At 69.0% G+C, this 222,048-nt stretch carries 211 protein-coding genes, 3 tRNA genes, 2 pseudogenes and 2 riboswitches (2 of these 218 running past the window's edge); of the genes and pseudogenes, 140 read left to right on the top strand and 76 right to left on the bottom strand.

Going from position 1 to position 222,048, the window contains the following annotated elements:
- The 20 genes from aceK to BKK79_RS09615 form a co-directional block, all read left to right on the top strand.
- Positions 1 to 1,235 carry the 3' portion of a bifunctional isocitrate dehydrogenase kinase/phosphatase gene (gene aceK / locus BKK79_RS09710; RefSeq protein ID WP_071010730.1) on the top strand. Its footprint begins 592 nt before the window's first position, so the window shows 1,235 of its 1,827 coding nt (coding positions 593–1,827); its start codon lies beyond the left edge, outside the window; the stop codon is at positions 1,233 to 1,235.
- Entirely contained in the window at positions 1,232 to 1,903 is a 672-nt protein-coding gene (can, locus tag BKK79_RS09705) for a carbonate dehydratase (RefSeq protein ID WP_071010731.1), read from the top strand. Before aceK ends, can begins: the two co-directional genes overlap by 4 nt.
- Positions 1,904 to 1,977: 74 nt before the next feature.
- Entirely contained in the window at positions 1,978 to 3,159 is a 1,182-nt protein-coding gene (locus BKK79_RS09700; RefSeq protein ID WP_071010732.1) for an acetyl-CoA C-acetyltransferase, read from the top strand.
- 107 nt (positions 3,160 to 3,266) lie between these two features.
- Complete coding sequence (locus BKK79_RS09695; protein ID WP_071010733.1) at positions 3,267 to 3,947, top strand: SDR family oxidoreductase; 681 nt, start codon at positions 3,267 to 3,269, stop codon at positions 3,945 to 3,947.
- A 112-nt stretch (positions 3,948 to 4,059) separates the two neighbouring features.
- On the top strand, positions 4,060 to 5,190 hold the full coding sequence (locus tag BKK79_RS09690) for an acyl-CoA dehydrogenase family protein (RefSeq protein WP_071010734.1): 1,131 nt from the start codon (positions 4,060 to 4,062) through the stop codon (positions 5,188 to 5,190).
- A 53-nt stretch (positions 5,191 to 5,243) separates the two neighbouring features.
- Positions 5,244 to 5,903 carry a 2-hydroxychromene-2-carboxylate isomerase gene (locus BKK79_RS09685; protein ID WP_071010735.1) on the top strand — a complete coding sequence of 220 codons (660 nt, stop codon included), beginning with the start codon at positions 5,244 to 5,246 and terminating at the stop codon, positions 5,901 to 5,903.
- A complete protein-coding gene (locus BKK79_RS09680; protein WP_071037602.1) occupies positions 5,900 to 6,586 on the top strand; it encodes an HAD family hydrolase in 687 nt (228 codons plus the stop codon). Before BKK79_RS09685 ends, BKK79_RS09680 begins: the two co-directional genes overlap by 4 nt.
- An 8-nt stretch (positions 6,587 to 6,594) precedes the next feature.
- On the top strand, positions 6,595 to 7,023 hold the full coding sequence (locus tag BKK79_RS09675) for a YchJ family metal-binding protein (RefSeq protein ID WP_071037601.1): 429 nt from the start codon (positions 6,595 to 6,597) through the stop codon (positions 7,021 to 7,023).
- A gap of 57 nt (positions 7,024 to 7,080) precedes the next feature.
- Positions 7,081 to 7,950, top strand: coding sequence for a dienelactone hydrolase family protein (locus BKK79_RS09670; RefSeq protein ID WP_083383915.1), 870 nt, complete (start codon positions 7,081 to 7,083; stop codon positions 7,948 to 7,950).
- A gap of 216 nt (positions 7,951 to 8,166) precedes the next feature.
- Positions 8,167 to 9,642 (top strand): adenosylmethionine--8-amino-7-oxononanoate transaminase, encoded by a 1,476-nt coding sequence (gene bioA / locus BKK79_RS09665; protein WP_084084625.1) that lies wholly within the window; start codon positions 8,167 to 8,169, stop codon positions 9,640 to 9,642.
- Entirely contained in the window at positions 9,632 to 10,897 is a 1,266-nt protein-coding gene (bioF, locus tag BKK79_RS09660; protein WP_071037600.1) for an 8-amino-7-oxononanoate synthase, read from the top strand. The genes bioA and bioF overlap by 11 nt, the downstream gene beginning before the upstream one ends.
- A complete protein-coding gene (bioD, locus tag BKK79_RS09655; RefSeq protein ID WP_071037599.1) occupies positions 10,894 to 11,667 on the top strand; it encodes a dethiobiotin synthase in 774 nt (257 codons plus the stop codon). Before bioF ends, bioD begins: the two co-directional genes overlap by 4 nt.
- 70 nt (positions 11,668 to 11,737) lie before the next feature.
- Positions 11,738 to 12,772: a biotin synthase BioB gene (gene bioB, locus BKK79_RS09650; RefSeq protein ID WP_071010740.1), complete on the top strand. Its 1,035-nt coding sequence runs from the start codon at positions 11,738 to 11,740 to the stop codon at positions 12,770 to 12,772.
- 84 nt (positions 12,773 to 12,856) lie between these two features.
- Positions 12,857 to 14,893: an acetyl/propionyl/methylcrotonyl-CoA carboxylase subunit alpha gene (locus BKK79_RS09645; protein ID WP_071037598.1), complete on the top strand. Its 2,037-nt coding sequence runs from the start codon at positions 12,857 to 12,859 to the stop codon at positions 14,891 to 14,893.
- 173 nt (positions 14,894 to 15,066) lie between these two features.
- A complete protein-coding gene (locus BKK79_RS09640; protein WP_071037597.1) occupies positions 15,067 to 16,008 on the top strand; it encodes a 2-hydroxyacid dehydrogenase in 942 nt (313 codons plus the stop codon).
- A gap of 77 nt (positions 16,009 to 16,085) precedes the next feature.
- Entirely contained in the window at positions 16,086 to 17,018 is a 933-nt protein-coding gene (locus tag BKK79_RS09635) for a hydroxymethylglutaryl-CoA lyase (protein WP_071037596.1), read from the top strand.
- Between the two features lie 28 nt (positions 17,019 to 17,046).
- On the top strand, positions 17,047 to 17,562 hold the full coding sequence (locus BKK79_RS09630; RefSeq protein ID WP_071010744.1) for a YbaK/EbsC family protein: 516 nt from the start codon (positions 17,047 to 17,049) through the stop codon (positions 17,560 to 17,562).
- A 295-nt stretch (positions 17,563 to 17,857) separates the two neighbouring features.
- On the top strand, positions 17,858 to 18,115 hold the full coding sequence (locus BKK79_RS40270; protein ID WP_071037595.1) for a DUF1289 domain-containing protein: 258 nt from the start codon (positions 17,858 to 17,860) through the stop codon (positions 18,113 to 18,115).
- A 4-nt stretch (positions 18,116 to 18,119) separates the two neighbouring features.
- Positions 18,120 to 19,064 (top strand): MBL fold metallo-hydrolase, encoded by a 945-nt coding sequence (locus BKK79_RS09620; protein WP_071010746.1) that lies wholly within the window; start codon positions 18,120 to 18,122, stop codon positions 19,062 to 19,064.
- A gap of 105 nt (positions 19,065 to 19,169) precedes the next feature.
- A complete protein-coding gene (locus BKK79_RS09615) occupies positions 19,170 to 19,739 on the top strand; it encodes a GNAT family N-acetyltransferase (protein WP_231907968.1) in 570 nt (189 codons plus the stop codon).
- Positions 19,740 to 19,924: 185 nt separating this feature from the next.
- Here the strand turns inward: BKK79_RS09615 and BKK79_RS09610 are convergent, their stop codons facing one another.
- The 6 genes from BKK79_RS09610 to BKK79_RS09585 all read right to left on the bottom strand — a co-directional run bounded on the left by BKK79_RS09610 (position 19,925) and on the right by BKK79_RS09585 (position 27,059).
- Complete coding sequence (locus BKK79_RS09610) at positions 19,925 to 22,084, bottom strand: TonB-dependent receptor (protein ID WP_071037594.1); 2,160 nt, start codon at positions 22,082 to 22,084, stop codon at positions 19,925 to 19,927.
- Positions 22,085 to 22,416: 332 nt separating this feature from the next.
- On the bottom strand, positions 22,417 to 22,857 hold the full coding sequence (locus tag BKK79_RS09605) for a hypothetical protein (protein ID WP_071010748.1): 441 nt from the start codon (positions 22,855 to 22,857) through the stop codon (positions 22,417 to 22,419).
- On the bottom strand, positions 22,847 to 24,145 hold the full coding sequence (gene zigA, locus BKK79_RS09600) for a zinc metallochaperone GTPase ZigA (protein WP_071010749.1): 1,299 nt from the start codon (positions 24,143 to 24,145) through the stop codon (positions 22,847 to 22,849). The genes BKK79_RS09605 and zigA overlap by 11 nt, the downstream gene beginning before the upstream one ends.
- 255 nt (positions 24,146 to 24,400) lie before the next feature.
- On the bottom strand, positions 24,401 to 25,087 hold the full coding sequence (gene dksA, locus BKK79_RS41515; RefSeq protein WP_231907969.1) for an RNA polymerase-binding protein DksA: 687 nt from the start codon (positions 25,085 to 25,087) through the stop codon (positions 24,401 to 24,403).
- Positions 25,088 to 25,397: 310 nt separating this feature from the next.
- Entirely contained in the window at positions 25,398 to 26,468 is a 1,071-nt protein-coding gene (locus BKK79_RS09590) for a CobW family GTP-binding protein (RefSeq protein ID WP_071037593.1), read from the bottom strand.
- A 60-nt stretch (positions 26,469 to 26,528) separates the two neighbouring features.
- Positions 26,529 to 27,059, bottom strand: a complete 531-nt coding sequence (locus BKK79_RS09585; protein ID WP_071010752.1) for a Fur family transcriptional regulator — start codon at positions 27,057 to 27,059, stop codon at positions 26,529 to 26,531.
- 158 nt (positions 27,060 to 27,217) lie between these two features.
- Between BKK79_RS09585 and BKK79_RS09580 the strand changes: the two genes are divergently transcribed.
- From BKK79_RS09580 to BKK79_RS09555, 6 genes are all read left to right on the top strand, one after another.
- Positions 27,218 to 28,123: an alpha/beta fold hydrolase gene (locus tag BKK79_RS09580; protein WP_071037592.1), complete on the top strand. Its 906-nt coding sequence runs from the start codon at positions 27,218 to 27,220 to the stop codon at positions 28,121 to 28,123.
- A 385-nt stretch (positions 28,124 to 28,508) separates the two neighbouring features.
- Positions 28,509 to 29,495 carry a tripartite tricarboxylate transporter substrate-binding protein gene (locus tag BKK79_RS09575; RefSeq protein WP_071037591.1) on the top strand — a complete coding sequence of 329 codons (987 nt, stop codon included), beginning with the start codon at positions 28,509 to 28,511 and terminating at the stop codon, positions 29,493 to 29,495.
- A 221-nt stretch (positions 29,496 to 29,716) separates the two neighbouring features.
- Positions 29,717 to 30,253, top strand: a complete 537-nt coding sequence (gene hslV / locus BKK79_RS09570; protein ID WP_071010755.1) for an ATP-dependent protease subunit HslV — start codon at positions 29,717 to 29,719, stop codon at positions 30,251 to 30,253.
- Between the two features lie 41 nt (positions 30,254 to 30,294).
- Complete coding sequence (hslU, locus tag BKK79_RS09565; RefSeq protein ID WP_071010756.1) at positions 30,295 to 31,626, top strand: ATP-dependent protease ATPase subunit HslU; 1,332 nt, start codon at positions 30,295 to 30,297, stop codon at positions 31,624 to 31,626.
- 305 nt (positions 31,627 to 31,931) lie between these two features.
- On the top strand, positions 31,932 to 32,135 hold the full coding sequence (locus tag BKK79_RS09560) for a CsbD family protein (protein ID WP_071010757.1): 204 nt from the start codon (positions 31,932 to 31,934) through the stop codon (positions 32,133 to 32,135).
- A gap of 175 nt (positions 32,136 to 32,310) precedes the next feature.
- Positions 32,311 to 32,658 (top strand): hypothetical protein, encoded by a 348-nt coding sequence (locus BKK79_RS09555; RefSeq protein ID WP_071010758.1) that lies wholly within the window; start codon positions 32,311 to 32,313, stop codon positions 32,656 to 32,658.
- Between the two features lie 29 nt (positions 32,659 to 32,687).
- Here the strand turns inward: BKK79_RS09555 and BKK79_RS09550 are convergent, their stop codons facing one another.
- Positions 32,688 to 33,305: a response regulator transcription factor gene (locus BKK79_RS09550; protein WP_071010759.1), complete on the bottom strand. Its 618-nt coding sequence runs from the start codon at positions 33,303 to 33,305 to the stop codon at positions 32,688 to 32,690.
- Between the two features lie 42 nt (positions 33,306 to 33,347).
- Positions 33,348 to 34,685, bottom strand: coding sequence for an ATP-binding protein (locus BKK79_RS09545; protein ID WP_083384193.1), 1,338 nt, complete (start codon positions 34,683 to 34,685; stop codon positions 33,348 to 33,350).
- Between the two features lie 197 nt (positions 34,686 to 34,882).
- Between BKK79_RS09545 and BKK79_RS09540 the strand changes: the two genes are divergently transcribed.
- Positions 34,883 to 35,401, top strand: coding sequence for a copper chaperone PCu(A)C (locus tag BKK79_RS09540; protein ID WP_071037590.1), 519 nt, complete (start codon positions 34,883 to 34,885; stop codon positions 35,399 to 35,401).
- A 327-nt stretch (positions 35,402 to 35,728) separates the two neighbouring features.
- On the opposite strand, the gene BKK79_RS09535 is transcribed toward BKK79_RS09540, so the two are convergent.
- On the bottom strand, positions 35,729 to 36,664 hold the full coding sequence (locus BKK79_RS09535; protein WP_071010761.1) for a LysR family transcriptional regulator: 936 nt from the start codon (positions 36,662 to 36,664) through the stop codon (positions 35,729 to 35,731).
- Between the two features lie 91 nt (positions 36,665 to 36,755).
- Between BKK79_RS09535 and BKK79_RS09530 the strand changes: the two genes are divergently transcribed.
- The gene (locus tag BKK79_RS09530; protein ID WP_071037589.1) at positions 36,756 to 37,259 is read left to right on the top strand and encodes a DMT family transporter; all 504 of its coding nucleotides are present in this window, start codon (positions 36,756 to 36,758) and stop codon (positions 37,257 to 37,259) included.
- Between the two features lie 15 nt (positions 37,260 to 37,274).
- Here the strand turns inward: BKK79_RS09530 and BKK79_RS09525 are convergent, their stop codons facing one another.
- From BKK79_RS09525 to BKK79_RS09515, 3 genes are read right to left on the bottom strand one after another with little or no spacing between them, the layout of a single operon-like run.
- Entirely contained in the window at positions 37,275 to 37,514 is a 240-nt protein-coding gene (locus tag BKK79_RS09525) for a cysteine-rich CWC family protein (protein ID WP_071037588.1), read from the bottom strand.
- A gap of 12 nt (positions 37,515 to 37,526) precedes the next feature.
- Positions 37,527 to 37,760, bottom strand: coding sequence for a zf-HC2 domain-containing protein (locus BKK79_RS09520; RefSeq protein ID WP_071010764.1), 234 nt, complete (start codon positions 37,758 to 37,760; stop codon positions 37,527 to 37,529).
- Between the two features lie 42 nt (positions 37,761 to 37,802).
- Positions 37,803 to 38,381 carry a sigma-70 family RNA polymerase sigma factor gene (locus BKK79_RS09515; protein ID WP_071015998.1) on the bottom strand — a complete coding sequence of 193 codons (579 nt, stop codon included), beginning with the start codon at positions 38,379 to 38,381 and terminating at the stop codon, positions 37,803 to 37,805.
- A 271-nt stretch (positions 38,382 to 38,652) separates the two neighbouring features.
- On the opposite strand from BKK79_RS09515, the gene argB reads away from it, so the two are divergent.
- The 5 genes from argB (at position 38,653) to metW (ending at position 43,408) form a co-directional block, all read left to right on the top strand.
- Positions 38,653 to 39,570: an acetylglutamate kinase gene (gene argB / locus BKK79_RS09510; RefSeq protein WP_071010765.1), complete on the top strand. Its 918-nt coding sequence runs from the start codon at positions 38,653 to 38,655 to the stop codon at positions 39,568 to 39,570.
- Positions 39,571 to 39,630: 60 nt separating this feature from the next.
- Positions 39,631 to 40,632 carry a pyrimidine 5'-nucleotidase gene (locus BKK79_RS09505; protein ID WP_071010766.1) on the top strand — a complete coding sequence of 334 codons (1,002 nt, stop codon included), beginning with the start codon at positions 39,631 to 39,633 and terminating at the stop codon, positions 40,630 to 40,632.
- Positions 40,619 to 41,287, top strand: coding sequence for a nucleoid occlusion factor SlmA (gene slmA, locus BKK79_RS09500; RefSeq protein ID WP_071010767.1), 669 nt, complete (start codon positions 40,619 to 40,621; stop codon positions 41,285 to 41,287). Before BKK79_RS09505 ends, slmA begins: the two co-directional genes overlap by 14 nt.
- A 340-nt stretch (positions 41,288 to 41,627) precedes the next feature.
- Positions 41,628 to 42,800 carry a homoserine O-succinyltransferase MetX gene (gene metX / locus BKK79_RS09495; protein ID WP_071010768.1) on the top strand — a complete coding sequence of 391 codons (1,173 nt, stop codon included), beginning with the start codon at positions 41,628 to 41,630 and terminating at the stop codon, positions 42,798 to 42,800.
- Positions 42,797 to 43,408 (top strand): methionine biosynthesis protein MetW, encoded by a 612-nt coding sequence (gene metW, locus BKK79_RS09490; RefSeq protein ID WP_071010769.1) that lies wholly within the window; start codon positions 42,797 to 42,799, stop codon positions 43,406 to 43,408. Before metX ends, metW begins: the two co-directional genes overlap by 4 nt.
- On the opposite strand, the gene BKK79_RS09485 is transcribed toward metW, so the two are convergent.
- Complete coding sequence (locus tag BKK79_RS09485; protein WP_071010770.1) at positions 43,387 to 44,379, bottom strand: LysR family transcriptional regulator; 993 nt, start codon at positions 44,377 to 44,379, stop codon at positions 43,387 to 43,389. The two genes, metW and BKK79_RS09485, sit on opposite strands and share 22 nt — an antisense overlap.
- Before the next feature lie 137 nt (positions 44,380 to 44,516).
- On the opposite strand from BKK79_RS09485, the gene BKK79_RS09480 reads away from it, so the two are divergent.
- On the top strand, positions 44,517 to 45,431 hold the full coding sequence (locus BKK79_RS09480) for a DMT family transporter (protein WP_071010771.1): 915 nt from the start codon (positions 44,517 to 44,519) through the stop codon (positions 45,429 to 45,431).
- A gap of 123 nt (positions 45,432 to 45,554) precedes the next feature.
- Entirely contained in the window at positions 45,555 to 46,397 is an 843-nt protein-coding gene (locus tag BKK79_RS09475; RefSeq protein ID WP_071037587.1) for an acyl-CoA thioesterase, read from the top strand.
- 63 nt (positions 46,398 to 46,460) lie between these two features.
- On the opposite strand, the gene BKK79_RS09470 is transcribed toward BKK79_RS09475, so the two are convergent.
- Positions 46,461 to 47,717, bottom strand: coding sequence for a muropeptide transporter (locus tag BKK79_RS09470; RefSeq protein WP_071010773.1), 1,257 nt, complete (start codon positions 47,715 to 47,717; stop codon positions 46,461 to 46,463).
- 163 nt (positions 47,718 to 47,880) lie between these two features.
- Between BKK79_RS09470 and BKK79_RS09465 the strand changes: the two genes are divergently transcribed.
- Positions 47,881 to 48,837, top strand: a complete 957-nt coding sequence (locus BKK79_RS09465) for a M48 family metallopeptidase (RefSeq protein WP_071010774.1) — start codon at positions 47,881 to 47,883, stop codon at positions 48,835 to 48,837.
- A gap of 209 nt (positions 48,838 to 49,046) precedes the next feature.
- Positions 49,047 to 50,192 (top strand): IS481 family transposase, encoded by a 1,146-nt coding sequence (locus BKK79_RS09460; protein WP_071037586.1) that lies wholly within the window; start codon positions 49,047 to 49,049, stop codon positions 50,190 to 50,192.
- Between the two features lie 727 nt (positions 50,193 to 50,919).
- Here BKK79_RS09460 and argC read toward each other — a convergent pair.
- Together argC and BKK79_RS09450 are read right to left on the bottom strand one after the other, a co-directional pair.
- Positions 50,920 to 51,867 carry an N-acetyl-gamma-glutamyl-phosphate reductase gene (gene argC, locus BKK79_RS09455; RefSeq protein ID WP_071010775.1) on the bottom strand — a complete coding sequence of 316 codons (948 nt, stop codon included), beginning with the start codon at positions 51,865 to 51,867 and terminating at the stop codon, positions 50,920 to 50,922.
- Positions 51,868 to 51,994: 127 nt separating this feature from the next.
- Positions 51,995 to 52,771, bottom strand: a complete 777-nt coding sequence (locus tag BKK79_RS09450) for an exodeoxyribonuclease III (RefSeq protein WP_071010776.1) — start codon at positions 52,769 to 52,771, stop codon at positions 51,995 to 51,997.
- Between the two features lie 29 nt (positions 52,772 to 52,800).
- Here BKK79_RS09450 and pyrE point away from each other — a divergent pair, with 29 nt between their 5' ends.
- The 3 genes and pseudogenes from pyrE (at position 52,801) to BKK79_RS09440 (ending at position 55,157) form a co-directional block, all read left to right on the top strand.
- Positions 52,801 to 53,502: an orotate phosphoribosyltransferase gene (gene pyrE / locus BKK79_RS09445; RefSeq protein WP_071010777.1), complete on the top strand. Its 702-nt coding sequence runs from the start codon at positions 52,801 to 52,803 to the stop codon at positions 53,500 to 53,502.
- A 77-nt stretch (positions 53,503 to 53,579) separates the two neighbouring features.
- A pseudogene (locus BKK79_RS38925) lies at positions 53,580 to 53,741 on the top strand (3-hydroxybutyrate dehydrogenase); the annotation flags it as partial.
- 135 nt (positions 53,742 to 53,876) lie between these two features.
- A complete protein-coding gene (locus BKK79_RS09440) occupies positions 53,877 to 55,157 on the top strand; it encodes a DUF3734 domain-containing protein (protein WP_071038484.1) in 1,281 nt (426 codons plus the stop codon).
- A 48-nt stretch (positions 55,158 to 55,205) separates the two neighbouring features.
- On the opposite strand, the gene BKK79_RS09435 is transcribed toward BKK79_RS09440, so the two are convergent.
- The 4 genes from BKK79_RS09435 to BKK79_RS09420 form a co-directional block, all read right to left on the bottom strand.
- Positions 55,206 to 56,015: a polyphosphate kinase 2 family protein gene (locus BKK79_RS09435; protein ID WP_071010778.1), complete on the bottom strand. Its 810-nt coding sequence runs from the start codon at positions 56,013 to 56,015 to the stop codon at positions 55,206 to 55,208.
- 64 nt (positions 56,016 to 56,079) lie between these two features.
- A complete protein-coding gene (gene dapF / locus BKK79_RS09430; protein ID WP_071010779.1) occupies positions 56,080 to 56,946 on the bottom strand; it encodes a diaminopimelate epimerase in 867 nt (288 codons plus the stop codon).
- A gap of 55 nt (positions 56,947 to 57,001) precedes the next feature.
- On the bottom strand, positions 57,002 to 57,895 hold the full coding sequence (locus BKK79_RS09425; protein WP_071010780.1) for a lipid A biosynthesis lauroyl acyltransferase: 894 nt from the start codon (positions 57,893 to 57,895) through the stop codon (positions 57,002 to 57,004).
- Entirely contained in the window at positions 57,892 to 58,767 is an 876-nt protein-coding gene (locus tag BKK79_RS09420) for a lysophospholipid acyltransferase family protein (protein WP_071010781.1), read from the bottom strand. The genes BKK79_RS09425 and BKK79_RS09420 overlap by 4 nt, the downstream gene beginning before the upstream one ends.
- Before the next feature lie 255 nt (positions 58,768 to 59,022).
- Between BKK79_RS09420 and metK the strand changes: the two genes are divergently transcribed.
- The 3 genes from metK to BKK79_RS09405 all read left to right on the top strand — a co-directional run bounded on the left by metK (position 59,023) and on the right by BKK79_RS09405 (position 63,324).
- The gene (gene metK, locus BKK79_RS09415) at positions 59,023 to 60,186 is read left to right on the top strand and encodes a methionine adenosyltransferase (RefSeq protein WP_071010782.1); all 1,164 of its coding nucleotides are present in this window, start codon (positions 59,023 to 59,025) and stop codon (positions 60,184 to 60,186) included.
- A gap of 273 nt (positions 60,187 to 60,459) precedes the next feature.
- On the top strand, positions 60,460 to 61,404 hold the full coding sequence (locus BKK79_RS09410) for a Kdo hydroxylase family protein (protein WP_071010783.1): 945 nt from the start codon (positions 60,460 to 60,462) through the stop codon (positions 61,402 to 61,404).
- Positions 61,405 to 61,644: 240 nt separating this feature from the next.
- Entirely contained in the window at positions 61,645 to 63,324 is a 1,680-nt protein-coding gene (locus tag BKK79_RS09405) for a GMC family oxidoreductase (RefSeq protein WP_071010784.1), read from the top strand.
- An 85-nt stretch (positions 63,325 to 63,409) separates the two neighbouring features.
- Here BKK79_RS09405 and BKK79_RS42055 read toward each other — a convergent pair whose 3' ends face one another.
- Positions 63,410 to 64,954 carry a methyl-accepting chemotaxis protein gene (locus BKK79_RS42055; protein ID WP_071037585.1) on the bottom strand — a complete coding sequence of 515 codons (1,545 nt, stop codon included), beginning with the start codon at positions 64,952 to 64,954 and terminating at the stop codon, positions 63,410 to 63,412.
- A 241-nt stretch (positions 64,955 to 65,195) separates the two neighbouring features.
- Positions 65,196 to 66,857, bottom strand: coding sequence for an acyl-CoA dehydrogenase family protein (locus BKK79_RS09395; RefSeq protein ID WP_071010786.1), 1,662 nt, complete (start codon positions 66,855 to 66,857; stop codon positions 65,196 to 65,198).
- A 292-nt stretch (positions 66,858 to 67,149) separates the two neighbouring features.
- Positions 67,150 to 67,251: riboswitch (TPP riboswitch) on the top strand.
- Positions 67,252 to 67,354: 103 nt separating this feature from the next.
- Between BKK79_RS09395 and thiC the strand changes: the two genes are divergently transcribed.
- From thiC to BKK79_RS09365, 6 genes are all read left to right on the top strand, one after another.
- Positions 67,355 to 69,238: a phosphomethylpyrimidine synthase ThiC gene (thiC, locus tag BKK79_RS09390; RefSeq protein ID WP_071010787.1), complete on the top strand. Its 1,884-nt coding sequence runs from the start codon at positions 67,355 to 67,357 to the stop codon at positions 69,236 to 69,238.
- A gap of 138 nt (positions 69,239 to 69,376) precedes the next feature.
- Positions 69,377 to 70,543 (top strand): FAD-dependent oxidoreductase, encoded by a 1,167-nt coding sequence (locus BKK79_RS09385; protein WP_071010788.1) that lies wholly within the window; start codon positions 69,377 to 69,379, stop codon positions 70,541 to 70,543.
- Positions 70,544 to 70,558: 15 nt separating this feature from the next.
- Complete coding sequence (gene thiS / locus BKK79_RS09380) at positions 70,559 to 70,756, top strand: sulfur carrier protein ThiS (RefSeq protein WP_071010789.1); 198 nt, start codon at positions 70,559 to 70,561, stop codon at positions 70,754 to 70,756.
- Between the two features lie 4 nt (positions 70,757 to 70,760).
- Positions 70,761 to 71,597 carry a thiazole synthase gene (locus tag BKK79_RS09375; RefSeq protein WP_071010790.1) on the top strand — a complete coding sequence of 279 codons (837 nt, stop codon included), beginning with the start codon at positions 70,761 to 70,763 and terminating at the stop codon, positions 71,595 to 71,597.
- The gene (locus BKK79_RS09370) at positions 71,594 to 72,736 is read left to right on the top strand and encodes a thiamine phosphate synthase (RefSeq protein WP_071037584.1); all 1,143 of its coding nucleotides are present in this window, start codon (positions 71,594 to 71,596) and stop codon (positions 72,734 to 72,736) included. Before BKK79_RS09375 ends, BKK79_RS09370 begins: the two co-directional genes overlap by 4 nt.
- Positions 72,737 to 73,140: 404 nt before the next feature.
- Positions 73,141 to 73,662, top strand: coding sequence for a GNAT family N-acetyltransferase (locus tag BKK79_RS09365; protein WP_071010792.1), 522 nt, complete (start codon positions 73,141 to 73,143; stop codon positions 73,660 to 73,662).
- Between the two features lie 33 nt (positions 73,663 to 73,695).
- On the opposite strand, the pseudogene BKK79_RS09360 reads toward BKK79_RS09365, so the two are convergent.
- A pseudogene (locus BKK79_RS09360) lies at positions 73,696 to 74,214 on the bottom strand (helix-turn-helix domain-containing protein); the annotation flags it as partial.
- Between the two features lie 27 nt (positions 74,215 to 74,241).
- On the opposite strand from BKK79_RS09360, the gene BKK79_RS09355 reads away from it, so the two are divergent.
- Both BKK79_RS09355 and BKK79_RS09350 read left to right on the top strand, forming a co-directional pair.
- Positions 74,242 to 74,463, top strand: a complete 222-nt coding sequence (locus tag BKK79_RS09355) for an acetyl-CoA carboxylase biotin carboxyl carrier protein subunit (RefSeq protein ID WP_335582914.1) — start codon at positions 74,242 to 74,244, stop codon at positions 74,461 to 74,463.
- A gap of 77 nt (positions 74,464 to 74,540) precedes the next feature.
- Positions 74,541 to 74,993 (top strand): PaaI family thioesterase, encoded by a 453-nt coding sequence (locus BKK79_RS09350; RefSeq protein WP_071016002.1) that lies wholly within the window; start codon positions 74,541 to 74,543, stop codon positions 74,991 to 74,993.
- A 374-nt stretch (positions 74,994 to 75,367) separates the two neighbouring features.
- Here the strand turns inward: BKK79_RS09350 and BKK79_RS09345 are convergent, their stop codons facing one another.
- Together BKK79_RS09345 and thiD are read right to left on the bottom strand one after the other, a co-directional pair.
- On the bottom strand, positions 75,368 to 75,808 hold the full coding sequence (locus BKK79_RS09345; RefSeq protein WP_071010795.1) for a PGDYG domain-containing protein: 441 nt from the start codon (positions 75,806 to 75,808) through the stop codon (positions 75,368 to 75,370).
- A gap of 28 nt (positions 75,809 to 75,836) precedes the next feature.
- Positions 75,837 to 76,682, bottom strand: a complete 846-nt coding sequence (gene thiD / locus BKK79_RS09340) for a bifunctional hydroxymethylpyrimidine kinase/phosphomethylpyrimidine kinase (protein ID WP_071037582.1) — start codon at positions 76,680 to 76,682, stop codon at positions 75,837 to 75,839.
- 99 nt (positions 76,683 to 76,781) lie between these two features.
- Positions 76,782 to 76,911: riboswitch (S-adenosyl-L-homocysteine riboswitch) on the top strand.
- Between the two features lie 105 nt (positions 76,912 to 77,016).
- Between thiD and ahcY the strand changes: the two genes are divergently transcribed.
- The 4 genes from ahcY to BKK79_RS09320 all read left to right on the top strand — a co-directional run bounded on the left by ahcY (position 77,017) and on the right by BKK79_RS09320 (position 80,284).
- Complete coding sequence (gene ahcY / locus BKK79_RS09335) at positions 77,017 to 78,450, top strand: adenosylhomocysteinase (RefSeq protein WP_071037581.1); 1,434 nt, start codon at positions 77,017 to 77,019, stop codon at positions 78,448 to 78,450.
- Between the two features lie 194 nt (positions 78,451 to 78,644).
- Complete coding sequence (locus tag BKK79_RS09330; RefSeq protein ID WP_071010798.1) at positions 78,645 to 78,998, top strand: phage holin family protein; 354 nt, start codon at positions 78,645 to 78,647, stop codon at positions 78,996 to 78,998.
- 61 nt (positions 78,999 to 79,059) lie between these two features.
- Complete coding sequence (gene metF / locus BKK79_RS09325) at positions 79,060 to 79,890, top strand: methylenetetrahydrofolate reductase [NAD(P)H] (RefSeq protein WP_071010799.1); 831 nt, start codon at positions 79,060 to 79,062, stop codon at positions 79,888 to 79,890.
- Between the two features lie 34 nt (positions 79,891 to 79,924).
- Positions 79,925 to 80,284 (top strand): TfoX/Sxy family protein, encoded by a 360-nt coding sequence (locus BKK79_RS09320; protein ID WP_071016004.1) that lies wholly within the window; start codon positions 79,925 to 79,927, stop codon positions 80,282 to 80,284.
- Positions 80,285 to 80,330: 46 nt separating this feature from the next.
- On the opposite strand, the gene BKK79_RS09315 is transcribed toward BKK79_RS09320, so the two are convergent.
- The 3 genes from BKK79_RS09315 to BKK79_RS09305 all read right to left on the bottom strand — a co-directional run bounded on the left by BKK79_RS09315 (position 80,331) and on the right by BKK79_RS09305 (position 84,031).
- Positions 80,331 to 81,038 (bottom strand): hypothetical protein, encoded by a 708-nt coding sequence (locus tag BKK79_RS09315; RefSeq protein WP_084084621.1) that lies wholly within the window; start codon positions 81,036 to 81,038, stop codon positions 80,331 to 80,333.
- A 106-nt stretch (positions 81,039 to 81,144) separates the two neighbouring features.
- On the bottom strand, positions 81,145 to 82,542 hold the full coding sequence (locus BKK79_RS09310) for an alkaline phosphatase (RefSeq protein ID WP_071037580.1): 1,398 nt from the start codon (positions 82,540 to 82,542) through the stop codon (positions 81,145 to 81,147).
- Between the two features lie 34 nt (positions 82,543 to 82,576).
- Complete coding sequence (locus tag BKK79_RS09305) at positions 82,577 to 84,031, bottom strand: alkaline phosphatase (RefSeq protein WP_071010801.1); 1,455 nt, start codon at positions 84,029 to 84,031, stop codon at positions 82,577 to 82,579.
- 142 nt (positions 84,032 to 84,173) lie between these two features.
- Here BKK79_RS09305 and BKK79_RS09300 point away from each other — a divergent pair, with 142 nt between their 5' ends.
- Positions 84,174 to 84,953: a Mut7-C RNAse domain-containing protein gene (locus tag BKK79_RS09300; RefSeq protein WP_071037579.1), complete on the top strand. Its 780-nt coding sequence runs from the start codon at positions 84,174 to 84,176 to the stop codon at positions 84,951 to 84,953.
- Here the strand turns inward: BKK79_RS09300 and BKK79_RS09295 are convergent.
- Positions 84,950 to 85,552, bottom strand: coding sequence for a 5-formyltetrahydrofolate cyclo-ligase (locus BKK79_RS09295; RefSeq protein WP_071010803.1), 603 nt, complete (start codon positions 85,550 to 85,552; stop codon positions 84,950 to 84,952). The genes BKK79_RS09300 and BKK79_RS09295 overlap by 4 nt on opposite strands.
- A 98-nt stretch (positions 85,553 to 85,650) precedes the next feature.
- Here BKK79_RS09295 and BKK79_RS09290 point away from each other — a divergent pair, with 98 nt between their 5' ends.
- The 4 genes from BKK79_RS09290 (at position 85,651) to BKK79_RS09275 (ending at position 90,804) form a co-directional block, all read left to right on the top strand.
- Positions 85,651 to 87,591, top strand: coding sequence for a lytic transglycosylase domain-containing protein (locus BKK79_RS09290; protein ID WP_071037578.1), 1,941 nt, complete (start codon positions 85,651 to 85,653; stop codon positions 87,589 to 87,591).
- A gap of 78 nt (positions 87,592 to 87,669) precedes the next feature.
- Positions 87,670 to 88,692, top strand: coding sequence for a complex I NDUFA9 subunit family protein (locus BKK79_RS09285; RefSeq protein WP_071010805.1), 1,023 nt, complete (start codon positions 87,670 to 87,672; stop codon positions 88,690 to 88,692).
- 168 nt (positions 88,693 to 88,860) lie between these two features.
- The gene (locus BKK79_RS09280; RefSeq protein ID WP_071037577.1) at positions 88,861 to 89,547 is read left to right on the top strand and encodes a glutathione S-transferase family protein; all 687 of its coding nucleotides are present in this window, start codon (positions 88,861 to 88,863) and stop codon (positions 89,545 to 89,547) included.
- 21 nt (positions 89,548 to 89,568) lie between these two features.
- The gene (locus tag BKK79_RS09275) at positions 89,569 to 90,804 is read left to right on the top strand and encodes a multifunctional CCA addition/repair protein (protein WP_071037576.1); all 1,236 of its coding nucleotides are present in this window, start codon (positions 89,569 to 89,571) and stop codon (positions 90,802 to 90,804) included.
- A 46-nt stretch (positions 90,805 to 90,850) separates the two neighbouring features.
- Here the strand turns inward: BKK79_RS09275 and BKK79_RS09270 are convergent, their stop codons facing one another.
- Both BKK79_RS09270 and BKK79_RS09265 read right to left on the bottom strand, forming a co-directional pair.
- Complete coding sequence (locus BKK79_RS09270) at positions 90,851 to 91,045, bottom strand: DUF2905 domain-containing protein (protein ID WP_071010808.1); 195 nt, start codon at positions 91,043 to 91,045, stop codon at positions 90,851 to 90,853.
- Between the two features lie 28 nt (positions 91,046 to 91,073).
- Positions 91,074 to 92,273: a class I SAM-dependent methyltransferase gene (locus BKK79_RS09265; protein WP_071037575.1), complete on the bottom strand. Its 1,200-nt coding sequence runs from the start codon at positions 92,271 to 92,273 to the stop codon at positions 91,074 to 91,076.
- Between the two features lie 15 nt (positions 92,274 to 92,288).
- Between BKK79_RS09265 and BKK79_RS09260 the strand changes: the two genes are divergently transcribed.
- The 3 genes from BKK79_RS09260 to ttcA all read left to right on the top strand — a co-directional run bounded on the left by BKK79_RS09260 (position 92,289) and on the right by ttcA (position 94,749).
- Entirely contained in the window at positions 92,289 to 93,101 is an 813-nt protein-coding gene (locus BKK79_RS09260) for an SDR family oxidoreductase (protein WP_083383920.1), read from the top strand.
- 109 nt (positions 93,102 to 93,210) lie between these two features.
- Complete coding sequence (locus BKK79_RS09255; RefSeq protein ID WP_071010810.1) at positions 93,211 to 93,618, top strand: dihydroneopterin aldolase; 408 nt, start codon at positions 93,211 to 93,213, stop codon at positions 93,616 to 93,618.
- Between the two features lie 156 nt (positions 93,619 to 93,774).
- Positions 93,775 to 94,749 carry a tRNA 2-thiocytidine(32) synthetase TtcA gene (gene ttcA / locus BKK79_RS09250; RefSeq protein ID WP_071037574.1) on the top strand — a complete coding sequence of 325 codons (975 nt, stop codon included), beginning with the start codon at positions 93,775 to 93,777 and terminating at the stop codon, positions 94,747 to 94,749.
- A 137-nt stretch (positions 94,750 to 94,886) separates the two neighbouring features.
- Here ttcA and BKK79_RS09245 read toward each other — a convergent pair whose 3' ends face one another.
- Complete coding sequence (locus BKK79_RS09245; protein WP_071037573.1) at positions 94,887 to 95,741, bottom strand: DUF6279 family lipoprotein; 855 nt, start codon at positions 95,739 to 95,741, stop codon at positions 94,887 to 94,889.
- Between the two features lie 272 nt (positions 95,742 to 96,013).
- On the opposite strand from BKK79_RS09245, the gene glmU reads away from it, so the two are divergent.
- Together glmU and glmS are read left to right on the top strand one after the other, a co-directional pair.
- Positions 96,014 to 97,378 carry a bifunctional UDP-N-acetylglucosamine diphosphorylase/glucosamine-1-phosphate N-acetyltransferase GlmU gene (gene glmU / locus BKK79_RS09240; protein WP_071010813.1) on the top strand — a complete coding sequence of 455 codons (1,365 nt, stop codon included), beginning with the start codon at positions 96,014 to 96,016 and terminating at the stop codon, positions 97,376 to 97,378.
- Positions 97,379 to 97,482: 104 nt separating this feature from the next.
- Positions 97,483 to 99,321: a glutamine--fructose-6-phosphate transaminase (isomerizing) gene (gene glmS / locus BKK79_RS09235; RefSeq protein ID WP_071010814.1), complete on the top strand. Its 1,839-nt coding sequence runs from the start codon at positions 97,483 to 97,485 to the stop codon at positions 99,319 to 99,321.
- A 223-nt stretch (positions 99,322 to 99,544) separates the two neighbouring features.
- Here the strand turns inward: glmS and BKK79_RS09230 are convergent, their stop codons facing one another.
- The 6 genes from BKK79_RS09230 to BKK79_RS09205 form a co-directional block, all read right to left on the bottom strand.
- The gene (locus BKK79_RS09230; RefSeq protein WP_071037572.1) at positions 99,545 to 100,255 is read right to left on the bottom strand and encodes an HAD family hydrolase; all 711 of its coding nucleotides are present in this window, start codon (positions 100,253 to 100,255) and stop codon (positions 99,545 to 99,547) included.
- Positions 100,237 to 100,713, bottom strand: coding sequence for a YbaK/prolyl-tRNA synthetase associated domain-containing protein (locus BKK79_RS09225; protein ID WP_071016009.1), 477 nt, complete (start codon positions 100,711 to 100,713; stop codon positions 100,237 to 100,239). The genes BKK79_RS09230 and BKK79_RS09225 overlap by 19 nt, the downstream gene beginning before the upstream one ends.
- Positions 100,714 to 100,810: 97 nt before the next feature.
- Complete coding sequence (locus BKK79_RS09220) at positions 100,811 to 101,779, bottom strand: threo-3-hydroxy-L-aspartate ammonia-lyase (protein ID WP_071037571.1); 969 nt, start codon at positions 101,777 to 101,779, stop codon at positions 100,811 to 100,813.
- Between the two features lie 25 nt (positions 101,780 to 101,804).
- Positions 101,805 to 102,776 (bottom strand): ornithine cyclodeaminase family protein, encoded by a 972-nt coding sequence (locus tag BKK79_RS09215; RefSeq protein WP_071037570.1) that lies wholly within the window; start codon positions 102,774 to 102,776, stop codon positions 101,805 to 101,807.
- Positions 102,777 to 102,971: 195 nt separating this feature from the next.
- Complete coding sequence (locus BKK79_RS09210) at positions 102,972 to 104,279, bottom strand: dicarboxylate/amino acid:cation symporter (protein ID WP_071037569.1); 1,308 nt, start codon at positions 104,277 to 104,279, stop codon at positions 102,972 to 102,974.
- Between the two features lie 24 nt (positions 104,280 to 104,303).
- Positions 104,304 to 104,540, bottom strand: coding sequence for a hypothetical protein (locus BKK79_RS09205; protein WP_071010819.1), 237 nt, complete (start codon positions 104,538 to 104,540; stop codon positions 104,304 to 104,306).
- Between the two features lie 185 nt (positions 104,541 to 104,725).
- On the opposite strand from BKK79_RS09205, the gene BKK79_RS09200 reads away from it, so the two are divergent.
- The 7 genes from BKK79_RS09200 to BKK79_RS09170 all read left to right on the top strand — a co-directional run bounded on the left by BKK79_RS09200 (position 104,726) and on the right by BKK79_RS09170 (position 113,084).
- A complete protein-coding gene (locus BKK79_RS09200; RefSeq protein WP_071010820.1) occupies positions 104,726 to 105,358 on the top strand; it encodes a helix-turn-helix transcriptional regulator in 633 nt (210 codons plus the stop codon).
- 484 nt (positions 105,359 to 105,842) lie between these two features.
- Positions 105,843 to 107,843 (top strand): TonB-dependent receptor plug domain-containing protein, encoded by a 2,001-nt coding sequence (locus BKK79_RS09195; RefSeq protein ID WP_232346288.1) that lies wholly within the window; start codon positions 105,843 to 105,845, stop codon positions 107,841 to 107,843.
- 53 nt (positions 107,844 to 107,896) lie between these two features.
- The gene (locus tag BKK79_RS09190) at positions 107,897 to 109,204 is read left to right on the top strand and encodes an HmuY family protein (RefSeq protein WP_232346287.1); all 1,308 of its coding nucleotides are present in this window, start codon (positions 107,897 to 107,899) and stop codon (positions 109,202 to 109,204) included.
- A 64-nt stretch (positions 109,205 to 109,268) separates the two neighbouring features.
- Complete coding sequence (locus BKK79_RS09185; protein ID WP_071037567.1) at positions 109,269 to 110,333, top strand: hemin-degrading factor; 1,065 nt, start codon at positions 109,269 to 109,271, stop codon at positions 110,331 to 110,333.
- A gap of 23 nt (positions 110,334 to 110,356) precedes the next feature.
- Positions 110,357 to 111,214 carry a heme/hemin ABC transporter substrate-binding protein gene (locus tag BKK79_RS09180; RefSeq protein ID WP_071010823.1) on the top strand — a complete coding sequence of 286 codons (858 nt, stop codon included), beginning with the start codon at positions 110,357 to 110,359 and terminating at the stop codon, positions 111,212 to 111,214.
- A gap of 120 nt (positions 111,215 to 111,334) precedes the next feature.
- Complete coding sequence (locus BKK79_RS09175; RefSeq protein WP_156811340.1) at positions 111,335 to 112,279, top strand: FecCD family ABC transporter permease; 945 nt, start codon at positions 111,335 to 111,337, stop codon at positions 112,277 to 112,279.
- Between the two features lies 1 nt (position 112,280).
- Positions 112,281 to 113,084 carry a heme ABC transporter ATP-binding protein gene (locus BKK79_RS09170; protein WP_071037566.1) on the top strand — a complete coding sequence of 268 codons (804 nt, stop codon included), beginning with the start codon at positions 112,281 to 112,283 and terminating at the stop codon, positions 113,082 to 113,084.
- Between the two features lie 53 nt (positions 113,085 to 113,137).
- Here BKK79_RS09170 and BKK79_RS09165 read toward each other — a convergent pair whose 3' ends face one another.
- The 3 genes from BKK79_RS09165 to BKK79_RS09155 all read right to left on the bottom strand — a co-directional run bounded on the left by BKK79_RS09165 (position 113,138) and on the right by BKK79_RS09155 (position 116,721).
- Positions 113,138 to 114,544, bottom strand: a complete 1,407-nt coding sequence (locus BKK79_RS09165) for an MDR family MFS transporter (RefSeq protein WP_071037565.1) — start codon at positions 114,542 to 114,544, stop codon at positions 113,138 to 113,140.
- Positions 114,545 to 114,643: 99 nt separating this feature from the next.
- Entirely contained in the window at positions 114,644 to 115,960 is a 1,317-nt protein-coding gene (locus BKK79_RS09160) for an MFS transporter (RefSeq protein ID WP_071037564.1), read from the bottom strand.
- A 146-nt stretch (positions 115,961 to 116,106) separates the two neighbouring features.
- Positions 116,107 to 116,721 (bottom strand): TetR/AcrR family transcriptional regulator, encoded by a 615-nt coding sequence (locus tag BKK79_RS09155; protein WP_071010827.1) that lies wholly within the window; start codon positions 116,719 to 116,721, stop codon positions 116,107 to 116,109.
- A 263-nt stretch (positions 116,722 to 116,984) separates the two neighbouring features.
- Here BKK79_RS09155 and BKK79_RS09150 point away from each other — a divergent pair.
- Both BKK79_RS09150 and BKK79_RS09145 read left to right on the top strand, forming a co-directional pair.
- Positions 116,985 to 117,059: transfer RNA gene (locus BKK79_RS09150), tRNA-Cys, on the top strand.
- Between the two features lie 244 nt (positions 117,060 to 117,303).
- Positions 117,304 to 117,744 carry a GNAT family N-acetyltransferase gene (locus BKK79_RS09145; RefSeq protein WP_071037563.1) on the top strand — a complete coding sequence of 147 codons (441 nt, stop codon included), beginning with the start codon at positions 117,304 to 117,306 and terminating at the stop codon, positions 117,742 to 117,744.
- A 43-nt stretch (positions 117,745 to 117,787) separates the two neighbouring features.
- Here BKK79_RS09145 and dmeF read toward each other — a convergent pair whose 3' ends face one another.
- Both dmeF and BKK79_RS09135 read right to left on the bottom strand, forming a co-directional pair.
- A complete protein-coding gene (gene dmeF, locus BKK79_RS09140) occupies positions 117,788 to 118,804 on the bottom strand; it encodes a CDF family Co(II)/Ni(II) efflux transporter DmeF (RefSeq protein ID WP_071037562.1) in 1,017 nt (338 codons plus the stop codon).
- A gap of 89 nt (positions 118,805 to 118,893) precedes the next feature.
- Complete coding sequence (locus BKK79_RS09135; RefSeq protein ID WP_071010830.1) at positions 118,894 to 119,811, bottom strand: LysR family transcriptional regulator; 918 nt, start codon at positions 119,809 to 119,811, stop codon at positions 118,894 to 118,896.
- Positions 119,812 to 120,018: 207 nt separating this feature from the next.
- Here BKK79_RS09135 and leuC point away from each other — a divergent pair, with 207 nt between their 5' ends.
- From leuC to BKK79_RS09100, 7 genes are all read left to right on the top strand, one after another.
- Complete coding sequence (gene leuC / locus BKK79_RS09130) at positions 120,019 to 121,437, top strand: 3-isopropylmalate dehydratase large subunit (protein ID WP_071038480.1); 1,419 nt, start codon at positions 120,019 to 120,021, stop codon at positions 121,435 to 121,437.
- Positions 121,430 to 122,158: a 3-isopropylmalate dehydratase small subunit gene (gene leuD / locus BKK79_RS09125; protein WP_071037561.1), complete on the top strand. Its 729-nt coding sequence runs from the start codon at positions 121,430 to 121,432 to the stop codon at positions 122,156 to 122,158. Before leuC ends, leuD begins: the two co-directional genes overlap by 8 nt.
- Positions 122,151 to 123,056 (top strand): alpha/beta fold hydrolase, encoded by a 906-nt coding sequence (locus tag BKK79_RS09120; RefSeq protein WP_071037560.1) that lies wholly within the window; start codon positions 122,151 to 122,153, stop codon positions 123,054 to 123,056. Before leuD ends, BKK79_RS09120 begins: the two co-directional genes overlap by 8 nt.
- A 69-nt stretch (positions 123,057 to 123,125) precedes the next feature.
- Entirely contained in the window at positions 123,126 to 123,776 is a 651-nt protein-coding gene (locus BKK79_RS09115) for a TetR/AcrR family transcriptional regulator (RefSeq protein ID WP_071010833.1), read from the top strand.
- Positions 123,777 to 124,038: 262 nt separating this feature from the next.
- On the top strand, positions 124,039 to 125,004 hold the full coding sequence (locus BKK79_RS09110) for a Bug family tripartite tricarboxylate transporter substrate binding protein (protein ID WP_071037559.1): 966 nt from the start codon (positions 124,039 to 124,041) through the stop codon (positions 125,002 to 125,004).
- A gap of 37 nt (positions 125,005 to 125,041) precedes the next feature.
- Positions 125,042 to 126,232, top strand: coding sequence for a M24 family metallopeptidase (locus BKK79_RS09105; RefSeq protein ID WP_071037558.1), 1,191 nt, complete (start codon positions 125,042 to 125,044; stop codon positions 126,230 to 126,232).
- A 465-nt stretch (positions 126,233 to 126,697) separates the two neighbouring features.
- Positions 126,698 to 127,294, top strand: coding sequence for an acyloxyacyl hydrolase (locus BKK79_RS09100; protein WP_083383921.1), 597 nt, complete (start codon positions 126,698 to 126,700; stop codon positions 127,292 to 127,294).
- A gap of 30 nt (positions 127,295 to 127,324) precedes the next feature.
- Here the strand turns inward: BKK79_RS09100 and BKK79_RS09095 are convergent, their stop codons facing one another.
- Complete coding sequence (locus tag BKK79_RS09095; RefSeq protein ID WP_071037557.1) at positions 127,325 to 128,779, bottom strand: aminotransferase-like domain-containing protein; 1,455 nt, start codon at positions 128,777 to 128,779, stop codon at positions 127,325 to 127,327.
- A 434-nt stretch (positions 128,780 to 129,213) separates the two neighbouring features.
- Here BKK79_RS09095 and BKK79_RS09090 point away from each other — a divergent pair, with 434 nt between their 5' ends.
- Positions 129,214 to 130,545, top strand: a complete 1,332-nt coding sequence (locus tag BKK79_RS09090) for an aspartate aminotransferase family protein (protein WP_071037556.1) — start codon at positions 129,214 to 129,216, stop codon at positions 130,543 to 130,545.
- 586 nt (positions 130,546 to 131,131) lie between these two features.
- Positions 131,132 to 132,544 carry an amino acid permease gene (locus BKK79_RS09085; RefSeq protein ID WP_071010839.1) on the top strand — a complete coding sequence of 471 codons (1,413 nt, stop codon included), beginning with the start codon at positions 131,132 to 131,134 and terminating at the stop codon, positions 132,542 to 132,544.
- A gap of 18 nt (positions 132,545 to 132,562) precedes the next feature.
- On the opposite strand, the gene BKK79_RS09080 is transcribed toward BKK79_RS09085, so the two are convergent.
- Positions 132,563 to 133,966: an aminotransferase-like domain-containing protein gene (locus tag BKK79_RS09080; RefSeq protein ID WP_071038479.1), complete on the bottom strand. Its 1,404-nt coding sequence runs from the start codon at positions 133,964 to 133,966 to the stop codon at positions 132,563 to 132,565.
- A 173-nt stretch (positions 133,967 to 134,139) separates the two neighbouring features.
- Here BKK79_RS09080 and BKK79_RS09075 point away from each other — a divergent pair, with 173 nt between their 5' ends.
- The 4 genes from BKK79_RS09075 (at position 134,140) to BKK79_RS09060 (ending at position 139,532) form a co-directional block, all read left to right on the top strand.
- Positions 134,140 to 134,478, top strand: coding sequence for a DUF2917 domain-containing protein (locus BKK79_RS09075; RefSeq protein ID WP_071010840.1), 339 nt, complete (start codon positions 134,140 to 134,142; stop codon positions 134,476 to 134,478).
- A gap of 206 nt (positions 134,479 to 134,684) precedes the next feature.
- The gene (gene icmF, locus BKK79_RS09070; protein WP_071037555.1) at positions 134,685 to 138,011 is read left to right on the top strand and encodes a fused isobutyryl-CoA mutase/GTPase IcmF; all 3,327 of its coding nucleotides are present in this window, start codon (positions 134,685 to 134,687) and stop codon (positions 138,009 to 138,011) included.
- Positions 138,012 to 138,155: 144 nt separating this feature from the next.
- Positions 138,156 to 138,581: an HIT family protein gene (locus tag BKK79_RS09065; protein ID WP_071010842.1), complete on the top strand. Its 426-nt coding sequence runs from the start codon at positions 138,156 to 138,158 to the stop codon at positions 138,579 to 138,581.
- 24 nt (positions 138,582 to 138,605) lie between these two features.
- On the top strand, positions 138,606 to 139,532 hold the full coding sequence (locus BKK79_RS09060) for a 3-hydroxybutyryl-CoA dehydrogenase (RefSeq protein ID WP_335582873.1): 927 nt from the start codon (positions 138,606 to 138,608) through the stop codon (positions 139,530 to 139,532).
- Positions 139,533 to 139,652: 120 nt separating this feature from the next.
- Here the strand turns inward: BKK79_RS09060 and eco are convergent, their stop codons facing one another.
- Together eco and BKK79_RS09050 are read right to left on the bottom strand one after the other, a co-directional pair.
- Positions 139,653 to 140,189: a serine protease inhibitor ecotin gene (eco, locus tag BKK79_RS09055; RefSeq protein ID WP_071037554.1), complete on the bottom strand. Its 537-nt coding sequence runs from the start codon at positions 140,187 to 140,189 to the stop codon at positions 139,653 to 139,655.
- Positions 140,190 to 140,320: 131 nt separating this feature from the next.
- Entirely contained in the window at positions 140,321 to 140,989 is a 669-nt protein-coding gene (locus tag BKK79_RS09050; protein WP_071010845.1) for a Crp/Fnr family transcriptional regulator, read from the bottom strand.
- A 250-nt stretch (positions 140,990 to 141,239) separates the two neighbouring features.
- Between BKK79_RS09050 and BKK79_RS09045 the strand changes: the two genes are divergently transcribed.
- From BKK79_RS09045 to BKK79_RS09015, 7 genes are all read left to right on the top strand, one after another.
- Positions 141,240 to 143,213, top strand: a complete 1,974-nt coding sequence (locus BKK79_RS09045) for an AMP-dependent synthetase/ligase (RefSeq protein ID WP_071037553.1) — start codon at positions 141,240 to 141,242, stop codon at positions 143,211 to 143,213.
- A 59-nt stretch (positions 143,214 to 143,272) separates the two neighbouring features.
- Positions 143,273 to 144,247: an ABC transporter ATP-binding protein gene (locus BKK79_RS09040; protein ID WP_071038478.1), complete on the top strand. Its 975-nt coding sequence runs from the start codon at positions 143,273 to 143,275 to the stop codon at positions 144,245 to 144,247.
- 98 nt (positions 144,248 to 144,345) lie between these two features.
- Positions 144,346 to 145,260: a branched-chain amino acid ABC transporter permease gene (locus BKK79_RS09035; RefSeq protein WP_071010847.1), complete on the top strand. Its 915-nt coding sequence runs from the start codon at positions 144,346 to 144,348 to the stop codon at positions 145,258 to 145,260.
- 57 nt (positions 145,261 to 145,317) lie between these two features.
- A complete protein-coding gene (locus BKK79_RS09030) occupies positions 145,318 to 146,394 on the top strand; it encodes a branched-chain amino acid ABC transporter permease (RefSeq protein ID WP_071037552.1) in 1,077 nt (358 codons plus the stop codon).
- Positions 146,395 to 146,477: 83 nt separating this feature from the next.
- Positions 146,478 to 147,827: an ABC transporter substrate-binding protein gene (locus BKK79_RS09025; RefSeq protein ID WP_071010849.1), complete on the top strand. Its 1,350-nt coding sequence runs from the start codon at positions 146,478 to 146,480 to the stop codon at positions 147,825 to 147,827.
- A gap of 101 nt (positions 147,828 to 147,928) precedes the next feature.
- Complete coding sequence (locus BKK79_RS09020) at positions 147,929 to 148,744, top strand: ABC transporter ATP-binding protein (RefSeq protein WP_071010850.1); 816 nt, start codon at positions 147,929 to 147,931, stop codon at positions 148,742 to 148,744.
- Between the two features lie 199 nt (positions 148,745 to 148,943).
- On the top strand, positions 148,944 to 150,191 hold the full coding sequence (locus tag BKK79_RS09015; protein ID WP_071010851.1) for a phenylacetate--CoA ligase family protein: 1,248 nt from the start codon (positions 148,944 to 148,946) through the stop codon (positions 150,189 to 150,191).
- Here the strand turns inward: BKK79_RS09015 and BKK79_RS09010 are convergent.
- From BKK79_RS09010 to BKK79_RS08980, 7 genes are all read right to left on the bottom strand, one after another.
- Positions 150,182 to 150,649, bottom strand: coding sequence for a YbaN family protein (locus BKK79_RS09010; protein WP_084084619.1), 468 nt, complete (start codon positions 150,647 to 150,649; stop codon positions 150,182 to 150,184). The genes BKK79_RS09015 and BKK79_RS09010 overlap by 10 nt on opposite strands.
- A gap of 54 nt (positions 150,650 to 150,703) precedes the next feature.
- Positions 150,704 to 151,681 (bottom strand): NAD(P)H-dependent flavin oxidoreductase, encoded by a 978-nt coding sequence (locus BKK79_RS09005; RefSeq protein ID WP_071037551.1) that lies wholly within the window; start codon positions 151,679 to 151,681, stop codon positions 150,704 to 150,706.
- A gap of 426 nt (positions 151,682 to 152,107) precedes the next feature.
- Positions 152,108 to 153,301 carry a class I SAM-dependent rRNA methyltransferase gene (locus tag BKK79_RS09000; protein WP_071010853.1) on the bottom strand — a complete coding sequence of 398 codons (1,194 nt, stop codon included), beginning with the start codon at positions 153,299 to 153,301 and terminating at the stop codon, positions 152,108 to 152,110.
- Between the two features lie 111 nt (positions 153,302 to 153,412).
- Complete coding sequence (locus BKK79_RS08995) at positions 153,413 to 153,718, bottom strand: HP0495 family protein (RefSeq protein WP_071010854.1); 306 nt, start codon at positions 153,716 to 153,718, stop codon at positions 153,413 to 153,415.
- Positions 153,719 to 153,755: 37 nt separating this feature from the next.
- Positions 153,756 to 154,955: a D-alanyl-D-alanine carboxypeptidase family protein gene (locus BKK79_RS08990; RefSeq protein WP_071010855.1), complete on the bottom strand. Its 1,200-nt coding sequence runs from the start codon at positions 154,953 to 154,955 to the stop codon at positions 153,756 to 153,758.
- 67 nt (positions 154,956 to 155,022) lie between these two features.
- Positions 155,023 to 155,667 carry an alpha/beta hydrolase gene (locus BKK79_RS08985; protein ID WP_071010856.1) on the bottom strand — a complete coding sequence of 215 codons (645 nt, stop codon included), beginning with the start codon at positions 155,665 to 155,667 and terminating at the stop codon, positions 155,023 to 155,025.
- 104 nt (positions 155,668 to 155,771) lie between these two features.
- Positions 155,772 to 156,092: a (2Fe-2S) ferredoxin domain-containing protein gene (locus BKK79_RS08980; RefSeq protein WP_071010857.1), complete on the bottom strand. Its 321-nt coding sequence runs from the start codon at positions 156,090 to 156,092 to the stop codon at positions 155,772 to 155,774.
- A gap of 452 nt (positions 156,093 to 156,544) precedes the next feature.
- On the opposite strand from BKK79_RS08980, the gene BKK79_RS08975 reads away from it, so the two are divergent.
- The 3 genes from BKK79_RS08975 (at position 156,545) to BKK79_RS08965 (ending at position 161,263) form a co-directional block, all read left to right on the top strand.
- Entirely contained in the window at positions 156,545 to 157,843 is a 1,299-nt protein-coding gene (locus tag BKK79_RS08975) for a dicarboxylate/amino acid:cation symporter (protein WP_071010858.1), read from the top strand.
- Between the two features lie 73 nt (positions 157,844 to 157,916).
- Entirely contained in the window at positions 157,917 to 159,938 is a 2,022-nt protein-coding gene (locus BKK79_RS08970) for a sensor histidine kinase (protein WP_071010859.1), read from the top strand.
- 8 nt (positions 159,939 to 159,946) lie between these two features.
- Entirely contained in the window at positions 159,947 to 161,263 is a 1,317-nt protein-coding gene (locus BKK79_RS08965; RefSeq protein WP_071010860.1) for a sigma-54-dependent transcriptional regulator, read from the top strand.
- A 167-nt stretch (positions 161,264 to 161,430) separates the two neighbouring features.
- Here BKK79_RS08965 and BKK79_RS08960 read toward each other — a convergent pair whose 3' ends face one another.
- The 3 genes from BKK79_RS08960 to BKK79_RS08950 form a co-directional block, all read right to left on the bottom strand.
- Positions 161,431 to 163,557 (bottom strand): ATP-dependent helicase, encoded by a 2,127-nt coding sequence (locus tag BKK79_RS08960; RefSeq protein ID WP_071037550.1) that lies wholly within the window; start codon positions 163,555 to 163,557, stop codon positions 161,431 to 161,433.
- A 198-nt stretch (positions 163,558 to 163,755) separates the two neighbouring features.
- Complete coding sequence (locus BKK79_RS08955; protein ID WP_071010862.1) at positions 163,756 to 164,286, bottom strand: TlpA disulfide reductase family protein; 531 nt, start codon at positions 164,284 to 164,286, stop codon at positions 163,756 to 163,758.
- A 192-nt stretch (positions 164,287 to 164,478) separates the two neighbouring features.
- Positions 164,479 to 165,021: a thioredoxin gene (locus BKK79_RS08950; protein WP_335582913.1), complete on the bottom strand. Its 543-nt coding sequence runs from the start codon at positions 165,019 to 165,021 to the stop codon at positions 164,479 to 164,481.
- A 102-nt stretch (positions 165,022 to 165,123) separates the two neighbouring features.
- On the opposite strand from BKK79_RS08950, the gene BKK79_RS08945 reads away from it, so the two are divergent.
- Positions 165,124 to 165,696 carry a hypothetical protein gene (locus BKK79_RS08945; protein ID WP_071010863.1) on the top strand — a complete coding sequence of 191 codons (573 nt, stop codon included), beginning with the start codon at positions 165,124 to 165,126 and terminating at the stop codon, positions 165,694 to 165,696.
- Between the two features lie 91 nt (positions 165,697 to 165,787).
- Entirely contained in the window at positions 165,788 to 166,432 is a 645-nt protein-coding gene (locus tag BKK79_RS08940) for a LysE family transporter (protein ID WP_071010864.1), read from the top strand.
- A 307-nt stretch (positions 166,433 to 166,739) separates the two neighbouring features.
- On the opposite strand, the gene BKK79_RS08935 is transcribed toward BKK79_RS08940, so the two are convergent.
- Positions 166,740 to 168,278 carry a YifB family Mg chelatase-like AAA ATPase gene (locus tag BKK79_RS08935; RefSeq protein WP_071010865.1) on the bottom strand — a complete coding sequence of 513 codons (1,539 nt, stop codon included), beginning with the start codon at positions 168,276 to 168,278 and terminating at the stop codon, positions 166,740 to 166,742.
- Positions 168,279 to 168,377: 99 nt separating this feature from the next.
- Complete coding sequence (locus BKK79_RS08930; protein ID WP_071010866.1) at positions 168,378 to 168,629, bottom strand: accessory factor UbiK family protein; 252 nt, start codon at positions 168,627 to 168,629, stop codon at positions 168,378 to 168,380.
- Between the two features lie 402 nt (positions 168,630 to 169,031).
- Between BKK79_RS08930 and BKK79_RS08925 the strand changes: the two genes are divergently transcribed.
- From BKK79_RS08925 to mnmH, 12 genes are all read left to right on the top strand, one after another.
- On the top strand, positions 169,032 to 169,850 hold the full coding sequence (locus BKK79_RS08925) for a TorF family putative porin (RefSeq protein WP_071010867.1): 819 nt from the start codon (positions 169,032 to 169,034) through the stop codon (positions 169,848 to 169,850).
- 53 nt (positions 169,851 to 169,903) lie between these two features.
- On the top strand, positions 169,904 to 170,242 hold the full coding sequence (locus BKK79_RS08920; RefSeq protein ID WP_071010868.1) for a P-II family nitrogen regulator: 339 nt from the start codon (positions 169,904 to 169,906) through the stop codon (positions 170,240 to 170,242).
- Positions 170,243 to 170,276: 34 nt separating this feature from the next.
- Positions 170,277 to 171,821 (top strand): ammonium transporter, encoded by a 1,545-nt coding sequence (locus BKK79_RS08915; protein WP_071010869.1) that lies wholly within the window; start codon positions 170,277 to 170,279, stop codon positions 171,819 to 171,821.
- A 515-nt stretch (positions 171,822 to 172,336) separates the two neighbouring features.
- Complete coding sequence (gene gshA / locus BKK79_RS08910; protein WP_071016019.1) at positions 172,337 to 173,632, top strand: glutamate--cysteine ligase; 1,296 nt, start codon at positions 172,337 to 172,339, stop codon at positions 173,630 to 173,632.
- Positions 173,633 to 173,701: 69 nt separating this feature from the next.
- The gene (gene gshB / locus BKK79_RS08905; RefSeq protein ID WP_071010870.1) at positions 173,702 to 174,655 is read left to right on the top strand and encodes a glutathione synthase; all 954 of its coding nucleotides are present in this window, start codon (positions 173,702 to 173,704) and stop codon (positions 174,653 to 174,655) included.
- 58 nt (positions 174,656 to 174,713) lie between these two features.
- Positions 174,714 to 175,169: a PTS sugar transporter subunit IIA gene (locus tag BKK79_RS08900; protein ID WP_071010871.1), complete on the top strand. Its 456-nt coding sequence runs from the start codon at positions 174,714 to 174,716 to the stop codon at positions 175,167 to 175,169.
- The gene (locus BKK79_RS08895; protein WP_071010872.1) at positions 175,138 to 175,407 is read left to right on the top strand and encodes an HPr family phosphocarrier protein; all 270 of its coding nucleotides are present in this window, start codon (positions 175,138 to 175,140) and stop codon (positions 175,405 to 175,407) included. The genes BKK79_RS08900 and BKK79_RS08895 overlap by 32 nt, the downstream gene beginning before the upstream one ends.
- Positions 175,408 to 175,474: 67 nt before the next feature.
- Positions 175,475 to 177,238, top strand: coding sequence for a phosphoenolpyruvate--protein phosphotransferase (ptsP, locus tag BKK79_RS08890; RefSeq protein WP_071010873.1), 1,764 nt, complete (start codon positions 175,475 to 175,477; stop codon positions 177,236 to 177,238).
- Between the two features lie 237 nt (positions 177,239 to 177,475).
- Positions 177,476 to 177,781, top strand: coding sequence for a (2Fe-2S)-binding protein (locus tag BKK79_RS08885; RefSeq protein WP_071010874.1), 306 nt, complete (start codon positions 177,476 to 177,478; stop codon positions 177,779 to 177,781).
- A gap of 149 nt (positions 177,782 to 177,930) precedes the next feature.
- Positions 177,931 to 178,410 carry a bacterioferritin gene (gene bfr, locus BKK79_RS08880; protein WP_071010875.1) on the top strand — a complete coding sequence of 160 codons (480 nt, stop codon included), beginning with the start codon at positions 177,931 to 177,933 and terminating at the stop codon, positions 178,408 to 178,410.
- Positions 178,411 to 178,596: 186 nt separating this feature from the next.
- Complete coding sequence (gene selD, locus BKK79_RS08875) at positions 178,597 to 179,640, top strand: selenide, water dikinase SelD (protein WP_071037549.1); 1,044 nt, start codon at positions 178,597 to 178,599, stop codon at positions 179,638 to 179,640.
- The gene (gene mnmH, locus BKK79_RS08870) at positions 179,640 to 180,743 is read left to right on the top strand and encodes a tRNA 2-selenouridine(34) synthase MnmH (protein WP_071037548.1); all 1,104 of its coding nucleotides are present in this window, start codon (positions 179,640 to 179,642) and stop codon (positions 180,741 to 180,743) included. Before selD ends, mnmH begins: the two co-directional genes overlap by 1 nt.
- Before the next feature lie 44 nt (positions 180,744 to 180,787).
- Here mnmH and BKK79_RS08865 read toward each other — a convergent pair whose 3' ends face one another.
- The 3 genes from BKK79_RS08865 to gpmA all read right to left on the bottom strand — a co-directional run bounded on the left by BKK79_RS08865 (position 180,788) and on the right by gpmA (position 184,134).
- Positions 180,788 to 181,537, bottom strand: coding sequence for a HesA/MoeB/ThiF family protein (locus tag BKK79_RS08865; protein ID WP_071016021.1), 750 nt, complete (start codon positions 181,535 to 181,537; stop codon positions 180,788 to 180,790).
- A 97-nt stretch (positions 181,538 to 181,634) separates the two neighbouring features.
- Positions 181,635 to 183,230, bottom strand: a complete 1,596-nt coding sequence (locus BKK79_RS08860; RefSeq protein ID WP_071010878.1) for a S41 family peptidase — start codon at positions 183,228 to 183,230, stop codon at positions 181,635 to 181,637.
- A 157-nt stretch (positions 183,231 to 183,387) separates the two neighbouring features.
- Positions 183,388 to 184,134, bottom strand: coding sequence for a 2,3-diphosphoglycerate-dependent phosphoglycerate mutase (gpmA, locus tag BKK79_RS08855; protein ID WP_071010879.1), 747 nt, complete (start codon positions 184,132 to 184,134; stop codon positions 183,388 to 183,390).
- Between the two features lie 153 nt (positions 184,135 to 184,287).
- On the opposite strand from gpmA, the gene BKK79_RS08850 reads away from it, so the two are divergent.
- From BKK79_RS08850 to BKK79_RS08830, 5 genes are all read left to right on the top strand, one after another.
- Positions 184,288 to 184,701 carry a rhodanese-like domain-containing protein gene (locus tag BKK79_RS08850; protein WP_071010880.1) on the top strand — a complete coding sequence of 138 codons (414 nt, stop codon included), beginning with the start codon at positions 184,288 to 184,290 and terminating at the stop codon, positions 184,699 to 184,701.
- 129 nt (positions 184,702 to 184,830) lie between these two features.
- On the top strand, positions 184,831 to 185,088 hold the full coding sequence (gene grxC / locus BKK79_RS08845; RefSeq protein ID WP_071010881.1) for a glutaredoxin 3: 258 nt from the start codon (positions 184,831 to 184,833) through the stop codon (positions 185,086 to 185,088).
- 141 nt (positions 185,089 to 185,229) lie between these two features.
- On the top strand, positions 185,230 to 185,748 hold the full coding sequence (gene secB / locus BKK79_RS08840) for a protein-export chaperone SecB (RefSeq protein ID WP_071010882.1): 519 nt from the start codon (positions 185,230 to 185,232) through the stop codon (positions 185,746 to 185,748).
- Between the two features lie 130 nt (positions 185,749 to 185,878).
- Positions 185,879 to 186,898 carry an NAD(P)H-dependent glycerol-3-phosphate dehydrogenase gene (locus BKK79_RS08835; RefSeq protein WP_071010883.1) on the top strand — a complete coding sequence of 340 codons (1,020 nt, stop codon included), beginning with the start codon at positions 185,879 to 185,881 and terminating at the stop codon, positions 186,896 to 186,898.
- A gap of 76 nt (positions 186,899 to 186,974) precedes the next feature.
- Positions 186,975 to 187,970 (top strand): Bug family tripartite tricarboxylate transporter substrate binding protein, encoded by a 996-nt coding sequence (locus BKK79_RS08830; RefSeq protein ID WP_071037547.1) that lies wholly within the window; start codon positions 186,975 to 186,977, stop codon positions 187,968 to 187,970.
- Positions 187,971 to 188,008: 38 nt separating this feature from the next.
- Here the strand turns inward: BKK79_RS08830 and trmL are convergent, their stop codons facing one another.
- Complete coding sequence (trmL, locus tag BKK79_RS08825) at positions 188,009 to 188,479, bottom strand: tRNA (uridine(34)/cytosine(34)/5-carboxymethylaminomethyluridine(34)-2'-O)-methyltransferase TrmL (protein WP_071010885.1); 471 nt, start codon at positions 188,477 to 188,479, stop codon at positions 188,009 to 188,011.
- Between the two features lie 199 nt (positions 188,480 to 188,678).
- Entirely contained in the window at positions 188,679 to 189,521 is an 843-nt protein-coding gene (locus BKK79_RS08820; protein WP_232346286.1) for a ComF family protein, read from the bottom strand.
- A gap of 18 nt (positions 189,522 to 189,539) precedes the next feature.
- Here BKK79_RS08820 and BKK79_RS08815 point away from each other — a divergent pair, with 18 nt between their 5' ends.
- The 8 genes from BKK79_RS08815 (at position 189,540) to BKK79_RS08785 (ending at position 196,330) form a co-directional block, all read left to right on the top strand.
- Positions 189,540 to 190,475: a methyltransferase domain-containing protein gene (locus BKK79_RS08815; protein WP_156811107.1), complete on the top strand. Its 936-nt coding sequence runs from the start codon at positions 189,540 to 189,542 to the stop codon at positions 190,473 to 190,475.
- A gap of 221 nt (positions 190,476 to 190,696) precedes the next feature.
- Complete coding sequence (locus BKK79_RS08810; RefSeq protein ID WP_071010887.1) at positions 190,697 to 191,245, top strand: DUF2244 domain-containing protein; 549 nt, start codon at positions 190,697 to 190,699, stop codon at positions 191,243 to 191,245.
- A gap of 25 nt (positions 191,246 to 191,270) precedes the next feature.
- Positions 191,271 to 192,524 carry a cytochrome c oxidase subunit II gene (coxB, locus tag BKK79_RS08805; protein WP_071010888.1) on the top strand — a complete coding sequence of 418 codons (1,254 nt, stop codon included), beginning with the start codon at positions 191,271 to 191,273 and terminating at the stop codon, positions 192,522 to 192,524.
- A 41-nt stretch (positions 192,525 to 192,565) separates the two neighbouring features.
- A complete protein-coding gene (ctaD, locus tag BKK79_RS08800; RefSeq protein WP_071037545.1) occupies positions 192,566 to 194,188 on the top strand; it encodes a cytochrome c oxidase subunit I in 1,623 nt (540 codons plus the stop codon).
- Between the two features lie 89 nt (positions 194,189 to 194,277).
- Positions 194,278 to 194,409, top strand: a complete 132-nt coding sequence (locus BKK79_RS40265; protein ID WP_231908020.1) for a cytochrome oxidase small assembly protein — start codon at positions 194,278 to 194,280, stop codon at positions 194,407 to 194,409.
- A gap of 18 nt (positions 194,410 to 194,427) precedes the next feature.
- Positions 194,428 to 195,051 carry a cytochrome c oxidase assembly protein gene (locus tag BKK79_RS08795; RefSeq protein WP_071016025.1) on the top strand — a complete coding sequence of 208 codons (624 nt, stop codon included), beginning with the start codon at positions 194,428 to 194,430 and terminating at the stop codon, positions 195,049 to 195,051.
- A gap of 89 nt (positions 195,052 to 195,140) precedes the next feature.
- Positions 195,141 to 195,353: a DUF2970 domain-containing protein gene (locus BKK79_RS08790; protein WP_071010890.1), complete on the top strand. Its 213-nt coding sequence runs from the start codon at positions 195,141 to 195,143 to the stop codon at positions 195,351 to 195,353.
- Between the two features lie 116 nt (positions 195,354 to 195,469).
- A complete protein-coding gene (locus tag BKK79_RS08785; protein WP_071010891.1) occupies positions 195,470 to 196,330 on the top strand; it encodes a cytochrome c oxidase subunit 3 in 861 nt (286 codons plus the stop codon).
- A gap of 171 nt (positions 196,331 to 196,501) precedes the next feature.
- Here the strand turns inward: BKK79_RS08785 and BKK79_RS08780 are convergent, their stop codons facing one another.
- On the bottom strand, positions 196,502 to 196,711 hold the full coding sequence (locus tag BKK79_RS08780; RefSeq protein WP_071010892.1) for a twin transmembrane helix small protein: 210 nt from the start codon (positions 196,709 to 196,711) through the stop codon (positions 196,502 to 196,504).
- An 81-nt stretch (positions 196,712 to 196,792) separates the two neighbouring features.
- On the opposite strand from BKK79_RS08780, the gene BKK79_RS08775 reads away from it, so the two are divergent.
- The 5 genes from BKK79_RS08775 to BKK79_RS08755 all read left to right on the top strand — a co-directional run bounded on the left by BKK79_RS08775 (position 196,793) and on the right by BKK79_RS08755 (position 201,105).
- Complete coding sequence (locus tag BKK79_RS08775) at positions 196,793 to 197,575, top strand: SURF1 family protein (RefSeq protein ID WP_071010893.1); 783 nt, start codon at positions 196,793 to 196,795, stop codon at positions 197,573 to 197,575.
- A 7-nt stretch (positions 197,576 to 197,582) separates the two neighbouring features.
- A complete protein-coding gene (locus tag BKK79_RS08770) occupies positions 197,583 to 198,257 on the top strand; it encodes an SCO family protein (RefSeq protein WP_071010894.1) in 675 nt (224 codons plus the stop codon).
- 37 nt (positions 198,258 to 198,294) lie between these two features.
- The gene (locus BKK79_RS08765; protein ID WP_071010895.1) at positions 198,295 to 199,398 is read left to right on the top strand and encodes a COX15/CtaA family protein; all 1,104 of its coding nucleotides are present in this window, start codon (positions 198,295 to 198,297) and stop codon (positions 199,396 to 199,398) included.
- Positions 199,395 to 200,330, top strand: a complete 936-nt coding sequence (locus BKK79_RS08760) for a heme o synthase (protein ID WP_071010896.1) — start codon at positions 199,395 to 199,397, stop codon at positions 200,328 to 200,330. Before BKK79_RS08765 ends, BKK79_RS08760 begins: the two co-directional genes overlap by 4 nt.
- A gap of 211 nt (positions 200,331 to 200,541) precedes the next feature.
- Positions 200,542 to 201,105: an SCO family protein gene (locus BKK79_RS08755; protein ID WP_231908021.1), complete on the top strand. Its 564-nt coding sequence runs from the start codon at positions 200,542 to 200,544 to the stop codon at positions 201,103 to 201,105.
- A 127-nt stretch (positions 201,106 to 201,232) separates the two neighbouring features.
- Here BKK79_RS08755 and rpoH read toward each other — a convergent pair whose 3' ends face one another.
- Complete coding sequence (gene rpoH, locus BKK79_RS08750; RefSeq protein WP_231908022.1) at positions 201,233 to 202,111, bottom strand: RNA polymerase sigma factor RpoH; 879 nt, start codon at positions 202,109 to 202,111, stop codon at positions 201,233 to 201,235.
- A gap of 411 nt (positions 202,112 to 202,522) precedes the next feature.
- Between rpoH and BKK79_RS08745 the strand changes: the two genes are divergently transcribed.
- A complete protein-coding gene (locus BKK79_RS08745; protein ID WP_071010899.1) occupies positions 202,523 to 203,401 on the top strand; it encodes a pirin family protein in 879 nt (292 codons plus the stop codon).
- Between the two features lie 52 nt (positions 203,402 to 203,453).
- Here BKK79_RS08745 and ybiB read toward each other — a convergent pair whose 3' ends face one another.
- The gene (gene ybiB / locus BKK79_RS08740; RefSeq protein ID WP_071038475.1) at positions 203,454 to 204,464 is read right to left on the bottom strand and encodes a DNA-binding protein YbiB; all 1,011 of its coding nucleotides are present in this window, start codon (positions 204,462 to 204,464) and stop codon (positions 203,454 to 203,456) included.
- Positions 204,465 to 204,807: 343 nt separating this feature from the next.
- Between ybiB and BKK79_RS08735 the strand changes: the two genes are divergently transcribed.
- Positions 204,808 to 205,509 carry a fumarylacetoacetate hydrolase family protein gene (locus BKK79_RS08735; protein WP_071010900.1) on the top strand — a complete coding sequence of 234 codons (702 nt, stop codon included), beginning with the start codon at positions 204,808 to 204,810 and terminating at the stop codon, positions 205,507 to 205,509.
- 6 nt (positions 205,510 to 205,515) lie between these two features.
- Complete coding sequence (maiA, locus tag BKK79_RS08730; protein ID WP_071016029.1) at positions 205,516 to 206,160, top strand: maleylacetoacetate isomerase; 645 nt, start codon at positions 205,516 to 205,518, stop codon at positions 206,158 to 206,160.
- A 113-nt stretch (positions 206,161 to 206,273) separates the two neighbouring features.
- On the opposite strand, the gene ftsY is transcribed toward maiA, so the two are convergent.
- Positions 206,274 to 207,368: a signal recognition particle-docking protein FtsY gene (gene ftsY / locus BKK79_RS08725; RefSeq protein ID WP_071010901.1), complete on the bottom strand. Its 1,095-nt coding sequence runs from the start codon at positions 207,366 to 207,368 to the stop codon at positions 206,274 to 206,276.
- A gap of 60 nt (positions 207,369 to 207,428) precedes the next feature.
- On the opposite strand from ftsY, the gene BKK79_RS08720 reads away from it, so the two are divergent.
- The 5 genes from BKK79_RS08720 to BKK79_RS08700 all read left to right on the top strand — a co-directional run bounded on the left by BKK79_RS08720 (position 207,429) and on the right by BKK79_RS08700 (position 212,067).
- Positions 207,429 to 208,946, top strand: coding sequence for a M16 family metallopeptidase (locus tag BKK79_RS08720; RefSeq protein ID WP_071037544.1), 1,518 nt, complete (start codon positions 207,429 to 207,431; stop codon positions 208,944 to 208,946).
- 45 nt (positions 208,947 to 208,991) lie between these two features.
- On the top strand, positions 208,992 to 210,326 hold the full coding sequence (locus tag BKK79_RS08715) for a M16 family metallopeptidase (RefSeq protein ID WP_442873248.1): 1,335 nt from the start codon (positions 208,992 to 208,994) through the stop codon (positions 210,324 to 210,326).
- 49 nt (positions 210,327 to 210,375) lie between these two features.
- Complete coding sequence (gene rsmD, locus BKK79_RS08710) at positions 210,376 to 211,035, top strand: 16S rRNA (guanine(966)-N(2))-methyltransferase RsmD (RefSeq protein ID WP_083383926.1); 660 nt, start codon at positions 210,376 to 210,378, stop codon at positions 211,033 to 211,035.
- Between the two features lie 224 nt (positions 211,036 to 211,259).
- Positions 211,260 to 211,745: a pantetheine-phosphate adenylyltransferase gene (coaD, locus tag BKK79_RS08705; RefSeq protein ID WP_071010904.1), complete on the top strand. Its 486-nt coding sequence runs from the start codon at positions 211,260 to 211,262 to the stop codon at positions 211,743 to 211,745.
- 61 nt (positions 211,746 to 211,806) lie between these two features.
- Positions 211,807 to 212,067 carry a YfhL family 4Fe-4S dicluster ferredoxin gene (locus BKK79_RS08700; RefSeq protein ID WP_071010905.1) on the top strand — a complete coding sequence of 87 codons (261 nt, stop codon included), beginning with the start codon at positions 211,807 to 211,809 and terminating at the stop codon, positions 212,065 to 212,067.
- A 101-nt stretch (positions 212,068 to 212,168) separates the two neighbouring features.
- Here the strand turns inward: BKK79_RS08700 and pth are convergent, their stop codons facing one another.
- From pth to BKK79_RS08660, 8 genes are all read right to left on the bottom strand, one after another.
- A complete protein-coding gene (pth, locus tag BKK79_RS08695; RefSeq protein WP_071016033.1) occupies positions 212,169 to 212,759 on the bottom strand; it encodes an aminoacyl-tRNA hydrolase in 591 nt (196 codons plus the stop codon).
- Positions 212,760 to 212,927: 168 nt separating this feature from the next.
- Entirely contained in the window at positions 212,928 to 213,536 is a 609-nt protein-coding gene (locus BKK79_RS08690) for a 50S ribosomal protein L25/general stress protein Ctc (RefSeq protein ID WP_071010906.1), read from the bottom strand.
- Between the two features lie 168 nt (positions 213,537 to 213,704).
- Positions 213,705 to 214,658, bottom strand: coding sequence for a ribose-phosphate pyrophosphokinase (locus BKK79_RS08685; RefSeq protein WP_071010907.1), 954 nt, complete (start codon positions 214,656 to 214,658; stop codon positions 213,705 to 213,707).
- A 96-nt stretch (positions 214,659 to 214,754) separates the two neighbouring features.
- Positions 214,755 to 214,831: transfer RNA gene (locus tag BKK79_RS08680), tRNA-Gln, on the bottom strand.
- A 37-nt stretch (positions 214,832 to 214,868) separates the two neighbouring features.
- Positions 214,869 to 214,945, bottom strand: a tRNA-Gln gene (locus BKK79_RS08675).
- Between the two features lie 55 nt (positions 214,946 to 215,000).
- Positions 215,001 to 215,876, bottom strand: coding sequence for a 4-(cytidine 5'-diphospho)-2-C-methyl-D-erythritol kinase (ispE, locus tag BKK79_RS08670; protein WP_071010908.1), 876 nt, complete (start codon positions 215,874 to 215,876; stop codon positions 215,001 to 215,003).
- Positions 215,873 to 216,472, bottom strand: coding sequence for a lipoprotein insertase outer membrane protein LolB (lolB, locus tag BKK79_RS08665; RefSeq protein ID WP_071037543.1), 600 nt, complete (start codon positions 216,470 to 216,472; stop codon positions 215,873 to 215,875). The genes ispE and lolB overlap by 4 nt, the downstream gene beginning before the upstream one ends.
- An 85-nt stretch (positions 216,473 to 216,557) precedes the next feature.
- Entirely contained in the window at positions 216,558 to 218,432 is a 1,875-nt protein-coding gene (locus BKK79_RS08660; RefSeq protein ID WP_071037542.1) for a tetratricopeptide repeat protein, read from the bottom strand.
- 175 nt (positions 218,433 to 218,607) lie between these two features.
- On the opposite strand from BKK79_RS08660, the gene mutM reads away from it, so the two are divergent.
- The 3 genes from mutM to mutY all read left to right on the top strand — a co-directional run.
- Positions 218,608 to 219,495 carry a bifunctional DNA-formamidopyrimidine glycosylase/DNA-(apurinic or apyrimidinic site) lyase gene (gene mutM, locus BKK79_RS08655; protein ID WP_071037541.1) on the top strand — a complete coding sequence of 296 codons (888 nt, stop codon included), beginning with the start codon at positions 218,608 to 218,610 and terminating at the stop codon, positions 219,493 to 219,495.
- Between the two features lie 231 nt (positions 219,496 to 219,726).
- Positions 219,727 to 221,679 carry a dynamin family protein gene (locus tag BKK79_RS08650; protein WP_071010912.1) on the top strand — a complete coding sequence of 651 codons (1,953 nt, stop codon included), beginning with the start codon at positions 219,727 to 219,729 and terminating at the stop codon, positions 221,677 to 221,679.
- 171 nt (positions 221,680 to 221,850) lie between these two features.
- Positions 221,851 to 222,048 carry the 5' portion of an A/G-specific adenine glycosylase gene (gene mutY / locus BKK79_RS08645; RefSeq protein WP_071010913.1) on the top strand. It continues 981 nt past the right edge of the window, so only the first 198 of its 1,179 coding nucleotides appear in the window; it begins with the start codon at positions 221,851 to 221,853; its stop codon lies beyond the right edge, outside the window.

Raw genomic sequence — 222,048 nt, 5'->3', positions numbered from 1 at the left:
AGTTCCGCATCGCGCCCAATTTCCAGGTGCATGTGCTGTCCTCGCTGTTCTTCCGCCACAAGACTGCCTTCATCATCGGGCGCGTGCTCAACGGCGACCGCAGCTACCCGCTGGTGATCCCCATCGTGCATGGCCCCTCGGGCGGGCTGGCGCTGGACGCCGTGCTGCTGGACAAGGAGCAGGTGCTGATCCTGTTCTCCTTCTCGCACTCCTACTTCCTGGTCGACATGGAGATCCCGTCGGCCTACGTCACCTTCCTGCGTGACCTGATGCCGCGCAAGCCGCGCGCGGAGATCTACACCTCGCTGGGGCTGCAGAAGCAGGGCAAGAACCTCTTCTATCGCGATTTCCTCCATCACCTGCAGCATTCCTCGGACAAGTTCATTGTCGCGCCGGGCATCAAGGGCCTGGTGATGCTGGTGTTCACGCTGCCGTCGTTTCCCTATGTGTTCAAGGTGATCAAGGACTTCTACCCGGCACCCAAGGAAACCACCCGCGAGCAGGTCAAGTCCAAGTACCAGCTCGTCAAGCAGCACGACCGGGTCGGACGCATGGCCGACACGCTCGAGTATTCCGGCGTGGCGTTCCCGCTGTCGCGCTTCGACGAGGCGCTGGTGCGCGAACTGGAGCGGCATGCGCCGTCGATGGTCGAGTACCAGCGCGCCAAGGACGGCGGCGAGGAAATCGTGGTGCGCCACCTGTACATCGAGCGCCGCATGACCCCGCTGAACCTCTGGCTGCAGGAGGGCAGCGACGCGCAGGTGGAGCACGGCATCATCGAGTACGGCAACGCCGTCAAGGAACTGATCGCCGCCAACATCTTCCCGGGCGACATGTTGTACAAGAACTTCGGCGTCACGCGCCACGGGCGCGTGGTGTTCTACGACTATGACGAGATCGAGTACCTGACCGACTGCAACGTGCGCCATGTGCCGCAGCCCCGCAACGAAGAGGAGGAAATGTCCGGCGAGATCTGGTACACCGTGCGGCCGCACGACATCTTTCCGGAAACGTACCGTACCTTCCTGCTCGGCGACCCGCGCGTGCGCGCCGCCTTCCTGCGGCACCACGAGGACTTCTTCGACCCTGCCATGTGGCAGGCGCAAAAGGACCGGCTGCTGGCCGGCCATCTTCATGATTTCTATGCCTACCAGACATCGGAACGCTTCATCAACCGCTATGGCAGCCCGGCGCCCCGCGCCGGCGGCGAGCCGCAGGCAAGGAGGGCAGCATGAGTGAGGCCATCGCCCAGTTGTTCCGCAACAACCGCGAGTGGGTGGACCGCGTCAATGCCGAAGACCCCGCCTTCTTCACGCGCCTGGCCAACCAGCAGGCGCCGGAGTACCTGTGGATCGGCTGCTCCGACTCGCGCGTGCCCGCCAACCAGATCCTCGGCCTGGCGCCGGGCGAGGTCTTCGTCCACCGCAACATCGCCAATGTGATCGCCCACAGCGACCTGAACGCGCTGGCGGTGATCCAGTTCGCGGTCGATGTGCTCAAGGTGCGCCACATCACCGTGGTCGGCCACTATGGCTGCAGCGGCGTCAAGGTCGCGCTCAAGCGCGAGCGCATCGGCCTGGCCGACAACTGGCTGCGCCATGTGCGCGACGTGGCCGACAAGCACGAGGCCTACCTGGGCACCATCCTGCGTGAGGAGGATGCCCATACGCGGCTGTGCGAGCTCAACGTGATCGAGCAGGTCGGCAATATCTGCCACACCACCGTGCTGCAGGATGCCTGGGCGCGCGGCCAGGAAGTGACGGTGTACGGCTGGATCTACGGCGTATCCGACGGCCTGCTGCGCGACCTCGGCATGGCCGCCAGCAGCAACGAGGAACTGCTGGCGCAGACGCAGGCGGCCTACCGCCAGTTCGGCGAGCCGCCGCAGGCGTCGATCCGCTGAAGGCGCTGCCGGCCGCTCGGTCACCCCCATCCCCCATCCCCCATCCCCCATTCCCCATCCAAAGGAGACAGAAGATGCAAGACCCTATCGTCATCGTATCGGCCGTGCGCACGCCCATGGCCGCTTTCCAGGGCGAGTTCGCCTCGCTCACGGCCCCGCAGCTCGGCGCCGCCGCCATCCGCGCCGCGGTGGAGCGCGCCGGCCTCAAGCCGGAGCAGGTCGAGGAAGTGGTGTTCGGCTGCGTGCTGCCGGCCGGCCAGGGCCAGGCGCCGGCGCGCCAGGCTGCGCTTGGCGCGGGCCTGCCGCTGTCGGTGGGCTGCACCACGGTCAACAAGATGTGCGGCTCCGGCATGCGTGCGGCCATGAACGTGTTCGACGGCCTGCTGGCCGGCTCCTTCGAGATCGCGGTGGCCGGCGGCATGGAAAGCATGACCAATGCGCCCTACCTGATTCCCAAGGGCCGCGGCGGCTACCGCATCGGCCACGGCATGATCTATGACCACATGATGCTGGACGGCCTCGAGGATGCCTACGACAAGGGCCGCGCCATGGGAACCTTCGGCGAGGACTGCGCGGCCAAGTACGGTTTCACGCGCGAGCAGCAGGACACCTTCGCCATCGAGAGCGTGCGCCGCGCCCAGCAGGCCACCGAGGCTGGCGACTTCCGCTGGGAGATCACGCCGGTGACCGTGTCCGGCAAGGGCGGCGACACGGTGATCGACACCGACGAAGGCCCGCGCCGCATCAAGCTCGACAAGATCCCGTCGCTCAAGCCGGCCTTCGCCAAGGACGGCACCATCACCGCCGCTTCGTCCTCGTCGATCAATGACGGCGCCTCGGCGCTGGTGATGATGCGCGAATCCACCGCGGCCCGCCTCGGCCTGGTGCCGCTGGCACGCATGCTCGGCCACACCACCCATGCGCAGGCGCCCGGCTGGTTCACCACCGCGCCGGTCGAGGCGATCGCCAAGCTGTACCGCAAGCTCGACTGGAACACCGGCAGCGTCGACCTGTTCGAGATCAACGAGGCCTTCGCGGTGGTGCCGATGGCGGCCATGCACGACCTGGAGATCCCGCGCGACAAGGTCAATATCCACGGCGGCGCCTGCGCGCTGGGCCATCCGATCGGTGCCTCGGGGGCGCGTATCATGACCACGCTGATCGGCGCGCTGCGCAAGACCGGCGGCAAGCGCGGCGTGGCCAGCCTGTGCATCGGCGGTGGCGAAGCCACCGCGGTCGGCATCGAGCTGGTCTGAGCCAGGTGCGGCGCCGGCCTCAGCGGGCCGGCGCCGTGCGGGCCTTTTCGGCGGGCCGGCGTGCCGCCGGCCCCGTGCAACCCCTTCCCTGATCTAGGAGCCCATCCGTGTCCACAGTCCTCATTCTCGGCGCCTCGCGCGGCATCGGCCTGGAGTTCGTGCGCCAGTACCGCGCCGACGGCCATCGCGTGATCGCCACCGCGCGCAGCGAGGCCGGCATCGAGGCCTTGCAGGCGCTCGGCGCCGAAGCGCATCGCGTCGACCTGACGGATCCGGCCGCGGTGGCCGGCCTGGGCTGGAAGCTCGACGGCGAAGCCGTCGACGTGGCCATCTACAACGCCGGCGTGATCGGCCCGCGCAGCGAGGGCGCGCAGCCCGTGCAGCAGCAGGACTTCGACGAGGTCATGCACGTCAACGTGCTCGGGCCGATGATGGCGCTGCCGCTGCTGCTGCCCCTGGTCGAGGCCGGCCGCGGCGGCCAGGGCGGCGTGCTGGCGGTGCTGTCGTCGCGCATGGGCAGCATCGGCGCCATGGACAGCAACCGCAGCTGGCTTTACCGCACCAGCAAGGCCGCGGTCAATGCCGTGCTCAAGTGCGTGTCGCTGGATGCGCGCCAGGCCACCTGTGTCGCGCTGCATCCGGGCTGGGTGCGCACCGACATGGGCGGGAGCGGGGCCGACCTCGCGGTGGAAGACAGCGTGGGCGGCATGCGGCGCGTGCTGGCCGGCGCGAGCCGGGCCGACAACGGCAGCTTCCACGCCTACGACGGCGCCGAGCTGCCCTGGTGAGCCCGGCACGGCGGGGCCGTGGCGGTCCCGCCTGCCAGCCGCTCTATTTGACGGACAGCGACCCCAAGCGACCCCAAGCGACCCCAAGCGACCCCAAGCGACCGAGAGCAACATGCTGCTGACCCCCGAACAGGAAATGATCCGCGATGCCGTGCGCCAGTTCGCGCAACAGGAGATCGCGCCACGCGCCGCGCAATGGGACCGCGACGGCACCTTTCCCAAGGACGTGCACCGCCAGCTGGCCGCGCTCGGCGCCTATGGCGTGGCGGTGCCGGAAGCCTATGGCGGCGCCGGGCTCGACTACCTGTCGCTGGCGCTGATCCTGGAAGAGATCGCCGCCGGCGACGGCGGCACCTCCACCGTCATCAGCGTCAACAACTGCCCGGTGTGCAGCATGCTGATGGCCTTCGCCAGCGAAGCGCAGAAGCAGCAGTGGCTGGTGCCGCTGGCGCGCGGCGAGATGCTGGGCGCCTTCTGCCTGACCGAGCCCCATGTGGGCTCCGATGCCTCCGCGCTGCGCACCACGGCGCGCCGCGACGGCGACCACTACGTGCTCGACGGCGTCAAGCAGTTCATCACCAGCGGCAAGCATGCCGACGTGGCCATCGTGCTGGCGGTGACCGACAAGACCGCCGGCAAGCGCGGCATCAGTGCCTTCCTGGTGCCGACCGGCACGCCCGGCTACGTGGTGGCGCGGCTGGAGGACAAGCTCGGCCAGCATTCGTCGGACACCGCCCAGATCGTCTTCGAGAACTGCCGCATCCCGGCGGCCAACCTGCTGGGCGAGGAGGGCGGCGGCTACAAGATGGCGCTGTCCGGCCTGGAGGGCGGGCGCATCGGCATCGCTTCGCAGAGCGTCGGCATGGCGCGCGCGGCACTGGAGGCGGCGCTGGCCTACGCCAAGGAGCGCGAGAGCTTCGGCCAGCCGCTGTTCCAGCACCAGGCGGTGCAGTTCCGCCTGGCCGAGATGGCCACGCGCATCGAGGTGGCGCGGCAGATGGTCTGGCATGCCGCTTCCCTGCGCGACGCCGGCCGGCCGTGCCTGAAGGAGGCGGCCATGGCCAAGCTGTTCGCCAGCGAGATGGCCGAGCGCGTCTGCTCGGATGCCATCCAGGTGTTCGGCGGCTATGGCTATGTCAGCGATTTCCCGGTCGAGCGCATCTACCGGGACGTGCGCGTCTGCCAGATCTACGAAGGCACCAGCGACATCCAGAAGATCCTGATCGCACGCGCGCTGGCCTGAGGCCGGCGCCGGCATCGCCGTTTTCACAAGCCCCCGCATGCGGAGCCCCTGACATGACAGCTGCCATCGACTTCTACTTCGACTTCTCCTCCCCCTACGGCTACTTCGCCAGCACGCGCATCGACGAGCTGGCACAGAAGTACGGCCGCATCGTTTCCTGGCACCCCATCCTGCTGGGTGTGGTGTTCAAGACCACGGGCAGCGCGCCGCTGCCGCAGCTGCCGCTCAAGGGTGACTACGCCTGGCGCGACTTCGAGCGCACCGCGCGCTTCCACGGCATCGAGTACCACCGTCCGACGCACTTTCCGCTGCCGACCACGCAGGCCGCGCGGGCCGTGCTGTGGCTGCAGAATCACCATGGCGAAGATCTGGCCGCGGCCTTCGCCAAGGCGGTCTATCATGCGTTCTTCGTCGAGGACGTGAACATCGCCGAGCCGGCCGAGCTGGTCAAGCTTGCCGATGCGCTCGGCATCGATGGCCGCGCCATGGATGCCGGCGCCAGCAGCCCGCAGATCAAGGAACAGCTCAAGGCCGAGATCGAGGTGGCGATGGCCAAGGGCGTGTTCGGCTCGCCCTTCGTCATCATCGACGGCGAGCCCTTCTGGGGCTTCGACCGCTTCGACCAGATCGAGGCCCATCTCAAGAGCGGCCGCCCGACCGCGCTGCGCGCGGTGGCGCCGCCCGATACCAGCAAGGAAAAGAAACCGGCATGAATGCAGTAACTCCCCGGCACGCGCGCAAGTTCGATTGCGTGATCTTCGATTGCGACGGCGTGCTCGTCGACAGCGAGCCCATCGTCAACCGCGTGCTGAACCAGATGCTCAATGAACTGGGCATCGGCATCTCGCTGGAGGAATCCACGCGGATGTTCCTGGGCCGCGCCGTGCGCGAGGAACTGGACACCATTGCACGCCTGCGCGGCGCGCCGCTGCCGGACAACTGGCTGTCGACCTGGCTGGCGCGGCGCAACGCCGTGCTGGAGGCCGAGGTCGAGGCCATCGAGCACGTGCGCGACGCGGTCGCGGCCATTGCCGCCACCGGCATGCCGGTGTGCGTGGCGTCGGGTGCCGACCGCATCAAGGTCAAGCTGCAGCTCGGCCGCACCGGCCTGCTCGAACTGTTCCAGCAGGATGCGCGCGAGCATGTCTTCTCCGCCACCGAGGTCAAGCGCAGCAAGCCCGCGCCCGACGTCTACCTGCTGGCGGCCGAGACCATGGGCGTGGTGCCGGCGCGCTGTGCCGTGGTCGAGGACAGCCCGGCAGGTGCCACCGCCGGTGTCGCGGCGGGCATGACCGTGTTCGGCTACGCGGCGCGCAATGACGCTGTGCAGTTGCGCGATGCCGGCGCCAGCGCGATCTTCGCCGACATGCGCGAGCTGCCCGCGCTGGTGCTGTGAGCGCGGCGATGGCGGGCAAGCACGCGCGCCCGGCCGCGGCGCCGCAGCCCTGTCCCTGCGGCGGTGCGGACTACGCCAGCTGCTGCGGGCGTTTCCATCGCGGGGAGGCCTTGCCCGGCGATGCGCAGACGCTGATGCGCTCGCGCTACAGTGCCTACGTGCTCGGCGAGGTCGAGTGGCTGCGGCAGACCTGGCATCCCTCCACCTGTCCGGCCGATCTCGCCGCCGATCCGGCCACGCGCTGGCTCGGCCTGGCGGTCAAGTCGCACGCCCAGGCGGACGCCGACCACGCCGAAGTGGAGTTCGTCGCCCGCTACAAGGTCGGCGGACGCGCCTGGCGCCTGCATGAACGCAGCCGCTTCGTGCGCGCCGCGCGCGCGCCCGGCGAAGCGCCGTGCTGGCTCTATGTCGACGGCGACATGCTGGGGGAGGGCTGATGGCAGCGCCCGCGGGCCTGCGCCGCGCCTGACCATGTGCCGGAAGCTGGCGATTCCATGACGAGGCGGCGCCGCACCTGTCTTGCACTCTTTGCCTGCGCGGTCCTGGGCTGGGCGGCGGCGGGCGGCGTTGCGCGTGCACAGCCGCCGCGCATCGAGGAGGACGTGGTCAAGGTGCCCAAGCCGGCCGGCCCCTTCATCATCGAACTGGAGGCCACCATCTTCAAGCCGGCGGGCGACGGCCCGTTCCCGCTGGTGGTGATCAACCACGGCAAGACGCACGGCCGGCCGGCCTTCCAGGCGCGCGCGCGCTATGCGGCGCAGAGCGCGGAATTCGTCAAGCGCGGCTACGTCGTGATCCTGCCCATGCGGCAAGGCTTCGCCAAGTCCGGCGGCCCGTATATCGGCGGCGGCTGCAACGTGGCGCGCAACGGCCTGGCGCAGGCCGAAGATGTGATCGCCACGCTCGACTACATGCGTACCCGGCCCTACGTGGACATGAGCCGCATCGTCGTCATCGGGCAGTCGCATGGCGGCCTCACCACGATGGCCTTCGGCACCTTGAGCTACCCGGGCGTGCGCGGCGTCATCAATTTCTCCGGTGGCCTGCGCGACGACGCCTGCCCGGGCTGGCAGGCCGACCTGGTCGAAGCCTTCGCCGGCTATGGCCGCCTGGCGCGCTATCCCTCGCTCTGGTTCTACGGCGACAACGACAGCTTCTGGCCGGCGCCGCTGCCCGCGCGCATGTTCCATGCCTATCGCGCCGAGGCGGAGGGCGCTGGCGCCGATGCGCGCCTAGTCGACTACGGCAATTTCGACGGCGACGCGCACCGGCTGTTCGGCAGCCGCGCCGGCATGGCAGTGTGGCTGCCCGAGGTGGCGCGCTTCTTCCGCGAGCTGGGGCTGCCTTTCGATCCGCTTCCCTGAAAAAAGCTGCCGTGCACGTTGTGCGCAGAAGGCGACGTGTCGCGTCGGCGAAGCATCAACTGCCGATCTTCTTCGCGTAAATCCGAATAAAACGCGTTCAAATCCGCTTTTGGTGAAGGTTTGCCAAGCGCCTGCCGATCTTCCTAACATGGCCCTCCGCAAGCCGTGCGGCGCCGTTCCGGCCGCTGTGCGCGCGCTCAACGAAGGAGGGTCCCCTTGGCACATCCGACAATTCCATCTCCCGCCGCCGCCCCCGGCAGCGACGGCCTGGCGCCGCACCCGACGCTGGGCCAGCGCAGCCTGCAGGCGGTCTGGCATCCCTGCACGCGCCTGCGCCCGGCGCCCGCGGCCGGCGAGCCGCCGCTGGCCATCGCGCGCGGCGAGGGCCCATGGCTGTTCGATGCGCAGGGGCAGCGCTATTTCGATGCCACCAGTTCCTGGTGGGTCAACCTGTTCGGTCACGCGAATCCCGCCATCAACGCCGCGCTGCGCGAGCAGCTCGACACCATCGAGCACGTCATGCTGGCCGGCTGCACCCATGCGCCGGCGGTGGAGCTGGCGGAGCGCCTGCGCGCATTGACCGGTGGCGCGCTCGGCAACGCGTTCTACGCCTCGGACGGTGCTTCGGCGGTGGAGATCGCGCTCAAGATGAGCTTTCACTTCTGGCGCAATACCGGGCTGCCGGCCAAGCGCGAGTTCGTCTGCCTGCGCCACAGCTACCACGGCGAGACCATTGGCGCGCTCGGCGTGACCGACGTGGCGGTCTTCCGCGATGCCTATGCGCCGCTGCTGACGCAGGCCCATGTGGTGATGTCGCCCGATGCACGCCAGGCCGCGCCGGGCGAGAGCGCCGCTGGCGTGGCCGCGCGCGCGCTGGCCGAACTGGAGGCGCTGCTGCGTGAGCGCGGCGGTCAGATCGCGGCGCTGATTATCGAGCCGCTGGTGCAATGCGCCACCGGCATGGCCATGTACGACCCGTCCTACCTGGACGGCGCGCGCGCGTTGTGCGACCGCTACCGCGTGCACCTGATCGCCGACGAGATCGCGGTGGGCTGCGGGCGCACCGGCACCTTCTTCGCCTGGGAGCAGGCGCGCGGCGATGCCGGGCCCGGCGCCGCGCCGCTGGCCGCGCACCTGTGGCCGGATTTCCTGTGCCTGTCCAAGGGCATCAGCGGCGGCTACCTGCCGCTCTCGCTGGTGCTGTCGCGTGACGCCATCCAGCAGGCCTTCGTCGCCGACGACGTGGCGCGCAGCTTCCTGCATTCGCATTCCTATACCGGCAACCCGCTCGCCTGCCGCGCCGCGCTGGCCACGCTCGACCTGTTCGCGCAGCAGGACGTGCTGGTCCGCAACCGCGAGCGCGCGCGCTGGCTGGCCGAAGCGATGGCAGGCCTGGCCGCCGACGCGCGCCTTACGCACGTGCGCCAGCGCGGCCTGATCTGGGCCGCCGACGTGCGCGCCGAACTGGCCGGCGCCGATTTCGCCGCGCGTTTCCACCAGGCCGGCCTGGCGCGCGAGCTGCTGATCCGGCCCCTGGGCCGCACGCTCTACGTGCTGCCACCCTATGTCTTCGATGCCGCGCAGGCCCGTTGGCTGGCCGGGCGGCTGCAATCCACGCTGGACGCCGTGCTGGCGCCCGCTGCCGCCGGCACCGCCCGGCGCGAGCAGAAGGAGAGTCTCGATGCTGCTTGAACACCTGAAACAGGCCGCCCAGGCGCGTGCGGCCAGTGCCCTGACGCGCCGTCGCCGCACCGCGCACAGCGCCTGCGCCCCCTGGCAGGACATCGCCGCTGCCGCCGATGCTGCCGATGCCTCGAACGCATCGGTGGCCGGCCCGGCCCGGCGCCTGCTTACCTTCTGCAGCAACGACTACCTCGGGCTGGCCAACCATGCCGCGGTGGCCGAGGGCTTCATCGACGGCGTGCGCCGCTATGGCGCGGGCAGCGGTGCCTCGCACCTGGTCAGCGGCCACTCGCTGGCGCATGCGCAACTCGAGGCGGAGCTGGCGCGCTGGCTGGCGCCGCACATTCCCGCCGCGCGCGCGCTCTACTTCTGCACCGGCTACATGGCCAATCTCGCCGTGCTGACGGCGCTCGGGAGCGCCGAGGCGACCTTGTTCAGCGAGGCCCTCAACCATGCCTCGCTGATCGACGGCACCCGGCTGGCGCGCGCCGCTGTGCAGCGCTACCCGCATGGCGACCTGGCGGCGCTCGACGCACTGCTGGGCGCGTGTACCAGTCCGCTCAAGCTGATCGTCACCGACAGCGTGTTCAGCATGGACGGCGACATCGCCCCGCTGGCCGGCCTGCTGGCGCTGGCCGAACGGCATGATGCCTGGCTCATCGTCGACGACGCGCACGGCTTCGGCGCGCTGGGCGCGCAGGGCCGCGGCGTGCTCGCCCACCTGGGCCTGGCCTCGGAGCGATTCGTCTACATCGGCACCCTGGGCAAGGCGGCCGGCGTGGCCGGCGCCTTCGTGGCGGCGCACCCGCTGGTGATCGAGCACCTGGTCAATGCCGCGCGTCCCTATATCTATACCACCGCCGCGCCGCCCGCCGTGGCGCACGCGCTGCTGGCCAGCCTGGACCTGATCGCCGGCGCCGAGGGCGATGCCCGGCGCGCCGCGCTGGCCGAGCGCATCGCCGAGCTGCGTGCCGGCCTGGCGCCGCTGGCAGCCGCCGCCGGCTGGCAGCTGCTGCCCAGCGACACGGCGATCCAGCCGCTGATCATCGGCGACAACGACGAGGCGCTGGCGCTGTCCGCCGCGCTGGAGGCCGACGGTATCCGCGTCGGCGCGATCCGGCCGCCTACCGTGGCAGCCGGCACCGCGCGCCTGCGCATCACCTTGTCGGCCGCGCACAGCGCGCAGGACGTGGCTACCCTGCTGGCGGCGCTCGGCCGCCATGCGCGCGCCGCCGGCGCGGTACCGGCACGGGAGGCCGCATGAACGCCAGCCTGCCCGCCGCGCTCCGTCCGGCCTCGCTGGCCTGCTTCGTGACCGGCACCGACACCGGCGTCGGCAAGACCCACGCGAGCGCCACCCTGCTGCACGCGCTGCGCGCCGCCGGCTACCGCGCCGCCGGCATGAAGCCGGTCGCCAGCGGCAGCGAATGGCGCGACGGCGCCTGGCACAACGACGACGTGGCCCGGTTGCGCGCCGCCGGCTCGGTCGAGGTCGCGCTGCACGAGACCTGCCCCTTCCTGCTGCGCACGCCGTGCTCGCCCCACCTGGCCGCGGCCGCGGAAGGCGCGCGCATCGCGCCCGGTCCCATCCGGACCGCCTTCGCCGCCTTGCGCCGCCAGGCCGAAGCGGTGGTGGTGGAAGGGGTCGGCGGCTTCCAGGTGCCGCTGCACCTGCCGGACGGCGGCGACCCGGATGGCGCCAGCGCGGGCTGGGACACCGCCGACCTCGCCGCCATGCTGGGCCTGCCCGTGGTGCTGGTGGTCGGCGTGCGCCTGGGCTGCCTGAACCACGCCATGCTGAGCGCCGCCGCCGTGCGCGCGCGCGGCCTGACCCTGGCCGGCTGGATCGCCAACCGGGTCGACCCGGACATGCTGCTGGCCGAGCAGAACATCGACACGCTGCACCGCACGCTGGGCGCGCCTTGCCTGGGCGAACTGCCCTGGCAGGTGGCACCCGCCGACGCCGCGGCCCGGCTCGACCTGGCGCCGCTGCTGGCGGCCTGGGTGCAGGCCGGCGCGGCGCCACGGCCCTGAGCAAGACATTGCCCCAGGCGCGCGCGCCTGGATCGAAAACCGAACGAGAAAGAGAAAGAAGAGGACCCCGATGAACCCGATCGAGAACACCACCGTCGCCACCATTTCCGCCGACGCGCTGCGCCAGAGCGCGCGCCAGCGCCAGGCCCAGCTGCCGGCCGATGCGCGCTGGAGCGTGGCCGATATCGCCGCGCTGTTCGCGCTGCCCTTCAACGACCTGCTGTTCCGTGCCCAGCAGGTCCACCGCGAGCACTTCGACGCCAATACCGTGCAGCTCTCCACGCTGCTGTCGATCAAGACCGGCGGCTGCGAAGAGGACTGCGGCTACTGCTCGCAGAGCGCTCACCACGACACCGGCCTCAAGGCCAGCAAGCTGATGGCGCTGGACGAGGTGCTGCAGGCCGCGCGCGAGGCCAAGGCCAGCGGCGCCACCCGCTTCTGCATGGGCGCGGCCTGGCGCAGCCCCAAGGAACGCCACCTGGAGCCGGTGATGGACATGGTGCGCGAGGTCAAGGCAATGGGCCTGGAGACCTGCGTCACGCTGGGCATGCTCGAGCCCGGACAGGCCCAGCAGCTCAAGGAGGCGGGGCTGGACTACTACAACCACAACCTGGACACCTCGCCCGAGTACTACGGCAAGATCGTCAGCACCCGCACCTACCAGGACCGGCTCGATACCATCGGCCACGTGCGCGACGCCGGCATCCATGTCTGCAGCGGCGGCATCGTCGGCATGGGCGAGACGCGCGAGGCGCGCGCCGGCCTGATCGCCCAGCTGGCCAACCTGGATCCCTATCCCGAGTCGGTGCCCATCAACAACCTGATGCCGGTGGACGGCACGCCGCTGGCCGGCGCGGACCGGATCGATCCTTTCGAGTTCGTGCGCACCATCGCCGTGGCGCGCATCACCATGCCCAAATCGATGGTGCGTCTTTCGGCCGGACGCGAGACAATGGACGAAGCCTTGCAGGCCCTGTGCTTCATGGCCGGCGCCAACTCCATCTTCTACGGCGACCGGCTGCTGACCACGGGCAACCCGCAGGCCGAGCGCGACCGCGCGCTGCTGGCTCGGCTGGACATCCGCACCGAAGGCTGGGCCGGATGATGCGCTGAGGCGGGCGGCGGGCGGCCTGGCCGGCGTCCGCCGCAGCTTGGCGGTGGCGCCGGGAGACCGGAGGATGGAGGAAACATGTTCCGCAAGATCCTGATCGCCAACCGAGGAGAAATCGCCTGCCGCGTGGCGGCCACCTGCCGCCGGCTGGGCATCCGCACCGTGGCGGTGTACTCGGACGCCGACGCCGACGCGCGCCACGTGGCCTTCTGCGACGAGGCCGTGCACATCGGCGGCGCCGCCGCGCGTGACAGCTACCTGCGCGCCGACCACATCATCGAGGTGGCGCGCGCCACCGGCGCCCAGGCCATCCACCCCGGCTACGGCTTCCTCTCCGAGAACGAGGGCTTCGCCGAGGCCTGCGCGGCCGCCGGCCTGGTCTTCATCGGCCCGCCGGCCTCGGCCATCCGCGCCATGGGCAGCAAGAGCGCGGCCAAGCAGCTGATGGAGACCGCCGCCGTGCCGCTGGTGCCCGGCTACCACGGCGAGGACCAGGACCCGGCGCTGCTGCGCCGCGAGGCCGACCGCATCGGCTACCCGGTGCTGCTCAAGGCCAGCGCCGGCGGCGGCGGCAAGGGCATGCGCGTGGTCGAGGCGCCCGAGGCCTTCGAGGCCGCGCTGGCCTCGGTCAAGCGCGAGGCGCTGGCCAGCTTCGGCGACGAGCGCGTGCTGGTCGAGAAGTACCTGACGCGCCCGCGCCACATCGAGATCCAGGTCTTCGCCGACAGCCAGGGCCACTGTGTCTACCTGTTCGAGCGCGACTGCTCGGTGCAGCGGCGCCACCAGAAGGTGCTGGAAGAGGCGCCGGCGCCGGGCATGAGCGAGGAACGCCGGCGCGCCATGGGCGAGGCGGCGGTGGCCGCGGCGCGCGCGGTGGGCTACGTGGGCGCCGGCACGGTGGAGTTCATCGCCAACCAGGACGGCAGCTTCTACTTCATGGAGATGAACACGCGGCTGCAGGTCGAGCACCCGGTGACCGAGATGATCACCGGGCAGGACCTGGTCGAGTGGCAGCTGCGCGTGGCCGCGGGCGAGCCGCTGCCGCTGGCGCAGGAGCAGCTGCGCATCGACGGCCACGCGCTGGAGGCGCGCATCTACGCCGAGAACCCGGACAAGCAGTTCCTGCCCTCGACCGGCACGCTGCGCTACCTGCGCACGCCGGCGGCGGTGCAGTTCATGCGCGGCGGCGCGGTCGACGGCAACCCGCACGGCCCGGCCGGCGTGCGCATCGACGCGGGTGTGCGCGAGGGCGACACCATCAGCCCCTACTACGACCCGATGATCGCCAAGCTGATCGTGTGGGGGCGCGACCGCGACGAGGCGCTGGCGCGCATGCGCCAGGCGCTGGCGGCCTACCAGGTGGTGGGGCTGTCGACCAACGTGGCCTTCCTGCAGCGGCTGGTGGCGTGCGAGGCCTTCGCGCAGGCGGACCTGGACACCGGGCTGATCGAGCGCAACCGGGCGGTGCTGTTCCCGCCGGCGGCGCCGGTGGGCATGGAGGCCATCGCGCTGGCGGTGGCGGCGCTGCAGGCGCGCGAGGCGGCCGAGCGCCGCGTCGACGAGGCCGATCCTCACTCGCCCTGGGTGCGTGCCGGGGCCTGGCGCCTCAATAGCCGGGCCCGGCGCGAACTGCGCCTGGCCAAGGCCGACGGGACCATCCTGGAGGTCGCGCTGGTCGAGCAGGGCGGCCGTGCCACGCTGTTCTTCGCCGACCAGGCCGCGCCGTTCGCGGCGGCCTGTGCTGCCGCGGACGTCCGCGTGGACCTGGGCACGCGCCGGGTGCACGGCCAGGTGCACGCCGACGGGGAGCGCTTCCACCTCTTCCATGATGGCCGCCACGACGTCCTGACCCTGCTGGACCCGCTCGCCCATGCCGGCGAGGGCGAAGGGGAGGGCGGCAAGCTGACCGCGCCGATGCCGGGCAAGGTCATCGCCGTGCTGGTCGAGGCCGGCGCCAGCGTCGTGCGCGGCACGCCGCTGCTGGTGATGGAGGCGATGAAGATGGAGCACACCATCAGCGCGCCGGTCGACGGTACCGTCGGCGAACTGCTGTACGCGGTCGGCGACCAGGTCAGCGAAGGGGCGCAGCTGCTGACCTTCGCCGGACGTGCCTGATACATGCCCGCGGCGCGCGCCGGCGCGCCAGGGCTGCGTCTGCGGCGCGGGTCTGCCACAATAGCAGGCGGTACGGCGCGCGGCCCGCGGCAGCGCGCGCCGTGCCGGATAGCCCACACAGACAAGACAGGGCGGCGCGCCTGGCTGCCCGGACACGCGTTGGAGAGCCCCAGATGAAGTTGCAGTTGTATGTGCCGGACGGCCGGTATGCACCGTGGATCGAAGGCTTCGCCCAGGCCCTGCCCGAGGCGCAGTGCCTGACCTGGGAAGGCAGCCGGGGCGAGCAGGCGGACTATGCCGTGGTGTGGCGCCCGCCGCTGGAGATGCTGCGCGGGCGCACCGACCTGAAGGCCGTGTTCAACCTGGGCGCCGGCGTCGACGGCATCCTGCGCCTGCGCGACCAGGATCCCGCCGCGCTGCCCGCAGGCGTGCCCATCGTGCGCCTGGACGACGCCGGCATGGCCGCGCAGATGGCCGAGTACGTGACGCATGCGGTGCTGCGCCACTTCCGCCGCCTCGACGACTACGCCGGCCAGCAGCGCGCCGGCGCCTGGAAGTTCCTCAAGCCGTACCGGCGCGAGGAATTCCCCGTCGGCGTGATGGGCATCGGCACGCTCGGCACGCATATCGCGCGCACGCTGGCCGGCTTCGGCTTCCCGGTGCGCGGCTGGAGCCGCAGCGCCAAGACCGTGGAAGGCGTGCAGGGCTTCCATGGCGAGGACGGCCGCGCCGCCTTCCTCGACGGCCTGCGCGTGCTGGTCAACGTGCTGCCGCTGACGCCGGAGACCGAGAACGTCGTCGACGCCGCGCTGCTGGCGCGGCTGGCCAAGGGCGCTTACTTCATCAACGTGGCGCGCGGGCAGCATGTGGTCGAGGAAGACCTGCTCGCCGCCGTCCAGCAGGGGCAGCTCGCCGGCGCCACGCTCGACGTGTTCCGCGTCGAGCCGCTGCCGGCCGAGCATCCTTTCTGGGGCGAGCCCCGCATCACCATCACGCCGCACATCTCGGCGCTCACGCTGCGCGAGGACAGCATCGCGCAGATCGCCGGCAAGATCCGCGCGCTGGCCGAGGGCCGGACGGTCGCCGGCGTGGTGGACCTGCAGCGCGGCTACTGACGCGACGGAATCGAGGAGGGCGGCCACGCGCCCGCACGGCGCATGGAAGCGCATCAGAGGAACGGAGGAGACACAGCATGAACACGCCTGGTTATGTGAAGGTTGTCGAAGTGGGGCCGCGTGACGGCCTGCAGAACGAGAAGGAGATCGTGCCCACCGAGGTCAAGGTGGCGCTGGTGGACCGACTGACCGAGGCCGGCTTCGTCAATATCGAGGCCGCCTCCTTCGTCTCGCCGAAATGGGTGCCGCAGATGGCCGACAGCGCCGACGTGATGGCGCGCATCCAGCGCCGTCCGGGCACGCTGTATTCGGCGCTGACGCCCAATATGAAAGGCTTCGAGGCGGCGGTGGAGGCCGGTGCGGACGAGGTGGTGATCTTCGGCGCGGCCAGCGAGGCCTTCTCGCAGAAGAATATCAACTGCTCGATCGCCGAATCGATCGCGCGCTTCGCGCCGGTCGCGGCCGCGGCCAAGGAACGCGGCCTGCGCCTGCGCGCCAGCGTCTCGTGCGCGCTGGGCTGTCCCTACCAGGGCGAGGTGCCGGTGTCGGCCGTGGTGGACGTGGTGCGCCGCATGCGCGAACTGGGCTGCGACGAGATCGATATCGCCGACACCATCGGTGTGGGCACGCCGGCGCGGGTGCAGGAAGTGATGCGCGCGGCGGCAGCCGAATTCCCCATCGACCGGCTGTCGGGGCACTTCCACGATACGTACGGACAGGCGCTGTCCAATATCCTGGCCAGCCTCGATGTCGGCATCGCCATCTTCCACGCCTCGGTGGCCGGCCTGGGCGGCTGTCCCTATGCCAAGGGCGCCACCGGCAACGTGGCCACCGAAGACGTGCTGTACATGCTGCAGGGCATGGGTATCCACACCGGCATCGACCTGGAGCAGGTGGTACGCGCGGGCGACTTCATCTCGCGCGCCATCGGCCGACCCAACAACTCGCGCGTCGGCCGCGCCCTGCTGACCAAGTGGGGAAGCGCCGAGGCGCCGGCCAGCTGTGTCTGAGCGCATGCGGCCACCGGAGCGCCCGGGCATGAGCGAAGGCAATGCAGCGGCGGCGCCGGAGGCGCTGCCGGAATCCGCGCAGCGTGTGGCCGGCCTGCTGGCCGGGCTCGGCCACGACCGGCCCGTGGTGATGCTGCCGGCCACCGGCAAGACCTCGGCGGAAGCCGCCGCCGGCCTGGGTTGCAGCGTGGCGGAAATCGCCAAGTCCATCCTCTTCCGCCGCCTTGCCGACGATGCGCCGGTGCTGGTCATCGCCAGCGGCAGCAACCGTGTCGACGAGGACAAGGTGGCGGCGCGCGTGGGCGCGCTCGGCAAGGCCGACGCGCGTTTCGTGCGCGAGAAGACGGGCTATGCCATCGGCGGCGTCTGCCCGATCGGCCACCGGGTCGAGCCGCTGATGCTGATCGACCGCGACCTGTTCCGCTACCAGAGCCTGTGGGCGGCGGCAGGGCATCCGCATGCGGTGTTCAATCTGACACCCTCGCAGCTGCAGGCGATGACGGGGGCCGAGGTGGCCGACGTGGCGCAGGACGCGCAGCGCTAGGATCGGCCTCCGCCAGGCCGCTGGTTTGCTCCCCTCTCCCACTTGTGGGAGAGGGGCTGGGGGAGAGGGCGGGCGCTGGCGCGAAGTGAATGCCGTCGTGCTGGCGAAGGCCGGCCCTCTCCCCCGACCTCTCTCCCGCACGCGGGAGAGAGGAGACCACATTCGCAACTGCAACTGCAACTGCAACTGCAACTGCAACTGCAACTGCAACTGCAACTGCAACTGCGATCGCGCCTGTGACAGCCGCCGCCATCGTCGCGGCCGGCCGCGCAGCCGCCTACCCTCAGGAGAATCCGTGCCCTGGACCACCGTGCAACTCGCCGACCTGCAGCGCCAGGCCGAGGCCGCGCAGCGCGCGGTGCCCGTGCCTTCGCCCTGCCGCAATGTCTGCCGCATGGATGCAGCCGGCGGCTGGTGCGAGGGCTGCCTGCGCACCATCGACGAGATCGCGGCGTGGTCGAACGCCACCGAAGCCGACAAGCGGCGCATCTGGGCCAGCCTGCCCGGGCGCGCGCAGCAGCTTGCCGGCAGCGGCACGATGCCACCACAATAGCCCCATGCCCACACCCACCTCTGCTCCTGCCGCACCGTTCGCCCTGCCTGCCACGCTGCGCGTGTTCGAGCGTGGCTGGCTGTCGGCCAACAATATCCTGTTCGTCGACGGCGACGAGACCGCCCTGGTCGATTCCGGCTATGTCACGCACAGCGCGCAGACACTGGCGCTGGTCGAGGCCGGGCTGGGCGGCCGGCCGCTGCGGCGCCTGATCAATACCCATCTGCATTCCGACCACTGCGGCGGCAATGCCGCGCTGCAGGCGCGCTGGCAGCCGCGCACCGCGATTCCTGCCGCCGAGGCGGAGGCGGTGCGGCGTTGGGATGCCGAGGCGCTCAGCTTCGTCGAGACCGGGCAGCAGTGCGATCCCTTCGGCTTCGACGAGCTGCTGCGCGATGGCGATGAACTCATGCTGGGCGGTATCGCCTGGCGCGTGGTAGCCGCGCCGGGGCACGATCCGCATGCGGTCATGCTGTACGCGCCGGACGAGCGCATCCTGATTTCGGGCGACGCCTTGTGGGAAAACGGCTTCGGCGTGATCTTTCCCGAGCTGGACGGCGAGAGCGGCTTCGCCGAGCAGGCCGCGGTGCTGGAGTGCATCGCCGGGCTGGTGCCGAAGCTGGTGATCCCGGGACACGGGCGCCTGTTCAGCGATGTGGAAGGGGCCCTGGCGCGGGCGCGCGGCCGGCTCGGCCACCTGCGCGCCGATCCGCGCCGCAATGCCTCGCATGCGGTCAAGGTGCTGGTCAAGTTCAAGCTGCTGGAACAGGGCAGCATGCGCCTGGACGCGCTGCAGGCCTGGATGGAGGCGGCGCCGCTGATGCAGCGCATCCACGCGCGCTTCCTGTCGGAGCAGCCGCTCGGTGCTATGCTCGACGAAGTGGTGCGGTCGCTGGCGGGCATCGGCGCGCTGGCGCTGCAGGATGGGCTGGTGGTGGATCGCGGCTGAGCGATCGCAGCGGGAGGAGGGCGTATGCCGAGGATGCCATGGTGGCCGGACCTGCACCAGGCGCGGCCTGAGGCAGATCTGCCTGAAAGGGAGGCACGGAATCGCATGATGCAGACGCTGCATGGACAGGGGTTCATGTTGCGGCCGTTCCGGCACGCCGACGTGCCGCAATTCGTGGCTGCCGTGCGCGAGTCGCGCGCCAGCGTGGGCGTCTGGATGCCCTGGGCGCACGAGGGCTACGATGCGCTCGACGCGCAGGCCTGGTTCGATATCTGCGCCGACAACCTGGCCGCCGGGTCCAGCTACGACGTCGGCGTGTATTCGCCCGATGGCCGCGAGCTCTATGGCGGTGTCGCCGTCAGCGATGTCCACAGCGCCTACAACATGGGCAATCTCGGCTACTGGATCCGCGCCAGCCGCCAGCGCCAGGGCCTGGCCTCGCGCGCGGCGGCGATGATGGCCTGCTTCGCCTTCCACCGCCTGCGCCTGACGCGGCTGGAGATCGTGGCGGCCGAGCACAACGCGGCCAGCCGCGGCGTGGCGGAGAAGATCGGCGCGCAGTTCGAATGCATCGCGCGCAACCGCCTGGTCATGCACGGGCTGCCATGCGCGGCTGCGGTCTATTCGCTGGTGCCGGAATCGTTCGGCCCGGCCAGCCTGGGAGGGAGAGGATGAAGGGCAGTTGCCTGCGCGGGGCCGTGCGCTTCGAGATCGACCGGCTCGACGGGCCGATCGTGCATTGCCCGTGCCGGACCTGCCAAAAGGCGCATGCGGCGGCCATCCCCTCCTATCCGTATACGGAGTGGCCGCCCGGCCCGCGCTGAACCGCCGCGCGGACCGGCCCGCCGCCACGCGGGTGCTCAGAAGGTCGTGCGCAGGCCCACCTTGACGCTGCGTCCCGCCAGCGGCGCGATGTCGCGCAGCAGGGAGGTCGCATTGCGCGCGTCCTGGTTGGTCAGGTTATCGCCGCGCAGGTAGACCAGGGTCTGGGTGCCGGCCAGCTTGAACTTGTAGCTCAGCGCGAGGCCCAGCAGCGTATAAGCCTCGGTCGGCGTGTCGTTGGCCGGCACGCGGGTCTGGCGCGCGGCATAGGTGACGTCCACGCGCGCGTTCCAGGGGCCCGCGCCGTAGATCAGCGCGCCGCCCAGGCGCAGCGGCGCCAGGCGCGGCAGCGGCTCGCCGGTGTCGCGGTTCTTGCCGCGTACCAGGTCGACGCGGCCTTCCAGGTCGAGGCTGTCGCCGGCGAAGGCGAGTCGCTCGGCCAGGCGCGTGCGGCCTTCCGCCTCGAAGCCATACAGGGTGGCGGGCACGCCTGCGTAGCGGAACTCCGGCAGGGCGCCTGCGGTGCCCGCGGCGACCACGTCGCCCGCCTCATCACGTGCATGGCCGGTGGCCTGCAGCGCCAGGTAGTTGGCGAAGCGGTTGTAGTAGCCGGACAGGCTGGCGCTGTGGGGCCCGTTCTTGAAGCGCACGCCGAGATCCAGCGAGGTGGCGCGTTCCTTGGCCGCGTTCGGGTCGCCGACTTCCCAGGTGCCGGTGGCCACGTGCGGGCCGTTGGCGAACAGCTCGTAGAAGGTCGGCGCGCGCTCGGTATAGGCCAGGTTGCTGCTCAGCGACCAGGCCGGTGTCAGCTTGTAGAGCAGGCCGGCCGACGCGCTGGCGGCGTTGAAGCTGCGGCTGGCGTCGCTGAAGCGCTCGTTGCCGTTGGCACTGGATCTGACGCGGCTGTGGTCGAGCCGGCCGCCCAGGTCCAGCTTGAGGTCGCCGCCGGCGGCCAGGGGCAGTTCCTCGAACACGAACAGGGCCGCGTTGTCGGTGTCGGTACTGGGCACGAAGGCTTCCTCGCCCAGCGCCGAGAAGCGGGTCTGGCCGAACTGGGCGCCGACCACGCCGCGCAGCGGGCCGATGTTGCCATGGCGTGCTTCCACGCGCGCATCCCAGCCGCGGTTGCGGAAGATGGTGCCGGTCGCGCCGTGCTCGATTTCCTTGTGCTCGTACTCGGTGTGGCTGAAGCTCGCCTTGACCGCCTCCAGCCAGCCGCCGGTGGCGCCGGACAACTCGCGTGCCTCGCCGGCCAGGGCGAAGCGGTCCTGCTTCATCTTCAGGCGCACGTCGGACTCGGCGGGGGTACCGTATTCGTTGCGGTAGGCGCTGTAGTTGGCGCCGACGAAGCCATCGGCCCAGGTATAGGCGCCGCCCAGCGAGCCGCCGTCCTGCTGGGCGCTGGTATTGGGCAGGCGGCCGTAGGCCTCGCTCTCGCCTTCGGCGAGGGGCTGGCTGGCACGCAGCGCGGCGCTGCGCGCGAAGCCGGGAATGCGCTGGTCGCTGGTCTTGCGGGCAAAGGCATCGGCGTGGATGGCGAAGCGGCCGTTGCCGGCCTCGAGCAGGGCGCTGGCGCCGCGCCCCTGGTCGCCGCCGGCGGTGGCGCTGGTGTCGAGCGCGCCGCCGACGCCTTCCACCGGTGCCTTCGGAATGCGGTTGTCGATCACGTTGACCACGCCGCCGATGGCGTTGCCGCCGTACATCAGCGCGGCCGGGCCGCGTACCACTTCGATCCGCTCGGCCACCAGCGGGTCGACCGGCACCGCGTGGTCATAGGACAGCGAGGAGGCGTCGACGGTGCTGCCGCCGTCCTGCAGGATCTTGATGCGGTCGGCGTCGAGGCCGCGGATCACCGGCCGGCTGGCATTGGGTCCGAAACCGGTCGAGGAGACACCGGGCAGGCCATCCAGGGTCTGGCCCAGCGTGCTGCCCTGGCGCAGCGTCAAGGCATCGCCCTGCAGCGCGCTGGCGGGCGCGACCATCTCGTTGAGTTCGCTGCCGAGCGGGTTGGCGGTGACCACCACGGTCTTCAGGGTGTTGCGCTCGGCGCTTTCCGCGGCGTCCGCGCTTTCGGCGGGAGCGCCTTGCGCATAGGCGCCGCCCGAGGCGAGCAGGGCGGTGAGCGCGGAGATGGCGCGCAGGGCGGAGCGTGAGGGGCGCCGCGAGGCGTTCTTCTTGTGGGCTTGCAGGTTGGGCATGGCTCGCAATCGATAGGGGCCGCGCCGGCGCGGTGCCGGCGCGGAGCGACGCGCGGGGCAAGTGTCCTGAATCACAAATTCGTTGACTCGGTGCGTCCTGAGTCCGTCGATAAGCCATGCGATGCGCCGTCACGAATGCCCGCAAGGCTCCAGCCTTGCTGCGCGTCGTTCCTGGCCTCGAACGTCTTCTCTACAGACCGGGCGATCCAACGAATGGAAGAATCAGGACACTAGGCGCCGCCGGGCGCGTGCGGGTATGCGACGGGCCCGGCCGGCGGCGGTCCGCGGGTCGGTGGATGCTGGTGGAGGCGGGGCCGCTCGGGCCCCGGGGATCAGGCGAGTGCGAGCGCTGCCGGTGGGGCGCGCGGATGGAAGGCTGTGAGGGGGGCGAGGTCGGGCCGGGCCGCCTCGGCGCTGGCCGGCGCGTGCGGGTGCCCGTGCGCGAGCACGCCGGGCAGGGCCAGGCTGCAATGCGTGTCGGCCAGGGCCGCCGCATCGAAGAGGACACAAGAGTGGCCGCCGCCCCGCAGGGCGAGCGGGTCGCGCGGGCCTTCATCGAGGGTGCCGTCGGCCAGCGGGTCGGCCAGCGGGTCCGACAGCAGGCCGGCCGCAGCCGGCGCCGCTTCGGCGGCCGCCAGCAGCGGCTGGTTCTGCAGGCCGCCGTGCAGGACGCGGTGCGTCAGGCCGGCATGCTGGGCCAGCAGCAGGCACAACGAGAGCCAGAGCGCGTGCGCCAGGCTCGGCCGGCGCGGCGCGTGCCGTTCAGTGCGCATGCCCGCAGTCGCAGCGGTCCGGATCGTGACCGCAGTCGTCGTCGCCGTCGTCGCCGTCGAGGCCGTCGAAGGTGTCGTCCCAGGCGGGGAAGGGGTCTTGCCAGGCAGCCCAGGCGGACGGGCCGGCGGCCATCTCGGCATCGTCCAGCAGGCAGGCGTCGAGCAGGGCTTCCAGCGCGGCGCGGTCCATGTCCTGGCCGATGAAGACCAGTTCCTGGCGGCGGTCGCCGAAGCGTGCAGGCTGGCCGTCCTCGTCCAGCATGTCGGCCTCGATGGCGGCGCGGGCCTCGTCCTCGGCCGGCCATTCGGCCGGATCGACGGCCGCCCACCAGGCACCGGCGCCGCCATGGCGGCAGACGCCGCCGGCCTGGCTCCAGCTGCCTGCGGTGTCCATGCGGCCGGCCAGCCAGAAGAAGCCCTTGGAGCGCAGCACGTTGCCATGCTCGCGCAGCCAGTCACCATGGATCAGCGCGGCGAAGCGCTGTGGATGGAAGGGGCGGCGGCGGCGGTAGACGAAGCTGCCGATGCCGTAGGCGGCGGTCTCGGGCACATGCTCGCCGCGCAGTTCGGCCAGCCAGCCGGGGGCCGCGGCGGCGGCCTCGAAATCGAAGCGGCCGGTGTCGAGCAGGCGCGCCAGCGGCACCTGGCCGAAGGAGGCGGCCACGATGTCGGCGCGCGGGTTGAGGGTGTGCAGGATGCCGGCCAGGCGCTCGCGTTCGGCTGCGCTGACCAGATCGATCTTGTTCAGCACGATCACGTCGCAGAACTCGACCTGCTCGATCAGCAGGTCGACCACGGTACGGTCGTCGTCTTCGTCGCGCGCCTGGCCGCGGTCGCTCAGGTAGTCGGCTTCGTTGAAATCGCGCAGGAAGTGGGCGGCATCCACCACCGTGACCATGGTGTCGAGGCGGGCGACCTGGTCCAGCGTGGTGCCGTGCTCGTCCTCGAAGGTGAAGGTCTCGGCGATCGGTAGCGGCTCGGCCACGCCGGTGGACTCGACCAGCAGGTAGTCGAAGCGGCCTTCGCGCGCGAGCTTGCCGATCTCGGTCAGCAGGTCCTCGCGCAAGGTGCAGCAGATGCAGCCGTTGGACAGCTCGATCAGCCGCTCGCCGGCCTGGGCCACGCGTCCGTCGCCGACCAGGCGCGCATCGATGTTGACGTCGGCGAGGTCGTTGACGATCACAGCGACCCGCTTGCCCTCGCGGTTGGCGAGCACGTGGTTGAGCAGGGTGGTCTTGCCGGCGCCGAGGAATCCGGACAGCACGGTGACGGGCAGGCGATCGGCCATGACAAGCGGAGCGCCGCGTGGCGCTGGTTATTGCAACAAAGTTGCGACTGTAACAGAAAGCCGGCCCGACGCACAGCCGGGCCCAGGCCTCCATCTTAGGCCGGTGTCGATGACACCACAAAGACAGAATGACTGCCCGCCGCCGGCCAGGTGGCGGGTGGCGGGCGCGCAGGGCGGCCCGCACAAAACAAAACGGCCCGGCAAGCCGGGCCGTGCTCTGGCGGGGGCGCGCTGCCCGCCGGAAGCCGGCAATGCTCAGTCGCCGAACAGCTTCTGGCGCAGTTCGCGGCGCTGCTGGGCTTCCAGCGACAGCGTGGCGGTGGGGCGCGCCAGCAGGCGCGGCACGCCGATCGGCTCGCCGGTTTCCTCGCACCAGCCGTACTCGCCGGATTCGATGCGGACCAGGGCCTGCTCGACCTTCTTCAGCAGCTTGCGCTCGCGATCGCGGGTGCGCAGCTCGAGGGCATGCTCTTCCTCGATGGTGGCGCGGTCGGCCGGATCCGGCACGATGACCGTTTCGCGCAGGTGCTCCGTCGTCTGGTCGGCGTTCTTCAGGATGTCGTCGCGCAGCTGTTCAAGGCGATGCTTGAAGAAAGCGAGTTGCGCTTCATTCATGTAATCCTTGTCGCCCATCTTCAGGATTTCAGCTTCAGTCAGAAGTTTATTGCTGCTCATGGTTGCTGCTGATTCTCTTGTTGATGCGACCGGCGGGGCGGGGCTCCGCTCGGGTGCAGTGTCCGGCTGCTTGCGCGGCGTGGACGTTTCACTCTGGCTGGCTGCAGTCTTGCTGCTTCGCGTGCCTCCCTTGGACCCGCTTGCAGCGGCGCGCGCCGTGTCACTGCGGGATCCCGATGCCGCCTTGCGGGACGGCGCCTCTATCGTCTCGGCCGCAACGCTAGCTGTCTTGCTGCGGCTTTCCTTCGTTTTTGTTGCGGCTGACATGGGACACCTCTCTTTCGCGTCGATCTGGGATGACGCTTGCCGGTGCCCCGGGGCGGAATCAGGCGGTCTCCGCACGAAGCACTGCGACCGCGCCTGGCGACCCACCTCGTACCGACGACGGACGCCGTCCTGCCGAACTCGGGTGGCGAATTCCAAGCCACGCCGCCCGCACTAAATCCGACCTATTGTACTTGAACAAATTTTTCCGAGATACGGGGGAAAACCGGTCGATTTTGGCGGTCTTTTCCGATCCAGACCCCAAATCCCACCCGAAAGGGGGGCATGCGGGGCCGGACCGGCGGGCCGGCGCTCAGGCCAGGCAGTTGGCCAGGCCCTTCAGGATGGCGTCCTTGGGCAGGTCGACGCCGATGAACACCATCTTGGTGCCAGGCGTTTCGTCGCCCCACTTGGCCCCGACATCGCTGCCCATCAACTGGTGCACGCCCTGGAACACGACCTTGCGGTCCACGTTCTGCATGTACAGCACGCCCTTGTAGCGCAGCAGTTTCTCGCCGTACACCGACAGGATGCCGGACAGGAACTCCTCCAGCTTGCCATAGTGGAAAGGTTGCTCGCTGCGGAAGACGAAGGAAGCGATGCGATCGGTGTGATGGTGGTGGTGGTGGTGATCGTGCGCATGGCCATGGTCATGGCCACAGTCGGCGCCGCACTGCTCGCCGTGCTCGTGGTCATGCCCGTGGTCGTGATCGTGCTCGTCGTCGGCGCGCAGGAAGTCGGGGTCGATCTCCAGCTTGGCGTTCAGGTTGAAGCCGCGCAGGTCGAAGATGGCGTCGATCGGCGCTTCGCCGAAGTGCGCGGTGCGGATCGGCGCGCGCGGGTTCATGTGCAGCAGGCGGTGGCGCAGCTCCGCCACCTCGGGCTCGCCGACCAGGTCGGCCTTGGTGATGAAGATGGCGTCGGCGAAGCCTACCTGGCGCTGCGCCTCTTCCTGCTTGTCCAGCTGCTGCTCGGCGTGCTTGGCGTCGACCAGCGTGACCACCGCGTCGAGCAGGTAGCGTTGCGCGATCTCCTCGTCCATGAAGAAGGTCTGCGCCACCGGACCGGGATTGGCCACGCCGGTGGTTTCGATCACGACGCGATCGAAGTCGATCTCGCCGGCATCGCGGCGGCTGATCAGCTGCGACAGCGCGGCCACCAGGTCGCCGCGGATGGTGCAGCAGATGCAGCCGTTGCTCATCTGCACGATCTGCTCGCGGCCGTCCTGCACCAGGATCTCGTTGTCGATGTTCTCTTCGCCGAACTCGTTCTCGATCACGGCGATCTTCATGCCGTGCTGCTCGTTCAGGATGCGCTTGAGCAGCGTGGTCTTGCCGCTGCCGAGGAAGCCCGTCAGGATGGTGACCGGGATCAGTTTGGACATTGTCGTTCTCCGTGGAAGGGGAAAGGCGCGGCGCCGCACGGGCGGGCGGTGCCGCCTCGTTTATTCGGGTTGCGCCGGCGCTGCCTGCCGCGCAGGTTCGGTGCGCGCGCCGCATTCGGCGCAGATGCCATTGACGGTCAGCTCGACGTGTTCGACGGCGAAGCCGCTGGGCACGCGCGGGGCGTCCAGCCCGGCGGGCACGCTGCCGTCGTCCAGGCAGAAGGTGCGGTCGCAGCGCGTGCAGTGGAAATGGCTGTGCCGGCGATGGACCTGGGCGCGCGCCGCCTCGTGCTCGACCAGGCTGAAGCGGAAGACGCGGTCGTTGCCGGCGCGCTTCTGCGCCAGGCCTTGTTCGACCAGCCAGTCGAGCACGCGGTAGACGGTCACGCGGTCGATGGCTTCGCCGGTGGCGGGAATGCGGTCGAGCACCGCCTGGTGGGTCAGGGCTTCGTCGCTGCCGATCAGGCAGGCCAGGATGCACAGGCGCGGCTGCGTCACGCGCGCGCCCAGCCGCCGCAGGCGTTCGCGCGCGTCGTCCAGGGCGGCTGCGGCCGGCGCGCCGGCCGGCCAGGTCTCGGAGGGGTGGGTCATGACCCGATTTAACCATAGCCCCCTGGGTGATGCAATTTAGTTGCAATTCTGGCGGGGCTGGCCATGCCTTGGCTTCCGTCGCGGCGAATGCGCCTATCATCGCCAACAAGAGGCCGGCGTCCCGCCGCGGGGCGCCGCCGCCAGGGAGGAGACCCGAGATGCTCAATGACGCGAGCGCGCTGCTGTATCCCAACTTCGAACCCTTGCGCCTGAAGGTGGGCGGCGCGGAGATCGCCGGCGTGCGGGGCGGCTCCGGCCCGCCGCTGCTGCTGCTGCATGGCTTTCCCCAGAGCCACCTGATCTGGCACAAGGTGGCGCCGGCGCTGGCCGACCACTTCACCGTGATCGCCACCGACCTGCGCGGCTATGGCAGCAGTTCGGCGCCGCCCGGCGGGCCCGGGCATGCCGCCTACAGCAAGCGCGCCATGGCGCAGGACCAGGTCGCGCTGATGGCGGCGCTCGGCTACCCGCGCTTCGCGCTGTGCGCCCACGATCGCGGCGCGCGCGTGGCGCACCGGCTCTGCATGGACCATCCGGAGGCGGTCAGCCGCCTGATGCTGCTCGATATCGCCCCCACGCTGGCCATGTACGAGCGCACCAGCATGACCTTCGCCGCCGCCTACTGGCACTGGTTCTTCCTGATCCAGCCAGAGCCCCTGCCGGAAACCCTGATCAATGCCGAGCCCGACTTCTTCCTGGCGCGCTGCCTGGGCCTGGGCATGCGCCAGGGCGGTCCCGAGCCGTTCGCCGCCGATGCCCTGGCCGCCTATGGCGCAGCCATGCGCGAACCGGCGCGCGTGCATGCCATGTGCGAGGACTACCGTGCCTCGGCCGGCGTCGACCTGGAGCACGACCGCGCCGACCGCGAGGCCGGGCGCCGGCTGGCGCCCCCGCTGCGGGTCCTGTGGGGCGAGCACGGCGTGGTCGCGCGCTGCTTCGAGCCGCTGGCGCTGTGGCAGGAAGTCGCGCAGGACGTCAGCGGGCAGGCGCTGCCCTGCGGTCACTACGTGCCGGAGGAGGCCGCCGAGGCACTGGCCGGGGAGATGCTGGCCTTCTTCCGTTGAGGCGGTTGCGGCGCCGGCACGCCGGAGCGCCAGGGCGGCCAGGCACCCGGTGCAGCGCCGCGACGGCCTGTTTTGTGACGCTTGTTTCTCATATCTCCTGTTTTCCGTTCCACCAGGCAGGCGGCCGCCGCGCCGCCAGGCCGCTCCGCCGCCACAGGCAGCGACCGGGTTAGCACTAATGTGTCTGGATGTCTGCAATTGATAGCATTGCGCTCCGCCCACCCCGGAGCCGGCGCATTGCCGCGGGGTGACGCCGGGGCGAGGCCGGATCTGCGGCGCCTCGCGGCACTGGGCGGCCCGCCGCGAGCGGCGGCGGGCACGCGCCTGGCGAATCCGGCCGGGCGCCATACCGTGGACGGGAACAACAGGGTATCCAGGAGAGAAGATGAAACGAGTTGCACTGAAGGTGGCGGCCGCGCTGGCGGTCGGTCTGGTGTGGGTGACGCCTGGCGCACATGCTGACGAGTATCCGGGCAGCAAGCCGGTGTCGGCCGTGGTGCCGTTCTCCGCCGGCGGTCCGACCGACAAGGTTGCGCGCGAGCTGACCATGATCATGTCCAAGCACCTGGGTACCCAGATCGTCATCGAGAACCTGGGTGGCGCCGGCGGCACCATCGGCGCCAAGAAGGTCGCGCAGGCGCGCAACGACGGCTACACCATCCTGATCCACCACATCGGCATGTCGACCGCGCCGGCGTTGTACCGCAACCTCGGCTTCGACCCGCTCAAGGATTTCGAGATGGTGGGCGAGATCGCCGACGTGCCGATGGTGATGGTCGGCAACAAGAACCTGCCGCCGAGCAACTTCAAGGACCTGCTGCCGTACATCAAGGCCAATGCCAGCAAGCTCTCGCTGGCCAATGCCGGTATCGGCTCGGCTTCGCACCTGTGCGGCCTGCTGTTCCAGAGCGCGATCCAGACCGAGCTGACCACGGTGCCCTACAAGGGCACGGCGCCGGCGCTGACCGACATCCTGGGCGGCCAGGTCAACCTGATATGCGACCAGACCACCAATATCGCCGGCCAGCTCAAGGCCGGCTCGCTCAAGCCCTACGCCGCCATGCAGGCGCGCCGCGTGGAAGCCTTCAAGGACATCCCGACCGCGGGCGAGCAGGGCCTGCCGGGCGTGGAAGTGAAGATCTGGCACGCCATGTACGCGCCCAAGGGCACGCCCAAGCCGGTCATCGACAAGCTGTCGGCGGCCCTGCAGAAGGCCGTGGCCGACCCCAATTTCCGTGCCAAGATGGCCGAACTGGGTGCCGAGGCGGTACCTGCCCAGCGCGCCACGCCGGATTCGCTGCGCACCTTCCTCGCCGGCGAGATCAACAAGTGGACTCCGGTGATCCGCAAGGCCGGCGTCTACGCCGACTGATCCGCGCCCAGGCTGCCCGGCGGGCGGCTTGCCCAGCGCAAAAGGCCACGCCGGCGGCGTGGCCTTTTGCTTTGCGGCGCCGCTGCGCCGCGCCGGCGGGGGGCGTCTATAGTGAGGGAACCGCTGTGCGGCGCGTGCGCCGCGCAGCCTCCCGGGCGCCGGCCCTTGAATTCGCGCCGGCCGCCGCCACTTGCTGGGCAGATCCCCTCTCCGAAGCCATCATGGAACAGTATCACGGCACCACTATTCTCAGCGTACGCCGCGGCAACCAGGTCGCGCTCGGCGGTGACGGGCAGGTCACGCTCGGCAACGTCGTCATGAAGGGCACGGCGCGCAAGGTACGCCGTATCTACAACGGCAAGGTACTGGTCGGCTTCGCCGGCAGCACGGCCGACGCTTTCTCCCTGCTCGACCGTTTCGAGGCCAAGCTGGAGAAACACCAGGGCCAGCTGACGCGCGCTGCCGTGGACCTCGCCAAGGACTGGCGTTCCGACCGCGCCCTGCGCCGCCTGGAGGCCATGCTGATCGTCGCCGACCGCGACACCACGCTGGTGCTGACCGGCAACGGCGACGTGCTCGATCCCGAGGGCGGCGTGGCCGCGATCGGCTCGGGCGGCTCCTACGCCCAGTCGGCGGCCAAGGCCCTGGTCGAGAATACCGACCTGGCCCCCAAGGACATCGTGGAGAAGTCGCTCACCATCGCCGGCGAACTCTGCATCTACACCAACACCAATTTCGTCATCGAGACGCTGGAATGAGCGTCGGGCGGCCCGCCCCCGGCCATCACTGAACGGATACCATGTCGCAAACCATGACCCCGTCGGAAATCGTTTCCGAACTCGACAAGCACATCATCGGCCAGGACAAGGCCAAGAAGGCCGTGGCCGTCGCCCTGCGCAACCGCTGGCGCCGCCAGCAGGTGGCCGAGCCCCTGCGCCAGGAAATCACGCCGAAGAACATCCTGATGATCGGGCCGACCGGCGTCGGCAAGACCGAGATCGCGCGCCGCCTGGCCAAGCTCGCCGACGCGCCCTTCATCAAGATCGAGGCCACCAAGTTCACCGAGGTGGGCTATGTGGGCCGCGACGTCGACACCATCGTGCGCGACCTCGCCGAGATGGCGGTCAAGCAGACGCGCGAATCGGAGATGAAGAAGGTGCGCGTCAAGGCCGAGGAGGCCGCCGAGGACCGCCTGCTCGACGTGCTGCTGCCGCCCGCGCGCGACGTCGGCTTCGCCCAGCCCGAGGAGAAGGACACCAACACCCGCCAGGTCTTCCGCAAGAAGCTGCGCGAGGGCCAGCTCGACGACAAGGAGATCGAGCTCGAGGTGTCGGCCGGCCTGCCGAGCATGGACATCATGGGGCCGCCGGGCATGGAGGAAATGACCGAGCAGATCCGCTCGATGTTCGCCGGCATGGGCCAGGGCAAGAAGGCGCGCCGCAAGATGAAGGTCAAGGAAGCCTTCAAGCTGCTGGTCGACGAGGAAGCCGCCAAGCTCGTCAATGACGAGGAGCTCAAGCACAAGGCCGTGGCCAATGTCGAGCAGAACGGCATCGTGTTCCTGGACGAGATCGACAAGATCGCCAGCCGCAGCGAGATCGGCGGCGGCGAGGTGTCGCGCCAGGGCGTGCAGCGCGACCTGCTGCCGCTGGTCGAGGGCACCACGGTGAGCACCAAGTACGGCATGATCCGGACCGACCATATCCTGTTCATCGCTTCCGGCGCCTTCCACCTGTCCAAGCCCAGCGACCTGATTCCCGAACTGCAGGGCCGCTTCCCCATCCGCGTCGAGCTGGAGTCGCTGTCGGTATCCGACTTCGAGGCCATCCTGACCCAGACCGATGCCAGCCTGACCAAGCAGTACCAGGCGCTGCTGGCCACCGAAGAGGTCAACCTGGTGTTCGCGCCGGACGGCATCCGCCGGCTGGCCGAGATCGCCTTCTCGGTCAACGAGAAGGTCGAGAACATCGGCGCGCGCCGCCTCTACACGGTGATGGAACGCTTGCTGGAAGACCTGTCGTTCCACGCGGCCAAGTCGTCGGGCGAGACGATCACTGTCGACGCCGCTTACGTCGACGCGCGCCTGGGCGACCTGGTCGGCAACGAAGACCTGTCGCGCTACGTGCTCTGAGCGCACGCGGCATCGGGGCCCTGGTCCGCTTACCGCGGCCGACCAGGCCGCAACAAAAGCGCACCGCAAGGTGCGCTTTTTTTTGTTCCTCGTCCTGGTTCCTCACCCTTGACCTCGGTCTTGCGTCCCGGCTGCCCTGTGGGAATCGTCCGACACGCCTTTCGGCGCGGCACGCCTGCTGTGACGTCCGGCGCGCTCCTAAGCTTGTTCTCGCGGGCCGGGCCGGACAACCCGGCTGCGCGCTGTCCATCTATCCATCCATCGCACGTGCGCGCGCGCCGTGCTGTGCCAAGCAGGGGGCTGTCATGAATTGGGACCAGATCGCAGGCAAGTGGGACCAGGCCAAGGGCCGGATCAAGGAGAAGTGGGGCCAGCTGACCGACGATGACCTGGCACGCATCCAGGGCAAGCGCGACCAGCTCGCCGGCCGGATCCAGGAGCGTTACGGCTACACCAAGGAGCGCGTGGAAGAAGAACTCAAGGCCTGGGAGCGTGACTCACGCTGGTAAGCCAGGTAAGCATTGGTAAGTGCGCTGGCGCCTGCCGGCGCGCGCTGCGAAGCTGTGCGGCCGCAGTCGCTTGAGGGCGCTGCGGCCGTCGCCTGTACGGGGCGCACGGCGTGGCCGCCGCGGCCCGCCGTGCCCATTTCCGCCGGCATGGCCCGGCTTCGCCGAGGAGGACGAGATGAAACGCGAACTGATGATTTCCACCGCCGTGCTGTGCGGCCTGGCGGCGGCCACGCTGTTCCTGTGCGCGCGGCCCGGACCGGCGGCGGCGCCGGACGCCGCGGCGGCTTGCAGCGCTGGTGGCGGCGCGCCGGCGGCGCGCTTGCCGGCGCTGGTGACTGCCGCCCACGCCGGCACCGTCGTTCCGGCAGGCACCCCCAGCGGGGCTGCGCCGCTGGCGCAGGCCATGCAGGCCGCCGACCTGGTCTGGCGCGCCGATCGCCATGCCGCGGATGCCTTGCGGCTGGCCGATCGCGTAGGCGACGACGACGGCCTGGCCTGGAACTACGTGCAGTTGCGACTCTGAACGCGGGCACGTCCCGCCGGCACCTCCCGTCAGCGCGAGACCGGCCGCTTGCCCAGCTTGCGCTGCAGCGTGCGGCGATGCATGTTCAGCGCGCGCGCCGTTGCCGAGATATTGCCGCCGTGCTCGTTGAGCACGCGCTGGATGTGCTCCCATTCGAGCCGTGCCACCGACAGCGGCACCGGCTCTTCCAGCGCGGCTTCCGCCGCGTCCTCCGACACCCCCGCCATCAGCGCGGTCAGGATCGAGTCGACGTTGGCCGGCTTGGCCAGGTATTCATCCGCGCCCTGCTTGACCGCCGTGACCGCGGTGGCGATGCTCGCATAGCCGGTCAGGATCAGGATGCGCGCGTGCGGCAGCGCGGTACGCAGCGGGCCGATCAGGTGCAGGCCCGAGTCCGCCGGAGCGGTGCCGCCGGCCTCGGCGGGCGCGTTCAGGTGCAGGTCCAGCGTGACATAGGCGAAGGCGGTGCGTTCGGCCAGTGCCAGCGCCTCCTGGCGGGTGTGCGCCACCTGCACGGCGTAGCCGCGGCGTGCCAGCGCGCGCGCCAGCGTGCCGGCGAAGACGGTGTCGTCGTCGACGACCAGGAAGGGGGCGCCGGCGGGGTCGCCCGGAGCGTCGCCGGCAGCGGTGGGGGGGACTTCATTCATGGCGGATCTCGGGAGATGTCTCGGGAAACAGGCTTGGAGGATTCAGGCGCCGGCGGCCGCGCGCGCGGCCAGGGGCAGGCGCAGCTCGGCGACGGTGCCGCCGCCGGCATGGTCGTGCCAGCTCAGGCGGCCGCCCATGCGCAGCGCCGTGCTTTGCGCCAGGTAGGCGCCGATACCCTGGCCGCCGTGCGAGCTGGCCACCGGGGCTTCGCCCAGGTGCTGGCGCAGCAGCGGTGCGATGCCGCCGCCGTGGTCGGCCACGCGGAAGCACAGCGTGGCGTGCGGGGTGCCGCTTTCCAGCGCGATCGACAATTGCAGCGGCGGGGTGGCGCCCTGCTGGCTGCGCGCCGCGTTGTCGAGCAGGATGGTGAGGATCTGGCCGACCCGGGCCGGCTCGATTTCCTGCGCGGCGGCCGCGGGCGCGGCACTGGCTTGCAGCTGCGCCTGCGGGTGGCGCAATTGCCAGCGCTCGACGAAGGCCGGCAGCCAGGAGGCGATGGCTTGGGGCGCCACCGTGGCATGGTCTTCGCGCAGCCGGGCCAGGATCGACTTGCACAGCTCGATCTGCTGCTCCATGGTCTGCAGGTCGGCCAGGTAGCCTGCCACCGGCGTGGCGCCGTGCTGGCGGTGCTCGGCATCGCCGCGCAGTTCACCGGCGATCACCGCCAGCGTGGACAGCGGCGTGCCGATCTCATGGGCCACCGCGGCGGCCTGCGCATTGAGCGCTTCCACGCGCGCCTCGCGCAGCAACTGCTCCTGCGCCTGGCTGAGCTGGGCGTCGCGCTGGCGCAGCACGCCGGACAGCCGCGCCACGAAAAAGGCGATCATCACCGCGCTGGCGACGAAGTTCAGCCACATGCCGGCCAGGTGGTAGTTGACCGCGTTGTCCGGGTTGATCAGGTTCAGCGGAACGTATTCGAGCAGCAGCACCGAATAGCAGGCCAGCGCGAACAGCGCCAGCGCCATCACCATGCGCCACGGCAGGATGGCCGCCGCGATCGCCAGTCCCGGCAGGTAGAAGGAGACGAAGGGATTGGTGGCGCCGCCGGTGAAGAACAGGATGGCGGACAGCGCGGTCAGGTCGACCATCAGCTGACCCATCAGTTCCGCGTCGCTGGGCGCGGCGTCGTCGCTGGAGTGCAGATGCAGCCGCAGGCCCGTCATCAGGTTGAACAGGGTCTGCAGCGCGAAGATGATCAGCAGCGGGCGGTAGGGCAGGATGACGCCGGCCAGCGCCTCGCAGGTCAGCAGCATGGTCGCCTGCGCGCTCAGCAGCGCCCAGCGCAGCCAGAACAGCCGGCGCAGGCTCACCAGGTTGTGGCGCGCCTGGCCGTCGGCCGCCGGCGCGAAGGGGGCGTACAGGAAGAGAGCGGATGGCATGGCGGCAGTGTAGCAACGCACGCGCCGGTCGGCCGGCGCGTGCGACACCTTGCCGCATTGGTGCGCCGGCGCGGCGCTGCCAGACTGGACGATCCGCCCGCGCGCCGAGATGCCGGACGCTGGCCGCCACCGTCCCGCGTGGTCTAATGTGAGTCCTGCAGCAGAACCAACCAGACCCATCTTCAGGAGAGTCAGTCATGCATGCCAAGTTCCGTGCGGCCCGCGCCGCCGCTTCCTGTGTCGCCCTGTTCGCCGCCCTGGCCTCCGGCGCGGCGCTGGCCCAGGTCGACATCAGCAATGCCTGGGCGCGCGGCACCGTGCCGGCCCAGACCGCCTCCGGGGCTTTCATGACCCTGCACGCCCATGAGGCGGCCAAGCTGGTGGGCGTGTCCTCGCCCGTCGCGGCCAGCGTGGAGCTGCACGAGATGAAGATGGACGGCAGCGTGATGCGCATGCGCCCGGTGGCCTCGATCGACCTGCCCAAGATGCAGGACGTCGAACTGAAGCCGGGCGGCTACCACGTGATGCTGATGGGCCTGAAGAGCCAGCTCAAGGCCGGCGACAAGGTGCCCCTGACGCTGAAGATCGAACAGGGCGGCAAGGTCACCGAGCAGCGCGTCGATGCCGAGGTGCGCGACCTGGGCGCCATGGGGCAGGGAGCCATGGGGCAGGGTGGCCAAGGTGGCCAAGGTGGCCATAGCGGCCACATGCACTGAGCGCCGCCGCAGGGCACGGGCAGCCGCCATGGCCAACAAGCAGCTGGGCACCCGGCAGAAGCTGGTCTACCGTGGCGGCACCGGCGTGCCGGCGCGCGGCGCGGCCCGGCCGCCCGCTCCGCCACCGCGCCGCGGGCGCGCGCCTCTTCCAGCGTCCCCTCCCGCGCCCGGCGCAGGAACCTTGCCGCAGCCCTCGGGTGGCCGGCCAGCCGTCCGCCGCGGCGGCCCGGCCGCGAAGCGGCACGATACGCCGTCGGGCCAGCCCGCCGGGGCAGCCGAGCAGTCTGACGGCTGCGGCGACGCCGACGATGCCGGCGATTCCAGTGCTCAGCCGCGCAGGCTGATCGATTCTCCCGATTCCTGACCCGCGGCCGCGGCCACCACCCGTTCGCGCAGCCACATGTGGCCGGGATCCGCTTCGATGCGCTCGTGCCAGATCATGCTGAAGGTCAGCCCCGGCAGCGCGAACGGCGGGTCGAACACGGCGAAGCGCGGGTCTTCCTGCAGCGCGGCCAGGCTGCGCCGTGCCGTCGTCAGTACCAGGTTGGTCCCGGCGATCAGCGCGGGCGCCACGCTCCAGTGCGGCAGCACGCAGGCGATCTTGCGGCGGCCGCCGAGCTTGGCCACGGCCGCGTCGATGGCGTCGACGCGCTCGCTGTGCGTGGCCACCAGCACATGGGAACGCGCCAGGTAGGCGACCTGGTCGAGCCGGCCGTTGTCGCGTACCGTGGCGGCGTCGACCGCGCAGGCATAGTCATCCTCGAACAGCGTCTGTGCGCGCACGCTTTCCGGCGGATTGGCGAACACGCCCAGCGCGGCGTCGATCTCGCCGTCCGCCACCTTGGCCGTCATTGCCTCACGGCTGGCCTGCGTCACCACCAGGTCGATGCCCGGCGCGGCCTTGCGCACCGCGCGCAGCAGGCGCGGCAGCACCACCATGGCGCCGTAGTCGGACATGGCCAGGCGGAAGGTGCGGCGCGCGGTCGCCGGCTGGAAGCCGGACGGCCCCAGCAGGATGCGCACCTGCGCCAGCGCCTCGGCCAGCGGGCCGGAGAGTTCGTGGGCGCGCGCGGTCAGCACCAGGCCGCCCTGGCCGCGCACCAGCAGCGGATCGTCGAGCAGTTGGCGCAGGCGGCCGAGCGCATGGCTGACGGCCGGCTGGCTCAGGTGCAGGCGCAGCGCCGCGCGCGAGATATGGCGTTCCGCCAGCAGGGCTTCCAGCACCACCAGCAGGTTCAGGTCGATAGCACGTAGATTATTCATGCTGCGAATATTAAATCTTTGAAGTCGGAATTGGAATTTTTAAAGGGAATATTTGAAACTGAGCGCTCTCGGATATTCCTCGGATCGCGCCATGGCTTCGCTTCTCGCTTCCCCCTTCGCCCTGCTGCCGTCGCTGCTGATGGGCGTCGCCGCCGGCGCGGTCATTCCCCTGCAGGCCGGGGCCAACGGCGGGCTGGGCCGCGCGCTGGGCCATCCCTTGTGGGCGACCCTGGTCTCGCTGCTGGTCAGCCTGGTGGCGGTGGTGCTGGTGCTGGCGGCGCTGCGCGTGCCGCTGCCGGCGGTCGGTGCGGCCGCCGGCGTGCGCGGCTGGATGTGGAGCGGTGGCCTGCTCGGTGCCTTCTATATCACCGCCGCGCTGGTGCTGGCGCCGCGGCTGGGCGCGGGCAGCTTCATCGCCGCGGTGGTGGCAGGGCAGATGCTGGCGGCGCTGGCGGCCGACCGGTTCGGCCTGGCCGGGTTTGCCGTGCGCGAACTGAGCGCTGCGCGCCTGGGCGGGGCCTTGCTGGTGGTGCTGGGGGTGGCGGTGATGCAGTGGGGCGGTGCGCCAGGCGTGCGGGCCGCGGCCGGCGCCTGAGCCCGGGCGCCCCGCTCAGTCCTGTCCGGCGCGGCGCTGCCGCAGGCAGTCGGGACAGAGGCAGTGCCGGCCCGGCACGATGGCGCGCGCCGGCAGCAGCGGCTCGCTGGCGCACCAGCAGGCGGGCAGGCCGGCCGCGTGGCCGCAGACGAAACCCTTGCCGCAGCGGCTGCAGTGCTCGACCGGCCGCAACTGGCCGGTCAGCACGGCGCAGGCGGGGGCGGGGGCGGGAGGCGGGGCCGGCCGGTCGCTCATGTGGCGTTTGCCTCAGCCTTCCCGGCGTGGCCCGGCCGCGCCGTCGTCGCGGCCGAGGTGGCGCATGGCGGCGCGCATCAGGCGCATCTGGCCGGCGAATCGGGTGCAGGCGTCGCAGATCGTCAGGTGGCTGCGCACGCGCAGGCGCTGGACCCAGCCGAGTTCGCGGTCCAGCCCCTGCATGGTGAGCTGGTGCACCTCGTGGCAGGTCGGCATCAGGCGGCGGCGTGGCGGCGTATCAGGCATGGTTTCCTAGGAGGGGCGGGCGGGTTCCCGGGCCGGCCGGCATCAGCCCGCGCGCTGGCCGAACCAGTTCAGCTCGAGGCATTCGCGCAGGCGCATGCGGGCACGGTAGAGCATCACCCACAGATTGGTCGCGCTGATCTGCAGATCCTGACAGATTTCTTCCGATTCCAGTTCCAGCCACTCGCGCATCATGAAGACGCGCCCGATCTTGGCCGGCAGCCGGTCCACGCACAGTTGCAGGATTTCGAAGAACTCGCGCCGCTCGAAGGTGCGGTCGGGATCGCCCCAGTCGGACGGCGGGGTCTGGTAGTGGCCGTTGCGGGCGAACAGGGCGTCGAAGGCTTCGAGGTCGGACTGCTCGTCGCCGTCCTCGCCCGCGCTCAGCGCCAGCGTCACTTCGCGGCGGCCGCTGCGCAGCGTGTCGATGATCTTGTGCTTGAGGATGCCGATCAGGTAGGTCTTGAGCGCTGACTGGCCGGCGAAGCGCTCGGGGTGTTCCAGCGCCGCCAGCAGCGTTTCCGACACCGTGTCCTCGGCCAGCGCCTCGTCGCGCAGCTGCAGCAGGGCGAAGCGCAGCAGGTGGGGGCGCAGGGACTGCAGTTCGTCAGGATCGAGGGGCATCGGCGCGGCCTGCGGCAAGGTTGAGGGGGCGGGCGGCGGGCATCGCTCGCTGTTGCGCGCATCGCACGTGCGGGGCGCCGCGCCGGGCCTTCCCGGCCGCCGCCAGCGCTGCGTCGGGCGGTGTGCGCGCGCGGCACGCGGTTTCTTGTAAAATCGGCGCCTGCCGCTCCCGGCGACCGGTGCCACGCCTTCCACGGAAGGCGGCGAACCCGCCGCGCAGCGATTTTGACACGATCATGATACTTGTTGAACCTCTCGGATGTCCCCTGCCATGAACGCCGACGCACCCGGGCCTGCCGTCACCTCGGTAGCCGCCATCGCCCCCTCCCTGAAGGCTGAGATCCTCGCCGAGGCGCTGCCTTATATCCGCAAGTTCCACGGCAAGACCATCGTGGTCAAGTACGGCGGCAACGCCATGACCGAGGAGAAGCTCAAGCACGGCTTCGCGCGCGATGTGATCCTGCTCAAGCTGGTCGGCATGAATCCGGTGGTGGTGCACGGCGGCGGCCCGCAGATCGACGAGGCGCTGAAGAAGGTCGGCAAGGTCGGCACCTTCATCCAGGGCATGCGCGTCACCGACGAAGAGACCATGGAAGTGGTCGAGTGGGTGCTGGGCGGCGAGGTGCAGCAGGATATCGTGATGCTGATCAACCAGTACGGCGGCCAGGCCGTCGGCCTGACCGGCAAGGATGGCGGGCTGATCCGCGCCAAGCGCCTGCAGATGCCGGACCGCGAGAATCCGGGCACCTTCATCGACATCGGCTTCGTCGGCGACATCGAGGCGATCAACCCGGCGGTGGTGCGCGCCCTGCAGGACGACGCCTTCATTCCCGTGATCTCGCCGATCGGCTTCTCCGACGACGGCCAGGCCTACAACATCAACGCCGACGTGGTCGCCGGCAAGATGGCCGAGATCCTGAAGGCCGAGAAGCTGGTGATGATGACCAACATCCCCGGCGTGATGGACAAGAAGGGCAATCTGCTGACCGACCTGTCGGCGCGCGAGATCGAGGAGCTGTTCGCCGACGGCACCATCTCCGGCGGCATGCTGCCGAAGATCTCGTCGGCGCTCGATGCCGCCAAGAGCGGCGTCAATTCGGTGCACATCATCGACGGCCGCATCGAGCACTCGCTGCTGCTGGAAATTCTTACCGAGCAGGCGTTCGGCACCATGATCCGCTCGCACTGAGCGGACCCGTCGCGGCGGCGCCTGCACGCCGCCGCGACCGTTACTCCACTTCTCGACGGCTTGTCCTACCCCTACCCAACGCGAACGCATGGCACGCGCCGCGGCCGCCTGCGCCGCGCCGCCGGCAATACGGCCGGGCCCACCGTCTGGCTGTTCGATCTCGACAATACGCTGCACGATGCCTCGCACGCCATTTTCCCGGCCATCAACCGGCAGATGACGGCCTACGTGGCGCGCGTGCTCGGCTGTGACGAGGCCCGTGCCAGCGAGGTGCGCGTGGCCTACTGGCAGCGCTACGGCGCCACGCTGCTGGGCATGATCCGGCACCACGGCGTCGACGCCGCCGATTTCCTGCGCGCCGCGCACGACTTTCCCGAGCTGGCGCGCATGGTCAAGGTCAGGCGCGGCCTGGCCGCACACCTGCGGCGCCTGCCCGGGCGCAAGATCCTGGTGACCAATGCGCCGCAGGACTATGCGCTGGCGGTGCTGCGCATCGCCGGCATCGCCCAGTATTTCGAACGCGTAGTGGCGATCGAGCAGATGTGGGTGCACGGGCACCTGCGGCCCAAGCCCGATCGCCGCATGCTGCGCCGGTTGCTGGCACAGGAGCGCATCGCGCCGCACCGCGCCGTGCTGGTCGAGGACACGCTGTCGCACCTGAAGCGCTACGCGGGCATGGGCATCGGCACCGCCTGGGTCACCGGCTACCTGCGCGCGCTGGCGCCGGCCCGCCCGCAGGCCTTGCCGGCTCCGGCCGAGGCCGCGGTGCCGGGCGTCACCGCCGACGCCGTGCTGCGTACCACCCTCGCGGCCGAGGATGGCCGCCATGCCCCGCACACCGCGCAGGAGCGCGCCGTGACCCTGGTCGCGGCCGAGGCCCAGGTACCGCCAGCCGGGTCCGAAGGGCGCCAGCCGCCGGCACCGCAGGCGATGCCGGACAGCGCGCCGCGGGTGCGCGCCCGCGTCGTCAATCGTCCCGCCTATGTGAAGGTAAAAGTACAATCCATGCATCAACTCCAACGACAACGACAAACGCGGAGCAAGGGTCATGATGCACAGTAACGGGCACACTAGCGGCCCGGCGCCGGCCGCGCCCGCCGGCGCCGTCCAGGACGGCGGCGACGCCGCCGCGCCCGCGCGCAAGCGTCCCCGCCCGGGCGAGCGCCGCATCCAGATCCTGCAGACCCTGGCCGGCATGCTCGAGCATCCGCGCGGGGAGAAGATCACCACCGCTGCGCTGGCGGCCAAGCTCGGCGTGTCCGAGGCGGCCCTGTACCGGCACTTCGCCAGCAAGGCGCAGATGTTCGAAGGCCTGATCGGCTTCATCGAGCAGTCGGTGTTCGGCCTCATCAACCAGATCACCACGCAGGAAGAGCACGGCCTGCGCCAGGCGCATGCGATCGTGCGCATGCTGCTGTCCTTCGCCGAGAAGAATCCGGGCATGACGCGCGTGCTGACCGGCGAGGCGCTGGTCGGCGAGCACGAGCGCCTGCAGGAGCGCATCAACCAGATGATCGACCGCATCGAGGCCTCGCTGCGCCAGTGCCTGAAGGTCGCCGTCAGCCAGGGCGCCTTCCCGCCCGACGCGGACGTGTCGATGCGCGCCGCGCTGATCGTGTCCGCGGTGCAGGGCCAGTGGCACCGCTATGCCAAGAGCGGTTTCCGCAAGCTGCCGGGCGAGCACGCCGAGGCCCAGCTGCGCGTGCTGCTGGGCTGACGCGCTGTCGCCGGCGGTGCCCCGCCGGGCACCGCTCCGCTTCCCGCGCCGCGATCCACGCGGATTGCTCTATAATGTGCCGGTCGCGCCGATTTGATGACTGGCTTGCGGGCGCGCGGCAGCCAGGTGGTGTCCGGATTCCGGTACCGCCCGCCTGCGAATATAAATGCGGCTAAAGAGGTTGGGCCGGCGCCACTGCAACACTGCAACACTGCGACAGAGCAACACTGCAGAGATGCCGCCGGCACGCGGGAAACCGCGGGAGCCCGACTTGGCTGCGATGAGGTTTGCGCAATGCCGGTCGGGTTTTTTTATGCCCGTGCACCAACGGGCTCCATTCATGACAGACGTTGCTCCGCCGCCTGCCCTGCGCGACCTGCCGCCCGATTCCGTCGGCATCGTCGCGCCGCAGCGCATGCATTTCCCCGAGCCGCTCAAGCTGCGCAACGGTTCTTCGATCGCCGGCTACGACCTGATGGTCGAGACCTACGGCACCCTCAACGCCGAGCGCAGCAACGCCGTGCTGGTCTGCCACGCGCTCAATGCCTCCCACCACGTGGCCGGCATCTATGCCGACGACCCGCGCGACGTGGGCTGGTGGGACAATATGGTCGGTCCGGGCAAGCCGCTCGACACCGACCGTTTCTTCGTCATCGGCGTCAACAATCTCGGTTCCTGCTTCGGCTCGACCGGCCCCATGAGTCCCAATCCGGCCACCGGCCTGCCCTATGGCGCGGCCTTCCCGGTGGTGACGGTGGAGGACTGGGTCAATGCGCAGGCGCGCGTGGCCGATGCGTTCGGCATCCGCCAGTTCGCCGCGGTGATGGGCGGCAGCCTCGGCGGCATGCAGGCGGTGGCCTGGAGCCTGATGTACCCGGAGCGCCTGCGCCACTGCATCGTGGTCGCCTCCACGCCCAAGCTGTCGGCGCAGAACATCGCCTTCAACGAGGTTGCGCGCAGCGCCATCCTGTCCGACCCCGATTTCCACGGCGGCAACTACTACGCGCACGGCGTCAAACCCAAGCGCGGCCTGCGCGTGGCCCGCATGATCGGCCACATCACCTACCTGTCCGACGAGGACATGGCGGAGAAATTCGGCCGCGAGCTGAAGACCGAGGACATCCGCTTCTCCTTCGACGTCGAGTTCCAGGTGGAGAGCTACCTGCGCTACCAGGGCGACAAGTTCGCCGAGTATTTCGACGCCAACACCTACCTGCTGATCACGCGCGCGCTCGACTACTTCGACCCCGCGCTGGCCTTCGGCGGCAACCTGACCCGCGCGATGGCGCAGACCCAGGCGAGCTTCCTGGTGGCCAGCTTCACCACCGACTGGCGCTTCGCCCCCAACCGCAGCCGCGAGATCGTCAAGGCACTGCTCGACAACAAGCGCCCGGTCACCTACGCCGAGATCGACGCACCGCATGGCCACGACGCCTTCCTGCTCGACGACGCGCGCTACCACAACCTGATGCGCGCCTACTACGAGCGCGTCGCTGAGGAGATCGGCGCATGAATGCCGCGGCCAATCCCAATATCCTGGCGCTGCGCCCCGACTTCCGCGCCATCGCGCGCTGGGTCGAGCCGAACTCGACCGTGCTCGATCTCGGCTGCGGCGACGGCAGCCTGCTGCGCGTGCTGCAGGACGAACTGTCGGTGCAGGCCTATGGCGTGGAGATCCGCGACGAGGGCGTGCTGTCGTGCGCGCAGAAGGGTGTGCACGTGATCCAGCAGGACCTGGAGGGCGGGCTCAAGCTGTTCGAGGACAAGAGCTTCGACACGGTGATCCTGTCGCAGACCCTGCAGACCATCCACAACACCGCGCAGGTGCTGCGCGACACGCTGCGCGTGGGACGCGAGTGCATCGTGTCCTTCCCCAACTTCGGCTACTGGCCGCACCGGCTGTCGGTGTTCCGCGGCAGCATGCCGGTGTCGGAGTCGCTGCCCTACCAGTGGTACGACACCCCCAACGTGCGCGTGCTGACCATCAAGGATTTCGAGGCGCTGGCGCCCAAGGTCGGCCTGCGCGTGCTCGACCGCGTGGTCATGCACGAGGGCGTGACGGTCAACTGGGCCGCCAACTGGCGCGGCAGCCTGGCCGTCTACCGCGTCTGCTCGGCCTGAGCCGGCGCGGCCAGGTGGTCGATGAAGGCGCGCACCTTGGGGGCCAGGTGCCGCGTCGGCGTGTACACGGCGTAGGCGGTGCCGGCATAGGGTTCCAGCACGCGCCAGTCGTCGAGCACGCTCACCAGGCTGCCGTCGGCCAGGCCCTGCGCCGCGGCGAAGTCGGGCACCAGCCCGATGCCGGCGCCGGCCGCGGCCATCGCCACGATGGCCGCGCTGTTGTTCACCGTTACCCGCGGCGGCACCCGCACGGTGACCGTCTCGGCCATTTCGGCCGTGGCGTTGCTGTCGCTTTCCGCCCCTGCTGCTTTTCCCGCCTCTGCCGTCTCCCCCTCCGTCGCGCGGTCCTCGCGCCGCAGCGTCCATTGCTCGCCGAATGCGCCGTAGCCCAGGTACAGGCAAGGCAGCGCCGGCAGTGCCGCGGGCGTGCCTGGCACGCCGTGGCGTGCCAGGAAGGCCGGTGCGGCCACCAGCCGGTAGCGCACCGCGCATAGCGGCCGCGCCACCAGGCCCGGCGCCAGGTCGCGCGCGATGCGCACGGCCACGTCGACGCCTTCCTCGACCAGGTCCACCAGGCGATCGGTCAGCGACAGTTGCAGCTCCAGTCCCGCATGGCGCGCCAGCAGCGCGGGCAGGCGCGGGGCCAGCCAGGCCTGGCCGAACGAGACCGGGGCGCTGACGCGCAGCAGGCCGCGCGGCTCGCCCGGCTGGGCGCCGGCCAGCGCCTCGACCTCGCGCGCGCCCGCCAGCATGCGCGTGCAGGCCGCGTAGACCGCACGGCCCGGCTCGGTCAGCGCGACCGCGCGCGTGGTCCGCTGCAGCAGGGCGGTGCCCAGCGCCGCCTCCAGCCGCGACACATGGCGGCTGGCCGCCGAAGGTGTCATGCCGAGCTGGCGCGCGGCCGCTGAGAAACTGCCGGCATCGACCACGCGGGCGAACACGGCCATGGCATTGAGGGAGGGCATCGGCATCCGCAGTCGCTCCTTGGGGTGTCGGATTTTGACTTTTTGTCACATGGTAATTGTTCAGTGGACGGATTGTTGATCTGGATGGCGGGTGGAAGAATGGCCCGCACCGGTCCTCCGCTGACCTCGACGCAAATCCCGACATGACGAATCCCGCATCCGCGCCGCCGGCGCACGCCGCGACAGGCGGCACCTGGCGCATGGTCGCCGCCATGGCGCTGTCCGGCACCATCGGCGCTTTCGTGGTGATGAGCGGCCAGCCGCCCATCGACGTGGTCTGGTTCCGTTGCCTGCTGGGCGGCCTGGCGCTGCTCGGCGCGCTGGCGCTGCAGCGGGGCTGGAGGCCCATGGACACACGCCAGTGGAGCTGGCTGGCGCTCGGCGGCATCGCCCTGATCCTGAACTGGATCTGCCTGTTCTCGGCCTACCGCTACAGCGGCATCTCGATCGCCACCGTGGTCTATCACACCCAGCCCTTCTTCCTGCTGTGGCTGGTGGCGCTGTTCCAGCGCGAGCGCGTGGGCGCCGGGCGGCTGCCGTGGCTGCTGCTGGCCTTTGCCGGTGTCGTGCTGATCACCGGGCTGGAGCACGGCGGCAGCGGCACGCCTGGCCGGCTGCTGGCCGGCGTCGCGCTGTCCCTGGTTGCGGCCCTGCTGTATGCCGTCACCACCTTCGCCACGCGCCGGCTGCAGGGCCTGCCGCCGGCCCAGATCGCCGGCCTGCAGATGCTGCTGGGAGTGCCGCTGCTGCTGCCGCTGGCCCACCCGGCCCCGGGCAGCTACGGCGCGCAGGCCTGGGGGGCGCTGCTGGCGCTGGGGCTGCTGCATACCGGCGTGATGTACACCTGGCTGTATGCCGCCTTCCAGCGCCTCGGCGTGCTGTCGATCGCGACCCTGTCCTTCATCTATCCGCTGGTCGCCATCGCGATCGATGTGCTCGTCTTTCGCGTCGTACTGAGCCCGGCGCAACTGGCGGGCATGGCCCTGGTGCTGCTGGCCGTGGTTGCCAACCAGCGCGGCTGGCAACTGCCGGGCGGACGCCAGGCTGCGGGCCGTTGAAGGCAGCCGGGCCACGGCGGGGTCATGCGGGCGATCTGCCGGCCGTGGCACGCGACCAGGCTTGACGGTCAGGCTGACTACGACTACTGTAGCCATCGTTACCGAACGATCGTACTTTTTTCCATGTCCTCAGTTTCCGCAGACGCGGCCGGAACGCTGGCGCCGCACCCCTTCGACGACGCGCTGGCGCTCGAGCCGGCCGGTCCCGACCGCTTCCTCGGCCGCACCACGCCGGCCTACTGGAACATGATCGGCCCCTTCGGCGGCATCACCGCCGCCACGCTGCTGCAGGCGGTGCTGCAGCATCCGCAGCGGCTGGGCGACCCGATCGCGCTGACCGTGAACTTCGCCGGCCCGATCGCCGAAGGTCCGTTCGAGATCGAGGCGCGGCCCTCGCGCACCAACCGCTCGACCCAGCACTGGAGCCTGGAACTGCGCCAGCAGGGCGTGGTGGCGACCACCGCCAGCGCCGTCTTCGCCGTGCGACGCGAGACCTGGGGTTGCGGCGAGGCCGTGCGTCCGGAGGCGCCGCCGCCGGAGCAGGTGCCGGCGGCGGGCGGCTTCGCCCCGGTGCGCTGGCTCAAGGCCTACGATATGCGCCCGCTGCGCGGTGCCAAGCCGAGCGCCGAGGCAGGCACGGAGCATCCGGACAGCCTGACGCAGTTCTGGCTGCGCGACGCGCCGGCGCGTACGCCCGACTTTGCCGCCGTGGCTTCGTGGTGCGATACCTTCTATCCGCGCATCTTCCTCAAGCGCGCCGGCTTCGTGCCGGCCGGCACGGTGTCGCTGACCACCTATTTCCATGCCGACGCCGCCACGCTGGCGGCGCTGGGCGACAGCCACGTGCTGGCGAGCGCCCGGGCGCAGGTGTTCCGGCAGGGCTACTTCGACCAGAGCGCGCAGATCTGGAGCGCCGCCGGCGAGCTGCTGGCGACCTCGCACCAGATCGTCTACTACAAGGAATAGCCGGCGGCGGGCCCGGTGCCGGTGGAGGTTGCCGGCCCCGGCTGCCGGCTTCAGTTGCCGGCTTCAGTTGCCGGCGCGGGCCTCGGCCTCGTAGCGGTGGATGGTGCCGCGCATGGCGCGCAGCAGCAGCACGCCCGGAATCGCGATGGCCACCGTGCCGAGATAGAAGGGCGCCCAGCCCCAGGCTTCCACCAGGTAGCCCGAACTCGGTCCCACATAGACGCGGCCGATCGAAGCCAGCGCTGACAGCAGTGCATACTGCGTGGCCGAGAAGGAGCGGTTGCACAAGGCCATCAGCAGCGCGACGAAGGCGGCCGTGCCCATGCCGCCGCACAGGTTCTCCACGCCGATGGCGGCGCCCATGGTCCACAGGTGCTGCGGCGTGACCGCCAGCATCCAGTAGCCCAGGTTGGACACGGCCTGCAGCACGCCGAACAGCAGCAGGGAGCGGTACAGGCCCAGGCGCACCATCAGCGTGCCGCCGAACAGGGCGCCGACGATGGTGGCGGCCAGGCCCAGCGTCTTGTTGACGATGCCGACCTCGCCCGCCGAAAAGCCGACGCCGCGGATCAGGAAGGTGGTCGAGAGCGCGCCGGCGAAGGCATCGCCCAGCTTGTACAGCACGATCAGCAGCAGGAGCCACCAGGCCCCGGGGCGCGAGAAGAAGTCGCGCAGCGGGCCGAGCACCGCCTCTTCCAGCGAGCGCGGCGCGCGCGCCGGCGCGTCCGGCTCGGGCGCCCACAGCAGGGACAGCACGCAGGCGGCCATCAGCGCCGCCATCAGCAGGTACATCTGCGGCCAGCCCAGCACGCGGTCGGCCAGCCACAGCGCCAGTCCACCCGAGACCAGCATGGCCAGCCGGTAGCCCAGCACCTTGACCGCCGCGCCCACGCCGCGCTCGGCCGGCTGCAGCACATCGGTGCTGTAGGCGTCGAAGACGATGTCCTGCGAGGCCGACAGGAAGGCCACCAGCGCGGCCAGCGCGGCCAGTGCCCACAGCGCTTCGCGCGGCGGGCAGAAGGCCATGCCGGCGATGGCGGCGGCGAGGCCGAGCTGGGTCAGCAACAGCCAGCCGCGGCGGCGGCCCAGCCGCGGCGGCGTGTAGCGGTCCATCAGCGGCGCCCACAGGAATTTGAAGATATAGGCCTGGCCCACCAGGGAGAAGAAGCCGATCGTCTTGATGTCCAGGCCCTCGACGGTCATCCAGGCCTGCAGCGTGCCGGAGGTCAGCGCCAGCGGCAGGCCGGATGCGAAGCCCAGCGCCAGCATGGCGCCGATACGGCGGTTGCGGAAGATGTCGAGATAGTCGTGGAAGGTCATGAATGCATGGACGGACGTCTGGGCAGGCGTGCCGGGCCGCGGCGGAATCTCGCCTGCGGCCGCGCGGGCGCCGTGTATTATTGCATCACCCTGACCGGCATCCGAACGGCCTTCGCTCCCTTCGCCAGTATGCCGGCCCTTTTTTCATGACCGAGGTTGTGACATGTCCCGTCGCCAGTGTGTTCGGCAGCCCGCCAAGGCCATGCCAGGCCGGCCGCTCTGCGCGGCGCTCGGCCTTGCGCTGGTCCTGCTCCCGCTTCCTCTCCTAGCCCAGGAGGACGGCATCCGGCTCGAAGACCGCAACGCCTCGATCCGCAAGATCGTGCCGCTCGAGGATATCGAGCGGCAGGCGGCGCAGGAGTACGAGCAGATCAAGCAGGAGGCGGTGGCACAGCGCACGCTGATGCCCGACAACAATCCGCAGCTCATCCGCCTGCGCGCGATCGCGCGCCGCCTGCTGCCCGAGACCGTGCGCTGGAACGAGCGCGCGCGGCAGTGGAACTGGGAGGTCAACCTGATCAACACCCGCCAGGTCAATGCCTTCTGCATGCCCGGCGGCAAGATCGCCTTCTACGCGGGCCTGCTCGACCGCCTCAAGCTGACCGACGACGAAGTGGCGATGGCCATGGGGCACGAGATCGCCCACGCGCTGCGCGAGCACGCCCGCGAACGCGCTGCCCAGTCCGAGATCACCAACCTTGGCGCCAACGTGATCTCGCAGCTGTTCGGCTTCGGCAACCTGGGCAATATGGCCCTGGGCACCGGCGCCCACCTGCTGACACTGCGCTTCTCGCGCGCCGACGAGACCGAAGCCGACCTGGTCGGCATGGACATCGCCGCGCGCGCCGGCTATGACCCGCGCTCCTCGGTCTCGCTGTGGCAGAAGATGGGCACGGTCACGCAGTCGCAGGCCGGCGCCGAATTCCTCTCCACCCATCCCTCCGGGCGCAGCCGTATCGCCGAGCTGGAGAAGCACATGCCTGAGGTGCTGCCGCTGTATGTGCAGGCGCGCAATATGACGATGAGTGAGTTGCCGCCTTATCAGGCGAATATGAAGAATCTGGGGGATGCGCCGGTGGATAGCGGGGATGAGGATAAGCAGAGGCCATTGAAGAAGTAGGGGGGGCTGGCGCTGGTTGATCTTGGGTTCTCGTGACTTGATGATTTGGTTTGGACGCTGTTGGTGTGCGGGTCAACGGCCAGTTTCGACTCCCCCTGCGGGGGAGCCGACCTACTTTCTTTGTCTCGCTGTATAGACCGGGGACATGGTGGACAGGTGTGCGAGGACATGGTTGACACTTCACGGCAGAGTTTCTGCCGGAGTCCGTCATGCCCTGGAGCCCACGCGACACCATGAGCCTGCGCCACGAATTCGTCCTGCTCGCCCAGCAAGAGGGCTGCAATCGCCGCCAGCTTTGCCAACGCTACGGCATCTCCCCGCAGACCGGCTATAAGTGGATTGCTCGGTACACCGAACAGGAGATGGCTGGCTTGGTCGAGCGGTCGCGCCGGCCCGCGACCAGTCCGACCCGAACGGCGGAGGAACTGGAGCGACTGGTCGTCGCCCTGCGCCTGCAGCACCCGGCTTGGGGCGGGCGCAAGATCAGCCGGCGGCTTCAGGATCTGGGCCACACACCGGTGCCGGCTCCGAGCACCGTGACGTCCATCCTGCATCGGCATGGCCTGATCTCACCCGAAGCCTCGGTCAAGGCCCAGCCCTGGCAACGCTTTGAACATGCGGCGCCCAATCAGCTGTGGCAAATGGATTTCAAGGGCGGCTTTCGCACGCACGATGGCCAGATGTGCTCACCATTGACGGTACTGGACGATCATTCCCGCTTCGCCGTCACGCTGGCCGCCTGTACGCAGACCCACACCGCTGTGGTCCAGGAGCACCTGGCTCAGGCCTTTCGCCACTTCGGACTGCCTTGGCGCATCAACGCCGACAATGGGGCGCCGTGGGGCAGTCCTTCACAACCGGGGCAGCTCACCGGCCTGGGTGTCTGGCTCATCCGGCTAGGCGTGCGCCTGACCCATAGCCGTCCGGCCCATCCTCAAACCAATGGCAAGGACGAACGCTTTCACCGCACCCTCAAAGCCGAAGTGATCAATGCCCGTGGCTTTGCCTCCAGCCTGCAAGCCCAGCATGCGTTTGATGCCTGGCGCGATATCTACAACTTGCAGCGCCCACATGAGGCACTCGGCCTGGCGACGCCGGTGACACGCTATCAGCCCAGTCCTCGCTCCTATCCGGAGGTGCTACCGGAGATCGAATACGGCCCTGACGATCTGGTAGTGAAGATCAAATGGGACGGACAACTGCGCTTTCGCGGGCAAACCTTCAAAGTGTCCAATGCCCTACGAGATTTCCCGGTCGCCTTGCGCCCACAACCCAACCACGATGGACGATTCGATCTGTATTTCGTCGATCACTGCTTCGGCTACATCGATTTGAACGACCACCAGGCGGCCTAATATGTGTCAACCATGTCCTCGCACAGGTGTCACCTATGTCCCCGGTCTATACATCTCGCCAAAGAAAGTAGGCAAAGAAAGGCGACCCGGGTGCGGCGACTCCCCCTCGCGAATTAGCCCCGGCCGCCGCGCCCGTCCGAACTCGCGGCCTGCGGCCGCTCAGACAGCGGACGGGCTTCATCGGCGGCCGGGGCTAATTCGCGAGGCGCCGCACACGGGAGGGAAAGGCCAAACCGTTGGTATGCGGCTCGGCTCGCTTTTGCGTGACGGCGTGGTTGGCGGAGCCTTTGTGTTCGGCCAGCTTGCTGGCCGAACACCTCCCACCCGAAGCGAAGCGAGGTGTGGCGTCTGTTCCCTGCCGTGTGCGGCGCCTCGCGTGCTGAGGCAAAGAGCGGAAAAGAGGGCCCCCTGTCTGAGGATCGCCTTAAGGCGATCCGAGTTGGGGCCCGGCCGCTCTTTGCCTCAGCACGCGAGGGGGTGTTGAGCCGCACTCGGCGCGCCTTCTTTGCCTACTTTCTTGGGCAAGACCAAGAAAGTAGGTCGACTCCCCGCAGGGGAGTCGAAACAGGTTGTTGACCCGCACACCAACACCGACCGAATCCAGGCACCAAGTCAAGATGTCGAACCCAACCCAATCCCCCAAAAGAAAAATGCCGCCCAGCTCCCGCTGAACGGCATCGATCCGGCATCGGCCCCGCCACCCGCAGGGCCCCGGGGCAGGAAAAGATCAGGCAGTCAGCCCGGTCGCTTCATCCGCCCCCACATGCACGTTCATGCACTGCACCGCCGCACCGGCGGCACCCTTGCCCAGGTTGTCCAGGCGCGCCATCAGCACCACATGCTCCGGCGTGCCGAAGACGAACAGGTCGACCCGGTTGGTGTCATTGCAGCCCTGCACATCGAAGGCCCCGGCGTCGAGGTTGCTGTCGGCGTCGAACGGCAGCACGCGCACGAACTGCTCGCCTTCGTAGTGCTGGCGGTAGATCTCGACGATCTGCTCGGGCGAGACCTTGCGTGCCAGGCGGTCCGGGTAGACCGGCACGGTCACGGCCAGGCCCTTGAGGAAGTTGCCGACCACCGGGGTGAATACCGGCGCCTGCGCCAGGCCGGTCTGCACGCGCATTTCGGGCAGGTGCTTGTGGGTCAGGCCCAGGGCGTAGGGACGCGGGCTGGTCAGCTTGGGGTTATCGCCGGCTTCGTACTCGGCGATCATCTTCTTGCCGCCGCCGCTGTAGCCGGTCAGCGAGAAGGCCGAGACCGGATAGTCGGCCTGCATCACGCCGGCTTCGACCAGCGGGCGCACCGCGGTGATGAAGGCGCTGGCGTGGCAGCCGGGCACGGCGATGCGCTTGCTCTGGCGCACCTTGTCACGCTGGCCGCGCGTCAGTTCGGGCAGGCCGTAGGCCCAGTCGTCGCTGGTGCGGAAGGCCGTGCTGGCGTCGATGATGCAGGTGTCCGGGTTGGTCACCAGGGACACCGCCTCGCGCGAGGCCACGTCGGGCAGGCACAGGAAAGCGACGTCGGCGGCATTCAGGAAGCGCGCGCGTTCGGCCGGGTCCTTGCGCTTGTCCTCGGCGATGCGCAGCAGTTCCACGTCGGGACGACCGGAGAGATAGTCGAGCAGCCGGAGACCGGTGGTGCCTTCCTGACCATCGACGAACACTTTGAAAACCATGGCGGACTCACTGGGGTTGGACGTTGCGGACCCGCCGCGCAAGGCGGGGCCCTGCATTGTAGCGGGGTTGCTGACGCACTGCAGCATGCGATCGCCCGTGGCGGCGGGCGCCGCAGGCGCACGTGCCCTACAAGGCGAAATCGTAGTCGATCGACAGCGGTGCGTGGTCGCTGAACTTCTCGTCCTTGTAGATGGACGTGGCGCTTGCCGTCTCGGCGATCTTCTGCGTGGCCAGGTGGTAATCGATGCGCCACCCCACGTTCTTGGCATAGGCCTGGCCGCGGTTGCTCCACCACGTGTACTGCTCGGGGCGCGGGTCGAGGCGGCGGAACACGTCGACATAGCCGTGCGTGTCGAACAGTTCGCCGATCCAGGCGCGTTCCTCGGGCAGGAAGCCTGAGTTCTTCAGGTTGCCCTTCCAGTTCTTGATGTCGATTTCCTTGTGCGCGATGTTGACGTCTCCGCACAGCACGATCTCGCGCCCGCTGGCCTTGAGCTGCAGCAGGTGGGGCAGGAAGGCTTCCATGAAGCGGAACTTGGCCAGCTGGCGCTCTTCCGAACTGGAACCCGAGGGCACATAGACGGAAATCACCGCCAGGTGCGGATACTGCACCTCGACGTAGCGGCCCTCGTTATCGAACTCGGTGTTGCCGAAGCCGGTGATGACGCGTTCCGGGCGGTGACGGGTGTAGAGGCCGACACCGCTGTAGCCCTTCTTCTCCGCATAGTGGAAGTAGCCGTGGTAGCCATGTGGCGCCAGGAACGCTTCGGTCATGTCGGCGGCCTGCGCCTTGAGTTCCTGTACGCAGACCATGTCGGCGTCCTGCTTGCCCATCCACTCGAAAAACCCCTTCTTGGAGGCGGAGCGGATGCCGTTGAGGTTGGCGCTGATAATCCGTAACATCTCGGGAAATTTCGATATAGAGAGAAAAGATGACGCAGCAGACTACGCCTTCCGCCACGCAGCCGGGGGAAGCGGCCGAACTCAGGCAGACCTTCATCCGCTTCGCGCTCGACGCAGGCGTGCTGTCCTTTGGCGAATTCGTCACCAAGGCCGGCCGCAAGTCGCCGTATTTCTTCAATGCCGGCCTGTTCAACCAGGGCGGCATGCTGGGTCAGGTGGCGCAATTCTACGCGAAGACCCTGCTGGCCTCGGGCCTGGAGTTCGACGTGCTGTTCGGGCCGGCCTACAAGGGCATCACGCTGGCCTCGGCCACGGCGGTGGCGCTGGCCGGCATGGGCCGCGACGTGGGTTTCGCCTATAACCGCAAGGAAGCCAAGGACCATGGCGAGGGCGGCACCCTGGTGGGCGCCAAGCTGCGTGGCAAGGTGGTGATCATCGACGACGTGATCTCGGCCGGCACCTCGGTGCGCGAGTCGATGCAGATGATCCGTGCCGCCGGCGCCGAGCCGGCCGCGGTGCTGATCGCGCTGGACCGCATGGAGAAGAGCGGCACGGCCGACCAGGTCGGGACCCATTCGGCGGTGCAGGACGTGCAGCGCGAGTATGGTGTGCCGGTGATCTCGATCGCCAGCCTGGGCGACCTGCTGGCCTATCTCGACGCCTCCCAGGATCCGGCGCTGGGGGCCTCGCGCGAGGCCGTGGCCGCCTACCGCGCACGCTACGGCGTCTGACGACGCGGCCGCGGGCTTGCCTCGCGGCGGCGTGGCGGCGGCCTGCGCAGGCCGCCGCCGCATGCAGCGTTCCGCGGGAGGAAGAGGTGGTGCGCCGCGTGATGCTGGGCGGTACCGTCGACGGCGTCTTCACCACGGTGGACGATGTCGCGCGCACGGCGCTGTTCCTGTGTGCCTTCCCGACCGCGGCGTTGACCGAGAAGTCCTTCATTGTCAGCCACGGCTGGTATATGCAGTAAATGAGGGCAAGCGTGGCCGGCCGCTCCGGGACGGCCGCCCGGGGTTTGAACGAGGCAGACGGAGGAACGGGCGTGGCAGGGAACGGGCAGGGTGGGGCGCGGCGCGCGCCGGCACGCCGCGGCAACGGTGCACAGGTGCCGGCCGCGGTGAAGAGGGCAAGGGCTGGAGCATCGGCCACAGCCGCCACAGCGGCCACAGCGGCCACAGCGCCGCGGCAGGCGCACGCGGCGCCGGCGGTCCCGCATGCCGCGAGCATCGAAGCACTGGCGCGCGCCTACCGCGTGCGGGCGCTGGTGCTGCAAGGCGGCGGGGCGCTGGGCTCCTACCAGGGCGGTGTCTACCAGGGCCTGGCGGAGCACGGTATCGAGCCGGACTGGGTCGCGGGCATCTCGATCGGCGCGCTCAATGCCGCCGTGATCGCCGGCAATGCGCCCCAGCGGCGCGTCGAACAGCTGCGCAGCTTCTGGGAGTACATCTGCGGGCAGCCCTGGCTGCCGAGCCTCCCGCACGGCTGGATGGACTGGGACGCGGTCGACTGGCCGGATCCGCTGCGCTTGTGGTACGACGGCTGGCATGCCATGCGCGCGGTGCTGGAGGGCCAGCGCGGCTTCTTCGTGCCGCGTTCGCTGCCCAAGCTGCTGTCAGGCCATGTGCCGACCGGGCAGGCCAGCTTCTACGACACCTCGGCGCTGCGCGCCACGCTGGAGCGTTTCGCCGATTTCGACCGCATCAACGACCACCGCGCGATGCGCGTTTCGCTCGGCGCGGTCAATGTGCACACCGGCAACTTCGCCTACTTCGACAACACGCGCGAGACGCTGCGGCCCGAACACTTCATGGCCTCGGGCGCGCTGCCGCCGGGCTTTCCTGCGGTGGAGGTCGACGGTGAGTACTACTGGGACGGCGGTCTCGTCTCCAATACGCCCTTGGCCGAGGTGCTGAGCGCGCAGCCGCGGCGCGATGCGCTGATCTTCCAGGTCGACCTGTGGAGCGCGCGCGGGCACCTGCCGCACAACCTGATGGAAGTGGCGGAGCGGCAGAAGGATATCCAGTATTCGAGCCGCACGCGCGCGGTGACCGATGCCCTGTGCGAGCAGCAGAACCTGCGCCGCCTGCTCAGCGAGGTGCTGGAGCTGGTGCCGCCGGCCGGGCGCGAGGACCCCTGGTACAAGCGCGCGCTCGAGCACGCCTGCACGGCGCGGCGCAACGTGGTCCACCTGATCTACCGCGACAAGAGCTTCGAGGGCAATGCCAAGGACTACCAGTTCGGCCGGCTGGCGATGGAGGAACACTGGGAAAGCGGTCTGGCCGATATCCGCCAGACCCTGCAGCATCCGGAATGGCTGGCCATGCCCAGTGCCGAGCATCCCTTCGTGACCCACGACGTGCACCGGGACCGGGGCCACGGCGAGTAGCGGGTACAGTGGGCCGGGTGCGGCGTTCAGTCGACCTTCAGTCGACCTTCAGTCGACCTTCAGGCCCGCGAGTTCCGGCTTGGCGGGCGGATAGGCCGGCTTCATGGCGCTGAACACGGCGAACAGGATCTCGGCGACCATCAGGTTGCGGTGCGTCTTCGAGTCCGCCGGCACCACGTACCAGGGTGTCTCGGGCGTGCTGGTGGCCGCGATGGCGTCCTCGTAGGCCGCCATGTACTCCTTCCAGTACTTGCGCTCGGCCAGGTCGGTGGTGTCGAATTTCCAGTGCTTCTCGGGATCGGCCAGGCGCGCCTCCAGGCGCGCTTTCTGCTCTTCCTTGGAAATGTGCAGGAAGCACTTGACGACGGTGGTGCCGGTCTCGGTCAGCATTCTCTCGAAGTCGCGCAGCTGCCGGTAGCGGCGCTCGCATTCGGCCTTGTCGATCCAGCCGTGCACGCGCGTGATCAGCACGTCTTCGTAATGGCTGCGGTTGAAGACCACGATTTCGCCGCGCCGCGGCACCTGGGCATGGACGCGCCACAGGTAGTCGTGCGCCAGCTCTTCCGGCGTGGGCGACTTGAAGGCGACCACGCGGATGCCGAGCGGGTCGAAGGTGCGGAACACGCTGCGCACCGTGCCGTCCTTGCCGGCGGTGTCCATGCCTTGCAGCACGACCAGCAGCTTGCGCTGGTGTTCGGCATAGAACACGTCCTGCATGGCGTCGAGTTTCTCGCAGATATCGTCCAGGCGCGCCAGGTCGGCGGCCTTGTCGCCGCTCGAGATGGGCTTGGCGCCGGCGGCGAACTCGGCAAGACGAAAGTCCTTGCCATGGGTGATGCGGAAATTCTCCAGCGTCATCGTGCGCTCCAAGGGCGCGCCCCGCTTGCCGCCAAGTGGCGAAAGGGGCGCCAAGCCCCCATGATCAGACCGGCAGCCGGTCGAGGTCAATGCTGCCTTCGAATACCGTCGTGGCGGGGCCGGTCATCAGTACCGGGCTGGCGCCGCCGGCCCAGGCGATGGTGAGGTCGCCGCCGTGCGTATGCACCTTGACCGGCGAGTCGAGCAGGCCGCGCCGGATGCCGGCCACCACCGCCGCGCAGGCGCCGGTGCCGCAGGCCAGCGTTTCGCCAGCGCCGCGCTCGAACACGCGCAGCCGCACCGTGCCGCGCTCGACGATCTCCATGAAGCCCGCGTTGACGCGCTGCGGGAAGCTGGCGTGGTGCTCGATCAGCGGGCCATCCTGCAGGACCGGGAAGTGCTCCACGTCGTCCACCACCTGCACTGCGTGCGGGTTGCCCATCGACACCGGCGTGATCCATGCGGTACGGCCGTTGACCTCGAGCCCGTACTGGGTGTCCTCGCCTTCGCTGCGCTGCGGCAGGCCGGCCGGAACAAAGGGGACCTGCGCGGGTTCCAGCTCGGGCGCGCCCATGTCGACCGTGACCTGTCCGTCGTCCTGCAGGGTCAGCGTGATCAGCCCTTTCATCACCTGGACGCGCACCGAGCGCTTGTCGGTCATGCCGCGGTCGGACACGAAGCGCACGAAGCAGCGCGCGCCGTTGCCGCAGTGCTCGACCTCGCCGCCGTCGGCGTTGAAGATGCGGTAGCGGAAATCGGCGTCATCGCGCGTGGCGGGCTCGACCACCAGCATCTGGTCGGCGCCCACGCCGAAATGACGGTCGGCGAGCGCGCGCCACTGGGCCGGGCTCAGGTCGATCTTCTGGTGGATGCCGTCCAGCACGACGAAGTCGTTGCCGGCACCCTGCATCTTGGTGAACTGGAGTTTCATGTCAGCGATTGTAGCCCGCGCCCGCCGGCACCGCCGGCGCGGCCGCGGGCCGGTCTCAGTAAACTTCCGGCTCGCCCGGAGGACGGTGCTTGAAACGCTTGTGCACCCAGTAGTATTCGGCGATGCGGGGGCGGATGCAGTCTTCGAAGAAGGCATTCATGCGCCGCGTGTCCTCGCTGACGTTCTCGCCCGGATAGCCGTCCCAGGGCGGGAGGATATGCAGCACATAGCCGCCGTAGTCGGGCAGCATCTCGGTATAGATCGGCACGACCTTGGCGCCGGTCAGCCGCGCCAGGCGCGCCACCGAGGTCAGGGTCAGCGCGGGCACGCCGAAGAACGGCACGAACTCCGAATCGCGTTCGCCGAAGTCCATGTCGGCGATCAGCTGCAGCGCCTCGCCCTTCTTCAGGCAGCGCAGGATATCGCGCGCGCTGTCGCTGCGCGAGATCATATTGGCGCCGAAGCGGCCGCGCGCCTCCTTGAGAAAGGCGTCGAACAGGCGGTTCTTCTGCTGGGTGTAGAGCGAGGCGCCCGAGCGGCCCACGTGGTCGCGCAGGTGGATGGTCAGGCGGATGGCGCCCGCTTCCACGCCCGACAGGTGCATGGTGACGAGGATGTGCGGCGTGCCGTCCAGCGCCACCAGGTCGGCCTGGTCATCGATCTGCACCCAGCGGCGCATCTGTTTCTCGCTGCCGGTCCAGAAGATGCCGCGCTCGGCAAAGCTGCGGAAGACCTGGCGGAAGGTCTGGCGCGACAGCGCCTGGATCTCCGCCTCGCTCTTGTCGGGAAAGCACAGCCGCAGATTGGTCTCGACCACGCGGCGGCGGCTGCTCGGCACGCAGTGCAGCAGGCTGCCGAGCGCTTCGCCGAAGCGCGCGACGAGCGGATAGGGCAGCTTGCCCAGCACGCTCAGCAGGCCGATGCCGAGCCGGGTCAGGACGCGGCTCATGGGGTGCTCGGGTCGGTGGCGGCCTGCGGCGGCAGGCTGGCGCCCGCCGGATGCTTGTAGCGGTTGTAGCCCCACAGGTACTGGGTCGGCGCGTCGGCCACCAGCGATTCCACGGTGCGGTTGATGACGGCGGCGGCGGCCGACGGGTCGTCGGGCAGCATGCCGTCGATCACGCGCAGGTGGGCGCGGTAGCCGCCGCCATGCGGCAGGCGCTCGGCGAACACCATCACGATCGGCGCGCCGGTGAGCTGCTGCAGGCGCTGTACCAGGCTCATGGTGTAGGCAGGCTTGCCGAAGAAGGGCGCCCAGGCGCCCTCGCCGGCGCTCGGTACCTGGTCGGGCAGGATGCCGACTGCCTGGCCGCGCTTGAGTGCCTTGACCAGCATGCGCACGCCGCGCGGGGTGGCCGGCGCCATGGCGATGTTGTCGCGCCCGCGCATGCGTTCGACGAAGTCGCGCAGCCAGGGCTGGTGCGGCGGCTTGAACAGGCAGGTTACGGGACGGCGCAGCGCGTAGGATTGCGGCAGCACTTCGAAGCAGCCCAGGTGGGGCGTCAGGATGATCAGTCCCTTGCCGTGCGCATCCTGCAGCCTGTCCAGCTCGGGCCAGACGCGGTCGTTGAAATCATAGAGCTTCGCCTTGAGGGTCTTGCGGCTCCAGAAGTAGGGCATCTCCAGCATCATGCGGCCCGTCGAGCGCGCGGCATCGGCCAGCATGGCATCGGTGGCGGCCGGGAAGGCCAGGCGGAAGTTCTCGTCGAGCCGGGTGGCATAGCGGCCGGGCAGGCGCGCTGCCAGCAGGCCGAGGATGCCGCCGGCGGCATGCAGCCAGCGCAGCGGCAGCCGGGAGATCAGCCAGAACAGGAAAGTCATCGTTTCGGTAGGCCGGGTAGGTCGGTCTCGCCGCCGCGCTTGCCGCGGGCTGCGCAGGGCGGCGTGGCGGCCGCCGCGCCGGCGAGGGCACGGTGCAAGGCAGCAAACAGGCGCGTATAATAGCGCGTATCGCCGAGTTAACTGACAACTTGCGGGGCGATACCGCTCTACCCGGGCGGAATGTAAATACCGCTAAAGCGTCGCCGCTGGAGCTGACCAGGCTGGCACGCAATAGCCAACCTGGAGAATAAGTTCGTGGCAAACGACTTCCTGTTCACTTCGGAATCCGTTTCCGAAGGCCATCCCGACAAGGTCGCCGACCAGATTTCCGACGCCATCCTGGACGCCATCCTGTCCCAGGACAAGTATGCCCGCGTCGCCGCCGAGACCCTCTGCAACACCGGACTGGTGGTGCTGGCCGGCGAGATCACGACGACCGCCAACGTCGACTACATCCAGGTCGCACGCGATACGATCAAGCGCATCGGTTACGACAACACCGACTACGGCATCGACTACAAGGGCTGTGCAGTGCTGGTCGCCTACGACAAGCAGTCGCCTGACATCGCCCAGGGCGTCGACCGCGCCTCGGACGACTACCTGAACCAGGGTGCCGGCGACCAGGGCCTGATGTTCGGCTACGCCTGCGACGAAACCCCGGAACTGATGCCGTTCCCGATCTACTACGCGCACCGCCTGGTCGAGCGCCAGTCGCTGCTGCGCCGTGACGGCCGCCTGCCCTGGCTGCGCCCGGATGCCAAGTCGCAGGTGACCGTGCGTTATGTGGACGGCAAGCCGCACAGTGTCGATACCGTCGTGCTGTCGACCCAGCACTCGCCCGAGATCAGCCAGGCCCAGATCCGCGAGGCGGTGATCGAGGAGATCATCAAGCCGGTGCTGCCGGCCGAGATGCTGAAGGAAACCAAGTACCTGGTGAACCCGACCGGCCGCTTCGTCATCGGCGGCCCGCAGGGCGACTGCGGCCTGACCGGCCGCAAGATCATCGTCGACACCTATGGCGGCGCCTCGCCGCACGGCGGCGGTGCCTTCTCCGGCAAGGATCCGTCCAAGGTCGACCGCTCGGCCGCCTACGCCGCCCGCTACGTCGCCAAGAACGTGGTGGCCGCAGGCCTGGCGCGCCAGTGCCAGGTGCAGGTCAGCTACGCCATCGGCGTGGCGCGTCCGATCAATATCACGGTCTACACGGAAGGCACGGGCAAGATTTCGGACGAGAAGATCGCCGAACTGGTGCAGGAGCATTTCGACCTGCGTCCGAAGGGCATCGTGCAGATGCTGGACCTGCTGCGCCCGATCTATGAGAAGACCGCCGCCTACGGCCACTTCGGCCGCGAGGAGCCGGAGTTCTCGTGGGAAGCCACCGACAAGGCCGCCGCGCTGCGCGCCGCTGCCGGCCTCTGAGCCGCTGACGGCCTGGCCGGGACTGCTCCGGCCTGACGCCATCAGGCGCGATCAGACGTCACCCGACGCCGCCCCCGGGGCGGCGTTTTCGTTTCAGCCGCGGGCGGCCGGGACGCCGGCGCCCCTCTTGTCCGAGGTCAAGCGGCGCACGCGGCGCCGGCGCCGCTCCGGATAGGGCGGGGTAGAATGCCGCCATCGCGTGGCCGGGCCGCGCCGCCGCGCGCGCGGTGGTTGCCGTGCCCACTGCCGGCCGCCAGCCCATCAAGGATTGCCATGGCTACTGCCCAGACCCGCGCCCCGTCGCCGGCCGATCGTTCCCAGGCCGCCGCGCCCGCGCTCGACCTGATCCGTCCCCAGCCCTACACCGATTGGCAGCCGCAGGTTTCACCGGCGACTGCGGCGGCGTTGCGCCGTGAACTGGAGCAGGGCTGCGTGCTGTACTTTCCCGAGTTGAAGTTCCACTTCGAGCCGGGCGAGGAGCGCTTCCTCGACAGCCGCTGGTCGGACGGCAAGTCCAAGAACATCAACCTGCGTGCCGACAGCGGCGCTGTGCGCGGCGCGGTGGGCAGCGCAGCCGACCTGGCCGCCATGTCGGCGCTGGTGCGGCGCTATGCCGAGTACAGCGAGAAGCTGGTGCTGACCCTGTTCCCCGAGTACGGTCCGCACATGAAGCGCGCCGGCACCTCGCTGCGGCCCAGCGAGATCGCCGGGCGGCCGGTGAGCTGGCGCAAGGACGATACGCGGCTGCACGTGGATTCCTTCCCCTCCAATCCGCTGCTCGGGCAGCGCCTGCTGCGCGTGTTCCACAACATCGACCCGGACGCGCCGCGCGTCTGGCGCGTGGGCGAGCCCTTCGGCGACTTCGCGCGCCGCTTCGTGCCGCAGACGCGCGGCATGTGGCCGGGCCAGGCATGGCTGATGAAGCAGCTCCACATCACCAAGCGCAGGCGTTCGGAATACGACCACCGCATGCTGCAGCTGCACGACCTCGCCAAGGCCGACCTGGACTACCAGGCGCAGGTGCCGCAGCAGGAGTTCCACTTCCCGCCCGGCTCGACCTGGATCGTCTTCAGCGACCAGGTCCTGCATGCGGCGATGCGCGGCCGCGCGATGATGGAACAGACCTTCTACCTGGCGCCCAAGGCCATCTCCGACCACACGCATTCGCCCGAGGCGGTGCTGTCGCGCATGCTCGGACGGCCGATGCTGGCCGGCTGAGCCCGCCCGCGCCGGGCCGGCACCATGCCCCGGCCGGCACCCGTCCCCGGCTTGTTCCTCCCGCCGTGCGAACGCCCGCACAGCGGCGCTCGTGCATGACCCCGGTGCCATTCCCAGCAGCGGCGCGAACGCCTACACTGGTTCTCGTGGCGCATGCGGTCCCGACGGCAAGACCGCGGGGCGGCGCCCGCACCGGATGACTGCCTTGCAGGACAAGGCGGCGCGCAGGCGGGGGAACAGATGGAACGCGAATTCGATTTCGTCATCGTCGGCGCAGGCTCCGCTGGCTGCGCCCTGGCGGGACGCCTGGCGGACAGTGGCGGCGACAGCATCGCCCTGGTGGAGGCCGGAGGGCGCGACCACCACACGCTGGTGTGGACGCCGGCCGGCTACGCCGCGCTGCTGCCCCGCGCGGGGGCACGCAACTATGGCTATGCCACGGTGCCGCAGCCCGGCCTCGACGGCCGCCGCGGCTACCAGCCGCGCGGGCGTGGCCTGGGCGGCAGCTCCTCCCTCAATGGCATGATCTACCTGCGCGGCCGCCCCGGTGACTACGACGACTGGGCCGCGGCGGGGTGCGATGGATGGTCCTGGGACGACGTGCTGCCTTACTTCCGCAGGGCCGAATGCAATGTGCGCGTGGACGGGCGCGACGACCACCCGCTGCACGGCGGCAGCGGACCGCAGCAAGTAAGCGACCTGCGCACGCCCAATCCCTTCGGCCAGCGTTTCATCGAAGCCGCGCAGCAAGCGGGCTATCCGTACAACGACGACTTCAACGGCGAAACCCAGCAAGGCGCCGGCTGGTACCAGGTCACGCAGCACGGCGGCGAACGCTGGAACGCAGCGCGCGCCTATCTGCACGGCGGCCGCGGCGGCGCGGCCTGCAACGGCGGTCGCGCCAACCTGCACGTGCTGGCCGGCCTGCCGGTCCTGCGCATCGCCTTCGCCGGCCGGCGCGCCATCGGCGTGATGGTCCGGCAGGACGGCCGCGAGCAACTGATCCGGGCGCGCCGTGAGGTGATCGTCAGTGCCGGCGCCTTCGGTTCGCCGCAACTGCTGATGGTCTCCGGCGTGGGGCCGGCGCGGCACCTCGGCGAGTTCGGCATTCCCATGGTGCACGACCTGCCGGGCGTTGGCGGCAACCTGCAGGACCACCTCGGGGTGGCGCTGCACAAGCGCGTGGGTTCGCCGGAACTGTTCGGGGTGTCGCTGGGCGGCGTGTTCCGCCTGCTGGGCGAGATCCTGCGCTACCGGCGCGACCGCAGCGGCATGCTCAGCTCCAACTATGCCGAGGCCGGCGCCTTCGTGTGCAGCCGTGCGGGGCTCGACGAGCCGGATCTGCAACTGCATTTCGTCGTCGCCATGGCCGACGACCACCTGCGCAGGATGCACCTCGGCCACGGCTATTCCTGCCACGTCTGCCTGCTGCGGCCGCGCAGCCGCGGCGAGGTCAGGCTGGCCTCGCCCGATATGCGGGCTGCGCCGCGCATCGACCCCGGCTACCTGTCCGACGTGCGCGACCTCGACGATCTCGTCGCCGGCGTGCGCATCGTGCGCAGCATCTTCGCCATGCCGCAGCTGGCCGCACTCGGCGGCAAGGAACTGTATTCCGCCGGCCTGCGCGCCGATGGCAGCGACGACGATGCGGTGCGCGCCTTCATCCGTGCCCGCGCCGACACCATCTACCATCCGGTCGGCACCTGCCGCATGGGCATGGACACGCGGGCGGTGGTCGATCCGCAACTGCGGGTGCGCGGTGTGCAGGCGCTGCGCGTGGTCGATGCGTCGATCATGCCGACGCTGGTCGGCGGCAGCACCAATGCCCCGGCCATCATGATCGGCGAGCGCGCGCACGACCTGATCCGCTTCGCGCCGCACGTCACGCTGCGGCTGCCCGAGCCGGCGCTGGAGGCCTGAGTCGCTACGCCCGGATGCCGACGGAGCGGCGGGGCAGGGTGCTGCGGCACCGCGCCCCATGCCTCGGTCCGGGCCGAGGCTCCGCTCAGGCCGCGGCCAGGCGGAAGGCGCCGACCGCCTCGCGCAGCTTGGCCGCCTGGTCGTCGAGCGACTGCGCCGCGGCCGCGGCTTCCTCCACCAGCGCGGCGTTCTGCTGCGTGACCTGGTCCATCTGGCCGACCGCCTGGTTCACCTGGGTGATGCCCGCGCTCTGTTCGCCGGAAGCGGCGGCGATCTCCGCGATGATGTCCGACACGCGCTTCACCGCCTGGCGGATCTCCTCCATGGTGCCGCCGACGCTCTCCGCCTGCTGCGAGCCTTCACGCACGGTCGTTACCGAGGTGTCGATCAGTTCCTTGATTTCCTTGGCCGCGCTCGACGAGCGCTGGGCCAGGCTGCGCACCTCGCCGGCCACCACGGCGAAGCCGCGCCCCTGCTCGCCCGCGCGCGCGGCTTCCACCGCTGCGTTCAGTGCCAGGATGTTGGTCTGGAAGGCGATGCCCTCGATCAGTCCGGTGATCTCGGCGATGCGGCCGGCGTTGTCGCTGATGGCGGTCATGGTGCTGGCCATCTGCTGCACCGAGGCGCTGCCTTGTTCGGCCACGCTGGCGGCATTGGCGGCCAGCGAGCTGGCCTGGCGCGCGTTGTCGGCATTGTGCTTGACCGTGGTGGTCAGCTCTTCCATGCTCGATGCGGTTTCTTCCAGCGACGCGGCCTGCTGCTCGGTGCGCGAGGAGAGATCGGTGTTGCCCGCGGCGATCTGGCTGGCCGCCACCGTCACCGACTCGGTCGAGCGCCGCACTTCGCCCAGCGTGGCGGCGACGCGCTCCACCAGGCGGTTGAAGGCGTCGGCGGTACGGCCCACCTCGTCCAGCCGGCCCACCGTGGCGCGGTGGCCGAGGTCGAGCGTCGTGCTGACGTGTTCGAGCGAGCCCTGGATCTGTGCCAGGCTGTCATGGATGCGGCGGTAGAGCGAGAAGGCGAGCACGCCGGTGATCAGGATGGCCATCGCGATGGCGATCGAGAAGGCGCGCACCGCGAAGGTGTAGGCGGCCTTGTTGCTGGCGACCAGCTCGGCACCCATGCGCGCATTGTAGTCGCCGTGATCGAGGATGGCCTTGCGCAGCGCGGCGGAGGCCTGGTCGAGTTCGCCGCGCACCAGCATCAGGTGCGTTTCGGCGTCGCCGCTGGCGCGCGATTTCTCCAGGAACGGTCCCTGCGCGGCGCGGTAGCGCGACATGGCTGCGCGGTCGGTCTCGAGCATCTTGCGGTCGGTGTCGTCGGAGATGTCCTCGCGCTCGTACTTGGAGAGGGCGGTCTCGAAGCTCTTGGCGGCATCGGCCAGCATGCCTTCTGCTTCGCTTTTCAGTTCCGGGGTATCGGCGAGCGCATGGCGGTAGAGCGCCACCCGCATGGCCGTGACGGCGCGCTCCATGGTGTCGAGGTCGCGCACGCTGGTGAGGGTGTTGTCGTTGAAGTACTCGAAGCGCTCTTCCGAGCGGCTCATCTGCCAGATGCCGCCAAGGCCGACGAAGAGCAGTGCCAGCAGGGCCAGCGACAGGGTGAGCAACAAGCGTTGGGACAGGTTCATTGGGGGAACGGATGCGAATGCAGCGCCGCCTCGTGTGACGAATGGGATCCAGGCGGCGCTTTTTATTGTTTCAGCTTGCCGCTACCACGTGACGGTTTACGGCGTGCCGCCCCTGCCCCTGAAGTGCCATCTCGTTCCGGATACAAAAGGGCTCGCCGCGCCACAGGAAAACGGGGCGCTCGCGCGCCCCGTCCTCGTCTCATGTCTCAGCGTGGTGTATCGGCGGCAGCCGCGGCCCGCTTCAGGCCGGCCAGGCGCGTGCCGCCACGCGGCGCAGTGTCTCGGGCGGCGCATCCAGCGTGCCGAAGACGCGGCCGTGCTGGTGCCCGAGCCGGCTGGCGACGAACAGTGCGGCGCTTTCGGCATCGGCATGGGCCAGCATCAGCGCCGCCTGCGCGGTCAGCACCAGCCCCTGGGCGAAACGCCGGGCACCGGCTTCGAGCGTGTCGGGCGCGGCGCGCAGCTGCGCCTGCAGCGAAGCCAGCTCGGCCCGCACCGCCGGGTGGCCGCCCGCGCGCTGGGCCAGGTCCTGCAGCAGCCGTGCGCCGTCCTCCGGGCTGCGCTGCAGCGCACGCAGCACATCCAGGCACATGATGTTGCCCGAGCCTTCCCAGATCGAGTTGACCGGCGCCTCGCGGTACAGGCGCGCCATCGGGCTCTCCTCGACGTAACCGTTGCCGCCCCACACCTCCATCGCCTCGCCGGTGGCCTCGATGGTGCGCTTGCAGACCCAGAACTTGGCGGCGGGCGTGACCACGCGCTTCCAGGCCGAGGCCAGCGCGTCGCCGTCGGCGCGCTCGAAGGCATGGGCCAGTTCCATCATCAGCAGCGTGGCGGCGGTGCTTTCTAAGGCCAGGTCGGCCAGCACGTTGTCCATCAGCGGCTGGTCGGCCAGCAGCCGGCCGAAGGCCATGCGGTGGCGCGCGTGATGCAGGGCCTGCACCAGCGCCGCGCGCAGCAGTGCCGCGCTGCCGATCACGCAATCCAGCCGCGTGTAGGTCGCCATCTCGATGATGGTGGGGATGCCGCGCCCTTCCTCGCCGATCAGGATGCCGGTGGCGTCGCGGAACTCGACTTCGCTGCTCGAGTTGGAACGGTTGCCGAGCTTGTCCTTGAGGCGCTGGATCTGCACCGCGTTCTTGCTGCCGTCGTCGCGCCAGCGCGGCACGAAGAAGCACGACAGCGGCCCGTCCTCCGCGCCCACGCGCGCCACCACCAGGTGCGCGTCGCACATCGGCGCGGAGAAGAACCACTTGTGGCCGGTCAGCGCGTATGCGGCGCCGCGTCCCTCGCCGCGCAGCGGGCGCGCCACCGTGGTGTTGCTGCGCACGTCCGAGCCGCCCTGCTTCTCGGTCATGCCCATGCCGATCATGATGGCGCGCTTGTCGCGCCAGGGCAGGTCGCGGGCGTCGTGCTCGGCGCTGTACAGGCGCGGTGCCAGTTCGGCGAACAGCGCGCTCTCCTTGGCCAGCACCGGGATGCTGGCCAGCGTCATGGTGACCGGGCACAGCGAGCCGGCCTCGACCTGGGCCTGCAGGAAATAGCCGGCGGTGCGCGCCGCCCAGGCGCCCTCGCGCGGCTGCGAGAACGGCAGCGCCTGGAGCTGCTGGCCGCGCAGCAGGCCCAGCAGGCTGTGCCAGCTGGCATGGAAGTCGACGCGGTCGATGCGCTCGCCGGTGCGGCTGTGGGTGTGCAGCTCCGGCGGGTGGCGGTTGGCCTGCGCGCCCCACTCCAGCACCTCGGGCTGGCCCAGGCGCGCGCCGAAATCCTCCAGCGCGCCGGCATGCCAGGCGCCGCCCAGCCGGTCCAGCGCGGTCCGCAGCGCCGGGTCGGTGGCGAAGAGGTTGTACCCGGACAGCTCGGGCACCTGGTTGAACACGCGGTGCGTGGCGGCGTCGGTCATCTTGTCCTGTCTCCTGGCTGAGGGGCTGGGGCTGCGTTGCGACGGTCCTGCTGCTGGCATGGTAGGCCATTTGCCGGACATTCCCGTAAGGCGGCGGCCGGCGGCGCGCTGTCCGGCCGCCGCGCGTGGCGGCACTGGTGCCACCGCGCGAGCCTGCATGGGTCCATGGCGGCACGCGGGGTGCCCCCGCAGCCGCTTGGTGGCGGCACCCCCGGCGCGCTGCGTCCCGCGGGCGCGCCGTTTCGAAACAAGGCTGGCGCCTGCACCCCGCTTGTGCTTAAATTGAGCCCGTTGGATGAAACAGGGGTGCCGCGCGGATGGGCCGTGCGGCTGAGAGAGTCCCTTCGAACCCGATCCGGCTAGTACCGGCGTGGGAAGTTTCATGTAAGCCGAACCGCTCTGCCTTTCGCAAGGCACATGCCCCCCGGCCAAGCCGGCACGGCATGCTCACCGCGCTCCTGGTTTCGTCCATCCCCCGCACGAGAGAGGACGACACTATGGCCCGCAACAATTCCGCCCCCGCCGCATCCTTCGAGACGCTCGCCAGCGATCTCGACCAGAAGTTTGCCTACCCGGCTTCCAGCAAGACCTACCTGACCGGCAGCCGGCCCGATATCCGCGTGCCCTCGCGCACCATCCTGCAGACCGCCACGCGCACCGAGAAGGGCGAGATGGCCAACCCGCCGATCCCGGTCTACGACACCTCGGGTCCTTACAGCGATCCCGACGTGCATATCGACCTCAAGGCAGGCCTGCCTTCGGTGCGCGGCAAGTGGATCGAGGAGCGCGGCGACACGGAAATCCTGTCCGGCCTGTCCTCCGAGTACGGGCGCGCACGCGCCAACGATCCCGCCACGGCCCACCTGCGCTTCTCGCAACTGACCAATCCGCGCCGCGCCAAGGCCGGTGCCAATGTCTCCCAGATGCACTATGCGCGCCGCGGCATCGTCACGCCGGAGATGGAGTATGTTGCGCTGCGCGAATCGCTGAACCTGCAGGCGCTGTACGACAAGCCCGAGTACAAGGCGCTGCTGCGCCAGCACCCCGGCAACGCGCTGGGCGCCGGCCTGCCGCTGCGTCCGGAAGACATCACGCCCGAGTTCGTGCGCAAGGAAATCGCCGCCGGCCGCGCCATCATCCCCGCCAACATCAACCACACCGAACTGGAGCCGATGGCGATCGGGCGCAATTTCCGCGTCAAGATTAACGGCAACCTCGGCAATTCGGCCGTGACCTCCTCGCTGGCCGAGGAAGTGGAAAAGATGGTGTGGTCGATCCGCTGGGGCGCGGACACCATCATGGACCTGTCCACCGGCAAGCACATCCACGAAACGCGCGAATGGATCCTGCGCAATTCGCCGGTGCCGATCGGCACGGTGCCGATCTACCAGGCGCTGGACAAGACCGGTGGCATCGCCGAGGACCTGACCTGGGAGATGTTCCGCGACACGCTGATCGAGCAGGCCGAGCAGGGCGTGGACTACTTCACCATCCACGCCGGCGTGCTGCTGCGCTACGTGCCGCTGACCGCTGACCGCGTCACCGGCATCGTTTCGCGCGGCGGCTCGATCATGGCCAAGTGGTGCCTGGCCCACCATAAGGAAAACTTCCTGTACACGCACTTCGACGAGATCTGCGAGATCATGAAGGCGTACGACGTGTCGTTCAGCCTGGGCGACGGCCTGCGTCCGGGCTGCATCGCCGATTCCAACGACGATGCCCAGTTCGGCGAACTGCGCACCCTGGGCGAACTGACCGCCAAGGCGTGGCAGCACGACGTGCAGGTGATGATCGAAGGTCCGGGCCACGTGCCGCTGCAGCGCATCCAGGCCAATATGGACGAGGAGCTGAAGCACTGCTACGAAGCCCCGTTCTACACCCTGGGACCGCTGGTCACCGACATCGCGCCGGGCTACGACCATATCACCAGCGGCATCGGCGCCGCCAACATCGGCTGGATGGGCACCGCCATGCTGTGCTACGTCACGCCCAAGGAGCACCTGGGCCTGCCCGACAAGGAAGACGTGCGCGAAGGCATCATCACCTACAAGATCGCGGCGCACGCGGCCGATCTCGCCAAGGGCTGGCCGGGCGCGCAGCTGCGTGACAACGCGCTGTCCAAGGCCCGCTTCGAGTTCCGCTGGGAAGACCAGTTCAACCTCGGCCTCGATCCGGAGCGCGCGCGCTCGTACCACGATGCCACGCTGCCGGCCGAAGGCGCCAAGATCGCGCACTTCTGCTCGATGTGCGGCCCGAAGTTCTGCTCGATGAAGATCACGCAGGAAGTGCGCGACTACGCCGCCTCGCTGCCCGAGGCCGAGAAGGGCATGCAGGAGAAGTCGATCGAGTTCGTCAAGCAAGGCGGCAAGATCTACTCGTAAGGCTTCGGCCGACACGCCACGCGGGCATGCCCGCGATCCCGGAGCGGTCCGCGCGCCTGGCGCGCCGGCCGCTCCCAGATGCACAGGAGGCCGGCCGCGCGGCGCACAGGCGCCCGCGCGGCCGGCACAACGAATCCCATGACACAGCAGTCGTTTGATGTCGCCATTCTCGGCGCCGGCCTGTCCGGGCGCATCGCCGCCTGGTTGCTTTCACGCGCCGGCGCGCGCGTGGCCCTGGTCGAGCGCATGGGCCCGGATGGCGCGGGCTCGGCCGCCCACGTGGCGGCGGCCATGCTGGCCCCGCTGGCGGAATCCGCCATCGCCGAGCGCCGCATCGTCGAGCTGGGCATTGCCAGCGTCGACCTGTGGCGCGCCTGGGTGGCCGAGCTGCCCGAGCCGGTCTTCTTCCAGGAAGATGGCACGCTGGTCGTATGGCATGCGCGCGACCGCGCCGAGATGTCGCTGTTCACCAGCCGCGTGCGCGCGGTGGCGCCACCGGAACTGGTAGCCGAGCGCATGCGTGCGCTCGACGCGCGCGGCGTGGCCGAACTGGAGCCCGCGCTGGCGGGCCGCTTCCAGCAGGGCCTGCTGCTGGCCGGCGAGGGGCAGCTCGATAATCGCGGTGCCTTGCGCTCACTGCTTCACTGCGCGGTGGCCGAAGGCGTGCATTGCGTGTGGGAGGCTGGCGAAGTGGAGGCCGGAGACCTGCCCGGCCTGGGCATCCGCGCCGATGTGGTGCTCGATTGCCGTGGACTGGGAGCGCGCCGCGACTGGCCGGCCCAGGCCGCCGGTGGCATGCCCGGCCTGCGCGGCCTGCGCGGCGAGGTGGTGCGCGTGCATGCGCCCGAGGTCAAGCTGCACCGCCCGGTGCGCCTGCTGCACCCGCGCTATCCGATCTACATCGCGCCCAAGCCCAACGACCTCTATGTGATCGGCGCCACCGAGCTGGAAAGCGAGGATGATTCGCCGATGAGCGTGCGCTCCGCGCTGGAACTGCTGTCGGCGGCCTACTCGCTCGATCCGGCCTTCGGCGAGGCGCGCGTGCTGGAACTCAATGTGCAGCGGCGTCCCACGCGGCCAGACCACCTGCCGGCCATCCGTGTCGACCAGCAGGCGCGCGTGGTGCGCCTCAACGGCCTGTACCGGCATGGTTTCCTGATCGCCCCGGCGGTGACCGAGGCGGCTTGCGCCGTGGTGCGCGCGCTGCTGGGCGGGGATCCCGCCGCGCACGCCGTGCCGGCGGCGCTGCGCTGGCCCGGCATGATCGAGACCGATGCTTCCAGGCCGCTGGCCACGCTGCACTGACGCCGAATGGAAACCATGGAAATCCTGCTCAACGGCCGTCCCTTCGCCCTCGAAGCGCCGGCCACGCTGGCGGACGCGGCGACGCGCGCCGGCATCGCGCCGCCCTTCGCGGCGGCGCTGAACGGCAACTTCGTGCCGCGTGCCGCCCATGCGGCCACCGCGCTCGCCGCCGGCGACCGCGTCGATCTCGTGCAACCCGTGACGGGAGGCTGAACCGATGACATTGCAAGCAAGCCCCGCCGCGCGCGATCCCTTCGTGCTGTACGGCGAGACCTTTGACTCGCGCCTGCTGCTGGGCACCGCGCGCTATCCCTCGCCGGCCACGCTGCAGGCCGCAGTCGAGGCCTCCCATCCCGCCATGCTGACGGTGGCGCTGCGCCGCCAGGGCGCCGTCGGCGACGGCGAGGGCGGCCATGCCTTCTGGCAGATGCTCAAGTCGCTGGCGGTGCCGGTGCTGCCCAATACCGCCGGCTGCCTGGCGCCGCAGGAAGCGATCACCACCGCCATGATGGCGCGCGAGGTGTTCGAGACCGATTGGATCAAGCTCGAGCTGGTCGGCGACGACTACACGCTGCAGCCCGACACGCTGAACCTGCCGGCGGTTGCCGAGACCTTGATCAAGGAAGGCTTCAAGGTGCTGCCCTATTGCACCGAAGACCTGGTACTGTGCCGCCGCCTGCTCGACGTCGGCTGCCAGGCGCTGATGCCCTGGGCCGCACCCATCGGCACCGGCAAAGGCGCGGTCAACCCGCATGCGATGCGCGTGCTGCGCGAGCGCCTGCCCGATACGCCGCTGATCGTCGATGCCGGCCTGGGCCTGCCTTCGCATGCGGCCCAGGTGCTCGAATGGGGCTATGACGGCGTGCTGCTGAATACGGCGGTCGCGCAGGCGGCCTATCCGGTGGAGATGGCGCGCGCGTTCGCCCTGGCGGTGGCCGCGGGCCGCACTGCCTACCTGGCCGGTCCGATGCCGGAGCGCGAGATCGCGCAGGCCAGCACGCCGGTGGTCGGCATGCCGTTCTGGCATGCCACCGGCACGGGGGGCGCGGCATGAGCGCGCACGGCGTGCAGGCGGCGTGCGACGCCGCATTGCGCCAGCAGCTGCTGGCGCGCCACGGCGCCACCTTCGGCGCCGCCGACCAGGCCTGGCGCGCCTGGCGCCTGCAGGATGCGCCCGCGCTGCTGCAGGACCATGACGTGCTGCTGGCCGATGGCGAGGCCGAGCCGCCGGTGATCGCCCGCGTGGCGGCAGCCGGCGCGGTGCTGATCTGCAGCGAGCGCGAGGGCGGACAGTGGATCGACACCGTGCATTCGCCGATGGGCACCTGGGTGCTGGGCGCTGGCGCGGATAGTGACGCGCCGCATGGCCCCGGCTTCGTCGCCGTGCTGCTGGCCTGCCTGCAGATGCATTTCCCCGCCCATGACGCGCTTTGCCTGGCGCGAGCCTGGCGTACCGGCACGCTGGACTGGCCGGATGCCTTCGCGCGCTTCCCGCAGGTGCGCCATCCCGCGCTGGCCGCGCCCGACCAGTTGCCGCCCGCCTTCCCGCCGTGCCCCGCCCTGGGGCTGTACGCGGTGGTGCCCGACGCCGACTGGATCGAGCGCCTGGTCGCCCTGGCGGTGCCGACCGTGCAGCTGCGCTTCAAGTCGAACGACGTCCAGGCGGTGCAGCGCGAAGTCGAGCGCGCCGCGCTGGCCGCGCGCGGCTCCGCCTCGCGGCTGTTCATCAACGACCACTGGCGCATCGCCGTCGCCTGGCATGCCGCGCACGGCAACGACAGCGCGCGCAGCGGAATCTACGGCATCCACCTCGGCCAGGAAGACCTCGACGAGGCCGACCTCTACGCCCTGCGCGCCAGCGGCCTGCACCTGGGGGTGTCCACCCACGGCTACGCCGAGATGCTGCGCGTAGCGACGCTGCGGCCGAGCTACCTGGCGCTGGGCGCGATCTTCCCCACCACCACCAAGGTCATGCCCACCGCGCCGCAGGGCCTGGGCCGTTTCCAGGCCTATGTGCGCCTGATGCAGCCGGTGGTGCCCTCGCTGGTCGGCATCGGCGGTGTGGATGCCGCGCGCCTGCCGCAGGTGCTGGCGACGGGCGTCGGCAGCGCGGCCGTGGTGCGCGCGATCACCGAGGCGGCCGATGTGCCGGCCGCGGTGGCAAACCTGAAGGGGATGTTCCCGGCGGGGTAGGGCGGGGACTGGCGCTGGCCGGCATGGCTGGCATCGCGGGGGGGCGGGCCATACCGTTGGCTTTGATTCTGTGCTTGCGTGTTGGGCCACACCGCTGGCTTCGTTTGGGAGTGGCGCCTTGTTAGCCCACCCCTCTCCCCGGCCCTCTCCCCGTGAGGGGAGAGGGGGAACACCTGTTGGTTCTGTCGAGCGGCGCGGGTGCGCGTGTTGGCTCTCCCGATCGGCTTGGGCGCATCCGGATGGCTTCGCCCGGCGCGACGAGATTCGCTTCGCGCCGGTTCGCTCCCCTCTCCCGCTTGCGGGAGAGGGGCCGGGGGTGAGGGCAGGCGCCGGCAGGCCGTGGCGGCCTGGCTCACGCCATCGGTTTCGACCCGGCCTCATCCCGGCCTCATCCCTGTCTTCCCATGCCCTACCAGGTCCGCCTCGCCGCCATCGACGACCTCGCCGCCTTGCCGTCCATCGAGCGTGCCGCCGCTGCGCTGTTTCCTGCCGATGACCTGCCGCCCGCGCTGCGCGCGCAGACCTTGCCCGCGCAGGACCTGTGCGATGCCCAGCGGCAGGGCCGCTTGTGGGTGGCGCAGGCCGGCGACGGCACGGTGGCCGGTTTCGCGCTGGCGAGCCGGTCCGGCGCGCAGGCCTTCCTCGACGAGATGGACGTCCATCCGGCGCACGCCCGCCGCGGCATCGGCCGCGCGCTGGTGGCGGCGGTGGTGCAGTGGGCGCGCGCGCAGGGGCTGGTGTCGCTTGGGCTGACCACCTTCTCGCACCTGCCCTGGAACGCGCCGTTCTATGCGAGGCTGGGCTTCGTCGCGCTGGCACCGGCGGCGCTGTGCCCGCACTTGTCGGCGGCGCTCGCGGGCGAGGCCGCACTCGGTCTGCGCCGGCGCGTGGCGATGCGGCTGCCGCTGGACGCGGTCGCGGACTGACGGGGCGGGCCGCGGCGCCGCGCGGCAGCCGCTTCAGGCGCGCTCGCCGCGCGCCAGGATCTGGTACAGGTGGGAGCGCGGGATGCCGAGTGCGTGGGCGGCCTGCTTCTTGTTGCCGCCATGCCGCGTGATGGCCTGCAGCACGGCTTCGTGGGCCAGCGCGCGCAGCGGCGCGTCGGCCTGCGGCGTGGGCGGGGCGTCCACGGGCGCCGGTGCGTCCAGGGCGGTGGCGACCAGGGCGGTGGCGGGCGCCAGGCCGGCCGGCGGTGTTTCGGCCAGTACGGCGGCCAGGCTTCCCTCGCCGCGCGCGAAATCCGCCACGCGCAGCCGGTGGCCGTCGCAGAACACCAGCGCCTCCTCGATCTTCTGGCGCAGCTGGCGCACGTTGCCGGGCCAGCGCCGCGTCGCCAGGTGGCGCGCCACGTCGGGCGCGGTTTCCGGCACCGGCACCTGGTTGCGCTCGCATCAGGCACGCACGAAGTGCTGCAGCAGGGCGGGGATGTCCTCCAGCCGCTGGCCCAGCGCAGGCACGCGCAGCACGACGCCGCTCAGCCCCCCAATTCCACCAAGAGAGGCCTGATGTCCCGAGTGTCCCAGTTCGAAGCCGCCGTCAGCGGCCATGTTTCCTCCATCGCCATCGCCGCAGGCGCTACCATTGCGGCCGGCGACGTCCTGATGGTCATCGAGTCCATGAAGATGGAAATCCCGCTCGAGGCCGAGTCCGGGGGCGTCGTCAAGGCCATCCTGGTGCAGCCCGGCGACGCCGTCGCCGAGGGCCAGCCGGTGGTGGAGATCGAGTAAGGCGCCAGGCGCGCTGCGACGCCGTCCCGCGCGGGACGGCGCGCCCGTGTCCCAGGCAAGCCAAGCCAGCCATGCAGATGAGTTCCTACACCCTCCCCGAGATCGTGCCGGCAGCGCCGGGCACCTCCGACAAGCCCTACTTCGGCATCGACGTTCCGCTGATGCGCTATTTCGGCCTGCAGCCGGTCCGCATGGAGGAGGGCCTGTGCCATACGCGCCTGCCGGCGCATCCAGCGCTGGTGAACAGCCGTGGCGACGTGCATGGCGGCACGCTGATGGCCACGCTCGACTTCACGCTCAGCGGTGCCGCGCGCTCCCACGCGCCGCTGGAGACCGGTGTCATCACCATCGACATGTCCACCCATTTCCTTGCGGCGGCGCGTGGTGAGCTGACGCTGGAGGCACGCTGCATCCGCCGCGGCGCGCGCATCGCTTTCTGTGAGGGCGAGGTGAAGGACGCCGCCGGCAATGTGGTGTGCGTGGCGCGGGCAGCGTTCAAGCTGGTGCCGCTGTCCAGCGGCGGGGATTGAACGGGGGCAGGCTTGGTTCTCGTGCCCGCGTGCTCGATCACACCGTTGGTTCCGGTGTTGGGCTCGTGTGCTGGATCACACCGAGGGCTTCGCTGGATGTGGCGCCTTGCTAGACCACCCCTCACCCCCGCTTCCCCCCATGCGGGGAGAGGGAGCCAAGACCGTGTGCTTGGCGATTGGTGTTGGCGCATCTCGTCGGCTTCGTCCAGCGCGATGGCATTCGCGCCGCGCCGGTTGGCCCCCCTCTCCCGCTTGCGGGAGAGGGGCCGGGGGAGAGGGCTGGCGCCGGCCACCCGTGGCGGGTCGCATAGCCAGCACAGGCCTCGCCGATCCTGTCTGCGGGCGAGGCCGGCAGATCCCTCTTCCCCGCCGCTTCAGCCGGCCTTGACGTACCGTCGGTACACCTGCTCGAAACGCACCCGCTCCGTGATGCCGTAGTCTCCCGGCGCGTACTGCATCAGCCAGTCGCCGGCCTTGCCCGTCAGCACGTCGCCGCCGGCGCTGCGCGCGATGGCGAAGGGGGCGTTCATGGCCTTGGCCAGCACCGGGATCGGTTGGTTGCGGTAGGCGCCGTCCTCGCCATGCGCCAGCGGCGGCACGGCCTCATAGCGGGCGTCGAAGCGTTCGCGCGAGACGCACCAGCGGTCGCCGCCGGCACTGGCGACGATGGCGTCGCCCGGGCGGTAGCGGTTGGGGCCTTCGCGGCTGATCAGTTCTCCGGGCGCGGTGGCGAAGGCCACCGTCACCACTTCGTGCTTGACGTAGTGCGCGGCCTCGGGGTCATGGCGCAGGTCGATGTCGGTCAGGGTCTGCATGCGATGTTCCGTGCAAAAAAGATAGGGCTCAGCCGAGCGTGCGCGGGGCGAAGCCGTGGTTGAGCGGGCCGTTGCCGGCGCCGAGCCGCAGCCCGGCGCCGGCGGCGATGGCCTGGGCGACGAAGTCCAGGCCGCCGGCCACGGCGTCTTCCAGTGCCTGGCCGCGCGCGAGCTGCGCCGTCACCGCGGCAGCCAGCGTGCAGCCGGTGCCGTGCAGGTTGCGGGTGGCGATGCGCGGGTGGGTGAAGACGCGCACACGGCCGTCGGCATGCATCAGCAGGTCGTCCAGTCCTTGGTTCTCGGCGCCGTCTTCGAGGTGACCGCCCTTGAGCAGCACGGCGCGGCAGCCCATCGCCAGCAGTTCGCGCGCGGCGGCTTCCATCTCGGCGCGATGCGCGATGCGCCGGCCCAGCAGGTGGGAGGCTTCGGGCAGGTTCGGGGTGACCAGCATGGCGCGCGGGAACAGCTCGCGCACCATGGCCTCGGCGGTGGCGTCGTCGGACAGCGTGGCGCCCGAGGTGGCGATCATCACCGGGTCCACCACCAGCTTGCCGATACCGTGCCGGTCCACCGCCGCGGCCACGGCCTCCACGATGCCCGCGCTGCCCAGCATGCCTGTCTTGGCCGCATCGACGCCGATATCTCCAGCCACCGCATCGATCTGCGCGGCCACCATGGCCGGCGGGATGGCATGCACGCCGCTTACGCCGAGCGTGTTCTGCGCGGTGATCGCGGTGATCGCGCTCATGCCGTAGCAGCCGAGCGCGGCGAAGGTCTTGAGGTCGGCCTGGATGCCGGCGCCGCCGCCGGAGTCGGAGCCGGCGATGGTCAGGGCGCGGGGTGGCGAGAGGGGGCGAGGTGGCGTCGGATTCATGTCGGGCGTGCGTGCGGCGGCAGGCAAGGGCTGGCGGATGCCAGCAAAGAAATCGGATCCCGGCGGTGCGCACGGCCGCCGGGCACGCTACAATAGCGCCACTCCGAGGAGCGTTGCAACGGATCCGCCTCCTTTCCCCGGTGCCGGCCTGATACTTCCCTTTCAGGCCCGCCGCCAGGATTGGGCGCTTCCGCCAGGCTCGGACTGTCTTCAACGGCGCTCGCTGATCCGTGGTCTGCACGGAGGCGAGTCGACCCATGCGCACGCGCTGCATTCCGCGCCGTGCCGCCTTTCCCGCACTCGTCACCGTCGCCACTCTTCACCGGAGTGATACATGAACGCTGTGACCGAACTCAAGCAAGATTACGTGGTGGCCGACCTTGGCCTGGCCGGCTGGGGCCGCAAGGAAATCGCCATCGCCGAGACCGAAATGCCGGGCCTGATGGCCATCCGCGATGAATTCGCCGCCAGCCAGCCGCTCAAGGGCGCGCGCATCGCCGGTTCGCTGCACATGACCATCCAGACCGCGGTGCTGATCGAGACGCTGAAGGCACTCGGCGCCGATGTGCGCTGGGCTTCCTGCAACATCTTCTCGACCCAGGACCACGCCGCCGCCGCGATCGCCGCGGGCGGCACGCCGGTGTTCGCCTTCAAGGGCGAGTCGCTGAAAGAGTACTGGGACTTCACCCACCGCATCTTCGACTGGGCCGACGGCGGCACCCCGAACATGATCCTGGACGACGGCGGCGATGCCACGCTGCTGCTGCACCTGGGCGCGCGCGCCGAGCAGGACGCTTCGCTGATCGCCAAGCCGGGCAGCGAGGAAGAGACCTTCCTGTTCGCCGCGATCAAGGAAAAGCTGGCCCAGGACCCGTCGTGGTACAGCCGCAACCTGGCCGCCATCCGCGGCGTGACCGAGGAAACCACCACCGGTGTGCACCGCCTGTACCAGATGGCGCAGAAGGGTGAACTGCGCTTCCCGGCCATCAACGTCAACGACTCGGTGACCAAGAGCAAGTTCGACAACCTGTATGGCTGCCGCGAATCGCTGGTGGACGGCATCAAGCGCGCCACCGACGTGATGATCGCCGGCAAGGTCGCGGTGGTGGCCGGCTACGGCGACGTGGGCAAGGGCAGCGCGCAGGCGCTGCGCGCGCTCTCGGCCCAGGTCTGGGTGACCGAGATCGACCCGATCTGCGCGCTGCAGGCGGCGATGGAAGGCTATCGCGTGGTGACCATGGACTACGCGGCCGAGCATGGCGATATCTTCGTCACCTGCACCGGCAACTACCACGTGATCACGCATGAGCACATGGCCAAGATGAAGGACCAGGCCATCGTCTGCAATATCGGCCACTTCGACAACGAGATCGACATCGCCTCGATCGAGAAGTACCAGTGGGACGAGATCAAGCCCCAGGTCGACCACGTGGTGTTCCCCGCGGTCGGTGACAAGCCGAGCAAGAAGCTGATCATCCTGGCCAAGGGCCGCCTGGTGAACCTGGGCTGCGCCACCGGCCACCCGTCCTACGTGATGAGCAGCTCCTTCGCCAACCAGACCATCGCCCAGATCGAACTGTGGCAGGAGCGCGACAGCGGCAAGTACCCGGTCGGTGTCTATACGCTGCCCAAGCACCTGGACGAGAAGGTGGCGCGCCTGCAGCTGAAGAAGCTGAACGCGCAGCTGACCGAGCTGACCGAGCAGCAGGCGGCCTACATCGGCGTCAAGAAGGAAGGCCCGTACAAGGCCGACCACTACCGCTACTGATCCACACGGATCCGCCACGGATCCGTGCCAGCCGCACGTCCTGTTGCCGCGCCTGCGGCAGTGGGGCGGGGAGCGCGCAGGCGCTGCCGCGCGGCGGATGCGTCCGCCCCGCAGCGCCCGCCGCCTCCCCGATGCCCTCTCCGCTGCCGCGCCCGGCCGCGGAGGGGCTGGGAAACCCGAATCAAGGAGCCGCCATGAGATTGCTTGTCGTCTGGGTCATCAACGCCGTCGCGCTGTTCGTCCTGCCCTACCTGGTGCCGTCGATCTATATCCGCAGCTTCGGCTCGGCGATGCTGGCGGCGCTGGTGCTGGGCCTGGTCAATGCGCTGATCCGGCCGGTGCTGGTGATCCTGACGCTGCCGGTCACGCTGCTGACGCTGGGACTGTTCATCTTCGTCATCAACGCGCTGCTGTTCCTGTTCGTCGGCCGGCTGCTGTCGGGCTTCGTGGTCGAGGGCTTCGGCTCGGCGCTGCTCGGCTCGATCCTCTACAGCGTGATCTCCTGGCTGCTCGCCAGCCTGCTGCTGGGCGAACGCCGCGGCTACTGAAGCCACGCGCCCCGGTCCGGAACCTATCCGCGCGCCGCGCCAAAGGCGGCGCGCCACCATCATGCAAGACCGCTACTACAGCTTCGAATTCTTCCCGCCCAAGACGGCGGAAGGGCTGGAGAAACTGCGCAATACGCGCGCGCAGCTCGCGCCGCTCCAGCCCAAGTACATCTCCGTGACCTTCGGTGCCGGCGGCACCACGCAGCAGGGCACGCTCGATACCGTGCTGGAGATCCAGCGCGAGGGCACCGAGGCCGCGCCCCACCTGTCGTGCGTGGGCTCGTCGCGCGAGAGCATCCGCGCCATCCTGGAGGCCTACCGTGCCGGCGGCATCCGCCATATCGTCGCCCTGCGCGGCGACATGCCCTCGGGCATGGGCGAGATCGGCGAATTCCGCTATGCCAACGAGCTGGTGGAGTTCATCCGCGCCGAGACCGGCGACTGGTTCCACATCGAGGTGGCGGCCTACCCGGAATATCATCCGCAGGCGAAGTCGCCGCGCCACGACCTGGACAACTTCGTGCGCAAGGTCAAGGCTGGCGCCGATTCGGCCATCACCCAGTACTTCTACAACGCGGACGCCTATTTCCGCTTCGTCGACGACGCGCGTGCGCAGGGCGTGGAGGTGCCGATCGTGCCGGGCATCATGCCGATCACCAACTACTCGCAGCTGATGCGCTTCTCGGAGATGTGCGGTGCCGAAGTGCCGCGCTGGGTGGCCAAGCGCCTCGAGAGCTTCGGCGACGACCGCGAGTCGATCCGTGCCTTCGGCCTCGACGTGGTCACCGCGCTGTGCGAGCGCCTGCTCGCCGCCGGCGTGCCGGGCCTGCACTTCTACACCCTCAACGCGGCCGGCGCCACCAAGGCGATCTGGCAGCGCCTGAAGCTCTGAACGCGAAGCCGCCGCCATGGCCGCCGGCAAGGGCATGCGCCGACCGGACCCGTTCGTCGAGCACCTGCTCGACCTGATGGCGCCGCTGGCGGCGCGCGTCGGCCCGCTCAGCGCGCGCCGCATGTTCGGCGGGCACGGGCTGTTCTACGATGGCCTGATGTTCGCGCTGGTGGCCGGCGGGCGTTGCTACCTGAAGGCCGACGACGAGACCGCGCCGCGCTTCGCCGCGGCCGGCAGCGAACCCTTCCGCTACCAGACCGCCGCGCGCGAGGTCGCGCTGCGCCACTACCTGAGCCTGCCGCCGGCCTGCCTCGATTCGGCCGCCGAGATGACGCCGTGGGCGCGCATGGCGGTGGAGGCGGCGCTGCGCATGGAGAATGCCAAACGGCGCTGAGCGGCGCTGAGCGGCGCCCGGCGGGATTCGGCCCGCGTGCTCCGGCTCAGTCCAGCAGGTCGGCGTACTCGCCCTGCGCGTAGCCCTGGGCCTTGCTCCACGGCACGGTCCTGGGCAGTGCCAGCGCGCTCACGCGCGTGACCTTCTTCTGCGTGCCGCTGGCATTGCGCGTCTGCACCAGGCGCGGGTACTGGCCGGCCACGTCCCACTGCACCGTCACCTGTTCGTCGCCGCGCCGGGCGCGGTATTCCTGCACGCCGTCGCGCACCGGGCCGCTGGCCTTCATGGTCTTCAGCGCGGCCGGATCGAGCAGGTGGCTGGCGGTGGCCCAGGAGCCGTCGAAGCCGATATTGCCGTATTCGGCGCTGCCCACGGCCAAGGTCTTGCGCTGGTGGTCGTTGACCAGGCGCACCAGCAGCTTGCCGTCCGGCTTGCGCTCGATCCAGCGCGCCGCGGCGGATACGTCCATATGCTTGTGGCCCTTGTCGCCCTTGGCATGCTCGGCCTCGTCGTGCGCGCCGTGCGGCAGCTCGCGCTCGATCCACACCGTATCGGCGGTGCGGTAGACGCGCTCGCTGAAGGAGACGTCGCGCTGCACGCCGTCGCTGCCCAGCGAGGACAGTTCGTGCTGCACGCGCAGGGACAGCGGCTTGGATTGGTCCGCGGGCGCCGCCATGGCGCCGGCGGCGGCCAGCGCCAGCGCCGCGTGCGGGGCCAGGCGGGCCAGGGAGCGGATCGCTTGCTTCATCATCATCAATTCCGTGCAACAGGGGTGAGGCAGTGAAAATGCGCGCGCCGGCAGGGCCGGCGCGCGCAAGCCCGGCCGGGCACGAGCTGCCCGGCCGGCATGGAGGGCGGGATCAGAGTCCCAGGGCCGACTTGACCACGCCGAACACCTTGGTGTTGTCCAGCGTGCCCTTCAGCGCGGCGTTGCCCGGGCCGGAGGAGAACAGCATCACGTCGCCGCCGCCGTGCGTTTCCGAGCCGGGCGAGCCCATGTTCACGCCGACTTCCTGCAGGTAGTCGTTGGCGGTGGTGTCCACCAGCGCGGGATTGTCTCGCGTGGGCTTGCGCGGCGTGCCGCCGTTGCCGAATACCAGGGTGGTGTAGGGCATACCGTCCGCTGCCAGCGCGGTCTGCTTGGTCTTGATGTCGGTGACCGTGCCCAGGATCGGGTTGCCGCGGTGCGAGTAGCCGTTGATGGTCATGGTGTGGTCGTGGTCGGCGGTGACCACGACCAGCGTGTTCGACAGGTCCACCATGGACAGCGCGCGCTTGATGGCGTCGTCGAAGGCGATGGTGTCTTCCAGCGCGCGCTTGGCATTGGTGCCGTGCAGCGCGTGGTCGATGCGGCCGCCCTCGACCATCAGGAAGTAGCCGTTGCCGTTCTTCGACAGCGTCTCGATCGCCTTGGCGGTCATGTCGGCCAGGCTGGGCTGGGTCGCGCCTTCGCCCTTGCCGGCCACGCGGTCGATCTCGTACTCGAGGTGGCTGTTCGAGCTGAACAGGCCGACCAGCTTGCCGCCGCTGGCCTGCATCATCTCGTTGCGGGTCGACAGCACGGTGTAGCCCTTGGCCTGCAGTTCGGTCAGCAGGTTGCGCCCGTCGGCGCGGCCGCGCTTGTTGGTGGTGGCGTCGTACGGCGTCCAGTGGTTGCGGCCGCCGCCCATCAGCACGTCGACGCCGTCGAGCAGCGCCGCGTTGAAGCCGGCGCCGCCCGGCACCGCCTGTGCGGCGATGTCATATTGCGCGTCGCGGTGGCAGATGTGCGAGTAGGTCGCCGCCGGGGTGGCATGCGTCAGCTCGGTGGTGGTGATGGCGCCGACCGCCTTGCCGCGCGCCTTGGCCAGTTCCAGCAGCGTGGGCACCGACTTGCCGTTGGAGGGCAGGCAGTTGTTGATGGTCTTGTTGTTGTTGACATCAAGGCCGGGTGCCACCGCCTTGGTATCGGACGACATCGACAGCACTTCGTTGTTCATCTTGACGCCGGTCATGTAGGCCGCCATCGAGGGCGCGCTGTCGGTGGTCTGCGCGTCGTTCGAGAACGTCTTGATGCGCGCGGTGCGCTTGAGCGACTCCATGTTGAGCCTGCCGGTCTCGCCGTACTTGTAGATGCGCGAGGCGGTGACGGTGGTCGGGCCCATGCCGTCGCCCAGGAAGAAGATGACGTTCTTGGCCTCGCCGGCCGCTTGCGCGGGCAGGCTCAGGCAGGCGCCGGCGGCAGCCGCCAGCAGGCTGGTACGGATCGTGGTGTTCATGGTGTTATTCCGTGTGCAATGGTGGCGGGTTGGCTTAGAGTCCGATCGTTTTCTTGATCAGGCCGAACACATCGGTGTTGTCCATCACACCGGAGAAGCTGGCCGCGCCATTGCCCATGGCGCCGATGAAGACATCGGTGCCGCCGTGGGTCTCGCCGCCCGTCGCCATCGGGATCACGGCCTCCTGGTGGTAGGCCTTGTCGAACACGGCGGCGTCGGTCAGCGCGGTGCGCGTCGCCGGGCGGTTCTCGCCGTTGCCGAAGCCGATGATGGAGAAGGGATTGCCGCTGCTGTCGGGGTTCGCGATGCCGGTGACGTAGTTCTTCACCAGGCCGAGCACGCCCGGGTTGCTGTCGGTGGTCGGGCCGGTGCGCTTGGCGTAGCCGTTCAGGACCAGGGTGTGGTCATGGTCGGCGGTGACCACGATCAGGGTGTTCTTCAGGCCCGGGTCGATCACGTTGAGCTTGTCGATGGCCGCCTTGATCGCGTTGTCGAAGGCGACGGTGTCCTGCAGCGCCTTGCGCGCGGTGGTCTCGTGCAGCGCATGGTCGATGCGGCCGCCTTCCACCATCAGGAAGAAGCCCTTCTTCTTGGCGGCCAGCACGTCGATGGCCTTGCCGGTCATCTCGGCCAGGCTCGGCTCGGCAGCCGGGTCGCGGTCCAGGTCGTAAGCCATGTGGCTCGAGTTGAACAGGCCCACCACCTTGGCGGCGCTGCTGCCGATCTTGTCGAAGTCCGACTTGTTGGCCGCATAGGTGTAGCCGGCGGCCTTGAACTCGGCGACGAGGTCACGGTTGTCGGTGCGGGCACCACCCGCGGCCTTGTTCTGGAAGTGCTTGCGGCCGCCGCCGAAGACTACGTCGACGCCGTCGCCCAGCGCGCCGTTGAAGCCCGCGCCCTTCGGCACCAGCTGGGCGGCGATGGTGTTCTCGCCGTCGCGGTGGCAGATGTGGGCGTAGGTGGCCGCCGGCGTGGCGTGCGTGATACGGGTGGTGGTGACCACGCCGGTGCCGTAGCCGGCTGCCTTCATTTGTTCAAGAAGAGTCGGTACGCTCTTGCCGTTGCCGCTCGACGGGCAGGTGCTGTCGGCGCCGGACAGGTAGTCCTTGCCGTTGGCGTCGAAGGCGCTCGTCTCCGGCGTCATCGAGATGACTTCGTTGTTCATCTTGACGCCGGTCATGTAGGCCGCCATCGACGGCGCGCTGTCGGTGACCTGGGCGTTGTTGGAGTAGGTCCGCACGAAGCCGCTCTCGGGCAGCGTGTCCATGGTCAGGTCACCGTCCTCGCCCACCTTGTAGATGCGCGCGGCGGTCATGGTGGTCATGCCCATGCCGTCGCCGAGGAAGAAGACGACGTTCTTGGTCGGTGGCGTGCTGGCCTGGGGCTTCTCGGTCGACCCCTGCGTGGTCGGGTTGTTGTTGTCGTCGCCGCCGCACGATGCGAGCGCGACCGACATCACTGCCGCCGCGATGACGGAAATCCTTCTCATGGTTGTGTTCTCCCTGTTTGAGACAGACCGGGAGGGTGCCGGAGAAATATGGCAGCGTCGTGAACGGATGTCTGGTCGATGCAGACATTGTGTTGCGGCGGTGCCATACTGCGCGAACGGCCGTGACGAGACGGAAAGCCCGATGGCGTACGCCACCTTCCGCTTCTACGAAGAACTGAACGACTTCCTGCCGCCGGACCAGCGCGGCCGGGAGATCGGCTGCGCCTGCGCGCGCGCCGCCACCGTCAAGCACATGATCGAGGCGCTGGGCGTGCCCCATACCGAGGTCGAGCTGGTGCTGGTGAACGGTGTGTCGTCCGACTTTTCGCGCCGGCTGGCCGACGGCGACCGCGTGTCGGTCTATCCGACCTTCGAACGCCTCGATATCACGCCGCTGCTGCGCGTGCGTGAGCGCCCGCTGCGGGTGCTGCGCTTCGTCGCCGATGCCCACCTCGGCGGGCTGGCCCACCTGCTGCGCATGACCGGCTTCGACACGCTGTACGACAACCACTTCGAGGACCGCGAGATCGCCCGCCTGGCCGCCAGCGAGAACCGCGTGGTGCTGACGCGCGACCGCGAACTGCTCAAGCGCCGCGGCATCGACCATGGCTGCTACGTGCGCACGCTCAAGCCGGCACAGCAGGTGCGCGAGATCTTCGCGCGGCTCGACCTCGCGCGCAGCGCGCGCCCCTTCGCGCTATGCCTGGACTGCAACGTGCCGCTGGCGCCGCTGCCGCGCGCCGAGGCGGACGGGCGCGTGCCGTCGGCGGTGCTGGCGCGTCATGAGCGCTTCGTCACCTGTGCGCATTGCCGGCGCGTCTTCTGGGAGGGCTCGCACTGGCGCCACATGCGGGCGCTGGTCGACGAACTGATGGCGGGAGCGGGCGACGGCGAGGCCGCCTTGAACGTCCCGAACGCCTAGAACGCCCCGCTCTCGCTGACGATCCAGTCCATCGGCAGGTCGTGCGCCTGTGGTGGCAGCACCACGCGGCAGGCATCGAAGCCGATGCCGATGGCGAGCGGCCGTGGCGCGGCCGCCGCCAGCGTGCGGTCGTAGAAGCCGCCGCCATAGCCGAGACGGAACTTTCCGTCGCTGAAGCCGACACACGGTATCAGCAGCGCGTCGGGCGTCGCCGGCGCGCTGCCGTCGGGCACGGGGATGCCGTAGCGCCCGCTGCGCATCGGCGTGGCGGGTTCCCACAGGTGGAAGTCGAGCGGCGCGCCCGGCGCGCTGACCACCGGCAGCGCGGCCTCGCGGCCGGGAGCCTCCGCCAGCCAGCGCGCCAGCAGCGCGCGCGCGTCGAACTCGTGCTGGATGGGCCAGTAGAAGCCGAGGCAGCGCACCGGCAGGCGCGCCAGCAGGGCCGCCAGGGCGGCCTCGATGCGCGCATCGGCTTGCGCACGCTGCGGCAGGGTCTCGCGCAGCGCCAGCAGGCGGCGGCGCAGGGCGGCGCGGTCGGTGCCGGAGGGTGCGGAGGATTCGGCCGGCGCGGCGGAAATCGCGTCGTGTTGCGCGGGCATGGCGTGGGATAATGTCTGCAATCTACCGAACATGGGCGCGACGGCCGCAAGTGCTATGTGCCGTCGCGCCGTCAACCACATCAACAAGGATGTCAAGAATGCTCAAGGGAGTATATCTGCAGCGTGCCGGACGGGTCGCCTGCGTGGCGCTGTCTTGCATGCTGCTCGCCGGCTCGGCATTCGCCCAGAAGCGGCCGCAGCCCCAGGCGGCGGTCATCCCCGGCAATCCGGACGATGCCTTCACCGCGCTGCGCGAGGCCGCGCGCAAGAATGACGCCGACCGCGCCAATGCCTTGTCGGCCACCCTGGTCGACTACCCCATTCCCTCCTACGTCGAGTATTTCCGCATCAAGCCGCAGCTGTTCGATGCCAGCGGCCTGGCGCGCGTGGACGCGCCCGACGATCAGGTGCGGGCCTTCCTGCAGCGCTACCAGGGCGATGCCATCGCCGACCGCATGCGCAACGACTGGCTGCTGGTGCTGGGCAAGCGCCACGACTGGAACGGTTTCGATGCCGAGTACCCGAAGTTCGTGCTGAAGGACGACACCCAGGTCGAGTGCTACGCGCTGCTCTCGCGCGTGCTCAAGGGCCAGGACGTGTCGGCCCAGGCACGCAGCACGCTGACCGACCCGCGCTACTACGGCGAGGGTTGCGTCGACCTGATCGGCACCCTGGCCCAGGGCCGGCAGATGTCGGCCGCGGACGTGGCCTACCAGGCGCGCCTGGCGCTCGAGCAGAACTACGTGACCCTGGCCGGCAAGATCGCCGCCACGCTGCCCGCGCCGGGTGCCGATGGCGATACGCTGGCCATGGTGGTCAAGATGGCGCGCAATGATCCGCGCCAGGCGGCGGCCTATCTCGCCGCCAGCGGCGCGGGACTGTCGCCCGAGCAGCTGGGCGCGGCCTGGGGCGTGGTCGGCCAGTTCGCCGCCAAGAAGCTGATGCCCGAGGCGGTCGACTACTACCGCCGCCAGCTGTCGCTGGGCGGCAACCAGTGGCTGTCGGACGATACCCAGGAATGGCGCGTGCGCGCTGCGCTGCGCCAGGGCGACTGGAGCATGGTGCGCCAGGCGATCGAGCAGATGCGCACCGAACTGCGCGCCAAGGACCCGGCCTGGACCTATTGGTACGGCCGCGCGCTGAAGGCGGCCGGGCGCAACGATGAAGCGCAGCAGCAGTTCCAGTCGATCGCCGGGCAATTCAACTTCTACGGCCAGCTGGCCAACGAGGAACTGGGCAACCGCACCGTGGTGCCGCCCCGTGCCACCGTCAGCGACGCCGACGTCGACAGCATGCGGGCCCGGCCCGGCTTCCTGCGCGCGCAGAAGTTCTACGACCTGAACCTGCGCTTCGAAGGCAACCGCGAATGGAACTGGGAGCTGCGCGGCATGACCGACCGCCAGCTGCTGGCCGCCGCCGAGTACGCGCGCCGCATCGAGCTGCTCGACCGTGCCGTCAATACCGCCGACCGCACCCAGGCGGAGCATGACTTCTCGCTGCGTTTCCTGATGCCTTACCGCGACCTGATGCAGCGCGCCACCGATGACGTCGGCCTGGACCTGGCCTGGGCCTATGGCCTGATCCGGCAGGAGTCCCGCTTCATCATGAACGCACGCTCGTCGGCCGGTGCCCACGGCCTGATGCAGGTGATGCCGGCCACGGCGCGCTACGTCGCGCGCAAGATCGGCATGGCGGACTTCTCGCCGTCGATGATGGGCGACCCCAACATCAACATCGTGCTCGGCACCAACTACCTGAACATGGTCTTCACCGACCTGGACAGCTCGTACACGCTGGCCTCGGCCGGCTACAACGCCGGTCCGGGACGGCCCAAGAACTGGCGCTCCAGCCTGCCGCGGGCGGTGGAGGGCGCGATCTTCGCCGAAACCATCCCGTTCAGCGAGACCCGGGGCTATGTCAAGAATGTGCTTTCGAATGCGACGTACTATGCTGCATTGATGAGCGGTCGGCCTCAGTCGCTCAAGGCCAGGCTGGGCACGATCGCGCCGTCGACGGTCACCGCCACCAACCTGCCCTGAGCGGCCGGCGGGCGGCGTGGACCGGCGGGGCGGGGCGACGGCGCCCCCCCGGTTTCTGCGTCATGGAGGGAGCCTGCCATGCAGACCAGCGCTGTACTCGTCATCGGCGGGGCCGGATTCATCGGCACCCATCTCGTCTCGCGGCTGGCGGGTGTCGCCTGCGCCTCCAGCGCGCCGCTCGAGCCCGGCACACTGACTTCCCCGCCGATCGCGCCGGAACGTATCGTGGTCGCCACCCGCGACGTCGAACATGCCCAGCACCTGCTGCTGCTGCCGCGGGTCGAGGTGGTCGAGCTGGGGCTGGACGATGACGCCGCGCTCGACGCGGCGATCGGCGGGCTCGGTGTCGACGGCATCGTCATCAATCTCGCCGGCGTGCTGCATGGAGAGCGCGCCGATCCCTACGGCCCGGCCTTCGCCGCCGCCCACGTCCAGTTGCCCGAACGCATCCTGGCGTCGTGCGGGCGCACCGGCGTCCGCCGCCTGCTGCACACGAGCGCACTGGGCGCCGACAGCGCCGGCCCTTCGATGTACCTGCGCAGCAAGGGCGACGGCGAGCTGGCGGTGCGCGACAGCGATCTCGACTGGACCATCTTCCGGCCCTCGGTGGTGTTCGGCCCCGACGACCACTTCCTCAATATGTTCGCGCAGATGCAGGAAGTCGTGCCGCTGGTGCCGCTGGCCTGCGCGCAGGCCAGGTTCCAGCCCATCTACGTGCAGGACCTGGCCCAGGCCATGGTCAACGCCGTGGCGAGCAAGGCGACCATCCGCCGCATCTTCGAACTGGGCGGGCCGCAGGTCTACACACTGGAGGAACTGGTGCGTTTCGCCGGCCGCGCCTCGGGCCATCCGCGGCCCGTGCTGGCCCTGCCCGATGCCCTCGCGCGGGTGGAAGCCGCGATGCTCGAGCACATGCCGGGCCAGCCGCTGGTCACGCGCGACAACCTCGACTCGATGCGCCTGGACAATGTGCTGAGCGCACCGATGGCGGCGGAGCTGGGCATCCATCCCGCCAGCCTGGAATCGGTGATGACCGAAGTGCTGGCAGGGCGCACGCGCGATGCCGAACTGCAGGGATGGCGGGGCAGCGTGCACCGTTGAGGCGCGGGCCGGGCGCGGCGATGCGGCCGGCGATGTGACCGGCGATGTGACCGGCATTCACAGCCCTTGCCAATGCAATTCATTTGGCGCGGCCGGCGCGGCTGGCTAGAATGACAGGTCCACGCCACTTGGCGTCGGCCGTCTCCCCCGCCTGCAAGGAAATCCACGATGAAGCTCGTCATCGGCAACAAGAATTATTCGTCCTGGTCGCTGCGTCCCTGGCTGCTGCTGCGCCAGGCCGGCGTCGACTTCGAGGAGATTCCCGTCTCGCTGTTCGCGCCGGGCTCGGCCGAGCAGATCGCACGCTATTCGCCGGCCGCCAAGGTGCCGGTGCTGATCGACGGCAGCGTGGTGGTGTGGGACTCGCTGGCCATTTCCGAGTACGTGGCCGAGCGCCTGCCCGAGAAGCGGCTGTGGCCGGCCGATCCGGCCGAGCGCGCCCATGCGCGCGCCATCTGCGCCGAGATGCATGCCGGTTTCGCCAACCTGCGCAGCCAGCTGCCGATGAACGCCACCGCGGTGCTGCCCGGGCGCGGCTGGAACGTCGCCGTGCAGCGCGACGTGGAGCGCGTCGCGCGCATCTGGGGCGAGCTGCGCGAGCGCAATGCGGCGCGCGGCCCGTTCCTGTTCGGCGACTTCACCGTGGCCGACGCCTACTATGCGCCGGTGGTGAGCCGCTTCGCCACCTATGGCATCCACCTGCCAGACGCGGCCAAGGCCTACGCCGATTTCATCCTGGCGCTGCCGTCGATGCAGCAATGGATCGCCGGCGCGCGCACGGAGCGCGAGTTCGTGGTGGCCGACGAGCCCTATCGTCTGGCGCCCGAGCGGGCCGACGCCATCATCATCGGCTGAGCGGCGCGGGAAGGATTGGCGATGCAGGTCTACGCCGTGGGCGGAGCCATCCGCGACAGCCTGCTGGGACGCCCCAGCCAGGACCGCGACTACGTGGTGGTCGGCGCCACGCCGGCCGAGATGGAAGCGGCCGGCTACAAGCCGGTCGGCAAGGATTTCCCGGTCTTCCTCCACCCGCGCACGCGCGAGGAGTATGCGCTGGCGCGTACCGAGCGCAAGACCGCGGCCGGCTACAAGGGTTTCGATTTCTACTGCGCGCCCGACGTCACGCTGGAGGAAGACCTGGTCCGGCGCGACCTGACCATCAATGCGATGGCGCGCGAGGTGGGCCCGGACGGCGCGCTCACCGGTCCTGTCATCGACCCGTTCGGCGGCCGGCGCGACCTGGAGGCGCGGCTGTTCCGCCACGTGTCCGAGGCCTTCGTCGAGGATCCCGTGCGCATCCTGCGCGTCGGCCGCTTCGCCGCGCGTTTCGCCGATTTCCAGGTGGCGCCGGAGACCGCGCTGCTGATGCGCGCGATGGTCGACGGCGGCGAGGTGGACGCCCTGGTGGCGGAGCGCGTCTGGCAGGAGCTGGCGCGGGGGCTGATGGAGACGCGTCCCTCGCGCATGTTCGAGGTGCTGCGCGCTTGCGGCGCGCTGGCCCGGCTGCTGCCCGAGCTCGACCGCCTGTGGGGCGTGCCGCAGCGTGCCGACCACCATCCCGAGGTGGACACCGGCGTGCATGTGATGATGGTCATCGACACCGCCGCCGCCATGGGCGCACCGCTGCCGGTGCGTTTCGCGGCACTGGCGCATGACCTGGGCAAGGGCACCACGCCCGAGGATGTGCTGCCGCGCCATCTGGGCCACGAGCAGCGCGGCGTCGAACTGCTGACGGCGGTGTGCCAGCGCCTGCGCGTGCCCAACGACTGCCGCGACCTGGCGCTGCTGGTAGCGCGCGAACATGGCAACATCCACCGCTCGGACACCTTCGGCGCTGCCGCGCTGGTGCGGCTGCTGGAGCGCTGCGATGCGCTGCGCAAGCCGGAGCGCTTCGCCCAGGCACTGCAGGCCTGCGAGGCCGACGTGCGCGGCCGCCTCGGCTTCGAGACGCGCGCCTACCCGCAGGCCGCGCGGCTGTCGGCCGCACGCGAAGCCGCGGCCGGCGTCGATGCCGGGGCCATCGCGCGTGCCTGCGGCAACGACGTGGAGCGCATCCGCGAGCGCGTGCATGAAGCGCGCGTGGCCGCCGTGCAGGCGCGCCTGGAGCCTTAGGGCGCGGTCAGGAAGGGAAGGGCGGGAAGCCGGGTCGGTCGCCGGCCTAGAGCAGCCGGCCGAGCATCAGCGCCAGCAGCGACAGCAGGATGGTGGAGGCGAAGGGCAGCACGTACTCGCGGCCGAACAGGCGGAAGCGCACGTCGCCCGGCAGGCGGCCGATGCCCAGCTTCTGCAGCCACGGCAGCGCCGCCGACAGCACGACCACGCTGAGGAAGATGGTGAAGGTCCAGCGCAGCATGGCTCGTCGCCCCCCTGTCCGTGGCCGTTCAGAGCGCGTGGCTGCGGTCGCCGCGCGCGAAGCCTGCCAGCGGCTGCGCCGCCGGCAGGTCCTGCAGCCCGCGCGTCAGCGCGATCACCTTGAACAGCTCGCCCATCTCGGCCTCGGACAGCAGCTTCTGCACGCCGTTGGCCGCCGGCAGGAAGCGGTTCACGTCGGACGGGTCCAGCGCCATCAGCAGCTCGGTGATGCCGGCGTTCATCAGGAAGCGCGCCTGCGAGGCGAAGCCGGCCACTTCCAGTCCGGCATCGACGCCCGCGTGGGCGATGCCGCTGAAATTCACGTGCGCGGTGATGTCCTGCAGGCCGGGATAGAGGAAGGGGTCGGGGTGGGCGTGGTGGCGATAGTGGCACATCAGCGTGCCTTCGGCGCGCTGCGGGTGGTAGTACTCGGCCGCCGGGAAGCCATAGTCGACGAAGAAGGCGGCGCCGCGCGACAGCATGGCGCCGATCGCACGCACGAAGCCCTCGGCCTCGGCATGGGTCTCGGTCACCACATCGTGCGTGCCGGCCAGCGCCAGCAGTTGCGGGGCCACCTCGTCCGGCGCCAGCATGCGGTCGGAGAAGGCGAAGCCGGGCACGTCGGGGTCGGCGTGACGTGCCACGCCACGCTCGTGCCAGCGCCCGTCCAGGCGCGCGAACAGGCGCACCGGCATCGCATCCAGCACCTCGTTGCCGACCACCACGCCGTCGAAATGCGCCGGCAGGGTGTCCAGCCAGTGCACGCGCGCGGCCAGCTGCGGCGCGCGCTCGGCCAGCGTGGCCTGCTGGCGCGCGCGCAGCTCGCCGGACAGCTCGACGATGTCATAGCGTTCCGGCAGCGCGCCTTCCGCCTCCAGCCCCAGCAGCAGGTCGGCCGCCAGCCGGCCCGTGCCGGCGCCGAATTCCATCAGCGCGGGCAGCCCGCCGGCCAGCAGCGGAGCGAACTGGCGCGCCAGCGTGCGGGCGAAGAAGGGGCTCAGTTCCGGGGCGGTGATGAAGTCACTGCCGTCGCGCGCGTCGCGGCCGAACTTGGCGGCGCCGCCGCTGTAATAGCCCAGGCCGGGCTCGTACAGCGCCATCGACATATAGCGGTCGAAGCCGAGCCAGCCGCCGGCGGCATCGATGGCATCGCCGATGCGCACGGACAGCGCCGCCGACGCGGCCAGCGCATCGTCCGGGGGAAGGGGTAAACTAAGGCCTTTCTGCATATCGCGATTGTAGCAATGCCAGATTCAACTTCCCGTTCCGCCGTGAGCGGCAGCGGCGCCGCCGCCGGCACCACCCTGGGCGTGGCCCTCGTCACCGGCGGCGCCCGCCGGCTCGGGCGCGCGATCGCGCTGGAACTGGCCGCGCGCGGCTGGGACGTCGCGGTGCACTGCCACCGCTCGCGCGAGGAGGCCGAAGAGGTGGCCGGGCTGATCCGCGCCGCCGGCCGCCGCGCCGCCGTGCTGCAGGCCGACCTCGCCGACGAGGCCGCCACCGCCGGCCTGATCGCCGCCTGTACCGCCGCGCTGGGCGTGCCGACCTGCCTGGTCAACAATGCCTCGCTGTTCCAGTATGACGTGGCGACCAGCTTTTCCTACGGCTCGCTCGATACGCATATGCGCACCAACGTGGCCGCGCCGCTGCTGCTGGCGCGCGAGCTGCACAAGGCGCTCGGCAGCAACAAGCGCGGCGTGGTGATCAACCTGCTCGACCAGAAGCTGAACAACCTGAACCCGGACTTCCTGTCCTATACGCTGTCCAAGGCGGCCCTGCAGACGGCCACCATGCAGCTGGCGCAGGCGCTGGCGCCCAAGCTGCGCGTGGTCGGCGTGGCGCCGGGCATCACGCTGGTGTCGGGCGAGCAGAGCGGACCGGGTTTCAAGCGCGCCCACCGCATGACGCCGCTCGGCCAGTCGTCCACGCCGGAGGACATCGCCGATGCGGTGGCCTACCTGGCGCAGGCACGTGCCGTCACCGGCACCACCTTGTTCGTCGACGGCGGCCAGCACCTGATGCCGCTGGCCCGCGACGTGATGTTCCTGACCGAATGACCCGCCGGGCGGCCGTCGTGCCGCCCGTCTCTCCTGTTACCCTGGCGTCCGCGCGCGTGCTGCGCCGGCCGCGCTTCCCCCAGCACTCCCCAAGGCTTTCCATCGCATCATGACCATGCCCGCCGCCCTTTCCCATCCCAGCCTGCAGGACTGCCGCCGCCTGTTCCTGCGCAACTACGAGGTCCAGATCAATATCGGCGTGCATGAGTTCGAGAAGAAAGGCGAACAGCGCGTGCTGATCAATATCGACCTCTACGTGCCGCTGGCCCAGAGCACCCCGCAGGACGACAAGCTGCACGAGGTGGTCGACTACGATTTCATGCGCAGCACGGTGTCCGAGCGCATGGCCCAGGGCCATGTGCACCTGCAGGAAACCCTGTGCGACGACGTGGCGCGTGCCATGCTCAAGCATCCCAAAGTGCGCGCCGTGCGGGTGTCGACCGAGAAGCCCGACGTCTATCCGGACTGCGACTCGGTCGGCGTGGAAGTCTTCCACATCAAGAGCGCAGGCGCCTGAAGCGCCTGAAGCGCCATTGCGCTCGCGCAGCCGCGGCCCGGCCGGCGCCATCCGCGCCGGCAGGCTAAAATACGCGGTTCGGCGGCGATCCCTGCTGCCGGGTGCCGTATCGGGCGCTTTTGGCGCCCCGGCCCAGCTCGTCGAGTTCCTACCGCCATGACCACCGCCACCCATTCGAAGAACTTCTACCGCCTGGAGACCTTCCTGCAGTCGCAGACCGGCCGCGCCATCGGCGACTTCAAGATGATCGAGGATGGCGACACGGTGATGGTGTGCCTGTCGGGCGGCAAGGATTCCTACACCCTGTTGTCGGTCCTGATGGCGCTGCAGAAGCGCGCGCCGATCCGCTTCAAGCTGATCGCGATGAACCTGGACCAGAAGCAGCCGGGCTTTCCCGAGCATGTGCTGCCCGAGTACCTGAAGTCGACCGGCGTCGAGTACGTGATCGTCGAAGCCGACACCTATTCCATCGTCAAGGAGAAGGTGCCGGAGGGCAAGACCACCTGCTCGCTGTGCTCGCGCCTGCGCCGCGGCGTGATCTACCGCACGGCCAAGGAACTGGGGGCCAACAAGATCGCGCTGGGCCACCACCGCGATGACATCGTCCAGACCTTCTTCCTGAACATGTTCTTCGGCGGCAAGATGAAGTCCATGCCGCCCAAGCTGGCGACCGACGACGGCCAGCACATCGTGATCCGTCCGCTGGCCTATTGCCCGGAGAAGGATATCGCGGCCTATGCGCGCGCGATGGAATTCCCCATCATCCCTTGCAACCTGTGCGGCTCGCAGGAAAACCTGCAGCGCAAGAAGGTGGCGGAGATGCTGCAGGACTGGGAGCGGCAGAACCCCGGCCGCATCGACAATATCTTCGCGGCGCTGCGCAACGTGGTGCCGTCCCACCTGGCCGATACGGACCTGTTCGATTTCAATGGCCTGGCCACCGGCCTGGCCAAGGTCGACGAGGCGTCGCTGTTCGGCGACAGCACCTTCAGCCAGCAGCCGCTGGTCTTCACCGGCAACGTCGAGTCCAACCGCATGGAGTTCGTGCGCTTCGAGCGCCCGGCGGCCCCGGCGCCGCAGGCAGCGGAGCCGCCGGCGGCGGAAGCCGGCATGGACCGCGTCGCCGGCTAGCGGCGCACGGTCCCTTTCCTGGCCCCTTTCGCGGCCCCTTTCGCGGCCCCTTTCGCGGTTCCCTCTTCCGCTTCCTTCTCCTTTTCTCCCCCTCGGCCGGGGTCGCTCCGCTTGCCTCGGCCGGCCGCGTTTGCGGCTCAGTTGGCGGCCTGGCGCGGCACCACGCGCGCGCCCTCGCGCTGCAGCGCCTGCGCGTCGTCGATCCATCCCTGCAGGCGTTCCACCGCATGCCGGCGCTGCTCCGGCGTGGCCAGGCCGGCGATGGTGGCCGCCAGCGCCAGGCCGGCATCGTTGTAGGCCTGCCGGCGGCTCTCGCGTTCAGCGTCCGGGGCGGTCTGCCAGTGCTCGCCGTAGCGCTTCAGCCACACGATCAGCTGGGCGCGCGGCGGATGTTCGGCCTGCGCGCGCCGCACCAGCGCCAGCCATTCCTGCTGCCGTGCCAGGCGCTCGGCGTAGCGCGCCTGCGCGCCGGCCACCAGCGGTGCCATGGCCCCGCGGATGGCCGCTTCCTGCGTGTCCGAGAAGCGCCCGTAGATCAGCTTGGCGTACTCCATCACCTTGTCGAAGCGGGCGTCCTCGCGATCGTCGGCGCTGCCACCGAGGAACTTCTTGCGGTACTTTTCATTGCCCTCGGCGAGCTTGGCCTGCATGCGCGCGATCTGTCGCGTGTCCAGCGACAGCACCAGGTCGGCCACGTCCGGCAGCGCCCGCTCATAGGCTTCGCGCGCCAGCCGCTGGCTGTCCTGCTGCAGCCGCGCGAGGCCGGCCACATCGACGTTCTGCTGCACCTGCGCCTTGGCCTGCGCCAGCAGGCTGACGATCTCGGGCAATTGTTCCTTGCGGTGCCAGGCGAAGAAGCGCGCGATGGCCTCGCGCGTGGGCGCTGCCTGCGCATCGTTGACGTCCACGTAGTGGTCGACCCACCAGTAGGCGAGCCGGTCCCCTTGCTGGTAGCCGAGCTTGAGCGCGCTGCAGCCCGACAGCGCGAACATTGCAAGAAATGTGATTATCGTGAAAATCAGCGATCGATTCCGATGTGCGCGAGTGTAAATTTCAGCAATACCCGAGGGTCTTCCCGAATGCCCCATGCTAAAATCGCCGCGCACCAAACGCATGTATCCGGGATGCCCGCCAGCCCAAGCCTGGCAAGGCTTTCCGGGAGATGAAAAAGATATTCCCTGTCCCTTCTGGCGGGGGGTATTGCGATAAGTGCACAGAACAGAATTCCAATTCGTCTCGGACTCACTCACTTAGGAATCTCCTTGTGAATATCGTCATTCTCGCCGCGGGCAAAGGCAAGCGGATGCACTCCGATCTGCCCAAGGTACTGCACCCGCTGGCCGGCCGGCCCCTGCTGGCCCATGTGATCGATACCGCGCGCTCCCTGTCGCCCTCGCGCCTGGTCGTGGTAGTCGGCCATGGCGCGCAGCAAGTGCGCACGGCGGTGGCGGCGGACGATGTCGCATTTGCCGAGCAGACCGAGCAGCTCGGTACCGGCCACGCCGTGATGCAGGCGCTGCCGCTGCTCGACCCGGCCCAGCCCACCCTGGTGCTGTATGGCGACGTGCCGCTGACCACGCCGGCGGCGCTGGCCGGGCTGGTCGCCGCAGCCGGCGCGGAGCGCTTCGGCATCCTCACGGTGGAGATGTCCGATCCTACCGGATACGGGCGCATCGTGCGCGATGCCGCCGGCAGCATCGTGCGCATCGTCGAGCAGAAGGACGCCAGCGAGGCCGAGCGCGCCATCGGCGAGATCAACACCGGCATCATCGTCTGCCCGACCGGCCATCTGCAGCGCTGGCTGGCCACCCTGGGCAACGACAATGCCCAGGGCGAGTACTACCTGACCGATACGGTCGCGCGCGCGGCCGCCGATGGTGTAGAGATCGTGTCGGCGCAGCCGGCCGCGCTGTGGGAGACGCTGGGCGTCAACAGCAAGGTGCAGCTCGCCGAGCTGGAGCGCATCCACCAGCGTAACCTGGCGCAGCGCCTGCTGGAGGCCGGCGTCACGCTGCTCGACCCGGCCCGCATCGATGTGCGGGGCGAACTGAGTTGCGGACGCGACGTGGTGATCGACGTCGGCTGCGTGTTCGAGGGGCGCGTGCACCTGGGCGACGGTGTGCAGGTGGGCGCGCACTGTGTGATCCGCGACAGCGTGGTCGATGCCGGGGCCAGGCTGCAGCCGTTCTGCCACCTGGAAGGGGCGCATGTCGGCCCGGCCGGGCGCATCGGCCCCTACGCGCGCCTGCGTCCGGGCGCGGAACTGGGCGAGGACGTGCACATCGGCAACTTCGTCGAGGTGAAGAACAGCCGCATCGCCGCCCATAGCAAGGCCAACCACCTGGCCTACGTGGGCGACGCCACGGTGGGTTCGCGCGTCAACATCGGCGCCGGCACCATCACCTGCAATTACGATGGCGTCAACAAGCATCGCACCGTGATCGAGGACGATGTCTTCATCGGTTCCGATACCCAGCTGGTGGCCCCGGTCACGATCCGGCGCGGCGCCACCATCGGTGCCGGCACCACGCTGACCAAGGAGGCGCCCGCCGACAAGCTGACCCTGTCGCGCGCCAAGCAGATGACCCTGGACGCCTGGCAGCGTCCGGTCAAGCTGCCCAAGCCCTAAGGTCCAATACCGAAGCCTGGCGGCGGCGCCCCGGGGGCGCCGCCGCCAGGCATCCTTACCAAGATCGTGCGCCGTGACGTGGCGCACCGCAGGGAGTTTCTGACATGTGTGGCATCGTCGGCGCGATCTCGTCGCGCAACATCGTTCCGGTCCTGATCGAGGGGCTGCGCCGCCTGGAGTACCGCGGCTATGATTCCTGCGGCGTGGCCGTGGTGCGCGAAGGCGCGCTCGAGCGCGCGCGCACCGTGTCGCGGGTGGCCGAGCTGGACGCCCAGACGCAGGCCTCGGGCCTGGCCGGCACCGTTGGCGTGGCGCACACGCGCTGGGCCACGCACGGCAAGCCGGATACGGCCAACGCCCACCCGCACTTCTCCGGCGAGACCATCGCGCTGGTGCACAACGGCATCATCGAGAACTATGAGCCGCTGCGCGAAGAGCTGCGCGCGGTCGGCTACGGCTTCGAGTCGCAGACGGACACCGAAGTGGTGGCCCACCTGATCCACCAGGCCTACAGCTATCCCAGCAGCGCCACGCGCGGCGACCTGTTCGCCTCGGTGCGCGCGGTCACCAAGCGCCTGCACGGCGCCTACGCCATCGCCGTGGTGTCCAAGGACCAGCCCGACCGCGTGGTCGGCGCGCGCGCCGGCTCGCCGCTGGTGGTGGCGCTGGGCGAGCACGAGGCCTTCCTTGCCTCGGACGCGCTGGCGGTGGCCGGTACCGCCAATCGCGCGATCTACCTCGAAGAGGGCGACGTGGTGGAGCTGACGCGCGACAGCGTGAAGATCCACGACGTGCATGACCGCGCCGTGGTGCGCGAGGCGCGCGAGGTGCAGGCGCATGCAGCCGCGGTCGAGCTCGGGCCCTACCGCCACTTCATGCAGAAGGAGATCTTCGAGCAGCCGCGCGCGCTGGGCGATACCCTGGAGGGCATCGACGCCATCGGGCCCGAGCTGTTCGGCGAACGCGCCGCCGAGATCTTCGCGCAGGTCGACAGCGTGCTGATCCTGGCCTGCGGTACCAGCTACTACTCGGGCTGCACCGCCAAGTACTGGCTGGAATCCATCGCCCGCATCCCGACCCAGGTCGAGGTGGCCAGCGAGTACCGCTACCGCGAGACGGTGCCGAATCCGCGCGCCCTGGTGATCGTGATCTCGCAGTCCGGCGAGACGGCCGACACGCTGGCCGCGCTGCGTCACGCCAAGGCGCTCGGCCACGAGCACACGCTGGCGGTCTGCAACGTGGGCACCAGCGCCATGGTGCGCGAGACCGAGCTGCGCTTCCTGACACGCGCGGGCACCGAAATCGGGGTGGCCTCGACCAAGGCCTTCACCACCCAGCTGGCCGCGCTGTACATGCTGACGCTGGCGCTGGCCAAGGTGCGTGGCCTGCTGGGCGAGCCGGCCGAGGCCGCCGCGCTGGCCAACCTGCGCCACCTGCCGGTGGCGCTGCACGGCGTGCTGGCGCTGGAGCCGCAGATCATGGCCTGGGCCGAGGAATTCGCGCGCCGCGAGAACGCGCTGTTCCTGGGCCGCGGCCTGCATTACCCGATCGCCCTGGAAGGCGCGCTCAAGCTCAAGGAGATCTCCTACATCCACGCCGAGGCCTACCCGGCCGGCGAACTGAAGCACGGTCCGCTGGCGCTGGTCACGGAGGCGATGCCGGTGGTGACGGTGGCGCCCAATGACGCGCTGCTGGAGAAGCTGAAGTCGAACATCCAGGAGGTGCGCGCACGCGGCGGCCGCCTCTATGTGTTTGCCGACAGCGACACCCATATCCAGTCGAGCGATGGCATCCAGGTGATCCGCATGCCCGAGCACTACGGCGCGCTGTCGCCCATCCTGCACGTGGTGCCGCTGCAGTTGCTGGCCTACCATACCGCCTGCGCGCGCGGCACCGACGTCGACAAGCCGCGCAACCTGGCCAAGTCGGTCACGGTGGAATAAGCGCGGCGGGCGCCGGGAGGCGCCCTGGCAACTTGATCAGTTGTTGCGACACACACGGTGGAGTTGTTGCGACGCTTGCGAAAAGCCTTATCGGTCAGGGGTTTGCAGCGTCGCAACAACCAGTCGGTGTTCCAGTCGGTGTTGCAGCAACTCGAGTTCCGCGTCAGGGACCGCATCAAGGAAGGCTACCCTGCAGTGCGGCCAAGCAGCCTACGTCGCTTCGCTATAAGTTGGCTGGTCCGCCAAGAGCGCAACAGAGTGCCGTCAGGTCGCGAATCGTGACATATCGGGCATATTCGCCGGGCGCAGTTTCCTTCGGATGATCCCGGACCAGCCACGCTGCCTGCAGGCCGGCGTTCAGCGCGCCGAGATAGTCGAGATGGAAGTCGTCCCCCACGTGGAGCAGTTCGGACGCTGGGACGCCAGCTGCTAGCGCGGCCGCGTGGAAGATGCCGGCCTGCGGCTTCGCAATTCCCACCGCGCGTGCGCTGAGCGTTTCGCGAAAGAACGCTCCACCACCGGTCAGCCGGAGGTCCGCATTGCCGTTAGTCAGGGCCACGAGAGGAAAGCGAGCGCTCAGCCACGTCAATGCCGGCCAGACATCCTCGAAGAATTCAACTTTCTGCCGGGCGGAGTAGAAGACACCATATGCCTCCTCAGCCAGGCCCATGTCTTCACCCGCGAGCGCTAAAGCCAGTTCGATGGAACCGATACGCAACGCTCGGTAGTTGCCGGCCAGGTCCGGCCTGGAATGCTCATAGTCGTTGCGCAGCTTCCCGAGCATCCCCCGCGCTGGCAATATGCGCGCGGTTCCGGGCGCATGCTTGACCAGCCATGCGTGAAGAGTCGCCTCGGCTCGCTCGACCGCAGGTTGAAACGGCCACAACGTGTCGTCAAGGTCGAGCGAAATGGCTGCTACGCCTGCGAAGCGCATAGGGGATGCAGAAGTGGCTGCGCTATACGCAGGTAATCTACCGAGTCCAGGACGATAGACCGATCAAGCCGGCCGGCGTTGAAGGCGATTTCGTCAACGCTCTCAACCAGGGCTGGGTCGACAACCAGCTTGATGGCTGACGAGAACGAGAAAGGAGGAATGGCTCCGATGACGCAGCCTGTTTCTCGCTGTGCGTCGTCGGGGGAGGCAAGCGTGGCCTTCTTGATGCCGGCCGCCAGAGCGACCTTCTTGAAGTCCAGCTTCCTGTCCCCTGGAAGGATGGCGAGAATCCAGGCCTGGCTATCGTCTTTGCTCTGGCAGAGCATCGCCTTCGCGCCTTGGCCGGGCGATGTCCCGCGAATCGCCGCAACCAGGTCCGACCGTCCTTCGGCGAGATGCTCGATGACGCGATACCTGGCTTGCTCTCGCTCAAGTAATTCGACCAGCTTTTCGTACATCGTCGACATGTTCTTCGTTTGTCTCCGGAGTCTCGCGGTTGCGTTCCAATGGCTGGCTGCCCTGGGCCCGTTCAGCCTTGACGACGGCGAGCCGACGCTAGCCTGCCACCAGTGAGCAGAAGCGTTCAAGGTCGATATTGCCGCCGCTGATGATGATGCCGACACGCTTGCCCTTGAGGGAGTCCTTCAAGTTCAGTGCCGCAGCCAGTCCAAGGCAGCCGGTGGGCTCGACAATCATCTTCATACGCGAAGCGTAGAACTTCATGGCGTTCACCAGTTCTGCGTCGGGTGCGGTGAGGATGTCGTCCACGTCCCGCTTGATGATGCCGAACGTATAGTTGCCGAGATGCTGTGTTTGCGCTCCGTCGGCGATGGTCTTTGGCGCATCGATGTGAACGATCTGGCCACTGCGAAACGACTGCTGGCCATCGTTGCCGGCTTCCGGTTCGACGCCATACAGCACGCATTGCGGTGCCAGTGCGCGAGTCGAGAGTGCCGAGCCCGATAGAAGGCCTCCACCGCCCAAGGGTACGAACAGGTAGTCCAGCTTGCCGACATGCTCGAACAGTTCTTTCGCTGCAGTCCCCTGGCCGGCGAGCACGTCCGGGTGGTCATACGGTGGAATCAGCGTAAGCCCCTGTTCCTGGGCCAGGCGACGCCCGATTGCTTCGCGGTCTTCGCTGTAGCGGTCGTAGATGACCACGTTGGCGCCATAGCCTTTCGTCGCGGCAACCTTGGCTGCGGGGGCGTCATGCGGCATCACGATGGTTGCCGGAATGCCCAGAATCCGGGCCGAGAGAGCAATGCCCTGAGCGTGATTGCCCGACGAGAATGCCACGACGCCGCTCTTGCGCTGTTCCGGAGAGAACTTCGACAGGGCGTTGAACGCTCCTCGGAACTTGAAGGCTCCCATTCGCTGGAAGTTCTCGCACTTGAGGAATACCTCGGCCCCGACCATCTGGTCCAGGGTGCGCGAGGTCTGTACCGGGGTGCGATGCGCAACGCCGGCGATGCGGTCCGCGGCGGCCACCACATCGGCATAAGCGGGGAGGTCAAAATCAGTCATGAAATGCTCGGATGTGTGATGTCGCTTACCATGGCCAAGCGACCTGGGTTCCCGTGCCCTTCGCAAGAGCGTGCTCATAGAGGAAGCGCGCGGCGGTCAGGTCTTGCAGCGCCAGGCCGGTCATGTCAAAGACAGTGATGTCGCTGGCGGAGCGCTCGAAGGGCGCCGTACCGGCCAGGAGGCCGCCGATTTCCGTACAGGGCAACTCCGGCGCCCACTGACACTCCCCGATGGTGCGGGCCTGCTCTTGGTCGTCGACGAAGATACGGGCACGTTGCAGCACGCCTTGCGGAAGCTCCCGCTTTCCTGCGGTGTCGGTACCCACGCAAGTGAGATGCGTGCCAGGCTGGACAGCTGCTGCGTCGAACAGCGCGCCACCACCGGGTGTGGCGGTAATGACCACGTCGCTATCGGCAACAGCTTCATTGCGGTCATGGGCAACGCTGATGGCGCAATGGTCACGAAATGCCATCTCGAATCGAGGTTCGGGCTCCCCCGAAATGCTCACGTAGCGGACGGTGCATCGCCGGGGCAGCATGCTCAGCGCATACTTGAGCTGCACGGTCGCCTGTACTCCAGTGCCAAAGACGCAGATCCTGGTGCTCTCGGGCCGAGCCAGCTGTTGCAGGCCCAGCGCACCCGCCGCCCCGGTTCGGGCCGTGGTGATCGCATTGCCGTCCATGATGCAGAGCGGCCGGCCGGTGTACGGGTCGAACAATGCGATTGTCGCTTGGTGCGGCTCTCCCCCCTTGGCCCGGTTGTTCGGCCAGAAGCCTGCGGCTTTGAAACCAAGCAAGTCCTGGCTCGCGACATCGCCAGACTTGATTCCAAAAACCCCCCTGGTGTGCAGTGTTTCGCGGACAACAGGGAAGACTCGCCCAGCACGCTGGCTGTGCAGGACAAAGGCTTCACGAACGGCGGCCAGGACTTGGTCCCCTTGAAGGGCGGGCTCGACGAAATCACGGTCGAGGAGAAGGAGTTGGGCGTCTGCGGGCATTGGATTGGACGAGCGGGTGGGCAACAGGGCGTTGGCATGCCTCAATGCAGGTCCGACCTGAGCGACTTGCCGGCGCCGGGAGTGCTGCGCCTGATGTGTAAATTATGTCTATAGTTAGATAAAACGTCAAATATAGAGGTCATCACGCGCATGTGCGCGCGATGACGCATTCGCATGCGGGTCGCGTGCGCTGCCTTAGCTGGAAACCGCGACCGTATCGGCGTGCTCCCCAACCGATGCCATCGTCAGTTCTTCCTCCTCCGGCGCTCCGGCAGCTGAGAGTTCGCCTTCCCACTTCGCCACCACGGCGGTGGCGATGCTGTTGCCCAACACGTTGGTCGCGGTGCGCCCCATATCGAGGATCTGGTCGATACCCATCACCAGCAGCAGGCCCGCCTCCGGCAGACCGAACATCGGCAGAATGGCAGCAACCACGACGAGCGAGCCACGCGGAACTGCTGCCATCCCCTTGCTGCTGATCATCAGGATCAGCAGCATCGTGATCTGGGTACCGATGGGCATATGAACGCCAAACGCCTGGGCGATAAAGACGGCGGCGAAGGCCTGGTAGACCATTGACCCATCGAGGTTGAACGAGTAACCCAGCGGCAGCACGAAACCAACCAGGCGCTTACGCACGCCAAAGCGCTGGAGCACTTCCGTGAGCTTCGGATAGGCAGCCTCACTACTGGCCGTCGAGAACGCAATCATCATCGGATCGCGAATGCTCTTGAGCAGCTCGTTCATACGGGAGCGCAAGACCGCACGACCAGCGCAGTACAGCGCAGTCCAGAGAGCGAACAGCGCGACGTAGAACCAACCGATCAGCTTTCCATACGTGAAGATGATGCCCGGGCCCTGCACGGTAACCGCGCCTGCAATGGCGGAGAAGATTCCGAAAGGCGCGAAAGCCATCACTGCATTGGTAGCGCGCAGCATGACTTCCATGACGCCATCAATCGTGCGCTTCAGGAATTCTCCGGCCGGGCCAGGCACTTTGCCCAATGCAATGCCGAAGAACAGCGAGAAGATCAGAATCTGCATGATCTGATTTGTCGCCATCGCCTCAGCAATGCTGCTCGGGAACAAATGGATCAAGAAGTCCTTGACGTTCAGCGCGCTCGTCTTGAGGTGGGTCGCCGCGTCAGCCGCTGGCAGCGGCATGTTCAGATGAGCGCCTGGCTGCGCCAGGTTGACGAATACCAGGCCGATGCCAAGAGACATCAGCGACGCGGCGATGAACCAAGCGAGCGCCTTCGTGCCGATGCGGCCGATGGATCTGCTTCCATCCATGCTCGAAATGCCGGAGACGAGCGTGGCAAAGACCAAGGGTGCAATGATCATCTTGACCATCTTCAGGAAGATGGTTGTCACCACACCGAAGTGAGAGGCGATGGCCTGGGCGGCTGCCTCGTCGACTGCGTATCGGTTGCAGGCAAAGCCAACGGCTACACCCAGGACCATGCTGAGGAGAATCCAGTGGGCAAGCTTCCACTTCTTCATGATGTCACTTCCTTTTCGATAAGGTCACGCAGCAGGTGCCAGGGCAACGGCCTCGATTGCTACGGCGCAGCCGCAGAGATCGAGGCCGTCTGCGCTATTCGTGCCGCCCGGGCGCATCGAGCCCACCGGGATCCTTGGCTTTTGCCGGGTCCTGGGCTGCTGCGCATCAGCGGCCACTGCGCAGTGGCCGACGGGCAGCGCAAGGAGCGCCGCGCATTGGCCCTGCAGCAACATCGACTGGCGCCTGTTCTCCACTTTCATCCTGTGTCTCCTCATTGGGGTGTCTTCGCATCACACGCCACACGGTCGCGTCCCGCAGTGGGCCCTGCTTGAATCGGACTAATTATCTATTATTAGATTTTTTGTAAAATAAGGGATTGCACGAGGAGACACGAAGGGGGCGAATGCCCTATACAATGCGACTAAACTTAGATAGAGAGTCCAGAATGACCAGAGGACGACTTACCAGCGAACAGCAGGCGATTCTTGAGCAGGTCAAGCAGATCGCAGCGGCACTCGGCGAGACGCTGGCACCATTCACAGAGGTTGTGGTCCACGACCTTCGCTCGCCGAAGCACGCGATTCTCGCCATCCATAACAACCTCTCCGGACGCAATGTGGGCGACCCCGCGACGGAGCTCGGCCTGGCTCGGATTGCCGACGACGACTACCCGCAGGTTCTGGCGAACTATGCGAACCGCTTCAGTGATGGGCGCCAGGCAAAGAGCACCTCGATCGGCATCAAAGACTCGGATGGCCACTACTTTGCCGCTCTTTGCTTGAATGTCGACGTGACGCTGTTCCGCAGCATCTCGACCATGCTGGACCAGTTCTCGGTCTCCAAGGGCAGCGCGGTGAAGGAGTCGTTGGATCCATCCACAGCCGACTCGCTTCGCGAGCGAATCGACCGGTTTGCGGTCGGCTTGGCAACTACGCCGCAGGCGCTCCGTACTGACCAGCGGAAGGCCCTGATGCAAGCGCTCAAGGAAGAGGGATACCTCGATCTGCGGCGGTCGATGGAGACGGTCGCGCAACACCTGGGGGTATCGCGCGCCACCGTCTACAACGACGCCCGATAGCGGCGGATGCGGCGGATGCGGCGGATGCCGCGCGAGGCGGCGTCCGCTCTACAGACTTGTCCGTCGCCAGAAGCCTTGGCCCGGCGTTGCGTTCCGCGGTCCCGGACCATGGCCATCCGGCCCGCGTCCACGATCCCACGCATTGACGTACAGGGCGCAGCAGCGTCGCCGGGCAGGTTTGGGCCGGGCGGCAACTGATCTGGTTTCACGATTTGGCCTGCATCCGCCAGTTCCCGGCGATGTCGCGATAACAGGGAGCATGTCGCAATAGGCAATTGAGGTTGCCGGCGCCGCCCCGGCGCGGCTTCCCCGACCCCCGCATCCTGCCGGATGCGGGGGTTTGTTTTTTTGCGGGCCGGATCATGGTGGCATCCTGCCGCCCCCCTTGAACCACTGTGCCGATATGTCGACTTTGTAAGTTCTTGTACATGAGAATGTTAACCATTATCATTTGCATTCTTATTTGTGATCAGGAACTGGCATCGTGCCGCAGGACCCGCTCTTCCTTCCCCGCCGTACGCTTCCCCTTGTCGTGGGTGCGCTCTTCAGCGCATGGGGTGTCCCGGGCGCCGCGCTGGCGCAGGAGGGCGAGGCGCTACCCACCATCGTGGTGACCGGCACGCGCTCGGAAAAACCGGTGGACGAGACGCCGGTGCGCACCGAGGTGGTGACCCGGCAGGAAATCGAGCGCACCCATGCGCGCACGCTCAAGGATGCGCTGGAGAACGTGCCCGGCCTGCAATTGCGCGAGATCCATGGCAAGTCGGGCTACGAGGTCAGCCTGCAGGGCATGACCAGCGACCAGGTGCTGGTGCTGATCGACGGTTTGCCGATCACCGCCAGCACCGGCTCCACCGTGGACGTCTCGCAGTACCTGCTGACCGAAGTCGACCGCATCGAGGTGGTCAAGGGCGCCAGCTCCGCCCAGTACGGCAGTTCGGCCATGGGCGGTGTGATCAACGTCATCACCCGGCCGATCGCGCGCGGCTTCTCCGGCGCGGCGTCGGCCGATGCCGGCAGCTACGGCGCGCAGAACGCCAGCGGCACGCCGGGAGCGCTGCACGGCAATGCCCGCGTCGAGGGCGGCGGCGCACGCTGGCGCGCGCGCCTCGCCGCCGATGCCCTCGACAACAAAGGCTTTGCGGTCGACCCGGACGGCTGGACCCGGCACGGCGACGCGGTGCGCCGCCAGCAGTACGCCGGCCGCCTGGAATGGCTGCCGGGCGCGGCGGGCAGCCTGTGGCTCGACGCCAGCGCCTATCGCGAGAACGACGAGCAGCGCTACCGTTACTACGCGCCGCCGCGCTACGTACCGCAGAGCAAGAGCGAGGATATCTCGCGCAAGCGCTTCGCCGCCGGCGCGCAGTGGCGTTTCGGCAACGGCGTGCAGGCGCGCGCGGCCGGCATGACCGAGGGCTACGACAGCACCACGCAGGAATACTCGAACGACTACCGCACCGCGACCCGTGCCTCGTCGCAGCGCACCGATCACCTGTCCCTGCAGTTCGACATGCCGGCATGGCGTTCGCAGCTCTGGCAGTTCGGCGGCGACCTGCACCGCGAGCGCCTGGAACAGACCGCCAACAACATCTCCGAGCTGCGCGGCAAGGCCGAGCGCAGCAGCGCCGAGCTGTACGCGCAGAACGACATCTTCTTCAACGAAACCTGGGAGATGGTGGTGGGCCTGCGCGGCCAGCGCGACTCGGACTTTGGCAGCCACTTCGCGCCCAAGGTGGGCGTGCGCGCCAACCTGCTTGACGGCCCGGCCTGGAAGGGCGTGCTGCGCGCCAACTTCGGCCAGGGCTACCGCGTGCCCAACCTGAAGGAGCGCCACTACCTGTTCGACCACAGCTCGCTCGGCTACATCGTGCTCGGCAACCCGGACCTGAAGCCGGAATCGTCCAACAGCTTCCAGTTCGGCGGCGCGCTGAGCTGGCAGGACCGCCTGACCCTCGACGCGAACCTCTTCTACAACCGCGTGACCGATCTGATCCAGACCGACATGAGCCACTTCACGGTCGTCAACGGGATCGCCGTCTACACCTACCGCAACGTGGCGCGGGCCAGGACACAGGGCCTGGAGACCTCGCTGCGCTGGCGCGCTACCAGCCGGCTCGACCTGACCGGGGCCTATACCTTCACCGATGCCGAGGACCTCGATACCGGCACCGAGCTGACCCGCCGCGCGCGCCACATGGCACGCCTCGGCGCCAACTGGCGCTTGCTGGCGGGCACCGAGCTGTCCTTGCGCGGCCGCTACCAGAGCAGCGAGCTGGTCGACTCGGGCTCGGGCGCCCGCTCGCCGGGCTGGACCACCGTCGACGTGGCGCTGAACCAGAAACTCGGCCGCGGCGTCACCGCCTTCGTCGGCGTCAACAACCTGTTCAACCGGCAGCGCGACTTCTCCAACGCCAACGACTTCGGGCCGGTCGCGGGCCGCTTTGTCTATCTCGGCGCGCGCTTCAGCGTCGACGCCGCGAAGTAGGCGCGCCGCGCGGCGCGCAGCCTATCCCAAACCACAACACAGGGGAGCATCAAGTGGAAGGAAAGAAGGGATTCACATCGGCACTCGGCGTGTCCATGCTGGCACTGGTGCTGGCGGCCTGCGGCGGTGGCGGAGATGGTGCCGATGGTGGCGGCAGCGCCATCGGCGGAGCGTCCGGCGGCAGCGGACAGTCGGGTGGCAGCGCCGCCACCAACGGCTTCACCCAGTCGGCCACGTGGACGTTCACGCTGCCTGCCTCGGGCAGCGCGGTCTGCTATGACTTCAACGCCAAGGCCGAGGTCGCCGGCTGCACCGGCAGCGCCTGGGACCTGAAGGTCAAGTCGGCCAACCGCTCGGCCACGCTGTGGACCAACAGCGGCAGCAGCGGCAGCGGCGCCGGCGGTGCTTTCGGCGGTCCGTTCGACCATGGCTGGGCCGAACTGCTGGCCTGGAAGAACGCCACCACCGACCCCGTCAGCGGCACCATCCCGGCCACGCTGTTCTTCAAGGACGCGGCCAGCGGCGTGTTCGCCGGCACCAACGACATCGGCTCGGCGGTCTTCGAGTACGGCGTGGGCGGCAGCAGCGACCACCTGCTGTACCCGAACTACCGCACCATCCTGATCACCGCCGACAGCAGCAAGGCCGACCCGGTCGGCACCGCCGCGGCCCCGGTGTTCGCGCTGCAGGTCACCGGCTACTACGGCGGCGCCGGCGGTACCACCTCGGGCAACCCGTCGTTCCGCTGGGTCGACCGCAGCGCGCCCGCCACGGTGCGCACCGCCACCGTCAACGCCGCCGCCGACTGGGTCTACTACGACCTGTCGGCCGGCGCCGTCACCACCGCCAGCGGCAACTGGCACATCGCCTTCAACCGCTACAACATCAAGCTCAACGGCGGCGAATCCGGCAGCGGCAAGGTGGCCGGCTTCCTCGCCAAGACCCCGGCCGGCTTCTACGACGGCAGCGGCAAGCCGGTGGCGGCCAGGTTCACCGATGCGTCCAACCTCGCCGCCACGCAGTCGGACCTGAGCGCGGCCGACCTGGCGCTGCCCACCGACCAGACCAAGTGGGTCAAGGACGGCACCGCGTCGCGGCTGAACCCGGCCTACACCGGCACCTATCCGAATCCGATGAACTTCGGCTGGTACACCTACTACCCGAGCGCCACCGCCGCCGCAGCCGCCGGCTTGCCCGCCGTGGCGCACCTGCTCAAGGCCAATCCCGGGAACGCCAGCCTGCTGCGCGGCGGCGAGGGTTCGACCTATGCGCGCTTCCACGTGACCAGGATCGCGTACGCGGACCCGAACGACTACAACAGCGCCCAGACCTGGACCATCGAATTCGACATCCAGCCCTGACGCGGCCTTCCGTTCCTCCCGGCCGCGGCGCCACCGTCGGGGGCGGGACCTTGAGCAGACAGATATGGAAAACCGACACGCACCCGATTCACTCGACTCAATCGACTCAATCGACAGCCTGCGCGCGCGCCACCAGCAGCTGGCCGCGCAGGAACCCAGGCTGCGCATCCGCGAGCGTGCGCTGCGCCTCGGCGTGCCGGAGGCGGCGCTGGTCGCCGCCGGCTGCGGCGTGCACGCGCGCCCGCTGGCCGGCACCGCGCAAGCGCTGTTCCGCGAACTCGGCACGCTCGGTCCGCTCATGGCGCTGTCGCGCAACGACGCGGCGGTGCACGAGCGCCACGGCCGCTACCTCGACATCCAGGCCGACGGACCGGTCGGCCTGGTGCTGGGGCCGGACATCGACCTGCGCCTGTTCTTCAACAGCTGGAAGCACTTCTATGCCGTCAGCGAGAACGGGCGCCACAGCCTGCAGTTCTTCGACCGGAGCGGCGAGGCCGTGCACAAGGTCTACCGCACCGAGCACACCGACGGCGCGGCCTGGGACGCCTACGTGGAGCGCTTTGCCACCGAGGCCGGCCTGCCCGTGGTGGCGGAGCCGCCGGGCGCGCCGGAGCAGGCCGAGGCGCCGGACGACGCCGGCGCGCTGCGCTCACACTGGCTGGGCCTGACCGATACCCATGACTTCTTCGCCATGCTGCGCCACTTCAAGGTGTCGCGCCTGGGCGCCTTGCGCGCGGCCGGGGCCGACCTGGCCCAGCCGGTCGCCGGCGACGCCGTGGAGGCCATGCTGGGCGCGGCGGCCGCCAGCGGCCTGCCCATCATGTGCTTCGTCGCCAATCGCGGCATCGTGCAGATCCATACCGGCCCGGTCAAGCGCCTGCTGCGCACGGGGCCGTGGTTCAACGTGCTCGACGACACCTTCAACCTGCACCTGAATACCGAGGCGGTGGCTTCAAGCTGGGTGGTCAACAAGCCCACCAGCGATGGCTGGGTCACCTCGCTGGAGCTGTACGGCGCCGACGGCGAACTGATCGTGCAGTTCTTCGGCGAGCGCAAGCCCGGCAAGCCGGAACTGCCGGCCTGGCGCAGCCTGATGGCATCGCTGTGCGCGCAGCCGCTGGCGGCGTGACGCGCGCTTCCGGGGGAGATCCGATGAAGATCCTGCAGAGATGGCGCCGGGCGGCGCTGCTTGGGATGCCGGGGCTGCTGTGCGCGGCCGGCCTGGCGCATGCGGCGGCGCCGGCGCGCGTGGTGGGCCTGGGCGGCCCCGTCACCGAGATCGTCTACGCGCTCGATGCCGGCGCCAGCATGGTCGGCGCCGACGCGTCCAGCCTCTACCCGCCGGCGGCGCTCAAGCTGCCCAAGGTGGGCTACTACCGCGCCTTTTCCGTCGAGGGCGTGGCCAGCCTGAAGCCGGACCTGGTGCTGGCTTCCGACCAGAGCGGCCCGCCGCAGGCCCTGGAACAGCTGCAGCGGCTGGGCAGCAAGGTGGTGGTGGTGCCGTCGGCGCCGACGCTCGCCGCGCTCGACCAGCGCATCCTCGGCGTGGCCGCGGCGCTCGGGGTGGAGGCGCGCGGCAGCGCGCTGGTCGGCCGCATCCATGCCGCCCTGCGCGACATCAGGCCGGTGCCGGCGCCGCTGCGGGTGCTGCTGGTCAGCAGCCATACCGGCAAGCTCGAGGCCGCCGGCGACGACACCGCGGCGGCGGCGATGCTGCGGCTGGTGGGCGCCACCAACGTGCTGCCGGCACAGTCGGGCTACAAGCCGTTCTCCGCCGAGGCGGCGGTGGCGCTGCGGCCCGATGTCATCGTGACCACCACCTTGTCGGTCCAGGCCAGCGGCAGCCTCGATGCCTTTCTCGCCCAGCCCGGCCTGAGCGCGACGCCGGCGGCCAAGGCGCGGCGCGTGGTGGTGATGGACGACCTGCTGCTGCTCGGCTTCGGCCCGCGCCTGCCCGAGGCGCTGCGCCAACTGGAGGCGGGGCTGGCCGCCAGGTCCTCACCGCGCTGAAGCCCGCGCTTCGACGTCCATACCTCGCCGGATCGACCCGTGAACGCTCTCCGCCTCTTGCTGCCGCGCCGGCCGTTGCGCCCGTCGCCACGGCGCGTCCTGGCCGTCCTGTGCGCACTGCTGGCCGTGGTCGCCATCTGCGCCGCCGCCAGCGGCGCGCTGGCCATTCCGCGCAGCCAGGTGCTGCCGCTGCTGTTCGACCCGGCCGCCGCGGGTGAAGCGGCCATGTGGCGCAGCGTGCTGCTGGAGGTGCGCCTGCCGCGCATCGTGCTGGCACTGACCGTCGGCGCCGGGCTGGCGCTGTCCGGCGCCGTCATGCAGGCGCTGTTCCGCAATCCGCTCGCCGAGCCGGGACTGATCGGCATTTCGCCGGGCGGTGCGATGGGCGCGGTGGCGGCCATCGTGCTGGGCGCGCAGGGCCTGGCGGGCATCGCCCCGGCCGCCTTCGCCGGCAGCCTGGCCGCCACGGCCCTGGCCTACCGCCTCGGCAGCCGGCGTCCCGGCGTGGCCAACCTGCTGCTGGCCGGGGTCGCCATCAACGCGATCTGTGCCAGCGTGGTGGGCTTCTTCACCTTCCAGGCCAGCGAGGTGCAGCTGCGCAACCTGACCTTCTGGAACCTGGGCAGCCTGGCCGGCGCGAGCTGGGCGCAGCTGGCCTGGCTGGTGCCGCTGGTGGCCGTGCTGTGCGCGCTGCTGATGCGCGACTGGCGCGCCATGAATGCGCTGCTGCTGGGCGAGCGCGAGGCCCAGCACCTGGGCTTCGACCTGGCGCGCCTGCGCCGCCGCCTGATTGTGCTGACGGCGTTGCTGGTCGGGCCGCTGGTGGCGGTGACCGGCACCATCGGCTTCGTCGGGCTGGTGGTGCCGCACCTGGTGCGCCTGCCGCTCGGCGCCGACCACCGCTGGCTGCTGCCCAATACACTGGCGGGCGGCGCCATCGCCCTGACGCTGGCCGACTGGCTGGCGCGCATGGTGGTGATCCCGGCCGAACTGCCGATCGGCATCGTCACCAGCCTGGTGGGCGGTCCCTTCCTGCTGTGGATGCTGGCGCGGAGGACGGCCTGAGATGCTGGTGCTGCGTGAACTCTGCTGCAGCCGCGGCGGCCGCGCCGTGCTGGCCGGCATCGACCTCGACGTGCGTGCGGGCGAGGTGCTGGGCGTGCTCGGCGCCAATGGCGCCGGCAAGACGACCTTGCTGAGCGTGGTGGCGGGCGAACTGCCCGCCGACCGTGGCGTGCTGGCGCTGGATGGCCGCGCCCTGCGGCAATGGCCGGCGGCGGCCCTCGCGCGCCGCCGCGCGGTGGTGCCGCAGTCGTCCAGCCTGGGCTTCGACCTCTCCGTGGCCGAGGTGGTGGCGATGGGCGCCTATCCGTTCCCCGAACTGGATGCCGGTGCGCTGGCGGCGCTGACGGCACGCGCGCTCGGCCTGGCCGATCTCGCCCGCATGGGCGGGCGCCGCTATCCGGACCTGTCCGGCGGCGAACAACAGCGTGTGCACTTCGCCCGCGCGCTGGTGCAGGCGCTGGCCGCGCGGCAACCGGGCGAATACCGCGCGCTGCTGCTCGACGAACCGATCTCCAGCCTCGATCCGCGCCACCAGTTGCAGCTGCTGCAGGCGGTGCGCGCGCTCAGCCGCGCGGAAGGGCTGGCGGTGCTGGTGGTCCTGCACGACGTCAACCTGGCCGCGCAATGGTGCGACCGGCTATTGTTGCTGGCCGGCGGCCGCGCCGTGGCCGAGGGCAGGCCGGCCGAAGTGCTGACGCCGGCGGTATTGGAGACGGTGTACGGCCTGCCGGCGCGGGTCCTGCCGGACCGGCAGGGGGAAGGGGAGGACGGCTTGCTGGTGCGCTTTGCGCTGCCGTCGCCCTGAGTGATGACCGGGCGGTGCCTGGGCGATGACTGGGTGGGCTCGCAGGCCGCCGCTCAGGTCGACGACCGCCGCGGCGCACCCGAAACGCCTTCGCCGGCGTCGGCCGGCAGCGCCGCGAACATCGGCCACGACGCCAGCACGAGCACGGCGATGGCGAGGAAGGCGCAGGCGAAGTCGAAGTGCTCGGCATGCGTGCGGCCGGATAGCAGCATGGTCAGCTGCATCGAGCCGGCGGCAATGGCCACGCCGACCGCCTTGGTCATCTGCTGCGCCGTGCCCTGGAAAGACGTGGCAGCCGACAGCCGCGCCGGCGGCACGTCGGCGAAGGCGAGCGCGCCCATCGAGGCGAAGCTGAGCGAGCGGCTCAGGCCGCCGCACAGCAGCAGCGCGAAGACGGCGGTCTCGGGCCAGGCCGGCGACAGCGTCGTGCAGACCGCCAGCATCAGCGCGAAGGAGATGCTGCCTGCGATCAACACCGTGCGCATCGGCAGCCAGTGCAGCGCGAAGCGCGTCATCGGCCGCATGCAGAACGAACCCAGCGCGCTGGCCAGCGAGATCAGGCCGCTCACCGACGCGCTCAGGCCGAAGCCGACCTGCAAGGTCAGCGGTAGCAGGAAGGGCAGGGCGCCGGCACCGGCGCGGAACAGGCTGCCGGCCACGGTGGCGGCATGGAAGGTGGGAATGCGCAGCAGCGAGAAGTCGATGGCCGGATGCGCGGTGCGGCGGCAGTGGCGCACGCTCAGCCAGGACAGCAGCAGGCCGGCGGCGATGCACAGCGGTGGCACGTAGCCGGGCAGCAGGCCGCGGCCGATCATCTCCACGCCGACCATCAGCGTGGTCAGCGCGAGCCCGACCAGCGCCATGCCGGTGAGGTCGGGCGCCGGCGGGCGCTCGCCCTGCGCGGGCGGAATCAGCCAGGCACTCAGCAGCAGGCCGGCCAGCCCGAAGGGGACATTGATCCAGAACACGCTGCGCCAGGACATGGCGTCGGTGAGGAAGCCGCCCAGCGGCGGGCCCAGCACGGGGCCCACCAGCGCGGGCATGGTCAGCCAGGTGGTGGCCGACAGCATCTCTTCACGGCGCACCTGGCGGAACAGGATCAGGCGGCCGACCGGCACCATCATGGCGCCGCCGATGCCCTGCAGCACGCGCGCGGCGATCAGGGCGGGCAGGCCGCTTGCCAGGGCGCACAGCACCGAGGCCAGCGTGAAGGTGGCGATGGCCGCCATGAACACGCGCTTGGCGCCGAAGCGGTCGGCGATCCAGCCGCTGATGGGAATGAATACCGTGAGCGCGATCAGGTAGGAGGTGATCGCGCTGCTCAGGTGGACCGGATTGACGCCGAGGTCACGTGCCATGCTGGGCAGCGCCGTGGCCACCACGGTGGCGTCGATGTTCTGCATGAACAGCGCGCTGGCGACGACGGCCGCGATGATGCGGAAATTGTGCTTGCCTGGCATGGAGGGGGGAGCGGGAGCGGCTTCCCGGCCGATTATAAGACGGCCGTGCCGCGGCTTGCCGCGCTCCCCGCGGCCGTCCGGGGCGGCCGCGTGCGGGGCTCAGGCGCGGGCTGCCCGGGGCGTCTGCGGCTCGCCCGCCGCGCCCTCCTTGCGCAGGCGTGCGCCCAGTGCCAGTACCGCCGCCAGCAGGCAGGCACCGCCGGCGACGTAGAGCGCCGGGGTATAGGTCAGCAGCAGTGTGCGGCTCAGGCCGGCGCCGTAGGCCGCGGTGGCCGCGCCGATCTGGTGGGCGGCGAAGATCCAGCCGAACACCATCGGCGCGCGCTCCTTGCCGAAGGCCACGCCGGCCAGCTTGACCGTGGGCGGTACGGTGGCGATCCAGTCCAGGCCATAGAACATGGCGAACAGTGACAGCCCGTACAGCGTGAAGGTGGAGTGTGGCAGCCAGAACAGCGACAGGCCGCGCAGGCCGTAGTACCAGAACAGCAGCTTGCGGCTGTCATAGCGGTCCGACAGCCAGCCCGAGCTGATGGTGCCGACGAAGTCGAACGCGCCCATCATGGCCAGCACCGAGGCGGCGGGCACGGCGCTCAGGCCGAAGTCGCCGCACAGCGTGATGAAGTGGGTCTGGATCAGCCCGTTGGTGCTGAGGCCGCAGATGAAGAAGGTGCCGGCCAGCACCCAGAACGTCTGCGTGCCCATGGCCTCGCGCAGGACCACGAAGGGGGTGCGCAGGTTGACCGCCGCGGGCGCAGGTTCCGGGGCGGCCGCCACGCTGGCCGGCACCTCGCCGAAGGCGGCCAGGCCGAGGTCGCGCGGACGGCTGCGCATCAGCAGCATCACCAGCACCGCCAGCACCGAGCAGGCGAGCAGCACCGGCACCACCGCCGAGCGCCAGCCCAGGTGCTCGATCAGCCAGGCGGCCAGGGGCAGGAAGGCGAGCTGGCCGGTGGCGGCGCTGGCCGTCAGGATGCCGACCACCAGGCCGCGCCGCGCGGTGAACCAGCGGTTGGCCACCAGCGCGGCCAGTACCAGCGCCGTCATGCCCGAACCGATGCCCAGCATCAGGCCCCAGGCGATGAAAAGCTGCCACAGTTCGCGCACCACGGTGGCCAGGGCCATGCCGCCCGCGATCAGCGCCAGCGCGGTGGCCACGACCCGGCGCACGCCGAAGCGCTCCATCAGCATGGCCGAGAATGGCGCCATCAGCCCATACAAGGCGAAGCGCACGGCCAGCACCGAGGAGATCTGCTCGGTGCTCCAGCCATGCTCGCGCGAGAGCGGGAGCAGGAAGGCGCCCGGCAGGCCGAGCGCCGCCGAAGTGGTGAGCATGACCAGGAAGGTCAGGGCGGCGATGAGCCACGCGTAGTGGATGCCGCGCCGGTCGAGCCGGCGGTTGAGTCGTGTCGAGAGCATGGGCGGTGTGCGGGGACTTGCCGCGCGAGGCGTGGTGCCTGCCGCGGCCGGGTTTGCCGGTTTGCCGGGTTTGCGTTATGGGGGACCGCTATGGGGGACCGTTATGGGGGACGGGAGGCGTGGCCTGCGCCGGGGCGCCTGAGCGCCTAGCCGCCTTCGGCGGCCTCGGCGCTGCCCGCGCCGAGGATCAGTTCGCGCATGCCGGCGAGGAAGTCGTCGGCGTCCGGGCTGTCCACGGTGGCACGCGCCAGCATCACGGCTCCGGTCATCGCCGCCAGCTCGGCCATGGCGCGGCGCCGGCGCACGGCCGGGTCGGCCTCGTCGATAGTGCGCTCCCATTGGGCCACCAGCTGCTGCAGCCCGTCGCGGAAGGCCTGGCGCACCGGCTTGTCGGCGGCCTCGCGCGCGACGTCGACGCACATCGCCACCGCCGGGCAGCCGCCACCGGGGTCGTCGCGATGGCGCGCGGAAAGATAGGGGCCGGCGATGCGCTCGCGCATGGCGTGGCGGTCGTCCCCCGCCTCCGCGAGACGACGGTCCCAGCGCTGCGCCGACTCGGCGAAGGCGCGCCCGCAGGCGATCGCGGCGAGTGCGTCCTTCGAATCGAAATGGCTGTAGAAGCCGCCGTGCGTCAGGCCGGCCGAGCCCATCAGTTCCGCTACGCTGATGCCGTTCAGGCCGCGTTCGCGGAACAAGCGCGATGACGCGGCCTCGATGGCTTCGCGATGCTTCTCTGCCTGTTCGCGGGATGATCTTGCCATGGGAGGGCTCCTTCCTTGGGGTTGTCGGGATATTAGATGATGGTTGTCATCTAATCAAGCCGGATCTGCGGTGGGCCTGCAAGGTGGCGGAAGAGGAGGCGGAAGAGGAGGCGGAAGAGGAGGCGGCAGGCGAGGGAAGGCGCGAGGCTCGGCCCAGGCCGCGCCGTGCAGACTTTCCGAATTCCGGCTACACTGCGCCCGCAATGACGCATGTGGCGCTTCGGGATCCCGGCAGCGCACGCTATCCAGCAAAGTCCATCCAAGGCGGGGTGGCAGAGTGGTGATGCGACGGCCTGCAAAGCCGTTCACGACGGTTCGATTCCGTATCCCCGCCTCCAGTTTTCCTTTGGTTTCCCCGTTTCCTGCCGTTATCCCGCTCTTTGCAGTGCCGGGTATGCCGCACGCACGCCGTCGTCTATGGAACAATGGCGCGAAGCGCATCCATGCGGCCGCTCCCGGGCCGTTCGAACGGTAGTTCGAGCCGTGGTTCGAGCCATCGTTGGCGCGATCCGGGAACCCAGAGACAAGAAGCAGATCTCCATCGCGGAGCCCCGCCGGCACGGCGGGTCAAGGAGATGATCCATGACTAGAGACTTGCAGCTCCGCGGGGCGCAGGCGACCGACCTGCACGCCATCGCGGCCTTGCTGGAACGCTGCGGCTTGCACGCGGCGGATATCGAACCGCTGCTGCCGTGGTTCCACGTGGCCGTGATGGATGGCCGCGTGGTCGGTTGCGCCGGCGCCGAGCGCTATGGCAAGAGCGTGGTGGTGCGCTCGGTGGCGGTTCTGCCCGACTACCGCGACCGTGGCATCGCTTCCCATCTCGTGCAGAGCGTGCTGACCCGCGCCCGCGCCGACGGCTGCCGCCATGCGGTGCTGCTGTCGGCCAGCTGCCCCAGCTACTTCGCGCGCTACGGCTTCTCGCTGGTGACGGCTTCGCGTCTGCCGCCCGAGGTGCTGGCGTCGGCGGAATTCCACCGCGACGCCGGGGTGCCGGCGCTGTGCATGCAGTGCGTGCTGTAGCGGCGGCGTGCCCGGCAGCGCCTCCGGCGGTGCCTGCCGGCGTCTAGCGTGCGGCCGCGGCCAGGCGCCCGCGCTTGGGCTCGCAACGGCTGATTTCCACCGTCACGTGTACCAGCTCGGTGTGCACGGACAGGGCCTGGCGCACGCGCTGCGGCGTCAGGGCCCGATCGTGAGTGACCAGGCCGACGATGCAGGCGAAGCGCTCCTTGCCGACACGCCACACATGCAGGTCGGTCACGCGCGTGCCTTCCTCGCCCTCGCCGAAGGCGGCCAGGGCGTCACGCACCTCTTCCACCACCGGGTGGTCCATCTCGCGGTCGAGCAGCACCACGCCGCTCTGCTTCAGCAGGCCCCAGGCCCAGCGCCCGACCAGCACGGCACCCAGCAGGCCCATCGCCGGGTCGAGCCAGCGCCAGCCCAGCCACCAGCCGCCGGCCAGCGCCAGCACCGCGAGCACGGAGGTGGCGGCGTCGGCGATCACGTGCAGATAGGCCGAGCGCAGGTTGATGTCGTGGCCGTGGTGATGGGCATGACCGTGCGCATGTCCGTGGCCGTTCCCATGGTCGGGATCGTGATCGTGCCCATGATCATGGCGATGCCCGTGGTGGGCATGGCCCAGGATCCTCGCGCAGGCGAGGTTGACCAGCAGGCCCAGCACGGTCACCGTCAGCGCTTCGCGGTAATGGATGGCCTGCGGGCTGAACAGGCGCTCGACCGAACCGAAGGCCATCAGCGCCGCCACCCCGAGCAGGAACACGGCGCTGGCGAAGGCGGCCAGGACTTCGATCTTCCAGGTGCCGAAGGCGAAGCGCGCGTCGCCCGCGTGGCGGCGTGCGGCGCCATAGGCGAAGGCCGACAGGCCGATGGCGAGCGCGTGCGAACTCATGTGCCAGCCGTCGGCCAGCAGCGCCATCGAGTTGAACCACAGGCCGGCAGCGATTTCCACCACCATGGTGGCGAGCGTGATCCACATCACCAGCCGCGTGCCGCGCTCGGCCATGCGGTTGCCGGTGTCGAAGACGTGGCTGTGGGTCCACGCGGAGAGGTCCTGGGTATGCATGGAGTGGCTCCGGCGAACGGGCAGCAGGTGCCCCGCATGGAACAGCGTAGCAGTATCCCACGCGCAGTAGCGGGCTTCCTGCGGGCCTGCTACCAGCCGGCGTAGCGCTCGCGCGCGTCGTGCCCGGAGAAGTGCTCGGCGAGGAAGTCGACGAAGGCACGCACCTTGGCCGACAACTGGTCGCGGCTCAGGTAGACCGCGTGGATATCGGCCGGTGGCGCGGCCCAGTCCGGCAGCACCTGGCGCAGGCGGCCCGAGCGCAGCAGGGGCGCCACGTCCCATTCCGAGCGCAGCAGGATGCCGTGTCCCTGCAGGGCCCAGCCGACCGCCACCTCGCCGTCGTTGGTGGCGGCCGGCCCACGCACCTTGACGGTTTCCTGCCGGTTGGCCGACTGCAGCTGCCAGTTGCCGTAGGCGCTGTCGCTCTCGCGGATCACGATGCAGCGGTGGCGTTGCAGTTCACGCGGCGAGGCGGGCGCGCCATGGCGTTCCAGGTAGGCCGGCGCGGCGCACAGCAGGCGCCGGTTCGGCGCCAGCCGGCGTGCGCTCAGGCGCGCGTCCGGCAGGTCGCCGACGCGGATGCCTACGTCGAAGCCTTCCTCCGCCAGGCTGAGCGGGCGGTCGCTGAGCTGCAGCTGCACTTCGACCTCGGGGCAGGCCAGCAGGAAGGTGCCCACGGCCGGAGCCAGGTGGCGGCGCCCGAAGCCCAGCGTGGCGTTGACGCGCAGCAGGCCGCGCGGGGCCACGCGGCTGCCGGCCAGTCCTTGTTCGAGCTCGTCGAGATCCGCGAGGATGCGGCTGCCCTGGGCGAGATAGGCCTCGCCCTCCGGCGTCACGCTGAGGCTGCGCGTGGTGCGATGCAGCAGGCGCACGCCCAGGCGCGCCTCCAGCGCGGCCAGCCGCTTGCTGGCGGCCGACGGCGTCAGGCCGAGCTGCTGGGCGGCACCGGCGAGGCTGCCGCGCTTGACCAGCAGTACGAAGAAGGCGAGATCGGAGAAGCCATCCATGAGATCGAGCTGATTCGTGAATTCAAGGAACGAATGAAAGTCCGTCGCCGAAATTATATCGGTGGATTCCACGCCTACACTGCGGAGCATGCCGCTGGCGCCGGACCCCGTCCCGGCGCTGCCGGCGGGCCGAGGCCGCGCCGCTGTCCTGCTTGTGCCGGCCTGCGCCGGCTTCGCTTCCACGATCTTCTCTTGCACGACCATTTCATGCCAGGCCGCACGCTCTATCGCAAGCTGGTCGATTCGCACACGGTGTCCGTCCTCGACGCGGACAACGTCCTGCTGTACGCGGATCTGCACATCATGAACGAATACACCAGTCCCCAGGCCTTCGCCGGGCTGGCCGCCCGGGCGCGCGCCGTGGCGCGGCCGGGGCAGCAGGTGGCGGTGGTGGACCACATCATTCCCACCCACGCCGAATCGCCGCGGCGCATCGCCGACCCGGCCTCGGCGCTGCAGGCGCGCAACCTCAAGCGCAACTGCGCACGGCACGGCATCGCGCTGTTCGACAGCGACGATCCGCTGCAGGGCATCGAGCACGTGATCGTGCCGGAGCACGGCATGATCCGGCCGGGCATGGTGGTGCTGTGCGGCGACAGCCATACCACCACCTACGGCGCCTTCGGCGCGCTCGGTTTCGGCATCGGGACCTCCGAAGTCGAGCATGTGCTGGCCACGCAGACGCTGGTCTATCGCGTGGCACGCGACATGCGCATCCGTATCGACGGCCGCCTGCCGGCGGGTACCACCGCGAAGGACCTGATCCTGCACGTGATCGGCCGCATCGGCGCCCAGGGCGCGCGCGGCTACGTGGTGGAATTCTGCGGCGAGGCCATCGGCGCGCTGTCGATGGCGGGGCGCATGACCCTGTGCAATATGGCGGTCGAGGCCGGCGCGCGCGGCGCGCTGATCGCTCCCGACGCGGTGGCGACCGACTATGTGCTGGCGCGCGCTTCCGACATCGGCGCGGCGCAGCGGGCCGCCGCGCTGGCTGCCTGGCAGGCGCTCGCATCGGACCCGCAGGCGCGCTTCGCTGCCGAGCTGGCCTTCGATGCCGCCGAGGTGGTCCCCAACGTGACCTGGGGCACCAGCCCCGACCAGGTGATGGCGGTCGATGCCTGCGTGCCGCATCCGGAAGACTTCGCCGATCCCGCCGCGCGCGCCTCCGCCGCACGCGCGCTGGACTACCAGGGCCTGCGCGGCGGCGATGCGCTCGAGGGCCTGCCGGTGCAGCGGGTCTTCATCGGCTCCTGCACCAACGGCCGCATCGAGGACCTGCGCGCGGCCGCCGCCATCGCGCGCGGCCGCAAGGTTGCCGCGGGCGTGCGGGCGATGGTGGTGCCCGGCTCCGGCGCGGTGCGCGAGCAGGCCGAGCGCGAGGGCATCGCCGCCGTGCTGGCCGCGGCCGGCTTCGAGTGGCGCAAGCCGGGCTGCTCGATGTGCCTGGCGATGAACGACGACGTGCTCGCCCCGGGCGAGCGCTGTGCCTCGACCACCAACCGCAATTTCGAGGGACGGCAGGGCCGCGCCGGGCGCACCCACCTGATGAGTCCCGCCATGGCCGCCGCCGCGGCCGTCACCGGGCGCATCACCGACGTGCGCCGCCTGGAGCCCGTCCATGCCTGAGCACACCGTATCCCCGCATCACGCTTGCGCCGGCGGCGCGGCGCTGACCGTCATCGAAGGCGTGGCCGCGCCCTTGCCGCTGCCCAATCTCGACACCGACCAGATCATGCCCAAGCAGTTCCTGCGCATCATCGACAAGTCGGGGCTGGACCGCGGCCTGTTCCACGATATGCGCTTCGACGAGCACGGCGCGCCGCGCGCGGACTTCGTGCTGAACCAGCCGCGCTATCGCCAGGCCAGCGTGCTGGTGGCCGGCCCCAACTTCGGCTGCGGCTCGAGCCGCGAGCACGCCGTGTGGGGCCTGCAGCAGGCCGGCATCGCCGCCGTGATCGCCTCCGGCTTCGGCGAGATCTTCTATTCGAACGCCTTCAACAACCGCCTGCTGCTGGTGATGCTGCCGCAGGCCGAAGTCGAGCAGCTGCTGCAGGCGCTGCAGTCGGCCGAGTCGCCGCGCGTGCGCATCGACCTGGACGACCTGAGCGTGCGCGCGCCCGGCTTCGCGGCGGGCTTCACGCTTGCCGCGCGCCAGCGCGAGATGTTCCGCCGCGGACTGGACATGATCGGCCTGACGCTGACCCAGGCCGAGGCCATCGCCGGCTTCGCGCGCCGCCATCACGCGCACAGCCCTTGGTTGTACGATGTGGCCGCCGCGACCATGGCGCGCCTGCGGGCCCAGGCGGACGGCCAAGGGCGGCACACAGGGGAGGGGACCGATGTTTGAAGGATTCGAAACGCACCGTATCGTGGTCGGACAGCCGGCGGCGGACGGCGAGCAAGGCGTCGCCATCCACGCGCTGGTCGGCGGACAGGGGCCGGCGCTTCTGCTGCTGCACGGGCATCCGCAGACGCATGTGATCTGGCACAAGGTGGCGGGCGAACTGGCCCGGCACTTCACCGTGGTCGCCACCGACCTGCGCGGCTACGGCGACAGCGGCAAGCCGCGCGGCCTGCCCGACCACGGCAACTACAGCAAGCGCGTGATGGCGCAGGACCAGGTCGAGGTGATGCGCACGCTCGGCTTCACGCGCTTCCGCGTGCTGGCGCACGACCGCGGCGCGCGCGTGGCGCACCGCATGGCGCTGGATCACCCGCAGGCGGTGCTCCGCCTGGTCACCCTCGATATCGCGCCCACGCTGGCCATGTACGAGCAGACCAGCGAAGCCTTCGCGCGCGCCTACTGGCACTGGTTCTTCCTGATCCGCCCGGCGCCGTTTCCCGAGACGCTGATCGAGGCCGATCCGGCGCTCTACCTGCGCCAGACCATGGGCGCGCGCAGCGCCGGGCTGGCGCCCTTCACCGAGGCGGCACTGGCCGAGTACCTGCGCTGCCTGCGCTTGCCCGGCGCCGCGCACGGCCTGTGCGAGGACTACCGGGCCAGCGCCGGCATCGACCTGGAGCACGATCGCGCCGACCTCGCCGCCGGCCGCCAGGTCGAGTGCGAGATGCTGGCGCTGTGGGGCGAGCAAGGCGCGGTGGGACAGTGCTTCGCGCCGCTGGAGGCGTGGCGGCGGGTCGCGCGGCGCGTGCAGGGCCGCGCGCTGCCGTGCGGGCACTACATCGCCGAGGAGGCGCCGGAGCGGCTGCTCGCGGAGGCCTTGCCCTTCCTGCTGGCGGACTGAGCACGCCGGGCCGGGCACCGCTGCGGCGCTGCCTTACACTTGCGGTCTTGCTCACCAGACTGCTTGTCCATGCCGCCCAGGAAGACCACCGCGAAGTCCGCGGCGAACACCGCCGACACCTCTGCCCCGGCTGCCCCGGCCGCGGCCGAAGGGCGTGCCGCCAGCGAGCAGGCCGTGCAACTGCTGGACGCGGCCACCGCCCATGTGCTCGCGCACGGGCTGGGCGACCTGTCGCTGCGCGCCATGGCCGAGGTCCTCGGCACCAGCCACCGCATGCTGATCTACTACTTCGGCTCGGCCGACGGCTTCTGGGAGGCGCTGCTGCGCCGCATCCGCCACGCCGAGCAGCGCGTGCGCCCGGCGCTGGCGGAGGAGGCCGCCGATCCCGCGCGGGTGCTGGAGCTGGCATGGGAACGCTATTCGGCCGACAGCTACCTGCCCATCATCCAGCTGCTGTTCGAGATCTATGGCCGCGCCATCCGCGACCGCGAGCGCTTCCAGGCCTTCCTCGACGATGTGGTCGGCAGCTGGATGGGCGCCATGGCCGACCGCCTGCACCGCCAGCTCGGCCTGCCGCCCGCCGAGGCCCGGCTGCGCGCGCGGGTGGAACTGGCCACCATGCGCGGCCTGCTGCTCGACCTCGTCACCACCGGCGACCGCAAGGGCACCACGGCCGCATTGAAGTACTTCGCCGAGCGGCTGGCACCGGCACCACGCTGAGCCGGCGCCGCCAGGCCGGCGGCGCGACACGCCCCCCGGTTCCGGCGTCGAAGCCGCCTTCCCGCCAGCCGCTCTCCGCCTCCATCGCATCCCGACCCGCCGCTACTTGCCCGGCCGCGCGCCGGCTCCCGGCACCGGCATGACTTCTGTTTTCGTTGCGTGTACCATCTGGTACAGTAAGCATGTACCAAGTGGTACGTAATTCGGTCGGCGGTGCCTGGCGCGCCGCGAGTGCGCCACAAGAGGAGAAGAGGAAATGAGGATGAAGAGACGCCAATGGATGTTGGGCGCGGTGCTGGCCGCCGCGCTGGCTGGCCAGGGCCAGGCGTGGGCCGAGACCTGGCCCGCGCGCCCGGTGCGGCTGGTGGTGCCGCAGGCGGGCGGCTCGGGCAACGACGTGCTGGCGCGCGCGCTGGCCGAGCAGCTCGGGCAGCGCTGGGGGCAGGCCGTGGTGGTGGAGAACCGGCCCGGCGCCAACGGCGTGGTGGCGGTCCAGTACGTCAAGGGCCAGCCGGCCGACGGCTATACCTTGTTCTTTGCCGGGGTGTCCAACCTGGCTTTCAATCCGCTGCTGTACCGCAAGCTGTCCTACGATCCCCAGCGCGACCTGGCCGGCGTGGCGATGCTGGCCAACTCGCCCTTCGTGCTGGTGGCCTCGCCCCGGCTCGGGGTGCATAGCTTCGCCGACTTCCTCAAGCTGGCGCGCGCCCAGCCGGGCGCGCTCAGCTATGCCTCGGGCGGCATCGGCAATTCCACCCATCTGGCCATGGCGCTGGTGGCCGAGCGCACCGGCCTGCGCATGCTGCATGTGCCCTTCAACGGCGGCGGCGGCTCCACCAGCCTGATGGCGGGCGATACGCCGGTGATGATGAACGTGGTAGCCGGCGTGCAGCCCTATATCGCGGGCGGCAAGCTGGTGCCGCTGGCGGTCACCGGCGCGCATCGCCTCGGCGCGCTGCCCGGCGTGCCCACCTTCGGCGAGCTGGGCTATGACGTGGCCGTGCCCGGCTGGTATGCCATCGTCGCACGCGCCGGCACGCCGGCCGCGCTGGTCGAGCGCATCAACGCCGACATCAACGCCGTGATCGGCAGCGCCGCCTTCCGCGACAAGCTCGCCAACCAGTTCCTCGAGCCCATCCAGGGCCCGCCGGCCCTGGTGTTCCAGACCATGCAGCGCGATGCCGCGGCCTGGGCCCCGCTGATCCGCCGGCTCGACATTTCGCTGTAAGCCCGCCCCCTCGGAAACCCCTGTACAGGAGACACCCATGCCGAAGATCACCACCGCCGTACGCGATTACCGCGTCGCCATGATGCGCGAACTGATGGACCGCTGCCGGCTCGACGCCCTCGTCTTCACCACGCCGGACTTCTTCCAGTTCGCCACCAATTTCCAGCTCGACGTGTGGCCCTGGGAACGGCCCGTCTTCGCCGTAGTGCCGCGCGACGGCGAGCCGTTCGCGGTGATGAACGAACTGTCGACCAACCATATGCGTTTCGCCACCGAGCAGCAGACCGTCTGGCTGCGCGACGTCACCTACTACGCCGAGCATCCGCGCGTCTCCCAGCGGCTCGCGCTCGCCCCGCAGCTGCCGGAGCTGCTGGCGTCGAGCCTGGCCGCGCGCGGCCTCGGCGCCAGCCGCATCGGCGTCGACGTCGCCCACCCGCTGCTGGCGGCCGCGCAGCGCTACCTGCCGGAACTGGTGCTGCGCCCGGCCCTGGCCGAGATGCGCGCGATGCGCTGGGTCAAGCATGCGGAGGAACTCTCGGTGATGCGCGCACTGGGCGCGCTGACCGACTGGGTGCAGGACCGCTACCGCGAGAACATCCGCCCGGGCCGGCTGACGCAGGAGCTCGACCACGCCATGTCGGCGCTGATGGTCGAGGAGGCCGCGCGCCGCTTCCCGGGCGAGGACTTCGACATCCTCAAGTGCTGGACGCTGGCCGGCCCGGCCTCGGCCTCGCCGCACGGCGACGGTGCCGCCTGCGGCGCGCGCATCGCCGAGGGCGACACCGTCGTCAACCTGATCCTGCCGCGCCTCAACGGCTACTACGTCGAGAACGAGCGCACCTGGTTCTGCGGACGCCCGGATGATCGGCAGGCGCGCCTGTACCAGGTGGCGGCGCAGGCGACCGATGCCGCCGTGCAGGCGGCGGTCACCGGGCAGCGCGTGTGCGACATGGACGCGGCGGCGCAGGCGGTGATCGAGCGCGCGGGCTTCGGCGACTATGTGTTCCACCGCACCGGTCATGCGGTGGGCCTGATGCTGCACGAATACCCCGAGGACATGGCGTTCAACACGCGCGCCCTGCGGGCGGGCGAGGTGTATTCGGCCGAGCCGGGCCTCTACGTCTACGGACTGGGCGGCTTCCGCCTCGACGACACCGTGGTGGTGGGCAGCGAGCCGGAAGTGATCGTGAAGACGCCGAAGACGCTGGAATACGCCACGGTCGGCTGAGCCGGCCCGCCATCGCGGCCGCTCCGTCCCCGGGCGGGGCGGCCGCGGCCGGGGGCGCGATGGCGCGCAGGCCGCACCGCGCTTCCTGGCCTGCCTCCTGCTGCCAAATGCCACCATCGCCACCCGGCTCCCGCCGGCCCTGGCGCGATGTGTCGGCGAGCCGACAGGGTCCCTTGTTGGCAATTCCCCACGTGATCTATGCTTGCCAGACGGGTGTCATCTTCCTGTGGGCGCGGCGAATTACATACATTCATGGCTGGATGTATAATCGCGGAAGAATTTCCCGAGAGTAGTTTCGTTTGTTGTTGTTTCTGATATGACTTATCGTTTTATCGCCGGCTGCCTGGCTGTCTGGATCGCGGTCTGCACGACCGCCAGCTGGGTGGTCGAGCGCCTCTGGAGCTGACGACCGCAGCCACGAGCCCCTGCGGGCAAGCCGGCGCGATCCGCAACCTGGTTTCGATCATGACGCGAAAAGAAGAAGGTCATCCCCCCGTTTCGCAACGTTCCCGCGTGGGCCTGCTGCGTCCGCGCCTCTTCGCCGCGGCGGCCCTGGCCGCCGGCCTTGCCGGCGCCGCCCACGCCGATCCCACCGTGCAGGCGGCATTCGGCCGCGACCCGAGCCACGGCATCAACAAATACGAAGTCGCCCTGAACTGGGATTCCGGCTTCAACTGGGGCAACCCGGACAGCTGGCTGCTGCGCCTGCAGTGGGAAGTCGAACTGGCCGAGTGGTTTCCCCAGAGCGGCACCAATCGCCACAACGTGACCGAGTTCGGTTTCACGCCGCTGCTGCGGCTGGAAAAGCATGGTTTCGCTGGCTTCGTGCCCTTTCTGGAGGTCGGCGCGGGTGCGCGCCTGCTGAGCAGTACCTATACATCGGACGAGCATCGCTCCGGCACCGCGTTCCAGTTCGGCGACATTTTCGGCCTGGGTGCGATGTTCGGGGCGCGCAACCAGTTCGAGGCCGGCTTCCGCTTCCAGCACGTGTCCAATGCCGGCATCAAGGAGCCGAACCCGGGCACGAACTTCTATACCGGCTACGTCCGCTACCGCTTCTGACGCGGCTCGCCGCGGCGGTGCCGCGGCCGCTCAGGCGGCTCGCGTCGCCGGCTCCGCGGCGCGCATCGCATCGAAGAAGCGCCACAGCCCGGGCGCATCGCTGGTGGCCACATTGAAGCGGATCCATGGCGAGTCGGCCTCGTCGGGCTCGAAGTAGGAGCCCGGCGCCAGCCATACCCCGTGTTCCAGCGCCAGCCTGGCGAGGCGGTTGCCCGACAGCGCCGGCGCGGCGCGCGGGCCGTCCTGGGGCCGCAGCCTGGCCCAGGCGAACATGCCCCCCTCCGGCCGCAGCAGCAGTTCCAGCCCATGCCGTTCCATGGTTTCCGCGATGCGGTCCTGCTGGGCCCGCAGCCGTTCGGCCAGCGCGGCGACGTGGCGTCCGTAGTGGCCGCTGGTCAGCACCGAGTAGACGAGCCGCTCGGTCACTTCCGACGAGGTCAGCCCGACGGCCATCTTGGTGCGGGCCAGCGCCTTGGCCAGCTCCGGGCTGGCCGCCAGGTAGCCCACCCGCAGCGAGGGCGCGATGGTCTTGGAGAAGCCGTTGATATAGATCACGTGCGACAGCCCGTCCATGGCCGCCAGCATGGGCGAGCCGGCCGGCGCCAGTTCGCGGTAGATGTCGTCCTCCACCACCAGCAACCGGTGGCGCTCGGCCAGTTGCAGCACGCGGTGCGCGTTCATGCTGGTCAGCGAGGCACCGGTCGGGTTCTGCAGCACGGTGTTGACGAACAGCATGCGCGGCGCGTGCGCGCGGATGGCATCGTCCAGCGCATCGGTGTCGAGCCCGGCCGCGCCGCGCGGCACGCCGATCACGCGCAGGCCGGCCAGGCGCAGGATCTGCAGCAGGTTGCAGTAGCACGGCGCCTCCACCAGCACGGTGTCGCCCGGGCGCAGCAGCGTGCGCACCACCAGGTCGAGCGCCTGGGTGGCGCCCTGGGTCAGTACCACCTGGCGGGCCTGCACCGGCATGCCGTACTGGCCCAGGCCGGCGGCCACGTGTTCACGCAGGGCGCCGAAACCGAAGGGATGGCCGTAGCCGGACACCTGGGCGGCCGGTACGCGCGATGCTGCGCGCATGGCCTGATGCAGCCCCTCCTCGTTGAGCCAGTCGCCCGGCAGCCAGCCGGCGCCGGCCTTGATCGGCACGGAATGGTCGGCGAAGACATCCGACAGCAGCCAGGCGGCATTCAGTTCCGGGGTCTGCCAGTGCGGTGCCGGCGCCAGTCCCGCCGGCGCGTGCCGGTGCGCCACCGTGTAGCCGGAGCCGGCGCGCGCGCTCAGGTAGCCGAGCGCGGTCAGGCGGGCGTAGGCCTCGGCCACCGTGAAGGTGCTGACGCCGTGCTGCATCGCGAAGCGGCGCACCGAGGGCAGGGCGGCGCCGGCACGCAGCGCGCGGCGCTCGATCAGGGCGGCCACGCCGTTGACGATCTGTTCGGTCAGGGTCTCGCCGCCGCGGCGGCTGCGGTGCAGTTGCAGGGGGATCATGGGACGCTGGTCGCGGTGGATGGCGGCGGATTGGCGGGGGACATCGGTGGCACGAGGGGGCAGCGTGCGGCGGCCCGCGGCGGCTTGTGGCGCAAGCGGCCTGTACAGTCTACGCTGAGGGGGCGGTCGCCGTGAAGCCCCGGCACATGGCCCGGCATGGCCATCGGTGTTGATGCGGCGCAGCGTGCAATCTCCCGGCCCGCGGGCTTTCCAGGCAGTGCCGGGGCGCCGGGACCGCTGCGGCGCAGGCGGCCGGCGGCGCCATTGGGGCGAGTCGGGCCTGTACGCTTCGTGGTGCCTAAACTGTACGGTAAGGTGGAGATTTGCCAACCGTATATTCTGCCGGCCGGCGCCCGTCGGTACAGTGGCCGCATCCGGCATTTTCTGCCCCATTCAACGCGCGCCCGCGCATGCAATCGCTCCGAGGAGGACGTATGGACGCTGCCAAGACCGTGATTCCCGATCTCGACGCCCTGTGGATGCCCTTTACCGCCAACCGCCAGTACAAGGCCGCGCCGCGCCTGCTGGCTTCGGCCAGCGGCATGTACTACAGCACCCACGATGGCCGCAAGGTGCTGGACGCCTGTGCCGGGCTGTGGTGCGTGGCGGCCGGCCACTGCCGCACGGAGATCACCGAGGCGGTGGCCCGCCAGGTGCAGACCCTGGACTATGCGCCGCCCTTCCAGATGGGTCACCCGCTCGCCTTCGAGGCGGCCACCAAGGTGGCCGGCATCATGCCGGCGGGCCTGGACCGCATCTTCTTCACCAACTCGGGTTCGGAGTCGGTCGACACGGCGCTGAAGATCGCGCTCGCCTACCACCGCGCGCGCGGCGAAGGCCAGCGCACGCGCATCATCGGCCGCGAGCGCGGCTACCACGGCGTGGGCTTCGGCGGCATGGCGGTGGGCGGCATCGGTCCCAACCGCAAGATGTTCTCGGCCAACCTGATGCCCGGCACCGACCACCTGCCGGCCACCCTCAACATCGCCGAGGCGGGCTTCTCCAAGGGGCAGCCGCAGTGGGGCGCCCACCTGGCCGATGACCTCGAGCGCATCCTGGCGCTGCACGACCCGTCCAACGTCGCCGCGGTGATCGTCGAGCCGCTGGCCGGCTCGGCCGGCGTGCTGGTGCCGCCGGTGGGCTACCTGGAGCGCCTGCGCGAGATCACCAGCAAGCACGGCATCCTGCTGATCTTCGACGAGGTCATCACCGCCTTCGGGCGCCTGGGCGCGGCTACCGCGGCCGAGCGCTTCCAGGTGACCCCGGACCTGATCACCATGGCCAAGGCCATCAACAATGCCGCGGTGCCGATGGGCGCGGTGGCGGTCAAGCGCGAGGTGCATGACGCCGTCGTCAACGCCGCCGCCGCCGGTGCCATCGAACTGCCGCACGGCTATACCTACTCGGCCCATCCGCTGGCCTGCGCGGCCGCCATCGCGGCGCTGGACATCTATGCGCGCGAAAACCTGTTCGGCCGCGCGGCCGCGCTGGCGCCGGCCTTCGAGGCGGCAGTGCATGGCGTGCGCGGTGCGCCGCACGTGAAGGACATCCGCAACCTGGGCATGGTCGCCGGCATCGAGCTGGAACCGCGCGCCGGCCAGCCCGGCGCACGCGGTTACGAGGCCTTCCTCAAGTGCCTGGAGCGCGGCGTGCTGGTGCGCTATACCGGCGACATCCTCGCCTTCTCGCCGCCGCTGATCATCGACGAGGCCCAGATCGGCGAGATCTTCGACACGGTGCGCAAGGTCCTGCAAGAGTTGCCGTAACGCAGCGCGGGCGCCGCGCGCTGCCTCCGGCGGCGCGTCCTCCGCGCCGCCGGCCGATGTGCCTGACACCGCCACGGCGAGTCCCGCCGCGCCGTGGCGGTCGTCCCCCAGCGGGGCTTCCTCCTGCCACCCGCCGTCCTCCCGGCACCGTTTGTCTCCCTTTCTTCCCCCTGCGCGCCCCCTTCCCGCGAGCCTTTCCCTGCCGCCACGATGCCGCGCGGCTGTCATTGGCTGCCATTCCCCGCTTACCCCGCCAATGTGATGCCCGCGCGTCCCGCGCAGGAGTAAACTAGCGCGTTTTTGCCGCCGGCCCGGTTTCCAGGCCGGTGGCGCCGCCGCATCACGTAGCGCATCCGCCGCGATCCGGCCGGGCGCGCCGCGCGCATGCGGCACCAGCCGCCCGGGCCGCTGCGCCGGCCAGGGCGATTTCATTAGATAACCGGGGCCGGCATGCCAACAGCGTGCCGGCGCGACGGACGGTCGACCAGGCTGCCGCGGACCCGGATGCCAATGCGCCCGCCGGACGTGCCGCCTTCACCGGGGCCGTCCCATGCGAACGCGGCGGCGGATGCAGGAGACCCTTTTCATGAGTTTGTTTCGTACCAAGGATATCGACGCCATGCTGGCCGAAAGCCGCGTGGGTGGACTGAAGAAAGTACTGGGTCCGCTGGACCTGGTGCTGATGGGCATCGGCGCCATCGTCGGCACCGGCATCTTCGTGCTGACCGGTACCGGCGCCCTGACCGCCGGCCCCGCGCTGACGGTGTCCTTCGTCATCGCCGCCATGGCCTGCGGCTTCGCCGCGCTGTGCTACGCCGAGTTCGCCTCGGCGATTCCCGTGTCCGGCTCGATCTACACCTATAGCTATGCCACCCTGGGCGAAATCATCGCCTGGATGATCGGCTGGGACCTGCTGCTCGAGTACGGGCTGGCCACCTCGGCGGTATCGGTGGGCTGGTCGGGCTACTTCCAGTCGCTCGCATCCGGCTTCGGCCTGCACCTGCCGGCGGCGCTCACCGCGGCCCCGGGCGCGGTGCCCGGCGTGCACACGGTGTTCAACCTGCCGGCCTTCCTCATCATGCTGGCCATCACCTGGGTGGTGTCCTACGGCGTGCGCGAGTCGGCGCGCATCAACAACCTGATGGTGGCCATCAAGATCGGCGTGGTGCTGCTGTTCATCGCCGTAGGCGTGTGGCACGTCAAGCCGGCCAACTGGCATCCGTTCGCGCCGTTCGGCTTCACTGGCATCTTCAATGCGGCGGCGCTGGTGTTCTTCGCCTTCATCGGCTTCGACGCCGTGACCTCGGCCGCCGAGGAAGTGCGCAACCCGCGCCGCGACCTGCCGATCGGCATCGTCGGCTCGCTTGCGGTCTGCACCGTGCTGTACGTGGTGGTGGCCGCCATCATGACCGGCATCGTGCCCTATGCCCGCTTCGCCGGCATCGACCACCCGGTCTCGCTGGCCTTGCAGGTCGCCGGCGAGAACTGGGTGGCGGGCTTCGTCGACCTCGGCGCCATCGTCGGCATGACCACGGTGATCCTGGTGATGACCTATGGCCAGACCCGCATCATCTTCGCCATGTCGCGCGACGGACTGCTGCCGGCCAGGCTGTCGTCGGTGCATCCGGTCCACGCCACGCCCTTCTTCGCCACCTGGACCGTGGGCATCGTCTTCGCGCTGATCGCAGCCTTCGTGCCGCTGGCGGTGCTGGCCGAGCTGATCAATATCGGCACGCTGTCGGCCTTCTCGCTGATCTCGATCGCGGTGCTGGTGCTGCGGCGCACGCGCCCGGACCTGCCGCGCGCCTTCCGCTGCCCCGGCGTGCCGGTGGTGCCGCTGCTGTCGGTCGCTTTCTGTGTGTTCCTGATGGCGCACCTCGAGCCGCTGACCTGGGTGGCTTTCCTGGTCTGGCTGGCGCTCGGCCTGGCCATCTACTTCCTCTACGCGCGCCGTAACGCCGTCCTGCACGGCAAGGCGCCGGCGCGCTCCGCCGGCTGACGGGCCCGCCCCGCCGCGTCAGCCGCGGGACCCGGCCTCGCGCAGGAAGGCCTGGGCCCGCGGCTCCTCCACATAGGCCGCGTTGATGCGCACCCAGGGCGTGGTCTCGCCGCCCGGGCGGAAGAAGTTGCCCGGCGCCAGCGCGATATCGTAGCGTTCGCCCAGGCGGGTCAGCTCGCGCGAGTCCGCCATGCCCGGCGGCCGCGCCCACAGGAAGTTGCCGCCCGCCGGTTCGCAGAACACCTCCCAGCCGCAGCCGTGCAGCCGCTGTACCGCGCCCGCCAGGGTCTGGCGCACGCGCAGGCGCAGGCGTTCGACATACTTGCGGTAGGCGCCGCGCTCCAGCAGTGCCGCCGTCACCGCCTCGGCGAACTGCGAGCCCGCCACGCTGGTCAGCACCTTGACGTCCACCAGGTCCTTGACCAGGCGCTTGTCCGCCACCACGTAGCCCACCCGCAGCGAAGCTGACACGGTCTTGGAGAAGCCGCCCACGTAGATCACGTGCTCGAGCTGGTCGAGCGTGGCCAGGCGGTCGGTGAAATGGGTCTGGAAGTCCGAGAAGATGTCGTCCTCGACGAAGCGGAAGCCATGGCGGCGCGCCAGTTCCAGCAACCGGAACGCGACCGGCGGCGCCAGCGTGGAGCCGGTCGGGTTCTGCAGCACGCTGTTGGTGAAGAACAGCTTGGGCCGGTGCTCGCGCAGCAGTGCCTCGGCGGCATCCGGGTCGGGGCCGTCCGGCGTCTGCGGCACGCCGACCAGCCGCACGCCGTGCAGCCGCAGCAGGCCGAACAGGTTGTAGTAGCCGGGGTCCTCGACGAAGACAGTGTCGCCAGGCTTGAGCAGGTGGCGCACGATCAGGTCCAGCGCCTGGCTGGCGCCGGTGGTGATCAGCACCTGCGGCAGTTCTGCGCCGATGCCGAGCTGGCGTACCCGCGTCAGGACCTGCTGGCGCAGTTCGGCATGGCCGAGCGGGGTGGCGTAGTGGATCACGCTGTCGATGTCGGTGCGCGACACCTGGCGGATCGCCTGGGTCAGTCCGTCCACGTCGCGCCAGCTCTCGGGGACGAAGCCGCCGGCCAGCTTGAGCGTGCCGCTGGGGTGGTGGAACTGCTCGATGATGTGATCGGAGAGATCCTCGGCCAGGCTGGGATCCGACCAGCCGCGCCCGGCGCGCCGCGTCAGCGGGCTGTCGGCGACGAAGAAGCCGGAGCCCTGGCGCGAGTCGAGCAGGCCCTGCGAGACCAGGCGATCGTAGGCCTCGATCACCGGGAAGCGGCTGATGCCGTGTTCGGACGCCATCTGCCGGATCGAAGGCAGGCGCGTGCCGGGGCGGGCGTCGTGCGAGCCGAGCCAGTTCTTGACGGCGAGGATGATCTGCTCGGTCAGCGGCACGCCGCCGGCGGGGTCGAGGCTCAGTTTCAGCATGGAGGGCGGTGCGCAAGGCCCCGGCAGCGGCCGGCGGCGGAAAGTGTCAGCAGAAACCACTGAACAGTTCATGGAAAACTGTTCGCAACTGTGCATGGGATTGTAGTGTGCCGTATGAATAATGGAAGGCCGGTGAATCAGCAGGCAAGGCGAACGGCAAGGAGGCGATCATGCGCGAACTACGGACCTACGAACTCGACGGAGCGGGGATACCCGTGAGCTGGCGCGTGCGCCACGGCGAGCGCGTCACCGCGCTGGCCGGCCGCCTCTGGCTGACCCTGGAGGGGGGCAGCGCCGACATCTGGCTGCGCCCTGGCGAAAGCTTCGACCCGCCCGAGGGCGACCGCGTGTGGCTGTCGGCCGAGCGCGGCGGCGCCCGCTTCGAGCTGGCCTACACGCCGGCCGCGCTGTCGTGGCGCCGCCTGCTGTTCGCGGCGCTGCTGCTCGCGCGCCGGCTGCGCGCGCCGCGCACGGCCGCTTTCGGCGACTGCCCGCAAAGCGGGCGCTGAAGGGCGAAACGAGGCGCGAACGGAAGCGAGGCGCGAACGGCAGCGCGTACCGGCCCGCTCCCGGCCCCCTGTGACGCTGGCGCCAGCGTCATATAATCGACCGCACAGTCCCACCACGACGAGCCCCGAGCCGCCGCAGAGCGGCGCATCCCGCGCGGATGCGCCCGCCGTGCGCGCGGACCGGCACACCGCACAGGGGTGGAGACATGACCGATCTTTCCAACGCCCGCCCGGCGGGCCGTGGATCACAGGCATCCGGCGCGCCCGCCGCGCCCGCCAACAAGGTCCGCTTCGTCACCGCGGCCGCCCTGTTCGACGGCCACGACGCCTCGATCAACATCATGCGGCGCATCCTGCAGGCGCATGGTTGCGAGGTCATCCACCTCGGCCACAACCGTGCCGTCGACGAGGTGGTCGCCGCCGCCCTGCAGGAAGATGTGCAGGGCATCGCCATCTCCAGCTACCAGGGCGGCCACGTCGAGTACTTCCGCTACATGATCGACCTGCTGCGCCAGCACGGCGGTGAGCACATCCAGGTGTTCGGCGGCGGCGGCGGCGTCATCGTGCCGGAGGAGATCCGCGCGCTGCAGTCCTATGGCGTGGCCCGCATCTACAGTCCCGAAGATGGCCAGCGCATGGGGCTGGACGGCATGATCGCCGACATGGTGCAGCGCTGCGACATCGACCTGGCGCGCTACGCGCCGGCCACGCTGGACGGTGTGCGCGGCGGCGACCGGCGCGCGCTGGCGCAGCTCATCACCGCGCTCGAGAACGGTGCCGCCGATGCCGCCTTGGTGCAGTCCCTGCGCGCGCAGGCGGCCACCGTGGCCACGCCCGTGCTCGGCATCACCGGTACCGGCGGTGCCGGCAAGTCCTCGCTGACCGACGAGCTGGTGCGCCGCATCCGCCTGGACCAGCGCGACGCGCTGTCGATCGCGCTGATCTCGATCGATCCGTCGCGCCGCAAGTCGGGCGGCGCCCTGCTGGGCGACCGCATCCGCATGAACGCGATCCACCATCCGCGCATCTTCATGCGCTCGCTGGCCACGCGCGCCGCCGGCGGCGAGATCTCGCCGGCCCTGCCGGAGGTGATCGCGGCCTGCAAGGTGGCCGGCTTCGACCTGATCCTGGTCGAGACTTCCGGCATCGGCCAGGGCGATGCGGCCATCGTGCCGCATGCCGACCTGACGCTCTATGTGATGACGCCCGAGTTCGGCGCCGCCAGCCAGCTCGAAAAGATCGACATGCTGGACTTCGCCGATTTCGTCGCCATCAACAAGTTCGACCGCAAGGGCGCGCAGGACGCCTGGCGCGACGTCGCCAAGCAGGTGCAGCGCAACCGCGCGCAGTGGCATGCCAGGCCGGAAGAGATGCCGGTCTACGGCACGCAGGCCTCGCGTTTCAACGACGATGGCGTGACCATGCTCTACCAGGGCCTGCGTGAGGCGCTGGCCGCGCGCGGCGTGCGCTTTGCGCCCGGTGCGCTGCCGCAGGTGGCAGGCCGCATCTCCAGCGGGCGCAATGTGATCGTGCCGCCGGCGCGCAGCCGCTACCTGGCCGAACTGGCCGACACCGTGCGCGCCTACCATCGCCGCGTGGCCGCGCAGAGCGTGCTGGCGCGCGAGCGCCAGCAGCTGCGCGAGGCGCGCCGCATGCTGGGTGAGGGCGGTGAGGGCGGTGAGGGCGGCGTGGCTGGCGTGGCTGGCGACGCCGAGGCGGCGGCCGCGCGGCTCGCCGCGCTGGAAGCCGCGCGCGATGCCGCGCTGGGCGACGCCGAGCGTGCGCTGCTGGCGCAGTGGCCGGCGCTGCGGCAGGCCTATGCCGGTGACGAATACGTGGTGCGTATCCGCGGGCGCGAGATCCGTACCGGCCTGGTGAGCACCACGCTGTCGGGCACCAAGGTGCGCAAGGTGGTGCTGCCGCGCTTCGAGGACGAGGGCGAGGTGCTGCGCTGGCTGATGCGCGAGAACGTGCCCGGCAGCTTCCCCTATACCGCCGGCGTGTTCGCCTTCAAGCGCGAGAACGAGGATCCCACCCGCATGTTCGCCGGCGAGGGCGATGCCTTCCGTACCAACCGCCGCTTCAAGCTGGTGTCCGCGGGCATGGAGGCCAAGCGCCTGTCGACCGCCTTCGACTCGGTCACCCTGTATGGCGAGGATCCCGGACTGCGGCCGGACATCTACGGCAAGATCGGCAATTCCGGCGTGTCCATCGCCACGCTCGACGACATGCGGGCGCTGTACGACGGCTTCGACCTGTGCAGCCCGTCGACCTCGGTGTCGATGACCATCAACGGCCCGGCACCGACCCTGCTGGCGATGTTCATGAATACCGCCATCGAGCAGCAGCTCGACAAGTTCCGCGCCGACAACGGCCGCGTGCCGGCCGCCGAGGAAGCGGCCAAGATCCGCGACTGGGTGCTGCAGAACGTGCGCGGCACGGTGCAGGCCGACATCCTCAAGGAAGATCAGGGCCAGAACACCTGCATCTTCTCCACCGAGTTCTCGCTCAAGGTCATGGGCGACATCCAGGAGTACTTCGTGCACCACCAGGTGCGCAATTTCTACTCGGTGTCGATCTCCGGCTACCACATCGCCGAAGCCGGCGCGAACCCGATCTCCCAGCTCGCCTTCACGCTCGCCAACGGCTTCACCTATGTCGAGGCCTACCTGGCGCGCGGCATGCAGGTCGACGACTTCGCGCCCAACCTGTCCTTCTTCTTCTCCAACGGCATGGACCCCGAGTACAGCGTGCTCGGCCGCGTGGCGCGGCGCATCTGGGCGGTGACGATGCGCGACAAGTACGGCGCCAACGAGCGCAGCCAGAAGCTCAAGTACCACATCCAGACCTCGGGCCGCTCGCTGCACGCGCAGGAAGTCGATTTCAACGACATCCGCACCACGCTGCAGGCGCTGATCGCCATCTACGACCACTGCAACTCGCTGCACACCAATGCCTTCGACGAAGCCATCACCACGCCCACGGCGGAGTCGGTGCGGCGCGCGCTGGCCATCCAGCTCATCATCAACCGCGAATGGGGCGTGGCGAAGTGCGAGAATCCCAACCAAGGCAGCTTCCTCATCGAGGAGCTGACCGACCTGGTCGAGGAAGCCGTGCTGCAGGAATTCGAGCGCATCGCCGAGCGCGGCGGCGTGCTGGGGGCGATGGAGACCGGCTACCAGCGCGGCAAGATCCAGGAAGAGTCGCTCTACTACGAGCAGAAGAAGCACGATGGCACGCTGCCCCTGATCGGCGTCAACACATTCCGCAATCCGGAAGGTGATCCCATCCCGCAAAAATTGGAGCTGGCGCGCTCCAGCGAAGACGAGAAGCAGAGCCAGCTGGCGCGTCTGGCGGCCTTCCATGCCGCCCATGCCGAAGCGGCGCCGGCCATGCTGGAACGGCTGCGCGAGGCCGTGGTGGCCGACCGCAATGTCTTTACCGTCCTGATGGACGCGGTACGTGTGTGCTCGCTCGGGCAGATCACCCATGCCCTGTTCGAGGTGGGCGGACAGTACCGCCGCAATATGTAGCTTGCGCCGCCGCGCCCGTGCTGCACTGCGTTAAACTCAGGGTTTGCGCGTGGCGCCGGCACGGGTCTCCTGCCTGCTTGCCTGCCTGTCCGCGCGCCGGCCCGCCAGCGGGCGCATCGAGAACCCAACGCATCCAGGAGTGCCGTGTACGATCCGAACAATGTCTTCGCCAAAATCCTGCGCGGAGAACTGCCCTGCTTCAAGGTGTACGAGGACGACCAGACGTTCGCCTTCATGGACATCATGCCGCAGGCCGACGGTCACCTGCTGGTGCTGCCAAAGGAAGCCGCCGCCGAGATCTTCGAGCTGTCCGAGCCGGCGGCGCAGGCCGCCATGCGCACCACCCAGCGCCTGGCGCGCGCGGTGCGTGCCGCCTTCCAGCCGGACGGCCTGTTCATCGGCCAGTTCAACGGTCCAGCCGCCGGCCAGACCGTGCCGCACGTACATTTCCACGTGATCCCGCGCGCCGAGGGCCAGCCGCTGCGCCGCCACGCCAACGAAAAGCAGGACCCGGCCGTGCTCAAGGCGCACGCCGAGCGCGTCATCGCGGCACTGGCCGAACTGGCCTGACATAGCGCCCGCGCGCGCCGCGCCATCGGCGCGATCGCATCGCAAGCAGAATCCAGCAGAATCCAGCAGGACCAACCAGAAGAGAAGGAAGACAACATGGGTATCAGGACAGTAGGCATCGTCGGCGCGGGCACCATGGGCAACGGCATCGCCCAGGCATGCGCGGTGGCGGGCCTCGACGTGGTGATGGTCGACATCAGCGAAGCCGCGGTGCAGAAGGGTGTGGCCACCGTGGCCGGCAGCCTCGACCGTCTGATCAAGAAGGACAAGATCAGCGAGGCCGACAAGGCCGCCGCGCTGGCGCGCATCAAGGGCTCGACCGCTTATGATGACCTGAAGGCCACCGACATCGTGATCGAGGCCGCCACCGAGAACTACGAGCTCAAGCTCAAGATCCTCAAGCAGATCGATGCGCTGGTCGGCCCGGAGGTGATCATCGCTTCCAACACCTCGTCGATCTCGATCACCAAGCTGGCTGCCGCCACCAGCCGCGCCGACCGCTTCATCGGCATGCACTTCTTCAACCCGGTGCCGGTGATGGCCCTGGTCGAGCTGATCCGCGGCCTGGCGACCAGCGACGAGACCCACGCCAAGGTGGAGGCGCTGGCCAAGGAACTGGGCAAGTATCCGATCACCGTGAAGAACAGCCCGGGCTTCGTCGTCAACCGCATTCTGTGCCCGATGATCAACGAGGCCTTCTGCGTGCTGGGCGAAGGCCTGGCCTCGCCGGAGGAGATCGACGAAGGCATGAAGCTGGGCTGCAACCACCCGATCGGGCCCTTGGCACTGGCCGACATGATCGGCCTGGACACCATGCTGGCCGTGATGGAAGTGCTGTACACCGAGTTCGCCGATCCGAAGTACCGTCCCGCCATGCTGATGCGCGAGATGGTGGCGGCCGGCTACCTGGGCCGCAAGACCGGCCGCGGTGTCTACGTCTACAGCAAGTAAGCCTCAGCGCGGGCCATGGGCCCGCCGCACCATGCAGAACGGCCGCGGGAGCGATCCCGCGGCCGTTTGTCTTCGGGATGGATGGCTGTCGTGCGCGGCGCGCCCGCGGCCACGCGATTGCTACTGCGCCGCGGCCCAGGCCACCTCGTTCGAGGCGCGCCACAGGCGGTAGCGCACCTCGAAGCCGTCCGGCACATAGACCACCAGCGGCAGGCGGCTGTTGTAGCGCAGCAGCTGGGTGTCGCCGCGCACCTGCACGAAGGCGTCGCGGTCTTCCTGGCCGGGGCAGGCACGCATGGTGGCCGCCGGCCCCTTGGCCTCGTCCAGCCGGTAGTAGGTGTAGCCCCAGCCCTGCACGGTTTCCTCGCGCAGGCTGCCGCCGAACCAGTGCTGGTTGCAGTCCACGCGCAGCGTCTTGCCGATCATCAGCTCGACGCGCAGGTCCGCCTCGGACGGGTCGGCCGGCAGAGCGATCACGAAGCGCTTCTGCCCTGCCTGCGCGGCCGGGAACATCTTGATGCTGTCGGCCGTCACCTGATGCGCGGCCGGCTGCGAGGCGGCATCCGCGGCGGCAGCGGCGCCGCTCGCCATGGCCAGCACGGCGCAGGCGGTCCATGCCTGCCAGCGCGGGAGTCGGATAGCGTGGTTCGATTTCATGCCTTGGCTCCATTCATGGTCTATGGGTTCGATGTGGCGGGCGGCTTCCGGTTCCGATGCCGTTGCGATCGTTGACGATTCGGCGCAGGCGCGTCCGCGCCGTCGGTGCCGACGCCCGCGACGCCCGCTATTTATTCGCCGTACTGCCGCAGGCCGTCCAGATCGATGACCTCCACCATGCCGTAATCCACGCGCACCAGGCCCTGCTGTTCCAGCACCTTCAGGGCCTGGTTGGCGCGCTGGCGCGAGATGCCTGCCAGCAGGCCGATCTCCTCCTGCGAAATCTCGATGCGCGTGCCGATGCCCGGATAAAGCTGCTCGTTCAACAGCGAGGACACGGCACGCGCCACGCGCGAGTCGATGTCGAGCAGGCGCTCGTACTCCACCGCGGCAATGAACTGCCCCAGCCGCTCATTGAGCTGGGTCAGCAGGAAACGCGAGAAGGGCAGGCTGGTGTCGAGCAGCCACTGGAAGGTCTCCTGCGGCATGAAGGCGATGCGCGACGCGCGCAGTGCCATCACGTCGTACTTGCGGATCTCCGACTTGAGCACCGCGCCTTCGCCGAACCAGCCGCCGGTGGGCACGCCGGTGAAGGTGACGGACTTGCCCGAGGGCGACACGGTGGTGATCTTGACGATGCCGTCCAGCACGCCGAGCCAGTGCTCGGCGACGTCGCCCTTATGGCAGACGTAGTCGCCCTGGCTGTATTCATTGACGAAGACGGCGCGCCGCACGCGTTCGCGCTGCGCATCGCTGAGTCCGGCTGCCCACACGCAGCGGTCTACGAAATCGTTGAGCATGGCCTGCAAGCACTCCCGTAGGGATTAACCCGGAATTGTCACCGGCGTGACAACCGGTCGAATCGGCATCGACTATCTTACGACCACAACGGAACCGCACAGGCCGCCGCCAGCACAAAGCGCGGCAGGGCAAGCGGGGCGTGATGCGCTGCGGCAACACAGCGCCGCAGCCAAACCGCCCAAGTATAACGATCGGTCAGGGACATGACAGCCGTGGCGGCATCCCGCCCCGGAGGGACAGGAGACAGCGATGCAGGAATCGTCGGCGACGACCTTTCCGCGCCTGCTGCTGGCGCACGCCCAGCAGCGGCCGGCACACCCGGCTTACCGCGAAAAGGACCTCGGCATCTGGCAGACCTTCAGCTGGGAGCAGGCGGCGCAGCAGGTGCGCGCGCTGGCCTGCGGGCTGGCCGCGCTCGGCTTTGCGCGCGGCATGAATCTCGCGGTGGTGGGCGACAACCGCCCGCGCCTGTACTGGGCCATGACCGCCGCGCAGGCGCTCGGCGGCGTGCCGGTGCCGCTCTACCAGGACGCCGTGGCCGCCGAGATGGCCTACGTGCTCGAGGATGCCGAAATCACCTTCGCCGTGGTGGAGGACCAGGAGCAGGTCGACAAGCTGCTGGAGCTCGAGGAACAGCTCGCGCAGAAGGGCGGCACGGTGCGCCACGTGATCTACGAGGACCCGCGCGGCCTGCGTGACTACGACCATCCCTCGCTGCTGTCCTATGAGCGGCTGCTGGAGATCGGCCGCGACTACGACCGCGCCCATCCGGGCTTCTTCGAGGGCGCCGTGCAGGCCGGCTCGCCTGAGGATACGGCGATCATCCTCTATACGTCCGGTACCACCGGCAAGCCCAAGGGCGTCTGCCATGCGCACCGGGGCCTGATCGGCGCGGCGCGCAACGGCTGCGGCTTCGACGGCCTGAGCGCCGCCGACGACGTGCTGTCCTACCTGCCCATGGCCTGGGTCGGCGACAACCTGTTCTCCTACGCGCAGGCCCTGGTGGCCGGCTTCACGGTCAACTGCCCGGAGTCGCGCGAGACGGTGATGACCGACCTGCGCGAGATCGGCCCGACCTACTACTTCGCGCCGCCGCGTATCTACGAGGGGTTGCTGACCCAGGTGATGATCCGCATGGAGGACGCCGGCTGGATCAAGCGCAAGCTCTTCCACTGGGCGATGGGGGTGGCGCGCCGCTGCGGCACCGATATCCTCGACGGACGGCCCGTGCCGCTGGCCGAGCGCGCGCGCTATGCGCTGGGCGAACTGCTGATCTACGGACCGCTGCGCAATGTGCTCGGCATGAGCCGCATCCGCGTCGGCTATACCGCGGGCGAGGCGATCGGTCCCGACCTGTTCCGCTTCTACCGCTCGATCGGCGTCAACCTGAAGCAGTTCTACGGCCAGACCGAGACCTGCGCCTACGTCTGCCTGCAGCCGGACGGCGAGGTCAAGTTCGATTCGGTAGGCCGCGCCGCGCCCGGCATGGAGATCCGCATTGCCGACAACGGCGAGGTGCTGGTGCGCGGCGTGGGGCTGCTCAAGGAGTACTACAAGCGCCCCGAGGCCACGCGCGAGGCCATCAACGACGAGGGCTATTTCCTCACCGGCGATGCGGGTGTGATCGACGCCGACGGCCACCTGAAGATCATCGACCGCGCCAAGGACGTCGGCAAGCTGGCGGACGGCGCCATGTTCGCGCCCAAGTACATCGAGAACAAGCTGAAGTTCTTCCCCTACATCAAGGAAGCGGTGGCCTTCGGCGGCGGGCGCGACCGCGTCTGCGCCTTCCTCAACATCGACTTCGAAGCGGTCGGCAACTGGGCCGAGCGCCGCCACCTGCCGTATGCCGGCTACATCGACCTGGCGGGCCAGCCGGAGGTGATCGCCATGCTCGCCGAGTGCGTGGCGCAGGTGAACGCAGACCTGGCCGGCGATCCCATGCTGGCCGGCTCGCAGATCGCACGCTTCCTGGTCCTGCACAAGGAACTGGATCCGGACGATGACGAGCTGACGCGCACGCGCAAGGTACGGCGCGGCTTCATCGCCGAGAAATACGCGGTGCTGATCGAGGCGTTGTACGCAGGGCACGGCGAGCAGTTCATCGAGACGCGCGTCAAGTTCGAGGACGGGCGCGAGGGCAGCGTGTCGGCCACGCTGAAGCTGGTGGATGTGCAGCGCTTCCCGGCCGGTGCCGGGCGGGCGGCGGCACGGGCGGCATGAACGCCATGAATGGCATCAATCGCATCAATGGCATGGACGGCACGAGCGGGAGCGCGAGCATGGACCGGATGGCTTGGCAGGGCCAAGGGATGACACGGCAGGCCGACGGCCCGCCCGAATGGCGCGGTGCGGCGCGCGGCGCGCTCGGCGCCGGCGGCGGTGCGGCCGGTGGCGCGGATGCCGCCGGCGACGCGCCGGCCGCGGACGCCGCCGCGGGGCTGGCAGGCGGTGCGGCCGGACACGGCGAGCCACGCCCGCACGGCGCGGCACAGGTGCTGCTGGACCTGCAGCACATCTCGCTGTCGTTCGGCGGCGTCAAGGCGCTGACCGACATTTCCTTCGATGTACGCGAGCACGAGATCCGCGCCATCATCGGCCCCAACGGTGCCGGCAAGAGTTCGATGCTCAACGTCATCAACGGTGTCTACCACCCGCAGCAGGGCCGCATCGTGTTCCGCGGCGAAGAGCGCCGCCGCATGCACCCGACCGCGGCGGCGCGCCAGGGCATCGCGCGCACCTTCCAGAACATCGCGCTGTTCAAGGGCATGACGGTGCTGGACAACATCATGACCGGGCGCAACACGCGCGTGCGCAGCGGCCTGCTGGCCAATGCGCTGTGGTGGGGGCCGGCGCGGCGCGAGGAGATGGAGCACCGGCACAAGGTCGAGGAGGTGATCGACTTCCTCGAGATCCAGGCCATCCGCAAGACGCCGGTGGGGCGGCTGCCCTACGGCCTGCAGAAGCGCGTGGAACTGGCGCGCGCGCTGGCGGCCGAGCCTTCGCTGCTGCTGCTCGACGAGCCGATGGCGGGCATGAACGTGGAGGAGAAGCAGGACATGTGCCGCTTCATTCTCGACGTGAACCGGCAGTTCGGCACCACCATCGTGCTGATCGAGCACGACATGGGTGTGGTGATGGACATCTCCGACCGCGTGGTGGTGCTCGACTACGGCAAGAAGATCGGCGACGGCACGCCCGGCGAGGTCAAGTCCAGCCCCGAGGTGATCCGCGCCTACCTGGGCGCGGCGCACTAGGAGCCGGCTTCCCGCGGCGCCGTGCGCCGCAGGCGTGGGGATGCAGGCAATACAGGGAATGCAGGGAATACAGGGAATTCAGGAAGCACAGGGAACCCATGAACTTCTTTTTCGAGATCCTGATCGGCGGCCTGCTGTCCGGCCTGATGTACTCGCTGGTGGCGCTGGGCTTCGTGCTGATCTACAAGGCGTCTGGCGTGTTCAATTTCGCCCAGGGCGCGATGGTCTACTTCGCCGCGCTGGCGGTGGTCGGACTGATGGACAAGGGGCTGCCGATGTGGGCGGCCGTGATCGGCGCCTTCGCCGTGATGATCGTGGTGGGCATCAGCACCGAACGCCTGGTGCTGCGCAAGCTGGTCAACCAGCCGCCCATCACGCTGTTCATGGCCACCATCGGCCTGTCCTTCTTCCTCGAGGGACTGGGGCCGCTGCTGTTCGGCAACGAGGTGCGCCCGATCAACCTGGGCATCGTCGACGAGCCCATCGAGGCCATCCTGACCCGCTTCAATATCGTCGTCTCCAAGTTCGACCTGGCGGCGGCGGCCATCGCCGGCGTGCTGGTCGGGGCGCTGGCGCTGTTCTTCCAGGTCACCAAGGTCGGCCGTGCGCTGCGCGCGGTGGCGGACGACCACCAGGCGGCCTTGTCGCTGGGCATCCCGCTGCAGCATATCTGGGCCGTGGTGTGGGGCGTGGCCGGCTTTGTCGCCCTGGTGGCGGGCATGCTGTGGGGCTCGCGCAACGGCGTGCAGTTCGCGCTGACGCTGACCGCGCTCAAGGCCCTGCCGGTGCTGATCCTCGGTGGCTTCACCTCGGTGCCGGGCGCCATCGTCGGCGGGCTGATCATCGGCGCCTCGGAGAAGCTGGCGGAGATCTACATCCCGCCGCTGTTCCAGTCGGTGTTCGGCGGCAACTTCGGCGGCATCGAGGGATGGTTTCCCTATGTGTTCGCGCTGCTGTTCCTGCTGGTGCGGCCCGAGGGGCTGTTCGGCGAAAAGCATATCGACCGCGTGTGACGCCGGCGTTCACCGCCAGGCCTTACCACGCACCGCATCGCAGTCGAGGAGACATCCATGTTCTACCGTGAAGCCGGCCAGTTCAAGACCAGCTATATCGCCGACAGCCAGATCTTCCCCATCCGCCAGGACCGCATCGGCTTCGCGCTGCTGATGGCGCTGGCGTGCGTGGCGGTGCCGCTGACGGCCACCGAGTACTGGCTCTCGGCCATCCTGATCCCTTTCCTGATCTTCGGCCTGGCCGCGCTCGGCCTCAATATCCTGACCGGCTATGCCGGCCAGCTGTCGCTCGGCACGGCCGCCTTCATGGCAGTCGGGGCCTACGCCGCCTACAACTTCCAGCTGCGCGTGGAAGGCATGCCGGTGCTGCTGACCTTCCTGATGGCCGGCCTCTCGGCCGCCATGGTGGGCGTGCTGTTCGGCCTGCCCTCGCTGCGCATCAAGGGCTTCTACCTGGCGGTGGCGACGCTGGCCGCGCAGTTCTTCGTGGTGTGGGCGCTGACCAAGTTCCCCTGGTTCTCCAACAACAGCTCCTCGGGCGTGATCACCGCCCAGCGCCTCGACCTGTTCGGCCTGCCGATCGACACGCCGGTGCGCAAGTACCTGTTCGTGCTGGGCATCGTCGCGGTGCTGGCGCTGGCCGCCAAGAACCTGGTGCGCTCGGCCACCGGGCGGGCCTGGATGTCGGTGCGCGACATGGACGTGGCGGCCGAGGTGATCGGCATCCCGCTGATGCGCACCAAGCTGCTGGCCTTCGCCGTCAGCTCCTTTTACTGCGGCGTGGCGGGGGCGCTCTATGCCTTCTGCTACCTCGGCTCGGTCGAGCCCGACGGCTTTTCGCTGGACCTGTCCTTCCGCATCCTGTTCATGACCATCATCGGCGGCGTGGGCAGCATCCTCGGTTCCTTCCTCGGCGCCGCCTTCATCCTGCTGCTGCCGATCCTGCTCGACAACGTGCTGCCGGCGCTGGCCGCGCTGCTGCACCTGCCCTTCACCAATGCCGCGGTGTCGCACGTGCAGCTGATGGTGTTCGGCGGACTGATCATCTTCTTCCTGATCGTCGAGCCGCACGGGCTGGCGCGCCTGTGGCAGATCGGCAAGGAGAAGCTGAGGCTGTGGCCGTTCCCGCATTGAAACCGGGCGCCGCCGCCGCGCGGGCGGACGGCGGCGCGCTCGAGACAACAACTAGCAGTGCCTACAAGGTCAAGGAGACAGTCATGACATCACCGATCCTCAATGCGCGGTCCCAGGCGCGGTCCCTGGCGCTGGCGCTCGGCGCCGCCGCCGCCCTGCTGCTGCCGGCCATGCCGGCCGCCGCGCAGGGCAGCGAGCAGTTCGTCGCGCTGCCGAGCTACCGCGTGGGCCCCTATGGCGCCAACGGCCAGTCCTGGTATGGCGGCTTCATCGACTATCTCAACTATGTCAACCTGAAGGAGGGCGGCGTCAACGGCGTCAAGCTGAGCTGGGAAGAGTGCGAGACCGAGTACAACAACGCCAAGGGCGTCGAGTGCTACGAGCGCCTGAAGTCCAAGAGCACGGTCAGCCGCGGCACCGCCTACCACACCATGTCGACCGGCATCTCCTACGCGCTGGTGGACAAGACCGCCGCCGACAAGGTGCCGCTGGTGATGATGGGCTACGGCCGCACCGATGCGGTGGACGGCTCGGTGTTCCCCTATGCCTTCCCGCTGGTGACCACGTACCAGATGCAGGTATCGGCCATCGTCAAGTTCCTGACCGCCAAGAACGGCGGCTCGCTGGCCGGCAAGAAGATCGTCTACCTGTACCACGATTCTGCCTACGGCAAGGAGCCGATCGTGGCGCTGCAGGCGGAGGCCAAGCTGGGCAAGTTCAACCTGGTGGAGATCCCGGTCGCGCATCCGGGCAACGAGCAGGGTGCGCAGTGGCTGAAGATCCGCCAGGAGAATCCCGATTACGTGATCTTCTGGGGCTGGGGCGTGATGAACCAGACCGCGCTGAAGGCGGCGCAGAAGGTCGGCTTCCCGCGCGACAAGATGATCGGCTCGTGGTGGGCCGGCTCCGAGGAGGACACGGTGCCCGCGGGCGAGGCCGCCAAGGGCTATATGAGCGCGACCTGGAACGTCGCCGGCAAGCACGTGCCGCTGATCGCCGACATCGAGAAGGTGCTGTACGGTGCGGGCAAGGGCAATATGCAGGACAAGGCCAAGGTGGGGTCCGTGCTCTATAACCGCGGTGTGTCCGCCGCGGTGGTGACCGTGGAAGCGATCCGCGTGGCGCAGGGCAAGTTCGGCAAGGGCAAGGTGATGAGCGGCGAGGACATGCGCTGGGCCTTCGAGAACCTCGACCTGAGCAATGCCCGGCTGCAGCAGCTCGGTGCCACCGGCCTGCTGCCGGAGCTGAAGACCAGCTGCGAGAACCACGAGGGCTCGGGCAAGGTGAAGATCCAGCAGTGGGACGGCAGCAAGTGGGTAGTCGTGTCCGACTGGGTCGAGGGCAACAAGAACCTGATCCACCCGCTGTTCAAGGCCACCGCGGCGCAGTACGCCAAGGAGAAGGGCATGAAGCCGGCCTGTCTCAAGTCCTGAGCCGGGCCCCGGGGCGTGGCGCCGCTGCGGCGTCGCATCGCCGTCGCGCCCCGGCTTGGCATTGTCCTGGTCGCTTCTTTCCGCACCTTCCGAGCCGCATCATGAGCCTGCTGTCCGTCAACAATATCGAAGTCATCTACGACCACGTGATCCTGGTGCTCAAGGGCGTCTCGCTCGCGGTGCCGGAGGGCAAGATCGTCGCCTTGCTGGGTGCCAACGGCGCCGGCAAGACCACCACGCTCAAGGCCATCTCCAACCTGTTGCGCGCCGAGCGCGGCGACGTCACCAAGGGCACGATCGAGTTCCGCGGCCAGCGCGTCGACCAGCTCACGCCCAACGAACTGGTGCGGCGCGGCGTGATCCAGGTGATGGAGGGGCGCCACTGCTTCGCCCACCTGAGCATCGAGGAGAACCTGCTCACCGGCGCCTATACGCGCGGGCTGTCACGCGCGCAGACGCGCGAGGCGCTGGAACGCATCTATGCCTACTTCCCGCGCCTGAAGACCCGGCGCAAGTCGCAGGCGGGCTATACCTCGGGCGGCGAGCAGCAGATGTGCGCGATCGGGCGGGCCATGATGGCCAATCCCAACATGATCCTGCTCGACGAACCGTCGATGGGGCTGGCGCCGCAGATCGTCGAGGAGATCTTCGAGATCGTGCGCGACCTCAACACGCGCGAGGGCGTGAGCTTCCTGCTGGCCGAGCAGAACACCATGGTGGCGCTGCGCCACGCGGACTACGGCTACATCCTGGAGAACGGCCGCGTGGTGATGGACGGCGCGGCCGAGGCGTTGCGCGACAACGAGGACGTCAAGGAGTTCTACCTGGGCGTGGCGGCCAACGACGCCGACGGCGGGCAGCGGACGTCGTTCCGGGATGTGAAGAGTTACCGCCGCCGCAAACGCTGGCTCGCCTGAGACGGGGGCATGGATCTGCTGCGCGGGCCGTGGCGGGTCCTGCGATGCTCGCCGTACCGATGTACGGCTGCGCTTCTCGGACCCGCCACGACCCGCTCGCTACGATCCCTGCCCCCGTCTCGCGAGCGCTATCCGGTTTTCCCAATGCCGCCCGGCTGCGCCGGCGGAAGGGCTTTCTTTCTGCACCGACCTATCGATCATGGCTGAACATTTCGATTCGCTGGAGACGCGCGCCCCCGAGCTGCGCGAGCGGGAGCTGCTGGCGGCCTTGGCGCGCCAGGTGGCGCATGCGCAGGCGCATGCGCCGTATTTCGCCGAGGCGCTGCGCGGCGTGGATGCGCGTGCGCTGGTGTCGCGCGAAGCGCTGGCGGCATTGCCGGTGACACGCAAGGCGGACCTGGCCGCGCGCCAGGCGGCGCTGTCACCGCTTGGCGGCCTCAACGCGACGCCGCTGGGCCGGCTGCGCCATGTCTACCGCTCGCCGGGACCGATCCATGAGCCGGATGGCCATGGCGAGGACTGGTGGCGCGTGGGCCGGGCCATGTTCGCCGCCGGCTTCCGCGCGGGTGACCTGGTCTACAACACCTTCTCCTATCACTTCACGCCGGCCGGCATGATGATGGAGTCGGGCGCGCACCGGCTCGGCTGCTGCGTGTTCCCGGCCGGCGTGGGCCAGACCGAGTCGCAGGTGCAGGCACTGGCGGAGCTGCAGCCGCAGGCCTACGCCGGCACGCCGTCCTTCCTGAAGATCCTGCTGGAGCGCGCCGACGAACTGGGGCAGCCGTGCGCCGGCCTGCGCAAGGCGCTGGTCTCGGGCGAGGCGCTGCCGCCGTCGCTGCGCGGCTGGTTCACGGCGCGCGGCATCCAGGTGCGGCAGATGTACGGCACCGCCGACGTCGGCCTGATCGCCTACGAGAGCGAAGGTGCCGACGGCTGGGTGGTCGACGAGGGCGTGCTGGTGGAGATCGTCGAGCCGGGCGGCACGCGGCCGATGGCCGAGGGCGAGACCGGCGAGGTGGTGGTGACGGTGCTGGCCAACGGCGACTATCCGCTGGTGCGCTTCGGCACCGGCGACCTGTCGGCGGTGGTGCCCGATTCAGCGCGGCGGCCGAGTGCCTGCGGCCGTACCAACATCCGCCTCAAGGGCTGGCTCGGTCGGGCCGACCAGGCGGCCAAGGTCAAGGGCATGTTCGTGCATCCCGGCCAGGTGGCCGAGATCGTGCGGCGCCATCCGGAGGTGCGTGCCGCGCGGCTGGTGGTGACGGGCGCGGTCGGCGACGACGCCATGACGCTGCACTGCGAAGGCGAGGCCGGCGCGGCGCTGGCCGAGGCGGTCGCGGCTTCGCTGCGGGACATCACGCGCCTGCGTGGCGAAGTCCGTTTCGTTGCCGCCGGCAGCCTGCCGCAGGACGGCAAGCTGATCGAGGATGCGCGCCGCTACGACTGATCCGCGCGGCTGCCGTCGGCCGGCCGGGTCGGCAGCCGCAGCATCCATACGCTGACCGCGGCGGCGCAGGCGATCAGGGTCAGCGAGGCGGCAGGGCGCGCCCGCATCAGCCAGGCGGTGGTGCCCATCGACAGCCACATCATGCTCAGCGCCAGGCACTTGGCGCGGCGCGGGATGCTGCGGTGGACCTGCCAGTCGTACACCAGCGGGCCGAAGCGCGGGTGCGCCAGCAGCCAGCGGTGGAAGCGCGCCGAACCGCGCGCGAAGCAGCCGGCGGCCAGCAGCACGAAAGGCGTGGTCGGCAGCAGCGGGAGGAAGATACCGATCACGCCGAGCGCGAGGCTGAGCAGGCCGAGCGTCACCCATAGCGCGCGCACGGCGCGGGACGCCCCCGATGGATGTCCGGCCGCCGCGGGCAGGCCCGCGGCGCCGTCCAGGCTGCGATCGCCGTCCGTCATGTGCTCCTCGTGTGCACCCGTGGTGTGCTCCTGGTGCTCCTGGCGCGCCCGCTGTCAGCGCACGATGCCCAGGCGCGCCTTGGCCGCATCGTATTCGCGCTTCATGCGTGCCACGATCTCGCCGACGGCGGGGATGTCGGCGATCTGTCCCACGCCCTGGCCGGCGCCCCAGATGTCCTTCCACGCCTTCGCCTTCGAGCTGCCGCTGGAGAAATCCATCTTCGACTTGTCGGCCACCGGCAGGTCCTCCGGGTCCAGCCCGGCGTTCTCGATGCTCTCGCGGATGTAGTTGCCGTGCACGCCGGTGAAGAGGTTGGTGTAGACGATGTCGGCGGCGGCCGACTCGGTGATCGAGCGCTTGTACTGCTCGCTCGCATGCGCCTCCTGCGAAGCGATGAAGCGCGTGCCCACGTAGGCGAAGTCGGCACCCATGGCCTGCGCGGCCAGCACCGCGTCCCCGCTGGCGATGGAGCCGGACAGTGCGATCACGCCATCGAAGATGCGGCGCACCTCGCCGACCAGCGCGAACGGCGACAGCGTGCCGGCATGGCCGCCGGCACCCGCCGCCACCAGGATCAGGCCGTCCACGCCGGCCTCGATGGCCTTCTCGGCGTGGCGCAGGCTGATGACGTCGTGCAGCACGATGCCGCCGTAGCTGTGCACGGCGTCGATCATTTCCTTGACCGGCGCGCGCAGCGAGGTGATGAAGATGGGTACCTTGTGCTCAACGCAGACGCGCACATCCTGCTCCAGGCGCGCGTTGGAAGCATGCACGATCTGGTTGACCGCGATCGGGCCCACCGGCGCGCCGGGGTTGGCGGCGCGGAAGGCGGAAAGATCCTCCTGCATCTGCGTCAGCCACTCGTCGAGCAACTCGGCCGGACGCGCATTCAGCGCGGGAAAGGAGCCGACGATGCCGGCCTTGCACTGCGCCAGCACCAGCTCGGGATAGCTGACGATGAACATCGGCGAAGCGATGACCGGCAAGGCAAGGTTCTGCAGGGCCGGCGGGATTTGCTTGGCGGCGGGCATGGGGTCTCCTGGACTACGTGGCGCACGCATCGCGTACGCAGATGAACGGTCGTTCGATTATAGGGAGTTTTGGCCGCGCGGCGCGAACCCCCGCCGCGCTGGATGAAGCCACCAGGAGACGCCAACCCCATCGGCCAAGCATAGTGTCTTGGCTTCCTCTTCCCCGGCCCCTCTCCCGCATGCGGGAGAGGGGAGACAACCGGCGCGGCGCGGACCTTGCCGCACCGGAAGAAGGACAAAAAAAATGCCCCGCGATACCGCGGGGCAATGACCACGAAGACTGATAGGAAGAGAAGGAGGGACACCTGCCAATGCCGCACTCCCCGATGCGCAATATAGCGGCGCAATGTGACATCCAGGCGACAGGATGGGCGCGGCACCCGGCAGGCGCGGCACGGCCGTGGTGCGGGCCGTGCGCATTGCCGCCTACATCTTCTCCAGCAGCAGTCCCTTCAGGTATTCGCCTTCCGGGAAGGCGGCCAGCATCGGATGGTCGGTGCCGGCGGACAGGCGGCGCAGGATGCGGGCGTCGGCGCGCGCATCGGTGGCGGCGCCGGCCACGATCTTCTGGAACAGCTCCATGCTGATCGCGCCGGAGCAGGAGTAGGTGAACAGCAGGCCGCCCGGGCGCAGCAGCTGCATGCCGACCAGGTTGATTTCCTTGTAGGCGCGCGCGGCGCGGTCGATGTGCTGGGACGACGGGGCGAACTTGGGCGGGTCCAGCACGATCAGGTCGAACTGGCGGCCCTCGGCACGGAACTGGCGCAGGGACTTGAAGACGTCGGCATCCATCCAGGTGGCGCGCGCCGGGTCGAAGCCGTTCAGCGCGACATTGCCCGCGGCGATCTTGAGCGCGTCGCCCGAGGAGTCGATCGAGGTCACGGCGGTCGCGCCGCCGCGCAGCGCGGCCAGCGAGAAGCCGCCGGTGTAGCAGAAGCAGTTCAGCACTTCACGGCCCTGCGCGAGGTCGCCGACCAGGCGGCGGTTGTCGCGCTGGTCGACGTAGAAGCCGGTCTTGTGGCCATTGCGCACGTCGACGTAGTAGCGCACGCCGTGCTCGGTGACGGCGAGCTCGGGATCGGGCTCGGCGCCGGCCAGTACGCCGGTCACCAGCGGCAGTCCTTCGCGCTCGCGCACGGCGGCGTCGGAGCGCTCGTAGACGTTGGGGCAGCCGGTCTCCTTGACCAGCGCCTGCACCAGCGCGTCCTTCCATTGTTCGACGCCGGCGGCGTTGAACTGGCAGACGAGCTGGCCGCGCTCGCCGCTGCCGTAGTAGTCGACGATCAGTCCCGGCAGGCGGTCGGCCTCGCCGAACACCAGGCGCACGGCGTCGGTATCGCTGACCCACTGCCGGCGATGGGCGACGGCGGCGGCGATGCGGCGCTTGAACATGGCGTGGTCGACCGGCTCGTTCTCGTCGAAGGTCCAGACACGCACGCGGATCTGCGACGAGGGGCTGTAGGCACCCTTGGCCAGGAAGCGGCCGTCGGCCGCGCGGATGATGACGGTGGTGCCAGCTTCGCAGCGGCCTTCGGTGGAGGCGATGCCGGTGGCGTAGACCCACGGATGGCGTCGCAGCAGGGACTTTTCCTTGCCTGGCTTGAGGGTGACGATGTTCATCGGAACGGGAAGGGGGCTGGCGCCGCGGCGGATGCGGGCCCAGCGCGAGGGTTGGTGATTATCAGAGGGGGGCGGGCCGGTGGCCGGCCGCGCGGCGGCCGGCCCGGCGCCTTACAGCACGATCTTCACCATCGGGTGCGAGGTCAGCGCGCGGTACAGGTCGTCGAGCTGTTCGCGGCTGGTCACCCAGACGGTGGCGGTCAGGCCGAGGTAGTTGCCGTTGCGCGAGGGCCGCATTTCCATCTTGCCGGCATGGAAGTCGGGATCGAACCCCTGCACCACGGCCACGATGGTCTCGGCGAAATCCTCCTGCATCGTGCCCATGATCTTGATCGGGAAGTGGCAGGGGTATTCGATCAGCGATTCCTGCTGCGCCGGGGCTCCCGGCTTGCCGCCACCGGTTTGGTCGGACGTCATGGCTATATCTCCAGCTTGCTTGCGCTTACTTGCGCTTTTACTTGCGCTTGAACCACAGGCGGATGGTGTCCCACAGGCGGCCGAAGAAGCCGGCCTCGGGCACGTCTTCCAGTGCCACCACGGGGAATTCCGCCACCTTGTTGGCGCCGTCCATCAGCTTGACCGTGCCGACCTGCTGGCCGGCGGCGATCGGCGCCACCAGCAGCTCCTGGCGTTCCAGCACCGGCTTGAGGCGGCCGCCGATGCCCTTGGGCACGGTCACGAAGGTCTCGTTCTGCACGCCGATCTTGACCGTGCCGCTCTTGCCCTTGTAGATCTCGGGCGTGGCCAGCACCTGCCCCTTGTCGTACAGCCGCAGCGTGTCGAAGAACTGGAAGCCGTAGTTCAGGACCTTCAGGCTTTCCTGCGTGCGGATCTGGTCGGTCGCGGTGCCGATCACGATCGAGATCAGGCGGCGCGATCCGTTGGGCACATTGGCCAGCGGCCGCTTGGCCGACGAGATCAGGCAGTAGCCGGCGGATTTGGTGTGGCCGGTCTTGACGCCGTCGACGGTCGGATCGATGTACAGCAGGCGGTTGCGGTTCGGCTGCCTGATCTTGTTATAGGTGAACTCCTTCTGCGAGTACATGGTGTAGTACTCGGGGAAGTCCTTGATCAGGCGCGCGGTCAGCGTGGCCAGGTCGGCCGCGGTGGTGTAGTGGTTCGGGTCGGGGATGCCGTCGGTGTTGGCGAAGTGGGTGTTCTTCATGCCCAGCCGCTGGGCCTCGCGGTTCATCATCGCCACGAAGCCCTCTTCGGAGCCGCCGGTGGCCTCGGCCAGCGCCAGCGAGGCGTCGTTGCCCGATTGCACGATCAGGCCGAGCAGCAGGTCGCGCACGCTGACCGGCTTGTTCGGCTCGATGAACATGCGCGATTCGTCGCTCTTGACCTTGAGCACGATATTGGTCGGCACCACGGTCTGGTCCAGGGTGAGGCGCTTTTCGTGCAGTGCCTCGAACACCAGGTAGGCCGTCATCAGCTTGGTCAGCGAGGCCGGCTCGATGCGCGCGTCGGCGTTCTGCGAGGCCAGGGGCTGGCCGCTGGTGGCGTCGTACAGCATCCATGCCTTGGCGGCCACCTGCGGCACGGGCACGCCCTGGGCGCGCACCGCGACCGGCGCGGCGGCAAGGACGGCGCCGGCCACGAGGGCGGCGGGGGCGATGGCGGACGCGAAAAGCGGCGTGGCTCGATTCAGCATAGTTGAGTTTCCGACAGAGAAAGGTCGCAGGGGAGAACGATCCGCGGGGCTGGCTGCCGCCGTGGCGTCACCGCTCCCATGCGTTGACGACGAGCTGCTTGATCAGGTGCAGCTTGCGGTGAAAGAAGTGATCCGCGCCGGGGATCACGATGACGGGCAGCTCCTGCGGGCGGGCCCAGTCGAACACGCTGCCCAGCGGCACCGTGTCGTCCTGTTCGCCGTGGATGACGATGGTGTCGGCGGGCACCGCGGCGACCTGCCAGCGGCTGGCCGCCGTGCCCACCATCACCAGCCGCTGCGCGGCCGTGCCGGCTTCGGCCAGGCGGCGGGCGACGTGGCTGGCCACGTAGCTGCCGAAGGAGAAGCCGCCCAGCGCCAGCGGCAGCGTGGCCGCCTGCGGCGACCAGGCGGCCTGCGTGCGCATCCACGCGATCACGGCCAGCAGGTCGTCCTGCTCGCCGACGCCGTTGTCATGCTCGCCGGCGCTGCCGCCGACGCCGCGGAAGTTCGGGCGCACGGTGGCGTAGCCGAGCTGCACGAAGCTGCGTGCCAGCGTCTGCGCCACCTTGTTGTCCTTGGTGCCGCCGAACAAGGGATGCGGATGGGCCACCAGCGCGAGTCCGCGCGGCGCTTCGCCCTGCGGCAGGTCGACCGACAGGTCGATGGCGCCGACGGGACCGGCAATGGAGAGAACCTGGGTGTGCGCGTTCATAGAGGCAGGATCTGGCGATGCGAAGGCAAGGTGGAAGGAGGCCGGCGCCGGGCGGGGCTGCGGTCCGGCGCGCGGCGCGGCGGCGGGCTGCCCGGCCGCCGGGCTCAGCGATCGACCATCAGGCGCTCGACCGGCTTGCCGTGCACCAGATGGCTGTCGATGATTTCGTCGATGTCCTGCTCGTCGACGAAGGTGTACCAGACGGCCTCGGGGTAGACCACCAGCACCGGTCCGAGTTCACAGCGGTTCAGGCAGCCGGCCTTGTTGATGCGCACGCGTCCTTCGCCACCGGCGATGCCGAGTTCCTTGCAGCGCTTCTTGGCGTATTCCTGCATGGCCTTGGCATTGTGCGTGGCGCAGCAGGCTTCGCCCGGCGCGCGTTCGTTCAGGCAGAAGAAGACGTGGTGTTGGTAGTAGCTGCTCATGCGTGCTGTGGCGCGTGCGGCGGCACGCGGGCCGCCCGTGCCGCGCGGGACGGTGGTGAGTGTGGAAGGTCGGAATTATACGGCTTGGCGGACGCGGAACCTGCCACTCGCGGCCGCGTCAGGCACGCCGTCCGGTCCCGTGTCGGACCCGCGGCGGGCCGCTGAGATGTATCCAGCGCGCATCCGCCGGGCTCCCCGCCGCCATAAGTGGATGATCGGACGCCCGGATCGGGGCCGTCTCTCCGAAAACCCGGATTGGCGCTTTCCGGATTTCCGGAAAGCCGGAGCCGGCGGCACCTCGCCTGAGTAACATTTCCTTGCAAATCAAAGGCTTGATGCGGCTCCTGGCGCTGGCATGCACGTTGCAAAGAGTCCTGTGGCAGCGCCGCGACCGGAACGGCGCGCGGCCGCGGCGGCTCTCCCGCCGGGCCTAAAGAACCGAGGACGACATCATGAGGAAACCCTTCTACAAGATCCTGTACGTACAGGTGCTGTTCGCCATCCTGGTCGGCATCGTGCTGGGACACTTCTGGCCGGATACCGGCATCTCGATGAAGCCGCTCGGGGATGGCTTCATCAAGCTGATCAAGATGATCATCGGGCCGATCATCTTCTGTACCGTGGTGTCGGGCATCGCCGGCATGCGCGACATGAAGAAGGTCGGCCGGGTCGGCGGCAAGGCGCTGCTGTACTTCGAGGTCATCTCCACCTTCGCGCTGCTGATCGGCCTGGGCGCGGCCCACCTGCTGCAGCCGGGCGCGGGCTTCAACATCGATCCGGCCACGCTGGATACCAAGTCGATCTCGCAGTACGTGTCCAAGGCACATGGCCAGAGCACGGTCGAGTTCCTGATGCACATCATCCCGGACACGATCTTCAGCGCCTTCTCCAACGGCGACATCCTGCAGATCCTGCTGGTCTCGCTGTTCTTCGGCTCCGCGCTGGCCGCCATGGGCGACCGCTCGCGCATCGTCTTCGACCTGGTCGAGCAGGTCTCCAAGGTCTTCTTCCACATCGTCCACGTGATCACCAAGGTCGCCCCGCTGGGCGCCTTCGGCGCGATGGCCTTCACCATCGGCAAGTACGGTCTCGGCTCGCTGGTGCCGCTGCTCAAGCTGATCGGCACCTTCTACTTCACGGCGATCGTGTTCGTGCTGGTGGTGCTCGGCACGGTGGCGCGCCTGACCGGCTTCTCCATCATCCGCTTCGTCGCCTACATCAAGGAAGAACTGCTGATCGTGCTGGGCACCAGCTCGTCGGAAGCGGCGCTGCCCCACCTGATGGAAAAGCTGGAACGGCTCGGCTGCTCCAAGTCGGTGGTCGGCCTGGTGGTGCCCACCGGCTATTCGTTCAACCTGGACGGCACCAATATCTACATGACGATGGCGGTGCTGTTCATCGCGCAGGCCACCGGCATCGAGCTGACGCTGATGCAGCAGCTCACCATCCTGGCCGTGGCCATGATCACCTCCAAGGGCGCCAGCGGCGTGACCGGTTCCGGCTTCATCACGCTGGCGGCAACGCTGGCCGTGGTGCCTGACATCCCGGTGGCCGGCATGGTGCTGATCCTGGGCATCGACCGCTTCATGAGCGAATGCCGCGCGCTGACCAATATCATCGGCAACGGCGTGGCGACGGTGGTGGTGTCGGCCTGGGAGCGCGAGCTCGACCGCACCCAACTGGCCCGCGCGCTGCGCCACGGCGGCGAACTGGCCGACGATCTTGGCGACGCAGGACAGAGCGCCCGCTGAGAGGGCGCAGGGCGGCCGCGCCGACGGGCGCGGCCAGCGGGTATCATCGGCGCGAGATCCTTCGCCCGCGCCGATGCCGCATTCCGACGATTTCCTCGCCGTGCATGACCCCGCTGCCGCACGCCAGGCTTCGGCGCCCGGCGGCGACGGGCGCTGGTGGGGGTTTATCGCCGCGCTCGCCGGCGGCCTGCTGCTGCTGTGCTGCGCCACCTGGCTGCTCTCCGTGCAGCGCGGCATCGGCGCGCTGGAGCGCGACACCGCCACCCGCGCGGACCGCTACGCAGCGACCCTGGAGGCCACGCTGGACCGCTACGAGTTCCTGCCGGCGCTGGTTTCCTTCCATCCCTTCGTCCACCAGCTGCTGGCCGCGCCCGACGACCCCGCGCGCGTGGCGGCGGCCAACCGCTACCTGGACGACGTCAACCGCAATGCCCATGCCTCGGCCACCTATGTGATCGCCGCCAACGGCCGGGCGCTGGCCGCCAGCAACTATGCCGACCCGGGCAGCTTCGTCGGCACCGACTACCGCTTCCGCCCCTATTTCCAGATCGCCTCGCGCGGCCGGGTCGCGCGCTACTACGCCATCGGCGTGACCAGCGACGAGCCGGGCTACTACATCGCCCAGCCGGTCGAGTCCGGCGGGCGCGTGATCGGCGTGACGGTGGTCAAGCTCAACCTCGAATGGTTCCAGCGCGCCGGCGGCGACCGCGCCGAGCCGCTGATGGTCAGCGACGAGCACGGCGTGGTCTTCCTGTCCTCGGTGCCGGCCTGGCAGTACCGTACGCTGCAGCCGCTGTCGCAGGGACTGGAGGCCGAACTGGCGGCCACGCGCCAGTACCACGACCGCGAGGTCTCGCCGCTGGCGCTGCATGCGCTCAGTTCGCCCGTGACCCGCTGGCTCAACAGCACCGTGCTGGGGCCGGGCTCGCGGCTGGTCGGCGTGGCGCGCCAGGCGGCCCCGGGGCATGCGGCAGGCAGCACCGCCGATGCGGTGCGCGTCGGCAGCGAGCGTGCCGACCGCTACCTGGAGGTCAGCCGCAAGGTGGGGCCGGCCGACTGGACCATGCACGTGATGGCCTCGGTCGACCCGGTGCTGGCCGGTGCGCGCAATGCCACCATCGGCGCCGCGCTGGCCTACGCCTGCGCCTGCCTGCTGCTGGTCAACTGGCGCCAGCGCCGCCAGCGCGCGCGCGACATGCAATACAGCCGGCGGCTGCTGGAGGCCGCCTACGACGAGCTGGAGCGCCGCGTCGAGGCGCGGACGGCCGACCTGATGGCCATCAACGAGCAGCTCGAGGGCGAGGTGGTCGAGCGCACGCGTGCCGAGAACGAGTTGCGCGCGACCCAGGACGAGCTGGTGCAGGCCAGCAAGCTGGCCGCGCTCGGCCAGATGGCGGCCGGTATCACCCATGAACTGAACCAGCCGCTGGCCGCGCTGCGCACCTTCTCCGACAACACGCGCGTGCTGCTCGAACGCGGCCAGCTCGATGCCGCGGCCGGCAACCTGGTCGCCATCGCCGACCTTACCGAGCGCATGGGGAAGATCACCGGCCAGCTCAAGCTGTTCGCCGGCAAGGCGCGGCAGCGCCGCCACGCGGTCGCGCTGCAAGGCGCGCTGGACCACGTGCTGGCGCTGCTGGCACCGCGCCTGGCGGGTGTGGGCCTGAGCTGCAGCGGGCTGGAGGCGGAGCCCGGCCTGGCCGTCTGGGCCGATGAACTCAAGCTCGAGCAGGTGCTGCTCAATCTGGTCGCCAATGCGCTCGACGCAGTGGCGGCCGCGGCGCCGGACCAGCCGCGCATCGCGCTGACGGTCAGCGCCGGCGCGGAGACGGTGACGGTGGCGGTGCGCGACAATGGCACTGGCATCGCGCCCGAGGCGCTGCCCCATCTGTTCGAGCCCTTCTTCACCACCAAGGAGATCGGCCAGGGGCTGGGCCTCGGCCTGGCCATCTCCTCGTCCATCGTGCGTGAGTTCGGCGGCCAGCTCAGCGCGGCCGGCGCCGAGGGCGGCGGTGCCGAATTCCTGCTGGTGCTGCGCCGAGCGCCCGGCCAGCAGGTCGCCGCCGTTGGCCGCGATGCCGGGGTCCATCCATGAGAACTGCCATGCAAGAAGGTCTGCGAGTCCTGTTTGTCGAAGACGAGCCCCTGGTGCGCCAGGCCACGGCCCAGAGCCTGGAACTGGCCGGCTTCTCCGTGCTGGCGCTGCCCTCGGCGGAAGCCGCCATGCCGCACCTGGCGGCGGACTTTCCCGGCGTGCTGGTGACGGACGTGCGCCTGTCGGGCGCCAGCGGCCTCGACCTGCTGCATCACTGCCGCAACGCGGCGCCCGGCGTGCCGGTGATTCTGGTCACCGGCCACGGCGATATCACCATGGCGGTGCAGGCCATGCGCGAAGGCGCCTACGATTTCATCGAGAAGCCCTTCGGCGCCGACCGCCTGACCGACACCGTGCGGCGCGCGCTGGAACGGCGCGCGCTGGAGCTGGAGAACCGTGCGTTGCGGCGCGAGCTGGCAGGGCCGGCCGGGAGCACCCGCATCATCGGCCGCTCGCCCGCCATCGAACAGGTACGTGCGCTGGTGGCCAACGTCGCGCCCACCGACGTGCCGGTGATGATCAACGGCGAGACCGGCACCGGCAAGGAACTGGTGGCACGCAGCCTGCACGCGCTCTCGACACGGCACGACGGGCCTTTCATCGCCCTGAACTGCGGCGCGGTGCCGGAGGCCATCTTCGAGAGCGAGATGTTCGGCCACGAGGCCGGAGCCTTCACCGGTGCCGGCAAGCGCCGCATCGGCAAGCTCGAACATGCCTCGGGCGGCACGCTCTTCCTCGACGAGATCGAAAGCATGCCGCTGGCACTGCAGGTCAAGCTGCTGCGGGTGCTGCAGGAAGGCATGCTGGAACGGCTCGGCTCCAATACCTCGATTCCCATCGACGTGCGCATCGTCGCCGCGGCCAAGGGCGATATGGAAGCCCTGGTGGCGCAGGGCGCCTTCCGCCAGGACCTTTACTACCGGCTCAACGTGGTCACCATCCCGCTGCCGCCGCTGCGCGAGCGGCGTGAGGACATCGTGTCCCTGTTCGAGCATTTCATGCTGGTCGCCGCGGTGCGCTACCAGCGCCCGGTGCCGCTGCTGGCCGAAGCGCAGCGCCAGGCGCTGATGCAGCGTCCCTGGCCCGGCAACGTGCGTGAACTGCGCAATGCCGCCGACCGCCTGGTGCTGGGCGTGCCCGAAGGCGGCGCAGCGGCCGCCGCCGCCGACGACGGCATGCCGCTCAAGGAGCGCATGGAGCGCTACGAGCGCGCGCTGATCGCCGACACGCTGGCCCGCACCGGCGGCGCCGTCAGCCAGGCCGCCGACCTGCTGCAGGTGGGCAAGGCGACGCTGTACGAGAAGATCAAGCGCTACGGGTTGTAGCGGTGAGGGTGTGTGCGGGTGAGGTGCGGGTGAGGGTGCACCAACACCAATCGCCAAGCACACTGTCTTGGCTCCCTCTCCCCGCACGGGGCAAGGGCGGGGGAGAGGGGTGGTTTAGCAAGGCGCCACACCCAGCGAAGCCAACGGTGTGATCCAGCACACGAGCGCTAGCGCCACATCTTGCGCATCTTCGCCGCCAGGTCCACCGCCGGCAGCGCGCTGCGTGCCGGTGCGGCATCCACCGGGGGGGGCGGTGGCCAGGCGCGGCTGTGGAAGTTGCCCATCACGCGATTGGGCAGGAAGCGCGTACGCGAGGCGTAGACGTGGCGGTCGCCGTAGCCTGGCTGCTGGTGCACGTAGAAGCGCTGCGGTACCACCACGTCGAGGTGGTCGCGCGCGCGCGTCATCGCCACGTAGAGCAGGCGGCGCTCTTCCTCGATTTCCTCGGTGGTGCCGGTGGCCAGGTCCGAGGGCAGGCAGCCGTCCACGGCATTGAGCAGGTAGACCGCCTTCCATTCCTGTCCCTTGGCCGAGTGGATGGTGGACAGGATCAGGTAGTCCTCGTCGCGCAGCGGCACGCCGGATTCATCGCTGGAGGCGTCGGGCGGATCGAGCGTCAGTTCGGTGAGGAAGCGTTCGCGCGAGGCGTAGGTCGCGGCGATGCGTTCGAGTTGCTGCAGGTCGGCCTGGCGCGCCGCGGCATCGTCATGCATGCGTTCGAGGTGCGGCAGGTACCAGGCCACCACCTGCTCGAACCCGGCAGGCCAGGACGAGGCTGGTGCCAGCAGCGCGCGTGCCAGCGCCAGCAGGTCGGCCCAGGCCGGTTCCGCGGCCGCGGGGGGCGTGAAGGATTCCAGCGCGAACAGCGGTTGGGTGGCCACGGCGATGGCGTCGAGCATGCGCCCGGCGGTCTTGGGGCCGAAGCCCGGCAGCAGCTGCAGCGCGCGGAAGCCGGCGATGCGGTCGCGCGGGTTCTGCAGCCAGCGCAGCATGGCCAGCACATCCTTGACGTGGCCGGACTCGAGGAACTTGAGCCCGCCGAACTTCACGAAGGGGATGTTGCGCCGGGTCAGTTCGATCTCGAGCTGGGCGCTGTGGTCGGCCGCACGGAACAGCACCGCCTGCGACAGCAGCGCCAGCCCGGCCTCGCGCCGCTCCAGGATGCGCTCGACCACATAGCGTGCCTGCTCGGCCTCGTCGGCCACCACCACCACGCCGGGCTTCTCGGCCGAGGCGCGCTCGCTCCACAGCTCCTTGCTGTAGCGTTCCGCGGCCTGGGCGATGACGGCGTTGGCGGCGGCGAGGATGGGCTGGGTGGAACGGTAGTTGCGCTCCAGCGTGACGCGCGCCGCGGGGGGCGAGAAGTGCTCGGGGAAGTCGAGGATGTTGCGCACCGTGGCACCGCGGAAGGCGTAGATCGACTGAGCGTCGTCGCCGACCACGGTCAGGCCGCGCCCGTCGGGCTTGAGCGCGAGCAGGATGGAGGCCTGCAGCGCGTTGGTGTCCTGGTACTCGTCGACCAGCACATGGTCGAAGCGTGCGCCCATGTCCGCCGCCAGCGCGGGCTCGCCCAGCGCCTGCGCCCAGTAGAGCAACAGGTCGTCGTAGTCGAGCACCTGCTGGTCCTGCTTGGCCTCGACGTAGGCGGCGAACAGGGTGCGCAGCGCCTCTTCCCACATCGCATAGCGCGGGAAATGGCGCCGCAGCACCTCGTCCAGCGGCGCCTGGGTATTCACCGCGCGCGAATAGATGGCCAGGCAGGTTTCCTTGCGTGGAAAGCGCGCGGTCTGCTCGGACAGGCCGAGATCGTGGCGCACCATGTGCATCAGGTCGGCGGCGTCGCCGCGGTCGCTGATGGTGAAGGCGGGCGACAGTCCGATCGTCTCCGCGTATTCGCGCAGCAGGCGGGCGCCGATCGCGTGGAAGGTACCCGACCATTGCAGTGCCGCCCGTCCGGCGCCGCTGCCGCCGACGGCACGGTCGACGATGCGTTCGACGCGCCGGCCCATCTCGGCGGCGGCGCGGCGCGAGAAGGTCAGCAGCAGGATGCGGCGCGGGTCGGTTCCCGACAGCACCAGGTGGGCGACACGGTGCGCGAGCGTGTTGGTCTTGCCGGAGCCGGCGCCGGCGATGATCAGCAGCGGGCGCTCGCCATCGTGCTCGGCGGCGGCGCGCTGCTCCGGATTGAGGTCGGCAAGGTGCGCGGCCGGCGCGGGCTCAGGGAGCACGGTCGCGGTGGCGGCGTCCGTGCCGGCGTCGGCAGGAAGTAGATCGAGGTCGGGAGAGGCTGGCATGGCGGCGGCGGGCTGGCGCCAACTGTATATCCATACAGCGGTTCTGCGCAAGCCGGCAGCGTCCGGTGCGGCGTGGCGGCCGCCCGCGGCCGGCCTTCGCATGGCGCCGGCGTCTCACCGGCGGGCGCGTGCCAAAAACAAAGCCGCCCGGGAGGGGCGGCTGGTATGCGCCTGGCGGTCCGGGCCGCCGGGAACCGCTCAGGCCGACTTGGCCAGGGCCCCGTCCAGCAGCTTGTGCAGCGCATCCCACTCGGGCTCGCCCACGTAGCGCTTCAAGATGCGGCCATCCTTGTCGACCACGAAGGTGGTCGGTGTCAGCTGCACGTCGCCGAAGGCCTTGGCGGCCGTGCCGCCGGCGTCCATCGCCACCTTGAAGGGCAGCTGGCGCGTCTGGGCGTAATTCATCACATACATCGGCGGGTCATAGTTCATCGCCACCGCGACGAATTCCAGTCCCTTGTCCTTGTACTGCTGATAGGTGCGCACCATCTCGGGCATCTCCTTGACGCAGGTGGCGCAGCTGGTGGCCCAGAAGTTGACCAGGTAGACCTTGCCCTTCAGGTCGGCGGTGCTGATCTTCTGGCCGGAAAGCAGGGTGAACTCGGCCGCCGGCACGGTTGCGGCGGGCGTGATGGCGCGATAGCCGAACCAGCCGAACAGGGCCACCACGAACAGGGTGGCGATCAGCGGCCAGCGCTTGCGCGTGGCGGGGGAAGCAGGGGTCGTCATATTCCGTCGTGCAAGGCGTCGGTGGCGGGCAGGCGCGGGCTGTGGCAGCGCCGGTTCAGCGGACATTCTAATGCCTCGCGCGCAGGCCTGCCGGCGCGCATCCGGGGGGTGGCGATCCTGCGGCAATCTGCCGCAGCGATGCGCCGCGGACGCGCTGCTTCCGTGTTGCCTAAGCGTTGCCTAAGTGTTGCCTCAGCGCGGCCCGGCGAGGGCGGCGCGCGCGGCTTCCAGGCGCTGTTCGAGGTAGGCGCCGTAGAAGTCCGGCTGCAGGCCGCGTAGCGGGGGCGCCGCCTCGCGGCCGTGGGCGTCGAGGAAGAGCACGGTAGGTGCGAACGCCAGCCCGCGCGCGCGGGCCCAGGCACGTGCGCCGGTTATGGTGCCGTCAGCGTCGCGCAGCGGCGCATCGGTGCCGATGTCCAGTTCGCGCGCCGTGATCTCGCCGGCGGCAGCCATCGGGCCCAGATAGTTGCGCCGCACGGTTTCGCAGTAGCCGCAGCCGGGCAGGGACAGCAGCAGCACCAGCGGCCCGCCGCGGCGCGTGGCCTCGCGCCCCTGGGCGCCGAGATCGGTCGCGCCCGGCAGCGTGCTCGCCGCCAAGGCCGGCAGCGCGGCACCGGCCAGGGCCAGCCCGGCCAGCCAGCGCCGCGCGCGGCCTGCCGGCGCGGCGGGGCGGACAGGGGGCGGGGTGGTAGACAGGGTGGTGGGCAAGGCGGTGGACAAGATGAGGGGCGGCATGATCTGGGCGGAGAAGCGCACGATCCCGGATAATAGCCCTTCGTGCCCTCCGGCCTCGTGCCGCGGGGCTCCCGACCGACCAGGATGTCCCCGTCCGCCGCCATGTCCCGTTCCCGCCGAACCGTCTACCTGCTGGCCGCGCTGGCGCTCGCTGCCGCGGCCTGCTCGCCGCGCTACGACTGGCGCACGGTATTGTCCAATGAGGGCGCCTATGCGGCCCTCTATCCGGGCAAGCCGTCCAGCGCGGCACGCGAAGTGGCCATCGGCGGCCGCCACCTGCCGATGACGATGGAGGCGGCGCGCGTCGACGAGACGCTGTTCGCCGTGGGTGTGGTGACGCTGCCCGATGACGATGCCGTCCGCCGTGGCGAGGCCCTGGCGGCCATGCAGTCCGGCCTGCTGGCCAACCTGGGCGCGCATCCCGTCGAGCCGCCGCACACGCGGGCAATCAAGGTGATGTCGGCGGCACAACCGCCGGTGGCGCTCGATGGGTTGGAGCTGGAGGTGGTGGCAGTCTCGCCGCAGGACCAGTCGCCGCGCCGCTTGACGGCGCGCCTGGTGGGCTCCGGCAGGCACGTCTACCAGGCCGTGGTGCTGGAGGCGGGCGAGGCGGCGCGCGACCGCCGCCAGTCCGAGCAGGTAGGGCAGTTTCTCGACGGCTTCCATCCCTTCTGACGGGAGCCGTTGCTGCCGCGGCCGTGCCGGCATTGCCGGGCGGAGGCGCGCAGCGATCGAATCTTGAATGGCACAAACCAGGAGCAAAGCAATGCGTTGGGAAGTCTGGCTGGCCTATTTCGCCGCCTGTTGGCTGATCGCCCTGTCACCCGGATCGGGTGCCGTGCTGTCGATGAGTCATGGCCTGTCCTATGGTCTGAGGAAGGCCAGCACCACCATCTTCGGCCTGCAGGCCGGGCTGGTGATCATCCTGCTGGTGGCGGGCGGCGGCCTGGGCGCGCTGCTGATCGCCTCCGAGCACGCCTTCGCGGTGGTCAAGACGGTCGGGGCGCTTTACCTGATCTACCTGGGCATCCAGCAATGGCGCGCCAAGGTGGACGCCGCCCCGCAGGCCGAAGGCGGGGCGGTGCGCACCACCGTGATGAGCCCGCGCCGACGCTTCGCCACCGGGTTGCTGACCAATGTCACCAACCCGAAGGGCATCATCTTCATGGTCGCGGTGCTGCCGCAGTTCATCGACCCGACCCATGCGCTGGCGCCGCAGTTGGCGCTGCTGGCCGTCACCATGTGCGGTGTCGACCTGATCGTGATGCACGGCTATGCCTTGCTGGCGTCGCGCATGCAGGGCTTGTTCCGCAATGCCCGCGCCGTACGCTGGCAGAACCGCGTCTTCGGCAGCGTGCTGATGGCGGTGGGCGCCGCGCTGTTCTTCGTGCGTCGCCATCCGGCTGGCTGACGGCCTGCCGCGCGGGCACCAGGGCGCGCGCGCGGCGCGGCCGAGTATTTCCTGTATGGTCTTCTCTGGCGGGGCGTGGCCGGGTTTGCTTCAATGAATGGCATAGGGTCCAACCGGAGAAGCCCGATGCCTCGCTTCACGCTGCCGCGCTCCAGGCCGGCCCATTCCGCACCGCCGATCGAGGAGCCGACGCCACCAGGCATTCCGCCCGACCTGCCTCCGATCGAGGAACCGCCGCCGCCTCCAGTCGAACCGCCCGTCGCCGGGCCGGCGGCCGCCCGCTAGCGGTGGCGGCGCCGGCGACGGCTCATGGCGTGCGCAGTACGCGGCGGTATTGGATGGCTTCCGCCGCGTGCGGCGCGTCCACCTGGCCGGCATCGGCGAGGTCGGCGATGGTGCGGGCGATCTTCAGCGCCCGGAAGTAGGCGCGCGCCGACCAGCCGAAGCCGGCCATCGCCTCACGCAACAGGGATTGCGCCGCTGGCGTCAGCGGGCAATGTGCCTCGGTCTCACCCGGCGCGAGATCGGCGTTGGGCTTGCCCTGGCGCGCCAGCTGGCGCGCGCGCGCCTGCAGCACGCGAGCGCGCACGGCTTCGCTGGCCTCGCCCGGCGGCCCGTCCAACACCTCCTGCTGGCTCTGTGCCGGCACCTCCACCTGCAGGTCGATGCGGTCCAGCAGCGGGCCGGACAGGCGCGACTGGTAGCGCAGCACCTGGTCCGGCGTGCAGCGGCACGGCCGCGTGGGGTGGCCCAGGTAGCCGCAGGGACAGGGGTTCATGGCGGCGATGAAGTGAAAGCGGGCGGGAAAATCGGCCTGGTGGGCGGCACGCGAGATGGTGATGTGGCCGGATTCCAGGGGTTCACGCAGGACTTCCAGCACCCTGCGCTCGAACTCCGGCAGCTCGTCGAGGAACAGCACGCCATGGTGGGCCAGCGAGATCTCTCCGGGGCGCGGTGCGGTGCCGCCGCCGACCAGCGCCGCGGCCGAGGCGGTGTGGTGCGGTGCGCGGAACGGCCGCCGGCCCCAGCGCGCGGCCTGGAAGCCACCCGCGGTGAGGCTCAGCACGGCGGCCGATTCGAGCGCTTCGTCCAGCGTCATCGGTGGCAGCAGCGCGGGGAAGCGCTGCGCCAGCATCGACTTGCCCGTGCCCGGCGGGCCGACCAGCAGCGCGGAGTGCTGGCCGGCCGCCGCCACCTCCAGCGCGCGGCGGGCCTGCACCTGGCCGCGCACTTCGGCCAGGTCGGCCTGGACGGCCGGCTGCGCAGGCAGGGCGAGCGGCATGGCCGGCACCAGCCGCTCGCCGCCGCCGGGCCGCAGGTGGGCGCAGACGGCGAGCAGCGTCGGTGCCGGCAGCACAGCCAGCCCGGCGATCAGGGCCGCTTCTGGCCCGTTCCCCGCAGCGACCACGAAGGCGCGCGGTGCGGCGCCCTGCGCTGCGCGCGCCTGGTTGTCGCGCGCCAGCCCCATCGCCATGGCCAGCGCACCGCGCACCGGACGCAGTTCGCCCGACAGCGACAGTTCGCCGGCGAACTCCAGCCCGTCCAGGCCATTGAGCGGCAGTTGCCCGCTGGCGGCCAGGATGCCCAGGGCGATCGGCAGGTCGAAGCGGCCGGACTCCTTGGGCAGGTCGGCCGGGGCCAGGTTGACCGTGATGCGCCGGTTGGGGAATTCGAAGCCGCTGTTGAGGATGGCGGCGCGCACGCGCTCGCGGCTTTCACGCACCTCGGTCTCGGCCAGCCCCACGATATTGAAGGCCGGCAGGCCGTTGGCCAGGTGGGTCTCGACCGATACCGAGCGGGCTTCGATGCCGGTCAGCGCCCGGCTGTGCAGCAGTGCCAGTCCCATATTGCGGATTCGTTAACGAAAAAGGCCGCCGGCTAGCGGCGGCCTTTGCGAGGGCCGGGGGCGGCGCAAAGGCCGTGGCCTTTCGCTCGCGCGCATCGATCAGGTCCCGCTGGCGTTGCCGGCGCGGCGCTCCAGCTCGGCCACGCGCGCTTCCAGTTCTTCCAGCCGGGCACGCGTGCGCGCCAGCACCTGCGACTGCACGTCGAATTCCTCGCGTGTGACCAGGTCAAGCTTGGCGAAGCCCTGGGTCATCATGCTGCGCACGTTTTTCTCGATGTCCCTGGCGGGGGAATTGCGCAGCGCCTCACTGACCTTGCTCTGCAGGTCGGAGAAGAGATCGGTCGGTTTCATGGTGGTACTCCTTTTCGCACATGCGCACCGCGGTGGTGCGCGCTTACCGGTGGTGCATCGGGTGCCTATGCTGTCCTTTACACCTTTGCACCGCCCTGGGGCGGATGCGGCTAGGACGAACACATGGCGCCGGAAGCCGGCCTGCCCGGATTATGACGCCTGCGAGGTCGCTGTGAAAGCGCCGGCGTGGTGGCGGACACACCTTTTCACCCGTTTTCGGCCCTCGGAGGCCCACCAGAGGCCGCCGGCGGTGTGCATTGCACCATCGGCACCCTCCCGCGGCCCCGGTCGCGATCGCTTGGTTCCTCTCCTGGCACGGCTGTTGCAGTGGTACTGGCGCAGGTATCGCGCAATAAAGAAAAGACACCCATCCACGAGTCTGAGCCAAAGGAGAAGAAATCGATGAAGAAGTTGGCCTTTGCAGTTAGCGCAGCCATTCTTTGCGGTTGTGCCACGGGCGCTTTTGCGCAGAGCAGCGGCGACGCGGCAGCCACGCCCGCACCGGCGGCGGCCGCGCCGGCAGCGGACGCGGCACCGGCGTCGCCGCACACGTTCACGGCCAATGTGACGCTGGCCACCGAGTACCGCTACCGCGGGCTGATGCAGACCAACCGCCATCCGGCGATCCAGGGGGGCTTCGACTACGCGCACGAGAGCGGTTTCTACGTGGGCAACTGGAACTCGAACATCAGCTGGCTCTCGGACAGCAGCTCGCAGGTGTCGGCGCCGATCGAGATGGACTTCTACGGCGGCTTCAAGAACACCTTCGCGCTGGCGGGGCTGGACTGGAACTATGACGTGGGGGTGCTGCAGTACTACTACCCGGGCGACTACCCGACGGGCTTCACGCGGCCGCACACGACGGAGCTGTACGGCGGGATCGGCAGCGGCCCGGTGTTCCTGAAGTACTCGCACGCGCTGACCAACCTGTTCGGTTTCAACGACAGCAAGAACAGTTTCTACATCGACCTGTCGGCGAACGTGCCGCTGAATTTCTGGGACCTGACGTTCAACGCGCACGTGGGCTACCAGAAGGTGCAGCACGTGACGGACGCGTCGTATACGGACTGGAAGGTGGGGCTGACCAAGGACCTGGGCAAGGGCTTCTCGCTGGCGGTGGCGTACATCGACACCAACGCGAACCGCTCGGTGTACACCAATACCAGCGGGCGCTACGTGGGCCGCGCCACCGCCTGGGCCTCGCTCACCAAGACTTTCTGATCCACCGCCTGCTGGCCGGAGCGCCTTGCGGGGACGCTCCAAGGAGAAAACCAATGAAACTCATCATAGCCGTCATCAAGCCGTTCAAGCTCGACGAGGTACGCGAGGCGCTCTCGGACGTGGGCGTGTCCGGCATCACCGTCACCGAGGTCAAGGGCTTCGGCCGCCAGAAGGGACACACCGAGCTGTACCGGGGTGCGGAGTACATTGTCGACTTCCTGCCCAAGGTGAAGATCGAGGTGGCCGTACCGGACGACGTCGTCGAGCGCGCCATCGAGGCCATCGAGAAGGCCGCTCGCACCGGCAAGATCGGCGACGGCAAGATCTTCGTCGCACCCATCGAGCAGGTGATCCGCATCCGCACCGGCGAGACCGGCAGCGATGCCCTGTGATGAACCAACAGACAAGAGACTAGAGGATACGTCAATGAAATCCTGGTTCAAGCGAATCCTGACGGCCGGCGCCTTGTCGCTCGCCGTTGGCGCGGCAAGTTTCAGCCTATCGACCCACGCGGTGGCGCAGGACAAGCCGGCGGCGGAAGCCTCCGCTCCGGCCGCCGCCACGGCCCCGGCTCCGGCCGCGGCTGCAGCGCCTGCCGCTGCGCCGGCCGCCGCGGCAGCGCCTGCGGCCGCACCGGCCGCCGCGGCACCCGCCGCGCCGACGCCCAACAAGGGCGACACCGCCTGGCTGCTGGTCTGCACCGCCTTCGTCATCCTGATGACGCTGCCCGGCCTGGCCCTGTTCTACGGTGGCCTGGTGCGCTCGAAGAACATGCTGTCGGTGCTGATGCAGTGCCTGGTGATCTTCTCGCTGGTGTCGCTGCTGTGGGCAATCTACGGCTACAGCTTCGCCTTCACCGAAGGAAACGCCTTCTTCGGCGGCACGGACCGGCTGTTCATGAAGGGCCTGACCGTCGACGCGGTGGCGGCGACCTTCAGCAAGGGCGTGGTCGTGCCGGAACTGGCCTACTTCGCCTTCCAGCTGGCGTTCGCGGCGATCACCTGCGCGCTGATCATCGGTGCCTTCGCCGAGCGTGCGAAGTTCTCGGCAGTGCTGCTCTTCGTCGTGCTGTGGTTCACCTTCTCCTACCTGCCGATCGCGCACATGGTCTGGTTCTGGCCCGGTCCTGACGCGTACACCGACGCGGCGGCCGGCGCGGCGGCCACGGCCAAGGGCGGCTGGCTGTTCCAGAAGGGTGCGCTCGACTACGCCGGCGGCACGGTGGTGCACATCAACGCCGCGGTCGCGGGCCTGGTCGGTGCCTTCCTGTTCGGCAAGCGTATCGGCTTTGGCCGTGAGGCGATCCGCCCGCACAGCCTGACCTTCACCATGGTCGGTGCCTCGCTGCTGTGGTTCGGCTGGTTCGGCTTCAACGCCGGCTCCGGCCTGGAAGCCAACGGCGCCGCCGGCCTGGCCTTCGTCAACACGCTGCTGGCCACCGCTGCCGCCGTGCTGTCGTGGACCTTCGGCGAGTGGATCGGCAAGGGCAAGCCCTCGATGCTGGGCGGTGCTTCGGGTGCCGTGGCAGGCCTGGTCGCCATCACCCCGGCCGCCGGCTTCGTCGGTCCGATGGGCTCGATCGCGCTCGGCCTGATCGCCGGCCTGTTGTGCCTGTGGGGCGTGACCGGCCTGAAGCGCATGCTGGGCATGGACGACTCGCTGGACGTGTTCGGCGTGCACGGCGTAGGCGGCATCCTGGGTGCCCTGCTGACCGGCGTGTTCGCCGCGCCGAGCCTGGGCGGCACCGGCGTCTACGACTACGTGGCCAACAAGGTCGCCGACGACTACTCGATCGCCGGCCAGGTCTGGATCCAGCTGCAAGGCGTGCTGACCACCATCATCTGGTCCGGCGTGGTGGCCTTCATCGCCTACAAGCTGGTGGATATGCTGATCGGCCTGCGGGTGCCGGAAGAAGAGGAGCGCGAGGGTCTGGACATCACCTCGCACGGCGAAACCGCATATGAGGCCTGATCCGAAAGGTGTTGTGCTGGAGAGCTGATTGGGAATCGTCTCTCAGGAGTTTCGCCCGGCTTCGGCCGGGCTTTTTTGCTTCCAGGGGGATCGTCCCGTCCTGGTGCGGACGGTACTCGCAAGCCGCTTAATTCCGATCTTAAAAAGCTTCAATTGTATTTAGAGGTGCATACAATTACATTGCCATTGAGGCAGTTTCCTCCACCTGCAGAACGCTCCCCGTATCTGTCAGGCTATTCGAAGCGCGGCAGTTGCCGCGCTTTTTTTTCGTTCCGGCCGTCATCCGGCCGTCATCCGGCAGTCGCGGACCGCAGCCCGCCCGCGCTCCACGCCGGGCCGCCCCGGCGCGTGCCAAGGAAGGCCTTCGAAACGAAGGCCTTTACTTCTGCCGGACCGTCCCCATCTGGGTTCCCCTGATGCCCGCCGATGCATATCCTTATTAGGAGCGCTCCTGCAGGCTATTGGCCGTTCCTCTACAATCGGGGCGAACGATAAAGATGATCAATAGGATGGATATGGTCCCGCATCTCATTACCGCGCTGAACGGTCCGCTGCTCGAACTGGAGAAGAAGATCCTGGACGCCACGCCGTCCATCGAGCGCTGGTTCAGGCTGGAGTGGCAGGAGCATACGCCGCCGTTCTACTGTTCGGTGGACCTGCGCAATGCCGGCTTCAAGCTGGCGCCAGTGGACACCAACCTGTTCCCCGGTGGTTTCAACAACCTCGCGCCGGAAATGCTGCCCCTGGCGGTGCAGGCGGCGATGGCGGCGATCGAGAAGATCTGCCCGGACGCCAAGAACCTGCTGTTGATCCCGGAACGCCACACCCGCAACATGTTCTATCTGCAGAACGTCGCGCGGCTGTCGCTGATCATGCGCCAGGCAGGCCTGAACGTGCGCCTGGGCTCCCTTTCCGAGGAAATCACCGAGCCGACCCCGATCGAACTGCCGGACGGCCAGACCCTGGTGGTGGAGCCGCTGGCGCGCCTGGGTGCCAAGGGCCGCCGGCTGGGGCTGAAGGACTTCGATCCGTGTTCGATCCTGCTCAACAACGACCTGTCCGCCGGCATTCCGCCGATCCTGGAGAACATCAACGAGCAGTACCTGCTGCCGCCGCTGCATGCAGGCTGGTCGACGCGGCGCAAGACCAGCCACTTCGCCGCCTACGATGAAGTGGCCAAGAAGTTCGCCAAGCTGATCGATGTCGACCAGTGGATGGTGAATCCCTACTTCGCGCGCTGCTCCGGCATCAATTTCCACGAGCGCGTCGGCGAGGAAGAACTGGCCGACACCGTCGAGGCCGTGCTGAAGAAGATCGCCAAGAAGTATCGCGAGTACGGCATCAAGGAGACGCCCTACGTGGTGGTCAAGGCCGATGCCGGCACCTATGGCATGGGCATCATGACGGTGCGCGACCCGTCCGAGGTCAAGGGGCTGAACCGCAAGGAACGCAACAAGATGAGCGTCGTCAAGGAAGGCCTCGAGGTCAACGACGTCATCGTGCAGGAGGGGGTGCACACCTTCGAGAAGATCAACGAGGCGGTGGCGGAGCCGGTCGTCTACATGATCGACCGCTATGTGGTGGGCGGCTTCTACCGCGTGCACACGGGCCGCGGCAATGACGAGAACCTGAACGCGCCCGGCATGCATTTCGTGCCGCTCGCCTTTGCCGCCAACGGTATCCCGGACACGCACGCCAAGCCGGGCGCCGCCGTGCCGAACCGCTTCTATATGTATGGCGTGGTGGCCCGGCTGGCCCTGCTGGCTGCGTCGGTGGAACTGGAAAAGACCGATCCGAACCCGATCCTCTGACATCCGCCGCGTCCGCAGCGCCGACCCGGCGCGGCGGACGGCACCTCAACCCAGCAACCGGGCAGCACCATGCGTATTCTCTTCATCACCGATCCGCTCGAGACGTTCAAGACGTACAAGGACTCCACCTACGCCATGATGACCGAGGCGGCGGCGCGCGGGCACGAACTGTTCTTCTGCCTGCAGTCGCAGTTGTCGCTGGTGAACCAGCGGGTCGAGGCGCTGGTGCGCCCGCTGTCGCTGCGCGGCGACGGCCACGACTGGTACGAGGTGGGCGAGCCGGCGGCGCAGGCGCTGGCCGCCTTCGACGCCGTGCTGATGCGCAAGGATCCGCCCTTCGACATGGAGTACGTGACCAGCACCTGGCTGCTGGAGCTGGCCGAGGCGCAGGGCGCGCGAGTGTTCAACAAGCCGCGCGCGATCCGCGACCACTCCGAGAAGGTGTCGATCGGCGAATTCCCGCAGTTCACCGCGCCCACACTGGTGTCGCGCGACATGGGCCGCATCCGCGCCTTCCACGCAGAGCACCGTGACATCGTCATCAAGCCGCTGGACGGCATGGGCGGCATGGGCGTGTTCCGCGTCGGCGCCGACGGCATGAACCTGGGTGCCATCGTCGAGACCTTGGGCGACAACGGCGCGCGCACGCTGATGGCGCAACGCTACATCCCCGAGATCAAGGACGGCGACAAGCGCATCCTGCTGATCGGCGGCGAACCGGTCCCCTACGCGCTGGCGCGCGTGCCGATGGCCGGCGAAGTGCGCGGCAACCTGGCGGTCGGCGGCATGGGCCGTGCCCAACCCCTGTCGGCGCGCGACCGCGCCATCGCCGAGGCACTGGCGCCGCGGCTGTGGGAGCGTGGATTGTTGTTGGTCGGTCTGGATGTGATCGGTGATTACCTTACCGAGATCAATGTGACGAGTCCGACCTGCTTCCAGGAAATCACCCAGCAGACCGGCTTCCACGTGGCGTCCATGTTCGTCGACGCGCTCGAGCGTGCCGTGGCGTCGATGCCGCGCTGAGCACTGGCGGTCCCGGGGTGCCTGATACAATCTTAGGCAGTCCAACGGATCCACCATCATGGCAGGCATTCTGATCATCGCGCACGCGCCGCTCGCATCCGCGCTGCGCGATTGCGCGGCCCACGTCTATTGCGGCACGCCGCAACGGCTCGAGGCGATCGACGTCCTGCCGGACGCCGACCCTGCCACGGTGCTGGCCGACGCACGGCGGCGCCTGGCGGCGATCTGCGAAGACAACGGCGCACTGGTGCTGACCGATATCTTCGGCGCCACCCCTGCCAATATCGCCGCCCGCCTGGCCGACCCGGGCCGCGTCAAGGTGCTGGCCGGCGTCAATCTTCCCATGCTGGTGCGCGCCATCTGCTACCGCAGCGAAAAGCTGGACCAGCTCGCCGCCAAGGCGCTGGCCGGCGGCTCGCAAGGCGTGCTGCAGGTCGGCAGCACCTCCGTCCAGAACCAAACCGCCAATCATCCCGACAAATATGCTGCAGAGGGACGTCACCATCATCAATAAGCTCGGGCTGCATGCCCGCGCCTCCGCCAAGCTGACGCAACTGGCCGGCAGCTACGTCAGCCAGATCAAGATGTCGCGAAATGGCCGCCAGGTCGACGCCAAGAGCATCATGGGCGTGATGATGCTGGCCGCCGGCATCGGCTCCACGGTCACCATCGAGATCGAGGGACCCGACGAGCAGGACGCCATGGAAGCGCTGGTGGCCCTGATCGGCAACCGCTTCGGCGAAGGCGAATAAGGCAGGCCAGGCAGCCGGGACCCCGGTTCCACGGTATCCACTTCAACGTTCCACGACGGAGCGGCACATGTCCTTTGCCCTGCACGGCATCCCGGTATCGCGCGGAATCGCCATCGGCCGCGCGCACCTGCTTGCGCCGGCGGCGCTCGACGTGTCGCACTACCTGATCGACGAAGACAAGCTCGAGGCCGAGGTCGAGCGCCTGCGCGCGGCACGCGCCGCGGTGCGCAACGAACTGGCGGCGCTCAAGCGCGACCTGCCGCGCGACGCGCCCGAGGAGATGGGCGCCTTCCTCGATGTGCACGCGATGATCCTCGACGACGCGATGCTGGCGCAGGAGCCCGAGACCCTGATCCGCACGCGCCGCTACAACGCGGAGTGGGCGCTGACCACACGGCTCGAGGAACTGCTGCGCCAGTTCGACGAGATCGAGGACGAATACCTGCGTGAGCGCAAGGCCGACCTGCAGCAGGTGGTCGAGCGCATCCTCAAGGTGCTGGCGGGTGCGCCGATTCTGACGCCGGCCCCGGCTCCGGCCCCGGCGCTCGGCGCGGACGGCGTGGCGACACCCGGTGTCATCGTGGTGGCGCACGATATCTCGCCGGCCGACATGCTGCAGTTCCGCAATACGGCTTTCCATGGCTTCGTCACCGACCTGGGCGGGCGCACCTCGCATACCGCCATCGTGGCACGCAGCCTGGACATCCCCGCAGCTGTCGGCGTGGCCAGCGCCAGCGAGCTGATCCGGCAGGAAGACTGGATCATCATCGACGGCGATGCGGGGCTGGTGATCGTCGATCCGTCCGCCATCATCCTGGAGGAGTACCGGCATCGGCAGAGCGAGCGCATGCTCGAGAAGAAGCGCCTGCAGCGCCTGCGCCACACGCCGGCGGTGACCCTGGACGGGCAGGAAGTCGACCTGCTGGCCAATATCGAGATGGCCGAGGACGCGGGCGCTGCGCTGTCCGCCGGCGCGGTCGGCGTCGGCTTGTTCCGATCCGAGTTCCTGTTCATGAACCGGCGTGGCGAACTGCCCGGCGAGGATGAGCAGTTCGAGGCCTACCGGGCCGCAGTGGAGGCCATGCACGGCCTGCCGGTCACGATCCGCACCATCGATATCGGCGCCGACAAGCCGCTGGAAGGGCGCGAGGAGTTCGAGACCGCGCTCAATCCTGCGCTTGGCCTGCGCGCCATCCGCTGGTCGCTGTCCGAGCCGGCCATGTTCCTGACGCAGTTGCGCGCCCTGCTGCGCGCCTCCGCCTTCGGCCCGGTGCGGATCCTGATCCCGATGCTGTCGCACGCGCGCGAGATCGACCAGACCCTGGAGCTGCTGGCGCAGGCCAAGCGCCAGCTGGACGAGCGCGGCCAGCCCTTCGATGCCAACCTCAAGGTCGGGGCGATGATCGAGATCCCGGCGGCGGTGCTGATGCTGCCGCTGTTCCTCAAGCGCATGGACTTCCTGTCGATCGGCACCAACGACCTGATCCAGTACACCCTGGCCATCGACCGTGCCGACAACGCCGTGGCCCATCTCTACGATCCGCTGCATCCGGCGGTGCTGCAGCTGATCGCCCGTACCATCTGCGAGGCCAACGAGGCTGGCGTGCCGGTGGCCGTGTGCGGCGAGATGGCCGGCGACCCGGCCATGACCCGCTTGCTGCTGGGCATGGGACTGCGCGAGTTCTCCATGCATCCCACCCAGCTGCTGCGCGTCAAGCAGGAAGTGCTGCACGCCGACTGCGGCAGGCTGACGGGCCAGGTCGACCAGCTGCTGGAAGCCTATGACCCGGAGGAGCAGGCGGCCGTGCTGTGCCAGCTCAATCAACCCTGATCGCTCTGCGGGTATTGCGCTGAATCGAGGCCGCCGTGTGCGGCCTTTTCTTCGCTTTTTGTTCGGGATGTGCGTGCGGGAGCCCGTGGTTTTGTGGGCTGTCATCGACATTCAAAGACGTCGGGCAGGGGTCGTCACATGAGGCTTAATGGGAATTGTTATCATTTTCGATCTCTGTTAAGCTGACGTTCATTGGCGGTGACATGCCGGTGTGACCGCCGACCCAAGGAGGGATTTGTGTACGTCTGCATCTGCAACCAGGTCACGGATCGCGAGATCCACGGTGCTGTCCATCTGGGCGTATCCACGCTCGACGAACTGGCGGAAACGCTGGGTGTCGGCACCTGCTGCGGCCGCTGCCGCGAATGCGCGCAGCAGGTCCTGTGCGAAGGCGTGGCGGCAGCCAGCGCCATGAAGGCCACTACCACCGCCGTGATCCAGATTACGGAAATTTCTTCCTGTTCGCAGCCAGGGTCGCGTGCCATAATGGACACTCGGGACCCGGCAGTCGCGAACGACCAGCGCACCGCGCTGGTTGCCTGAACTCGCGCGCGATCATCGCTTCATCGCGCGCGTCCGTACGTCCCCTGGCGTACGTTCCTCCGGTTCGGCACGTTCCCCTTGGATGACTGCATGCGGCGCGTCGGCGCCGCATCGCGTTTCAGCGGGCCCCGATGCAACAGGAGCCGCTAATGAAAGGTGACAAGAAGGTCATCCAGTATCTCAACGCTCAGCTGAAGAACGAGCTGACCGCGATCAACCAGTATTTCCTCCACGCGCGCATGTATCGCCACTGGGGTCTGAAGAAGCTCGGCGACGTGGAATACAAGGAATCGATCGGTGAGATGAAGCACGCCGATCGCCTGATCGACCGCATCCTGATGCTGGACGGGCTGCCCAACCTGCAGGACCTGCACAAGCTGCTGCTGGGCGAGAACACGCCCGAGATGCTCAAGTGCGACCTGAAGCTGGAGCAAGGCGCGCACGCCACCGTCAAGGAAGCCATCGCCTATTGCGAGTCGGTGGGGGACTATGTGAGCCGCGAGATCCTCGTCGATATCCAGACCGATACCGAAGAGCATATCGATTACCTGGAGACGCAGCTCGACCTGATCGACAAGGTCGGCCTGCAGAACTATCTGCAGTCGCAGATGGAGCCGGGCGAGCACTGATCCGCCCCAGGCGGGCCGCCCGGCCCGCTGCTACGCCGCCCGCCAGCGGCAGCGCCCGCCGCGGCGCATCCGCGCCGTCGAACGGGCGCTCGGCCTCCCGCCGTAAGGGTTCTCGTTCCCGCTTCGATTCCCATCCACAGCCGAATTCCCACGCCAGAATTCCGTATCGCCGACAGGAGTCCGTCCATGGCCGATGCCATCCGTCTGACGCAGTACAGCCACGGCGCCGGCTGTGGCTGCAAGATTTCCCCGAAAGTGCTCGATGTCATTCTCGCGGGCAGCGGGGCGCAGCATGCCGATCCGCGCCTGTGGGTGGGCAATGCCTCGCGCGATGATGCCGCGGTCTACGCCCTGGGCGCCCCCGACAGCGAACGCGGCGTGGTTTCGACCACCGACTTCTTCATGCCCATCGTCGACGACCCGTTCGACTTCGGCCGTATCGCCGCCACCAACGCGATCAGCGATATCTATGCGATGGGCGCCGATCCGCTGATGGCCATCGCCATCCTCGGCTGGCCGGTCAACGTGCTGCCGCCGGAGGTGGCGCGCGAAGTGGTCGCCGGTGGACGCAAGGCCTGCGACGAGGCCGGCATTCCGCTCGCGGGCGGACACTCGATCGACGCACCGGAGCCGATCTTCGGCCTCGCCGTGACCGGCGTGGTCGAGCGCGCCCACCTGAAGCGCAACGACACTGCGGTGGCCGGCTGTCGGCTGTACCTGACCAAGCCGCTGGGCATCGGCGTGCTGACCACCGCCGAGAAGAAGGGCGCGCTGCGGCCCGAGGATATCCACCTCGCGCGTGACTGGATGTGCGTGCTCAACCGCGCCGGCAGCCGCTTCGGCCGGCTGTCCGGCGTGCGTGCGATGACCGACGTGACCGGCTTCGGCCTGCTCGGGCACCTGGTCGAGATGGCCGACGGCAGCGGGCTGAGCGCACGCCTGGACTACGCTGCCGTGCCGGTGCTGCCCGAGGTGGCGCGCTATGTCGCGGCAGGCTGCGTGCCCGGCGGCACCCAGCGCAATTTCGACAGCTACGGTCATCGCATCGGCGCGCTCGATACCGCGCGCCGCGCCGTGCTGTGCGATCCGCAGACCAGCGGCGGCCTGCTGGTGGCGGTGGAGCCGGAGGGCGAGCCGGCCTTCCTGGCGGCGTGCGCGGAGTTCGGCCTGTCGCTGGCACCGATCGGCGAACTGGTGGCACGCGGCGAGCATGCGGTCGAGGTGGTTTGATGCGGGCGGATAGCACCGATTATCGCGGAGTCTTGCTGGCCGGCGTGCCGCTGCTCGACGTCCGTGCCCCGGCCGAATTCGCGCGTGGCGCGTTTCCCGGCACGGTGAACCTGCCGCTGATGGACGACGAGGAGCGCCACCAGGTCGGCTTGTCCTACCACCTGCACGGGCCGGCGGCAGCCGTCGCACTTGGCCATCACCTGGTATCGGGCGAGCGCAAGGCCGCGCGCGTGGCCGCGTGGGCCGGCTTCGCCAATGCCCATCCGGACGGTTTCCTCTACTGCTTCCGCGGCGGCATGCGGTCGCAGATCGTGCAGCAGTGGCTGCGCTCGGAAGCCGGCATCGACTACCCGCGCATCGCCGGCGGCTACAAGGCCATGCGCGGCTACCTGATCGGTGTGACCGACCAGGCCGCGCGTGGGAACCTGCTGGTGCTGGGCGGGCTGACCGGCAGCGGCAAGACCGAGATCCTGAGCGACCTCGGTGCCGCGGTCGACCTGGAAGGGCTGGCCCGGCACCGCGGGTCGAGCTTCGGGCGGCGCGCGCAGGCGCAGCCCAGCCAGATCGATTTCGAGAATGCCCTGGCCATCGACCTGCTCCGGCGCCGCGAGGACGGCTGGCGGGCCATCGTGCTGGAGGATGAGGGGCGCTTCGTCGGCAGCCGGGTGTTGCCGCTCGGGCTCTACGATCGCATGCAGCAGAGCCCGCTGGTCTGGGTGGAAGTTTCTTTCGAGGAGCGCGTGCAGCGCGTGCTGCGCGACTATGTGCAGGGCCTGTGCGCTGATTTCATCGCCGCGCGCGGGCCGGAGGCCGGCTTTGCGGCATACGCGGAGCGCTTGCGCGAGGCCATGGCCGGCATCGCGCGCAGGCTGGGCGGGGCGCGCTACGGGCGGCTGTCGGCGCTGCTCGAACAGGCGCTGGCGCACCAGGCCAGCACGGGGGACGTGGAGCTGCACCATGGCTGGATCATGGTGCTGCTGCAGCACTACTACGATCCCATGTATGCCTACCAGCGCGAGTCGCGCGAGGCCCGTATCATCTTCCGCGGCGATCGCGCCGCGGTGACCGACTACCTGCGGGCGCGCAGCGCGCCGGCAGCCTGAGCAGTCGGGCCTCAGTCGGGCCTCAGTCGGGCCTCAGCCGGGCCTCAGGCGCCGCCGCATACCTCGCAGCCCGGCACGCGCATCAGTTTCATCGTGGTCCATTCCATGCGCAACGCATCGACCATCAGCAGGCGGCCGGCCAGGCTGTCGCCGATACCGGCCAGCAGCTTCAGCGCTTCAGCCGCCTGTACCGTTCCCACCATGCCGACCAGCGGCGCGAACACGCCCATGGTGGCGCATGCCACCTCCGGTGCAGGTTCCGACGGCGGGAACAGGCAGGCGTAGCAGGGCGCATCGTCGAGGCGGCGGTCGAACACACTGACCTGGCCATCGAAGCGCAGGGCGGCACCGGACACCAGCGGGACGCGGTGGCGCACGCAGGCGCGGTTGACCGCCTGCCGCGTGGTGAAGTTGTCGCAACAGTCGAGCACCACGTCGGCCTCGGCGGCCAGCGCCGCCAGTTCGGCCTCTCCCACGCGTGCCGCGACGGTGCGGACCGCGATGCCGGGGTTGATGCGCAGCATGCCCTCGCGCGCCGATTCCACCTTGGCGCGGCCGATGCTGGCCGTCGTATGCAGGATCTGCCGCTGCAGGTTGGTCAGGTCGACCGCGTCGTCGTCCACCACCGTGATGGTGCCGACGCCGGCCGAGGCCAGGTAGGGCAGGGCGGCCGTACCAAGGCCGCCGGCGCCGATCACCAGTGCATGCCCGCCCAGCAGGCGCTCCTGGCCCTCGATGCCGAGTTCGTCCAGCAGGATATGGCGCGAGTAGCGCAGCAGTTGGTCGTCGTTCATGGCGGCGGACATGATTTCCCCAAGGTTCGCTGAGGCTCCCGGCCGGGCCGGGAGCCAAAGAAAAAGCGGCCCCGCAGGGCCGCTCGCTCGGTGCGCCTCAGGGCGCCTTGCCGGTCGGCGTGCCCAGCGGCTCGCCGAGCGGGGAGCTGGCCGGCGGCGCGCCGTTGGCGGGGGCGGCCGGCGCCGGGGCCGGCTTGGCCGCGGGAGATTTCCCGGGCTTCTTGTCCACCGGCTTGGCCGCCTTCTCGTCAGCCAGTTCCAGGCGCGACTTGGAGCGCAGGACCGGCTTGCCGGTGAGCTGGTTGATGGCCTGCTGCAGCATGAAGTCGTCGGCCGAACCGAACTCGATCGGCTTCTTCTTGCGTTCCTTCTCGCGTTCTTCCGGCGTCTTCTTCGCGTTCTCTTCTTCCAGGCGGCGCAGTTCCTCGACACGGCGCTGCTCGCGTCCCTGCATTTCCGGCAGCTCGGACTCCTGCTTGTTGTGCAGGTGGTGCTCGGTGTCGATCTCGCGCGTGACCAGCGCGTCGTCCGGGTCGCCATCCGGGTTCTGGTCGACCGGGATGTCCGGACGGATGCCCCAGGCCTGGATCGACTTGCCGCTCGGCGTGTAGTAGTACGCGATGGTCAGCTTGATGCCGGTATCGTTGGGCAGCGGGCGCACGGTCTGCACCGAGCCCTTGCCGAACGTGGTCTTGCCCATGATCAGGGCGCGGTGATGGTCCTTGAGCGCACCGGCGACGATTTCCGAGGCGGAGGCCGAATAGGCGTTGGTCAGCACCACCATCGGCACCGTCTTGTACAGGGCCGGCAGGTCCTTGAGCGGATCGTCGTCCAGCGAGGACAGGCGGTAGTTGCTGAAGGAGGCCTTGTAGACGCGCTTGGCATCCGGTACCTGGCCGTTGGTCGAGACCACCACCGCATCGTTGCCCAGGAAGGCCGCGGCCACGCCGACCGCACCCTGCAGCACGCCGCCGCCGTTGTTGCGCAGATCGAGGATCACGCCCTTGAGGTTCGGGTCCTTCTGCGCCAGCTCGCTCAGCTTGCGGCCCAGGTCGGCCACGGTGCGTTCCTGGAAGCTGGTCAGGCGCACCCAGGCGATGTCATGGTCGAGCAGCTTGGTCTTGACCGATTGCACCTGGATTTCCGCGCGGGTGATCGTCACCGGGAAGGTGCGCTCGTCGCTCTTGCGGTAGATCGTCAGCGTGACCTTGGTGCCCGGCTCGCCGCGCATGCGCTTGACGGCCTGCTCGAGCGGCAGGCCACGCACCGGCTTGTCGTCGATGCGGGTGATCAGGTCGCCCGGCTGGATGCCGGCGCGGAAGGCGGGCGTGTCCTCGATCGGATTGATCACCTTGACCAGGCCGTCTTCCTGCGAGATCTCGATGCCGAGCCCGGCAAAGCGGCCGCGCGTGCCCTCCTGGAGTTCCTTGAAGTCCTTTTCGTCCAGGTAGGCGGAGTGCGGGTCGAGGCTGGATACCATGCCCTTGATGGCGGCAGTCAGCAACTGCTTGTCATCGACCGGTTCCACGTACTCGCGCTTGATCTGGCCGAAGATGTCGGCCATCAGCCGCAGCTGGTCGAGCGGCAGCGGCCCGGACGCGTTCTGCGCGGTGGCGGAGATCTGCAGCGTCGCCAGTACGCCGGCGACGAGGCCGACAGAAACCAGACTGATGTTCTTTAGCGTCTTACGCATGAGGGCTGCCTGAACGAGTAAGGAGTGGGGTTGCGGATCGGGCCGGCCTCAGTGGCTGGCCGGGCGCCGCAATGTCCGACAGTATAAGAGGGTGGCGGGGAAACGGTCGGCGCGCGCCCGCCGGCCGGTGGGCCGGCGCACGCACGCCGTCAGGGGTTCAGCGCGACTTGCCCTGGCTGGCGACAGCGGCCAGCGAAGCGGCGATCGCTTCCTGGTCGCCGAGATAGTAGTGGCGCAGCGGCCGCAGGTCGGCGTCGAGCTCATACACCAGGGGCGTGCCATTGGGGATGTTGAGGCCAACGATGTCGTCATCCGAGATCTGGTCGAGGTATTTCACCAGGGCGCGGATGCTGTTGCCATGGGCGGCGATCACCACGCGCTTGCCCGCTTTGATATCCGGAGCGATGGATTCGTTCCACAGAGGCAGCACGCGCGCCACGGTGTCCTTCAGGCATTCGGTCAGCGGAATCTGTTCGCGCGGCACGCCGGCGTAGCGCGGGTCGGCGTACGAGGCGCGCGGGTCTGCCGGCTCCAGCGCGGGCGGCGGGGTGTCGTAGCTGCGGCGCCAGACCAGCACCTGTTCGTCGCCGAACTTGGCGGCGGTCTCGGACTTGTTCAGGCCGGCCAGGGCGCCATAGTGGCGCTCGTTCAGGCGCCATTCGTTGCGCACCGGGATCCACATCTCGTCCATCTCGTCCTGCACGTGCCACAGGGTGCGGATGGCCCGCTTGAGCACCGAGGTGTAGGCGATGTCGAAGGCAAAACCGGCTTCCTTCAGCAGCTTGCCGGCCTGGCGGGCCTGGGCGGCGCCGGTTTCGGTCAGGTCGACGTCGACCCAGCCGGTGAAGCGGTTTTCGAGGTTCCACGTCGATTCGCCGTGGCGGATGAGGACGAGCTTGTACATGCTGCTTTCCGAGAGAGTGGGTGATCTGGCGCGGCGGCCGCGGCGGCAGGGCCCCATGTGTCAAATAAGAGACAATGGCGGCAGGCCCGTTCGCCGCGGGCGCGAAACTGCGTATTTTATAATGCCGCCGACCCAACCCACCGGAATGCCAACGTGAATTTCTTTGCCGACTACAACAACCTCGCCCTGATCGCCGTCGCCGTGGTGTCGGGTGGCCTGCTGGCCTGGCCGACGATCTCCCGGGGCGCGGGTGGCAAGCGCGTCAACACGACCATTGCCACGCAGATGATCAACAAGCGCAATGCGGTGGTGGTGGACATCCGCGAAGCCGCGGAGTTCGCCAAGGGTCACCTGCCGCAGGCCAAGAGCGCGCCGCTGAGCGACCTGGCGGCTCGTGCCGCCGGCCTTGCAAAGGACAAGTCCGTACCCATCATCGTGGTGTGCCAGACCGGGCAGAGCTCGGGCAAGGCGCATGCAGCCCTGAAGGAAGCCGGTTACAGTGAGGTCTATTCGCTGGACGGCGGCCTGGCCGCCTGGCAGCAGGCTGGTCTTCCGGTGGTGAAGTAATCACCCCGGGGCGCGGATGCCCCCAGCCGCTCAGGCGTCCGCGTCCGGGTCAGGATTTGTCGTGGATCGAGGATCCCGAGTCACAAATCGCAAGCTGAAAACTCGTAAAGTCGTATAGGAGAATGCCGCATGGCACGAGTCGTCATGTACAGCACCGTGGTGTGTCCCTATTGCCAGATGGCTGAGCGCCTGCTCAAGTCCAAGGGTGTCGAGTCGATCGAAAAGATCCTGATCGACCGCGAACCGGGCAAACGCGAGGAAATGATGGCGCGCACCGGCCGTCGTACCGTGCCGCAGATCTACATCGACGACACCCACGTCGGCGGCTTCGACGACCTGTCCGCGCTCGACCGCCAGGGCGGCCTGGTACCGCTGCTGGCTGCCTGAGCGCCGCCGAGCGGGTGAAATCGCCACCCGCGTCATGTACCATATGCCTTTTCCAACCGGGCGCAGGCCCGGCCCGGCCGGCCGCCCGAAGGCGTGCCGGCGGCCGGCCCTGGCGCTCCACGCCAATCCCGGAAGCCTTTCATGAGCGATCAGCAAAACCAGCAGCAAGACGACCAGCCGTTCTTCAACATCCAGCGCGTGTACCTGAAGGACATGTCGCTCGAGCAGCCGAACTCGCCCGCCATCTTCCTGGAAACCGAGGCGCCTTCGGTCGAAGTCCAGGTGAACGTCGGCGCCGCGCAACTGCAGGAAGGCATCTTCGAAGTGGTCGTGACCGGCACCGTGACGACCAAGGTGCAGGACAAGGTGGCATTCCTGGTGGAAGCTCACCAGGCCGGCATCTTCGACATCCGCAACGTGCCGATGGAGCAGCTCGACCCGCTGCTGGGCATCGCCTGCCCGACCATCCTCTATCCGTACCTGCGCGGCAATATCGCTGACGTGATCACGCGCGCCGGCTTCCAGGCCATCCACCTGTCGGAAATCAACTTCCAGGCGCTCTACGAGCAGCGCCTGCAGGCCGCCATGGCCGAGGCGGAAGGTGCCCAGGAAGGCAACAGCGGCATCGTGATGCCCGACGGCAGCCAGGCCCGCCACTGATCGGGGCCACCGGCAGACGCTGTCAGGACGGGGCTGCGGCCCCGTTTTTCATTGCGGCGGCGGCGCGCGGATTCCGCCCGCCGCCATCCCGCGCTACCATCGAACGCGCAGATCTTCCGTTCCGACTGACATGAACATCGCCTTCCTTGGCGCCGGTGCCTGGGGTACCGCGCTCGCCAGCCATGCCGCCGCCGCGCACGAGGTGGTGCTGTGGGGGCGCGACGCCGCGCAGCTCGCCGCCATCGCCTCGACGCGGAGCAATGACGCCTACCTGCCCGGTGTGGCTTTGTCAGCACGATTGGCGGTGGAGCCGGACTTCGAGCGCGCCGCTGCCCATGGTATGGATACGCCCGACAGCCTGGTGATCGTGGCCACGCCGGTAGCCGGGCTGCGCGAGATGACGCGGCGACTGGCCGCGCGCCGCGGCGGGCGCCTGCGCATGCTGTGGCTGTGCAAGGGTTTCGAGGCCGGCACGCAGGCCTTGCCCCACCAGATGGTGCGGGCCGAACTGGCCGCGGCCGGCGTGGCGGACGGCTCGGTCGACTATGGCGTGCTGAGCGGTCCCAGCTTCGCACGGGAGGTGGCCGCGGGGCTGCCTTGCGCACTGACCGTCGCGGGCCGCTCGCCCGGGCTGGCCGACCTGGCACAGGCTGCCTTCCACCACCATGCGATGCGCATCTACGGCAGCGATGACCTGATCGGCGTCGAGGTCGGCGGGGCGGTCAAGAACGTGCTGGCCATCGCGACCGGGGCCAGCGACGGCCTGGGGCTGGGGCTCAACGCGCGGGCGGCGCTGATCACGCGCGGCCTGGCCGAGATGACCCGCCTCGGCCTGGCGCTGGGCGGACGCGCCGAGACTTTCATGGGCCTGGCCGGCGTGGGCGACCTGATCCTGACCGCCACCGGTGACCTGTCGCGCAACCGCAAGGTGGGACGCGAGCTCGCCGCGGGCAAGACACTCGACCAGATCCTGGCCGAACTGGGCCATGTGGCCGAAGGCGTGCGCTGCGCCCAGGCGGTGGCGGCCCTGGCCGAAGCCAGCGGCGTGGAGATGCCGATCACGCGCGCGGTCTGCGCGGTACTGTTCGAAGGGCTGGCCGTGTCTGACGCGGTTTCGCGCCTGCTCCAGCGCGACGCGCGCGACGAGTGACGCCGCGCGCGGCCCGCACGGTCTGGCGTCTTGGCCGGACCGTGCGCAACCTGCTTCCATTTCCTTGAAGGATTTCATGTCCCGCAGCATTGCCCAGATGAACCGCCGCCGCATCCTGCTGGCATTGGCGGCGGCAGGCGTCTGCGCGGCCGCGCCGTTCGCGCGGGCCGAATCCTGGCCCGCCCGTCCCTTGCGCATGGTCGTGCCGTTTCCCCCGGGCTCTTCGCCCGACCTGAACGCCCGCCTGCTGGCCGAGAAGCTGGCGGGCGCACTGGGTCAGCCGGTGGTGGTGGAGAACCGTCCGGGTGCCGGCGGCAATATCGGCACCGGCATGGTGGCGCGCGCGGCGCCGGATGGCTACACGCTGCTGTTCACCATCAACGGTCCGCTCGTGACCGCGCCGATGCTGTGGCGCCACCTGGGCTACGATCCGGTGCGCCAGCTCGCACCCGTCAGCCTGGTGGCCACCTCGCCCAACGTGCTGGTCATCGATGCCCGCCTGCCGGCCAGGAACCTGCGCGAGTTCGTGGCCCTGGCCAAGGCGAAGCCCGGTGCCCTCAACTACGGGTCCGTTGGCAGCGGCAGTGCCGCCCACCTGGCCATGGAGCAGCTCAAGGCGATGGCCGGCATCGAACTGCAGCACGTGCCCTATCCTGGCTTTCCGCAAGTGACGACGGCGATCGCCAGCGGGCAGGTGCAGGCCGGCTTCATGGTGCCGGCGATCGCCATGCCGCTGGTCAGCGCGGGCAAGCTGCGGCTGCTGGCGGTGACCAGCAGCGGGCGGACCGCGCTGTTGCCGGGAGTACCGACGGTGGCCGAGTCGGGCTACCCCGGATTCGAGGCGATCTCGTGGCAGGCGGTGCTGGTGCCAGCCGGTACGCCGGCGCCCATCGTCGAACGGCTTTACCGCGAGGTGGTCGCCATCCTCCAGAGCGAGGACGTGCGCGACAAGCTGCGCGCGCAGTACTTCGCGCCGGCCGGCACGGCGCCGGATTCCCTGCGCCGGACCATGGAAAGCGAGAAGCTGCGCTGGGCCAAGGTGATCCGCGCGGCCGGCGTGCAGCCCGAATAGCCTCCCCGGTATTGCCGCCCGGAGCGGCGCGGAAAAACTCAGGCGCCGCCGGCGAAACCGTTCTGCCGCCAGGCCTCGAACACCACCACGGCGACGGTGTTGGACAGGTTCAGGCTGCGGTTGTCGGGGCGCATCGGCAGCCGGATGCGCTGCGCGGGCGGAAACCACTCGCGCCGCTCCGGCGCCAGGCCGCGCGTCTCCGAACCGAACACGAACCAGTCGCCCGGCGCGAACGCTACCTGGCCGAAGGGCGTCGAGCCCTTGGTGGTCAGCGCGAACATGCGGGCCGGGTCCGGCCGTTCGTCGGTGAGCAGGGCTTCCCAGTTCTCGTGCACGCGCATCGCGGCGTACTCGTGGTAGTCCAGCCCGGCGCGCCGCATGCGGGCATCGTCGAGCGGGAAGCCGAGCGGCTTGACCAGGTGCAGGCGCGCACCGGTATTGGCGCACAGGCGGATGACATTGCCGGTATTGGGGGGGATCTCCGGTTCGACCAGGACGACGTTGAACATGGCAGGTGGCCGGGGCTGTGCCCGGCGCGGCAAGGCGGTGATGAGACGAGGCGCAGCTTACCGCGTGCCGGCGGCCGCTGTCACGCCGGCGGCGTGCTCCGGGCGGGGGCTTGCGCGCGCAGCCCGGCCTGCGACATTTTGCCGCACCCTGCGCCGTTGTGTCGGCGGCGCGCCCGCGATGGCCGGGTGCGCCGTTCGTTCACGGCGTGCGCAGTGCCACCAGCACCGTGACGCGCGCGGCGCCATGGGCCTTGAGCGTGCGTGCCGCCGCCGCCAGCGTGGCCCCCGATGTCATCACATCGTCCACCAGGCCGACATGCAGGCCATCCAGCCGTGCCGGCACGGACAAGGCGAACGCATCCTGCACATTGCGCCCGCGGGCGGCCAGATCCAGTGCGCTCTGCGCCGATGTCTCGCGCCGGCGCCTCAGCAGCACCGGGTCGGCCCGGACGCCGAGCTGCCGTGCCAGCGGCCTGGCGATTTCCCAGGCTTGGTTGAAGCCGCGCGTGGCGAGACGGCGCGGCGCCAGCGGCACGGGCGCCAGCAGTGCCGGCGCTGGAAACCCTGAGCGGACCATCCGCCCGGCGAGCTGCGCGGCGAGCCAGCCGGCCAGCGGCAGGACGCCGCCGAACTTGAGTGCCAGCACCAGGCTGTCCTGCGGCGGCGCGTAGTCGCCAAGGGTCAGTGCCGCGTCGAAGGACGGCGCTGCCTGGCGGCAGCCGGCGCAGGGCAGGGAAGCGCCGCCGGCGGACCGGCCGGCAGGCAGGCCGCACACGGGACAGCGCGGCACCACGGGCAGCAGGTCCTGCGCGCAGCCGGCGCAGACGACCTCCCGCTGGACCTGCCCGCACAGGGCGCAGGCGCACGGCAGCAAGGCATCCAGGCAGGCCCGCCACGCCGCCCGGCCGAGGGCCAGGGCGCGGCCGGCTGCGCGGCCGCCGGCCCGCCCGGCGCATCGCGCGTATACTTGCGCTTCGTCCTCCCGCGCCGCGGCCGGCGCCCTGGCGTCGACGGGTGCGCGCGGTGCCTTGTCGTCTTCCATCCGCTGCCTGGTTTGTCCGTGTCCCTGCATGCCGCTGCTTCTCCCGATGCCTTCCTGCCGTCCACGCGGCTGACCCGCCTCGCCTTCGACAGGCGCAGCGCTGCCTTCGACCAGCTCGATTTCCTCTTCGGCGAGATCGGCCAGCGCATGCAGGAGCGCATGCAACTGATCCGGCTGACGCCCGGCCGGGCGCTCGATATCGGCTGCGGCCATGGCCAGGGCCTGGCCGCGCTGCGCGCGCAGTATCCGGATGCGCAGATCGCGGGCCTCGATGTGTCGGCGGCCATGCTGCGCGAGGCCGGCCAGCGCGACCCCCAGCGCCGGCCGGGCTGGATCGGGCGCATGCTGGGCAAGCGCCCGCTGTTCGAACTGGTGCAGGGCGATCTTGCCACGCTGCCTTTCGCCGCCGACAGCTTTGACATGCTTTGGTCCAATCTGGCCCTGCACTGGCACCCGGAACCGCATCTGGTATTTCCCGAGTGGCACCGCGTGACGCGCACGGACGGGCTGGTGCTGTTCTCGCTGTTCGGGCCGGACACGCTGAAGGAATTGCGCGAGGCCTTCGCCGAGGTCGACGGCGATGTCCACACGCTGCGCTTCGTCGACATGCACGATATCGGCGACATGCTGGTGCACAGCGGCTGGTCCACCCCGGTGATGGACATGGAGACGCTGACGATCACCTACGAGAATCCGCAGACGCTGCTGCGCGAGGTCCATGCCATGGGCGGGCTGCGCCGCCCCGGCGGAGGCCTGCGCGGACGCCGCTGGCATGCGGCGCTGCTGGCCGCGCTGGAGCGCCGGCGCAATGCCCAGGGCGAGATCGCGCTCACCTTCGAGGTCGTCTACGGGCATGCCTGGAAGCTGCCGCCGCGTGCCGGCCAGCCACTCGATGCGCAGGGCAATGCGGTGGTCCCGCTCGATCGCATCGGCCGCGGGCGGCCCCGCGCATAGCTCCGCGCGTTCGTCAAGATACGCAAAGTACAAGCACAATTTCACGCCGGACGCCAGCCCGGAACGCAAGTCGCGGCTTGTTCGAGCCTGGGAAGCGCCCTATAATGCGCCAGTTTGTCGCAGTGGTCCCCTGGCACAATCCACCCGCAGATAACAGCGCTCCGGCGCCTTGAAATTGGGTGACATCGTCCGGGCACGCATCCGATGCAGAGTGGTGGGCGATGCAAGACTTGGGTATCGCATTCCAGATGGCACGAGATGAGTCCGTTGCAGGTCTGAACGGACTTCGACCGGCGCTGTGCACCGACTGGCTGATGAAGCGCAACTGTTCGCTTTCTCCACGCCAGGTCGGCTGGTTCTACCTTTCCATCGTATGCATTTCGTTCGCCATCGCGCTGCTCATTGCGTGGTGGGGGTACTGGCTCGTGCTGCCTTTTGCCGGCCTGGACCTGATCGGGCTGGGGATTGCCCTGCTGGTATATGCGCGGCACGCAGTGGATTATGAGCGTGTCAGCCTTGCAGGCGGAAAACTGGTAGTGGAGACAGCCAGTGCCGGCAAGGTGTCGCGGCAGGAGTTCAACCCGCATTGGGTGCGGGTCGAGTCGGGTGAATCTTCCCGGGCGCTGGTCACATTGCGCTCGGGCGGGCGTGTCGTGCGGGTCGGGAAGTTCCTGGTCCCGAGCGCGCGCCGGAAGTTCGCGCAGGAACTCGCGACTGCCCTGCGCCGCTCCGAGGAGCGGCCGCCGGACCTAGGCGTGGGACAGATTTGAATCTGTAAATTGGGTAGATAACAAAATGAAAATGTGGAAGAAGGCATCCGCAGCATGTCTGGCCGGCGCATCCCTGCTCGTCAGCCAGGCGGCGCCGGCAGTCACCGACATGCCAGGCGGTCCCGCCGTGCGTCAGCTCAATCTCGCAGAGCCGGTCACCAAGATCGCCGAGCAGATCCATTGGTTGAACTGGATGATGCTGATCATCTGCACCGTGATCTTCGTGTGCGTGTTCGGCGTGATGTTCTACTCCGTGTTCAAGCACCGCAAGTCCAAGGGGGCCAAGCCTGCCTCCTTCCACGAGAGCATCACGGTCGAAGTGGTCTGGACCGTGGTCCCCTTCCTGATCGTGATCGCCATGGCCCTGCCGGCGACCAAGACGGTGGTGGCGATGAAGGACACCACCAACTCCGATATCACCATCAAGGCCACCGGCTACCAGTGGAAGTGGGGCTATGACTACCTGAAGGGCGAAGGCGAGGGCATCTCCTTCGTCTCCACCCTGACCACCCCGCGCGAGCAGATCAACAACGAGGCACCCAAGGGCAACACCTACCTGATGGAGGTGGACAACGAAATGGTGGTGCCGGTCAACAAGAAGATCCGCGTCGTCACCACGGCCAACGACGTGATCCACGCCTGGATGATCCCCGCCTTCGGCGTCAAGCAGGATGCGATTCCCGGCTTCGTGCGCGACACCTGGTTCAAGGCGGAGAAGATCGGTGTCTACCGCGGCCAGTGCGCCGAGCTGTGCGGCAAGGAACATGCCTTCATGCCCATCGTCGTGCGCGTGGTCTCGGACGCCGACTACACCAAGTGGGTCGACGGCAAGAAGAAGGAGATGGCGGCCAAGGCGGACGATCCCAACAAGACCTGGACGCTGGATGAAATGAAGGCGCGCGGCGAGAAGGTCTACCTGGCCAACTGCGCGGTCTGCCACCAGCCCAACGGCAAGGGCGGCGGACCGTTCCCGGCACTGGACGGCTCCAAGATCGTCAATGGCCCGGATGCCGGCCAGATGCACATCCTGCTCGAGGGCAAGGGCGCGATGCCCGTGTGGAAGCACCTGTCGGACACGGAGCTGGCGGCGGTGATGACCTTCACCCGCAACAACTGGGGCAACCATACCGGCGAGGTGATCCAGCCGCGCGACTTCGCCGGTGCCCGCACCGGCAAGTTCCCCGAGGGCGGCGGCGCCGCGGGGGCAGGCGAGCCCAAGGCGGACGACAAAGCCGCAGGCAAGCAGGCCAGCCTCGCGGGCAACCGCGTCGCAGGCTGATCGTGGACGCAAGGAAAGAACAGGATTTCAGGAGTTCCGGAATGAGTACTGCTAGCCCTGACGCACTGGCCCATCCGCACGAGCACGGCCACGACGATCACGCCCACGACGATCACGCCCACGACCACCCGCACGGCTGGCGCCGCTGGCTGTTCGCCACCAACCACAAGGACATCGGCACGCTGTACCTGCTGTTCTCCTTCACCATGCTGCTGTCCGGCGGCGTGCTGGCGCTGCTGATCCGCCTCGAGCTGTTCGAGCCGGGCCTGCAGTTCTTCCGCCCCGAACTGTTCAACCAGTTCACCACCATGCACGGCCTGGTCATGGTGTTCGGCGCCATCATGCCGGCCTTCGTGGGGTTCGCGAACTGGATGATCCCGCTGCAGATCGGCGCCTCCGATATGGCCTTCGCGCGGATGAACAACTTCAGCTTCTGGCTGATGCCGCCGGCCGCGCTGCTGCTGGTGCTGTCGTTCTTCGTGCCGGGCGGCGCCACCGCCGCGGGCTGGACCCTCTACGCACCGCTGTCGGTGCAGATGGGCCCGGGCATGGACATGGCCATCTTCGCCATGCACATCATGGGCGCCTCGTCCATCATGGGCTCGATCAACATCATCGTGACCATCCTCAACATGCGTGCCCCGGGCATGACGCTGATGAAGATGCCGATGTTCTGCTGGACCTGGCTGATCACGGCCTACCTGCTGATCGCCGTCATGCCCGTGCTGGCCGGCGCCATCACCATGGTGCTGACCGACCGCCATTTCGGCACCAGCTTCTTCTCCGCCGCGGGCGGCGGCGACCCGGTCATGTACCAGCACATCTTCTGGTTCTTCGGCCACCCCGAGGTCTACATCATGATCCTGCCGGCATTCGGGATCATCTCGCAGGTCGTGCCGGCCTTCTCGCGCAAGCGCCTGTTCGGCTACAGCTCGATGGTGTACGCGACCGCCTCGATCGCCATCCTGTCGTTCATCGTGTGGGCGCACCACATGTTCACCACCGGCATGCCGGTGACCGGCCAGCTGTTCTTCATGTACGCGACCATGCTGATCGCGGTGCCGACGGCGGTGAAGATCTTCAACTGGATCGCCACCATGTGGCGCGGCTCGATGACTTTCGAGACCCCGATGCTGTTCGCGATCGGCTTCATCTTCGTGTTCACCATCGGCGGCTTCACCGGGCTGATGCCGGCCGTCGCGCCGATCGACATCCAGCTGCAGGACACCTACTTCATCGTGGCCCACTTCCACTACGTGCTGGTGGCCGGCTCGCTGTTCGCGCTGTTCTCCGGCTTCTACTACTGGGGCCCGAAGTGGAGCGGCTTCATGTACAACGAGACGCGCGGCCAGATCCACTTCTGGGGCTCGATCATCTTCTTCAACGTCACCTTCTTCCCGATGCACTTCCTCGGCCTGGCCGGCATGCCGCGCCGCTATGCCGACTACCCGGTGCAGTTCGCGGACTTCAACGCGATCGCCTCGATCGGGGCACTGGGCTTCGGCCTGATGCAGGTGTACTTCTTCTTCTTCGTGGTGCTGCCGTCCTACCGTGGCGGCGAGAAGGCAGCCGACAAGCCCTGGGAAGGGGCGGAAGGCCTGGAGTGGACGGTGCCCTCGCCGGCGCCTTTCCACACCTTCGAAGTCCCGCCGCAAGTGAAGTGAGTCCCGCCGCGGGCACCGGGCCGGAATTCGTCGGCGTGGTGCCCGCCCGCGCAACGGAAGTGGTAGAGGCAGTCGGAATGGCAGTCGAGATGCAGCATCCAGACAGAACCCCATCGCAGCCGGATCGCAAGGCCGCCAACCGGCGCCTCGGCTTGATCCTTTTCTCCATCGCGCTGGTTTTCTTCTTGGGTTTCTTTGCCAAGATGGTGCTCTTGGGCTGAGCCTGCGAGGTGGACGGCATGGAAGTGGACCAGCAGCAAGTACAGGCGGAGCGCGACAGCGATCGCCGCTTCAACCGCGGCATGTTGCTGCGCCTGCTCGTGGTGGTGGCGCTGATGTTCAGCTTCGGCTACGCGCTGGTGCCGCTGTACCGCAAGATCTGCGACCTCACCGGCCTGAACGTGCTGACCACGCGCGACCTGTATGGCGGCACGACCAAGAACACGCAGGTCGACAAGAGCCGCACGGTGACGGTGGAGTTCGACTCCAACGCACGCGGGCCGTTCGCCTTCCGGCCGGTGAAGCACAGCATGGAAGTGCATCCGGGCGAGATGACGACGATCGTGTACGAGGTGGCGAACGGGCAGAGCCGCGACATCTCCGCCCAGGCGATCCCGAGCTACGCCCCGAAGCAGGCGACGCAGTACTTCAAGAAGATCGAATGCTTCTGCTTCAAGCAGCAGACGCTGAAGGCGAAGGAGGCGCGCGAGATGCCGGTGGTGTTCGTGATCGACCCGGCGCTGCCGAAGGACGTGAAGAATATCACCCTGTCGTACACCTTCTTCGAGGTGGGTACGCCGGTGGCGCAGGCACCGCAGGGGGCGCTGGATGACGCGCCGGCCCCGGCGGCGAAGGGCGGCTGAACCGGGCCGCGGGCAGCAGGGCACCGGGCCGGGATATGGGCCAGGATACGGGCCAGGATACGGGCCGGCACGCAAGGAGGCAGGGCGGCGTGGATGAACTGAAGGATGCGGTCAAGCGCAAGATGTCGTTCTGGCAGACGCTGCGTGCAGTGTTCTGGTCCTTTATCGGCCTGCGCAAGGGGGCCGAGCACGAGCGTGACATGGCCCGGCTGAATCCGCTTCACGTGATCATCGCAGGCCTGCTCGGCGCGGCGCTCTTCATCGCCGCGCTGATCGTCATCGTGCGGATGGTGGTGGGGTGAGCCGCGGCAAGCCCCGGGGTAGACAAGACATGACAACACGTGGCACCGGCAGCATCCAGGCCGGATGAATAGATAACAACCGCGGTATCTGAGACCAAAGAGCTGGAGAGAAAAGCATGAGTGCGAATCGCGCAAACGCGCCGTACTACTTTGTACCGGGCCCGTCGCGCCACCCGATCACGGCGGCTTTCGGCCTGCTGATGACAGGTGGCGGCGCCGCCGGCTGGGTCAACGGCCAGGCCTGGGCGCCGTACCTGTTCGCGGTCGGCCTTCTGTGGTTCCTGTTCGTGCTCAAGAGTTGGTTCGGCGACGCGATCGGAGAATCCGAGGGCGGGCGCTACGGCAAGAACATCGACCTGTCCTTCCGCTGGTCGATGGGCTGGTTCATCTTCTCCGAAGTGATGTTCTTCGCCGCCTTCTTCGGCGCGCTGTTCTACGCGCGCAGTATCGCCATGCCGTGGCTGGGGGACCTGAACAACAAGATCCTGTGGCCCGATTTTGCCGCGGTGTGGCCGAACAGCGGCCCGGCCGGCACCATCGAGAATTTCCAGACCATGGGGCCGTGGCCGATCCCGACCATCAACACGGCGCTGCTGCTCACCTCGGGCGTGACCCTGACCTGGGCGCACCACGCGCTGCTGGCGGGCAAGCGCAGCCAGGTGATCCAGGGCCTGGTGCTGACCATCCTGCTGGGCGCGGTGTTCATGGGTTTCCAGGCCTACGAATACCACCACGCCTACAGCGAGCTCAATCTCAAGCTGACCTCGGGCATCTACGGTTCCACCTTCTTCCTGCTGACCGGCTTCCACGGCTTCCATGTGACCATGGGTGCGATCATGCTGGCGGTGGTGCTGGGCCGCGTGCTGAAGGGCCATTTCACCCCCGAGCATCACTTCGCCTTCGAGGGCGCCGCATGGTACTGGCACTTCGTCGATGTGGTCTGGCTGTTCCTCTACATCGTCGTGTACTGGCTGTAAGCAGGCATCGCCGTGCCGCCGCACCTGCGGCGGCACGCGCTGGTCGCAGGGAGGCGGCCGGCGAATGCGCGCAGAACTAGAAAAGCAAGCGCCGCAGGCTGGCTGGGATCCTGCGGCGCTTGCTTTTTCGTTTGGGAGGGCCGGTGCTGCAACTGCCCGGCGCAGGCAGGTTCAGGGCCCCATGCGGATGCCGGTGCTCTGGATCCAGCCCATCCAGTGCGAGAACAGGATGAAGAGGAACAATGCCACCGAGAAGCCGACGCGGAACATCAGCGAGCGCATCATGTTGGGGGTCCTGCCGCGATCCCGCATCATGAAGAAGAGCGCGCTGGCAAGGCTGCCGATGATCAGGATGAAGGCAATGACGATGACGATGCGCATGACGGGGGCAGGCGAGCGGTTTCGGCAAGGCGAAAGCGGCCATTATCGCACCGGGCTCGGCCATGGCGGGAGGCTGGTGCGATGAGCGTGCGCTTCTTCCCCGCGCGCTTCTTCCGGCCGGCGCCGACGCTGGCCGCCCTGATGGTGATCGCGCTGACCTGCGCGCTGGGCAACTGGCAGCTCAACCGTGCGCATGAGAAGCTGGCGCGCGCCGCGCGTCAGCAGGCCCTGGCCGCAGCGACACCGCTCTTGCTGGGCCCGGTGCCGCTGGCAGCCTCTGCCGACCTGGCCGACCGGCGGGTGCGCGCGCGCGGCCGTTTCGACGCCGCGCATACGGTGCTGCTGGACAACCGCCCGCATGGCAACGGCACCGATTCGCGCGCTGGCTTCCTGGTGCTGACGCCGCTGCGCATCGCCGCCGAGGGCGGGACGGGGCAGGGTGCCAGCGTGCTGGTCCTGCGCGGCTGGCTGCCGCGTGATGCGCAGGACCGCAGCCGCATCGCGCCCTTTCCCACGCCGGCGGGCGAGGTCGACATCGATGGCATGGCACTGGCTGCCGTGCCGAAGGTCTACAATCTGGGCTCCGCCAGCGAAGCCGGGCAGAAGATACGGCAGAACCTGGATCTCGCGGCTTACGGGGCGGAGCTCGGCGTGACGCTCCAGCCACTGGTGCTGGAGCAGCGCAACGACACAGGAGACGGGCTGGCGCGCGACTGGGCGCCGGCCGATTCCGGCGCCGACCGCCACTACGGCTATGCCTTCCAGTGGTTCGGCCTGGCCGCATTGACCCTCGTACTGCTGCTGGCACTGGGCTGGCGGCGCTCCCGTGCGACGGCGCCGGCGCAAGCATCACGAATGAACTGAGCGACACATGCCAACCCAAGATCCCATTTCCGCGCGCGCGGCCGAACTGGCCCAGGTCGCCTCCGGCCGGGCATCCGGGCCGCGCATCGATGCGCGCACGCGCAGGGGGCGGCTGCAGATGCTGTTCCTGCTGCTCGTGTGCGCCTCGCCTGTGATCGCCTCCTACCTGACCTACTATGTGTTCCGGCCGGCCGGCGGCACCACCAACTATGGCACCTTGATCGATCCGCAGCGCCCGCTGCCGGCCGTGCAGGTGCGCGACGAGCGCGGCGAGGCGGTGCCGCTCGAGCGCTTCAAGGGCAAGTGGCTGCTGTTGAGCGTCGATGCCTCCGGCTGCGACGAGGCCTGCGCCAGGAAGCTGTTCACGGCGCGCCAGCTGCGTGCCGGACAAGGCGAAGGGCGCGAGCGCATCGTGCCGGTGTGGCTTATCCTCGATAACGGTGCCGTCGACCCGCGCCTGTCCGCCGCTTACAACGAGCCTTATGCCGGCACCCGCTTCCTGCGCATCGATGCCGATACCGCGCGGCGCTGGCTGCCGGCCGAGGCGGGCGGGCGCATCGAGGACACGCTGTTCCTGGTCGACCCGCTCGGCAACCTGATGATGCGCTTTCCCAAGGATCCCGACCCCAAGGGCGTCAACGGGGACCTCAAGAAACTGCTGAAGTACTCCCGTATCGGCTGACCGGACCGATGCGCCTGCTGCAACCGATGTCTTACCCATGCTGATCCAACTTGCCACCATCGGGGTCCTGATCGCCCTGATTCCCCTCACCTACGTGCTCGTCAAGGGCGATCGCAACAAGTACCGCAGGCTGGTCTGGATCACCGCTTTCCTGACGCTGGACCTGATCATGTTCGGCAGCTTCACCCGCCTGACCGATTCCGGCCTGGGCTGCCCCGATTGGCCGGGTTGCTACGGGCACTCGAATCCACATGCCGCGCTGGAGCCGATCCGCGCCGCGCAGACGGCTCTGCCGAGCGGACCTGTCACGCTGGCCAAAGCCTGGATCGAGATGGTCCACCGCTACTTCGCCATGGCGGTGGGCGTGCTGATCATCACGCTGGTGGTGCTGGCCTGGGTCAAGCGCCGTGAATTGCGCCAGTCACCCTGGTTCGCCAGCAGTGTGCTGTTGCTGGTGTGCGTGCAGGGCGCTTTCGGCGCCTTCACCGTGACGCAGAAGCTGCAGCCCATCATCGTCGTGACCCACCTGATGCTCGGCATGGGCCTGCTGGCCTCGCTGATCCGGCTCGGCTCGCGCAACGATCCGCCGCATGGAGTGGGCGCGGGTGCGGGGCTGTTGCGCTGGCCGGCCCGCATCGCCTTGCTGCTGCTGGTCGTGCAGATCTTCCTGGGCGGCTGGGTAAGCACCAACTACGCGGTACTGGCCTGTACCGACTTCCCGCTGTGCAACGGCCAGTGGATCCCGCAGATGGATTTCCGCCATGGCTTCACTCTGTGGCGGCAGCTAGGCATGACCGCCGACGGCGACTACATCCCCCATGCGGCGCTGGTGGCCATCCATTGGGTACACCGCGGCTTTGCCTTCGTGGTGCTCGCCTTCCTCGCCTGGTTCGCCCTGCGTGCGCGCCGCGTGGCGGGACTGGAGCGGGCCGCCGGCTGGCTGCTGGCGGTGCTGGCCCTGCAACTGGCCACGGGCCTGTCCAATATCGTGCTCGACTGGCCACTGGTGGCCGCGGTGGCGCACAACGGTGGGGCGGCGGTGCTTCTGCTGCTTCTGGTCCGCCTCCATTACAATATAGGGCTTGCGACCCGGCCTGCCGGCGCCGCCACCCGCGCCACAACCGCTGCGCGCGCGACATGAAGGACAAGACCCCTCCCGTGGCCACAGCTACCCAACCCCACCCAATCAGCCGCTTGCGTCACATGACGCGCCAGTATGCGGCGCTCACCAAACCGCGCGTGACGCAACTGGCCGTCTTCTGCGCCGTCATCGGCATGTTCCTGGCCACGCCGGGCATGGTGCCCTGGCCGGTGCTGCTGGGCGGCGCCGCCGGTATCTGGCTGCTGGCGGGCGCCGCCTTCGCCATCAACTGCCTGGTCGAGCAGAAGATCGACGCGCTGATGCGGCGTACGGCCTGGCGCCCCTCGGCCACCGGCGAGATCGGCACGGCACAGACGCTGGCGTTCTCGGCGGTGCTGGGCGGGGCCGGCATGTGGCTGCTGCACGTCTTCACCAATGACCTGACCATGTGGCTGACGGTGGCCACCTTCGTCGGCTACGCGGTCATCTACACCATCCTGCTGAAGCCGGCCACACCGCAGAACATCGTCATCGGTGGCCTGTCGGGCGCCATGCCGCCGGCCCTGGGCTGGGCCGCGGTAACCGGCACGGTGCCGGCCGAGGCATGGTTCCTGGTGCTGATCATCTTCACCTGGACGCCGCCGCATTTCTGGGCGCTGGCGCTGTACCGCCGCGCCGACTACGCCAAGTCCGGCCTGCCGATGCTGCCGATCACGCATGGCGAGCGCTTCACCCTGCTCAATATCCTGTTGTACACACTGGTGATGATCGCCGCCACGCTGCTGCCGTTCATCTACGGCATGAGCGGCCTGATCTACCTGGTGGCGGCGCTGGTGCTGGGTGGCGGCTTTCTGTCCTACTCCTGGCGGCTGTACCGCAACTACTCGGACGAACTGGCGCAGCGCACCTTCCGCTTCTCGATCCTCTACCTGTCACTGCTGTTCGCTGTGCTGCTGGTGGATCACTATTTCAAGTTCGTGCTGCCGCTCTGAGCCAGCACTGCCCCCGGCGCGACACTTTGTCGCGCCGGGGCGCGCCTGCATGCGGATGGGCGATACTCGCCAGTGTGATGAACCGAGCGGGAAGCGCATGGCCATGCGGATGGCCTGCATCCGGCCCGCTCCCCCGACGAACCCTGCAATGTCCAAGCCCCGCCCCTTCCCGTCTTTCTCCTGCTTCGGCCGCCTGCGGCAATATGCCGCAATGGCGCTGCTGGCTCTGATGCTGGCGGCTTGCGGGCAATCCGCTCCGAAGTTCCAGAACATCGACATCACGGGCGGCAGCGAATTCGGCAAGGATTTCAGCCTGGTCGATCATCACGGCAAGGTGCGCACGCTGGCTGACTTCAAGGGCAAGGCGGTCGTGATGTTCTTCGGCTACACGCATTGCCCCGACGTGTGCCCGACCACGCTGGCCGAACTGAAGGGCGTGATGGAAGCGCTGGGACCCGATGCCGACCGCGTGCAGGTGTTGTTCGTCACGGTCGATCCCGAGCGGGATACCCAGCAGTTGCTGGCGCAATACGTGCCCGCTTTCGATTCGCGTTTCCTGGGCATGCGCCCGGCCGACGAGGCGGCGCTGCAGAAAGTCACCAAGGACTTCAAGGTCTACTACGCCAAGGTGCCCGGCACCTCGCCCGGCAACTATACGATGGACCATTCGGCGGGCAGCTACGTGTTCGATCCGCAGGGACGGCTGCGCCTGTTCATCCGCCACGGCCAGGGGCCCGAGCCGATCGCGCACGACCTGAAACTGCTGCTGTCCTGATTGCGCCGCGCACTCGCGCAGGCAGGGGAAAACGCAGGCAGCGAAAAAGAAAGGGCCGGTTCACGGGGAACCGGCCCTTTGCCATTCCGCCCGGCGGACGCGCTGTGCGCGGCGCCGGCAAGGACGCTCAGGCGAAGGCCTGCAGCGCGCCCTTCATCTTTTTCATGGCCGCCGCCTCGATCTGGCGGATGCGCTCGGCGGAAACGCCGAACTCGTCGGCCAGTTCATGCAGCGTGGCGCCGCCCGAACCGTCGTCGTTGACGTGCAGCCAACGGGCCTCGATGATGCGGCGGCTACGCTGATCGAGCTTGCCGAGCGCCTCTTCCAGGCCTTCCACCTGCATACGGTCGCTGCGCTTGGCTTCGAGCACGCGGGTGGGTTCGTTGTGATTGTCGGCCAGATACGCGATCGGGGCGAATTCCTCTTCGCCGTCGTCGACCTGCCCTTCCAGCGCCAGGTCGCCGCCCGACAACCGGGTTTCCATCTCCATCACTTCCTCGGGCTTGACGTTGAGCTCGCGCGCAACGGCTTCGACCTGCTCGGGCGTGAAGGTGTTGTGGGTTTCCTGCTTGTGGCTGCGCAGGTTGAAGAACAGCTTGCGCTGGGCCTTGGTGGTGGCCACCTTGACCATGCGCCAGTTCTTCAGCACGTACTCGTGGATCTCGGCCTTGATCCAGTGGATGGCGTACGAAACCAGGCGCACGCCCTGGTCGGGATCGAAGCGCTTGACGGCCTTCATCAGGCCGATATTGCCTTCCTGGATCAGGTCGGCGTGGGGCAGGCCGTAGCCCAGGTACTGGCGTGCCACGGATACGACCAGGCGCAGGTGGGACATCACCAGCCGGCGTGCCGCATCGACGGAATCATGGTCGCGCAACTCGCGCGCGAGACGCTGCTCCTCTTCGACGGAGAGCATCGGGACGCGGTGGACCGCCTGGATGTAACTGTCGAGGTTGCCCAGGTTGCCGGGCATGGCCAGCGCAAGGCTGGCGCCGCGCTGCGGCATCGCGGGCAGGGTGGTGGATTGGATCGAATCGGCAGACAGGACTGCGTTCACTCATTGGCTCCTTTTGCGTCCGGCCGGCGGGTTGCCGGGGGTGCTGTTTCCCTCGGGGAAACGCACTGCATTGCAACACATATTAGCACTCAAGCCGGTTGACTGCTAATTCGACTGGCAATGTGGTCAATAGTTCCAGACGATTGCTATTTCAGAATGGATAGCATGAATTTGTATGGCGTATAACGCACTTCCCGGCGCGAGGGCCCGCTCGCAACTAGCATTAGAGATGCAGATCGCCGCCTGGTTCTGCCCTTTCGGCCAATAGAGTGGGAGCGGCGGGCGGGAGCGGCGTTTACACTGCGGATGCGCCACTTCGCCGATGCCGTCTCCACGGTACATTCATTCCCAGGAGGATCTATGTCTGTCATCGAACACCTGCTCAATCCCCATGTCCGGGACCTGGGCGATTTCACCGTGCGCCGCGTCCTGCCCGCGGCGGCCGCGCAGACGGTGGGGCCCTTCATCTTCCTCGACCATATGGGCCCGGTGGCGATGCCGCCCGGCAAGGGGGCGGACGTCCGTCCGCATCCGCACATCGGCCTGGCCACGGTGACCTACCTGTTCGAGGGCGAATTCCTCCATCGTGACAGCCTGGGCAACGAGCAGGTGATCCGCCCCGGCGACGTCAACTGGATGACCGCCGGCCGCGGCATCGCGCATTCGGAGCGCTCGCCGCAATCCGAGCGGCCGGCCGGACCGCACCTGCACGGCATCCAGACCTGGGTGGCACTGCCGAAGGCCTACGAGGACGTGGAGCCCTCGTTTCACCACTTCGGCGCCGCCAGCCTGCCGCGGCTGGAGTTGCCCGGAGTGCGCCTGACGGTGATCGCCGGCGATGCCTTCGGCCAGGAGTCGCCGGTGCGTGTCTTCAGCCGTACGCTCTACGTTGCCCTGGAGATGGAGGCGGGCGCCACGCTGGTGATTCCTCCCGAGCATGTGGAGCGTGGTGTCTATGTCGTCGAAGGCGGCATCGCCGTCGATGGCGAGGCCATTCCGGCCGAGCACCTGGCGACGCTGGTGCAGGGGGAGACGGTGACACTGAGTGCCACGACGCGGGCGCGCGTGATGCTGCTCGGCGGCGAGCCGCTGGACGGCCGCCGCTTCATCTACTGGAACTTCGTGGCCAGCAGCAAGGAGGCCATCGAGGCGGCGGCGCAGCGTTGGGAAGACAATCTCTTTCCGCAAGTGCCAGGCGAGACCGAACGCATCCCGCTGCCGCCGCGCCGCCCGTCCTGACGGGCAGGGCGGCAGCCTTGGCCGGTGTCGCCGCCTGGAGGAGGGCGCAGCCCTAGACCGGGCTGGCCCAATTCACCTGCGCGCCATCGCGCAGGCAGGCGCGGATGGCCTCGACCTGGGCCGCGATGGGCGCCGGCACGGCTAGCTTGCCTTCCAGCACCGCGCGGATCCAGGCCACGGTCTGCTCGACGCTGGTGCCAGCCGGCAGGTCCGGCACGTCGGCAATGGAACCGGAGGCCGGCTCGACCAGCGTGCGCTGGTGCCCGTCGTGCAGCCAGTCGATGCGCCCGCCGCGGCGGGCATCGGCCACCACTTCGCCTTCGGTGCCGCGCGCCAGCAATACGTTGGCCGGCTCGTGCGAAAAGAAGTCGGTCAGCGTCTCGCGGTATTCCGGATGTGTGTAGCTGTACAGGCGCAGGGCTTCGGCCGGGCTGTGGCCACCCACCGGCTGCAGCAGCTTGACCACGGTGTGGGCCGAGTTGCGCAGGCCGACGATGTCGCGCTTGTCGAGCAGGCGGCTCAGTGCCGGCGACAGGACGTCGATCGGCAGCACCGCCAGCGGCAGCCCGCCGCCGCTGCCGCGCAGCCGTGTCGCGGCTTCGGCAGTGCTGGAGCACAGCGGCTCGCCCAGTGCCTCGAACAGTGCCAGGCTGGTCAGGCGTCCGGCGAAGTGCCGGATGCCGTGCACCAGGACCGGGGTGCCGGCGCGTGCCAGCAGCATGGCCAGCAGCGGTACCAGGTTGGGCTGCTTGCGGGCGCCGTTGTAGCTCGGGATCACTACCACCGGTCCATCCGGCCGCGCCGGCAGCGGCGCGCAGTGCGCATGGGCGGCCTCTAGCATGCCGCCCAGCTCGTGTGGCGCTTCGCCCTTGATGCGGTAGGCCATCAGGATGGCGCCCAGTTCGATGTCGGAGACGCGCCCGGCGAGCATGGCGTCGAACAGCGTGCGCACGTCATCGCGCGGCAGGGCCCGCGCGCCCTGCGCGCCGCGCCCGATTTCCTTGATGTATTTCGCCGCTGGAAAGGGCGTGGCGTGGCTTGCGGTGGTGGCGGGCTGGGTCATGATGCGGCGCTCGTGGGGATGCGCTTCATGATAGCGCAGCGCAACTGCGGCGCCGCATGCCGGACAGCACCCGGTGCTTTCGCGCGGTATGGGATTGTGCTGCGCGTGGCAGCGCGTGCCGGTGAGCCTGTCGAGCTTCACGCCGTGCCGAAGGCGTTCGGCGCGGTCCGGCATGCTCGGCATTGTCTGGTAATGCCTTACGTATTTTCCCGTACTCATCATACGTCTGCCTGGGCCGGTGGGTCGCGCGGGTGTATGCTGTGGCCCTGCCGCGCGGCGGGTTTGCGAGACGCCGGTACCGGTGCCGGCGCGCCGCAGGCACAGAACAAGATTGGAGAGATGTATGACCGAATTCGTATTCGCCCCGCCGGCCCCGGTGGGTGTGCCCGTGCGCGGAAGCAGCGCCAGCTTTCCCGTGCGCCGCGTGTACTGCGTGGGCCGCAACTATGCTGCGCACGCGCGCGAAATGGGCTCGGATCCCGACCGCGAGCCGCCGTTCTTTTTCTGCAAGCCGTCGGATGCGGTCAGCTATGTGCCGGATGGTGTGCAGGGTGAGTTTCCCTATCCGCCGGGCACCTCCAACTGCCACTTCGAGATCGAGCTGGTGGTGGCGATCGGCAAGGGCGGCAAGGACATCGCGGTGGAGGATGCCGCGGCCCATGTGTTCGGCTATGCCGTCGGCCTGGACATGACCCGGCGCGACCTGCAGAACGAATCGAAGAAGACCGGCCGCCCCTGGGAGACCGGCAAGGCATTCGACCGCTCGGCCCCGATCGGCCCGATCGTGCCGGTATCGGCGATCGGCCATCCGCACAAGGGGGCCGTGACGCTGAGCGTGGACGGCGCCGAGAAGCAGCGCGGCGACCTCTCCGACCTGATCTGGTCGGTGCCCGAGATGGTGGCCTACCTGTCGCGCCTGTTCGAGCTGCAGCCGGGCGACCTGATCTTCAGCGGCACGCCGGAGGGCGTCGGCGCGGTGGTGAAGGGCGACGTCATGCAGGGCCACGTGGAAGGCGTGGGCGACCTCGTCGTCAAGGTGGTCTGAGCCATGCTGCAGCTGTACAGCTACTTCCGCAGTTCGGCCTCGTTCCGCGTACGCATCGCGCTGCAACTCAAGGGCCTGCCCTATGACTACGTGCCGGTGCACCTGCTCAAGGACGGCGGCCAGCAGCTCAAGCCGGAATACCGCGCGCTGAATGCCGATGCGCTGGTGCCGACGCTGGTCGACGGCGACCATGCGCTGACCCAGTCGCTGGCCATCGTCGAATATCTCGACGAGCTGCATCCGCAGCCGCCGCTGCTGCCGGGCGACGCGCTCGAGCGTGCCTACGTGCGCGCGCTGGCGCTGGAGATCGCCTGCGACATCCATCCGCTCAACAACCTGCGCGTGCTGAAATACCTGAAGCACACGCTGGGTGTGTCGGAGGAGGCCAAGGACGGCTGGTACCGGCACTGGATCGAGCAGGGCTTCGCCGCGCTGGAGATCGCCCTGGCGCGCAGCGGCCGCGTCGGGCGCTTCTGCCTGGGCGACACGCCTACGCTGGCCGATGTCTGCCTGGCCCCGCAGGTCTTCAACGCCCAGCGCTTCAACGTCGACCTGGCGCCGTTCCCGACCGTCGCACGGATCCACGAGGCGTGCATGGCGCTGCCGGCGTTCCAGAACGCCGCGCCCAAGGCCCAGCCCGACGCGGAGTAGGCGGAGCGGGCGCAGCAGGTGGGGCGACCGGCAGGTGCGGCACCTGACGGAAGTCCGATAAAAAACCCGGCAGCTGCCGGGTTTTTTATCGGGGGCGTGCCGGAGCGCCGGTTTCAGCCCAGCAGCGCGTCGGCGAACTCTTCGGCCTTGAACGGCTGCAGATCCTCGACCTTCTCGCCCACGCCGATGAAATAGACCGGCACCGGGCGCTGTCGCGCGATGGCGGCGAGGATGCCGCCCTTGGCGGTGCCGTCCAGCTTGGTCACCAGCAGGCCGGTCAGGCCCAGCGCATCGTCGAAGGCGCGCACCTGGGCCAGCGCGTTCTGGCCTGTGTTGGCGTCGATCACCAGCAGCACCTCGTGCGGCGCCGTCGGCATGGCCTTGGCGATGACGCGCCGGACCTTCTTCAGCTCTTCCATCAGGTGCAGCTGCGTGGGCAGGCGCCCCGCGGTATCGGCCATCACGATGTCGATGCCGCGCGCGCGCGCCGCGTTGACGGCGTCGAAGATCACGGCCGCGGGGTCGCCGCTTTCCTGCGCCACCACCGTGACATTGTTGCGCTCGCCCCAGATCGTCAGCTGCTCCCGCGCGGCGGCGCGGAAGGTGTCGCCGGCGGCCAGCAGCACCGACTGCCCGTAGTGCTGGAAGTGCTTGCACAGCTTGCCGATGCTGGTGGTCTTGCCGGCGCCGTTGACGCCCGCGATCATCATCACCAGCGGCTGTTCGCGGCCCAGCTCCATGGTCTTCTCGAGCGGACGCAGCAGGTCGGTCAGCAGCGTGCGCAGCGCGGCCTTGACGCCTTCGGCATCCTCGATGCGCTCGTTCTTGACGCGGCGGCGCAGCTCGCCCAGCAGGTACTCGGTCGCTTCGACGCCGGCATCGGCCATCAGCAGCGCGGTTTCGAGTTCCTCGAACAGGGCCTCGTCGACCTTGACGCCGAGGAACAGCGTGCCGAGATTGCGGCTGGTCTTGGACAGGCCGGCGCGCAGCCGGCGCATCCAGCCCTGTCGGTCTTCCTGCGTGGGCACCGGCGGCAGGGTCAGTTCATAGGCGTCCGCCGTGGCCGCCGGCTCGGGAACCGGCGCGGGCACGGCGTGCGCCGGCAGGGTTTCCTGCGGCGTGGCGGGGGAGGGCGCAGGCGCGCTGGCGGGTGCCGGGGCGGGTGCGGGAGCCGCTTCCGCCTTGCGCTTCTTCCAGAAACTAAACATTGGGAAAGAGGTCAATAGCCCGGTAGAATCAATCGGCAAAATTCTATCAGACGGGGTCGCATGAACCACTGCGCTGTCAAGTTCCGGACGGGCGCCGCCCGTGCCGCATCCACCCGTTCCCAGGCGTTTTCGGCGGCGGCCAGACGCAGGGCCCGGGGTCTCCTTCCCGCCCTGCTGATCGCGGCGTTGCCCTGGTGCCTGCCTGCCGCGCACGCGCAGGACGCGCCGCAGCAGAAGGCCACCGTCCCGGCGGCATCCGCCACGGCGCCATCGAGCGCCGGCATCACCGAGTTCAAGCTCGCCAACGGGCTGCGCGTGATCGTCAAGGAAGACCATCGCGCACCAACGGTGATGCAGCAGGTCTGGTACCACGTGGGCGGCATGGATGAAGTGACCGGTACCCTGGGCCTGTCGCACATGCTCGAGCACATGATGTTCAAGGGCACGCCCAAGGTCGGGCCGGGCGAGTTCTCCAAGCAGATCGCCGCACTCGGCGGCCGCGAGAACGCCATGACCACGCGCGACTTCACGCTCTACTACCAGCAGATCGGCAAGCAGTACCTGCCCAAGGTGATGGAGCTGGAGGCCGACCGTATGGCGAACCTGATCATCAAGAAGAGCGACTTCGACAGCGAGATGAAGGTGGTGATGGAAGAGCGGCGCATGCGCATCGATGACTCCGCGCGCGGCACCGTCTACGAGCAGTTGCTGGCCACTGTGTACACGGCGGCGCCGTACCGCCATCCGACCATCGGCTGGATGAACGACCTGGTCAATATGCGCGTGGAAGATGTGCAGGCCTGGTATCACCAGTGGTACGCGCCCAACAACGCCATCCTGGTCGTCGCCGGCGACGTCGATCCCGCCCAGGTGCGGTTGCTGGCCGAGCGCACCTACGGCAGGCTCAAGCCGCACGCGCTGCCGCTGCGCAAGAACCAGATCGAAGCGCCGCAGATCGGCGTCAAGCGCATCTGGGTCAAGGCGCCGGCCGAGAATCCCTACGTGGTGATGGCCTATAAGGTGCCGCGCCTGCACGACGTGGAGAAGGACGTCGATCCCTACGCGCTCGAGGTGCTGTCGGCGGTGCTGAACGGCTACGACAATGCCCGCCTGCCGCGCGAGCTGGTGCGCGAGCAGCGGCTGGCCGATGATGTCAACGTCGGCTACGACAGCATCAACCGCGGCGAATCCCTCTTCGTGCTCGACGGCACCCCGGCGAAGGGACACACCACCGAGGAGATCCAGCGTGCGCTGATCGAGCAGGTCCAGCGCATCGCCAAGAGCGGCGTCTCGCCCGAGGAGCTCAAGCGCGTCAAGGCGCAGGTGGTGGCCGGGCAGATCTACAAGCGCGACTCCGTCGCCGGGCAGGGCATGGAGATCGGTGTGGCGGAGATGTCGGGCCTGTCCTGGCGCGACCTGGACCGCATGCTGGAGCGGATCAAGGCCGTCACGCCCGAGCAGGTGCAGGCCGTCGCCGCCAAATACTTCAGCGATGACAACCTGACCGTGGCCACCCTGTTGCCGCAGCCGATCGACCCCAACAAGCCCAAGGTCGCGCTTCCCGCCGATCTGCACTGAGGAGCCACGATGCACTTGTCCGTCCCGGCGCTTCGGTCGCCGCAAATGTCCCGCTGGCTGCGCCAGGCCGCCATGGCCACCGCTGGCGCGCTGGCCCTGTTCGGCACCACGGTGGCGCAGGCAGCGCTGCCCATCGAGCACTGGACCGCCGCCACCGGCGCGCAGGTCTATTTCGTGCCGAGCCCGTCGATTCCGATGCTAGACATCAACGTCGACTTCGATGCGGGCAGCCGCTACGATCCGGCCGGCAAGTCCGGCCTCGCCACCCTGGCGGCGGCGCTGCTGGATAAGGGGGCGGCGGCGGCCGAAGGCCAGCCGGCACGCAACGAGGCGCAGATCGCCGACGCTTTCGCCGATACCGGTGCCGGCTTCGGCGGCTCGGCCGGCGGCGATCGGGGCGGCATCGGCCTGCGTACGCTGACGGCGCAGCCGGAGCTGAAGCAGTCGGTCGACCTGGCAGCGCAACTGATCCATGCGCCGACCTATCCCGATGCCGTGGTAGCGCGCGAGAAGCAGCGCCTGATCACGGCCATCCGCGAGGGGGATGCCCGTCCCGAGGTGATCGCCGACAAGCGCCTGTCCAAGGCGGTCTATCCCAGCCATCCCTATGGCGTGACGGCAACCGAGGCCTCGGTCAACGCCATCACGCGCGAGGACATCCTGCGTTTCTGGCGCGATAACTACGCCGCCTCGCGCGCCGTGGTCACGCTGATCGGCGCCATCGACCGCAAGCAGGCCGAGGCCATTGCCGAGCAGCTTACGCGCGGCCTGCCGGCTGGCGCCGCGCCGCCGACGATGCCGTCGGTGCAGATGACCATCCCCGCCAGCGAACAGCGCATTCCCCACGCGGCGCAGCAGGCCACCGTACTGCTCGGCCAGCCGGCAATCGCGCGCGGCGACCCCGACTACTTCGCGCTGCTGGTGGGCAACTACGTGCTCGGCGGCGGCGGCTTCAGTTCGCGGCTGACCAATGAGGTGCGCGAGAAGCGCGGCCTGACCTACGACGTGGAGAGCTATTTCGCGCCGAGCAAGCAGCCGGGACCGTTCGCCGTCAGCCTGCAGACCAAGAAGGCGCAGACCGACGAGGCATTGGCGCTGGTGCGCAAGGTGCTGACGGACTTCGTGGCCGAAGGCCCGACCGACCTGGAGCTGAAGGCGGCCAAGGACAACCTGGTCAACGGCTTCCCGCTGCGCATCGACAACAACCGCAAGCTGCTGACCAATGTGGCTAATATCGGCTGGTACGGCTTGCCGCTGGACTACCTCGACACCTGGACCGCGCAGATCGCCAAGGTTTCGCGCGAGCAGGTCAAGCAGGCCTTCCAACGCCACGTGCATCCCGATGCCATGGCGACCGTGATCGTCGGCGGGCCGAACTGATCACACGCCGCGGCCGGCGGGCCGCGGCCGCAGGCTCTACAATCACGGGATGAATTCGCGTTCCCGTCCTCCTGCTGCTTCTGGCATGCCGCCCGCTTCGCGCGGGCGGCGTGCTTCCGCCTCCCTGAACACCCCAGCGGCGCCGCGCCGTACGCCGGCACAGGTCCGCATCATCGGCGGGCGCTGGAAGCGCACGCCGCTGCCCGTGCTGGAGGCCGAAGGACTGCGGCCCACCCCCGACCGCGTGCGCGAGACCCTGTTCAACTGGCTCGGGCAGGACCTGACCGGGCTGAGCTGCCTGGACCTGTTCGCGGGCTCCGGCGCGCTCGGCTTCGAGGCCGCTTCCCGCGGCGCAGCACAGGTCACGCTGGTCGAGGCCAATCCGCGCGTGGCCAAGCAGCTGCGTGACAACCAGTACCGCCTGGATGCGGCGCAGGTCCGCGTCATCCAGGGCGATGCCTTTGCCGTGGCGGCCGGCATGCCCACCGCCGGGTTCGACGTGGTCTTCCTCGACCCGCCCTTCGCCGAGGACTGGCTGGGGCCGGCGCTGGAGCATGCCGCGCGGCTGTCGCGGCCCGGCGGGCTGGTCTATGTCGAGACGGACCGCGCGCTCACCGGGCCCCAGGCGCCGGTGCCGGCCAGCCTGGAACTGGTGCGCCAGGCCCGTGCCGGTGCCGTGCATTTCCACCTGCTGGTGCATCGCGGCTGAGCCTGCATGGCGGAACGTCCGACATCGGCGTGCCGCGCGCGCCGCAAATTGTTGCCGGGCCGGCAATGGCCTCTTCTGCTGCGCTGCCGCGAAACAGTCGGCCAGGCGGCTTCCAAGCGGCGGATTTAGCGTTACACTACGCCGCTGTCGCTAACGCTCGCCACGCAGCAACACATTCCACTGGCCCGGGACAGGGCCGGCAGCGGGCAGAACAAGGAGGAAGTATGGTCGTCGCGGTCTATCCCGGCACGTTCGATCCCATGACCCGAGGCCACGAGGATCTCGTGCGCCGTGCCTCGAACATCTTCGACGAACTGGTGGTAGGGGTTGCCCACAGCCCCAACAAGCGTCCGTTCTTTTCGCTGGAAGAACGCATCGGCATTGCGCGCGAGGTGCTGGGCCACTATCCCAACGTGCGCGTCGAGGGTTTCTCGGGCCTGCTCAAGGACTTCGTGCGCAAGAACAATGCGCGCGTGATCGTGCGGGGCCTGCGTGCCGTTTCCGACTTCGAGTACGAGTTCCAGATGGCGGGCATGAACCGCTACCTGCTGCCCGACGTCGAGACCATGTTCCTGACGCCGTCCGACCAGTACCAGTTCATCTCCGGCACCTTCGTGCGTGAGATCGCCGTGCTGGGCGGGGACGTCAGCAAGTTCGTCTTCCCCTCGGTCGAACGCTGGCTGCAGCAGAAGATCGGCAAGACGGAATAAAATACGAATCTGAGACGGCGCAGCCAGCCCGGCGTGTCCGTCGTGCTGGAAAGGAAATGCCATGGCGCTGATGATCACCGACGACTGCATCAACTGCGACGTTTGTGAGCCCGAGTGCCCGAACGAAGCCATATCGATGGGGCCGGAGATCTATGAGATCGACCCCAACAAATGCACGGAATGTGTCGGGCATTTCGATGAACCCCAGTGCCAGCAGGTCTGTCCGGTCTCGTGCATTCCGCACGATCCCAACCGGGTGGAGACGCACGAGGTGCTGATGCAGCGCTACCGGCTGCTGACGGCGGCCAAGCACGCGGCCTGAGCCGTCAGGCGCCCGCACAAAAAACCCGCCGGACGGCGGGTTTTTTGTTGCTTGTCAGGGGCGGCGCAGGAGGCTCCCGCCGCCGGCTTCCAGCGCTGGCCTCAGCGGCCGCTGTGCAGCGCCATCATGGCGCGCTCCGACTCGCCCCGGGCCAGCAGGGCCAGCGGATCCAGGCAGCGCTCGATCGATTCGTCGATGGCCTGCTGTTCCTCGCGCCGAGGCGGCTTCAGCACAAAGTTGACCACTTCCTCGCGCCCGCTGGCGGCATTCTGGTTGCGCGGATGGCCTACGCCGATGCGCAGCCGCCAGTACTCCGGCGTGGTCAGGTGGGCCGAGATGTCCTTCAGCCCATTGTGGCCGCCAGAGCCGCCGCCGCGCTTGAGCTTGACGGTACCTGGCGGCAAGTCCATCTCATCGTGCGCGACCAGGATCTCGTCGGGCAGGATCTTGTAGAAGCGCGCCAGCGATACCACGGACAGGCCCGAGCGGTTCATGAAGGTGGATGGCTTGAGCAGCCAGATTTCCTGGTCCCACAGGCGCGCCCGTGCCGCCAGGCCATGGAAGCGGCTTTCCACGCGCAGGGTCGTGCCGGCCTGGCGGGCCAGCTGGTCGACCAGCCAGAAGCCGGCGTTGTGGCGGGTGGCTTCGTATTCCGCCCCGGGATTGCCGAGGCCGACGATGAGCTTGATCATGCTGTTACCGGTACTACCGTTCGGAATGCGTTCGGGAGGCAGCCATGCCGGCTGGCAGGCGCCCAGCATACGCGAAAAAAAACCGCCGGAGAGCGGCGGTTCTTTCGCTTGCAGGCGCCAGGACCGCTGCCGGCGTGCGGCGCGCTCCTGGCGTCAGGCCGATCGGCCTCAGGCTGCGGGGGCTTCCTCGCCGCCTTCGGCAGCTTCCGAAGCAGCGCCGGCCGGCAGGGTCACGCTGGCGATCGACGGGTTGTCGTCGCCATGGATCACGGCGGTCACGCCCTTCGGCAGGGTGATGTCCGACAGGTGCAGGGTCTGGTTCAGCTCGGCCTTGCCCAGATCCACTTCGATGAACTCGGGCAGGTCGGCCGGCAGGCACGACACTTCCAGTTCGTTCACGATGTGGTTGACGATGCCATGGCCCAGCTTCACGCCAGGAGCGGATTCCTGGTTGATGAAGTGCAGGGGCACCTTGACGTGGATCTTCTCGGTGGCCGACACGCGCTGGAAGTCAACGTGCAGCACCAGGGGCTTGAACGGGTGCATCTGGAAGGCGCGCAGCAGGGCCTTCTCGGACTTGCCGGCCACTTCCAGGTCGAGGATCGACGAGTGGAAGGCTTCCTTCTTCAGGGCATGCCACAGCGCGTTGTGATCCAGTTCGATCATCTTCGGTTCGGCGGCGCCGCCGTAGATGATGCCGGGGGTCTTGCCGGAATTGCGCAGGCGGCGGCTCGCACCCGTTCCCTGTACGCTACGCTCGAAAGCGACGACTTTCATGATTGCTCCACAATGTAAGAAGGCTGTCCGCGACCAGACAGCCTTGGTTGAGACCAGCGGCGTCACTGCCGACGGTCAGTGCAACGTATTCGTTGCATATTCGCTGCATATATTTGCTGCATTTCCGGCACCACATGTGCCGGAAATGCAGCAAAGCTTTGAATTCTATCAGGAATCGGCGAAGAGCGACATGATCGAGTCACCCTTGACGATGCGGGTGAAGGTCTCGGCCAGCAGCGGCGCCGTCGACAGCTGGCGGATCTTGCCGCTCTGCAGGGCATCGTCGCGCAGGGGGATGGTGTCGCACACCACGACTTCGTCGAGCGCCGAAGCGGCGATGCGGGCAGCCGCGCCACCCGACAGCACCGGGTGCGTGCAGTAGGCGAACACGCGCTGGGCGCCGCGCTCCTTCAGCACCTGGGCTGCCTTGCACAGCGTTCCGCCGGTGTCGATCATGTCGTCCATGATCACGCAGTTGCGGCCGTCGACTTCACCGATGATGTTCATCACCTCGGCCACGTTGGCCTTGGGGCGGCGCTTGTCGATGATGGCCAGGTCGCAGTTCAGCTGCTTGGCCAGCGCTCGTGCGCGTACCACGCCGCCGACGTCGGGCGAAACCACCAGCAGATCGCCGTAGTTCTTCTCGCGCAGGTCGCCCAGCAGTACCGGCGACGCGTAGATGTTGTCCACCGGGATGTCGAAGAAGCCCTGGATCTGGTCGGCGTGCAGGTCCATCGTCAGCACGCGGTCCACGCCGGCGACTTCCAGCATGTTGGCGACGACCTTGGCCGAGATCGCCACGCGCGCCGAGCGCGGGCGGCGGTCCTGGCGGGCGTAGCCGAAGTAAGGCATGGCGGCGGTGATGCTGCGTGCCGAGGCGCGCTTGAGCGCGTCGACCATCACCATCAGTTCCATCAGGTTGTCGTTGGTCGGCGCGCAGGTCGATTGCAGCACGATCACGTGCTTGCCGCGCACGTTCTCCTGGATCTCGACCTGGACTTCGCCGTCCGAGAAGCGGCCGACCAGTGCCTTGCCCAGGGGAATGCCGAGGTGCTGAACGACAGCCTCCGCGAGTTTGGGGTTGGCATTGCCGGTAAATACCATCAAGCCTTCGCTGCTCATTCGGGGCACCTGTCTTGCTGCTGGGGAGAGGGGGAGTGCTGTCGGCCGTGCCGGCAGCCAGTCTTGCGGGTCCGTTTGGACACTATAGGAATGTAATGGCAGGGGAGGAAGGATTCGAACCCTCGAATGCCGGAATCAAAATCCGGTGCCTTAACCGACTTGGCGACTCCCCTACACAACCGGATCCGTCGGGACACGATAGGAATCTAATGGCAGGGGAGGAAGGATTCGAACCCTCGAATGCCGGAATCAAAATCCGGTGCCTTAACCGACTTGGCGACTCCCCTACACAACTGGGCCCGTTCATCGTCGCACCAACCACGTGCCACGCCGAACGAAAAACTACTCTGCAAAGTCCGCGAGCGGATGTCGTGACAGACTTCTCACGCACCTGCCATCCCATTCGGGCGGCAACCTGTCCAGAACGCGTTGCGCAGTCGCCGCGTCATCATAACGCGCAAACACGCAGGCTCCGGAGCCGGTCATCCTTGCATGGGGACTATACTGTCTCAGCCATTCAAGGGCTCGGGCGACTTCACCGAACTTCGCTGTTGCTACCGTTTCCAGATCGTTGCGACCGAAAGCGAATTTGTTTTCACAAGCAGCGAAGACCGCAATTATGGAGATGGGTGTATTCCTTGTCAAGCGCTGATCCGAGAAAATTTCCGCGGTCGGCACATGCTGTTTCGGGTGGATCACGACGAACCAGCTGTCGGGCAGCGCGATCGGGCTGAGCTGCTCGCCCACGCCTTCGGCGAAGGCGTTTTCGCCGAACAGAAAGAAGGGCACGTCGGCGCCCAATGCCAATCCCAGTTGCATCAGTTGCGCGCGCGGCAGGTTCACGCCCCACAGGCGGTTCAGGGCCAGCAACGTGGTGGCGGCGTCGGACGAGCCGCCGCCGATGCCGCCGCCCATCGGCAGGCGCTTGTCGACGGCGATATCGACGCCGAAACGCGTGCCGGTGGCCTGTTGCAGCAGGCGCGCCGCGCGGACCACCAGGTCGGTGTCGGCCGGTACCCCGGGGATCTCCGTGGTGCGCACCACGGCGCCGTCCTCGCGGCGCCGGAAATGCAGCGTGTCGCTCCAGTCGATCAGCTGGAAAGCGGTCTGCAGCGTGTGATAGCCGTCCGGGCGGCGCCCGGTGACGTGCAGGAAGAGGTTGAGCTTGGCCGGCGCGGGGCAGTCGCGCAATTCGGCGGGCGGCAGGGCGAGGGTCATGGCTTGTCTTCGGGGTCGAGCACCAGGCGCACGGACAGCGGATGGTCGGAGCCATCCCTGGCGAGGTCGATGCGGCGCGGCTGTGCGCCGGCCGCGGCGGCATCCTGCCAGGAAACATAGCGTACGGTCCAGCCGTTCTGCTGCAGCGTGGCCAGGCGGCCTTGTTCATCGCGCGTGGCGGCGGCCGGGCTGCCACGCGACGGACGGGCGTGGAGCCAGTCGCGCAGGCCGGCGACCGGCAGGGCGAAACCGAGCGCATCCTCCAGCAGCGAGTCGACCTGGGGCGCGTTGCGCGGTGGCTGGTTGGGCAGGTCGAGCGTGGCGCCCGACGGAGTGGCCGTGACGATGGCCAGCGTCTGCCCCAGCGGCGAGATCAGGTCGAGCCGTACGTTGCGGCCCTGCTCCTGCCAGTGGAAGCTGCCTTGCACGCCTTCTTCGCGGCCGTAGCGCACGTAATTGGCGGAGAAGCGGCCGCTGTACTCCTGCAGCCTGGCGGTTTCGCCGGCGTCGAAGCCGCGGCTCGGTTCGAGGTTGGCGCAGGCCGCGAGCCACAGCGGCGCGAGCAGGCAGGCGAGGACGAGACGGGATCTCAGCATCGGGGATGGCGGGTGGACGCGGCCCCGCGCGGGCGGACGGGGCCGGCGGCCGCGCCGGTCCGCGGCGGGACCGGCGCGGCCGGGATTACTTGGTGAGCGTCACGTTGTAGCGGCGCAGGGTATCGATCAGGACTTCATTGTCGGGCTCGGTCTTGGCCGCCTCGGCCCACATCTGTCGTGCTTCCTCGCGCTGGCCGAGCTGCCACAGTACTTCGCCGAGGTGCGCGCCGATCTCGGCTTCCGGCGCCTTGGCGTAGGCATTGCGCAACAGCTCCGCGGCGGGCTGGAGCTGGCCCAGCCTGAACTTGACCCAGCCGAGGCTATCCATGATGTAGGGGTCGTCCGGGCCGAGCTCGGAAGCCTTTTCCAGCAGCTTGAGCGCCTCGGGCAGGCGCTGGTTGCGGTCGGCCAGCGAATAGCCCAGCGCGTTGTAGCCCTGCTTCTGGTCGGGCTGCAGGGCGATCACCTTGCGCAGGCCCTTCTCCATGCTGTCATAGCGCTTTTCGCGCTCGTCCAGCATGGCCAGCTCGTAGATCCAGTCGGCGTTGTCGGGTTCGGCCGCGATGCGCTCGCCGAGCGCCTTGCGGGCCCGGTCGTAGGCCTTGGCGTCGAGCAGCATGGCGATCTCGGCCTGGCGGATCGCGGTCAGGCGTTGGCCGCGCAGCACCGGGTCGGAGATGTCCTCGGTGTCGGCGATCATGTCGGCGTAGACCGCATCCGCCTCGTCGAGCTTGCCCATGCGGGCCAGCAGCTGCGCACGCTTGACGGCGACCGCCGTTTCCAGCCGGCTGTCGTCGATGCGGTCGAGCCAGCCGAGCGCGCCCTGGTAATCCTTGCGCTGCTCGGCGATCTCGGCGAGGTATTGATAGGCCACGTCGGGGCTGGCGCCCGGTACCGTTTCGACCAGGCGCAGGTACTCCTTCAGGTATTGCTCGGCCTCGCCGTAGCGCTTGGCCTGCAGGCTGGTCAGGCCGAGCGCGAGCGGCACGCGTGGATCGGTCGGCGCGATCTTGCGCAGGGTCTCGAATTCCTTGCGTGCCGGGGCGGTTTCGCCGCGCTGCAGGTAGAGGCGCGCCAGCATGATGTGTCCGTTGACGGAGCCCGGGGCCTTGGCCAGGAAGCGCTGCAGGCCCGCGATGGCCTCGCCGGGCGCGCTGTCGGCCCGCAGTTCCGCCGCCATCAGCGCTGCTGCCTCATAGCCGGGGCGCAGGTGCAGGGCCTCGTCCAGGGCGGCCAGCGCGCCGGGCACATCCCCGGCGGTCTCGCGGGCGCGGGCCAGCGCCAGCTGGGTTTCGGGCAGGCGGGCATCATTGGCGGTCAGGCGCTGCAGCATTGCCGCGGCGCCGGCCGGATCGGCGGTGCGCGAGAGCTGCTGCTGCAACTGGAGGATGGCTTCCGGGCGCTGGCTGGCCGGCGTCTCGGCCAACTGGTGGGCCAGCAGGGGCTCGGCATCTTCCCAGCGGCCGCTCAGTACCAGCAGCGTCGACAGCACCTGGCGCGCGGGTCCCGAGCGCGGCGCGAGGTCGGTCCACAGGCGTGCCGCATCGAGCGCCTGTTGCGAGAGCCGCGCACTGAAGGCGATCTCCGTGGCGCGCTGGGCGAAGCGCGGGTCGCGCGTATCGCGCGCCAGGTCCATGTAGGTGCGGTAGGAGGGGCCGATCAGTCCGCGCTGCAGGGAGACTTCCGCGGCCAGCACGCGGTAGAAGATGTCCGAGGTCAGGGGCACGTCCGGCAGCACGGCCTTGGCAGCGCGCTGCGCGGTGGCATTCTCGTCCGCCGCGCGGGCGGCCGGGGCCGCGTGCGCGGTGCCGGCGAGGCCCAGCGTGGCCACGGCACCGAGCAGGAGTGCCTGGCGCAGCGCCTGCGCGCCGGCACGCATCCGGGGGCGGGAGGTTCTGGGAGCGCCTGCGCGAGCTTTGGGCGTGGAGTCGATCGAGTAGCGATCCTGGCGGTCCGACATGTTGGGATGGGCTCCGGCAACCGGTGGTGATCAAATGGTTAGGGGCATTGTAGCGTGCCGCTACAATGCCCGGCTGTGCGCCTGCCGACGGACAGGGCGTGGCGCGCAGGCTTTCCCGGCCGACGCGAGCGGCGCGGGGAACAAGACTTGGAACGCTTGCGGAAGGAGAGGTTCGATGCCCGAGTTGCCCGAGGTCGAAGTGACCCGGCGCGGTCTGCTGCCCCATGTGACGGGGAGGCGCATCGCTGCCGTGACGGTGCGCCACCGCGGCCTGCGCTGGCCGGTGGAGCCCGGGCTGGAAGCGAGGCTGGCGGGCCGCGTGATCCGCCGCATCGAGCGGCGCGGCAAGTACCTGCTGCTCGAGTGTGCCGACCCGGCCGGGAACGCGGGCATGGATACGCAGGCCACGGGCTGGCTCATCATCCACCTCGGCATGACCGGCACCTTGCGTGTCCTGCCCGAGGCCCCGCCGCCGGGGCCGCACGATCACGTCGACCTGGACCTGGAGGCTGCCGAGGCCGAAGGCGTGCCGCCGGCGCCCGTGGTGCTGCGCTTCCGCGATCCGCGGCGCTTCGGCGCGGTGCTGTGGAGCCACTTGCCGGAGTCGGAACTGGCTGCCCATCCGCTGCTGCGCGGGCTCGGCATCGAGCCCTTCGATGCCGGCTTCGATGGCGCGTGGCTGCATCGGCATACGCGCGGGCGCAGCGCCGCCATCAAGACCGTCCTGCTGGCCGGGGACATCGTGGTCGGCGTCGGCAATATCTACGCCTCCGAGAGCCTGTTCCGCGCGGGCATCCATCCGACCACGCCGGCCGGCCGGCTGAGCCGCGCGCGTTGCGAGCGGCTCGCCGCGGCGGTGCGCGAGATCCTGGCCGAGGCCATCGCGCGCGGCGGCAGCACCTTGCGTGACTTCGTCGGCAGCGACGGCTCCAGCGGCTACTTCCAGCTCGACTGCTGCGTTTACGATCGCGCCGGCAAGCCGTGCCGGACCTGCGGCACCCCGATCCGGCAGATCGTGCAGGGCCAGCGCTCCACCTTCTACTGTCCACGCTGCCAGCATTGACCGCGCCCGGTCCCGGGCATGTCGCGCCGGCGCCTCCAGGGGCCGCCGGCGCGCCGCTCCGGCGGGACGATGGCGCGGCGCAACAGTCGGGCGGAATCCGCCCGCAAATCCACCGGGCGGCGCCGTAAACCTGTATCGTGTGCCCTGTCATGGAGTGTTACAAAAAAGTGTCCACGCGGGCTGCCGGTGCCGCGTCGGGCGCCGCCACAGGACATCGAGTCGAGCCACCAAATGACAACGACCCTCGCCCATCAATTCGAACAATACGGCGCCTGGCGGACCGGGGTGCTGAGTGCCCTGGCCGAGTTCCAGTCCTGCCTGCAGCAGTTCGATCTCTATGATGCGCAGGCGGAGGAGCGGGCGCAGCGCATCCAGAACGTACTGAAGAGCGACCGGCTCAAGGTCGCCTTCATCGCAGAGTTCTCGCGCGGCAAGAGCGAACTGATCAACGCCATCTTCTTCGCCGACTACGGCCGCCGTATCCTGCCGTCCTCGGCCGGGCGGACCACCATGTGCCCGACCGAACTGCGCTACGACGAGCAGGAGGCCCCTTGCATCCGCCTGCTGCCCATCGAGACGCGGCTGCAGGACGCTTCCACCGCTGACTTCCTGGAGGCCGGCGCGGCCGCAGGGCACTGGCATACGGTGCCGCTCGACCCGTCCTCGCCCGAGGGGATGCTGTCGGCCTTCCAGCATGTGGTCGAGACCATCCGCGTGACGCGTCCGGTAGCCGAATCGCTGGGCCTGTACCACGAGGACGATCCCGATGCGGCCTATGCGGTCGACGCCGATGGCATGGTCGAGATCTCCCGCTGGCGCCATGCCGTCATCAACTTCCCGCACCCGCTGCTGCGCCAGGGCCTGGTGATCCTCGACACGCCGGGCCTGAACGCCATCGGCACCGAGCCCGAGCTGACGCTGCGGCTGATTCCCGATGCGCACGTGGTGGTCTTCGTGCTGTCCGCCGACGCGGGCGTGACCAAGAGCGACCTGGAGCTGTGGCGCAGCCACGTCGGCGCGGGGCATCGCAAGGGTTGCCTGGCGGTGCTCAACAAGATCGATGGCCTGTGGGATCCGCTGCGCAGCGCCGAGCAGACCGAGCAGGAGATCGCGCGCCAGGTCAGCTCCAGCGCGCAGGTGCTGGGTATCGACGAGGCGCGCGTCTATCCGGTGTCGGCACAGAAGGGCCTGGTGGCCAAGGTCACCCGCGACGACATGTTGCTGGCACGCAGCGGCATCCCGCGCTTCGAACAGGTGCTGTCCGAGCAGTTGATCCCGCAGCGGCGCGAGATCGCTGCCGAGCAGGTCGAGCGCTCGGTCGAGGAAATGGCGCGCGGCGCGCAGCAACTGCTGCAGGGCCGGCGCCGCGATATCGTCGAGCAGCTGTTCGAGCTGCGTGGCCTGCGCGGCAAGAACCACGCGATGGTCAAGCACATGCTGCTGCGCGTGCAGTCAGAGAAGGAGGAGTTCGAGCAGAGCATCGCCAAGTTCCAGGCGCTGCGCATCGTGTTCGGCCGCCACAGCGCGGAAATCATCCGGAGCCTGCAGTTGCGCGACGTGCGCGCCATCATGCGCGGCGCGCGCGAGCAGATGAAGGAGCGCTTTTTCTCGCGCGGCCTGCGCGACGAAATGGAGCTGCTGTTCGAGCGGCTGGGCACCCTGGTGGAGGAGGCCAATGCCCGCATCGTCGAACTGCACCAGCTGATCGACGGCATGTACCGCCGCTTCAACGCAGAGCATGGTTTCACGCTGCCCGCGCCGATCCAGTTCCTGACGGCGCGCTATGCCGGCGAGCTGCGGGACATCCTGGCGCTGACCCACAGCCACTTCGGCGCGGTCAGCATGCTGACGCGCTCGCGTCCGCAACTGGTGCAGGGCGCGTTCGCCGCCATTGCCAGCCGCGTGCTCGATGTCTTCCGCGACCTGAACCGTGACATCGAGGTCTGGCTGAAGTCGGTGATGACGCCGCTCGAGGCACAGGTTCGCGAGCACCAGAAGCAGCTGCGGCGCCGCGTCGACTCGATCGAGCGCATCCACGAGGCGACCGACACGCTGGAGAACCGTATCGCCCAGCTTGAGGAGGTGCTCAACGGGCTCGACGAGCGTAGCGGGCGTATCGCCTATTTCGCGCGGCATGTGCCACGGCCCGAGGCGGAAAACGCATCGAGCGTGCGGGCAGCGTGACGCGCCGGGCGCCTGGCGCCGGCGCGCGCGGCAGGGGCGGGTGAGGCTGTATCATGTGGCGCGCCACGCGGCGGCACCGGCCGTCCCGCGCGGCAGCCCTGCCACCGTAGCCGTTCTTCGCAGCCGTTCTTCGCAGCCGCTTTTCGCAGCCGTTTCCAGTCGCCTCCCGCCATGCCCCGCAAGCCCGCCAGCACAATTCCCGCCGACGCCAACGATCCTGAGGTGCCAGCCGATTTCGGCATGCGCGTGGTGCATTGGCAGCGCGCCCATGGCCGCCACGACCTGCCCTGGCAGAACACCCGCGATCCTTACCGGATCTGGCTGTCCGAGATCATGCTGCAGCAGACCCAGGTCAGCGCCGTGATCGAC

Source organism: Cupriavidus sp. USMAA2-4 (assembly GCF_001854305.1).
Lineage (GTDB): Bacteria > Pseudomonadota > Gammaproteobacteria > Burkholderiales > Burkholderiaceae > Cupriavidus > Cupriavidus malaysiensis.
This window is presented reverse-complemented; position numbering and strand designations above follow the sequence as displayed.

Excerpts from the sequence above, each read along its gene's own strand:
- BKK79_RS09305 (WP_071010801.1), bottom strand. The coding sequence starts at position 84,031 with ATGAGAAGGATTTCCGTCATCGCGGCGGCAGTGATGTCGGTCGCGCTC.
- BKK79_RS08950 (WP_335582913.1), bottom strand. The coding sequence starts at position 165,021 with ATGCCGCCCCTCATCTTGTCCACCGCCTTGCCCACCACCCTGTCTACC.
- BKK79_RS09285 (WP_071010805.1), top strand. The coding sequence starts at position 87,670 with ATGCAGACCAGCGCTGTACTCGTCATCGGCGGGGCCGGATTCATCGGC.
- BKK79_RS08900 (WP_071010871.1), top strand. The coding sequence starts at position 174,714 with ATGGCAGGCATTCTGATCATCGCGCACGCGCCGCTCGCATCCGCGCTG.
- BKK79_RS09425 (WP_071010780.1), bottom strand. The coding sequence starts at position 57,895 with ATGAGCCGCGTCCTGACCCGGCTCGGCATCGGCCTGCTGAGCGTGCTG.
- BKK79_RS09480 (WP_071010771.1), top strand. The coding sequence starts at position 44,517 with ATGACGAATCCCGCATCCGCGCCGCCGGCGCACGCCGCGACAGGCGGC.
- argC (WP_071010775.1), bottom strand. The coding sequence starts at position 51,867 with ATGGTTTTCAAAGTGTTCGTCGATGGTCAGGAAGGCACCACCGGTCTC.
- BKK79_RS09145 (WP_071037563.1), top strand. The coding sequence starts at position 117,304 with ATGACTAGAGACTTGCAGCTCCGCGGGGCGCAGGCGACCGACCTGCAC.
- mnmH (WP_071037548.1), top strand. The coding sequence starts at position 179,640 with ATGCGGGCGGATAGCACCGATTATCGCGGAGTCTTGCTGGCCGGCGTG.
- BKK79_RS09585 (WP_071010752.1), bottom strand. The coding sequence starts at position 27,059 with ATGACCCACCCCTCCGAGACCTGGCCGGCCGGCGCGCCGGCCGCAGCC.
- BKK79_RS08930 (WP_071010866.1), bottom strand. The coding sequence starts at position 168,629 with ATGAAACCGACCGATCTCTTCTCCGACCTGCAGAGCAAGGTCAGTGAG.
- BKK79_RS09530 (WP_071037589.1), top strand. The coding sequence starts at position 36,756 with ATGGCTTCGCTTCTCGCTTCCCCCTTCGCCCTGCTGCCGTCGCTGCTG.
- BKK79_RS08715 (WP_442873248.1), top strand. The coding sequence starts at position 208,992 with ATGTCCCGCTGGCTGCGCCAGGCCGCCATGGCCACCGCTGGCGCGCTG.
- BKK79_RS08720 (WP_071037544.1), top strand. The coding sequence starts at position 207,429 with ATGAACCACTGCGCTGTCAAGTTCCGGACGGGCGCCGCCCGTGCCGCA.
- bioF (WP_071037600.1), top strand. The coding sequence starts at position 9,632 with ATGCTGCTTGAACACCTGAAACAGGCCGCCCAGGCGCGTGCGGCCAGT.
- metF (WP_071010799.1), top strand. The coding sequence starts at position 79,060 with ATGCAAGACCGCTACTACAGCTTCGAATTCTTCCCGCCCAAGACGGCG.
- BKK79_RS09110 (WP_071037559.1), top strand. The coding sequence starts at position 124,039 with ATGAAGAGACGCCAATGGATGTTGGGCGCGGTGCTGGCCGCCGCGCTG.
- BKK79_RS09100 (WP_083383921.1), top strand. The coding sequence starts at position 126,698 with ATGACGCGAAAAGAAGAAGGTCATCCCCCCGTTTCGCAACGTTCCCGC.
- BKK79_RS09010 (WP_084084619.1), bottom strand. The coding sequence starts at position 150,649 with ATGACGGACGGCGATCGCAGCCTGGACGGCGCCGCGGGCCTGCCCGCG.
- BKK79_RS09045 (WP_071037553.1), top strand. The coding sequence starts at position 141,240 with ATGCAGGAATCGTCGGCGACGACCTTTCCGCGCCTGCTGCTGGCGCAC.
- BKK79_RS09220 (WP_071037571.1), bottom strand. The coding sequence starts at position 101,779 with ATGACTGATTTTGACCTCCCCGCTTATGCCGATGTGGTGGCCGCCGCG.
- BKK79_RS08960 (WP_071037550.1), bottom strand. The coding sequence starts at position 163,557 with ATGCCAGCCTCTCCCGACCTCGATCTACTTCCTGCCGACGCCGGCACG.
- BKK79_RS09345 (WP_071010795.1), bottom strand. The coding sequence starts at position 75,808 with ATGCAGACCCTGACCGACATCGACCTGCGCCATGACCCCGAGGCCGCG.
- BKK79_RS09590 (WP_071037593.1), bottom strand. The coding sequence starts at position 26,468 with ATGTCCAAACTGATCCCGGTCACCATCCTGACGGGCTTCCTCGGCAGC.
- pth (WP_071016033.1), bottom strand. The coding sequence starts at position 212,759 with ATGATCAAGCTCATCGTCGGCCTCGGCAATCCCGGGGCGGAATACGAA.
- dksA (WP_231907969.1), bottom strand. The coding sequence starts at position 25,087 with ATGTCAGCCGCAACAAAAACGAAGGAAAGCCGCAGCAAGACAGCTAGC.
- BKK79_RS09675 (WP_071037601.1), top strand. The coding sequence starts at position 6,595 with ATGGCGGGCAAGCACGCGCGCCCGGCCGCGGCGCCGCAGCCCTGTCCC.
- BKK79_RS09645 (WP_071037598.1), top strand. The coding sequence starts at position 12,857 with ATGTTCCGCAAGATCCTGATCGCCAACCGAGGAGAAATCGCCTGCCGC.
- BKK79_RS08895 (WP_071010872.1), top strand. The coding sequence starts at position 175,138 with ATGCTGCAGAGGGACGTCACCATCATCAATAAGCTCGGGCTGCATGCC.
- BKK79_RS09605 (WP_071010748.1), bottom strand. The coding sequence starts at position 22,857 with ATGCGCACTGAACGGCACGCGCCGCGCCGGCCGAGCCTGGCGCACGCG.
- ctaD (WP_071037545.1), top strand. The coding sequence starts at position 192,566 with ATGAGTACTGCTAGCCCTGACGCACTGGCCCATCCGCACGAGCACGGC.
- BKK79_RS09485 (WP_071010770.1), bottom strand. The coding sequence starts at position 44,379 with ATGCCGATGCCCTCCCTCAATGCCATGGCCGTGTTCGCCCGCGTGGTC.
- lolB (WP_071037543.1), bottom strand. The coding sequence starts at position 216,472 with ATGCTGAGATCCCGTCTCGTCCTCGCCTGCCTGCTCGCGCCGCTGTGG.
- thiS (WP_071010789.1), top strand. The coding sequence starts at position 70,559 with ATGGAAATCCTGCTCAACGGCCGTCCCTTCGCCCTCGAAGCGCCGGCC.
- BKK79_RS09630 (WP_071010744.1), top strand. The coding sequence starts at position 17,047 with ATGAGCGAAGGCAATGCAGCGGCGGCGCCGGAGGCGCTGCCGGAATCC.
- can (WP_071010731.1), top strand. The coding sequence starts at position 1,232 with ATGAGTGAGGCCATCGCCCAGTTGTTCCGCAACAACCGCGAGTGGGTG.
- BKK79_RS08955 (WP_071010862.1), bottom strand. The coding sequence starts at position 164,286 with ATGACGACCCCTGCTTCCCCCGCCACGCGCAAGCGCTGGCCGCTGATC.
- BKK79_RS09700 (WP_071010732.1), top strand. The coding sequence starts at position 1,978 with ATGCAAGACCCTATCGTCATCGTATCGGCCGTGCGCACGCCCATGGCC.
- BKK79_RS08685 (WP_071010907.1), bottom strand. The coding sequence starts at position 214,658 with ATGAGCAGCGAAGGCTTGATGGTATTTACCGGCAATGCCAACCCCAAA.
- BKK79_RS09540 (WP_071037590.1), top strand. The coding sequence starts at position 34,883 with ATGCATGCCAAGTTCCGTGCGGCCCGCGCCGCCGCTTCCTGTGTCGCC.
- dmeF (WP_071037562.1), bottom strand. The coding sequence starts at position 118,804 with ATGCATACCCAGGACCTCTCCGCGTGGACCCACAGCCACGTCTTCGAC.
- BKK79_RS09290 (WP_071037578.1), top strand. The coding sequence starts at position 85,651 with ATGCTCAAGGGAGTATATCTGCAGCGTGCCGGACGGGTCGCCTGCGTG.
- BKK79_RS09320 (WP_071016004.1), top strand. The coding sequence starts at position 79,925 with ATGCGCCGACCGGACCCGTTCGTCGAGCACCTGCTCGACCTGATGGCG.
- BKK79_RS09450 (WP_071010776.1), bottom strand. The coding sequence starts at position 52,771 with ATGTTACGGATTATCAGCGCCAACCTCAACGGCATCCGCTCCGCCTCC.
- BKK79_RS09315 (WP_084084621.1), bottom strand. The coding sequence starts at position 81,038 with ATGATGATGAAGCAAGCGATCCGCTCCCTGGCCCGCCTGGCCCCGCAC.
- BKK79_RS09300 (WP_071037579.1), top strand. The coding sequence starts at position 84,174 with ATGGCGTACGCCACCTTCCGCTTCTACGAAGAACTGAACGACTTCCTG.
- ybiB (WP_071038475.1), bottom strand. The coding sequence starts at position 204,464 with ATGACCCAGCCCGCCACCACCGCAAGCCACGCCACGCCCTTTCCAGCG.
- BKK79_RS09575 (WP_071037591.1), top strand. The coding sequence starts at position 28,509 with ATGAAACGAGTTGCACTGAAGGTGGCGGCCGCGCTGGCGGTCGGTCTG.
- BKK79_RS09405 (WP_071010784.1), top strand. The coding sequence starts at position 61,645 with ATGGAACGCGAATTCGATTTCGTCATCGTCGGCGCAGGCTCCGCTGGC.
- ispE (WP_071010908.1), bottom strand. The coding sequence starts at position 215,876 with ATGACCCTCGCCCTGCCGCCCGCCGAATTGCGCGACTGCCCCGCGCCG.
- BKK79_RS09050 (WP_071010845.1), bottom strand. The coding sequence starts at position 140,989 with ATGCTCAACGATTTCGTAGACCGCTGCGTGTGGGCAGCCGGACTCAGC.
- BKK79_RS09180 (WP_071010823.1), top strand. The coding sequence starts at position 110,357 with ATGAAGATCCTGCAGAGATGGCGCCGGGCGGCGCTGCTTGGGATGCCG.
- eco (WP_071037554.1), bottom strand. The coding sequence starts at position 140,189 with ATGAAATCGAACCACGCTATCCGACTCCCGCGCTGGCAGGCATGGACC.
- ttcA (WP_071037574.1), top strand. The coding sequence starts at position 93,775 with ATGACCACCGCCACCCATTCGAAGAACTTCTACCGCCTGGAGACCTTC.
- BKK79_RS09525 (WP_071037588.1), bottom strand. The coding sequence starts at position 37,514 with ATGAGCGACCGGCCGGCCCCGCCTCCCGCCCCCGCCCCCGCCTGCGCC.
- ftsY (WP_071010901.1), bottom strand. The coding sequence starts at position 207,368 with ATGTTTAGTTTCTGGAAGAAGCGCAAGGCGGAAGCGGCTCCCGCACCC.
- BKK79_RS08935 (WP_071010865.1), bottom strand. The coding sequence starts at position 168,278 with ATGGGACTGGCACTGCTGCACAGCCGGGCGCTGACCGGCATCGAAGCC.
- BKK79_RS08915 (WP_071010869.1), top strand. The coding sequence starts at position 170,277 with ATGAAATCCTGGTTCAAGCGAATCCTGACGGCCGGCGCCTTGTCGCTC.
- argB (WP_071010765.1), top strand. The coding sequence starts at position 38,653 with ATGAACGCCGACGCACCCGGGCCTGCCGTCACCTCGGTAGCCGCCATC.
- BKK79_RS08785 (WP_071010891.1), top strand. The coding sequence starts at position 195,470 with ATGAGTGCGAATCGCGCAAACGCGCCGTACTACTTTGTACCGGGCCCG.
- BKK79_RS08775 (WP_071010893.1), top strand. The coding sequence starts at position 196,793 with ATGAGCGTGCGCTTCTTCCCCGCGCGCTTCTTCCGGCCGGCGCCGACG.
- mutM (WP_071037541.1), top strand. The coding sequence starts at position 218,608 with ATGCCCGAGTTGCCCGAGGTCGAAGTGACCCGGCGCGGTCTGCTGCCC.
- BKK79_RS09355 (WP_335582914.1), top strand. The coding sequence starts at position 74,242 with ATGTCCCGAGTGTCCCAGTTCGAAGCCGCCGTCAGCGGCCATGTTTCC.
- BKK79_RS09395 (WP_071010786.1), bottom strand. The coding sequence starts at position 66,857 with ATGACCGACGCCGCCACGCACCGCGTGTTCAACCAGGTGCCCGAGCTG.
- BKK79_RS09255 (WP_071010810.1), top strand. The coding sequence starts at position 93,211 with ATGACCATGCCCGCCGCCCTTTCCCATCCCAGCCTGCAGGACTGCCGC.
- BKK79_RS09160 (WP_071037564.1), bottom strand. The coding sequence starts at position 115,960 with ATGCTCTCGACACGACTCAACCGCCGGCTCGACCGGCGCGGCATCCAC.
- BKK79_RS09040 (WP_071038478.1), top strand. The coding sequence starts at position 143,273 with ATGGACCGGATGGCTTGGCAGGGCCAAGGGATGACACGGCAGGCCGAC.
- BKK79_RS08735 (WP_071010900.1), top strand. The coding sequence starts at position 204,808 with ATGACCGAATTCGTATTCGCCCCGCCGGCCCCGGTGGGTGTGCCCGTG.
- BKK79_RS09170 (WP_071037566.1), top strand. The coding sequence starts at position 112,281 with ATGCTGGTGCTGCGTGAACTCTGCTGCAGCCGCGGCGGCCGCGCCGTG.
- leuD (WP_071037561.1), top strand. The coding sequence starts at position 121,430 with ATGCCTGAGCACACCGTATCCCCGCATCACGCTTGCGCCGGCGGCGCG.
- gpmA (WP_071010879.1), bottom strand. The coding sequence starts at position 184,134 with ATGTACAAGCTCGTCCTCATCCGCCACGGCGAATCGACGTGGAACCTC.
- BKK79_RS09465 (WP_071010774.1), top strand. The coding sequence starts at position 47,881 with ATGTCCCGTCGCCAGTGTGTTCGGCAGCCCGCCAAGGCCATGCCAGGC.
- BKK79_RS08995 (WP_071010854.1), bottom strand. The coding sequence starts at position 153,718 with ATGACGTCCGACCAAACCGGTGGCGGCAAGCCGGGAGCCCCGGCGCAG.
- BKK79_RS08810 (WP_071010887.1), top strand. The coding sequence starts at position 190,697 with ATGCAAGACTTGGGTATCGCATTCCAGATGGCACGAGATGAGTCCGTT.
- BKK79_RS09520 (WP_071010764.1), bottom strand. The coding sequence starts at position 37,760 with ATGCCTGATACGCCGCCACGCCGCCGCCTGATGCCGACCTGCCACGAG.
- selD (WP_071037549.1), top strand. The coding sequence starts at position 178,597 with ATGGCCGATGCCATCCGTCTGACGCAGTACAGCCACGGCGCCGGCTGT.
- BKK79_RS09550 (WP_071010759.1), bottom strand. The coding sequence starts at position 33,305 with ATGAATGAAGTCCCCCCCACCGCTGCCGGCGACGCTCCGGGCGACCCC.
- rpoH (WP_231908022.1), bottom strand. The coding sequence starts at position 202,111 with ATGCCGCAGCGCGGCGCCAGCCTTGCGCTGGCCATGCCCGGCAACCTG.
- BKK79_RS09350 (WP_071016002.1), top strand. The coding sequence starts at position 74,541 with ATGAGTTCCTACACCCTCCCCGAGATCGTGCCGGCAGCGCCGGGCACC.
- BKK79_RS42055 (WP_071037585.1), bottom strand. The coding sequence starts at position 64,954 with ATGAACCTGTCCCAACGCTTGTTGCTCACCCTGTCGCTGGCCCTGCTG.
- BKK79_RS08940 (WP_071010864.1), top strand. The coding sequence starts at position 165,788 with ATGCGTTGGGAAGTCTGGCTGGCCTATTTCGCCGCCTGTTGGCTGATC.
- BKK79_RS09580 (WP_071037592.1), top strand. The coding sequence starts at position 27,218 with ATGCTCAATGACGCGAGCGCGCTGCTGTATCCCAACTTCGAACCCTTG.
- BKK79_RS09670 (WP_083383915.1), top strand. The coding sequence starts at position 7,081 with ATGACGAGGCGGCGCCGCACCTGTCTTGCACTCTTTGCCTGCGCGGTC.
- BKK79_RS09515 (WP_071015998.1), bottom strand. The coding sequence starts at position 38,381 with ATGCCCCTCGATCCTGACGAACTGCAGTCCCTGCGCCCCCACCTGCTG.
- BKK79_RS09185 (WP_071037567.1), top strand. The coding sequence starts at position 109,269 with ATGGAAAACCGACACGCACCCGATTCACTCGACTCAATCGACTCAATC.
- BKK79_RS09225 (WP_071016009.1), bottom strand. The coding sequence starts at position 100,713 with ATGTACGAAAAGCTGGTCGAATTACTTGAGCGAGAGCAAGCCAGGTAT.
- icmF (WP_071037555.1), top strand. The coding sequence starts at position 134,685 with ATGACCGATCTTTCCAACGCCCGCCCGGCGGGCCGTGGATCACAGGCA.
- BKK79_RS09330 (WP_071010798.1), top strand. The coding sequence starts at position 78,645 with ATGAGATTGCTTGTCGTCTGGGTCATCAACGCCGTCGCGCTGTTCGTC.
- ahcY (WP_071037581.1), top strand. The coding sequence starts at position 77,017 with ATGAACGCTGTGACCGAACTCAAGCAAGATTACGTGGTGGCCGACCTT.
- BKK79_RS08770 (WP_071010894.1), top strand. The coding sequence starts at position 197,583 with ATGCCAACCCAAGATCCCATTTCCGCGCGCGCGGCCGAACTGGCCCAG.
- grxC (WP_071010881.1), top strand. The coding sequence starts at position 184,831 with ATGGCACGAGTCGTCATGTACAGCACCGTGGTGTGTCCCTATTGCCAG.
- metX (WP_071010768.1), top strand. The coding sequence starts at position 41,628 with ATGACAGACGTTGCTCCGCCGCCTGCCCTGCGCGACCTGCCGCCCGAT.
- BKK79_RS09105 (WP_071037558.1), top strand. The coding sequence starts at position 125,042 with ATGCCGAAGATCACCACCGCCGTACGCGATTACCGCGTCGCCATGATG.
- glmS (WP_071010814.1), top strand. The coding sequence starts at position 97,483 with ATGTGTGGCATCGTCGGCGCGATCTCGTCGCGCAACATCGTTCCGGTC.
- BKK79_RS40265 (WP_231908020.1), top strand. The coding sequence starts at position 194,278 with ATGCAGCATCCAGACAGAACCCCATCGCAGCCGGATCGCAAGGCCGCC.
- BKK79_RS08970 (WP_071010859.1), top strand. The coding sequence starts at position 157,917 with ATGCCGCATTCCGACGATTTCCTCGCCGTGCATGACCCCGCTGCCGCA.
- BKK79_RS09270 (WP_071010808.1), bottom strand. The coding sequence starts at position 91,045 with ATGCTGCGCTGGACCTTCACCATCTTCCTCAGCGTGGTCGTGCTGTCG.
- thiC (WP_071010787.1), top strand. The coding sequence starts at position 67,355 with ATGGCCCGCAACAATTCCGCCCCCGCCGCATCCTTCGAGACGCTCGCC.
- ptsP (WP_071010873.1), top strand. The coding sequence starts at position 175,475 with ATGTCCTTTGCCCTGCACGGCATCCCGGTATCGCGCGGAATCGCCATC.
- gshA (WP_071016019.1), top strand. The coding sequence starts at position 172,337 with ATGGTCCCGCATCTCATTACCGCGCTGAACGGTCCGCTGCTCGAACTG.
- BKK79_RS09620 (WP_071010746.1), top strand. The coding sequence starts at position 18,120 with ATGCCCACACCCACCTCTGCTCCTGCCGCACCGTTCGCCCTGCCTGCC.
- BKK79_RS09365 (WP_071010792.1), top strand. The coding sequence starts at position 73,141 with ATGCCCTACCAGGTCCGCCTCGCCGCCATCGACGACCTCGCCGCCTTG.
- BKK79_RS08830 (WP_071037547.1), top strand. The coding sequence starts at position 186,975 with ATGTCCCGCAGCATTGCCCAGATGAACCGCCGCCGCATCCTGCTGGCA.
- BKK79_RS09005 (WP_071037551.1), bottom strand. The coding sequence starts at position 151,681 with ATGCCCGCCGCCAAGCAAATCCCGCCGGCCCTGCAGAACCTTGCCTTG.
- BKK79_RS09420 (WP_071010781.1), bottom strand. The coding sequence starts at position 58,767 with ATGACTTTCCTGTTCTGGCTGATCTCCCGGCTGCCGCTGCGCTGGCTG.
- bioD (WP_071037599.1), top strand. The coding sequence starts at position 10,894 with ATGAACGCCAGCCTGCCCGCCGCGCTCCGTCCGGCCTCGCTGGCCTGC.
- BKK79_RS09640 (WP_071037597.1), top strand. The coding sequence starts at position 15,067 with ATGAAGTTGCAGTTGTATGTGCCGGACGGCCGGTATGCACCGTGGATC.
- BKK79_RS09120 (WP_071037560.1), top strand. The coding sequence starts at position 122,151 with ATGTTTGAAGGATTCGAAACGCACCGTATCGTGGTCGGACAGCCGGCG.
- hslU (WP_071010756.1), top strand. The coding sequence starts at position 30,295 with ATGTCGCAAACCATGACCCCGTCGGAAATCGTTTCCGAACTCGACAAG.
- trmL (WP_071010885.1), bottom strand. The coding sequence starts at position 188,479 with ATGTTCAACGTCGTCCTGGTCGAACCGGAGATCCCCCCCAATACCGGC.
- BKK79_RS08975 (WP_071010858.1), top strand. The coding sequence starts at position 156,545 with ATGAGGAAACCCTTCTACAAGATCCTGTACGTACAGGTGCTGTTCGCC.
- BKK79_RS09215 (WP_071037570.1), bottom strand. The coding sequence starts at position 102,776 with ATGCCCGCAGACGCCCAACTCCTTCTCCTCGACCGTGATTTCGTCGAG.
- BKK79_RS09205 (WP_071010819.1), bottom strand. The coding sequence starts at position 104,540 with ATGAAAGTGGAGAACAGGCGCCAGTCGATGTTGCTGCAGGGCCAATGC.
- BKK79_RS09000 (WP_071010853.1), bottom strand. The coding sequence starts at position 153,301 with ATGAACATCGTCACCCTCAAGCCAGGCAAGGAAAAGTCCCTGCTGCGA.
- bioB (WP_071010740.1), top strand. The coding sequence starts at position 11,738 with ATGAACCCGATCGAGAACACCACCGTCGCCACCATTTCCGCCGACGCG.
- BKK79_RS09680 (WP_071037602.1), top strand. The coding sequence starts at position 5,900 with ATGAATGCAGTAACTCCCCGGCACGCGCGCAAGTTCGATTGCGTGATC.
- BKK79_RS09370 (WP_071037584.1), top strand. The coding sequence starts at position 71,594 with ATGAGCGCGCACGGCGTGCAGGCGGCGTGCGACGCCGCATTGCGCCAG.
- BKK79_RS09035 (WP_071010847.1), top strand. The coding sequence starts at position 144,346 with ATGAACTTCTTTTTCGAGATCCTGATCGGCGGCCTGCTGTCCGGCCTG.
- thiD (WP_071037582.1), bottom strand. The coding sequence starts at position 76,682 with ATGAATCCGACGCCACCTCGCCCCCTCTCGCCACCCCGCGCCCTGACC.
- BKK79_RS09385 (WP_071010788.1), top strand. The coding sequence starts at position 69,377 with ATGACACAGCAGTCGTTTGATGTCGCCATTCTCGGCGCCGGCCTGTCC.
- slmA (WP_071010767.1), top strand. The coding sequence starts at position 40,619 with ATGATGCACAGTAACGGGCACACTAGCGGCCCGGCGCCGGCCGCGCCC.
- BKK79_RS09210 (WP_071037569.1), bottom strand. The coding sequence starts at position 104,279 with ATGAAGAAGTGGAAGCTTGCCCACTGGATTCTCCTCAGCATGGTCCTG.
- BKK79_RS09275 (WP_071037576.1), top strand. The coding sequence starts at position 89,569 with ATGCAGGTCTACGCCGTGGGCGGAGCCATCCGCGACAGCCTGCTGGGA.
- BKK79_RS08865 (WP_071016021.1), bottom strand. The coding sequence starts at position 181,537 with ATGAACGACGACCAACTGCTGCGCTACTCGCGCCATATCCTGCTGGAC.
- coxB (WP_071010888.1), top strand. The coding sequence starts at position 191,271 with ATGAAAATGTGGAAGAAGGCATCCGCAGCATGTCTGGCCGGCGCATCC.
- BKK79_RS09200 (WP_071010820.1), top strand. The coding sequence starts at position 104,726 with ATGACCAGAGGACGACTTACCAGCGAACAGCAGGCGATTCTTGAGCAG.
- hslV (WP_071010755.1), top strand. The coding sequence starts at position 29,717 with ATGGAACAGTATCACGGCACCACTATTCTCAGCGTACGCCGCGGCAAC.
- pyrE (WP_071010777.1), top strand. The coding sequence starts at position 52,801 with ATGACGCAGCAGACTACGCCTTCCGCCACGCAGCCGGGGGAAGCGGCC.
- coaD (WP_071010904.1), top strand. The coding sequence starts at position 211,260 with ATGGTCGTCGCGGTCTATCCCGGCACGTTCGATCCCATGACCCGAGGC.
- BKK79_RS09075 (WP_071010840.1), top strand. The coding sequence starts at position 134,140 with ATGCGCGAACTACGGACCTACGAACTCGACGGAGCGGGGATACCCGTG.
- BKK79_RS09535 (WP_071010761.1), bottom strand. The coding sequence starts at position 36,664 with ATGAATAATCTACGTGCTATCGACCTGAACCTGCTGGTGGTGCTGGAA.
- BKK79_RS09555 (WP_071010758.1), top strand. The coding sequence starts at position 32,311 with ATGAAACGCGAACTGATGATTTCCACCGCCGTGCTGTGCGGCCTGGCG.
- BKK79_RS09295 (WP_071010803.1), bottom strand. The coding sequence starts at position 85,552 with ATGCCCGCGCAACACGACGCGATTTCCGCCGCGCCGGCCGAATCCTCC.
- bfr (WP_071010875.1), top strand. The coding sequence starts at position 177,931 with ATGAAAGGTGACAAGAAGGTCATCCAGTATCTCAACGCTCAGCTGAAG.
- BKK79_RS09155 (WP_071010827.1), bottom strand. The coding sequence starts at position 116,721 with ATGGCAAGATCATCCCGCGAACAGGCAGAGAAGCATCGCGAAGCCATC.
- BKK79_RS08700 (WP_071010905.1), top strand. The coding sequence starts at position 211,807 with ATGGCGCTGATGATCACCGACGACTGCATCAACTGCGACGTTTGTGAG.
- BKK79_RS09095 (WP_071037557.1), bottom strand. The coding sequence starts at position 128,779 with ATGATCCCCCTGCAACTGCACCGCAGCCGCCGCGGCGGCGAGACCCTG.
- BKK79_RS08780 (WP_071010892.1), bottom strand. The coding sequence starts at position 196,711 with ATGCGCATCGTCATCGTCATTGCCTTCATCCTGATCATCGGCAGCCTT.
- BKK79_RS08760 (WP_071010896.1), top strand. The coding sequence starts at position 199,395 with ATGAAGGACAAGACCCCTCCCGTGGCCACAGCTACCCAACCCCACCCA.
- BKK79_RS09030 (WP_071037552.1), top strand. The coding sequence starts at position 145,318 with ATGTTCTACCGTGAAGCCGGCCAGTTCAAGACCAGCTATATCGCCGAC.
- BKK79_RS08980 (WP_071010857.1), bottom strand. The coding sequence starts at position 156,092 with ATGAGCAGCTACTACCAACACCACGTCTTCTTCTGCCTGAACGAACGC.
- secB (WP_071010882.1), top strand. The coding sequence starts at position 185,230 with ATGAGCGATCAGCAAAACCAGCAGCAAGACGACCAGCCGTTCTTCAAC.
- BKK79_RS09025 (WP_071010849.1), top strand. The coding sequence starts at position 146,478 with ATGACATCACCGATCCTCAATGCGCGGTCCCAGGCGCGGTCCCTGGCG.
- BKK79_RS09260 (WP_083383920.1), top strand. The coding sequence starts at position 92,289 with ATGCCAGATTCAACTTCCCGTTCCGCCGTGAGCGGCAGCGGCGCCGCC.
- BKK79_RS09245 (WP_071037573.1), bottom strand. The coding sequence starts at position 95,741 with ATGTTCGCGCTGTCGGGCTGCAGCGCGCTCAAGCTCGGCTACCAGCAA.
- BKK79_RS09435 (WP_071010778.1), bottom strand. The coding sequence starts at position 56,015 with ATGACGCTGGAGAATTTCCGCATCACCCATGGCAAGGACTTTCGTCTT.
- BKK79_RS09610 (WP_071037594.1), bottom strand. The coding sequence starts at position 22,084 with ATGCCCAACCTGCAAGCCCACAAGAAGAACGCCTCGCGGCGCCCCTCA.
- metW (WP_071010769.1), top strand. The coding sequence starts at position 42,797 with ATGAATGCCGCGGCCAATCCCAATATCCTGGCGCTGCGCCCCGACTTC.
- BKK79_RS09690 (WP_071010734.1), top strand. The coding sequence starts at position 4,060 with ATGCTGCTGACCCCCGAACAGGAAATGATCCGCGATGCCGTGCGCCAG.
- BKK79_RS08835 (WP_071010883.1), top strand. The coding sequence starts at position 185,879 with ATGAACATCGCCTTCCTTGGCGCCGGTGCCTGGGGTACCGCGCTCGCC.
- BKK79_RS08965 (WP_071010860.1), top strand. The coding sequence starts at position 159,947 with ATGCAAGAAGGTCTGCGAGTCCTGTTTGTCGAAGACGAGCCCCTGGTG.
- BKK79_RS09230 (WP_071037572.1), bottom strand. The coding sequence starts at position 100,255 with ATGCGCTTCGCAGGCGTAGCAGCCATTTCGCTCGACCTTGACGACACG.
- BKK79_RS09475 (WP_071037587.1), top strand. The coding sequence starts at position 45,555 with ATGTCCTCAGTTTCCGCAGACGCGGCCGGAACGCTGGCGCCGCACCCC.
- BKK79_RS09635 (WP_071037596.1), top strand. The coding sequence starts at position 16,086 with ATGAACACGCCTGGTTATGTGAAGGTTGTCGAAGTGGGGCCGCGTGAC.
- BKK79_RS09135 (WP_071010830.1), bottom strand. The coding sequence starts at position 119,811 with ATGGATGGCTTCTCCGATCTCGCCTTCTTCGTACTGCTGGTCAAGCGC.
- BKK79_RS08755 (WP_231908021.1), top strand. The coding sequence starts at position 200,542 with ATGGCGCTGCTGGCTCTGATGCTGGCGGCTTGCGGGCAATCCGCTCCG.
- BKK79_RS08690 (WP_071010906.1), bottom strand. The coding sequence starts at position 213,536 with ATGAAAGTCGTCGCTTTCGAGCGTAGCGTACAGGGAACGGGTGCGAGC.
- BKK79_RS09015 (WP_071010851.1), top strand. The coding sequence starts at position 148,944 with ATGGCTGAACATTTCGATTCGCTGGAGACGCGCGCCCCCGAGCTGCGC.
- BKK79_RS09615 (WP_231907968.1), top strand. The coding sequence starts at position 19,170 with ATGATGCAGACGCTGCATGGACAGGGGTTCATGTTGCGGCCGTTCCGG.
- BKK79_RS08820 (WP_232346286.1), bottom strand. The coding sequence starts at position 189,521 with ATGGAAGACGACAAGGCACCGCGCGCACCCGTCGACGCCAGGGCGCCG.
- BKK79_RS08985 (WP_071010856.1), bottom strand. The coding sequence starts at position 155,667 with ATGAACGCGCACACCCAGGTTCTCTCCATTGCCGGTCCCGTCGGCGCC.
- BKK79_RS08795 (WP_071016025.1), top strand. The coding sequence starts at position 194,428 with ATGGAAGTGGACCAGCAGCAAGTACAGGCGGAGCGCGACAGCGATCGC.
- BKK79_RS09165 (WP_071037565.1), bottom strand. The coding sequence starts at position 114,544 with ATGCCAGGCAAGCACAATTTCCGCATCATCGCGGCCGTCGTCGCCAGC.
- BKK79_RS08925 (WP_071010867.1), top strand. The coding sequence starts at position 169,032 with ATGAAGAAGTTGGCCTTTGCAGTTAGCGCAGCCATTCTTTGCGGTTGT.
- BKK79_RS09090 (WP_071037556.1), top strand. The coding sequence starts at position 129,214 with ATGGACGCTGCCAAGACCGTGATTCCCGATCTCGACGCCCTGTGGATG.
- BKK79_RS08650 (WP_071010912.1), top strand. The coding sequence starts at position 219,727 with ATGACAACGACCCTCGCCCATCAATTCGAACAATACGGCGCCTGGCGG.
- BKK79_RS09470 (WP_071010773.1), bottom strand. The coding sequence starts at position 47,717 with ATGACCTTCCACGACTATCTCGACATCTTCCGCAACCGCCGTATCGGC.
- BKK79_RS09685 (WP_071010735.1), top strand. The coding sequence starts at position 5,244 with ATGACAGCTGCCATCGACTTCTACTTCGACTTCTCCTCCCCCTACGGC.
- BKK79_RS08660 (WP_071037542.1), bottom strand. The coding sequence starts at position 218,432 with ATGTCGGACCGCCAGGATCGCTACTCGATCGACTCCACGCCCAAAGCT.
- BKK79_RS09115 (WP_071010833.1), top strand. The coding sequence starts at position 123,126 with ATGCCGCCCAGGAAGACCACCGCGAAGTCCGCGGCGAACACCGCCGAC.
- leuC (WP_071038480.1), top strand. The coding sequence starts at position 120,019 with ATGCCAGGCCGCACGCTCTATCGCAAGCTGGTCGATTCGCACACGGTG.
- BKK79_RS08765 (WP_071010895.1), top strand. The coding sequence starts at position 198,295 with ATGCTGATCCAACTTGCCACCATCGGGGTCCTGATCGCCCTGATTCCC.
- BKK79_RS08860 (WP_071010878.1), bottom strand. The coding sequence starts at position 183,230 with ATGCGTAAGACGCTAAAGAACATCAGTCTGGTTTCTGTCGGCCTCGTC.
- zigA (WP_071010749.1), bottom strand. The coding sequence starts at position 24,145 with ATGGCCGATCGCCTGCCCGTCACCGTGCTGTCCGGATTCCTCGGCGCC.
- BKK79_RS08920 (WP_071010868.1), top strand. The coding sequence starts at position 169,904 with ATGAAACTCATCATAGCCGTCATCAAGCCGTTCAAGCTCGACGAGGTA.
- BKK79_RS09085 (WP_071010839.1), top strand. The coding sequence starts at position 131,132 with ATGAGTTTGTTTCGTACCAAGGATATCGACGCCATGCTGGCCGAAAGC.
- BKK79_RS09280 (WP_071037577.1), top strand. The coding sequence starts at position 88,861 with ATGAAGCTCGTCATCGGCAACAAGAATTATTCGTCCTGGTCGCTGCGT.
- rsmD (WP_083383926.1), top strand. The coding sequence starts at position 210,376 with ATGAATTCGCGTTCCCGTCCTCCTGCTGCTTCTGGCATGCCGCCCGCT.
- BKK79_RS09545 (WP_083384193.1), bottom strand. The coding sequence starts at position 34,685 with ATGCCATCCGCTCTCTTCCTGTACGCCCCCTTCGCGCCGGCGGCCGAC.
- BKK79_RS08745 (WP_071010899.1), top strand. The coding sequence starts at position 202,523 with ATGTCTGTCATCGAACACCTGCTCAATCCCCATGTCCGGGACCTGGGC.
- BKK79_RS09310 (WP_071037580.1), bottom strand. The coding sequence starts at position 82,542 with ATGAACACCACGATCCGTACCAGCCTGCTGGCGGCTGCCGCCGGCGCC.
- BKK79_RS08945 (WP_071010863.1), top strand. The coding sequence starts at position 165,124 with ATGTCCCGTTCCCGCCGAACCGTCTACCTGCTGGCCGCGCTGGCGCTC.
- BKK79_RS09560 (WP_071010757.1), top strand. The coding sequence starts at position 31,932 with ATGAATTGGGACCAGATCGCAGGCAAGTGGGACCAGGCCAAGGGCCGG.
- gshB (WP_071010870.1), top strand. The coding sequence starts at position 173,702 with ATGCGTATTCTCTTCATCACCGATCCGCTCGAGACGTTCAAGACGTAC.
- BKK79_RS09020 (WP_071010850.1), top strand. The coding sequence starts at position 147,929 with ATGAGCCTGCTGTCCGTCAACAATATCGAAGTCATCTACGACCACGTG.
- BKK79_RS09410 (WP_071010783.1), top strand. The coding sequence starts at position 60,460 with ATGGCTACTGCCCAGACCCGCGCCCCGTCGCCGGCCGATCGTTCCCAG.
- dapF (WP_071010779.1), bottom strand. The coding sequence starts at position 56,946 with ATGAAACTCCAGTTCACCAAGATGCAGGGTGCCGGCAACGACTTCGTC.
- BKK79_RS09375 (WP_071010790.1), top strand. The coding sequence starts at position 70,761 with ATGACATTGCAAGCAAGCCCCGCCGCGCGCGATCCCTTCGTGCTGTAC.
- BKK79_RS09460 (WP_071037586.1), top strand. The coding sequence starts at position 49,047 with ATGCCCTGGAGCCCACGCGACACCATGAGCCTGCGCCACGAATTCGTC.
- BKK79_RS08990 (WP_071010855.1), bottom strand. The coding sequence starts at position 154,955 with ATGCTGAATCGAGCCACGCCGCTTTTCGCGTCCGCCATCGCCCCCGCC.
- BKK79_RS09265 (WP_071037575.1), bottom strand. The coding sequence starts at position 92,273 with ATGCAGAAAGGCCTTAGTTTACCCCTTCCCCCGGACGATGCGCTGGCC.